Below are 228,726 nucleotides of genomic sequence, written 5' to 3'. Positions count from 1 at the left end.
CATCCCGGACCGCACGCCGGCGCGCGCCGGCACGCCCGACGTGGTCGTCGATTTCACCGGCGGCGCCCGGGATCCCAAATGTCCTGCTCGGCTGTATCTGCGCCCATTGTTCAATGGAACCGCAGGTGAAAACGCTGCGCTCGCCGCCATTCTCGCCGGTGATCTTCCGGTGATCGAGATCGTCAACGACTTCGATGGTGCCGTCCTCGATCGCGGTCACCCTTCCGGAGAGATCGCAGCCGGCCTCAGCGGCGCGCTCGAAACCGTCATGGCGCGAACCCTGACCATGGTGGCGGCCATCCTGTCGGAGCGCCCGCGCATCGTGCCGCAATTGGCGCGTCCAGCCGGAAACGGCACCGTCCGGCACCCGGCGGCGTATGTCGCGCGCGGCCTCGCCGTATCGGTTGCCAAGGAGATCTATCGGCTCTGCTGCTATGCCCCGCATTGGCATATCGGATGGCGCTTCAATGACGGCCCAGGCGTCTGGCAAAGCGGAAATCTGTCAGGACCAGGCTGGAATGTCCTCGGCGATCCCGGCCATCGCTTCTACGCCGATCCGTTTCCCATCACATGGCAGGGGCGGACTTTCGTCTTCTTCGAGGATCTCGATCATCGGGTTGGAAAAGGCACCATTTCTGCGATCGAGTTCAACGATGCAGGCCCGGTGGGCGATGTTGTGCCGGTGCTGGAGGAGCCCTGGCATCTCTCCTATCCGTTCCTGATCGAGGACGATGGCGTGTTGTGGATGATCCCGGAGAGCTCGACCCATGGCGACGTCGCGCTCTACAAATGCGTTCGCTTTCCGGACAAGTGGGAGCGGCACACCACGCTCCTGTCCGGCCTCGAGCTCGCCGATGCCACGATCACCCGGCACAACGGCCTGCACTATCTGTTTGGAGCCTGGCGCGACGGAACGGGCGGCTATTCGGATTCGCTGGCGATCTATTGCGCCGACCACCTCCTCGGCCCCTGGTTGCCCCACGCCAGCAATCCGGTCCTGATCGATCGTGCGACCACGCGGCCGGCAGGGCATTTTGTCACCATCGATGGCAAATTGTGGCGCCCGGTTCAGAATTGTGCCGACGGTTACGGCGCAGCGCTTGCGCTGGCGGAAATCGTCGAACTGTCGCCGACGACATTCAGGCAGGCCGTCCGCCACGCCATCAAGCCCGGACCGGCATGGCCCGGCCGGAAGCTGCATACGCTGAACCGCTGCGGCCGGCTCGAGGTGATCGACGGGTCGCGTGTACAACCCAAGACCAGCGCCTTCGCGAGCAAGTCTCCATCGGCCGTGTTACGTGCGCGCGCCAATCCTTCTACTGTCCTTTAGCCCGGCTAAGGACGCCTCCAATCGTGCCGGCTTGTGACGCGCCGCCGCGCCAGGCCACGATCTGGTCGGGGCGTATCAAAGCAAGATCCGCCTCGTAAACATCGCGCATGGATTCCGGCAGCGTGACGAGCTTCACGTCGACTCCGAGCATGCCGACGGCGTCAGCGACTGCCGCGTCAGCCGTTTCGACGTCGCCGAACTGAAGCAGGGTCCACTCGAACCCGAACAGGTCATACAGGGACACGCCGCCTTCAAGCCACGCATGCGGTGCGCGGCCGCCGGGGCAAGCACTCGGGACATAGACGTTCGCAGCGTCGGGCGGCGGCTGGCTGCCATCGGAGATGATGATCGGCGAGCCGTCATAACGTCCGCCGAACGTGACGCCTGGAATGTTGAATTCGGCGCGCGCGTGCCGTTCGAGATAGGCACCGGCAATCCGCCGTGCCTCATCGCCCTCGTCCGTCGCATCCTCGATCTCCGGCGCGGGCGCGAACAGGCCGAGGGAGTCGGCAAAGCGCCGCGCATAATCCGTGTTGCGAAGCGCCACCGGACGTCGCTCGATCTCGTAGCTGTCCAGCAGGGCGAGTGGGCTGACGCCCTTGACGACGCTTGCGAGCTTCCAGCCGAGATTGACCGCATCCTCGATCGCGGTGTTGTAGCCGAGCCCTCCCGTCGGCGTGAACAGATGCGCGGCATCGCCGCCGAGGAAGACCCTGCCACGCTGCATTCCGTTCGCGACCAGCGCGTGGCCAGCGGTCCAGGTCAGGAACGACAACACCTCGCAGTCAATCGGCGCTCCGCAGGCGCGCTGGAATGCGGCCTTGGCCTCGTTGACCGTGATCGCACTTTCGTCTTCGCCCGGCCGGAGCTGGGTGTGGAACGCGAATTCGTCGCGCCCGTTCACCGATGCCATGAAGGCGCGGCGATCGCCGTTGAAGCAATTGTACATCCACGCCTTGGCGTGTGGGATGCTCGCGTAGAAATCGGGCGAGCGGACATAGACCGCCAGCATGCGACCGCCCATGAAATCGCGCTGCATCCCGGTCTCACCTCCATAGGTGACGCCGAGCGATTGACGAACCATCGAGCGCGGCCCGTCGGCGCCAACCAGGAAGTCGGCCCGGACCTGACAGCGACTGCCATCGTCGAGACGCTCGATGTCGCCGACGATGCCGGCATCGCTTTCGACGTAACCGATGAGCCTATGGCCATAATTCAGCTTGATGCCGGGCAGCCGTTCGGCGTGGCGGCGTAGCACCGCTTCGACATATTTCTGCGAGACCCGATGCGGCAGCTCCGCGGCACTCCAGGAGCCTGACAGGCCCTTGACGAGCTCACCTGCCCGCGACGATGACGGCAGCGCGAACCGCGCCAGCTCATAACCTGCGTAACGCGTGAAATACGCAACGTCGGTCGGATAGTCCGCAGGCAAACCCTCCCGCCTGATCTCGTCGGCAAAGCCCATCCGGCGGTAATGCTCCATCGAGCGCGCCTGCGTCGCATTGGCCTGCGGATTGAACGCCGTGCCGGGTTTTTCATCGACCAGGATCGCGGACACGCCGCGCCGGCCGAGCTCGTTGGCCAGCATCAGTCCGCAGGGGCCCCCGCCCACGATGAGCACCGCGGCCGTCAGACGTGTCTCCAAGACGCTTCTCCCTACCAGCATCATCGTGCATGGTAAGGTTACCTGACGAAATCGTCAAGCCGCCTGACTAATCGGCATCATCCAACGTGTCGAACTCCGCGCCGTAGACCGCGAGCCCTTTCAGAATCGCATCCATCGTGGCCTTGCCGAGCTCTGCGCGCATCTCCTGCTCAGCAATGTCGACCGCATCGCGGAATGCATCGAGCCATTTGCGCCCGGCCGGGGTGAACATGACGATGCGCGCGCGCCGGTCGGTCGGATCGGCGACGCGATCGACGAGACCGAGCTCGGCGCATTGGTCGACCAGCTCGCCCATCGCTTGCTTGCTCATGGAGGCGCGGCGGGCGAGCTCGGTGAGCCGCGTCCCCTCCACGTCGAGATTGCGCGTGAGGCCGACATGTGCGATGCGCGTCTCGTCGTGGCCGCGCTCGCTCATCAATTCGAGCACCCGGCCCTCGAAACGCCGCACCGCGTTGTTGAGCAGGCGGCCGACATTGGCGTGCCGCCACGCGGTCCCGGATGTTCTTGCCTTCACGAGCTATGCTTCCGAATCGACGATCGAGATCGCGCCAAGCTAACACAAGAGGCAGGCCGGCGGCGCTCGCATAGCCGATCATCGCACATGAGTTAGCGAACGGCGTCGATCAAGACGCCGCCCGTCATCGCGCATCTAGGCGTGACCGCTACGTGGCGGCGATTACTGAGAACGATCCGACGTCCAGCCCTTGTACTCGGCGACGTTGTCCCTGGTCACCAGCTTGGACGGCAGGAGCTCGACCGTCGAGGCCGGTTTCTGGCCATTGAGAATGCCGACACCGACCTGAACGGCCCGCCGCGCCATGAAGAACGGATCCTGCGAAGCCGAGGCCTGGATCTGCGGCGATTGCGGATCCTTCAGCGCAGCCTCGATGTCGGGCGCGCCGTCGACCGCCGTGATGACGATGCCGGTGCGGTTCTGCTGGCGCGCCGCAAGATCGGTGCCGATCGCCTGCGGATCGTTGATGGCGAAGATGGCGTCGATCTTGGGGAAACGGGTGAGATAGCCCTGCGCAATGGTGAGACCGCCCTCGCGCGAGCCCTTGCCGTCCTGATCGCTGGACAGCACCTTGATGCCGGGATTCTTCGAGAGCACATTCTTGCAGCCGACGACCCGGTCGATCACGGCGGAGACCTGCGGCCCGTTCTCGATGATGACGTCGCCCTTCCCTCCCAGTTTGTCGACGATGTACTGGCAGGAGATCTCGCCCGCCTGGACGTTGTTCGTGGTCACGGTGGCGTCGGCGCCTTCGGCCGCAGTGTCGACCGCGACGACGACGATGCCCGCTGCCTGCGCCTTCTTGATCGCCGGCCCGATCGCCTTGGGATCACCCGGATTGAGCAGGATCAGGTCAACGCCGGCAGCAATGAAATTATCGATCTGGGTGACCTGCTTGCCGAGGTCGTATTCGAAGCCGACGGTCGTGATCTTCACATTGGGATTGGTCTTCTTGGCCTCGAACTCGGCGCCCTTCGACAGCGCGACGAAGAACGGGTTGCCCATCGATCCCAACGAGACGCCGATCGATTTGAGCTCCTTGGCGAAGGCTGGCGCGGTGCTTAGGGCAAGCGCCATGGCGGCGCCGGTAAGCATGATCGTCTTCAACATGGACTTCCTCCCTGGTCTGTCTTCGTCCCCGGCGCGGCAGACCAGTTGCCGCAACGGAACTTCGCATCAGGTTCTGGCGGAACCTCAGGTTCTGGCGGAGCCTTAGGTTCTGGCGGAGCCTTGCAGCCGGTAGCGGTCCAGCGCAACGGCACCGATGATCACCAGGCCCTTGATCACATATTGCCAGATGTCGGAGACACCGATGAGGATGAGGCCGTTCGAGAGCACGGCGATGATGAGCGCGCCGACCAGCGTGCCCCAGATCGAGCCGATGCCGCCGACGAAGGAGGTGCCGCCGAGGATCACGGCGGTGATCGCGTCGAGCTCATAGGACTGACCGAGCTGGAGGCCGTTGGCCGCGTAGAGCCGCGCCGCCTGCATGGCGGCGCCGAGCCCGGCGAAAAGTCCGGAGATGCCGTAGACGAAGATCAGCACCGCCCAGACCTTGATGCCGGCAAGCCGCGCCGCGCTTTCATTGCCGCCCACTGCATAGATATGCACACCGAGCACGGTCCGGCGCAGCACCAGCCACGAGACCAGGATGACCAGCAAGGCGATCACTGAGAGCCACGGGATCGAGGCGACGCCGGGGATGAGCGTCAGCGAGCCGTTGCCGATGAAGGCGTAGGGAATGGATGGATTGAACACGGTGGTGTCCGCCCCGAGCAGCCGCGCCAGACCGCGAACCGCCGTGAGAGAGCCGAGCGTGACGATGAAAGGCGGCAGGCGGAGCAGCGCAATCAGCGCGCCATTGACGATCCCGAAGCCGAGGCCGGTCAGCAGCGCCGCTGGCAGCCACAGCATCCCGAGCTCCGGCAGCTTGGACAGCGTCAACCCCGCCATCGCGGAGGCCGCCAGGATCGAGCCGACCGAGAGGTCGATGCCGCCGGTGAGGATGACGAAGGTCATCCCTGCGGCGAGCACGGTGTTCACCGCGGCCTGCTGCAACACGATGCCGAGATTTTGTCCGGTGAAGAAGCGTCCCTCGGACAACAGGTGGAAGCCGATGCAGAGGATCAGCAGCACCGGCAGCATGCCGAGCGCGCTGATCAGCACCCTCACCCGCTGGCGCCTTGTCTCGGCGGCAGCACCATTCGTCGTCGGGGCGGGCTGGACCTCCGAAGCACCATTCTCAGGCATCGAGTTGCTCCATCCCGGTGGCAAGCGCCATGATTTCTTCTTGTGTCAGGGGCGCATTGGAGCCGCGCGTCACCTCACCGGCGATGTGCCCGGCACGCATCACGAGGACGCGGTCGCATATGCCGATGATCTCGGGCAGATCGGACGAGATCACGAGGATCGCGGTGCCAGCCTTGGCCAGATTGTCGATGATCGAATAGATCTCGGACTTGGCGCCGACGTCGACGCCGCGCGTTGGCTCGTCGAGGATCAGGACCTTCGGCCCGATGGCGAGGAGCCGCGACAACAGCACCTTCTGCTGGTTGCCGCCGGACAGTCCACCGGCGGGGACGCCGATATTGGCAGCGCGGATGCTGAGCCCCGCGAACGCCCGGTCGGCCCGCTCGCGCGCCTTGTCGCGGTCCAGGAACCAGCCGAGCTTCGCATCGCGCGCGAGCACGGCCAGATTGATGTTGTCCAGACATGACATGTCGAGAAACAGGCCGAGCGCCTTCCTGTCCTCGGTCAGATAGGCGATGCCGGCCTCGAGTGCCGCACCGGGGCTACGGATGTCGATCGGACACCCCTCGAGTTCGAGATGGCCTGACGTTCGCGGCGTAGCGCCGATGACGAGATGCGCAAGCTCGGTGCGGCCGGCGCCGATCAGGCCGGCGAGACCCACCACCTCACCTGCATGCACGGTAAGCGAGCAACCCTTGACGCGCTGGCCATCGGCGATGTCGACCGCCGCGAGCACGGGATGCCCCCGCCCCGCCTCCGGATCGTGATCCTTCTTGTAGAACGATGAGACATCACGCCCGACCATCAGCCGCACGATGGTGTCGGCGCGGATGTCGGGCTTGTCGAGCGAGCCGACCAGCCGGCCGTCGCGCAGCACGGTGACACGGTCGCCGAGCGCGTAGACCTCATCCATGCGATGCGAGATGTAGATGATGGCCAGTCCCTCGGAGCGGAGCTGGCGGATCAGCGTGAACAGCCGCTCGCTTTCCGCGGCCGACAACGAGGTGGTCGGCTCGTCCATGATCAGGATCTTCGATCTCGCGTGCAGCGCACGCGCGATCTCGACCAGTTGCCGCTGGCCCATGGAAAGATGCGCCACCAGCGTCGATGGCAGGAAGTCTGCGCCCAGCCGCTTCAGGATCGGGCCGACACCCTCGCGCATGGCGCCGCGCGCCAGAAAACCTGATCGCGACATCTCCCGTCCCAGGTAAATATTCTCGGCTACGCTGAGATTGGGAGCCAGCGACAGTTCCTGGTAGATGATGGAGATCCCGGCGGCGCGCCCGCCGAGCGGCCCTTCGATCCGCGCCACCCTGCCCTCAATGCGGATCTCGCCGCCGGGATCAGGCCTGTAGGCGCCGGACAGGATCTTCATCAGCGTCGATTTGCCGGCGCCGTTCTCACCCATCAAGGCATGGATTTCGCCGGCATAGACTGTGAGATCGACTGAGCGCAGCGCCTTGATGCCGAAGAAGGACTTTGAGACCCCACGCATCTCGAGGATCGGATCGTTCATCGTGCCTCCCGGCGCACAATGCGTTTCCCACCCGCGTCTCGATCTTCGTGTCAGCGCGGCTCACGCATTAAACAAAAGGCGGCGGCACAGGGCAATACCGAACACACGGGAATGCAACATCGGGGCGATGCTAGTGGCGCGGCCGATACAGTTCGCGCCATGCGGGAAGCCGCTCGGCATAGGCATCGGTCAGCCCAGTGTCAGGTTCGAACGACTCGATGCGCTGCGGTCGTGTGCACACGGCCGTGATCGCCTCACCGGTGACAGCAAGCCGCCCCAATCTCGCCGCACCGAACGCCGCGCCAGTTTCACCTCCGGCGAAGCGATGGATCCGAACATTCAGCACGTTCGCCAGCACTGCGAGCCAGAACCGAGACCGCGAACCACCGCCGATGACGTCAGCTTCCGTAATCGCAATACCGGCATCCGCGAGCGCATCGCGGCAATCCGCGAGCGCGAAAGCAACGCCCTCGAGGACCGCCTGCACGATCGCCGCGCGATCTGTGCCATGGCTCAAGCCGTCGAGCATGCCGCGCACGTCGGGATCGTCGTGCGGGGTGCGCTCACCGGCGAGATAAGGCAGGAAGCTCACGGGCGACGGTCCGTGCGGACGCGATCCAAGCGGCGCCAGCAGTTCGGCCTCGCTGATGCCGAACAGACGCGCGGCCCAGGCGAGGCACGAGGCCGCCGAGAGGATCGCGCCGGCCTGAATCCACATGCCGGGAATGGCGTGGCAGAAGGTGTGCACCGCGCGGTCCGGGTTGGCGGCGATCGCGTTGGTCGGTGCCATGATGGCGCCTGAGGTTCCCAGCGACACGAACGCAGCTCCCGGCCGGATCGCACCGATGCCGACGGCGCCCGCCGGATTGTCGCCGGCGCCGCCCGCGATCACTGGCTCTCCGGTCATGCCCCAGCGCCGCGCGAGCTCGCTGCGCAATGTCGTTGCGGGCGCACATCCCTCGACCAGACGAGGCATGTGATCACGCGACAGGCCGGTCGCCGCCAGTGCCGCGTCCGACCAGTCCCGGCGCGCCGCGTCGAGCCAGAGCGAGCCCGATGCATCGGAGACGTCCTCGATGACTTCGCCTGATAGCACCAGGCGCAGATAAGCCTTAGGCAACAGAACGAGCTTCGTCGCCGCAAATATCTCAGGCTCGTGCGCTGCGATCCACAACAGCTTCGGCGCGGTGAAGCCCGGCATCGCCTTGTTGCCCGTCGTCGCCCGCAAGGCGGGCCACCGCTGCTCCAGGACGCGGCACTCGGCAGCGGAGCGTCCGTCGTTCCAGAGAATGCAGGGCCGCAACGGCCTCAGGCTCGCATCAAGCAGCGTGGCGCCATGCATCTGGCCGGACAGCCCGATGCCTTTGACTGAAGCCAGCGCGCCGGCATGCGACGCCTTCAGGGCATCCAGCGTGGCAAAGGTCGCATCGATCCACTGCGCGGGGTCCTGCTCGTAATAGCCCGATTGCGGCGAGACGGTCGCGATCGGCCGGCTCTCGCTTGCAATCACGCGCTGGGCATCGTCGACGAGAATGGTCTTGACCGCAGAGGTGCCGAGATCGATGCCGAGATACATGGATCCTCCCGCTCACTTCGCCGCGTCGATCCAGATTCCGGGCTGCGAATGCTCGCGGATGTGGCTGACCAGGAAGTCCGAGAACACCCTGATCTTGGCAGGCAGCCTGACGCGGTTTTGATAGGCGATGTTCATGGTGAGCAGCGGCAGCTCCCAGCCGTTCAGGACGGGCACCAGCCGCCCGGCCGCGATATCGCTCTGCACGATGTACAGCGGCTGGATCAAAATGCCGAGCCCCGCGCGCGCCGCCCCACAGATGATCTGGCCGTCATTGCTGTCGAGCGTCGGCGCGATCCGAATGGTCTGCGTCGTGCTGCCCTTGCTCAGCCGCAAGGAATAAGGATCGTTGGCAAGGTTGTAGATCAGCATGTTGTGGCGTGCGAGGTCGGCCGGATGTTCGGGCCGGCCGTGCTTCTCCAGATATGACGGAGCTGCCGCGAGCACACGATGCATCTGGCCGATGCGGCGGACAACGATGTTTGAATCCGGCTCGTGCTCCCTTGTGCGGATCGCGACGTCGATGCCGGCCTCGATGAAGTCCAGATAGCGGTTCGCGCTGATGATCTGCACGCTGAGATCAGGATAGAGCGCGCGGAAGGCGGGCAGCATCGGCGCGAGATAGATCATCGCGAAGGACAGCGAGCTCGTCACGCGCAGCATGCCCTTCGGCGACAGCGCGCGGTCGGAGACGGCGTCCTCGGCTTCGGCGAGCTCGTTCAGGAGCGTGCTGCAGCGCTGCAGCAATTCCTGTCCTGCTTCGGTCAGCCATTGCCGGCGCGTGTTGCGCTCGATCAACCGCACCGCAAGCCGCTCCTCCAGCGCACTGAGGTGTCGGCTCGCGGCCGCGTTCGACATCCGCAGCATTTCGGCAGCCTTGGAAAGACTGCCGAGTTCAGCGGTTTTGGAGAAGACCTCGAGTTGGAGCAGCCGGTCCATTTTTGCGAATTTAGGAAAAGAGACTTACAAATTTTGACCTTTATTTCCGCTTTCTGCAAGGCAAAATGGCGCCAACAAAGCACAATCGCAGGCGAGGAAATCAGGAAATGTCGGGCCCGATCAGGCACATCGTGATGTGGCGGCTGCGCGGGGAGAGCCCCGAGGAGCGCTCCGCCGCCCGGGTCAAGGTCAAGACCCTGTTCGAGGGCCTCAAGGGCCGGATCGACGGCCTCACCCATATCGAAGTCGGCATGGACGTCAGCGCGGTCGACTACGCCTGCGACGTGGTCTTGTTTTCCGAATTTACCGACCAGGCGGCACTGACCGCCTATGCCAACCATCCGGAACATCTGCGCGTGCGCGAGGCGCTGGGCGACTTGCGGATCGGGCGCTTTCAGGTCGATTATCCCATCAAAGAGACCGGCGCATGATCGGTTCGTTCACCTTTGAAAACCTGCCCTGCCGCGTCGTGTTCGGCAGCGGAACGCTGGCGTCCGCAAAGGCCGAAGTCGAGCGGCTCGGCGGCAAGCGCGCGCTGGTGCTGACGACGCCGCAGCAGGAGGCGCAGGGCAAGAGCCTGGGTGCGGCGCTCGGTCCGCTCTATGCCGGCATCTTTCCGGGCGCCACCATGCACACGCCAGTCGAGGTCACGGAACGTGCGCTCGCCGCGATGACGGCGTGCGAGGCCGACTGCGTCGTCTCGCTCGGCGGCGGATCGACCACGGGCCTCGGCAAGGCATTGGCCTTGCGCACGGGCGTCAACCAGCTCTGCATTCCCACCACCTATGCCGGCTCGGAGATGACCCCGATCGTCGGCCAGACCGAGAACGGCCTGAAGACCACGGTGCGCGACGCAGCGATCCTGCCGGAGACCGTGATCTATGATGTCGACCTCACCCTGACGCTGCCGCCGAGCCTGGCCGCGACATCCGGCATCAACGCGATCGCCCATGCGGTCGAGGCGCTCTACGCGCGCGACACCAATCCCGTCACGTCGCTGATGGCGGAAGAAGGCATCCGCGCGCTCGCGCGCGCCCTCCCCGCGATCGCGGCCAAGGCCGACGACCGCGAGGCCCGCACCGAAGCGCTGTATGGCGCTTGGCTGTGCGGTGTCTGCCTAGGTACGGTCGGCATGGCGCTGCATCACAAGCTCTGCCACACGCTCGGCGGCACCTTCGACCTGCCGCACGCCGAAACCCACACCATCGTGCTGCCGCATGCGCTGGCCTACAACGCGCCGGCCGTGCCCGATGCGATGGCGCGCATCTCGCGCGCGATCGGCGCGGCCGATGCGTCGCAGGGACTTTTCGACCTCGCAAAGCGGCTGGGCGCGAAACTCGCGCTGCGCGACGTCGGCATGCCCGAAAGCGGTATCGACAAGGCGGCCGATCTTGCCGTGACGAATGCCTACTGGAATCCGCGCGCGCTCGACCGGAATGCCATTCGCGACTTGATTGCACGCGCCTGGGCCGGCGAGCCGCCTGTTACCATCAAAGCTGCGGCTTGAGACGATGCGGCGCACGCTGATCAGATCCGCAACCGTCATCAGCATGGATGACGCGATCGGCGACCTCCCTACCGGCGACGTGCTGGTCGAGGGAAATCGTATCGTTGACGTGCGCCCATCGATCGACCTCGGCAGCGGCGAGGCGGAGATCATCGATGGCACGGGGCGCATCGTCATCCCCGGCCTCATCAACGCGCATATGCACACATGGCAGACTGGCTTGCGCGGCTACGCCGCCAATTGGACTCTGCTGGAATATTTCCGCCGCATGCATGCCGGGCTTGCGACCGTGTTCCGGCCCGAGGACATCCACATCGCGACGCTGGTCGGCGCGCTGAACCAGATCAATTGCGGCACCACCACCCTGGTTGACTGGTGCCACAACAACCCGACGCCTGATCACACCGACGCTGCCGTGCGCGGCCTGATCGATAGCGGCATCCGCGCCGCCTTCTTCCACGGCTCGCCAAAACCCGAGCCGAAGCCGGCCGAGCCGCATTTCTCGGAAGTGCCGCATCCGCGCCGCGAGGTCGAACGGCTGCTCGCAGGTCCGCTCGCCGACGGCGATGGTCTCGTCACGCTGGGACTCGCCATCCTCGGCCCGCATTACTCGACGCTCGACGTCGCCATGCACGATTTCCGCCTGGCGCGGGAGCTCAAGCTGATCGCATCAATGCATCAGGGCGGCGGGCCGGCCAAGACACCCGGCGGCTGGGACAAGCTGATCGAGGCTGGCCTGGTCGGCAATGGCATCAACATCGTCCATGGCAATGATCTGCCCGATGATCTCCTGGACCGGATGGTCGATCTCGGCGTGTCCTTCTCGGTGACGCCTGAGAACGAAATGATCCAGGGCCACGGCTTCCCGATCACCGGACGCCTCGTGGCGCGCGGCGTGCGGCCGACGATCGGGATTGATCTGGAATCCGTGCTGGCGGGCGATCTCTTCTCCGCCGCTCGCGTCGCGCTCTCGATGCAGCGGGCGCTCGACAATGCGGAGTCGCGCAAGACCAACGGCACCATCCCGGCAACGACCACGATTCCCGTCCGCGAGGCGCTACGCTGGATCACCACGGAAGGCGCGCGCATGCTCGGCCGCGAGCATCAGATCGGCTCGCTGACGCCGGGCAAGCTCGCCGACCTCGTCATCATCAACGCCTCGGACCTCAACCTCTTTCCCGTGCATGATCCCGTCGCGACCGTCGTGATGCAGACGAGCCTTGCCAATATCGAGGCCGTCATGATCGGCGGCGCCTGGAAGAAGCGCGATGGCCGGCTGCTGGTTGACGGGCTGGAGGCCAAGAAGCAGCTTCTGGCACAATCCGGCCAGCGGCTGGTGCAAGACATCGAACGACAGGGACGCGCTGCCTGACGGCGCCAATGGACAAGAACAATGACTGACGCTTCGAACAATGTTGCTTTCGTCGGGATCGGCAAGATGGGTCTCCCGATGTCGGTGCTCGTCGCCAAGGCCGGTTATTCCGTCACCGCGTTCGACCAGAGCGCGGCGCGGATCAGCGAGGCACGTACGCAAGGCATTGCGATTGCAAAATCCCTGGCCCAAGCCGTGAGCGGCAAGGCGGCGGTCGTCACATCCCTGCCCGACGATGCCGCCTTGCGCAGCGCGCTGCTCGGCCCGACCGGCATCATCGCCGCGATGGCGCCCGGTGCCGTTCTCATCGAGACCAGCACCGTGAGCGTCGAGGCTTCGACCGAGGTCGCAGCCGCCGCACAGGCACGCGGCATCGCCTATCTTCGCTCGCCGGTCTCGGGCAATGCCAGCATCGTGCACACGGGCGCGCTGACCTGCTTCGTCTCGGGGCCGAAGGACGCGTTCGAAAGCGCAAAGCCGCTGTTTGCCGCCTTCACCCGCGCCCAGACCTATCTCGGGCCGGCCGAGGAAGCGCGCTACGCAAAACTTTCGGTCAACCTGATGATCGCGGTGTCGGCGGCGATGATGGCTGAGAGCCTGGCGCTGGCGCGCAAGGGCGGCATTGCCTGGCAGGATATCCTGAAGGTGCTCGACGACAGCGCAGTCGCCTCGCCGATGGTGAAGTACAAGACGGCGCCGCTGCGAAACCGTGATTTCGAGTCCACCTTCTCCTGCAAGCAGATGGCCAAGGATCTCGACCTGATCCTGGGTGCCGGCCATGCCGTCGGCGTGCCCCTGCAGCTCGCGGCGCAAGTGCGCGAGACCTATGGCTCGCTGGTCGCACAAGGCGACGGCGAGACCGACTTCATCGCGACCGTCAAGCATCTTGAACGGCTGTCCGGCCTTGGCGAGCCGAAGCTGTGATCAACGGAGGCCTCCATGCGTAACTTCAACGAGAACACGATCACAGACGCCGTATTGGAGCGGATCGCGGGCGCAACCGATCCGCGGATCAAGGAGGTCAGCGAGGCGCTGGTGCGTCACCTCCACGCTTTCGTCCGCGAGGTACGGCCGACCCAGAAGGAATGGGAATACGGCATCGACTTCCTCACCCGCACCGGCCACATGTGCAACGACAAGCGCCAGGAGTTCATCCTGCTGTCGGACACGCTCGGCGTCTCCATGCTGGTCGACGCGATCAATCACCCGGTGCCAGAAGGCGCGACCGAGACCACGGTGCTCGGCCCGTTCTTCGTCCAGGCCGCGCCGGAGAAGGACAGCGGCGCTGACATCTCCGGGCCGATGGAAGGCGATCCGATGCTTGTCACCGGCTCGGTCTCGACCGTCGACGGCAAGCCGCTGGCGGGTGCCATCGTCGACGTCTGGCATTCCGACGATGACGGCTATTACGACGTGCAGCAGCTCGACGCCATCGGCGATCTCGCGATGCGCGCCCGCTTCCACACCGATGCCAATGGCCGTTTCCATTTCTGGTCGATCAAGCCCGCGGCCTACCCCATCCCGCATGACGGCCCGGTCGGCGAGATGCTGGAGGTGCAGGGCCGCCATCCCTGGCGCCCGGCCCATGTGCACTTCATGATTTCAGCGCCCGGTTTCGAGCAGCTCGTGACGCACGTGTTCGTTGCGGGCGACCAATATCTCGACAGCGACGTGGTGTTCGGCGTCAAGGACAGCCTGATCCGCGAGTTCGTCCGTCATCCCGCCGGCCGTGCGCCGGATAGTCGCATGGTGGACAGCGCGTATTTTCATCTCAACTACGATTTCGGCTTGAAGCAGCTCGCGAGCAACGCAAGAGCCGCTTAAGCTGAGCGACGGACCAAACAAGAGTCCGGCAACAGGGAGCAGACGGGAGCTGAGGATGGGACCGCGGGTCAGCACGGGCATATTGGCCGAGCGCCTCACCGGCATGATCGGCTCGCGCGCGAGCGTCGCGCGCGGCGTGCTGGATCAGCATGGGCAGAGCGAGTCGCATTATCAGAGCCTGCCGCCCGACATCGTGGTCTTTCCTGAGACCACGCAGGAGGTCGCCGAGATCGTCAAACTCTGCGCCGGCGCAGGCATGCCGATCGTCCCGTTCGGCGCCGGCACCTCGCTCGAAGGCAATGCGGCCGCGGTCGCGGGCGGCGTCTGCTTCGACTTCGCGCGCATGAACAAGGTGCTCGCGGTGCACGACAGCGACATGGACGTGGTGGTGCAGCCCGGCATCACGCGCAAGCAACTGAACGCGGAGCTGCGCAACACCGGCCTGTTCTTCCCGATCGACCCTGGCGCCGACGCTTCGATCGGCGGCATGACCTCGACACGCGCCTCCGGCACGATGGCGGTGCGCTACGGCACCATGAAGGACAACGTCATGGCGCTGGAGGTGGTACTGGCCGACGGCCGCGTCATCCGAACCGCGAGGCGCGCGCGCAAGTCGGCGGCCGGCTACGACCTGACGCGCATGTTCGTCGGCGCGGAGGGCACGCTGGGAATCATCACCGAGATCACGCTGAAGGTGCACCCGGTACCGCAGGCGATCTCGGCCGCGGTCTGCAGCTTCGACACCCTGCACGACGCCGTGGACACCGCCATCTCCGTGATCCAGTCCGCAATCCCCGTCGCGCGCATCGAGCTGCTCGACGACGTCATGATGCGCGGCATCAACGCCTACGCCAAGCTCGGCTATCGCGAGGCGCCGACCCTCTTCTTCGAATTTCACGGCTCCGAAAGCTCGGTTGCCGAGCAGGCCGAGGCCGCGCAGGCGATTGCTGCCGACCATGGCGGTCACGGCTTTGCCTGGGCAAAGGCGCCGGAAGATCGCAGCCGGCTCTGGCACGCCCGCGACAACACGCTCTATGCCGGCCTCGGTCTGCGGCCCGGCGCGCGCGCCGTGATCACCGATGTCTGCGTACCGATCTCGCGGCTGGCGGAATGCCTGACCGAGACGCGGCGCGACGCGGACGAGCACGGCTTTACCGCACCGATCGTCGGCCATGTCGGCGACGGCAATTTCCACATGCTGATCCTGATCGATCCGGCTAGGCCCGAGGAAGCCGAAGGCGCCAAGGCGCTGCAGGCCCGCATGGTCGCCCGTGCCATCGCCATGGACGGCACCTGCACCGGCGAGCACGGCATCGGCCTCGGCAAGATCGATTATCTCACCGACGAGCTCGGCGAGGCCGTCGACGTGATGCGATCGATCAAGGCCGCACTCGATCCCAATGGTTTGATGAACCCCGGCAAGATCTTTGCGAGCGGAGCCAAGACATGAGCAACAAGTCATGAGCGACGCGCTTCCGATCGAGGTCACCTCGCCCGTCCCGCTGCTGGAGCTGCGCGGCATCAGCAAGGAGTTTCCCGGCGTCAAGGCGCTGGACGACGTGTCCTTTGCCGTCTACCCCGGCGAGGTCCATATGCTGCTGGGCGAGAACGGCGCCGGCAAGTCGAGCCTGATGAAGGTGCTGTGCGGCGCCTACCGCGCCGACGCCGGCGAGTTCTACCACAAGGGCGAGAAGGTCGCGATCTCCTCGACCGCCGATGCACAGAAGCTCGGCATTGCCGTGATCTTCCAGGAATTTTCGCTCGTCCCCTATCTCGACATCGCCCAGAACATCTTTCTCGGCCGCGAGCCGAAGGGCCGCGTCCCCGGCACCATAGACCGCCGCCAGATCCTGGCTGACGCAAGGCGCGTGCTCGGCACCATCGGCTTCGACATCGATCCCTCCACCACCGTCGACAAGCTCGGCGTGGCGCAGCAGCAGATGGTCGAGATCGCGAAGGCGATCAGCCAGAACGCCCGCATCCTCGTCATGGACGAGCCCACCGCGGCGCTGTCCGACCGCGAGACCGAACTCCTGTTCGCGCTGATCGGGCGGCTGAAGGCCGACGGCGTCTCGATCGTCTACATCTCGCATCGCATGGCCGAAGTGTTCGCGCTCGGCGATCGCATCACCGTGCTGCGCGACGGCCGCCGCATCGACGGTGTCCAGCCCGCCGACGTCACGCCGGACCAGCTTGTGCGCATGATGGTGGGCCGCAACGTCGACATGACCTATCCGCGCAAATTTGCCGACAAGCCCGGGGACGTGTTGCTCGAGGTCAAGGGCCTGAGCGCGGCGTCCGGCATCTCCGACATCAACATCGAGGTGCGCCGGGGCGAGATCGTCGGCCTGTGCGGCCTGGTCGGCTCCGGCCGCAGCGAGGTCGCGCGCGCCATCTTCGGCGCCGATCCCGTGACGTCGGGCGAGATCATCTTCGACGGCAAGACCATTTCCGGGGAGCCCGACCTTGCCGCCCGTCGCGGCATCGCGCTGATCCCGGAAAGCCGCAAGAGCGAGGGCCTCGCGCTGCTGCGCTCGGTGAGCGACAATCTCGTGGTGTCGGCGCTGCGCAAGCTGTTCCCGAGCGGCATGTTCGACCAGCGCGCTGCGCTGCGCACATCCGACGGCCTGATCCGCCAGCTGCGCATTGCAACCCCGAGCGCGCGCCAGACCATCGGCCTGCTCTCGGGCGGCAATCAGCAGAAGGTCGTGATCGGCAAATGGTTGGCGGCCGGCTCGAAGCTCTTCATCTTCGACGAGCCGACGCGCGGCATCGACATCGGCGCCAAATCGGAGATCTTTGCCCTGATCGACCGCCTTGTCGCGGAAGGCGCGGCCGCCCTGATGATCTCGTCCGAGCAGGTCGAGATCTGCCATGTCTGCGACCGCGCCTATGTGATGCGCGAGGGCCGCATCGCGGGACACCTGACGCGCAACGAACTGACCGAGGAGAACATCGTGCGACTGGGGATGCATCATGCGTGAAGCCGCGATCGTCTCGGAACCCAATCCGCTGCAGCGCATTCCCGGCGTTGCCATGGTGCTGGTCCTGCTGATCGCGCTGTTCAGCGTGATCGCGCCCGGCTTCCTGTCCGTCGCCAACCTCTCCAACGTGCTGGTGCAGTCGACCATCCTGACCATGCTCGCGCTGCCGATGACGCTGATCATCATGACCGAGGGGCTCGACCTGTCGATGGGCGCGGTGCTGACGCTGACCTCGCTCTGCGTCGCGATCGTGTCGCTCGCGACCCACTCGATGTTGCTGGGTCTGGGGGTTGGCCTGCTGGTCGGCACGGCCTTCGGAGTCGCCAACGGCTGGCTGGTCGCGATCGTCGGCATCCCGCCCTTCGTCGCGACGCTCGGCACGCTCGGCATGGCGCAGGGCTTGTCGCTGATCGTCAGCGACGGCCAGAGCGTGGTCGGCATCCCCCACAGCGTGCGCGACATCTACTCGGCGACGCTTCTGGGCATCCCCGTTCCGATCGTGATGGCGGTGGTGACCTATGCGGTGTTCCACGGCCTGCTCTATCACACCCGCTTCGGCACCTACATCTTCGCGCTCGGCGGCAACCGCGAGGCGCTACGCTATGCCGGTCTCTCACCGAACAAGCTGCTCATCGCGGTCTACGCAATCGGCGGCGCGATGGCCGGCATCGCCGGCCTCCTGATGACGGCGCGGATGAACTCCGGCCACCCCACCGCCGGCCTCGGGCTCGAGTTCGACGCCATCGCAGCCGTCGCGGTCGGCGGCACCTCGTTCGAGCGCGGCAATGGCTGGCTGCTCGGCACGCTGCTCGGTGTCCTTTCCGTCGGCGTGCTGCGCAACGGGCTGAACCTGATCTCGCTGCCATCCTCCGTGCAGGTCGCGAGCGTCGGCGTGCTCGTCATCCTCGCCCTGTTCCTCGACGGCCTCAGGAGCCGCGCATGACCGACATCACCAAGGACGCCATCGCGCCGCCCCGCTCCTTCCTGTCGCAGGACGCGATCCAGCTGTTCTACCGGCTGCTTGCAGCGCTCCTGATCTGCGCGGTCCTCGCCGTGCTCAGCGATTCCTTCCTGAGCCTCGGCAACATCCTCAACGTGCTGCGGCAAGCGAGCCTGACCTTCTTCATCGCCTCCGGCCTGACGCTGGTGGTGCTGACCGCAGGCCTCGATCTCTCCGTCGGCGCCAATGTCGCCCTCTCCGCCTGTATCGCCGGCACCGTGATCCACAAGACCGGCTCGCCGGCCCTCGGCATCCTCACCGGGCTTGCCTGCGGCGGCATCGTTGGCCTGCTCAACGGCATCATGGTCACCGCACTCCGCATCCCCTCCTTCATCGCCACCTACGGCATGCTCTGGGTGCTGAACGGCCTCACCTATTGGTACATGGCGGGCGAGACCCTGCACGGCTTCCCCACCGGCTTCCGCCAGATCGGCAGCGGCTATCTGTTCGGCCTGCCGATCCCGATCTATCTGCTGCTGGTGTTCCTCGGCATCGGGACGTTCTTCGCACAGCGCACGATCTGGGGCCAGGAGATCTATGCGATCGGCGCCAATCCGGTCGCGGCGCGGCTCTCCGGCATTCCGGTCGCGCGCCGCCTGATGCTGGTCTATGCGGTCTCGGGCACCATGGCCGGGCTCGCCTCGATCATCTTCCTGTCGCGGCTCAATTCGGCCGAGGCCGATATCGGCGAGAGCCTGACACTGCCGGCGATCGCGGCCGTGCTGATCGGCGGCACCTCGCTGTTCGGCGGCGTCGGCACCGTGTTCGGCACGTTCATCGGCGCGCTGATCCTGACCCTGGTGCTGAACGGCATGAACCTGCTCTCGGTCAGCGCCAACTGGCAGCCGCTCGTCACCGGCGTCATCGTCATCCTCGCGGTCTGGCTCGACATGAAGACGCGCCGCCGCACGCAATGAGTTACTAGAGTTCCAACAAGCAAAATGAGGGATGGAGGCAACATGAAACGGAAACTGGGCTATATGACGCTGCCGCTGCTGATGGCGGCTGCGTTCACCACGCAAGCAAATGCGGACGGCGAGACCATCGCCGTCTTCACCAAGAACCAGACCAACCCGTTCTTCCAGACGGTGCGGGTCGGAGCCGACAACATGGCGAAGTCGCTGAACGCGAAGACGCTGCAATACATCCCGACCAAGCCGGACTCGATCCCCGAGCAGCTCAGCCAGATCGAGGACGTCGTGGTGAAGAAGCCGAGCGCGATCGTGTTCACGCCGGTCGATTACAAGGCGATGGTGCCGGGCGTCGAGAAGATCAACGAAGCGAAGATCCCCGTCGTCAACATCACCGACCGATCGGCCGGCGGCAAGTTCCTATCCTTTGTCGGCGCCGACGATTACAGCCTTGGCCTGGAGACCGCGCGCTTCCTGCTCAAGTCGCTCGGCGGCAAGGGCAACATCGTCATCATCGAGGGCGTCAAGGGCTCGCTGACCAATGTCGACCGCGTCCGCGGCTTCAACGACGCGCTGAAGGAGGCTCCCGGCGCCAAGTTGCTGGCCTCGCAGCCCGGCAATTACCAGCGGCTCCAGGCGCTCCAGGTGATGGAGAATTTGATGCAGTCGAATTCGCAGATCGACGGCGTGCTCGCCGCCAACGACGCCATGGCGGTCGGCGCGATCGAGGCGCTCGACGGCGCCAACCGCAAGGCGCAGGTGATCGGCATCAACGGCACCAAGGAGGCGATCGACGCGATCAAATCCGGCAAGCTGCTCGCGAGCGGCGACTACAACGGATTCGCGCAAGGCTGCCTCGGCACCATGATGGCGATCCGCTCCCTGCGCAGTCAGCCGGTCATCAACGAGATCGTGCTGAAGCCGACCGTCATCACCAAGGACAATTACCAACCGTTCAACGTGCCGTTGGAGCAGCGGACCTGCCCGACCTTCGAGGACGCCGGCAAGCTCAGCGCGAAATAAACCAATCATCACCAAACCGGACGGCCGCGCCTGCGGCCGTCCCAAGAATCGAAGCAAGACACGGAGACACCATGCTGTTCGCCATTCACGCCGTCGACCGCGCCGGGGCGCTGCCGACCCGGCTCGCCAATTACGACGCCCACAAGGCTTTCCTGAGCGACACCTCGCGCTTCGGCGTCCAGATCGTGATGTCGGGCCCGCTCGTCTCCGACGACGGCCAGACGATGATCGGCAGCCTGTTCCTGATCGAGGCGCCTGGCCGTAGCGAGGTCGAAGCCTTCAACCGCGCCGATCCCTTTGCCGCGGCCGGCATCTGGGAGAAAGTGACGATCACGGGCTTCCTGCGCCGGCAGGGCTGAGGCCGGCCACATCAAAAGTGCGAAAACAACCCCATGCACAGTAGAATGCGGTTGTTTTGACTTACGAATTTCCGACTCAGTCAGCTTTGACCCGTCGGGCAAAACAGGGGCATAATGGCATCGTCGCAGGATTGCCCGTCCTGCGCGTCTTCATCCAGGCTTGATGCAAGGACACCGCCGTTGCGACGGACGGCGTCGGAGTGCGTCCACGCTCACTAGCTGCCGGCTGCATATCACCCCTCCCGCTTTGATGAGGGCTCGCCAGCAGGTCAGCGCAAGTCAGACTCTTCCGTATCACCCAAGCTTTTGGCGCGCGACGAGGATTGCGTCGCGCCAACAATGCTCGGTGCTTAACAAGCCGTGTTCAGCGGAGGGAAGCGCATGCCGTCACTCGTGATCTCGCCTCGCAGGTTTCTCTCGTGACAAGCGGGCGACCCGAATGGCCGGCGGTCTCGCTCGACGAAACCTACCGCATCCTCACAGCTCCCGGCGCGCCGTTCGAGATGGAAACGATCGACGTCGCTGGTCGTCCCGTCCGGGTTTACAAAAAAGCCCACCGCGACCTCCGCACGATCTTCGAGGCTAGCAAGACGTGGGGTGATCGCACCTTCATCGTCTTCGAGAACGAGCGGCTCTCCTTCACCGAACACTATCGCGCGGCATCCGCGCTGGCGCGGCGGTTGGCCGAAGATTACGGCGTGAAGAAGGGGGACCGCGTGGCCATCGCCATGCGGAATTTTCCGGAATGGCCGATCGCGTTCTGGGCGGCAACGATCATCGGCGCCATCGCGGTGCCGCTCAATGCCTGGGGAACCGGGGAGGATCTTGCTTACGGCCTGCGCGACTCCGGCGCGAGCATCGCCGTCGTCGACGGCGAGAGGCTGGCGCGCCTCAAGCCGCTGATGGCCGATCACGCCGCCGCCCTGATCGCGGTACGAGCTGCGCCGGAAACTCTGGGCGAAGCGACCGCGCTGGAGGATCTGATCGGGGCGCCGTCGCAATACGGCACCCTGCCGGACCGGGCTTCGCCCGACCGGAACATCCATCCCGACGACGACGCGACCATCCTCTACACGTCGGGAACCACCGGCCGCTCCAAAGGCGCGCTGGGCACGCATCGCAACATCATGTGCAACCTCGTGAACATCACGTTCTCGGGCGCACGCGCTGCGATCCGGCGCGGCGATCCTCTGCCCGCGCCGCAGGAGGCGCAGAAGGCGGTTCTGCTTCCGGTCCCGTTTTTCCACGTCACGGGCTGCCACTCGATCATGATTCCGGCCCTAGCGAACGGCTCGAAGATCGTGTTGATGTACAAATGGAATGCGGAAGCGGCGCTCGAACTGATCGAGCGCGAGCGAATCAACGGCATGTCCGGCGTGCCGTCGATGACGTGGCAATTGCTGGAGTCGCCGGATTTCGAGCGGCGCGACGTTTCAAGCCTCGAAGGTCTCTCCTACGGTGGCGCCGCTGCATCGCCGGAGCTGACCCGCAAGGTCGCCGCGCTGTTTCCGGGCAAGTTCGGGGCTACAGGCTATGGCGCCACCGAGACGTCCTCGGTCTCGACCTCGAACGGTGCCGAGGATTATCTCGCGCACCCCGACTCCGTGGGACCGGCCGTACCCGGATGCGACCTGCGCGTCATTGACGATGCCGGAAACACACTGCCCATCGGCGCCATCGGCGAGCTCGAAATCTACGGCGGCAACGTCGTGAAGGGTTACTGGATCAATCCGCAGGCGACGGCGGCTGCGTTCCACGACGGCTGGTACCGCACCGGCGACATCGTCCGGATGGACGCGGAGGGCTTTGTCTATCTGCTCGACCGCGCCAAGGACATGCTGATCCGCGGCGGCGAGAACGTCTATTGCGTCGAGATCGAGGACGCCCTGCTCGCGCATCCTGACATTTTCGAAGCCGCCATTGTCGGCATCCCCGATCGCGTGCTCGGCGAGCTCGTCGGCGCCGTCGTGCGCGCGAGGGCCGGATCGGGCCTGACTGCGGACCAGGTGATCGAGCATCTGCGCCCCAGGCTCGCCGCTTTCAAGCTGCCGGTCCATGTCGATATCCGCGTCGATGAGCTTCCGCGCACCGCGAGCGGCAAGATCGTCAAGCGGCAGCTTCGCGAAGAACTCGCCGCAAAGGCAAGTACACCCGGATAAGGGTGAAGTAACAAACAAGATCGGGAGGATGAAATGAAGAGACTGTTGTCGGCCATGGCGGTCCTGTCAGCCGGGCTCCTTTTCGCGACCGGCGTCGCTGCGGCCGAGAAGAAGTACGACGAAGGCGCCTCGGATGCCGAGGTCAAGCTCGGCCAGACCATGCCCTATAGCGGCCCCCTCTCGATCCACGGCATCCAGGGCCGCACCGAGGTCGCCTATTTCAAGATGCTCAACGAGGAGAAAGGCGGCATCAACGGCCGCAAGATCAATTTGATCTCGCTCGACGACGCTTTCTCGCCGCCCAAGACCGTCGAACAAACCCGCAAGCTGGTCGAGAGCGACGGTGTACTCGCGTTGTTCGGTTCATCCGGCACCGCGGCACAATCGTCCGTGCAGAAATACCTGAACAGCAAAGGCATTCCGCAGCTGCTGGTCTCGACCGGCGCCAACAAGTGGAACCAGCCAAAGGCGTTCAAATGGTCGACGCCGGCGTTCCATCTCTACGGCACCGAAGGCGAGATCCTCGCAAAGTACCTTCTGTCCGTGAAGCCGGACGCGAAGGTCGCCATTCTCATGCAGAACGACGATTTCGGCCGCGACTACGTGTCCGGGTTCAAGAAGGGGCTGGGCGACAAGGCCTCCACCATGATCGTCAAGGAGGTTACCTACGAGTTGACCGACCCCACGATGGATTCGCAGGTCGCGCAGCTGAAATCATCAGGCGCCGACGTGTTCTTCAACGTCTCGCTCGGCAAGGCCGCGTCGCAATCGATGAAGAAGGCCCATGAGCTCGACTGGAAGGCGATGCAGCTTGTCGTCAGCCCGTCGGTCGGCCGGCAGTTCCTGGAAGCGGCCGGCCTCGATTCCGTCAATGGCATCATTGCAGCGACGCCCTACAAGCAGGTGTCGAGCCCCAAATGGGCCGAAGATCCTGATGTCGTCGCCTATCAGGCCTTCATGAAGAAGTATCTTCCGGGCGAAGACCCGAAGAACGAGATCGGCTTTGCCGTCTATTCGTTCGCCTACATCATGGGAAAGATCATCGAGGCCTGCGGGGACAATCTGACGCGCGAGAATCTGCTGTACCAGGCCACGCATCTGAACAACGTGCCGGCGCCCTCGCTGCTGCCCGGCACCACCTACAACACGACGCCGGACAATTACGTTCCGTTCAAGCGGCTGGTCGTTCAGAAGTTCGACGGGAATGACTGGGTCCAGGTCACGGCGGTGACCGTCGAGTAAGCGCGATCGATGCGCGGCGACGGCTATCCGGCCGTCGCCGGCGCCCCCTCCTCGAGATGACAGGCCACCCACTGCTCGGGCCCCGTCGCGCGCAGCACCGGCTCTTCGACCCGGCAGCGATCGAAGACGAGCGGGCAGCGGGTGTGGAAGCGACAGCCGCGCGGCGGATTGATCGGGCTCGGCACGTCCCCCTTGAGGATGATGGGATTGCGCTGGGCGCCGGGCTCGGGCAGCGGCACCGCGGAGAGCAGCGCTTTGGTGTAAGGATGTCTCGGTGCCGCAAAGATCTCGCGACGTGGGGCGACCTCGACGATCTTGCCGAGATACATCACGGCGACGCGGTGGGTCATGTGCTCGACGATCGCGAGATCATGGCTGATGAACAGCAGCGCAAGGCCGAACTCGCGCTGCAGATCCTGGAGCAGATTGACGATCTGCGCCTTGACCGAGACGTCGAGTGCCGAGACCGCCTCGTCGCAGACGATCAGTTCGGGCTCCGCCGCGAGCGCCCGCGCGATGCCGATACGCTGGCGCTGGCCGCCGGAGAACTCGTGCGGCCGGCGATTCAGCGCCTCGCGCGGCAGACGCACGGTGTCCATCAGCGCGGTGACGCGCACCTCGAGGTCTTCCGCCGATTTGGCGAGGCCGAAATTGCGGATCGGCTCGGCCAGGATGTCGCGCACGCGCATGCGCGGATTGAGGCTCGAGAACGGGTCCTGAAACACCACCTGGACGCGCTGGCGCATCTGGCGCATCGTGCTCGGCGCCGCGTCGTCGATCCGCTGGCCGTCGAGGATGACCTGCCCCGCGGTGATGTCGAACAGCCGCAGGATGGCGCGGCCGACCGTCGACTTGCCGCAGCCGGACTCGCCGACGAGCGATAGCGTCTCGCCGCGCGCGATCTCGAATGACACACCGTCCACGGCGTAGACGAACTCGGACTTGCGGCCGAACAGGCCGGACTTGACCGGAAAATGCTTCTTGAGGTCGTTGACCTGGAGCAGCGGAGGACTCATGCCGCGATGGCTCCCTTGGCCGCATAGTGACAGGCGGCGACGTGACGGGGTCCCTTCTCTTCGAGCCCCGGCGCATATTGTCGGCAGAGATCGGTCGCAAGCGCGCAGCGACCTGCGAAGACGCAGCCGATGATAGGCTTGCGCAGGTCAGGTACCTGCCCCGGAATCTCGGCGAGCCGCGTCGCCGTCCCGGCGAGAGAAGAGCCAAGCTTTGGCACGGCACCCAACAACCCTTGCGTATAGGGATGGCGCGGCGAGCGAAACAGCTCGGCCACCGGTGCCTCCTCGACCTTGCGTCCGGCATACATCACCATGACGCGCTCGGCGATCTCGGCAACGACACCGAGATCATGGGTGATCAGGATGATGGCGGCGCCAACCCTCCGCTTGAGGTCCAGCATCAGCTTGAGGATCTGCGCCTGGATCGTCACGTCGAGCGCCGTGGTCGGCTCGTCCGCAATTAGGAGCTTCGGATTGCAGGCGAGCGCGATGGCGATCATGACGCGCTGGCGCATGCCGCCGGAGAGCTGGTGCGGATATTCGCGCACCCGCCGCTTGGGCTCGGGGATGCCGACCACCGTCAGCATCTCGATCGCGTGCGCCTCCGCGGCGGTCTTATCCAGCCCCTGATGGATCATCAGAGTCTCGCGGATCTGGCGGCCAACGGTGAGCACCGGGTTCAGGCTCGTCATCGGCTCCTGAAAGATCATCGAGATGTCGTTGCCGCGGATGGTGCGCATCTCGCGATCGGAGAGTTTTAGGAGGTCCCTGCCCGCAAAGCGGATCGCGCCCGCGATCCTGCCCGGCGGTTCCGGGATCAGCCGCATCAGCGACATCGAGGTCACCGACTTGCCGCAACCGGACTCGCCGACGATGGCCAGCGTCTCGCCCTCGTTGACGTGAAAGGACACGCCGTCGACCGCGCGGTTGATGCCGCCGGGAGTGCGGAAATGGGTCTGGAGGTTATCGACTTCGAGCAGCGCCATCGTGGTCAGCCTCGCGACATCACAGACAACATCACAGGCAACATCACAGGCTCTTGGCCATGCGCGGATCGAGCGCATCGCGAAGGCCGTCGCCGAGTAGGTTCACGGCGAGCACGGTGACGGACAGAAACGCCGCCGGGAAGAACACGATGTAGGGCTTGACCTGCCACAGCGCGCGGCCTTCGGCCATGATGTTGCCCCAGGACGGAATGGTCGGCGGCGTGCCGGCGCCGATGAAGGACAGGATCGCCTCGGTGATCATGGCGCTGGCGCAGATATAAGTCGCCTGCACCAGCATCGGCGCCACCGTGTTGGGCAGGATGTGGCGGAGGATGATCATGGGCGTGCGCGTGCCGCAGGCGACCGCCGCGTCCACATAGGGCTGCTCGCGCAGCGACAGCACCACGCTGCGCACGAGGCGCGAGACGCGTGGGATCTCCGCGATGGTGATGGCGAGGATGACGTTGCCGACGCTGCCGCGCGTCAAGGCCATCAGCGCAATGGCGAGCAGGATCGGCGGGATCGACATCAGCCCATCCATGAACCGCATCAGGATGCCGTCGGCCCAGCGGATGAAGCCGGAGACCATGCCGATGGCGAGGCCCGCGATAGACGCGAATATGGCAACTGACAGTCCGACGGTGAGCGAGACCCGCGCGCCGAACAGCACGCGCGAATAGATGTCGCGGCCGAGCACGTCGGTGCCGAACCAGAAATCGGCCGACGGCGCCCGCGTGCGTTTGGCAGGCGCGAGCGCGGTCGGATCGACTGTTCCGAGATAAGGCGCGAAGATCGCGATCAGGACCAGCATCAGCAGCAGCGCGCCGCCGATCGCAACGGTGGGATGGCCGCGCAGCAGCCCGACGAAGCCGCGCCGGATCGTGACCGGCCGGAGGATCTCGGGCAGTTGCGGCGCGACGACGAGACCGGCCGGGAGCGATTGCGGATTGACGGTCGTATCGGTCAATAGCGGATCCTCGGGTCAACGAGCGTGTAGATGACGTCGATCATCAGATTGACGAGGACGTAGACGAAGCTGAACAGCAGCACGATGCCCTGGATTACGGGGTAGTCGCGGCGCAGGATTGCATCGATCGTGAGCCGGCCAAGGCCGGGGATCGCGAACACGCTCTCTGTGACCACCGCGCCGCCGATCAGCAGCGCGATGCCGATGCCGATCACGGTCACGATGGGCACCGCCGCATTCTTCAGTGCATGAATGAAGAGGATGCCACCCTGCCCCAGGCCCTTGGCGCGTGCGGTGCGGATATAATCCTGCTGCAGCACTTCAAGCATCGCCGCGCGGGTGATGCGCGCGACCAGCGCGATATACACGCAGCCGAGCGCGATCGCCGGCAGGATCAAATTCTCCAGCCACGGCCAGAAGCCCGAGCTGAGCGGCGTGTAGCCCTGCACCGGCAGCCATTCCAGTTCGAGCGCGAAGATGTAGGCCAGCATGTATCCGACCACGAAGACGGGCAGCGAGAAGCCGAACACGGCAAAGCCCATGATGACGCGATCGATCAGGCTGCCGGCCTTCCACGCCGCCACCACGCCGAGCGGCACCGCCACCACGATCGTCAGCAGCAGGGTGATGATCATCAGCGACAGCGTCGGTCCGAGCCGCTGGCCGATCATTGCCGACACCGGCAGGTTGGTGAAGATTGAGGTGCCGAGATCGCCGTGCAGGATGCGCCAGACCCAGCTGCCGAACTGGACCAGGAACGGACGATCGAGGCCGAGGCTCTGGCGGATGCGCTCCACATCCTCCGGGCTAGCCTGATCGCCCGCGATCACCACGGCGGGATCACCCGGCGCGATGTAGAGCAGGCTGAACACGAACAGCGCGACGATCGCCATCACCGGCACGGTCGCGACGATGCGACGGAGGATGTAAGAGAGCATATGGCTTCAGCGCGCGATCATGCGGACTTCGACACTCCCCAGAAGAACGGCAGCGGCCCCTTGGTGATGCCCGAAACGTTCTTGCGCCAGGCCGTGTAGGTCAGGAAGAAACCGGTCGGCGCATAGACGACATCCTCGATCGCCGCCTTGTTGACCCGCCCGATCGCCGCCTTCTCCTCGTCGACGCTCTTGGCGTCGAACCAGCCCGCGATCTCCTTCTCGGTATTCACGCTATTGGGCCAGCCGAACCAGGCCTTGTCGCCGTTGGCGCGAATTGCGGTGTAGGCGGCCGGCGTGATGCAATCGGCGCCGGCATGCCAGCTATGGAACATGTTCCAACCGCCCTGCCCCGGTGGCGTCTTCTGAGCGCGGCGGGAGCCGACTGTACCCCAATCGGTGGCTACAAAGTCGACATTCATACCGAGTTTCTTCAGAAGATCCGCAGTGACGTCGCCTTGCGCCTTGGTGATTGGCTGGTCCTGCGCGACCAGGCACGTCACCGGCTGGCCGGAATAGCCGCTCTCTGCCAGTAGCTTCTTGGCAGCATCGAAATCGCGCTTGCCCTTGAGCACGTCGCCGCCCAGCGCGTTGTAAACAGGCGTGTCTGGGGTGAAGAAACCAGGGAGCGGCTTCCACAGGGCGTCGTCGTCCCCGACGATCGCGCGCATGTAATCTTCCTGGTTCAGCGCCATCAGCACCGCGCGCCGCGCCCGCACGTCGTTGAACGGCGCAAACAAATGATTCATGCGGAACGAGCCGATATTGCCGAGGGGATCGCCGATATCGACGCTGATGTTCTTGTTCTTCTTCAAAACCGGCACGAGATCGGCGATCGGGTTCTCCCACCAGTCGACTTCGCCGTTCTGCAATGCGGCCGCCGCGGTCGCGGGATCCGGCATCACGATCCATTCGATGCGATCGACCATGATCTGCTTGCCGCCGGCGAGCCAGGATGCCTTCTCCTGCCGCGGGACGTAGTCGGCGAACTTCTCGAACACGGCCTTGGCGCCCGGGACCCACTCGCCCTTCGCGAACTTCATCGGACCCGAGCCGACATATTCGGTGATCTGCTTGAAGGCATCGGTCTTGGCAATGCGCTCGGGCATGATGAAGGAGCACGGCGCGTTGTTCTTGGCCAGCGCGTAGAGCATTTTCGGGAACGGCTGCTTCAGCACCCATTTGAAGGTGCGGTCATCGACGGCGGTCAATTCCTGCTGGATCGGGATGATCATCAGGCCCATCGGATCGCGCGCGGCCCAACGCGACAGGCTGGCGACGACGTCCTTGGCCAGCACCGGCTCGCCGTCGTGGAACTTGAGGCCGGGGCGCAGCTTGAACGTCCAGGTCTTGCCGTCGTCTGAGGTCTCCTCGGACTCGACCATCTGCCGCTGCGGCTGGAGTTGCGCATCGATGCCGTAGAGCGTGTCCCACACCATCGCGGCGGCATTGCGCACCACATATTGGGTGCCCCAGATCGGATCGAAATTGGCAAGGTTGGCCTGAGGCACGAATCGCAGCGTGCGCGCGGAGGCACCTTGCGAGAGCGCAGGCGCCGCGAGGCCGCCCGTCAATGCCAGACCGCCCGCGCCAGCCAGTCCCTTCAATACGGTCCTGCGATCCATGAAGTCCTCCCATTATTGCCGTGATGTCGGCCATCATTGGCCAAGGGCGGGTGAAACCAGAGCCCATTGGCTTGCAAATGGTATGCCACTAATTCCGCCTTCGCCAGCGCGATTTGGGGTGGGACTCGCGCGTCCTGGCTGACGCTGCCGTGAGCAAACGGCGCATCGTCCCGCGCGCCGGGTCAGGGCTTTTTCCTCTTGGGGATTGTCCGATTGCGCAAGCGGCGCCAGCCGATGACGATGCCGGTGATGGAGAACACCAGCCCGACCGTGCAGAGGCCGACGATCAGGACGTCGCGCAGAAATGGGCGTGCCAAAAGGGCCGGAACGTCGAACGTATGCAGCGCGCTGTAGGCCCAGCGATAAGCCCGTCGCGACGCATCCAGCCTTTGCAGCACGCGCCCGTCGGCGCCATCGATGTCGAACCAGAGGCCGCCATCGCAATGCATGCGGTAGACCGGTGCACCCGGCATTGTGGATCGCGCCGGATAGTCGTCATCATCAAGGAGGGCGAACGGCGTGCCGCATCCGGCTGCAAGGCGCCCCGCAAGTGCCTGAACCTCGTACATGCCGAGGAATCCCGCCGGTCCATCACGCGGCGCATCCCCTGCCCCGATCAACGTCTGGCGGCCGAGCGCGACCCGATCGCGCCGATAGACATGGCCGCCGAAGGCGAACCATTCGATCTCGCGCGCCGACGGCGATATTGCTTGCCGCTCGAGCGATGCGGCATCGCTCCACGATGGCGCGGCGTCGAACACACCGGCCTCAGTCGGAGTCAATTGCCCGCGTGAGAACAGCCGGCCGTGATCCATCGACAGCCAGCCGCTGAAGATCCAGGATAGGACGAAGATCGTCGCTGCGAGGCCGATCAGGTGATGCAGCGCATGCCAGCCGCGGTAAGGCGTGGAGATCTGCCCGTTGCGAAACCTGACCCGCGCGATCCCGAGCACCGTCCCCAGCACGGCCGCGATCAGGGCCAGCAGCGACAAGGTCCAGACCACACGGTCCCAAAGAGACCAATTGCTGCGCAGAACCGTCGGATAGATCCAGTGCAGCACGCTGCCGACGAGATTCCAGCCGCGCTCGCTGCGCGTCGTATCGAGGACGACCTCGCCGGTCAGCGACGAGACGTAGAATTCCGTTCCCGCGGCATCGCCGAGAGCGCCGCGAAACAGGGGCCTGTGGCGATCGAAACCGTTCGGCACGCTCCAATGATCGTAGTCCGATCGCGCGACGATCGCGGCGCGTGCGGCGTCGCGCCCGCGCTGTCGGGCATGAACTTGCGCAATGGTGAGTACGACATCGCCGGATGTCACCGATGCATCCCGGCCGTCGGAAGCATGGACCGCGCGCGAACGGGATGGTCCCGACACGATATAGACCGCACCATCGCTCCGCTGGATCAGCCGAACACGCGTGGCATCCGCGATGCCGCTCGCCGCCACGGCGTCTGCGACAGATACCCTGGTTTCGCTGCCATCGAGGGGCGCGAGCCCGGCAAATCGCTCGGCTTCCGTCAGGGACGGAAACGGAACGAAGTGCATCACGATTCCGGTCGCGAACCACATCGCGAACAGCAGGCAGAACGCGATCCCGAGCCAGCGGTGCAACAGGACGATCACGCCCATCATGCGCTCACGGCCTCACCATTTGAATGCCGCCGAGATCTCATAGGTCCGCGGCGCGCCGAGCAGGATCTGATCGGGATAGAATGGATCGCCCCAGATCGCGTAGCGCTTGTCGGTGATGTTGCGCACGCGGAACGTCAGGCGGGCCTGGTCGACGGCATTGAACACGGTTCTGGGGATGTCGACGAAGGCATAGACTTCGGCGACCGAGTAGGCCTTCATCGTCACGACGTTGGCGTCCGTGTTGTAACGGTCGCCGACGTGGCGGCCGATGATGCCGAGCTCCAGCGGCCAGGGCGTGAAAAATCGGTACGATGCGCCGGCGTTCGCGACGATGCGCGGCACGTTCGGCGGCGTGTTGCCGGAGAACGAGCCGCCGACAAAATTGTAGTCGGCATAGCGCGCATCGACATAGGCGATGTTGCCCCACAGCCGCAACGGCTCGATCGGCCGCACCGAAGCGGCGAGTTCGACGCCCTTGGATTCCTGCCGGCCCGCGATGTTGAGCTGCATGCCGCCGGCCGCGGCATAGACGTTCTTGCGCAGAATGTCGTAGGCGGAGAACGACCACTCTGCCCTGTTGTCCCAGAACAGGTGCTTGACGCCGGTCTCGTAGGTGCGCGCGGTGGTCAGATCGAGCGGCTGAGTGGGCGTGAGCAGGAAGATGTTGTTGGCTGCGACGTCGGCGCCGGTGGCGTATTGGCTGTAGAAGGTCAGGCCGGGAATGGCCTCCCAGGTGTAGCCGATGCGTCCCGTTACCGGTGCCCAGTCTTTCGTGAAGGGAAAGCCCGCCTTCACCAGGCCGTTGACGTCGGTCGAATTGCGATTGAGCCCGATATGCTCGACGCGCAAGCCGCCGATCAGCGCGAAGCTGCGCGTCAGCTTCAGCCGGTCCTCGAACGACAGCGCCTGATTGTCGATGCGCGCCGTCTGCTGCTGTGTCGTGAGCAGGCCGTAAAAGCCACGGTTGGGATCGACCAGCGAAACGGAATCGCTGGGAAAGTTTGCGGCGCCCGGCCTGACGAAATCGAGATAGCTCGACGAGAGCGTCGTCACCAGCCGATTGTCGAAGCCTGCAATATTCGCATCCCAGATCAGGTCGGTGATGTTGCCGACCAGACGCTGGCTGTGTGCGACATAGAAGCGCTCGCGATCGACCAGGTTGGTGGTGGAGTTGAAGGCCTGGATCTCGTTGTTGAACCAGGTCCGTTCCGCGCCATAGCCATAGGCCTGGTTCTTCAGCGTCAGGTCAGGCGCCAGCTTCAGCTCGAAGCCGCCGCGCAGCCAGACCTCCTGCGCGACGTTGCGGTTGTCGAGAACGTTGTAGTTGGTGTTGAAGGTGCGGTCGTCGATGGTGACGGGCCCGAGATTGGTTCCGTTGTAGTTCGAGACGTAATTGCCGGAGACGATGCCGCTCGTGGCATGCGAGCCGCTATAGGCGACCGGCACCAGCGGTGCACCCCAATAGGCTTTCGAGCGATCCTCCCGGTACTCGATCGCGCCCCATATCTTGAGGCTGTCGGAGACGCTATAGTTGAGCTGGCCGGACGTGCCGAAAGTCTTGACGTTGGTGTCGTCGGCAAACCCGTTGAGGGTGGAGCGGCTGATGTCGAAGCGGTAGTCAAGGCCTTGAACATTGGTGCTGCCGCCCGAGCCGTAATGCGCGCGGAACGAGTTCAGCGTGTCCCATGAAAAATTGGCTTCGTTCCTGACAGGTCCGGTGTACGGCTGCTTGGTGACGAAGTTGATGGCGCCGCCGGCCGCGCCCTCGCCCGACATCAGCGAGGCCGGGCCTTTCAGGAATTCCACCGCCTCCAGATTGGCGGTGTCGACGATCCGCGAGGTCATGTTCTGCGGGCCGATCTTGATGCCGTTGTAGAGCGTGTTGATCTGGCTGTTGGTGAAGCCGCGCATGGAGAAGGCCGAAGGTTCGGCCGGGTTGTCGCCGGAGGTAACGCCGACCGCGCCTTGCACCACCTCGGACACGGTGCGATAGCCCTGCTCGCGCATGGTTTCGGCCGAGATCACCTCGACGGTCGCGGGGGTCTGCCGCACCGTAAGGCCGAGCCGCGAGGCGCTTTCAGCCACCGCATTGCAGTTGAGCGGCGTTGGCGCCGCGGCAGTCGGGACGACGGGCTTTGGTGCTGCGGTTGCCGGCCGGCGCGCAGGCGCACGGCTTGCGCTCTGCGCCTCCCGACCGACTGGCCTTGCCTGTTTGCGGGATTGAGCGGGCGACACTTCGACCGGCGGCAGCAGCTCGCGCGCCTGTTGCGCCAGGGCGGTCGGCATATCGACAAGGGCGAGCCACGTAAGGGATGCAGAGGCGAACAGGAACTTGCGGAGTCGTGCACTAGGGATGGAAGACACGTTGGGCCTCGGTATGACGTCAGTGGCACGTCACCGCGAACGAGGTCTCATCCTGGGCTTGTCAGCCGTCCGATGAAGCCGAATGTCTGTACTCCCCGACCGACATCTTCGCGTGTGACCACGGCTGACGGCAGGTCTCCTGGCTCGCGGGTCGTGACCGCTTCGTCGCCTTCCCGGGACCGAGGACCCAGTGGCTTTCCGACGAAGGATTCACCGCTTACAGTTGCGGGGGCAGCCGCGGCATTGGGGACAATCTGCCCCGCACCGCATTCCCTTTTCATTCCCTCTCGGGAAAACCGTCGCGAGCATCTAGGATTGCCGTGGAGACAGAGTCAATGTGCGAGTTGAGGCGCTGTGGCCACACTGACCAACTTCCTTGGAGACGAGCACATGGAAGGTGAGACCTTCCTCTGGCTGATACGGCATGCGCCGGTCGACGGCATCAAGGGGACGATCCATGCGGCCGACGCGCCGGCTGATCTCGGCGATCTCGCGCAGTTGCAGGCCCTACGGCAGCGCCTGCCGAAAGACGCCGCGAGCTATGCCAGCCCGTCGCGGCGCACGGTCGAGACCGCGCAGGCGCTGGGGCTCGTGCCCGAGTTGATGACTGAATTCAGCGAGCAGGATTTTGGCGAATGGACCGGCCGTCGGCATGACGACATCAGCGCAGAGGGCGAGGAGGCCTATGCGCGGTTCTGGCGCGATCCGGCGCGCGGGCGGCCGCCGGGCGGCGAGAGTTTTGAGGATCAGGTCGCGCGTGTCCGGCTTGGACTCTCGCGGATCGGCCCGGGCTCGGCGACGCTCGTCGTGCATTCCGGCACGATCCGCGCGGCGCTGTGCATCGCGCTCGATCTCACGCCCGCGGCAGCGCTCCGCTTCGTGATCGATCCGCTGTCGCTCAGCCGGATCGATCGGCTCGCGAGCGGCTGGCGCGTCGTTTCCGTCAATCAGCGTGTCAGCTAGGCCTATCCGGCACGTTGGCCTGCGCGAATGTCGCCATGCCGTTGTGGAGGCTGCAGGCGAGGCGCACCAGCGGCAATGCGATGGCAGCGCCGGAGCCTTCGCCGAGCCTGAGATCGAGGCTGATCAGCGGCTGAACGTTGAGCGCGCGCAGCACCAGCCGATGCCCCTGCTCCGCCGATTGGTGCGACGGCAGCAGGAACGGCCGGCACGACGGGTTGAGCCGCACCGCTGCCAGCGCTGCGACCGAGACAATGAAGCCGTCGATCAAAACGGGAATGCGGGCTTGCGCGGCTGCGATGATCGCGCCTGAGATCGCCGCGATCTCGAGACCGCCGACCGCGCGCAAGATTTTTTCGGGCGACGCCCCCGCAATGCCATGGCGCGCGATCGCGGCGTCGATCACGCGCGCCTTGTGAGCGCGGCCGGCGGCATCGATGCCGGTGCCGCTGCCGGCGATTTCCTCGGCACTGATGCCGAGCAGGCTTGCCGCAATCGCGGCCGACGCCGTGGTGTTGCCGATGCCCATTTCGCCGAAGATCAGCAGATCAGGCTGATTGGCGGCTGCGCGCGCGACGACGCGTTGACCCGCGTCGACTGCGAATGCCAGCTCGACAGGCGTGAGCGCAGCTTCGACACTGAAATCACGCGTGCCGGAGCGCGGCTTGTCCGTGACGACGCCCGTCATCTCCTCTGACGCCAGCGTGCCGGCGTCGACCACCTCCAGGCTGGAGCCGAGCTCGCGCGCCAGTACCGAGATCGCGGCGCCGCCGGAGGCAAAATTCGCCATCATGGCGATGGTCACTTCCTGCGGATAGGCCGAGACGCCCTGCGCGACGATACCGTGATCGCCGGCGAAGACGATGATCGGCACGCGCGCGGCGCGCGGTTGCTCCGTTGCTTGCAGGCCCGCAAGCTCGATGGCGAGCTGCTCCAGCCGCCCGAGCGCGCCGGTCGGCTTCGTCAGTTGCGCCTGCCGCGCCACTGCCGCCTCGCGATGAGCCGCGGAGATTTCGGGGCACTGTCGAAAGACCCATTCGGGGAGCATGCTGCCTCGCTTACGTCAGGCGCTTGAGAATGTAGCTGTCCATGATCCAGCCGTGTCGCTCGCGCGCTGCCTGCCGCAGCGCGACGATGCGCGGACCGGCCTCGGCCAGCGCGCCGGACAAGATGATCTGATCCTGCATGCCGAGATAGGCGCCCCACCAGATGTGAAGACCGGCCGGATCGAGCGACTGAAAGGCCGTGCCGCCATCGAGCATCACCACGACGGTGTCGACGCCCTGCGGCCAGCCGCCTTCGCGCAGGCGGCGGCCCGTCGTGACCAGGAACGGCTCGCCGATGTCGTTGAGCGGCAGCGCATGCGCCGCGCACAGCGCCTGAATCGAGGTGATCCCGGGCACGACCTCGATATCAGGCAACGGATGGAGCCGCCGTGCGATGCGCAGCGAGGAATCATAGAGCGAAGGATCGCCCCAGATCAGCAACGCGACCTTGCCATCGCCTTCGAGATGATCTGCAATCGTCTGCGACCAGGTCGCGGCGACCGCATCGTGCCAATCATCCACGCCTTTGCGATAATCCGCCTCGCCCGCGTCCCGCACCGGAAGATCGAACTCGGCGATGCGCGTCTTGTCGCTGGTGAGCACGTCCGCGCAGATCGTCCGCCGCAAATCCGCAAGGTCGGATTTCGCCGTCCCCTTGCGCGGGATCAGGACAAGATCGGCCGCGTTGATGGCGGCGATTGCGGCGCGCGTGAGCTGCCCGGGATCGCCGCAACCGATGCCTATCAAGGAGAGCGTGAGCATGACGAGCGCAAAGGGCGGCCGCACCGGCCGCCCCTCGCTGGATCTCTTACGCCGCGTTGTGCAGGCGCGGGGTGACCAAGCCGGGCGCGGTGACGCCGCGCACGGACTTCGCCAATGCTAGCACGGCAAGATCAGCCAGCGGCTCGATCACGATGACCAGCGCATAGGAGGCCGCGAAGGTCGCGATGTCGGCGAGGTTGCTCATCGCGAAGCCTGAGCCATAGAGCGCCCAGAACGCCACCCAGGCGACAACACCCGCTTGATAGGTGGTCGACAGCGCCAGTGCCTGACCGTACTTCAAATCGACATAGGCGGTGTTGCGCGGAATGATGCGCGTGGCAATCGCCTGGATCGCGAACAGCGGCACCAGCAGCGTGGTGACGTTCATGCCGTATTGCGGCAGGTCCACCGGCTCGAACAGCATGCCCTGAAGCAGCAAGCCAAAGGCGAGACCGAAGGCGGCGGGCGCAGCGCCGAACAGCAGGAACAAGGTCGAGCCCAGGATGAAGTGCACCTCTGACACCCCGACCGGGAAGTGCGGCAGGATCTCGAAGAAGACGAACACGAGGGCCGTCGTGGCCAGTGTCCGCGCGGCGAACGAGCCGATGCCCTGCTCGCGCACGGTTTCGACTGCGAGCTTCAAGGCAACGCCGCCTGCGGCGATGCCGGTTGCGTAACTCAATGCGAGCTTGGCGCCCGTCACCAATCCTGGTTCGATATGCATGGCTCAGATCCTTCCTGCCGTCACACCCGACGGCCTTGGCCTCAAAACATGCACGGCCGGTCTCCTGGCTCGCGGTTCACTGGGGTTCTCCGGCCTTCCCGTGCCTCGCGGCCCAGTGGCTGATCGGAGCCCCTCACCGCTTACAGTCGCGGGGGCGGCTGGGGTTTTGGGCGCCGCAACTGGGTCCGCCCATCCCCATTCCCGATTATGCTCCGGCGCTTTGCGCCGCGTCGAGCACCATGCCTCTCCTCTGTGCCCCTTTCGCAGAGCCTGCGTCAAGGCCTGAAGGGTTGCCATCATGACCGATCATCCCCCGCTAGCGCCCCGAACAGGATGACGGCAGCCGTGGAAGCGGCGCCGCCGCGCGCAAGCTGCTCGGCCAGCTCGGCAATGGTGGTGCGCACCAGCCGCTCGTCGGAACGGCCGAGGGATTCCGCGAACAGCGCCGGCGTATTCGCGGCGAGGCCGTGTTCGATCAATCTTGCGGCAAGCGCCGGAAAGGTGCGCCGGCCCATATAGACCACGGTGGTCGCCTCCGGATCGGCCAGCGCCGCCCAATTCAGGTTCGGCGGCAGCTCGCCGGTGACGTCGGCTCCAGTCAAGAACTGGAACCGACGCGAGGTGTGGCGCCGGGTCAGGGGAATGCCGGCTTGCGCGGCAGCGACGCAAGCGGATGTGACGCCGGGAATGATCTCGTAGCCGATGCCGGCCTCGCGCAGCGTCTCCAGCTCCTCCTCGAGCCGGCCGAAAATGCCGGCATCGCCGGACTTGAGGCGCACCACGCGCGCACCCGTTGCGGCATAGTCGACCAAAAGGCGGTTGACGTGGTGCTGCTTGGTCGAGGGCCGCCCTGCCCGCTTCCCCACCGCGACGAGATTGGCGCCGGGCCGGGCGAGATCGAGGATCGCGCCGGAGGCAAGATCGTCGTAGAGCACGACGTCGGCCTCGCGCAGCCGCGCGGCGCCCTTCATCGTGAGGAGCTCGGGATCGCCGGGGCCGGCGGAGACGAAAGAGACAAAACCGCTCACCGGTCCTCCGCGATCAGATGGAAGAACGTGCCGGTGGCGTGGCCTCGCCGCGAGCCGGTCTCGGCGATGACAGCGCCGGTCGCGTCGTGCACGACCGCCAATGGTGTGTCGGGCTGCGCGAGGATGGTCGAGTAGTGAAACTCATGTCCGCGCAGGCGTGCGCCGATCTGATGCCCCGGCATTGGCGCAGCCAGTTCGGCAAGACGATAGCCCAGATGCATGCGGCGCTTGGCAAAGCTGGTCTCCAGACCGAGCAGCCCCGCCATCTCGTGGCGGACACCGTCCGCGTCGGTCAAAGCGGCGCCCAGCACCATATAGCCCCCGCATTCGCCATGCACCGGCCGCGTCTCTGCAAAGGATCGCAGGCTGGTGCGAAATCGTGCATTGGCGGCGATCCTGCAGGCATGAAGTTCGGGATAGCCGCCGGGCAGCCAGCAGACGTCGGCGTCCGCATCGGGCGCTTCATCGGCCAGCGGCGAGAACGGCACGATCTCGGCGCCGGCCGCGCGCCAGGCTTCCAGCATGTGCGGATAGACGAAGGAGAATGCCGCATCGCGGGCGAGCGCAATGCGCTGCCCCGGCGGCGTGACGTTCAGTCCATTCGCGGCCGGCTGCGGTGACCAACCCGCAGCCGCGCGCAGCACCGCGTCGAGATCGACATGCTCGGCGACGAAGCGTGCGGCCTCGTCGATCAGCTTGCCGATCTCGGCCTGCTCCTCGGCCTGCACCAGGCCGAGATGCCGCTTCGGCAGGCTGATCTCGGCATGGCGCGGCAGCGCGCCGAACACCGCGATGCCGGAGTCGTTCAGCGCCCGCCGCACGAGATCCTCGTGACGCGGACTGGCGACGCGGTTGAGCACGACGCCGGCGAGGCGCACGCCCTTGCGGTAGTCGCGAAGGCCTGCGGCGATCGCCGCCGCGGTTTGCGCTTGTCCTGAGGGGTCGATCACCAGCACCACCGGCCAGCCCAGCATCTCCGCAATGTCAGCGGTGGCGCCGGTGCCGGAGACACCGCGCGCAGCGACACCGTCGAACAGGCCCATCGAGCCCTCGGCGAGCACGATATCGGCGTCCACACCGCGGCTGACGAGATGCGCGATAGTGCCCCGGTCCATCGCCCAGCTGTCGACATTGACGGAGGCGCGTCCCGTGGCGGCGGCATGAAAGGCGGGATCGATATAGTCGGGGCCGCTCTTGAAGCACTGCACGTTGAGGCCGCGATTGCGCCAGGCGCGCGCGAGCGCCAGCGTCAGCGTGGTCTTGCCGACGCCTGACGCCGGTGCGGAGATGACGAGGCCGGCCGCCATCACGTCGCCTCCGGAAAGCGTGGCTCGGCGCCGACCGGCCGATAGCGGCGATCGTAGTCGGCGGCATAGAGGCGGCTCTCGTCGAAATCCGCCGCGCCCAGCGTCTTGCCGACCAGGATCAGAGCGGTGCGCTCCATCTCGCCGCCCACCGCCGCATCGAGCGTGCCGAGCATCGCGCGGACGATGCGCTGATCCGGCCAGCTGGCGCGCCAGACGATCGCAACCGGGCAGTCCGCGCCGTAATGCGGCGTCAGTTCGGCGACGACCTTGTCGAGCAGATGGATGGAGAGATGGATCGCGAGCACGGCGCCGGTGGCGGCAAAGGCCGCGAGCTTCTCGCCCTCAGGCATTGCGCTGGCGCGGCCCGGCGTGCGCGTCAGCACCACGCTCTGGGCAAGGCCAGGCAGCGTCAGCTCGGTCTCCAGTGCCGCGGCAGCGGCGGAGAAGGACGGAACGCCCGGCGTGACCGTATAGGGAATGCCGAGCGCGCGCAGGCGACGGAGCTGTTCGCCCATCGCCGACCAGATCGAGAGATCACCGGAATGCAGGCGAGCCACATCCTTGCCCTCCGCATGCGCCGCGGCGATCTCCGCGATGATCTCGTCGAGCGACAGCGGCGCGGTGTTGACGATGCGCGCACCTTGCGGGCAATGCGCCAGCACGCCCTCCGGCACCAGCGAGCCAGCATAAAGGCAGACGGGACAAGCCGCGATGAGATCGCGGCCGCGCAAGGTCAGGAGATCGGCGGCGCCCGGTCCGGCGCCGATGAAATGCACGGTCATGCGCCGTCTCCTTCGGCGATCGCCGCGGTCGCGGTGCGATCCTGCGAGACCACTCGCGTCGCAATCAGGCGTGCGCGAGGGCCGGCAGCTGCCAGCGCTACGGCTTCGGCCACCGATCCGGTGCCGAACTTTTCCGCGATGCGTATTGACTGCGTCGGCGTGTTTGTGCCGGCCAGTGCTTCTGCGGGAATGGCCTTGATCGGAACGCCGCATTCATGCGCGAGCTGCTTCAACGCCTGCGCGTCGGCCTTGTCGCTGATGGTGGCCACTGCAGCGAGGCCGTCGGGACCGCCGGCCGCCAGCAACGCGTCGCGCAGCGCGGCCAGCGTCACATCCTGCCTGAATCCGAATCCGGCGACCTTCATCGGACCGCACTCCACTGCACGAGCGGCCGCACCGCCTCCCAGGAGCGGTAGCGACCGAGTGGGGCTGCATGCGCAATCTCGACCCGCATCAGCTCACCGCCGTGACGCTGGTGCAGCTCGCCGAGCAGCGCTTCCGTCTCCAACGTGACTGAATGTGCAACCAGCCGCGCACCCGGCGCGAGTTGCGACCAGACTGTATCGAACATCGCGCGATCGAGACCGCCACCGATGAAGACGGCATCTGGTGCGTCCAGACCGGCAATAGCTTCCGGCGCCCTTCCCGTGATGATGGTGATCCGATGCGTGAATCCGAACGCAGCTGCATTGCTGCGAATGTTCGCGGCGCGATCCTCGCGCACCTCGATCGCGGTCGCCGTCCCGCCGCACAGCGCCCACTCCACGGAGACCGAGCCTGAGCCCGCGCCGATATCCCACAGCCGCTCGCCGACACGCGGAGCCAGCGCCGAAAGTGCGAGTGCGCGCACCGGACGCTTGGTGATCTGGCCGTCATGGACGAAGAGTTCGTCGGAAAGACCCGAGCTGCGGGGGATGCCCTGTGTGCCCCTCGCCTCCACCGCGACTGCGACCAGGTCTCCGGCGATATCACCAGCAAAGTCCTTGGCCCGATACTCCCGGACATTTTCGCGCGGTCCACCGAGCGCGGCAAGAGTCCAGAACGCAGACGCGCCCCAGCCGCGCTCCGTCAGCCATTTCGCAAGATCGCCTGCGGCCTTGCCATCGCGCAAAAGGCAAAGGATGCGCCCACCGCGCGCGAGATGCGGAACGAGACGTTCGAATGGTGCGGCGTGCAGGCCGAGACAAATGACGGACTCCAGGCGCCATCCCAGCCGCGCAGCGGCGAGCGAGAATGTCGACGGCGCCGAATGCGCGACCCATTCGTTCGCCTGCAGCTTTTCGGCGAGACTTGCGCCGGCGCCATGCCAGAACGGATCGCCGGAGGCGAGCACGGCCGTAGGCCGGCCGCGGCAGCTCAGCACGACATCGGCATCGAACGGTACCGGCCATGGACGGCCGCGGCTGCCGACATCCGCGAGCGCAAGATGACGCTCGCCGCCGAACACGGTTTCCGCCCTGGCAAGCGCCTTTCGACTTGCCTCCGACAGGCCGGCAAGGCCATCTTCGCCGATGCCGATGATGGTCAGCCAGGGATCAACCATGATTCGCGCCCTCGTTCTGGGCGGAACTGCCGATGCGAGCCTGCTCGCCGCGGAGATCACGCGCGCCGGCATCGAGGCCATCTATTCCTATGGCGGACGCACCCGCGCGCCGGCTGATCAGCCGCTGCCGACCCGCATCGGCGGCTTCGGCGGCGCGAACGGGCTTGCCGATTACATCCGCCGCGAAGCCATCACGCATGTGATCGATGCGACGCATCCCTTCGCAGCCGAGATGAGCCGCAATGCTGTTGCGGCATGCGCACAAACTGGCACGCCGTTGATGGCGCTGGAGCGCGCGCCGTGGACTAAGACGTCCCAAGATACGTGGATCGAGGTCGCCGACGTCAAGGCCGCCGTCGCCGCACTGCCCGAGACGTCGGCAAACGTATTCCTCGCCATCGGCCGCCAACACATCGCGCCGTTCGCGAGCAAGCCACAGCACACCTACACCCTGCGCTTCGTCGACCCGCCCGAAGCGCTCCTGCCGTTCGCCGCGGACGTGATCGTGTCGCGCGGCCCCTTCACTCTCGACGGCGAGCTTCAGATGATGCGCACGCGCGGCATCGCCTTGATCGTCGCCCGCAATTCCGGCGGCGACGGCGCGCGCGCCAAGATCGATGCGGCTCGCATGCTCGGCCTCCCCGTGATCATGATCTCGCGACCGCAGCTGCCCGAGCGGCTGCGGGTCGAGAGCGTGGCCGAGATCATGCAATGGCTCGGTCATTCTGCCCGCCTCGGCGCATAGACCCAGCGGCCGACGCGGCGCGTCTGCGAATTGCCGACGATCACCAGCGTGCGCATGTCGGCCATTTCGGGTGTCGCTTCGTTCAGCGTGACGGTCTCGATCTTCTCGTCGGCAGCACTGATCGCCCGCGCGAAGATCACGAGCCGCTCGCCGCATCCGGCCTCTTTCAAAACCGCCAGCGTGCGGCCAAATCCCTCCGGCCGGCTCGCCGAGCGCGGATTGTACATCGCGATGGCGAAGTCGGCCTCCGCGGCAAGCCGCAAGCGCTTCTCGATCATCGCCCACGGCTTGAGATTGTCGGAGAGATTGATCGCGCAGAAATCATGGCCGAGCGGCGCGCCGGCGCGGGCGGCCGCTGCAAGCATCGCGGTGACCCCGGGCAGCACGCGGATCGGCAGCGCCTGCCATTGCGGCGCCAGTTCGAGCGCCTCGAACACGGCGGACGCCATCGCGAACACGCCGGGATCGCCGGAGGAGACGACTACGACCTGCCCGCCTTCGGCGGCGAGCCGCAAGGCTTCGCCCGCGCGCTGCAGCTCTTCGCGGTTGTCCGACGGGTGCAGGGTGAGCCCGGCGCGCGGCGGCACACGCGCGACATAGGGCGCATAGCCCAGAATGTCGGTGGCGGCTGCGAGCGCGGCGGAGACTTCCGGCGTCACCAGCGCGTCACTGCCGGGCCCGAGGCCCGCGATGGTCAGGGTGCCCGTCATTCGGCGGCGCCCGGATGCCGGCCCTTGCCGTGCACGAGCACGATCGCAAAGTAAGGACAATCGTCGGCATCGATCTCGGAGAGTCGCGCGACACGCTCGCCCGGCATGGTGCCGCGCTCGATCAGCCAGGCATCGTCCAGCCGTCCGGCGGCTGCGAGCGCGCGGCGCACCTTTGCGAGATTGCGGCCGGTCTTCATGACGACGACCGCATCGGAATCGCGCATGCGCCGTTCGAGCTCGTCTTCGGCCAGCGTTCCCATCAGCACCGTCGTGACGTCGTCGCCGAGCGCGATCGGCCGGCCGACGCCGTTCCAGCACCCGACCATGCCGGGAATGCCCGCGATTACCTCGATCTCGACGCGGCCTTGCAGGCGCGTGTGCAGATGCATGAAGGAGCCGTAGAAATAGGGATCGCCCTCGCAGAGCACGACGACGTCGACCGCGCGCGAAAGCCGCGCCAGGCGCTCGGCCCATTCGTCATAGAAACCGGCGAGCAGCTCGACGTATTCCGGGCTGTCGAAAGCGATCTCCGTTGTAACCGGATATTCCATGGGATATTCGGCGACATCAGGCGCCATCATACCCTCGACGATGCGGCGCGCCTGGCCTGGCCGACCCTTCTTGCGGAAATATGCGATGTGGGCAGCCTCACGAACCGTGCGGTCGGCGCGCACGCTCATCAAGTCTGGATCGCCGGGGCCGAGACCGCAGCAGATGATGCGTCCCATCTTCTATTCGCTCCGGCTCGCGAGTGCGTTGACGGCAGCAACCGTGATCGCGGAACCGCCGAGCCGGCCTTCGACCGTCAGCGCCGGCACGGGCGGTTCGGCCATCAGCGCGGCCTTGGATTCGGCGGCGCCGACGAAGCCGACGGGACAGCCGATGATCGCGGCCGGCCGCGGACAGTCGCGGTCCTCCAACATGTTGAGCAGGTGAAACAGCGCAGTCGGCGCGTTGCCGATCGCGACGATGGCGCCATCGAGATGCGGCCTCCACAGCTCAAGCGCGGCGGCCGAGCGCGTGTTGCGCATGGACTGCGCGAGTGCGGGAATGGTCGCATCACTGAGCGTGCATATCACGGCATTGGCCGCAGGCAATCTCGCGCGCGTAATCCCTTCCGAGACCATGCGCGCATCGCACAGGATCGGCGCCCCCTTCTGCAACGCCGCGCGCGCCGCTGTCGCCATGCCCGGTGTGAAGCGGATATGCGCTTCGAGGCCGACCATGCCGGCGGCATGGATCATCCGCACCACCACCTGCTCTTCATCCGGCGTGAAGCGGGCAAGATCCGCCTCGGCGCGGATGGTCGCGAAGGATTGCCGGTAGATCGCCGCGCCGTCGGTCTCGTAACTGTGCGGCATCAATGCCCTCCCACCAGGATAGAGGGATCGCTGACGATATCGGCGCCGTTCAGACCGCGCAGGGCAGGCTCGTCGCGCGTCGACCCGCCGCGGACGAGATCGAAGCCGGTGCCGGTCGCAATCAGCGTCACTGCGGCCGCGCCGGAATGGGCGCAGCCCTTTGCGCAGCCGGAGACGTGAAGCCGCGTGTCCGGCGTGATGCGCGGCGCGAGCGCGGCGGCAAGCGCACGCGTGTCGGCGTGAGCCTCGCGGCAGCGCGGAGCGCCGCTACAGGCGATGACGCGCAGCGCCGGATCGTGCGGCTCCGTGATGAGACCGGCCCCGCTCGGCATCTCGCGCTTACCTTCGCTGAGGACCATCCGCCATGGCGTCATGCGCAGGGCATGGCCGCAACTCGAAAACTGATGCAGCGTCGAATGCAGCATCTGTCCGAATGCAATCCCGACCAGCGCGCCCTGCGGATAATGTCCGGGCCGTAGCGCGGCCATCACGGGCGCCGGCTCGGTTTCGCCGCGCAAGGTCCCGGGCAATGCCGCACCGGAGGCGATGTGGGCCGCCATGCGCCCTCGCCCGCCCGTGATGCCGCCTGACGTGACGAACCAGCTTGCGAGAGCGAGCGCCGTCGTCACCGCGCCGCCACGGCCGACGGAGCGGCCGAGCCTCGCACCATCGGCGCGCACCAAGAGCCGGCCGCTACGATCGCGCTCGATGCGCACGTCGGCGGAATCGCCCGCCAGCACGCGCGACCTGCCGTCGTCGATCGCGAAGCCGAACTTCGTAGGAAGTGTGAGCTTGCTGTCGGCAAGCGCCTCTTCGAGCTCGGCTGCGAGCGCCTGCGTCTCGTCACCGGTGCTCCAGAACGGCGTCACCAGGATGTTGCGGCGGGCTTCGGTCGCCTGATCGGGATCAAGCAATCCTAACTGCGCGAGACCCTCGAGCAGCGGTTGATGGCTCTGATCGCTAACGCCCCTGATCTGCAGATTGGCGCGGCTCGTCACGTCGATCAGGCCGTTGCCGTGCCGTTCGGCAAGCTCCGCAAGGCCGGCGATCTGCGCTGCCTCCAGCCATCCGCCGAACGGACGCACGCGGACCACGAGCCCGTCGCCCGACTGCATCGGCCGCAGCGCGCCGGGACACCAGCCCTTGACCGCAGACGCGTTCATGAGGCCTCCCGCAGCGCAGCCGCGATCGAATTGCGGCGCGTTCGCCAGAGCGAGGCCTCATGCAGGCGGGTGAAGCACGTCTCCATCGCGGCGAGCGCCGCCGGATTTTCGCGCGCCATGAAGCCGCGGACGTCATCATTGCCGAGCGTCGCATCATAGTACAGGTCGAACAGATGCGGCGGCACGGCGTCGGCGAGATGCGCGAAAGCGGCCATGTGCTCCAACGTCGCGACGATCTCGGCGGCCCCGCGAAAACCGTGGCGCATCATGCCGGCGATCCAGGCCGGATTGGCGGCGCGGGCGCGGACGACGCGCGAGATCTCCTCGGTCAGCGTTCGCGCATGAGGCTGGTCGGGTCGCGTCGTGTCGAGGTGATAGAGCGATGGTTCTGCCGCACCGAGATGCGCAGCCGCGGCGGCGATGCCGGCTTCATGCGCGGCATAGTCGGCGGCGAGCAACAGATCCGTTTCGGGCAGATCCTGCACATGGACGAACGCATCGGCGGAGGCGAGCCGCTGCTCGATGCCGGCACGATCCGGCTGCATCGCGCCATCCGCCTGGAATGCCCAGGATGATGCCGACAGCCAAGCTTCGCCGGCGGCATCCCGCGTCTCGGGTGTGAAGGCATCGGGAATTGCCGACAGGCCAACGCCATATTGTCCGGGACGCGGCGCGAACACGCGCGAGGCGCGGTGACGATAGGGATTCTCGTCGCCCTCGTCCTCGCGGCTCGCGAGCGCCTCGGCGCCGGCCTCGAACAATTGTGCCAGGCCGGAAAAGACGTCGCGGAACAGGCCTGATACCCGCAGCGTGACGTCGATGCGGGGACGGCCGAGCTCGGCCGGCGCGATGATGTCGTAGCCGGTGACGCGGCCGGAAGCATGATCCCAGCGCGGCGCAAGACCGGCCAAATGCAGCGCCATCGCGAACTCCTCGCCCGCGGTGCGCATCGTCGCCGAGCCCCAGAGGTCGACGACGAGGCCCTTCGGCCAATCGCCATGATCCTGCAAGTGCCGGCGGAGCAGCTCTTCGGCGAGCCTGATGCCCTGCGCATGCGCCGAGGGCGTCGGCACCGCGCGCGGATCGACGGCGAAGAGATTGCGCCCCGTCGGCAGCACGTCCTGGCGGCCGCGATAGGGCGAGCCCGACGGCCCCGGCGCAACGCGCTGGCCTGCGAGCGCGGCACGTAGCGCATCGCGCTCGGCCTCGCCGCAGGCGCCGCGGCCGAACACGTGCAAGCCGTCGCCGAACTGGCTTTCCTTGAGATCGCAGACGAAGCGGTCGATCCTTGGGATCGCTTCGGCTGGCGCTGCCGATGCATCGAGGCCGAGATCATCTTCCAGGCCTGCAGCACGCGCCTCGTCACGGATCGCCGCGATCAGGCGCTGACGACGGGCGGGATCGAGACCATCGGCCGTCGAATATTCGTCGAGCAGGCGCTCGAGCCGGCGCAGGCCTTCCGGCACTGCCGATTGTTCAAGCGGCGGCGGAAGGTGGCCGATGCTGACGGCGCCGATGCGGCGCTTGGCCTGCGCGGCTTCGCCGGGATCGTTGACGATGAAGGGATAGATGACGGGGCGATCGCCGATCAGTGCTTCCGGCCAGCACGCCTGCGACAGGGCCACGGATTTGCCGGGCAACCATTCCAGCGTGCCATGCGCTCCCATGTGCACGACGGCATCGGTGCCCTGCTCGCGGAGCCAGAGATAAAACGCGACATAGGCGTGGCGCGGCGTGCGGGCGAGATCGTGATATTCGGCATCGCGCGTGGCTGCATCGCCACGCTCCGGCTGGACCGCGATGATCGACCTGCCGCACGCGATCGCAGCGAAGTGGAATGCGCCGTCACGGCAGCTCGGATCATGCTCCGGCACGCCCCAGGCCTGCGCAACATCATCCTGCAAGGATTGCGGCAAACGCGGCAGCGCCGTGCGATAATCGGCGAGGCTCCAGGACAAACTCTGCTTCAGCAGCGTCTCGCCGAGCGCTTCGACCGGCGCAACATCGAAACCGGCCTCCGAAAGATCGGAGATCAAGGCCTCGACGGACGCGAGCGCGTCGAGCCCAACGGCATGTGCGATCTGGTGCGGGCGACCCGGATAGTTCGACAGCACGATCGCCAGCCGCTTTTTGCCCGCCGGCTTCTCCGCAAGACGGCGCCAGGCGGCAACGCGCGCGGCAACAGCGCTCACACGCTCCTCGTCGGGCCGATGCGCCAGATGCGAGAACTGCAGATCGGGATCGCGCTCCGCAGCGGATTTGAAGCTCACCACGCCCGCGAACAGACGGCCGTCGACTTCAGGCAGCACGACATGCATCGCGAGATCGCCCGGCGACAAGCCACGCAGCGAGTCCGCCCAGTCCTCCCGCCGCGCGGTGGAGAGCGCGACTTGGAAGACCGGGCACGATGCGGCATCGAACGGCGTCGCGCCATCGTCGCCGAGGGCCGAGAACGCCGTCGCGTTGACGATCGCCGCCGCAGGATTTTGCGCCAGATGCGCGCGCAGCCAATCGGCAACGCCCGCCGCCTTCAGCGAGGTGACGAACGCACCATAGGCCTCAAACCCCTTCGCGCGCAGCGCGGCGATCAAGGCGTCGACCGGGCCGGTGTCGGCAGCGGTGAGATAGGAGCGATAGAAGGTCACCAGCGCGCGCGGCCTCCCCTCGCCGCCCACCGGCGCAGCAATGACGCCGCGCGCGGGATCATAGAATCCCATCTCCGGCACGGTCATCTCGCCGACAACCGGTCCCGCATAGAGGCCCGAGGCCAGCGCGAGCTGCGCGATCGCCGCTTGCGCGGCGACCGGACCGCCGGTGTCGCAGAGCACCTTGAGCCGGCGCAGCGTCGAGACCGGCAAGGTCGAGTACGCATCGAGCCGCATATCGTCGCGACCATCAGCCGGCAGCACCGCGAGCACGATGCCCCGATCCCTGGCCAGTTGCTGGAGCGCCGCCAGTCCATACGGCCAGTAGGACTCACCGCCGATCAGCCGCACCAGGATGCCGCGCGCCTGCGACAGCGTGCGCTCGATATAGGTGTCGACCGACAACGGATGTCGTAGTTCCGCAAGGTTGGCGAGCCGCAGCGACGGCAGGCTGCTGCGGCCGCGCCGCCAGCCGGCCGCGAATGCCGCGAGGTCGGAATCCGAATACGAGAGCACCACGAGATCGGCCGGGTCCTGGCCGATGTCTCTTGGCGTCGCAGTCTCCTCGAGACCGCGGCTCTCGCGGAAGACGACGTGCATCAGAGACCAAGTCCCGCCTTGATCGCGGCTTCATCGATATCGCCGTGCTCGCCGATCACGACGAGTTTCGACCGCCTGACACCCGCGCCCCAGGGCCTGTCGAACTGGTGGCGCACGCGCTCGCCGACCGCCTGCAGCAACAGGCGCATCGGCTTGCCCGCGACGGCGATATAGCCCTTGGTGCGCAACACGTTCTGCTCGCGCGCCAGCTTCTGGACGGATGCCACGAGCGCGTCGATGTCCGAGACCTCCGGAAGGTCGATCACAACGGACGCGAAGTCGTCATGCTCGTGCTCCTCTTCGCCGTCATGATGCGAGGGGCGCGCGGCGAGATCGTTCTCCGCGGCAGCGCCGAGCCCGAGGATGACGCGCGCGTCGATTGCACCGTCTGTGACCGGCAGCATCGGCACGGGGCGCGGCATCTCCGCGGTGATCGCGGCCTTGGCCGCTTCGATTCCCGCCGTGCCCGCAAGATCGGCCTTGGTCAGCAGCACGATGTCGGCGCAGGCGATCTGGTCCTCGAACACTTCCGACAGCGGCGTCTCGTGATCGAGATTCTCGTCCGCCGCGCGCTGTGCTTCCACCGCAGCCGGATCCGGCGCGAAACGGCCGGCCGCGACGGCTTCGGCATCGGCCAGCGCGATCACGCCGTCGACCGTGATGCGCGAACGGATCTCCGGCCAGTCGAACGCCTTCAAAAGCGGCTTCGGCAGTGCCAGGCCCGACGTCTCGATCAGGATGTGATCGGGCTTCACGGGCCGCGCCAAAAGCTGCTCCATGGTCGGAATGAAATCGTCGGCGACGGTGCAGCAGATGCAGCCATTGGCGAGCTCGACGATGTTCTCTTCCGGGCAATTGGCGTCGGCGCAGGATTTCAGGATCTCGCCATCGACGCCCTCGCTGCCGAACTCGTTGACGAGCACTGCAAGCTTCTTGCCGCCGGGATTGGCGAGCAGATGCTGGATCAGCGTCGTCTTGCCGGAGCCGAGGAAACCGGTGACCACCGTGACGGGGACTTTTGCGAGCGAGTTCATTCGGCGGCCTCCGGCACGACGGCAATGGGGGGAATGCGGGCAAGCGATTGCTTGCGGAAGATTTCCGGACGGCTGCGCCAGGGCACGAGCCCGTCAGGCGCGGCCGCATAGGCTGCAGCGCCCGCGACCACGTCGTGCGCATTCGCATCCGACAGGCGGCCATAGACATAGGACCAGCGGCCGGGCGCACTGAGCGCGACCGAACAGCCCTGGCTGCAGGCCGACAGGCATTCGACGGGAACCACTTGGACGCCGTCGGGCACGCCGGCGTCGAGGATCGCACCATGCAACCGCTTGCCGGGCGTCGTCTCGCCCTCGCCAAGCGTCTGGCCGGCGCGGCAGGTAATACAGACGTGAAGTGTGACCGTCATCGCCCCTTCCAGAATAAACAGCGGGAAGCGAAGAGGCGCACGGACCGGTTTCGAAAGGCCCGTTTCCCCGTCGCGGAACACCCCGTCCGCCGGTCCAAAATCGTCCGCGCTGGCAGGTCTCCCGGCTTGCGGAGCAGGGTTTTGCCCTTCGATCCCCGCCTTCCCGATTCCCTTTCGGGAGTCAGTGGCTTCGGGCATCTCTCCGGTCACGGTCGCGGGGGCGGCTGCATTTTGGACCTAAATCTTGCCGATTCGGACCCTATCGCATTCCCTCTTCGCCTGTCATAGGACAGGAACCAACGCCGGCCCACCATTTGCCGCCGGCCGCCACTTGTCAAGCCGAAGGACCGGGACCATGACGCCTGAACCGGAGACCCAAACGGGCGAGGAAACCGACGCCCGCCACGCCCAAAAAATGGCGAAGAAGAAGGCCGCCCGCGACAAGATCATGGCGACCAAGAGCGGCGAAAAAGGCCTCATCATCGTCCACACCGGCGCCGGCAAGGGCAAGTCCTCCTCGGCCTTCGGCATGATCGTTCGCTGTGTCGCCCATGGCTTTCCCTGCGCGGTCGTGCAGTTCATCAAGGGCGCCTGGGATACCGGCGAGCGGCGCCTGCTCACCGGCCATTTCGGCGACCTGTGCCAGTTCCACGCGATGGGCGAAGGTTTCACCTGGGAGACGCAGGACCGCGCGCGCGACATCGCGGCAGCGCGCGCCGGCTGGGAGAAGGCCAAGGAACTGATCCGCGATCCGAGCCTGCGCATGGTCGTGCTCGACGAGATCAACATCGCGCTGCGCTACGACTATCTCGACATCGCCGACGTGGTCGAATTCCTGACGACGCAGAAGCCTGAGATGACGCATGTCGTCCTCACCGGGCGCAACGCCAAGGACGAGCTGATCGAAATCGCCGATCTCGTCACCGAGATGACACTGGTCAAGCATCCTTTCCGCTCCGGCATCAAGGCGCAGGCCGGCGTCGAGTTCTGAAGCTACGATGGCGCGCGCATTGATGATCCAGGGGGCCGGCTCGGACGTGGGCAAGTCGCTCATCGTCGCCGGCCTTGCGCGCGCCTTCGCGCGACGCGGCCTGCGCACGCTCCCGTTCAAGCCGCAGAACATGTCGAACAACGCGGCCGTCACCGTCGATGGCGGCGAGATCGGCCGCGCCCAGGCGCTGCAGGCGCTCGCCGCCGGCGTCGAGCCGCACACCGACATGAACCCGGTGCTGCTGAAGCCCGAGACGGATGTAGGCGCGCAGGTGATCGTTCACGGCAAACGCATCGCCACCGCGCGGGCGCGCGACTATGCGGCGATGAAGCCATCGCTGATGGGCGCGGTGCTGGAAAGTTTCGAGCGCCTGAAAGCGCGGGCCGATCTCGTGCTGGTCGAAGGTGCCGGCAGTCCGGCCGAGGTGAATTTGCGCAAGGCCGACATCGCCAATATGGGCTTTGCGCGCAAGGCCGACGTACCCGTCGTGCTGGTCGGCGACATCGACCGCGGCGGCGTCATCGCCCAGCTCGTCGGCATCAAGACCGTGATCGACCCCGACGATGCCGCGATGATCCAGGGCTTCGTCATCAACAAGTTCCGCGGCGATCCCACGCTGTTCGACGACGGCTACAGACTGATCGAAGCGAAGACCGCCTGGCGCGGGTTCGGCGTGCTGCCATGGTTCGCGCGCGCCGGCGAGCTGCCGGCCGAGGACGCGCTGGGCCTGAGCGATGCGCGCAAGCCGGGCCAATGCAAGATCGCATGCCTCGCGCTGTCGCGTATCGCCAATTTCGACGATCTCGATCCGCTCAAGCTCGAGCCCAGTGTCGACCTCGTGATGGTGCGTCCGGGCGAAGCCATTCCCGGCGACGTCCGCCTCGTCATCATCCCCGGCTCCAAATCCACACGCGGAGATCTCGCCTTCCTGCGCGCGCAGGGCTGGGACATCGATCTCCTCGCGCATCACCGCAGGGGTGGCCACGTGCTCGGCCTCTGTGGCGGCTATCAGATGCTCGGGCGCAGCGTTGCCGACCCCGAGGGCATCGAAGGCCCCGCGGGCGATACGCCGGGGCTCGGGCTGCTGGATGTCGAGACGGTGATGAGCCCGCAGAAGACGCTGACGCGCGTCGCCGCCTTGCATGCCGCAACCGAACAGCCGATCGAGGCCTATGAAATCCACATCGGCCGCACCGACGGGCCCGATCGCGCACGGCCATTTGCGAATCTGAATGGTGAGCCGGAAGGGGCGATCTCCGCCGATGGGCGCGTGCAGGGCAGCTATCTGCACGGCCTGTTCACGTCGGACGAGTTCCGCAAGGCGTATCTCGCCAAGCTCGACATTCCCGCAGGAGACGAGCCTTATCATGCAAGAGTCGAGAGCGCGCTCGATGCCCTCGCCGATCACATCGAGAAACACCTCGACGTCGGCGATCTGCTCGCGCTAGCCCGCTAGAACTTCGGCAAGGCGCGTCCATTCAACTTCGCTGCCGGGAAGCCCGAGGCGTAGCCATGTCGGGTTCTGCGCGAAGACGCGGGACCAGATCTGGCCACGCGCGAGCTTTTCCTGGGCGACCAGTGCGTCGGGCGTTTCGTACAGCCGAAACAGCGGCGCACCACCAACGAGCGTCCAGCCCTTCCCGCGCGCCATCTCATCGAGACGTCCACAATCGCGAACAAGTCGCGCTGACGTGGCCTCGGCCCAGGCATCGTCACGCAAGGCGCGGCTGCCGATTGCGATCGCCGCGCCCGAGACCGGCCAAGGACCCGACAGCGCCGCGAGCTTGCCGATATCGGCCACGTTGCCGATTGCAAAACCCAGCCGCAAGCCGGCAAGTCCGTAAAATTTTCCGAACGAGCGCAAGATCAGCAATCCCGGCCGATCCGCCTGCGGCGCGAGCGACAGCTGTGGAAGCGCGTCCGCAAAACTCTCGTCGACGACGAGACGGCCGACGCGCGGCAGAAGTGCGAGCAAATCTTGTGGCGCAGAGCTCCGGCCATCGGGATTATTGGGATTGACGATGATGGCAAGATCCGCGCCCGCCAGTGCGTCGGGCTCCCTAACCTCCTCGACCTCCCAACCGGCAGCCGACAGCACTCCGGCATATTCATTGTAGGTCGGCGCCAGAATGCGCGCACGGCCGGGCGATGCGAGTTGCGGCAGCAACTGAATGGCGCCCTGCGCACCGCCCATCGCAACGATGGGCGCGCTGGTGCGATAGGCGTGCCGCGCTGCCTGATGCAGGGCCTCGATCTCGGCGCGCGACGGCAGCGCGGTCCACGCCCGCGAACTGACCTCGCCCACGGGATAGGGCGCCCGGTTGATCCCCGTCGAGAGATCAATCCAGTCCTCAGCGCGGCCGCCAAAACGCTGCTGGGCCAGATCGAGATTTCCACCGTGCTCGCGCATGCCCGGTTCTTTCACGCGAAGGCCAGGATCGCAAGCACGCCGGCGAGCAGCAGCATGGCGCGGCGATACACCGCCAGCCCCTCGCCGATGTCGGCGGCAAGCGGATCGCGCGCGCCTTCGTTGAGCCAGGGCTCGTTGGTGATGCTGCCGTGATAGATGCGCGGGCCGCTGAGCCGCACTCGAAGCGCGCCCGCCATGGCTGCTTCGGGCCAGCCGGCGTTGGGCGAGCGATGACGTCGCGCATCGCGCGTCATGCATGACAGCGCCTCGGATCGCCGCGGCGCCAGCAGCACGAACAAGAATCCGGTCAGGCGCGCCGGAATGAAATTGGCGACATCGTCGATGCGCGCCGCGGCCCAGCCGAACGCCTCGTGGCGCTCGCTGCGATGGCCGATCATGGAGTCCAGCGTGTTGATCGCCTTGTAGCCCAAAATACCAGGCAGGCCGAACAGCGCGCCCCAGAACACCGGTGCGACGATGCCGTCGGACGCGTTCTCGGCGAGGCTCTCGATCGTTGCACGCGCGATGCCGGCTTCATCGAGCGTTGCGGGATCGCGCCCGACGATGCGCGAGACCGCCTCGCGTGCTGCGGCGATGTCGCCGGCCTGCAACGGCATCGCAACGGCCGCGACATGATCATGCAGCGAGCGTTGCGCCACCAGTGGCCAGGCCAGGATGCCGACCAGCGCGAGCTGGATCCAGCCTGAGAACAGGACCGTTTGAAGGACCCAGCCGAGTGCCACAGCAACCGCGATCACCACGAGCGCTCCGGCAATACCCGCGGCGCGGCGAAGCCATGGCGGATCGGACGCCCGATTCCACGCGGTGTCGATCGCCGCAATCAGCCGGCCCAGCCAGATCACGGGATGGCCGATCCGCGCGAACAGCGCGCCCGGCCAGCCCAGAAGAGCATCCACCGCCATCGCCACCACCATCGCGCCCGCAAAGCCCACACCAGCCTCCTGTCCCGCCCCTGTTGCGCAAAGCAAGAGCTGAGCGCAAGCCCCTCGCCGCCTGATTTCGGCTTTGTCTTTGCCCGCGATTGGTGATTAGTGCTGGCCGACAGGAGACTTTGATGGCCGTCATCTTGATCACCGGTGGAGCGCGATCGGGCAAGAGCACGCGTGCGGAGGCGCGCGCGAAGGGCTTTCCCGGCCGGCCCGTCTATCTCGCGACGGCGGAGGCGCTCGATACTGAGATGGATGAACGCATCGCGAAGCATCGCGCGCGTCGTGGAACCGACTGGATCGAGCGCGAGGTGCCGCTCGATCTCGTGCCCGCGCTGGTCGCAACCGATGGCGGCGGTGCAAGGCTGGTGGATTGCCTGACGCTATGGCTCTCCAACCTCATGCATGCGGAGCGCGACTGGGAGAGCGACGTCAAGCAGCTTGCGGACGCCCTGCCCCAGCTCAACAGCCCGGTTGTTCTCGTCACCAACGAGGTCGGCCTCGGTATCGTGCCTGACAACGCGCTGGCACGCAGCTTTCGCGACGCCGCCGGCATTATGAACCAGACCATCGCGGCCGCTGCCGACGAGGTCGAGTTGGTCGTCGCGGGCCTTCCGATGAAACTGAAATGATGCCGCGCGCCGAGCTGCTCAAGGACATCGTCGCCGATCTCAGGATGGCGGCATCGTTCGTCACGATCCTTCCCGTGGCATCGTCGAAGCCCGCCGGCGACGGCGCGATCGCGCGCGCGACATGGGCGCTTCCGGTTGCAGGACTCCTGGTCGGCCTCGCCGGCGCTTTCGTCTACATGGTCGCTATCCGCATCGGGCTGACACCGAACCTTGCCGCCCTGCTCGCTCTCGCGATCACTGCCCTGATCACCGGCGCATTGCACGAGGACGGGCTTGCCGACACCGCCGACGGGCTCGGTGGCGGGCGCACGCGCGAGCGCAAGCTTGAGATCATGCGCGACAGCCGGATCGGCACCTACGGCGTCTGCGCGCTGATCCTGTCGTTCGGCCTGCGCTGGAGCGCGCTCGGGGCCATCGCCAATCCCTGGGCCGTGATGCTGGCGCTGTGCGCCGCGCACACCGCTGCACGTGCGGGCGTGCCGGCCTTCATGTCGCTGGTGCCGCCGGCGCGACCAGATGGATTATCGGCGAGCGCCGGAGCGCCGCCGGGCCGCAGCGTCGCGATTGCCTTCGCCGTCGGGACGCTCGTTCTCGCGCTCACGCTCGGGCCGGGCAAGGCGCTGGCCGGCCTGATCGTGCTATCGCTCGCCGGCCTTCTGCTGGCCCGGCTTGCCATCCGCCAGATCGGCGGACAGACCGGCGATATCCTCGGTGCGTTCGAGCAGACCAGCGAGATCCTGATCCTGCTGGTGGCCGCCTCCTTCCAGTCGGGGCGATGATGGTCGAGTTTGACGATATCTTCCGCCAGCATCTGCACGAGCTGTTCGTGTGGCGCCGTGACGTGCGCCGCTTTCGAACTGATTCGTTGCCAGCCGGCAGCATCGATCGGCTGATCGAGACCGCATGCCTCTCGCCCTCGGTCGGCCTCAGCCAGCCCTGGCGCTTCGTCGTCGTCGAGGACGAGGCACGCCGCGGCGCCGTGATCGAGGACTTCAAGACGTGCAACGCCGACGCGTTGAGCGCCTATGCCGGTGAACGCGCGGCGCGCTATGCCACGCTGAAGCTGTCGGGCCTCGAGCAGGCCCCCGGCCACCTCGCCGTGTTCGCGGACAAGACCAGCGACATCGGCCACGGCCTCGGCCGCGCCACGATGCCGGAGACGACGGAATATTCGGTGGTCGCCGCGATCACCGCGATGTGGCTCGCCGCGCGTGCGGAAGGTATCGGCATCGGCTGGGTCTCGATCCTCAATCCGGACCGCATTCACGCCATCCTCGACGTGCCGCCATCCTGGAAGTTCATCGCCTATCTCTGCATCGGCTATCCGGAAGCGGAATGCGACCGGCCCGAGCTGGAGCAGGCGAAATGGGAGCATCGGCGCAGCGCGGATGAGTTCACGCTGCGGCGGTAGCGCTCCGCACAATCCGTCGTCGAGCCACGGTGTTCGTGTCCCGGACGCGGTGCGGCACGCAGTGACGCTCCGCAGAGCCGGGACCCAGGAGACTGGCACTTGCCGCTGCATGGGCCCCGGCTCTGCAGCGCACCGCCGAAGAGGCGCTGCGCTGCGTCCGGGGCACGAGATCGAGACTGTCGTGCAATGATCGCGGAGTGTGCGGCGTGGCCCGCAGCTACGACTTGCTTCTGCCGTCCACCGTCGCCACGGGCGCGGGGATTTCCTTCTGGAACATCAGCAACGGCCGGAAGATGATGCGGCCATAGGCCTCGTAATGGTTCTGGGTCGAGACCGCCATCTTCAGCGGCGTCGCGTAATTCGCCTCGAAGGTCATGCCCGGCATGTAGGTCCAGGAGAAGCCGACGCCGACCGAAGCGAGCTCGGTGACCCCGGGGAATGTCGAGTACACCGCGCCCCAATCCGTGAAGACGTAGGTGTCGAAACCCCTCAGCCATTGCGACCAATTGTAGTGCAGCTCGGCGTTGAAATAATAGCCGCTGTCGCCGGACGCCGAGTTGGAGGGATAGCCGCGCACGGTGGTAGGGCCGCCGATCGAGAATATCTGGCTGCCGGGCAGCAGCTTCTCCTGGGTGTACTGCCAGCTTGCCAGCACATTGGCGCTGAAATTCGCCGGGCCCGCGGCGCTGGTTGCGAGCAACGAGCCGGTATAGGTATTGAACGTGCGGTTGCCGCCCAGCACGTGATCCTGCCATTCGATGTAGTTCACGGCGGGCGAAACGGTGATCGAATAGGCGTTGCCGGACTTGGTCACGGAGACGCCGGCGGTGGACCTGTCATAGTGATCGTCGGTGACGGCGACCGTGGCGAAGCGGCTCACCGTCTTGCCTTCGGTCAGGGCGGCGTTGACCAGCACCAGCCAGTCCTGCGTCACCCAGACCGGTTGACTGAAATTGACTGAGGCCTGGCTCGAGCGTCCGGTGACGTCGAGCGCGACGAACGGCCCCTGAATGATCTTGATCTTGCCTTCGGTGTAGCTGACGCCGACGCGCCCGCCCCAGGGATTGACCGGAATACTGTAGGCTGCGTTGCCGTTGAGATTGCCGTCGGAGCGGACCCCGTAGAAGGTCAGGCGGTCGTCGACGCCGAACAGACCGTGACGCTTGTAGAAGGTGCCGCCTTGCCAGCGGCCGGTGTTCTCCACGCCCTGGTTGTCGACGAAGAGCTGCCAGGTGTCGACCGGCGGCTCGATCACAGCGAACTGCAGGTCGGTCAGGCCGAAGCTCGTGCCGGGCTGGAGCAGCGCCTTGATCTGCACGTCATTGGTGCGGTTGAACCAGATCACGTCTCGATTGAGCTTGGGAACGTCCAGGACCTCGCCTTCGGGCTCCTTCACGCGATCGAGGATGTAGTCGGTGCGGGTTTGCTTGTTGCCCTCGACGGTCGTCTTCTGGAGTCGGCCTTCAGTGAGCTTGACGCGGACGACGCCGCCCTTGGCGTCCTGATCCGGCAGCGTCGCGATGCCCGTGACGATCCCGCGCGCGGCGTAGACGGCGTTGATGTCGGCGACGAGCTGCAACAGCGCGGCGATGTCGACATCCTTGCCGACATATTTCCTCGCGATCTCGTCCAGCTCCGCGGGCGTGATGAACTTGGACTCGTCGAAGGTGACCTTGCGCAGGCGGAATTTCGGCCCGCCAGGCTTCAGGAGCTGGGACTTTTCCCGCTCGCCGCCGATCACCGCCGGCCCGGTGAGCTTGGGCGGCGCGCTCTGCTGCTCAAGCTGCCGCCGCTGCCGGTCGATATCGTTCTGGATCACGCCGGGGTTGATCGACTGGGCGCGCGCGGAGGCGATGCAGGATGCTGCCAGCCCGACCGCCAATGCTGCCCCCAGAATCCGCATGCCCAAGCCCGTCACCATGCCTCTGCCAGGCGACCGATTGCCGGCTTCACTGTTTCGATCGCCGCATCCTTCCAGCCGGGACGTCCCGCACGCTGTCCCTTCTGGCGCAGCTTGCGCATGTCGCTGAGCCCCTCGATGTTGACGGCGGGGCCGGCGCCGACGGTCTCGACCGGACGCGGCGTCAGCAGCGCATCTAACCGCGCCTGGCCGGAGAGGCCGAGCAGATAGAACGTTCCGCCGTCCTTCTTCGCGAGCCAGGTCTCGATGCTCTCGGTGCCCTCGCCGTCGACCGAGATGTTGCGCACCATGCTGGCCCCGGTGAAGTCGTAGCAGCAGGTGTGGGTCGAACCGTAATTGGTCACGGTCGCCGAGATGTTGCCGGTGTAGAACACCACATAGGCGTTGCTGACATTGGCATTGCCGGTCTGGCTCATCGTGAACACGCCGCCCGGCTGGTAGAGCTGGAGCGCAGGCCAATTGGACGGCGCCGGCGAGCGGTTGTTGAGCAGCACCTGCGCGTTCGCGGTGGTCAGCATCAGCTGGCCCGGAATGTAGCCGTTGATGATGGAGACGGCGGGCGCATCGGTCCAGAAGGTCGCATCCACGGCCCTGAACTGGTTGATGATGATGTGCTCGGGGTCGATCGAGACGTTGGCGGATTTCGCGACGCCACCATTATAACCAGTGATGTTCATGATCAGCGGGATCTGCGGCGTCGATCGAATCTGCTCGCCCTTGACGTTGATCGTATCGGCCGCGAGGTCGAGCTCCTTCACGACGCTGACCCAGCCGATGGTCAGGTCACCTGGCGAGGTCAGCTTGATAGTGTTGCCCCTGATCCTGTCGAGCGAGACCGGGCCCGCCGAGACGAAATGCGTGTCGCCGTTGGCGGAGATCGATCCGCCGCGGATCGCACCCGTAGTGGAGCGCAGGTCGATGTCGCCGGCATCGCCCGGGATGCCTGTGGTCGTGAGCTGACTGAAGACGATGTCGTTCACGGCGTGCAGGGTCTGGGTGCCGCCGCTGATGGCGGTGCCAACGGTGATCGCGCCGGCCGTCGCGGTAAAGTCGAGCGGGCCGCCGACGTTGAGATTGTCCCAGTTGACGACCGTTCCGCTGAGAACCGCGTTGCCGGTCGAGGTCGTGAGGCTGCGACCGGTGTTGGCGCCCGCCGCGACCAGCCGCGCCGAACCATGGGCCGAGACCGAGCCGAGCGTGGTCGCGCCGCCAGACGTCACCGTCTGCGCCAGGATGAAGCCGATGTCGGCGGTGACGTTGATGTTGCCGGCATCGCCATTGATGCCGGTTGCCGTGAGCGCGTTGAAGATGACGTTGTCGCGGGCGTGAATGGTCTGCGTGCCCCCGCTCTGCGCGGTCTGGAAGGTGATGCCGCCCTGGCTCGCCGTCGCGCCCAGCGTCGTGCCGACATTGAGCGTGTTCCAGTTGATCGGGCCGGTCGCCGTCAACAGACCCGAGCCGGTCGTGGCCGCGAGTGTGTTGCCGCTGATGGTCGTGGCCGCCAGCAGCGTCGCCGAGCCGTGGGCGGAAAGCGAGCCCAACGTGGTCACGCCGCCCGACGTCACCGTCTGCGCCAGGATGAAGCCGTTGTCCGCGGTGACGTTGATGTTGCCCGTATCGCCGGCATTGCCGGTGGTCGCGAGCGATTTGAACGTCACGTTCTGGGTGGCATGGACCGTCTGCGAGCCGCTGCTCTCGGCGGTGCCGATGACGATGCTGCCGTTGTTCGCGACGGCGCTGGACCTGCCGCTCGCCCCGGCCGCCGTGCCCGCCACCACCTGGTCGAGCGTCAGGCCGCCCGTGCCGATGATGTCCACGCTGCCCCTCGCTGCCGACAACAGGCTCGCCTCGGTGTCGGTGAGAACCTTGACGTAGATGTCGCCCGCGCTCGTGCTCGCCGACAGCCGCGCGGCGCTGAGAACGAACCGGCTCGTGGCATTGCCGATGCCGTTCGATGCGCTCAGCGACACTTCGGCGCCCGCGCCGGACGCCACGAACTTGGTCTGGCCGTCGCCATTGTCGACGATCGCGCCCAGCGAGGCGACGCCGCCGGCGGTCACGATGACCGAGGGCGCGTTAGAGGCAGCCGCATAGGACAGTGCCGAGTTCAGCTGGCCGATGGTCGCATCACCCGTCGTGGTCACCGAGATCAGTCCGGCGGCATTGATGGCCGAATAGGCACCCATCGACAGCGTCGCGGCGACCAGCGTGACGCCACCGGAGCTGCTGGTCGCGACCACCGGCGCCGCGCTGGTGCCGGCCGCAAGGGTCATGCCGCGGTTGGCGAGCAGCTGCATCAGGCCGACGCTGGTGATGTCGGCATTGACGGTGAGCGCGCCGCGCGAAACGTTCAGCGTCAGAGCGCCGCCGGCGGTCAGCGTTCCGTTGGGACCGCTGCTGCCGACCACGAGGTCGCCGGTGACGGCGAGGAGGCTGAGGTCGCCGACGGCCGAGCCGGTCACGGTGCCCGAGATGTTCACCTGCAGCGGCTGAAAGGTCGAGCCGTTGAAGCCGATATGGCCGCCGGCGCGCAGGTCGAGGTCGGTGCCAAGGATGTGGATCGCGCTGCGGTCCGTGAAGCCGGCTTCGGCGTAAATGCTGCCGGTCGCGGCGAGCTGGATCGCATTGCCGGCGGAGATGTTGCCGAGAATGAGATCGCCGGTGGTCTGCTTCACATAGATGCCCTGCGCCGACGAAACCTGGTCGAGCTGGTCGTTGCCGGGATCGGCGAACGCGATCTGGAGCGCGTTCGAACTGGAGCCGACATTGCCGCGCTCGGCAATCAGGGTCAGGTTGCTGATGTCACCCGAAATCACGGCCCCGCTCGCATTGGCGAAGACGCTCGTCACGGCGTCGAGCTTGACGTCGCCGCGGCCGGTCACCTGGATGCCGTTGGCCTGAGCGGCCGTGATCGGGCCGTAATTCGCGGTGACGCCACCGAGCGCGAGGCTGTTCTTGCTGCCGAGATAAATGTTGGTCAGCGCCTTGGCCGAGATCGCGATCGGGTTGTCGACGACGACCAGGTTCTGCTGCGACAGGCTAACCGTATAGGTCGTGACATGGGTGGTCGGGTCGGTCACTGCTCCGACGGTGAGCTGGCCGGGACCGGCCGTCGCCAGCAAGCCTCTCTGCTCCGGCGTCAGCGAGGAGGAATCGACGCTGGTGAAGGTGAAGGTCTGGGGCGCGGCCGAATTGCCGACCGAGCCGCGCGGCGCGTAGAGCATGATCTGATTGGCGCTGACATTGGCGACGACGTTGTCGTCGATCGGCGGTGGAGCCGCGCCGACGGCCGACGACGACACCGTGTAGGCGAGCTGGCTCTGCGTCCACTGCGAGCCCGCGGTGATGATGCCGTAGACCCGCTCGGTCGACGCGAGCGTGTAACTGTAACTCGCATTGTAGGCATTGAGCGCGGTCTGCAGCGCCGCGTTGCTCGGCAGGCGCTGATTGGCCGTCGAGACACCGTCGAACAGCTTGGTGAACAGGGTCGACGACAGCGAGCTGCCGAACAGCGTCCCCAGCGGATCTGTGGGCGCGCTGCCGAGCAAAGTCGTCAGCGAGCTCTTGAGCTGGTCGGTGGTGATCTGGCCGAGCAGGAACTGATCCCGCAGGAACCGCGTCGTGGCCTCGGTCTTCATCTGCGTCGCGGTGACATTGGCGGGATCGATGCCGAGCTTGGCCGCGACCTGCGCCCGCAGCACCGTCTGCCCCACCGAGGTCGGAGCGTAGGTGCTGCCGTTCGGGAACGCGATGTTCTTGAGCTGGAAGTAGTCGTTATAGGCAGACGTCACCATCGACTGGTAGCTGTTGACGGCGTTGGTGGCGGCATTGCCGCTCAGCAGGTCGAGGCTCGTCCAGACATCCTGGAGATGCTGGCTCTGCGCCGGGGTGAGACCGACCGCCGCCCGGCCGTTGAGGATGCTGGCCTGGTTGCCGTCGGATCCGGCGGCTTCCAGGAAGACCGGGCCGCCGGTCGACTGGATCGTGCCGAGGCGCAGGTCGCCCTTGGACTGGACGATGTAGGTGCCGGTGGCCGAAGCGCTGTCGAGCACGCCGCCGTCGACGGTGCCGTTGGTCTGCGTGGTGCCGGTCGCCTGGATCACCAGAGGATTGATGTTGGTCAGGGTGGAGGCGCCGTTGACGACGGCGCTGGTCGCGCCGATCGCGCCGGCGCTGGAGTTGATCTCGACATTCTTGCCGATCACGACCGGCGTGGCGACGTTGTAGGCGGCCGCCGAGTTGATGTCGCCGGTCGCCGAGATGAAGACGCTGCCCTGCGGCGCGCGGCCGGAGACACCCGAATTGACGGCGACCTGGTTGATCGAGAGCGAGCCGACGGCCGCGATCGCGATGTCGCGATCGATTGAGCGGGCGGTCAGATTGCCGCCGTAGACCTGCACCTGGACGGGAACGCCGTTCGCGCCGAGCGAACCGATGCCGCCATCGGCCTGCAGCGTGACGTTCTTGCCCGAGATCATCGGGTTGTTGGCGCTCGCGCCTGATGTGATGGCCGAATTGGCGCCGGTAGCGATGACCGTCGTATCACCCGAGAGGTTGTTGATCGGCCCGTTGATGACGATTCCGGAGTTCGAGCTGACATTGACCGTGCTCGCACCGCCGCCGCTGAACTGGATGTTGATCGGGTTCGACGCCTTGACTGTGTTGGTCAGCGTCAGGGTCAGGTGATCGTAGATCTGCTGATACCAATTGAATTGGGTATCCGCACCGCAGCACTTGTCAGCGGTCGTGTTGTAGCCGCCGCCATGATAGCTGCCGGTCGCCGTGATCACTTCCTGGAAATTGGCGGTCTGCAATTGGCCGGTGTTGCCGCCCGCGCCCGTGGCCTGCATCACGTTCTCGACCAGGCTGATGGTGCGGGTCCAGTTCTCTCCGGTCGCCGCATTCGGCGTGTAGTGCCAGCCATAGTCGAACTGCGTGCTGGTCACCGGACGATCGAGCGTCGCCGTGTCGACCCACTGATAGTACATGTTGGGCTTGACGGCGTACTGGATGCCCGCCGTTCCGCTCATGCCGGTCAACATCGCACCGGTGTAAGCGCTCGCATTGACGCCGGCCGTCCTGTACGTCGACACCTGCTGTCCACCCGACGCGGACGGATTGTAGACGTACCACGTCGTCTGCTGCTGAAGCTGATCGACGATCTGGATCACGCTGGGCGCGCTGACGCCGGTGTTGATGGTGTTGGTGACGAGCTGGAGGCCGGTTGTGTTGTTGACCGTGATCGTACCTGCACCGCCCTTGACCGCGATCGTGCCCTGGGAGGTGCCGTCGGTCGACGTCGAGATGATCTTGCCGTTCAGATAGACGTAGCCGCCGGAGCCCTGCACCACGCCGTTCACGAGGATCCGGTCGGTGAGCGCGTTGTACCGCACGCCGATCTTGATATCGCTGGCGACCAGCGGCGCGGCAGCTGCCGTGATGTCGTAATAGCTGCCGTTCCGCGCGTTGGCCTGGGCCTGGGCAAAGGCCGCGCTGTTGCTCTTGAGGTCGTTGATGGCGGACAACGCGCCGCTGCCGATGTCGACCGAGTAATTGCTGCTCGTGCCGCTCTGGATCAGGCCGTTGACGTTGATGACGCCGGCCGAGATGATGATCGCTTGGCCGAGGATGAAGGGCGCGTTCGCCGGGTTCTGGTATCCCGAGGGCGTGGTCGAGGCCCAGTTCGTGATCGCGTTGGTGTTCGCAGTTCTCGGCGTGATCACGTCGTTCTGGATATTGACGACCTGGAAATAGGCCGAGCAACCCGAGCAATGGAACGGCGAGAAGAACTTGGCCGTGTGGTTGGTGGTGACGGTGTTGCCCTGGGCATCCGTAGATGTCGTGGTGTAATCGTAAGTCGTGTTGCTGAAGACGCCCTGGCCGGCATAGGTGTCCCGTTCCCAGGGCGCGGTGACGATCGGCTGGACCGTCGGTCCTTCCATTGCTGCAAGCGTCGCGGGGCTGCCGACGCTGCCGCCGCCTCCGTTGGGCGTGCCGTTGCCCATCGGCAGGAAGATCGCCGAATAGAGCGACAGGCCGTCGTAATAGGTCATCAGCATGCGCGCGGTGAAGACCGTGCTGTTGGCGGCCGTTTGCTGAACGCCGGTGTTGCCGTCGACGCAGCAGTAATAGAAATACGGGTGATTGCCGCCAGCGCCGATATGCGGACTGTACGCGTAATCGCCATAGGCGCCGAGGAAGGTCGCCGCCGCCATGACCGCTGTCAGCGTGTCGTTGGCGGCCGGCTTGTACTGGACACCGGCCCATTGCGCGGTGACGTCGTGGTTGGAGTTGTAGAAGCTGCCGATACCGCCGAGGAAGATGAACGAGCCGTTGGGCGCTACCATCTGGATGGTCGCGGCATTGAGCGACTGCGACGCCACGACGCTGCCGAGCTGGCTGGTGATCTTGAGCAGGCCGTTCTCGTTAGTGACGAGGCCGTCGAAGTAGATGTCGGGCTTGCGGGTCAGCTGGTTGCCGTTGTCGTCGACGCCGAGCCCGGTGCTGGGATCGACGCGGTTGTAGGTCGCCGAGATGTCGATGATCGGCGTCGCGCTCGGCATGGCAGTGAAGGTCACGTTGGAATGCGAATCCGGGTCGACATGGTCGATCTGGCGATAGGTGATGTTGCCGCCGGTCACGTTGGTGACCGTGAGGTTCGCAAAGTCCATGAAGTCGAGGCCGCGGTTCTCGACCTTGATCGTCGCCGAGCCGCGCGCGATGACCGCTGGCGCCGAGTGACCGGCGAGACTGTTTCCGGTCAGCCTCTGCGCCAGGATAGAAACGTTGCCTGCGGACACGAGCATGTCGCCGAAAGCGAAGGCATTGCCGCCGGCATCAGAGGTATATGGCGCCTGCTGGATCAACGCGTTGATCTGGCGCTGGATATCCCCGGTCGGATCGGCCCCGGACGGCGTCATCGTGGCGGGATGTGTGGACGTCGACGCCGCGAGCGCGGTCCGGATCTGCGCATCGGTCAGGCCGGTCAGCGTGCCGAGCTGGTTCACGATGTTCTGATAGGGATTGAAGCCGCCGACGATGGTGTACTGGACCGTCTGGTGGTTCCAGCTCTTCACCGGGCTGAAGTGATCGACGTCGGCGACGTATTCGAGCGTGGATGACAGCGACGAATACGGGCTCGTCGTGCTCAGGGTCGGCGCGCTTGCACCGAGATCGATCGTGATGAGCACGTCGTTGTTGATGCCGGCCACCACCAGGCCGTTGAGCGCGACATCGCCGGTACCGCTGGTGTGGCTGTGATTGTCGCTGTTCTTGGCGCTGAAGATGTCCAGATATGGATTGTAATTGCTGCCGTTGCCGGTCGCGGTCACCTGCCCCTGCGTCGCTCCCAGATAGATGTCGCGCACGCCGAGCACGCGCGAGCCGTCGGCCAGCGTCAGGCTGCTGTCGCCGCCGGCATTGGCCGTGCCGCGGTAGAGGGTCGAGATCGGAATGGCGGTGTTGTTGTAGACGACCGTCGTCGCCGTCGCCTGGATGCTGCTGAAGGTGATGGTGTCGCCCGACATGCCGGCAAAGATGTTGATGTCGCGCCAGGCCTGGATCGTCGTGCCGCTGTCGACGGTGACGTCCTGGTTGGCGTGGACCCAGGTGTTGGTGCTGGCACCGACGCCGGCGATCGCGCCGTAGAGGCTGGCGTTGGCGTTGTTGGACGCGGCCATCTTCGCCGCCGTGCCGATGAAGATCTTGCCGACGCTGAACAGCTCCCGGGCATGGATGTTGACCGCCAGCGTGGCGTTCGCCGTCATGTTGGATTCGGCGCCGCCGCCGGCGAAGAAGCTGGCCGTGGCGAGGCTCGCCGTGTCCCTGGCGTTCAGCGTGTTGTAGGCCTCGATATCGATCACGCCGATCGACGTGCGGGGGTCACCGTTGAGGCTCAGGATCGTCCCGGCGCCGATATTGGTGGTGACGGTCTGGGTGACAGTGGAGTCGCTCAGCGCAGCCGCGCCTGAGAACGAGCCACCGGAGCCCGAACGCGCGCCGCCGCCCGCCTGATTGACGATGTCGTTGGAGATGACGACGATATCGCCGCCATCCGTGTTGATGATCAGATGCGTTCCGATCTCGGCGGTGGTGGTCGAGGTGACGTCATTCTGCGCCTTGCCCGCGGAGACGCCGGCCGTGGACGCCTGGTAGGCGTCGCCGCTGGCGGCATAGTTGGTGGTGTGCGTGGCTTTGACGCTCAGGCCGCCGAAATAGAGCGTGTCGTCGGTGGTACCGCCGTCGAACCGCGCATTGGTGACCGCGGTCGAACTGGTCGTGGCGACGGCCGCGGCGCCGGCATAGGTGCCGCCCGCACCGACCGTCGCGTTGGAGACGTTGGTATCCTTGCCCGTGGCGGTGATCTGAAGGATGCCGGTGTAGTTCTCGTGGTTCAGGGTATCCATGTCCGCGGGCGCGCCGAGATAGGCGTAGGTGTGCGCGTTCGAGGACGTCTGCGCGACGGTCGCACCCAGCGCCAGGAACCCGGTCGAAAGGCCGGTCGCCTCGGCGTATTGAGCGCTGTCGTTCTGAGCCGCGATGAGCACATCGGCGTTCGGAAGCTCGATCGCCGTGCCGCCATATGCGCTGACGGTCGCGTTCTGGGAAGCCTTCGCGTAGCTGCCCTGCGCGCCGATCAGCGAGCCGCCGCCACCGGCGAGCGCCTTGGCATAGGTCGTCGTGCCATAGATCGTCGTCGTAGTTCCGTCGGTGTTGGTCTGCGTACCGATGATGGGGACGAGCGCCATCGCGGTCACGCCCAGCGCGCCGCCCGAGAAGATGGCGTTGTCGCCGACATCGGCTGTGACGGTCGCTCCGACCGTCGACTGTGCGATGGCGACGCCGACCGCACCACCACCCACCGAGACGCCGATCGCCTCGCTCGACAGATTGGGCGTGATCGATGCCGTCACCAGCGTGCCAACACCGGTCGCGGACGTCGTGATCGAGGAACCCGTGCCGATCTCGGCGGTCACGCTCGAATTCTCGTGCGCCTCCGCATCCGCGCCGACGCCGGCGAGGATGCCTCCGCCCAGCGCCGTTGCAGTCGTCGACAACTTGCCGGCTCCAGCTGCGCCCACCGCCAGCGTCGAGGTATTGACGGTGGCGTCGTCCAGGACCTTCGCCGCGACCGAGCTCGACCGTCCAGCCGTTGCGACCGAGGCGCCGACCGCCGCGGCACCGGCGGTGACGCCGCCCGTGAAAACGACCTGGGTCGAGGAATCCTGCGCCATGACGGCGACGCCGGTGCCTCCCGTGCCGGTGACCTGGCCGCCGAGCTGGGCCGTCACGGTGTTGGTGACATTGCCGAACGCCACGGCAGCCTGCGCTCCGAAGTAAAGCGCCGCGCCGCCCGCGATCGCTTCGGTGTCGATGGTCTTGCCGGCGTAGGGTCCGGTGTTGGCATCCTTGACGACCGCCGCGACGGTCACGGAGGGCGCGGACACGATCGCGCTCAGATTGGCCAGCAAGCTGCTGTTGACGCTGGTGTAGCCGATGCCCGCGCCGATGCCGACATTCTTGGCAAAGCCGGCGCCGAGCAGGTACATCTTGGCCGCGTTGGCGCTGGTGGCGCCGACATTGACTTGCGTGCCCGTGACGTTGCCGCCGGCGATCTGCGCGGTGACGCCGTCATCGCCGCCCGTGAGCACGCTGCTGACGTTGTAGGTCGACGTCACGTTGGCACTGTTCGGATTGCCAGCCGTCCCGCTCGCGACCGCATTGCTGCCTTGCGCGGTGTTGGTCCGCGCGTTCACCGCTGCGATCGTTCCGTTGCCGCCCTGATTGAGCTGGCCGGTCTGCTGCCCCTGCGTATCGGGATCGGCGGTGTTGGTGCCGATGATGATGACGCCGACGGTCGCACCGATGCCGACGCTGCCGCCGATTCCGGCGGTCACCGCATAGGACAGCACTTCCTTGGTGCTGAGCGCATTGACGTTGATCGCGCCGGACGAATTCAGGTTGCTGTTGCGGCTTTCCGCGATGGTCTGGCTCTTGAACGAGATGATGTTGGCGGCGGCACCGACGCCGACACCGGCGCCGCTGGCGCCGACCGCGAGCGCGCCGGCGATCTCCTTGATCGCCACGTCCTGGTTGGCATTGATGGTAACCGCGCCGGCGGCACCGCCCGTCACCGATTGCAGCGTGGTGTCGTAGACGCCGGCGATGGTGGTGTTGCTGGCGATTTCGATATTCGCCATGCCCGCGATCGCCGCCGTTCCCGTCGAGAGCGCGCCGCCGATCGCATAGGCTTCGAAGCGGTTCTTGGTCTTGGCCTGGACGTCCATCGCACCGCTCAGGTTGAGCGCGGTCGTATGTGGTGTCGTGCCGCCGTGATAGGCGAATTCGTCGCCGACATAGGCCAGGGTCCGGTTCGAGGAGACCTGGACCAGGAAGGCCGCGCCGATCGCGGCCTGGCTGCCATAGGCCCCCGAGCCGTTCGCGGAGAAGATGCCGGTATTGTTGTTGGCATTCACCGTCAGTGACGAGGCCGTGAGCGCGCCGCCGTCGACATAGGCTTGCGTCGTCGCCAGGAACACGTTCAACCCGACCGAGCCGGTGTTGAACCCGACGGCGATCGACGACGCATCCTGCTCCGCATTGGCCTTCACGGTGACGGCACCGACCGTCGGGCTCGACGACTGCACGCCGCCGACTGTGGAATTGGTGATGTAAGCGAAAGTGCTTCGCGACATCGTCGTGCTGATGACCGTGGCGCCGCCGCCACCGGTGCCGGTGGGCGGGACGATGCCTGCGCCGAACGCGCCAGAATAGGAGAAGCTCGATGCGGCGACCACGATCTGCGGCGCCAGCGTCGACGAGGTCAGGCGCGTGTCGATGGCCGCGCTGTCGATATACGCTCTCGTCGTCCCGCTCATCACATTGGTGATCGGGTTGATCATGATGGCAATACCGCTGCTCGCCGCGAGCGAGGCAACGTTGGTCACGACCGCCTGGTGCGAGCTTGCGATGACGGCAAGGCCGCGCACGGTGTCCTGGTTCTCGGTGAGATCGGGTGCCGTGTCGGTCGGTGCATGGGCCGTGCCGAGGTCGAAGGCATGGACGAGCGTGCCGTTGTTCACCGACAGCGTATCGGTCGAGCTGGTGCCGAGCGCATCGACCTTGGTGTTCGCCCCGCTGATATAGGCCGCCGTGGTCCCGGTGATCTGGTTGGTCACCAGCGAGCCCGCGCCGCCGGCCGCGCCCTTGCTGATCGACACCGCACCGGCGAACACGCCCGCCTTGTCGTTGTTGCCCGCGATTACGGCGACATTGTTGGTGGCGGTGACGTCGGCGCCGTTGATGCCATTGGTGCCGGCGGCGGTGATGCTGGCGGTAACGTTGGTTCCCATCAAATTGGTGGCGACCGAGCCCGCAAGTCCCACCTGCGAGGACATCGCGACACCGACGGCGACCGTCGAGATGCTGGCGTTCGAGTTTGCAGCAACGGCAACGTTGCCCGAGGCCGTCAGCTTGGAGCCGGTGACGCCGGCGCTGACATTGTTGGCGATGCTGCTGTTGACCAGGGCCAGGCCCGCGGCGCTACCCTGCGTCGAGGCACCCGCGACCGCCGCGGAACCGGTGATGCTGGAGTTGTCGGTCGCGGTGACCGAGATGTTTTTGGCCGTGACGGTCGACTGCGTCGTGCTGGACAGGTTGTTGCCGATGGCCGCCGAAACCGTGTTGGAGATGCTGCTGATCGTGGTGCCGCCGACGCCCGCGAACTGTCCCGTCGCAAGACCAAAGCCGATCGTGACCGCCTGGATCTTCGAGGAATCGACCGCGCTCACGCTGACATTGCCGTTGCTGCCCGCCGACATCAGGACGTTGGCGATATAGGCCGAATGCGTGGTCGCGATGGTGTTGTAGACGATCGAGGCGCCGACATTGTTCTTGCCGGCCTGGATCAGTCCCGCAACGGAGACGATGCTGGCGCCCGGACCGTTACCCGCCCCGTCGTTGAGCGCCGCCGCGCTGAAGTCGATGCAGTTCTGCCCGCCGGTGCCGCCGGCGACGGTGCAGGTGTCCGAGGCGAGAAGATTGTTGTTCGACTTCTTGACGAGGTTGCCGAGCGCCGTATCCAGCGCCGACACGGCGCCGCTGTCCGCCAGCACCGTCACGCGGGCGACATTGATGTTCACCGTCGCGCCGCTGTTGATATACGCGGTCGTGGTCGGCGTGATCTCGCTGACGACGATCGCGCCGGCGAGTCCGTTGGACCCCGCCCCGCCCGAGGCCGCACCGGCCGCAATCACGCTGGCGGTGTCGGCCATCACCAGCAGCGTGTCATAGTTCGAGATCGAGCTGCTGCGGATATGCGCGTCGGTCGCGTTTCCGCCGGTGGGATCGCCGATCGAGGCATAGGTCAGCCCGATGCCGACACCGGCCTGCCCGCCCGAGATGTAAAGCGAGCCGCCGCCGATCGCGACGTTCGTGGTCTGGTAGGCATCGACCTCGAGCGCGCGGTTGACGCCTGAGGACTGGCCCGTGATCGTCGAGCTCTCGATATAGGCGTTGGCACTGTCCGTGATGATGCCGACGGAGGCCGACAGCGCCGCCGCGTTGGCTTTCGATCCCGCCACGCCGATGGCGACGACGGTCTCCGAGCCGCCATTGAGCGCCTGCACCGTCACCGAACTCTGGTTGTTCACCGTGGTGCCGTAGATATAGGCGAGCGTCGCATTGTTGGACATCGCCGCCGCGATGGCGCCGCCGATCGCAGCGCCCTGAGCGGACGCTCCGGCCAGATTCAGCGCCGCGGAGCCGGACCCATTGTTGAGCATGGTGTCGTTGAGCGCCTGGACGATCGTGTTGGTCGTGACAGCGGTGGCCGTGGTGTACTTGTTGACTGTCGTGTTCCTGATATAGGCGCTGGTGCCGAGCGAGACGTCGCTCACCGACGAACTTCCGGCCAGATCGATGCTGAAGCCGTCGGTGCTCGATCCCGACGTCGAGCCGATCTTGCTCGCGGCCGTCGTCACGCCGCTGGTTCCTCCGGTCGCGCCGGCACCCGCAGCGCCCGCCTTGTCGGAGAAGCTGGAGGCCGCCGGCTCCGAGATCGATGCCGCGACGGCAGCCGCGGTGATGCGCCCTGAGGTGGTCGCGCTGATCGTGAGATTGTCGACATTGACCGCGCCGCTCCCGCCGCTGTTGCCTGCAAACGGATCGTTAGCGCTGAACGGGCCTGGGCGAATGTCGGAATGGTTATCGCCGATATAGGCGGAGGTGTCGGTATTGGCTCCCAGATAGGCAACCGCCAATCCAACCGCCGAACCTCCGCTCGTGTTGCGGCTCATCGCGCCGGCAAGCGTCACGACCGACAGATCCTGCTGCGCCAGGATGCCGACGGTCGGGGCATAGACGGTGGCCTGGCTCGAGATCGACGCATGCGTCGTATTGTTCAGGAATCCGAGCGAGGTGATGCCGTTTAGCGCCAGCGCGCCCGCGGCCTTGCCGGACGACGGCGCCACGGCGACGAACTGGTCGGACGTGATCGCGTTGACGGCGATGTCGTCCGCCGCGCGCACCGTCGCGCGATCCGAAACGCCGGCAATGGTGTTGGTGTTGAATTGGACGAGATTGAGCGCACCGCCGACCGAAGAGCCACCCGACGTGTTGCCGGTCAGGAAGCCGAGCGTGCCGACATTGCCGGCAGCGTCGATCGACGCCGTGGTCGTGGTCGCCGCGATCTGGATGCTGGCGTTGTAGGTGTGGAGATCGCCATTGTCCATGCCGGCCGACCAGCTGCTGCCGCAGGCCGCGGTCGTGCATGTCGCCGTCAGGCTCGCGCCGCCCGCGACCCACGCCGTCGTGTTGTTGTTCACGACGAAATGGTTCAGCGAGCCGGCGATACCGATCGTGTCGCCCGCATCCGCCGTAGCGTTGGCATAGCTGGTCAGGATGTTGCCGCCGACGCCGAGGCTGCCGTTGAGGTGGCTCAGCACCGCGCCGAGCCCGTCCCATTTCAGCCAGGTGTTGGTGATCGGCAGTTCGGTGGTGGCATCGACGGCGATGTTCGCCGCGTTGATCAGTGTGCCGCTGCCGACATAGGCGTTGGAATTGTGGGTGAAATTGCCCCAGGCCACGGCCGCGCTGATCGCCGTGCTCTCGCCGGAGACCACGTCCTTGGTGATCGCGCTGGAGGTCGCATTGCTGCGCACGCCGCGATCGATGACGTTGCTGGCGACGGCGACGTTGCCGCTGGCATAGATGCTGGGCGCGCCGCCGCTCGGGTTCTGAGCGATTGCAGCGGTCGCGCTCTGCGAGCTGTTGGCGAGGGAAAGCGCGGCCGCGGCCTTGAAATTGAAGTTCAGCGGCACCAGCGAGGACATGTGGTCCTGGATGATCGACGTCGGCGCGGTGACGGCGCGCAGCCCTCTCTCGATCGCCGCGATCAGGGCCGGCAGGCCGGCGATCGACGAAGCCATCGTGGAATTGCTCGTCGTGTCGGACGTCGCCTCCACCAGGACGGACGCATTCATCCGGCTGGACGTACTGGTTCCGAGCGATGCGCCGAGCGTCGCGGTCACGGACGTCGTGATGTCGCTGATAGCGAACGCACCGCCGACGCCGCCGCTCGCGCCCAATCCGGGTGCCGCAACCGACGTCGCGCTGGTCGAGAACGAATTGTTGTTGATCGCGCGCACCTTCAACGTGCTACCGCTCGTGTTCACCGTGCCGGCTGCGATATGCGCGCCGCTCTCGACGTTCGCGATCGTGGTCACCGAACCCTTGGAATAAGCCACCGTCGGCACGATCTGCGCGCTCGTCGATGCCGCGAGCGCAGAGACGGCGATGGTGGCGTCATTGAGCGCCTTGATCTCGAGGTTGCGGCCGGCATTGATCGTCGCGCCCGAGGCCACGTTGGTCGTGGCGATGCCGTCGATCTTGCCAACGACCACGCCGGCCGCGACCGGCGTGAGGCTGCCGAGCAAGGTCGACGCGATCGCCGGATCCGAGGCGGTCTCCGAAGCATGGGCGGAAATGGTGACATCGCCGCGGCCGTTGATGTCGGCATGGCTGTTGATGTTGATGGTTGCGGTGGCGCTGGCCGCGACATAGCCGCCGTTGAGGCCCAGCAGCGAGCCGGCCAGCGTCGAACCGACGAGCGCCAAGGCGCCGACCGGCGAACCGTCGAGGAAACTCGATACCGCGGTCGAGGTCGCGGTGATCGAGACTGTGCCGCCGGTGATCTTGCCGTCGACCGTGATCGCAGTCGCCGCCGTGGCCTGCCCGGACAGCTTGATGTCGCTCGCCGTGGCCCGCAGCGTCACATTGCCGTCGGTGTAGTTCGTTCCGCCGAAATTGACCGACTGGGCCAGGATCTGCGCGCCGTTCTTGATCTCGATGTTCGGCGCGTCGATGATGACGTTGTTGGCGTTGCCGGTCGAATGGCCGGAGCCGTCGAGGCGGCGGGCGTCGATCACCGCGTGCGCAGCGAGCGTGATCGAATTGTCCGCCTGGATGAGGTAGTCGGCACCGGCGCTGAGTCCGGCCAGCGCATTCGCGATCGAGCTGTTCGACAGCGTCACGCCGGTGTCGCCCTGGCTGGCGTCGCCGACGACCAGGTCGATCGGATCGAATAGCAGCGTGCCGGCCTTGCCGTTCGGCGCGGCCACGTTGACGGCAACGCCGCGGCCGACGTCAATGACGCCATTGGCGCTGAAATCGACGAGGCCGGCATTGCCAGTCTTCGCGCTGGCGTCGAACTTGGCGCCGCCCGCCACGGTGAGGTTCTGCGCCGCCTTAAGGCGGATTTCGCCCGTGTTGCCGACCGTGCTGGCGATGCTCAGCTTGGCATTCTTGCCGATATCGATGTTGTTGCCGGCCTGAACGGTGATGTTGCTCGGCGTCGCACTCTTGCTCTGCGCCGTCAGGCGCCCGTTGACCCTAGCATTGTTGACCGCGCCAATATGGATCGAGCCGTTGCGCACGGTGATGGCGCTGGCACTGCGCAGGCCCTTGGAATTGACGGATGCCGCGAACTTCGCGGCGTGGTCGAGATTGGCGATGTCGCGCTGGCTGGCGCCGCCGACATAGACGTTCTGCCCGGTCAGGCGCACGCCGTCCTGGGCGTTGACGCGGCCATAGATGCGGATGTTGCCGTCGGGCGAGACCGGGAACGAGCCCGCCATGAGGTTGCCGACGGCCGACTGGTTGATCTGCCCGCCCGCGCCGATCAGGCTGTCGCTGAACTCGCGCGTCGGCGTCGAGACGTTGAGGCTGCCGACATTGACCACGCCGCTGCGGCCGACCACGAAGCCCTTGGGATCGGCGAAATAGACGTTACCGCCGATCGCGCCGTTCATGTAAGAGTTCAGCGTGCCGTTGACGTAGACCGGGGCGTCGCGAACGATGTTGACGAGGTTCTGCGTGCCGGTCGGCAGTTGTAGGTTGACGGTGTTGCCCTGCCCGACGCTGAACTGCGAGAACGAGTTGAAGGCATTGTTGCCCGAGACCGTCGACGTCGTGACGTTGGTCACGCTGCCGGAGGTCTGCAAGGAGGTCCCGGTGCGGCCGTCGGGAATGATGACGTTCGGCGTCTGCGCCTGAACGCGGACGCTGTACACCGGGAGGAAGACCATCTGCATCGCGCAGAGCAGCGACATCGAACGGAAATGCGCAAGTCCGCGCAGGCCCCGTCCGTCAGTGTCTCGCGTCGCAGATGGTCCGCGCATTTCAGATCCTCTTCATCGGCATTGACGCCGATCCACGACCGGGTGGGAGAATGTCGCGATCGTCCGGCATCAGAACTGGCCGGGCGGAAGCTTGAAGATGTCGGGGCTCTTGGCGTCGGCGACGTAGAACAGCAGCAGGCTGGTCGGCGTCAGCACCCGGTTGTTTTCCTTTGTCTCGAACGTGCCCTGCAGCAGCAGGATCACCGAGCGATCCTTGGCGTCGCTGCCGCGGAACATCACGATGCCGCCGGCGACGGGCATGTTGACCGCGATGGAGTCGGGCTTGAAGCCCTCGCCCATGAAATGGGCGCGCAGGATGTTGGCGTTGGAGAACAGTTTCTCCGGCGTCATCGCCGTATCGGCCCCCTTCGACCAGACCGCGCCGACCTGGATCAGCGACTTCGACTTGTAGCCGAACACGTAGGAGAGCTCGGCCGTGCCGCCGTTCGGCAGCAGCTCCGGCGCGGAGAGCAGCAGGCTTCGCGTCAGCTCGGACGCGTTGTCCTGGATCTTGATCGCGTCGGGCTTCGGGTTGAAGTCCTTGGCCATCGCGGCGCGGACGTCGGCCTCGTTCATACCGAACTTGGCGGAGCGGAAGCCGTCGATCGCCTTGATCTTGTCCTCAGCCGCTGGGTTTTCGGTTGCGGCCGCCGACGTCGCACCGGCGGCAACCGGTGTCCCGGCAGGAGCGGCTTTGGGGGCCGGTGCGGCTTTCTGCTTGGGCACGGCGCCCTGGGCCGCGACCGGCCCGACTGCAACGGAGGTGAGCAGGCCGACGAGGGCCGGAACGAGATAGATTTTGCGCATCGAAAACCTTCGAAACAACTTGAAAGAACGCTTCAAAAATCAGCGGCATCGAAATCGGCTTCTCCGAACAGTCTCGCACCCGGACGGAATTTGTTGCAGCGCCACAAGGCGTTACTAAGCGTCACGGAGAAGACAAAGCTCGAAACAGCGACTCTCTGGCAGCAAAGCCATACGGTATCGGGCTGCCAAACGCTGCGAATGAACATTCACAAGCGCATTTTTTGATCAATTGTGGTCACCAGCCTTTCGCGTTATGCAACCGACTGGGGAAAGTTTGCGAAGCATTTCATGATCGAGCGGCCCGCTCCTGCCCACACTGTGCCGGCGGTTGCCCGCCGCGATGTCCTTCGCCTTGCGGGCGCAGCGGCCGCAGGATGGATCGCGCTCGGCGCAACGGACGATCGCATGCGCATCGTCGGCTCGCTGACGGCATTGCCGCTCGACGACGAGCTGACCAGGCGAAGCATGATCGACAGCGCGACCTCGCGCCTGGGCGGCCTCATCGTCGGCTTGCGGCAGCGAGGCTGGGTCGAAGGCGTCAATTTCCGCCTCGAGCTCCGTTCGACCTTTGGCCCGCCGGAGCGGCTGAAGGCGGCGATCCAGGAGCTGCTCGACCTCAAGCCGGACGTCATCCTGACCGGCTCGACCGTCGAAACCGCAGCCGTCCTTGCCGCCACCAAGACCATCCCGATCGTGTTCGCCACCGCCAACGATCCCGTCGGCAACGGCTTCGTCCAAAGCCTCGCCCATCCCGGCGGCAACGTCACCGGCTTCACCAACAGCACCGCCGAGATGGGCGGCAAATGGCTTCAGCTGATCCGTGAGGCCGTGCCCGACGTCGCGCGGGTCGGCATCCTGTTCAACCCCGCGACCACGCCGCGCGGCGGGCGCTTCTTTCTCGAATCGATCGAGCAGGAAGCCGCCGCATCCGGCGTGTCCGCGATCCCTGCGCCGGTCAACGCGCCCGCGGAGATCGACGACGCCGTCAGGCGCTTCTCCGAACCGCCCAAGGCCGCGATGGTGGCGCTGGTGGACAGCTTCCTCGTGGTCCACCGTAAGGCGGTCGTCGCGGCAGCCGACAAATACCGCGTGCCCACGATCTACCCGTTCCACTATTTCATGGATGTCGGCGGGCTGATGAGCTACGGGCCGACACTCGAAGTGCGCTCCGCCGATTATGTCGATCTCATCCTGCGCGGCACCAAGGCCGGCGACCTACCGGTGCAATCGCCGCGGAAATACGAGCTCTTGATCAACCGCACGGTCGCCCGCGCGCTGGGACTGACGATCCCCTTCCCGCTGCTCGCACGCGCCGACGAGATCCGCGAGTGAGCGAGACGGCCGACCAGGGACATCTGCGCACGCCTCCGGGCCGGCTGTTCAGGAAATATCTCTACTCGATCGTCGCCCTCGCCTTTGCCGCGCTCGCCATCAACACCGGTTTCGACGTCTGGTTCTCCTATCGCGAGCAGAAGCAGCTGCTGGCGGCGACCCAGCGCGAGCAGGCCGCAAGCGCGGCCATTCAGATCGGCCAGTTCATCGGCCAGATCGAAAACCAGATCAGATGGCTCGCGCGCCTTCCCCCTGAGCTGTCGACCAACGAGGACGAGCGGCTGAACGCGATCCGCCTCCTGCGCCTCTCGCCCGCGATCGCGGAGATCGCTCAGCTCGACGCGCAAGGCCGCGAGCAGGTGCGCGTCTCGCGCCGCGTCGCCGACAGGATCGGCAGCAACGCCGACCTCTCCGCTTCGTCCGCCTTCCGCGGCGCCAATGAAAGCCGCGCCTATTACGGCCCCGTCTACTTCTTCGGCGACACCGAGCCGTTCATGACGCTCGCCACGCGCGGCAACGGCCGCGCTCCGGATGTGATCGTCGCCGAGGTCAATCTGCGCTTCATCTGGGACCTCGTCACCGGGATCAGGGTCGGCAACACCGGCAAGGCCTATGTGGTCGACCGCATGGGCGTGTTGATCGCGCATCCCGATCTGTGGCGGGCGCTGCAGCGGAGCGATCTCTCCAGCCATGCGGACGTGCGCGCCGCGCTCGACGGCGTCGGGCCGCCGTCCGGCGGCCTGGTCAAGGAGGATCTGTCCGGCCAGCGCGTGCTGTCGACCTACGCGACCGTCCCCTCGCTCGGCTGGCTGGTGTTCGTCGAGCTGCCGCTCACCGAAGCCTATGCGCCGATCTATGCATCGGTCGCCCGCTCGACGTTCCTCCTCGTCATCCTGCTCGCCGGTGCGGTGCTGGTTTCGCTCTTTCTCAGCCGGCGCATGACCGTGCCGATCCAGATCCTGACGCAAGGCGCGCGCCGGATCGGCAGCGGCGATCTCGGCCAGCGGCTCGCGATCAAGACCGGTGACGAACTGGAGGCGCTCGGCGACCAGTTCAATCGCATGGCCGCGCATCTGCGCGAGTCCTACGCCACGCTCGAGCGCAAGGTGGTCGAGCGGACCTCCGAGCTCGAGAAGGCGCGCGATCATGCGCTGGCCGAGCACGACGCCGCCGAGCGCGCGCGCAGCGCGGCCGTGGCGGCCAACGAGACCAAGTCGCGCTTCCTCGCCGTCGTCAGCCACGAGCTGCGCACGCCGCTGAACGGCGTGATGGGCATGCTGCAATTGCTGAATGACGGCGGCCTCGACGAGATCCAACGGCGCCATCTCGCCACCGCGGCCGCATCGGGCGAGACCCTGATCGCGCTGGTCGATGCGGTGCTGGAATATGCCCGCCTGGAGGCCAGCACCGAAATGCTGGAGACGCGCGACTTCCGGCTCGACCAGCTCATCGAGGCCACGGCCGATCTGCTGCGTCCGCAGGCCATCGGCAAGGGTCTGGCCTTCGATCTCACCTGCGATGCCGCGGTCAACACCGCCGTGCACGGCGATCCCGTCAGGCTCAACCGCATCCTGCTGAACCTGATCGGCAACGCGATCAAGTTCACCCCCAGCGGCGGGATCGCCTTGAGCGCGGCGGCCGAGCGGCACGACGATCACGTCCTGCTGCGCATCAGCGTTCGCGACACCGGCATCGGCATTGCGCCCGACCTGCACGAGCGGATCTTCGAGGATTTCGTCCAGGCCGACGACAGCATCGCACGTCGCTTCGGCGGCACCGGCCTGGGTCTCGCGATCGCGCGCCGCCTCACCCGCCTGATGCGCGGCGAGCTGACGGTCGAGAGCGCGCCGGGCGCAGGAAGCACGTTCACCCTTGAAGTGCCGCTTGTTCTGGCGGCGAGCGGCGCGCAAGGTGCGCCTGCCTCGCCGTCGCGGCCGCTCCGCGTGCTCTTGGTCGACGACGACCCCGTCAATTGCGAGGTCGGCGAGGCCATTCTGACCCGGCTCGGCCATCGTGCCACGATCGCGAGGAACGGCACGTCCGCGATCGAGCTCGCCAGCGACCAGGTGTTCGACGTCATCCTGATGGACCTGCACATGCCCGATATGGACGGCGTGGAGGCGGCATCAAAGATCCGCAAGCTCGGTCTTGCCAGGATGCCGCGCATCATCGCCGTGACCGCCGACGTGTCCACCAATGCGCGCGAGCGGCTCGCCGGCGCAGGGATCGGCAAGGTCGTGAGCAAGCCGATCCTGATCAATGCGCTGCGGGAGGCGATCGAGGATGAGCGCCAGGCCGAGCCAGCAGCGACGCCACTCGCCGCGGACGAATTGATCGACCAGTCCTTTCTCGACGACCAGCGCGGGTTGCTTGGCGCTGCGCAAATCGACAAGCTCCACCATCTGCTGGGCGAGACAAGCGCAAGGCTGATCGACGACATCACCAGGGCGGCAGCGACCGGCGATCACACGCAGCTCGCACGATCCGCGCACCAGCTCGGCAGCGCGGCGAGTGCGCTCGGCCTCGTCCGCCTGTTCGAGCGCAGCCGCGATGTCGAGCTGGCGGCGGCCGCGATGGCCCCTGGCGAATGCCTGTGTGCCGCTCGCGAACTCGCCGCGCTGCGGGAAGCGTCGATGCACGCGCTTGACGATCTGCTGCAGCCGGCCGAGCAGCGCTCGCGGAGCTGACCCTACGTCGGTATGGTCACGTCATACCCGCGCACAATGGCGACGGCCAAAGCTCCATGCTACCTATGAACGCACAGTGAAAAGCAACGGAACCGGGCCCACGAGCCGGCAGTTGCAGGACAAGTCGGCGGCGTAACGCCCGCCGGCCTGCCTCTCGTCGAACGGCGCGACGCCGCTCCGGTACTTGTTCTACTGTCACACTTGGCTGGAGAGTACGCCATGAGAAACATCGCCGATCTCCTCGCGCGGTTTTGGCAAGGGAACCAGCCTGCATCCGATCCTCGGGCTGCGGCGATGGCCGAACACCGAGATCAATCCAGCATGGCCGATTTTGTCCGCATTCTGCAGGCCTACGATCAAGGCCATTGGGGCGACCGGGTAAGTCCCTGAGCAGTAGCGCAATAGTCTCGGGCCACTCGCATTGATCGACCAGTCCTTTCTCGACGACCAGCGCGAGTTGCTCGGCGCCGCGCAAATCGACAAGCTCCACCATCTGCTGGACGAGACAAGCGCAAGGCTGATCGACGACATCCACCAGGGCGTCCGCGACCGGCGATCACAGGCAGCTGGCACGATCCGCGCAGCTCTCAAGCGTCCAGCTGGCCGAGCGAAAGATCAATCCCACGACGCCAGCCCATTCTTCAGCAGGTCGCCCGGCCGGCAATGCGTTTCCGGCCGAGCCGACGCGCTTCCCAAGGGATCGACTAGCTTCGTGCGGGACCTGTCAGCATTCGCTGTCACGAGCCCGAAGTTTTAACGACCAGCTTTATGTTTAGCAGGTTGACGCCCTTGAACGGATTCGGCGCGCTTTCGATTGTGCCGGTGCCCGTTGCGTTCGCATAGGCACCAGTGCCCGACAGGATCGTGTATTCGCCCGTCGATTTGCCGTCCTTGGCCGATCCGGTGTAGCGCGCCGTAATCGAGCCTTCCTCGAACGTGTAAGTGCTATAGCCGAAGAAGGGGCCAGACCCTTTGAGCAGGTCCGAACTATTGACGAACTCTTTCACGCCGATACGGCCGTCGCTGAAGACGGCCACTCCGAAGAATTTCCCGGACACGACCGTCTGTCCTTCGACGTTTGCGGCCTCTATAACCTTGAGGTCAAGTGGCTTCGTGACCAGCTTGAACTCGAGCACTCGCTCACCGGCCACGGCGGTTGACGCCGCGACGGCCAATGCCACGCCAGAAAGGAAAAAGGTGAGAGACTTCCGCATAGCTTCCTCCTGCGCTTGTTGAAACCAAGTCGAGAAGTGCGGGCTACTCATCGTGCCAGGCTCTTCGCGGTGGCACGGAAGAGAGGCCCTCGGCAACGCCCGACAGCGGCTGAATTCTCTCTGTCCTGAGGCGCGCAATCGGGACGCGAATATGAGTCCCAAGCCACGGAAAGAAAGTTCAAGTTTCCGCTGCGGTATAATCGTATCTAACCGGGGCCTGTTCGAGCGGTGCCGCGAAGTGGAACTGGCTGAGGATTCGATGTCCCCCACCGAGTGCCAGAGTGCCGCCCGCGAACTCGCCGCACGTCGGCAGGCATCGATGAGAGCGCTAGACGACCTGCTTCTGCCAGCCGAGCAGCGCTCGGTCGGCTAGACCGTGTCCCTCATCGATCAGCGTGATCGAGGATCGCATGCGCGAGTCCAGCCGCTGGATAGGACATACGACGAAGGGGCGGCCGACATGGGAACAAGGCGGTTGGCTTCTGTCTGAGACGCCGCTACTTGTCTTGAACCAAAGGCCAAACGCAGGTCGTCATACACAGCATGGCGGAGCCGATCGCGATGCCAACAAAACGCTCTAGCCCGGGGGTAATATCTGTGATCGGAGCCGGCCCCTGAACAAGGGTGACGAGAAGCCCGAGCGTGAACTGCGTTCCGAGATAGTTGATCTCCCGTCCGGTCTGAATTTGGTACCCGACCCACACGCCAACAGCGAGGGTGAGCACAGTTACCGGCAATCCCGTGCCGAACAGGCCAATAGAGACAAGAGCGACCGCGCTACCAAGCAGGCATCCAAGCGCCCTGTGGGCTATCCTCTCGTAGATCGTAGCGTATCGGCGATTCCCCACCGCCGTCGATGGGACGATCATGATGACGTACGATGTGATCGCAGTTTGTGAGAAATCCTCAATGCCGAACCACCGCCAGATGAGGGGCAGCAAGGCGACGGCCAGCGCCGCGCGTGTACAGTGCTCGAGCAGCAGCCAATGCTCTCGCAGCCAGTTCTCATTCAAAATATCATGCAGGCGTGCGTACCAGAGCACGTCATGAGCATGTTGTTCCCCACGGCCTGCCCTATCCGAATACAGGCTTGCAACGAAAAGGCTTATGCACGTTCCAACCGCAATCTCCGCCACCCGCGTGGCTGCGAAATGCACGACAGCGTCTGGCGAGGCAAGCGCCTCGGTGGTTACCATCCCGGCCGTAAGGCCAAAGAATAGCCATGCGTAACCGTAGTTGGTCGTCAGCGACTGAAAGATGCCGATCCATGACACAATGAAGAGGAAAACCATCAACAGCAAAGGGTCATTCGCGGTCCCGGGCGCCAGCAGGAGTCCCAGCAGTGCTCCACCAGCGGTGCCCACGATGCGCATAAGTCCCCGCTCGAACGTCTCGGCGACGCTGCCACGCATCACCATGTAGCCGCTGAACGCCGCCCAGGAGAGATCATCAAGGTTGAGAACGGATGACGTTGCGACAGCGACCAACACCGACAGCACGCGTTTAGCTGCCTCTCTGGCACGCGGGCCGCGAAGCTCGAGCGATTTGAGCTCACGCACCAGGGCTCGCGGTATGGGTCGCAGGGCCGATATCAGGAGCGGCATCGTCAAGATTCTTCCAATCAGTAGATGACCAGGACGCGAGCGTCGACGCCCATGAAGAGCTGGTCGCTCCCAGGAGATTCGAGCAGCGTGAATCGAACTGGAATCCGTCGTTGCAGGCGGATCCAGTTCACCGTTGGAGATACGTAAGGGACGAGCGTCTCGCTCCCTCGCTGGCGACTGATGCCGTGCGCAACACCCTGGATGCGCGCGCGGTAGAGATGCCAGGGATTGCTGTCGAGCCAGATCCAGGCGGTGCCGCCGGGATGCAGGTGCCGTAGATAATATTCCTTGTAGTTTGCAACAACGCGCCAGGCGTTTCCATCCACGATCGCAACCGCTGCTTGGCTCGTAGAAACCATGTCGCCGGTTTGAATGGCAAGATGCGTCACGTAACCATCGACGGGCGCCACAACTTTGGTGCGATCCAGGCGCCATTCGGCGAGAAGTCGTGCAGCGTGGGCCGATGAAACGGCAGCCTTGTCCAGGTTGAGCATCTCGTTCGCCTTCTGCAAGGCAGCTTCGGCGCCGTGTTGCTGGGCCGCGCTTTGCTCCTCGGCGGTACGCGTCGTGTCGAGGGCCTGGACGGAGATCGTACCGGACTGTGCAAGCGGCGTGTCACGGCGCAGATTTGCCGCGGCGAGCCTCTCGGCAGCACCCGCCGCTTCCTTCTGCGCCTGCAGAACCTGCAACTGTGCGCGGTCGACCGGCAGCTGAGCCTCAGTTCGCGCCTCCTCCGCGCGCGCTTGCTCGACAGCCAATCTGAGCGGAACTGGATCGATGGTAAAAAGGAGTGTTCCTCGCTTCACCCATTCGTTGTCCTTCACAAGAACCGCTGCGATCGGACCCGTGACTTCCGGCGTGATCGACAGCACATCGGACGTGACGTATGCGTCGTCCGTGTAGGCGAACAGATAACCCGATATCCACCAGGCCAAGACAGCCACTGCAACGGCGAGGAGGAACAGCAGGGCGCGCCGGCGTCGCGAAGGAATGGGTGATCGATCAGATTCGGGTGTCGCCGACAGCGAAGTTGCGGCAAGCGGAAAACTTGGTTCTTTGGTCCTGACCGTCGGCTCAGGGATGGACTTGCCTTTCAGGATGACATTCAGGTTCTGGTCCAATTTCGATCGTCCAGGTCAATCACGCTCCACATAAGGGATATTTGATTTCCGTCGACGTGCAGTCAAATATATAGGAAGAGCGATCTCGATAGCTTTTGGCACTGGCATGGAACTACGCCACATCCGCTATTTCCTCGCCGTTGCCGAGGAGAGAAATTTCACACGCGCCGCTGCACGGGTTGGAATCGGGCAGCCGCCGCTGAGCCAGCAGATCAAGGATCTTGAGGCCGAAGTCGGGGCTGCGCTCTTCCATCGCATTCCCCAGGGTGCCGAACTGACCGAGGCAGGACGGGCCTTTCTGGAGAACGTGCAGGTCATTCCTATGCAGGCGGAGCGCGCCATTCGAGCCGCTCAAAGGGCTGCGCGGGGTCAAATCGGATCGCTCCGAGTGGGCTTTACCAACTCGGCCCCATTTAATCCCGTTGTCACCTCGACGATCCGATCGTTTCGCCGGGCTTATCCCGATGTGCATCTGACGCTGGAGGAGGCGAGTACATTCCGCCTCATTGCGGGCCTTCGGGAAGGCGAGCTGGACGCGGTGTTCCTACGCCCCAATGAGGGCGAGGACGATCTGCAGTTTCGGCGTCTCTCCAGCGAGCCGATGCTCGTCGTATTGCCCGCAAGCCATCCGGAGGCGAAGTCGACTGAAATCGATCTCATCAGGCTGAAGGGAAATCCGCTCATTCTGACGCCGCGCGGATCGGCGTGGGTTGACACCGTCATCGGGGCCTGTCGGCGGGCGGGCTTCGAGCCGACCCTCGGGCAGTCCGCGCCTCAGATCAGCTCTGTCGTCAGCCTGGTGGCAGCTGAGCTTGGCTTTTCGCTGGTACCGGCGTCGATGCGCCAGCTTCACGTCACCGGCGTCACCTATCGTGAGGTCAAAGGGGACTCTCCAATCGTGCGCTTGACTCTGGCGTTTCGGCGTGGCGAGACCTCGAAGATCGTCCGTAACTTCATTGCTCAGGCGGTGCGTGAAGCAGGATCGGAGCCGACAGATCTCAGCCCGACTCTTCCGCGCGGATCATTTCGGCCGGCCTGAGGCCGCCTCGTCCTCGCGGCTGAAACGTTCGACGAGAAAATCGATGAACAGCCGCACCTTCAATGAAAGATGCCGCGTCGGCGGATAGACCGCATAAAGCGAAAGCGGCGGCGCAGAATAGTCGTTCAGAACGGCGCGCAGCTCCCCCCTTCTCAACGCATCGGCCGCGATGAACTCGGGCAGCAGCGCCAGCCCCCGGCCCTTGATCGCGACGTCGCGCAACACCTCCGCATTGTTCACGCAGAGCGACCAGGCCGGCTGGATCCAGTGATCGCCGTCGCTGCCTGTGAGCTTCCACTGGTTGCCGGTGAGCAGGAAGCCGTAGGTCAGCGAGGCGTGCTCGCGCAGATCCTGCGGGTGCCTTGGCGTGCCGTGACGCGCGAGATAATCCGGCGAGGCACAGATCATGCGCGCCACCGGCATGATTTTTCGCGCGATCAGGCTGGAGGATTCGAGCTCCGCGATCCGCAAGGTCACGTCGAAGCCGTCCTGGACGGGATCGAGCAGATCGTCGCTGAGCACGATCTGGAGCTGGAGCTCCGGGTAACGCGCCATGAAATCGGCGAGCACCGGCCCGAGCCGCATCGTGCCGAACGACATCGGCGCGTTGACGCGGAGCAGTCCGCGCGGCGCCGACTGGGCCTGTGTCACGGCCTGGTCGGCCGCCTCAATCTCCGAGAGGATCACCACCGCGCGCTCGAAATAGCGCTGGCCGTTCTCGGTCGGGCTGGCGTGCCGGGTGGTCCGGTTCAGGAGCTGGACGCCAAGGCTCTCCTCGAGGTCGGCGATGTATTTGCTGATCGCCGAGCGCGACAGCCGCAGCTGCCGGCCGGCCTCGGCGAAGCTGCCGCTTTCGACCACCTTCACGAAGGCGCGGAGGCTGGCGACCTTATCCAACGGCCGGCCTCGGCGATTGTTTCCAAATCGTAGACATAGCCGTCATATTTGCATGGATTGTCTCCAATCCAAAGCGGAACGATATTTCCTGCCAGAGCAAGACCGCTCCCCGAATCTGGAGGACGACAATGTCTGGACTGCACCATGTCACCGCGATCGCCGGTGATCCCATCCGCAATTTCGGCTTTTACACCCGCGATCTCGGCCTGCGCTTCGTCAAGAAGACGGTCAATTTCGACGATCCCGGCACCTATCACTTCTATTACGGCGACGAGACCGGGCGCCCGGGCACCATCCTGACCTTCTTCCCCTGGGCTGGCGTTTCGGCCGGTCGCCGCGGCGTCGGCGAGACCCATCAGACTGCCTTCCGCGTGCCGCAGCGCTCGCTCGGCTATTGGACGCAGCGGTTCACCGAGAAGGGCATTCGTTACGAGGCTCTGGAGAAGCGCTTTGGCGAGTCCGTGCTGCCGTTCACCGATCCCGACGGCATGGCGCTCGCGCTGGTCGGCATTCCCGGTGCCGAGAACGAGCCCGGCTGGAGCAATGGCGACGTGCCGGCCGAGCATGCGATCCGCGGCTTCCACGGCGTGACGCTGCTGCTGGACAGTGCCGCGAAGACGGCTTCTGTCCTCACCGACGTGTTCGGCTTTAGGGAGACCGGACGCGAGGGCTCGGTGATCCGCTTCAAGGCGCCGGGCGATGCCCAAGGCAGCGTCGTCGACATCTACGAGGCCAAGGGCTTTTTGCGCGGGCATCAGGGCGGCGGCTCGGTGCATCACATCGCCTTCCGTGCGGCTGATGATGCCGAGCAGGGCCAGATGGCGCAAAAGCTCGTGAGCCATCACGGCCTGCACCCGACCGAGCAGCGCGACCGCAACTACTTCCGCTCCATCTACTTCCGTGAGCCGGGTGGCGTGCTGTTTGAGATCGCAACCGACATCCCCGGCTTCGCGGTCGACGAGCCCGTCGCGAGCCTCGGCCGCGACCTGAAGCTGCCTGTTTTCCTCGAACAGCATCGCAAGCAGATCGAGGGCGTTCTGCCGAACCTGGAAGAGACCGCGTCATGACCGAAACTGCATTCATCCATCGCTTCGAGCCCGCGACCACCGCGGGCTCTCCTCCACTCCTGCTGCTGCACGGCACGGGCGGCGACGAGAACGACCTGCTCGGGCTCGGCCGGATGATCTCGCCCGGCTCCGCCCTGCTCTCGCCGCGCGGCCGCGTGCTGGAGCACGGCATGCCGCGCTTCTTCCGCCGTCTCACCGAAGGCGTGTTCGACGAGGACGACGTCCGCCGCCGCGCGCGCGAGCTCGGCGAGTTCGTCGACGAGTCGCGGCAGCGCTATCGCATCGCCGCGCCCGTAGCGGTCGGTTTCTCCAACGGCGCCAACATCGCCGCGGCGCTGTTGCTGCTGGAGCCGGACGTGCTTGCCGGCGCAATCCTGCTGCGCGCCATGGTGCCGTTGTCGGTTCCGCCCAAGGCGAACCTTGCGGGCAAGCCGATCCTGCTGTTGTCCGGGCAAGGCGACCCGATCGTGCCGGCCAGCAACTCGGCGCAACTTGCGGCCCTGCTCTCGCAAGCGGGCGCGCGCGTGACCCACAGGGTCCTGCCGGCGGGCCACCAATTGTCGCAAGCCGACGTAACGCTGGCCCGCGACTGGATCGGCAGCGTCGATGCCAAGGCCGCATGATCTGACGAGCAGCGACAATGCGTAGGGTGGGTTAGCCTTGCGGCTGCGCAAAGCGCAGTCGGCAAGGCGTAACCCACCGCTCCGGTCACCGCGCAAAAAGAGATGGTGGGTTACGTCTCGCGGATGCGCTTCGCGCAGCCGCGAGCCTAACCCACCCTACGAAGCCGCCTCTCAGTCGAACCAGCCGCGCCGCTTGAACCAGATCAGCGGCAGCACGCCGCTGGCAATGATCGCGAGCCCAGCCAGCGGATAGCCGAACGTCCAGTCCAGCTCGGGCATGTGCTTGAAATTCATGCCCCAGAAGCCGACCAGAATCGTGGGCGGCACGCCGACCACGGAGACGATCGTCAGGATCTTGAACAGCTCGTTCTGCTGGATGTTGATGAAGCCGAGCACCGCATCGAGCAACAGCTGGATCTTGTCGGACAGGCGCGTCTCGTAATCGCTGAGCGACGCCACGTCCTTCGACACGGCATGAAGGCGCGTCTTCGACCCGGCCGTGATCCACTCGCTCCCGACATCGCCGGCAAACGAGGCGACGCGGCCGACCCCGAGCAGGACATCGCGCGCCTTGGCCAATCGATCGGCGAGCTCGCCGATGTTCTCCAGCGCCTCACGCATCCTGCGGCTGGAACGGACCGGACGCTGGGTGCGGACGAGCCCGCCCCTAAAGACACCCCGCGAGAGCGTATCGACCCTGGCACCGAGATGCTCCAGCACGTCGGCGCCACGGTCGATCATGGCTTCGAGCAGGCTGGTGAACACGCACATGCCGTTCTCCAGGCTGTCATCGGAGCCGATGCGCTTGCCGATCTCGTCGAAAATCGGCAGCTCGGCAAACCGCACCGTGACCAGCACATGAGAGCCGATCACGAATCCCACCGGCGTGATCTCGGCCTCGCTGTCCTCCGTCAACCGCACCGCCGGCGAGCTGAGGTAGAGCGTACCGCGATCGTGGATCAGACGGCTCGACGCCTCGATCTCGCTGAGGGACTCTTCGGAGGGAACGCGGATGCCAAGCAGCCGCTCGACGAATTGCTTCTCCTCGTCGGTCGCATTCAGGAGATCGGCCCAGATGATCTCTGAGGGCATCTCCGCGCCGATGTTCCGCCAGTCGCCCGACGGCCATCTGTACAGTTTGAGCAAGAAAAGAACTCCGTGGCGGCGGCTTCACGGGTGCATCCGGCCGCCATCCGAGGATTAACGCATGAAGGCTCCAAACGTTCGATGTCCCTGCGGCGCGGCTGCGTTCAGCTTCGGGCGAAGTCCGCATTCCGACCCAAGCGGACAGCGTGTCGGCGAATATCCGCTTAGGCCAGACGAGAACTTCATGGGAATGCGGGTGTTCGCGGACCGCGACACGGCCCGCGTTCTTGATCGCAAAGATGTTGAAGCCGCCCAAATCAACCAAGGCTGATTGCTCGGTTCGTGACTCAGGTCCAAACCGTGATCTGTAAGGTGCATGTCAGCAACTGCGCTCATTATCTTCGGTGCGCCCACCTAGCCCATCAGGGCGTATCATTTATAGCTTACGCCAACTTGTATCGAGGAAAGCTAGCGATCGTCCACACCGTCTCCATCGAGATGTGACCACAAGCAGCACATTTATTTGGTGATCAATATTCGGCGTGATTGGCTCGGGAGTGTTCAGGCGAGGAAATTGTTGAAGCTGTTATGGCTGCTTGCCTGTGCGGGCGGGCTAATCGTGTACGGGGCACTGCAATTGCGTGATGTGTCCACTAGGTTAGGCTTCGGGGCTGCTGTCGGCGTCGGGCTTATGGGGCTTGGCCTGTTTGCGATCCTTGGCGCCATAGCTGTGAAGCAAACGCTTGGAATCAGCCAGCGTGGCGACCGCCGCTGAAATCAGAAACAGCTAGCGTGCGGCTCGGCAGACGAAAGCGAAGCGGGGCCTTGTTCGAGGGCGATAAGTCCGCTTGGGGCAAAGCTGACAATTCGGCGGACTGCGCGGCAGCGATGCAAAGCCGTGAGGATCTCCTCATGAACGACGTGACTTCAGGGCTCATGGCTGATCTAGCAAAAGGTCCTGTGTCGATTCGATCGCAGGGCTTCTTTGCATTTGCCTTCAGATTTGTTGTTCTTCTCGGTCTCACGTGTGTCCTCGGCCTTGCCGCTGTTTCAAGCTCACATAGTGTCGGTCTGCGCGCAATTTACATGTTTAGCGCCACTGCAGGCGTGTTCGTTCTCCTCCCAAGCTCGCTCGCAATTCGCTTTTGCGCAAAAGGGCTTCCAGAGCTAACGCTGTCTTCAGAGGGCTTTATCTATCATCGGGTCTCGCCAACGCTGGTGCGGTGGACTGACGTGATATCTTGCTTTGTGACAGATGTAGGAGCAACGTCGTCCGCAAAGACTTTAAGTGGTCATTCTGACGCCTGGCATTATCGAGCACCTCGAAATGTCTCGTCTTATGCGTTTGATGTATCTTCGCCAAAGCAGATTTATGATTGCCGATATTGACGCGTCGATCCATGAGTTAGCTGAGGTGTTCGAACGCCAGCGTGAAATTGTGCAGCAGTCCTCCGAGCAAAGGTCCGCCACGCACCAATAGACGGTCAGGCGGTCATGAACATGCCGAGTACTACGCTCACAAGGAAACCGAGTAGCATGCCCAACAAACTCAGGAGCTGATAGCCGATAATCGTATATGCCTCCGACTCACTATAGCCGCCCACCTGCCGCCACATGGCGACCTGCTTGTCTCCAAAGTTTCCAACGGACATCACAAATCGAGCCGTTGAATTGGAATCCCATCGTTCAACCCTCGCTCTTGCCAACTTGATGTTCACCCAAAGAGAAATAATCGCGAAGATCACCGTCCCAAGGAACATGGGAAATACGACGAAGTCACCTCGCACTTTCAGTCCCCTTTCTTACTTGAGCGCCGGCCCGCCGCGATCATAGGCCTCAATGCGCGCGACATAGGCCTTGGGCAACGCCGCTGCATCGACCTGCCCACTGGGGAGCGCCTGAGCAATGTCGCTCATCGCTGCATTATCGAGTTTCAGGATGATCGGCGCCTCGGCGCTCGCCGCTGCGATGTCAGCATCGCGGCGGGATGGCCTCTCCATGGCGTGCCTCGCCTGACGGCGTCCCGGACGATGAAGCCGCGATGATGCTATCCTGCCAGTGTTTTGCCCGACGGGTCAACGCTTCGGCTCCGCCACGCGAGCCCACAAGCGCGTGCCGCGCAAGCCCAAAGCGCGCCCTGCGCAAGCCATTGAAATGACTAGCTCCGCCTACTGTGCATGGGGTTGTTTTTTCACTTCTGTTTTGGAGCTGCCCTCTCCGCGAGCGGAGAGGACACAGCAACCGCCGCGTCCCTACTCCCAGTACCAGGTCGAGAAATCGTTCTCGTATTGCGGCACGTCCTTCCAGACGCCCTTCAGCTTCTTGTTGGTGATGGTGATGAGCTGCGGCTGATAGAGGTAGGCAGAGACGGCGTCGGTCGCGAGCATGCGCTGGGCGTCGCCGAGCAGCTTGGCGCGGGCGGCCTCGTCAGGCGTCGACACGATCTCCTTGTAGAGTGCGTTGAACGCCGCGTTGTTGTAGCCGAGATAGTAGTCCGGCTCGGTGATCTTGACGAGATCGAACGGCTCGACATGGCTGATGATGGTGAGGTCGAAGTTGTGCGGACCATTGCCGGCGAACACTTGCGAGAGCCACTGCGCCCATTCGACGTTCTCGATCTTGGCGACGATGCCGACCTTGGCGAGCTGGGCCGCGGCGATCTCGCCGCCCTGCCGCGCATAGGACGGCGGCGGCAGCTTCAGCGACAATTCGAGCGGCGTGGTGACGCCGGCCTCCGCAAGCAGCTTCTTGGCCTTCTCGGGATCGTAGGGGTTGATGCCGGTGGTGTCGACATAGCCGAGCGCGCCCGGCACGTAGAAGCTGCCGATCGGCGTGCCGAACCCGTCGACGGCGCCGTCGATCATCGCCTTGCGGTCGATAGCGGCAAGGATGGCGCGGCGGACACGGACGTCGTCCAGCGGCTTCTTGCGATGGTTGATCGCAACGATGGTCTTGGCGCGGGAGCCGCCGACCTGGACGTTGAAGCGCGGATCGGCCTTGAACTGCGCGATGGTGCGCTGGGCCGAGACGCGCGGGAACGCATCGACGTCACCGGAGAGTAGCGCGGCGGTCTGTGCTGCCGGGTCGGAGATGAAGCGGATTGTCACCTTCGCAAGCTTGATCGCGGCGGCGTTGCGGTAGTCGGCCCATTTGGTCAGCGTGATCGACGAGCCCTTGGCCCAGGCGCCGAGCAGATAAGGCCCGGTGCCGACCGGCTGCGTGATGTTCGTCGCCGCGCTCTTCGGCTCGACGATCGAGCCGCCCGCCTGCCCGAGCAGGAACGGCAGGTTCGGCTCGCCATATTTCATCGTGATCACGATGGTGTCAGCGTCGGGCGCCTCGACCTTCTCGAAGGCCTGATACAGGCTCTTGTCCTTGTTGGTGCTGGTCGGCGCGGCGTTACGCTCGAACGAGAACTTCACCGCGGCTGAGTTGAACGCTTCGCCATTGTGGAATTTGACGCCCTTGCGCAGCTTGAACGTGTAGGTCTTCAAATCGGGCGAGGCGGTCCAGCTCTCGGCCAGCAGCGGCGAGACCGAGCCATCCTCGTTGATCTTGGTCAGCGTCTCGTAGATGTTGTAGAGCGTGACCTCGGCGATCGCGGCAGCGGCGGCATTGGTCGGATCGAGCCCCGGCGGCTCCAGCGCCATCGCCATCACGACGCTGTCCTTCTTGCTCTGCGCCAGCACCGGCAGAGGCGCCGCGACCAGCGCGGCAGCAAAGGCGACGATCGATAATTTCCTGAACATGCGCAACTCCCCGGCCATCTCTGATCTCTAGCCTACGCCAATCCTGCCCCAGACACTAACCTTCCATGGCCGCTTGCGGCAACGCCATCACGGCTTCCGACTTGTGGCAGGCGGCAAAGTGCCTCTCGCCCACCTTGCGTAACTCAGGCGGAACCTCGCGGCAATGCTGGTCGGCAAGGGCACAGCGCGAGACATAGGGGCATCCGGTCGCCGCCGCCGCTTGCGAGGCGATCGCCTGGGCGCCGCGCCTGCGCCGGCCGTCGCCGGCGCGCGCCCGCGGCACGGCATCCAGCAGCGCGCGCGTATAGGGATGGGCGCAGCGCTCGAACAGATCCTCCGGCCGCCCCTGCTCGACGATGCGGCCGAGATACATCACAGCGACCTCGTCGCAGAGATAGTCGACGACGGCGAGATCATGGCTGATCAGGATGTAGCTGAGGCCGAATTGCTCCTGGAGATCCTGCATCAGGTTCAAGACCTGCGCCTGCACGGAGACGTCCAATGCGGAGACCGGCTCGTCGGCGACGATCAGCTTGGGCTGCGTGATGAGCGCGCGTGCAATGGCGATGCGCTGGCGCTGGCCGCCGGAGAATTCGTGCGGATATTTCTCCATGTCCGCATCGCGCAAGCCGACCTGGCGCAGCACCGCAGCGACGCGGTCGCGGAACGTGGTGCGGTCGGCGCCCTCGAGCACGGTCAGCGGCTCGGCGACGATGCGGGCGATGGTCTGGCGCGGATCGAGCGAGCCGTAAGGATCCTGAAACACCATCTGGAAATCGCGGCGCGCACGCCGCAGCTCGTCGGCAGATATGCGGTTGAGGTCGCGGCCGAGCAGCGCGACCTGGCCCGACGTCGGCCGCTCCAGCGCCATCACGACCCGCGCGAAGGTCGACTTGCCCGAGCCGGACTCGCCGACGACGCCGAGGCTCTTGCCGGCCTGGACCTGCACGCTCACGCCATTGAGGGCTCGCACCTGCCCCGGCGGACGGAACAGACTTTCGCGCGGCAGCGTGTAACGCTGCACCAGATCCTTCACGTCGAGAAGCGGCTCTGCAGCGGCGGTCATGCGGTCAGCGCTCCGACGCGTTCGGCCATCGACACGTCCGTTCTGATGCAGCGAACGAAGTGGCCGGGGCCGACATCCACCATCGGCGGCAGCGCGGCGCGGCACTGGTCGATCACGAGCGGACAGCGATCGGAGAAGGTGCAGCCGGTCGGCAGATCGGCCAGCTCCGGCACCGTGCCCGAGATCGTCTTCAGCCGCGTCCCCTTGCGCGCGCCGAGCTTGGGCCGGGCGCGGAACAGGCCCTGCGTATAGGGATGGCCCATGCGGCGGAACACCTCGTCGGTCGGCCCGCTTTCGACGACGGTGCCGCCATACATCACCATCATGCGCTGCACGTTCTCGGCGATGACGCCCAGATCGTGCGAGATCAGGATCATCGACATGCCGCGCTCCTCGACGAGATCGGCGATGAGGTCGAGGATCTGGCCCTGAATGGTGACGTCCAGCGCGGTGGTCGGCTCGTCCGCGATCAACAGATCCGGCTCGCAGGCGAGCGCCATCGCGATGGTGATGCGCTGGCGCTGGCCGCCGGAAAACTGGTGCGGATAGGCATCGACCCGCCGCGCCGGATCGGGCAGTCCGACGCGGTCGAGCAAGGCGATGGTCTCGCGCCGCGCCTGCGAGGCCGAATATTTCTTGTGACGCCGCAGCGGCTCGGCGACCTGGTTGCCGATCGTGTGCATCGGGTTGAGCGCGGTCATCGGCTCCTGGAAGATCATGCTGATGCGGTTGCCTCGCAGGCGGCAATAATCGGCATCGGAGAGCCCGACGAGCTCGTCGCCATCCAGCTTGATGCTGCCGCTGACGACCGCACTATCAGGCAGCAGGCCCATCAGCGACAAGGCCGTCACTGACTTGCCGCAACCGGATTCGCCGACGAGACCGAGCGTCTCGCCGCGCTTGAGCGCGAAGCTGACGCCGCGCACGGCCTGCGCGGGCCCGCGGCTGGTGTTGAGGCGGACGCCCAGATTGGCGACTTCGATCAGCGGCGCCGTTGCGGAATGGGCCATCTTCACCGCTCCCGCGCCAGTCTGGGATCTAGCAGGTCGCGCAATCCGTCACCAAGGAGATTGAGGCCGAGCACGGCAATGGCGATTGCGACACCCGGATAGACTGCGAGCATCGGCGACTGGAACAGCAGTGTCTGCGCATCGTTCAGCATCCGTCCCCAGGACGGCTGCGGCGGCTGCGTACCGAGACCGAGATAGGACAGCGCGGCTTCGGCGAGAATGGCGAGCGCGAACTGGATGGTGACCTGCACGATCAGGATCGACAGGATATTCGGTAGCACATGCTCGATCGTGATGCGGAAGCGCCCCTTGCCCGCCGCGCGCGCGGCCAGCACGAATTCGCGTGCCCAGATCGCGTTGGCCGAACCGCGCGTCAGCCGGGTCAAGGTCGGGATCTGGAAGATCCCGATCGCGACGATCGAGGTCACCATGCCCGGCCCGGCCACCGCGGCGAGCATGATCGCCGACAGCACGGCCGGAAAGGCGAAGCTGAAATCGGCGAAGCGCATGATGATCTCTTCGGTCCAGCCGCGCCTCGCCGAGGCGATCAGACCGAGGCAGACGCCGAAGGTGAGGCCGATGCTCACCGCGATGATGCCGACCATGATGGTCGAACGCGCGCCGGCGAGCAGCAGCGAGACGATGTCGCGGCCGAAGGAATCGGTGCCGAGCCAGTGTGCGGCCGACGGCGGCCGCAGCTTCGAGGCAATGTCGATCTCATAGGGCGACCAGGGCGTCCACACCAGCGACAGCAGCGCCGAGGCGAGCACCAGCAGGCTCAGCGTGGCGCCGAGCACGAAGCTTCGATGGCGCAGCGCGCGACGCCAGAACGTTCGGCCCGGCAGCGGCCGCGTCGCGAGCGGCGCGTCGATGGTCATGGGCGCGCTCACAGATCGTGGACCTTGATGCGGGGATCGATGAAGGCGTAGAGCACGTCGACGACGAAATTGACGATGACCACCATGGTCGCCAGCAGCATCACGCAGTTGCGCACCACGATCAGGTCGCGGTTGGCGATCGACTGGAAGATCAGCCGCCCGAGGCCCGGCAGGTAGAACACGTTCTCGATCACGATGGTGCCGGCGAGCAGATTGGCGAATTGCAGCCCCATCACCGTCATCACGGGGATCATGGCGTTGCGCAGCACGTGGCGCCACAGCACCTCGCGCTTGCCGAGCCCTTTTGCGCGCGCGGTGCGGACGAAGTCCTCGCGCAGCACCTCCAGCACGGCTGAGCGCGTGACGCGCGCGAGGATCGCAGCCTGCACCACCGCGAGCGAGATTGCCGGCAGCAGCAGTGACTTGACGCCCAGCCAGATGCCGTCCTCCCAGCCGGCAAAGCCGCCCGCCGAGAGCCATTGCAGCCGCACCGAGAACAGCAGCACCAGGAGGATCGCGAACCAGAAGTTCGGCAGCGCGATGCCGACCTGAGTCAGCGACATCACGCCGACATCGCCGAGCTTGTTGTGGTTGGCGGCAGTGTAGATGCCGGCGGAGAGCGCCAGCGTCACCGTGACGGTCATGGCCATGATCGCGAGCGGAACGGTCAGCACCAGCCGCTCTGCGATCAGGCTCGCGACCGGCGTGCCGTAGACATAGGAGTTGCCGAGGTCGCCGGACAGCAGTCCCTTGATCCATTGCAGGTAGCGAACCGCCAGCGGTTGGTCGAGGCCGAGCTTGACGGTGAGCGCGCGGACCGCGTCCGGCGAGGCGTCGGCGCCCATCAGCATCTGCGCGGCGTTGCCGGGGAGCGCATCGAGCACCAGGAAGATGATCAGCGATGCACCGACCAGCGTCGCCAGCAAGGTCAACAGACGTCGGAGGACAAAGACGCTCATGCGTGCTCGGCTTCAGGGCTCACCCGCGGCACGATCAACATGTCTGGACGGCGGAGGCAAGCTCTTTGCAGCATGTCCGTCTCCTCAAGCCGGCCGACGGGACAGAAGGTCACTCGACGCCTCGAACAGCGCGCTCACGCGCAGCAATTCGGCGTCGCCGCGGAAACGGCCGACGAGCTGCAGCCCGATCGGCAGGCCATCGCGGCCGAAGCCGCAGGGCAGGCTGACGGCGGGATGGCCGGTCATATTGAACGGCATGGTCCAGGGGAACCAATGCGGCCGGACGCTGTCGAAATGCTCGCCGTCGATCTCGATTCGGCCGAACAAATCCTGCTCGATCGGCAGCGCGGTGCGGGTCAGGGTCGGCATCGCCAGCAGGTGCCCGCGCGCAAGCAGCGATTGCACCCGGCGGAACAGCGCGGTGCGCGCGAACATCGCCTCCTGATAGTCGATGCCGCTGACCTCGGTCGCGAGCGCAAGCTGCTTGAGAAATGCCTCGCTCAGCTCGTCCCTGTGCTCGGTCGCGAGCTTCGCAAAGCGCGTGCGCCAGACGGTGTGGTTGATGGCGCGCCAGATCGGCTCGATGTCAAAGCCGTCGCCGGAGAATTCCTCGAGCTCGGCGCCGAGCCCCGCCAGAAGGTCGAGGCTCGCCTTGAAGCTGGCAGCGACATCCGCCGACACCGGACGACCGGGCGGCGTCAGGCAGTGCAGGATCTTCTGCCCGCGCAGATCGCCGCGCGGGGCGGCGGTGCCGATGAAGTCGGGCACGGGGACGCCAATGGACCAGGGATCGCAGGCATCCTCGCCGGCCATCGCCTGGATCATCAGCGCGGTGTCGGCGACGGTGCGCGTGGTCGGGGTGACATAGGTCTGGTTGCCGAACGCGTCCATCGCCTGGCTGTGCGGGATCACGCCGTTGCTCTGCTTCAAGCCCACCACGCCGTTGCAGGCGGCGGGAATTCGCGTGGAGCCGCCGCCGTCGGTCGCGATCGCAAGCGGCGCGATGCCGCTCGCAACGGCCACCGCCGCACCGCCGCTGGAGCCGCCGGAGGAACGTTCCGCACTCCACGCGTTGCGGGTGCGGCCGAACAAGGGCGAGTCCGTCAGGCACTTGCTGCCGAACTCCGGCGTCGTGGTCTTGCCGATCAGGATCGCGCCCTCGCTGCGCAGCCGCGCCACCGCCACGGTATCCTCGTTCGGCACATTGTCCTTGTAGGGAACCGCGCCGAAAGTGGTCTTGACGCCCTTTGTGTTGACGATGTCCTTGACGGTGACGGGGATGCCGTGCAGCAGGCCGAGCGGCTCGCCGGCCATCATTTTGCGCTCGGCTTCGCGCGCCGCCGCGATCGCCTCGTCACCGCACAGCGTGATAAAGCAGTTCAGCTCGGGCTGGAGTGCCTCCGCCCGCGCGAGCACGGCACGAACGATCTCGACTGGCGAAATCCGCTTTCCGGCGATGAGGCCGCGCAGCTCGGTTGCGGACAAGAGACAGGGATCGCCGTTCATCGTCAATCGCGCTCCGAGGGGAGGCCGTCGGTGGCCCAAGCATTGCATCGGCAGCGAGAATGACAGTTCTGTTACCCTCCCGTCCAATACGATTTTGGGCGCTAACCCATACATTCACGGTATGCCAATGGATCTTCGCCGGCTCCGCTATTTCGTCGCCGTCGCCGAGGCGCGCAGCATCGGCAAAGCCGCCGAGCGGCTCCGGATGGCGCAGCCGCCGCTTTCGGTTCAGATCCGCAAGCTCGAAGCAGAGATCGGCGCGCCGCTCTTCCTCCGCGGGACTCGCGGCATCGATCTGACGGAGGCGGGTCAGGCGCTGTTGGCGCGCGCAAGCGAAGCGCTCGCCCTTGCGGCCGACGGCGCCGAGGCCGCGCGCGCCGTTGCTTCGGGGCGGCGCGGCCGGCTATCGGTGGGTTACATGTTCGTGCTGGCGAATGCGATGCTGCCGCGGCTGATCCCCGAGCTGCGCCGCGCGGTTCCCGGCGTCGACCTCGGCTTCGCCGAGCTCAGCGCCTCGACGCGGGAGGCTCGGGTGCTCGATCGCAGCGTCACGGTCGCGCTGTGCATGCCCGCAATCAACCATCCCGAAATCCAGGTGGCACGGATCGGTTCGCAGCCTTTCATGCTGGCCATACCGATCCGCTCCCCACTCGCCCGTCTGAGCTCCGTGCCAATGGCCCGGCTGCAGGGCCGTCCACTGATCGCGCTCCCGCATCCGGACCATGGGCCCGCCTCCTCCGCAGTCGTCCCCTTGTTGCGTCGGCACCAGGTCGTGATGCCGATCGCCAGCAGGGTGGAGACCGTGCATTCGGCGATGAGCCTGGTTCTGGCCGGCGAGGGCCTCGCCATCCTGCCGGCCTGCGCGCAGCTCGGCGCACCACGCGGCGTCGTGTTCAGGCCTCTGCGTGACGTCACCGACTCCCTCGACATCGCCGTCTGCTGGCGGCGGGACTCGCAGAGCCCGCTGATCGGGACCTTCCTGAAATGCGCCGAGAAGGCCGTCGCGCGGATGTGAGGCCGCGCTACAAGCTCCAAGTCACCTCATAGCTCCAGGGCGGATCGGCGCCCGGACGAGTGCATGTGAGGCCGGCGCAATTGGCGGCGAAGGACAGCGCGCGACGGAGTTCGTCGGCACCGATGTCCTTCAGGGCTTGCCGGGCGATGCGACCCTGCTTGTGCAGGGCGTACAACAGCGCGGCCTGAAAGCTGTCGCCGGCCCCGATCGTGTCGGCCACCTCGACCTTGGGCGAGGCGACCTCGATCTGCCCTGCTCCCGCGTGCCAGGCCATCGCGCCATCGTTGCCGCGGGTGATGACGACGAGGCTCGCGCCCTGCCCGAGCAGCCTAGTCGCCCGCTGCTGATATGGCTCGTCGCCGAACAGATAGGTAAAATCGACGTCAGACATCTTGATGAGATCGGCAATCGCGGCAAACGCGGCCATGCGCGCGAGATAGGCCGGCTTATCCTTGACGAGGTTGGGGCGACAGTTCGGATCGAAGGAGATCGTCGACGATGCCCGCGCATCCGCGATCAGCGCTGTCGTCTCCGCCGCGCCCCGGTCGTTGACCAGCGTGGTGGAGCCGACATGCAGCGCCTCGATACCGCCGAGCGGAATTGTTCCGCGCCGATAGGTCCATTCCCGCGTCGCGGTCTCGGCATCGTAGAAGGCATAATGCGACTCGCCCGCAACGATGCGGACGAAGGCGAGCGTGGTCTGATGATCGCCGCGGGTAGCGAGACTGAGGTCGACCTTGGAGGCCGCGGCGTGATCCGCGATCATGCGCCCGAACAGATCGGTCGAGATGCCGCCGACGAAGCCCGTCGGCGCACCCAGCCGCGCCATGCCGATCGCGACGTTGAGACAGGAGCCGCCGACCGCCGGCATCACCGCGTCGCGGCCGTCGGCGTTTCGCGTCGGCACGAAGTCGATCAGCGCATCGCCGCTCGTTATCAGCATTCGTTTCAACCTCTCGCGCTTTCGCGCATCGCCGCGCGGCTGCCGCGATCGACCTCGCGCAGCAGCTTGTAGACCTCGCGCTTGCGGGCGTGAAAGGCGGCCATATCGGGCGCGGTCGGCTCGCTCTTCCGTCCCAGCGCCGACATTTTCGCCATGGTCTCGCCGATCGAGGCATAGGCGCCGCCGGCGACCGCGCCCAGCATCGCGGCGCCCAGCAGCACCGGCTCTTTAGTCTGCGGCAGCGCGACCGTCAGGCCGGTCGTATCGGCCATGATCTGCCGCACCAAGGGGCTGCGGCTCGCGCCGCCGCCCATGATCATGATGCTGGAGCGGACGCCATGCGCGGCAAAGGCCTCGATCACCTCGGCAAGCCCGTAGGCTAGCCCGCACAGGCCTGCGACGAAGAGACGTTCCATTGATGCGACGTCGGTATCGAGATCGAGGCCGGTGATCACCGCGCGCGTATCGGGATCGGCATAGGGCGAGCGGTTGCCGATGAATTCAGGTAGGACATGGACATCACGGGCGAGCAGCGCGGCGCGGCTGGCATCGCCAGCGCGCGCGATGATGCGGCGCTCGAGGAAGTCGATGAGGTCGAGCCCCTCGTTGCGCGCCGACGCACTCGCCTCGGCATGTCCAGGATGCGATTTGAGCAGATGGTCGATTGCGGCGCCCGCGGCCGACTGGCCGCCCTCATTGAGCCAGAAGTCCGGCACCATGCCGGAATAATAAGGGCCCCAGACGCCCGGCACGAAGCACGGCTGCTTCGTCGTCGCCATGATGCAGGCCGACGTTCCCATGATGTAGGCAAGCCGATCGCAGGCATCCGCCGCGCCACCCGATCCGTCGCGTCCGCCGATCGCACCGATGCCGCCGGCATGGGCGTCGATCAGGGAGGCGCCGACCGGCGTGGCCGGTGACAGGCCGAGCTCGTCCGCTGCCGAGCGAGTGAGACCCGCACCGAGCCGCGTGCCCGGGGCGACGATCTCGGTGCCGATCCGGGCATACGCCTCGCTGACGAAATCCGACAGCCCGATGCGCTTGAAGAATGGCGCACTCCAGCTGTCATCATGCGCGAGATAGTTCCATTTGCAGGTGACGGTGCAGGTCGAGCGCTGGAGCGAGCCGGTCGCGCGCCAGGTCAGGTAATCCGCCAGATCGAAGAAATGACCGGCAGCGTCGAAACTGCCACGAAGATGCCGCTTCAGCCACAACAGCTTCGGCATCTCCATCTCGGGCGAGATCGAGCCGCCGACATAGCGCAGCACGGCATCTTCGGTCTCGTTGATCAGCCGCGCCTCGGCGGTAGCGCGATGGTCCATCCAGACGATGACGTTGCGCTGCGGATCGCCGGAGGCACTGACGGTGACCGGCTCGCCGGCCTTGTCGAGCACCACTAGGGAGCAAGTGGCATCGAAGCCGATGCCGCCGACGCTCTCCTGCGCGATGCCGGATTCCGTCATGGCCGCGCGTACCGATATCGCGCAGGCCTCCCAGATGTCCTGGGACGACTGCTCGACGATGTCGCCGGCCTCGTGCCACGTCCGAATGGGATGCCGCGCCATCGCGAGCAGCGTTCCGGCCTCGTCGAACACCCCCGCCCGCGCGCTCGTGGTCCCCACGTCGACGCCGATATAGGCTCGCGGCATTGTCGCTCCCGGTCGCTTCGTCAATTGTGACGCAAGCCTACCAGCAAGTGTAGCCGCCATCCACCAGCACGATGCTGCCGGTCATCAGGCTCGCGGCCTCCGACGAGAGGAACAGCACGACGGAGGCGATCTCTTCGACCTGCCCCATCCGCGCCATCGGGGTTCCACCGATCCAGGCGTCGTACATCTTGGGATTGCTCTTCACGAAAGCGTTCAGCGGCGTCTCGATATAGGTCGGCGCCACCGCGTTGACGCGGATGCCGCGCGTACCCCATTCGGCCGCGAGCGACTTGGTTAGATGATGCACGCCGGCCTTGGAGGCGTTGTAGAAGCACTGCTCCTGCGGCTTGTTGACGATGAAGCCCGACATCGAGCCGACATTGACGATGGCGCCGCTTCCAGCCTTCAGCATATGCTTGCCGAACTCGCGGCAGCACCAAAAGGTGCCGTTCAGGTTGACGTCGATGACGTTGAGCCAATGCTCGTCGGTGACGGTCTCGGCCGGGGTCTCGCTGCGCGCGATGCCGGCATTGTTGACGAGAATGTCGACCTTGCCGTGACGGGCGACGAGCTCGCCGGCAACCTCCGCCACACGCTTGGTATCGGTGACGTCCATGATCGCGGTCTCGATGTCGTAGCCCTGGGCCTTGAGGCTGGCCTTTGCACTGTCCGCAACCTTGCCGTCGCGGTCGCCGATGATGACCCTCGCGCCAGCCTCGGCGAGCGCTTCGGCGCAGGCAAGCCCAATGCCCTGCCCGCCGCCGGTGATGAACGCGGTCTTGCCGCTCAGCTTGAATTTGTCCAGGTACATCTTGGTTTCCGTTCTCTTGCCGTTTCTTGTCAGCCCCGAAGCGCGTTGCCGCTCTCATCGAAGCGATGAATGCGCGCAGGGTCCGGAGCCAGCGACACGCGGTCGCCGGCATGCAGGCTCAATTCGCCGATGTAGCGCGCCGTCAGCATGCCGAGCGCTCCGGCATCGACGTAAAGGAAGGTATCGCTGCCGAGATGCTCGGCCACCGCGATGGTCCCTTGCCAGCCGCCGCCGCCGTCGCGCTCGATCTTGAGATGCTCCGGCCGGACGCCGATCGTCGCGGCCCCCTTCTGCAAGGCGGGCTCGCCAGTGACGAAATTCATCTTGGGCGAGCCGATGAAGCCGGCGACGAACAGGTTGGCGGGCCGTTCATAGAGCTCGAGCGGCGAGCCATATTGCTCGATCTTGCCGCCGTTGAGCACGACGATCTTGTCGGCCATGGTCATGGCCTCGACCTGGTCGTGGGTGACGTAGATCGCGGTGGTGCCGAGCTGCTTCTGCAGCCGCGTCACCTCGATGCGCATCTGCACGCGCAGCGCCGCGTCGAGGTTGGAGAGCGGCTCGTCGAACAGGAACGCCTTTGGCTCGCGGACGATGGCGCGTCCGATCGCGACGCGCTGGCGCTGGCCGCCGGAGAGCTCGCGCGGCTTACGATCGAGATAGGGCGTGAGGTTGAGCGTCGCGGCGGCCGCTTCGACCTTGCGATTGATCTCGTCCTTGGCAAGGCCCGCCATCTTCAGGCCGAAGCCGATATTGCCGCGCACGCTCATGTGTGGATACAGCGCGTAAGACTGGAACACCATCGAGAGCCCGCGCTTGGCCGGCGGCGTGTCGACGACGTTCTTTCCGTCGATCAGGATATTGCCGCCCGAGACGTCTTCGAGCCCGGCGATCAGCCGCAGCAGCGTGGTCTTGCCGCAGCCGGAGGGTCCGACGAACACCACGAAGGAGCCGTCGGCGATGTCGAGGTCGGCGCCCTTGATGATGTGCACGGGACCGAAGGACTTTTGCACGCCCTGAAGTGTGATGTGACCCATGATCCGGCAGCCCCCTACTTCACCGCGCCGAAGGTGAGCCCGCGCACGAGCTGCTTCTGGCTGAACCAACCGAGGACGAGAATGGGCGCGATCGCCAGCGTCGAGGCCGCCGACAGCTTTGCCCAGAACAGCCCTTCCGGGCTCGAATAGGACGCGATGAACGTGGTGAGCGGCGCGGCGTTCGAGGTCGACAGGTTGAGCGTCCAGAACGCCTCGTTCCATGCCAGGATCAAATTGAGCAGCATCGTGGATGCAAGTCCCGGGATCGCCATCGGCGTCAGGACATAGACGAGCTCGCGACCGATGGTGGCGCCGTCCATGCGCGCAGCCTCCAGGATGTCGCGCGGGATCTCCTTGAAATAGGTGAAGAGCATCCAGATCACGATCGGCAAATTCCCGAGGCACAGGATGAAGACGAGGCCGATGCGGGAATCGAGCAGGCCGAAGGACTTGTAGATCAGATAGATCGGCACCAGCACGCCGACCGGCGGCATCATCTTGGTCGAGAGCATCCAGAGCAGGATGTCCTTGGTGCGCTTGGTCGGCGAGAACGCCATCGACCAGGCGGCGGGAATGGCGATCAGGAGCGCAATCAGCGTCGAGCCGCCGGCGATGATGATCGAGTTCATCGCGTGGTGCAGATAGTCGCTGCGCTCCTGCACGGTTGCGTAGTTCTCCGTGGTCCAGTGGAAGAACAGGAACGACGGCGGTACGGCGAAGGCCTCGAGCTCGGTCTTGAAGCTCGCCAGCACCATCCACAGGATCGGGAAGAAGATCAGGAAGCCGAAGAACCAAGCCCCGATCGTCGAGACCACCACCCGCCGCGTCGTCGCCATCCGTGCCATGTCAGGCCTCCAAATTGCGGCCGACGATGCGGACCAGGAAGAAGGCGACGATATTGGCGATCACGACGGCAACGAGGCCGCCTGCGGAGGCGCTGCCGACGTCGAACTGGATCAGTGCCTGCGCATAGATCAGGAAGGCGATGTTGGTGGTCTGCAGGCCCGGTCCTCCGCCGGTGGTGACGAAGATCTCCGCGAACACCGTGAGCAGGAAGATGGTCTCGATCAGGATCACCACGGTGATGGGACGCGCAAGGTGCGGGAGCGTGATGTAGATGAAGGTCGAGACGGCGCTGGCGCCATCCATCTCGGCGGCTTCCTTCTGCTCCTCGTCGAGCGATTGCAGCGCGGTGAGCAGGATCAAGGTTGCGAACGGCAGCCATTGCCAGGTCACGATCAGGATGACCGCGAGCAGCGGCACGTCGTTGAACCAGTCGATCGGAGTCAGGCCGAACAGCGAGGCAAGCCAGGCGAACAGGCCGGAGACCGGATGCATCAGCAGGTTCTTCCAGACCAGCGCGCTCACCGTGGGCATCACGAAGAACGGCGCGATCACCATCAGCCGGACGAAATTGCGTCCGATCACCGGCTGGTCCATCAGCAGCGCCAAGGGAATGCCGAGCAGGATAGTGAGCGCCAGCACCGAGCCGACCAGCACCAGGGTATTTTGGAGCGAAGCGAGGAAGGCGGGATCGGTGAGGAAGTAGCGGAAATTTTCCAGGCCGACGAAGGATTCCGAACCGGGATCGAGCAGGCTGTAATGCAGCGTCGAGAAATAGATCGTCAGCGCGAGCGGGACGATCATCCAGATGAAGAGCAGCCCGACGGCCGGCGTCAGGAGCGAGCGCGCAAGAAGCTGCGTCTGCCGGGTTGCCATCCCTGACTTCTCCTTCAGAGCGTTTTCCAGCGAAGTGCAGACCGGTTCGCGGCAAGAAAACGCGTCAAAATGAAACCTTGGGAAAAGGCGGCCACCCATCCGGAATGGCGGATGGCCGCGAGTCTGAGCTCAGGAGGAAGAGCCCGGATTCACTTGATGTAGCCGGCGCGCTTCATCTCGCGCTCGGTCGCCGATTGCGCCGCCGTCAGCGCCGCATCGACGGTCATCGATCCCGCGAGCGCAGCCGAGAACTGCTGGCCCACCTGGGTGCCGATGCCCTGGAATTCGGGGATCGCGGCATATTGCACGCCGACATAAGGCACCGGCTTCACCGTCGGCTTGTTCGGATCGGCCGCATCGATCGAGGCCAGCGTCAGCTTGGCGAAGGGAGCGACCTTCAGATAGTCCTCGTTGTTGTAGAGCGAGGTGCGCGTGCCCGGCGGCACGTTGGCCCAGCCCTCCTTCGACGCCACGAGCTTGGTGTAGTCCTTGCTCGTCGCCCAGGCGATGAACTTCTCGGCCGCCTCCGTCTTCTTCGAGCCGGCGGGAATCGCGAGATTCCAGGCCCACAGCCAGTTCGCGTTCTTGCCGAGCCCGGTATTGGGCGCGAGCGCGAAGCCGACCTTGTCGGCCACCTTCGACTCCTTCGGGTTGGTGACGAAGGACGCCGCGACCGTGGCGTCGATCCACATCGCGCATTTGCCGGCATTGAACAGCGCCAGATTCTCGTTGAAGCCGTTGGAACTCGCGCCGGGAGGACCGGCTTCCTTCATGAGATTGACGTAGGTCGTGAGCGTCGTTTTCCATTCCGGCGTGTTGAACTGCGGCTGCCACTTCTCGTCGAACCAGCGCGCGCCGTAGGAATTGGCCATGGCCGACAGGAAGGCCATGTTCTCGCCCCAGCCCGCCTTGCCGCGCAGGCAGATGCCGTAGGTGCCGGTGCTCTTGTCGGTGAGCTTCTTGGCGGCGTCGATCACGAAATCCCAGGCCGGCTTCTCCGGCATCTTGAGGCCGGCCTTCTCGAACAGATCGGTGCGGTACATCACCATCGAGCTCTCGCCGTAGAACGGCGCCGCGTAGAGCTTGCCGTCGGTGGAGACCGCGTCCTTGATCTTGGGCAGGAGGTCGGCGACGTCGTAATCGGCGCCGAGGTTGGCCAGCGGCACCAGCCAGCCCTTCTTGGCCCAGATCGGCACCTCGTAGGTGCCGATGGTGAGGACGTCGAACTGGCCGCCCTTGGTGGCGATATCGGTGGTGACGCGCTGGCGCAGCACGTTCTCCTCCAGCGTCACCCATTTCACGGTGATGTCGGGATTCTTCTTGGTGAATTCGCTCGTGAGCCCCTGCATGCGGATCATGTCGCCATTGTTCACGGTGGCGATGGTCAGGGTCGTTTCGGCCATCGCGGGGACGGCCAGCAAAAGTGCGGACGCGCCACAGACGGCGCCCAGGACATGTTTCACGGTGACCTCCCTAAAGCCGCGTCGTTGAGCATATGCCCACGCGTTGGGCGTATGTTCAACATTGGGGCCGACGCTTGTCAAGCAGGCGCGTCGGCGTTTCGGCAACTTATGAGTGCTGCGGTGCGGGAGTGGTACGAGATCCTGCGAAGCGGAAGAGGGAGCGGAGCGCCATTGCCGCGCCGACTTGCGCCTATCGCTCCAAAATCGCCCGTGCCGTGGTCTCGTCGGTGATCAGGCCATTGATCAGGCCGCCGCTCAGCGCCGCGGCGATTGCCTGGACCTTTGCAGCACCGACCGCAGCACCGATCGTGGTGGTTTTGGCCGGGACTTCCGGCGGGATGCTGGTCAGGCGCTTGTTGGTGCCGGCCTTGAGCAGGCGGCCCTTGGAATCGTAGGCCCAGCCGGTGATCTCGCCGATGGCGCCCAGTCGCATCATCTCGAACAGTTCGTCCCGGGTGACGAAGCCGTCGACATGGACCTGCGCCTTCTGGTCCATCTGGCCGATGCCGACGAGGCGCAAGTCCGCCTTGGCCGCGACCGCTTTCACCTTGGCGATCGGCTCGATGCGGACCATCTTGTTGCGCTCGTCCTCGGAAGACATCAGGAACGGCAGCGGCATCGGATAGTGCCGCGCACCGGTGCGGTCGGCGAGCCGGCCGACCGTGTCGTAGAAGCTCGCCGAGCCGTCGGCGGAGATGTTGCCGACCAGCGAGACGATCTGGTGATTGGGCCGGTCGATCGGGGTGACCCGTTCGACCGCGGCGCGCACCGCGCGGCCCGTGCCGAGCGCGACGATGACGGGCGTCTCCGAGCGCAGCGTGGAATCGAGCAAATTGGCGCAGCGCTCGGCAATGCCCGCGGTGGCTTGCGGCGCCACGGCGTCGGCCGGCACCACCTCGCAATGGACGAGATCAAAGCGCTCTTTCAGGCGCGCCGCCAGTTCCATGCAGGCCGCAATGGGATGCTCGAGCCGAAACGTGATCAGCCGCTCGGCGAGGCAGAGCGACACCAGCCGCTGCGCCGAGGCGCGCGAGACCTGAAGCATCTTTGCGATCTCGTCCTGGGTATGGCCGGCAATGAAATAGAGCCAGCCGGCGCGCGCGGCGTCGTCGAGCCTTGATTTCTCGTTCTCGGCGGCCATGCGCGCCTTACGTCCCCTTCCAGAAATCGCTCATGCGTCCGAACACCCGATCGGCCCCGGCAGCGGACAATATAGCCTGCCCGCCCCGGTCGCCGTAATGGCCTCCACCGACAAATCCCCAGACGGTCATGCCGGCCGCCTTCCCCGCCTGCACGCCGCTGACGCTGTCCTCGATCACCAGCGTGCGCGCGGCTTGCGCGCCCATTCTCTCGGCCGCGTAGAGAAAGAGATCGGGCGCGGGCTTGCCGTGCTCGACCATCTGGGCCGTGTAGATCCGGTCGCCGAAATGCGCGCGCAAGCCGGTAACGTCGAGAGAGAGCGCGACGCGATCGAGATCACTTGACGAGGCCACGCAGAACGGAACCGTCAGTTCTGATACCACCGCCTTCACCCCGGGAATTGCGTCGAGTGACGCGCCAAACGTCTCGAGCACGCGCGACTTCAACCGCGGCAGGAAGCCATCGGGCACGATCTGCCCGAGATCGCGATAATGCTGCTCGATCGCCTTGGTGCTGCGTCCGAGAAAGAGCTCGAGCGCCTGCGTCTCGCTGAGCGCGAAGCCGAATTCGCCCAGCACTTCGGACAGGCAGCGGCAGCTCAACAGTTCGCTGTCGACCAGCACGCCGTCGCAGTCGAAGATGATGAGGTCGGGCTTTGAACGGCCGTGATCCATTGGGGCATTCGATCATATACCCATATCATGAGCAATAGCTCACTCCGAACAAGGCCGCACGGGTTTTGCGCTCCTCGTTCAATGAACCAGCTGCCGGTAGATCGCCGGCAAGGCCGCCGGCAGCCGCTTGATGTTGCCGACGATGGCGTAGCCGCCGCGGCCGAACAGGGTGGGAAAATAGGATTGCGCCGTCGCATCCACGGTCACACCGAAGGCGGCGATGCCGAGCCGGCGCGCCTCCTGCACGGATTTGCGGGTGTCCTCGACTGCGAAGCGGCCTTCATAATGATCAACATCGTTCGGCTTGCCGTCGGTGAGCACGAGCAGCAGCTTCTTGCGCTGCGGCTGGCGCGCGAGCTCGGCTGCGGCGTGGCGCACCGCGGCGCCGATCCGGGTGTAATAGCCGGGCTTGAGTGCGCCGATGCGGCGCTCCACCGCACCACTCATCGGCTCGCCGAAGGCCTTGACGGTTTCGAGCCGCACCCAGGACCGTCGGCGCGACGTGAAGGTCAGGATGCTGTGGTGATCGCCGCAGGCCGACAGCCCATGCGCGAGCACGAGCAGCGCCTCCTTCTCGACATCGAGCACGCGATGGCCATCGACCCAGGCGTCGGTGGAGAGCGAGACGTCGACCAGCAGCGTGACGGCGAGGTCGTGCCCTTGCGGGCGCATCGCAACGTGAATGCGATCGAGACCAGCGCTGCTGCCGGCACGAAGATCGCAGCGCGCTCGGACGAGCGCGTCGAGGTCGAGGTCATGCCCGTCGGCCTGCGCACGCATCAATTCATGACGTGGACGCAACACCTCGAAGCGGCGGCGCACCTGGCGAACGTGCCGGCGCATGGCGTCATCAGGCGCCCAGGTCTCGCCGGTTTCGGAAACCGCACCCGCGAGCACGCGGCAATGATTGGGGAGATAGGCGCCGCTGCGGTAGTCCCATTCGGGATAGGTGAGATCCGCATTCAGCGCAGAGGCATCGAGCGCCTCGGGTGGAAGGTCGAGATCGAATTTGAGCCGGGTCGCCGGCTTGCCGCTGCGGCGGCTGAGCGTGATCTCCTCGAGATCGTCGGCTGCCTTCTGCGCATCCTCGTCCTCACTGTCATCAGCGGGCCGGTCGACATTGACCATCTCGGCCATCGCGAGGATCTTCTCGAAACGATTGAGCACAAAGGGATCGCGGCGGATGGCATTGTCCTCGCGTTCGCGGGCGGCGAAGCGCTTGCAATCATCCTTCGCTACGGCCTCCGCGCCCGGTGCACACTCGTCCTCTCCGACATGCGCGGGCGAGAGCTCGCGCGTCCAGCAGTCGCCCCACAGCGGACACGGCAGGATCGAGCGATAGCCCGGCGGCGCCTTGTCCGGCAGCAGACCCGTCCCCATCATCGCCGGCCAAAGCTTGCCTGCGGGCGCCGATCCGGCCCCGAGCAAGGCCAGGACGATCTGCTCGATCTCCTGCTCGATGCGCGGCAAGGGGCGACGAGGCCGGGCCTCGGCAGTGGCCGCGGCGAGCTGCGCGTAATCGGCGACCAGCCCCGGGAATTGCGTCAGCACCCAGACCGCAGTCTCGCTCGCCCGGCGCAACACCAGGAGATCCCGTCGCAGCGGATCGCCCTCCACGATCGTCTCGACCGGTGCAGCCGCGAACCAGGCTGCAAGCCAGCGATAGAGCGATGCGTTCAGCGCACGGTCGGCGAAGATCGCGATGCGGCCGGGCAGGAAGATGGTCGCGGCGTCGCGGCCGGGCTGCTCGAGGCGCTCGTCGCCGAGACCGATGCGCTGCCGCCAGCCGAGCCGGTGGGTGGAATGTCGAGCGCCTGCGCTCGCGATCTGCACACCGGTTTCGCCGCCGAGCGCACGGAACGTCACCGCGAGCCGGCTCTTCACCTCGGCGAGCGTAACGGCGTGATCGTCGTGAACCGGATAGCTCGCGGTGCCGCCGACCATTCGGTGCCAGGCGCGGCCGACCGTCTCCTCCAGTTCGAGGAAGTCGAGCATGGCAAGACCTCACCCGATCACGGCACGCGCGACGTCCAGCAGCGCGGCCTTGACGTCGGCATCGTCAGTAAGCGGCTCGATCATGCCGGCGAGCACCGCCTCGGCAATCGGCGTGCCCGCGCCGATCAGGCTCGCGCAATAGACCACGAGCCGGGTCGAGACGCCCTCCTCCAGATCGTGTCCCCTCAGCGCGCGCAGCCGACCAGCCAGCCCGACCAGCGGCCGCACATGCTCCGGCGACAGTCCGCTTTCGGCGGACACGACGGCGATCTCCTGCTCGGGCGGCAGAAAGCCGAATTCGATGGCGACGAAGCGCTGCCGCGTCGACGGCTTCAGCGCCTTGAGCAGCGTCTGGTAGCCAGGATTATAGGAGACGACGAGCATGAAGCTGTTTGGCGCCGCCAGCTCCTCACCGGTGCGCTCCAGCGGCAGGATGCGGCGGTCGTCTGTCAGGGGATGGAGCACCACGGTGACATCCTTGCGCGCTTCCACCACCTCGTCGAGATAGCAGATGCCACCCTCGTGAACCGCACGCGTCAACGGGCCATCGGTCCACACGGTGTCGCCGCCGCGGAGCAGATAGCGGCCGGTGAGATCGGCTGCGGTGAGATCGTCGTGACAGGCTACGGTGTGAAGCGGCAGGCCTAGTCGCGCCGCCATATGCGCGACGAAACGTGTCTTGCCGCAGCCGGTCGGGCCCTTGAGCAGCACCGGTAGCCGGCGCCGCCAGGCGTGCTCGAACAGCTCGCATTCGTTTCCGGATGGAACATAGGCCGGAAACGCTGGCGCGGAGGTCACGGTGTGAAGAGCGGGTTTCATGATAATCTCTCCGGAATTTCCAGGAAGCTTGCAGCCGCGGCGAACCGCGGCCGCCGTCTGCATTTACTCGGCGGGCTGCAGTGCTGCAGAAATCGTCGCCTGCTTCTCGCGGCCGGGCACCAGCACCGCCCACACGAACATCAGCGCGGAGATCGCCACGAACACGCCGGAGCCGAGCCGGACCCAGTAGAACATCGCGAGCTGGTCCTGCACGTCCATGTAGCCCTGCCCGAGCACGCGCTGGAGGTGAACCTGGACCACGCCAGCGAAGGTCAACGCGAAGGTCATCACCATCATCGCCGTGCACATGATCCAGAAGCTCGCCATCGAGAGCCACTGATTGTAGGGCGCACGTCCCTTCAGCTGCGGGATCGCGTAGGCCATCACTGACAGGTTCAGCATCACATAGGCGCCGAAGAAGGCGAGATGGCCGTGCGCAGCGGTGACCTGGGTGCCGTGTGTGTAGTAGTTCACCGAGGACAGCGTATGCAGGAAGCCCCAGACGCCGGCTCCCAGGAACGCCATCACGGAGCAGCCGACCGACCACAACAGCGCAGCGCGGTTCGGATGCTTGCGGCCGGCCTTCCAGGTCATCTGCACCGTGAAGATCACCATGGTGAAGAAGGGAGCGACTTCCAGCGTGGAGAACAGCGAGCCGATCCACTGCCAGTAGCCGGGCGCGCCGATCCAGTAGAAATGGTGGCCGGTGCCGAGGATGCCCGAGAACAGCGCAAGGCCGATGATGACGTAGAGCCACTTCTCGACCACCTCGCGGTCGATGCCGTTGAGCTTGATCATCAGATAGGCGAGAATGGAGGCCATGATCAGCTCCCAGACGCCCTCGACCCAGAGATGGACGACGTACCACCAGTACATCTTGTCGACCGCCAGATTGATTGGATTGTAGAAGGCGAACAGGAAGAAGATCGCAACGCCCCACAGCCCGAACAGCAGGATGTTGGTGACCGTGGTCTTGCGACCTTTCAGCGCCGTCATCGTCACGTTGAACAGGAACATCAGGCAGACGACGACGATGCCGACCTTGATGATGAAGGGCTGCTCGAGGAACTCGCGGCCCTCATGGTAGTGGAAGAGATAGCCGACGACGGCCACACCCGCTGCGCCGAAGAACATCCAGAACTGGATCTTTGCCAGCAGCGGGCTGTACAGCTCGGTCTCGGTCTCTTCCGGAAGTAGGAAGTAGGTTGCGCCCATGAAGCCGATCAGCGACCACACGATCAGCGCGTTGGTGTGGATCATCCTGACGATGTTGAACGGCAGGAGCGCCGACAGCGTGTTGGGTAGGACGTAGATCGTTCCGGCGACCAGGCCGAACAGGACCTGCGCGAGGAACAGGATCAGCGCGCCGTAGAAATACAGCATCGCGACTTTCTGGGTCTGATATTTCATTTCAGGCTCTCTGTCTTGAGGAATTGCGGAAGCGATGCGCTCAACCGGCCTTGTTCGGCGGCCATTCCTGGCGCTTGATCGTCGAGGTCCATTGCAGGAAGTCGGCGAGATCGTTGAGCTCCTGGTCGGAGAGGTTGAACTGAGGCATCTGGCGCCGGCCCGGCGCACCAGAAGGTTGTGCCTGCATCCAGGCCTTCAGCGCCTCGCGCGCGCCGGCCGGATCCTCGTTGCCGCCCCAGCGATCCCAGACGTTGCCGACCTCGGGTGCGAAATACGCGCCCTCGCCCAGCAGCGTGTGGCAGTTGATGCAGGAGTGCTTCTCCCAGACATGCTTGCCCCGGGCGACTGACGAGGTCAGCGTCTTCGCGTCAGTCGAAGTCGTGTTCATGTAGTAGTGGCTGTGCGCCGTCAGCCCTATGAAGATGGCGAAGAAAAAGGCCGAGCCGCCGTAGAAGACGTTTCGAGCGGCCGATTTGGTCAGGCGTTCAGCCATTGCCGATCCTTTCCGGTTTGATTCCTGCAGGAAGCGATGCTGCGATTTATTGCCGATACGGCCGCCCCGTTCTTTGTCAGGGCGCAATGAGCACATCAGAACAGGGCGACGACCGCGGATCCGAGCCAGGCAAGCAGCAGCACGGTGACGATCCATGCGCTGACGAGGCCGCGCCAGAGCGCGGGCGCAGAGCGAAGATCGAGGAAATCGAGCACGATGCGGCGACCCTTGAGGGCGGCGAATGCCAGGAGCAAGGCATTGGCAAGCAGCGGACGCGGCACAAATGGTGGGACAACAACGGTCGCGAGCGCAAGACCAATCAGCGCAATCCAGGTGATGTCGAGACGATCCGGAATCACGGCTGCACCAGATAGATGATCGGGAACATGACGACCCAGAGCACATCGACCATGTGCCAGAAGGCGGCTCCCGTCTCCACGCTAGACGCTTCGGTACTGCGGGAAACGACGGCCAGGATCACGATGCCGAGGCCGACATGCAGGAGATGAAAGCCGGTGAGGAGAAAATAGAGGGTGAAGAACGCGCTGGTTTCCAGGCCATTTCCCTTGGCGATTTCCCCTGCATATTCGAGCAGCTTGACCGCGATGAATAAACCGCCGAGCGTCATCGCGCCGAACAGCCAGCCGCGCGCCACCTGCCTGCGGCCCGCACGCGCGGCCGCCGTCCCGCGGGCCGCGGCCCATCCGCTGGTCACCAGAACGACGGTGTTGATCCCGGCGAGATGGGCGTCAAGCGTAGCTTGGCCTGCCGCGAATATCGCAGGATGGAGCGCGCGGGTGACGATGAAGGCGCCGAGAAACAGGCCGAAGGCGGCGAGCTCGCTGGAGATCAGCACCCAAATCATGGGATCGCCAGGGAGGCCTTCGAAGATTCCCCAGCCGGCTTTCTCTTGTTCGCAATCGGCGACCGACATCTGATTTCCGCATCCAGGATGCGAAGAAGATACTCCGACGGCACGGTTCCACTTTGTCGCTGCACAAAGAGAGCAGCGGCGCGACGTTTGCGCTAACGCAATATCCGGCAGTCACACCGTCATAGGATGGATGCACTTGACGTTTCCACGAGACGGCGAACGACCATATGAGCGATGCACAGATCGGACTGATGACCGCGACGCCCATTATCATCGCGTTTGCTATCGCGCTGAGAAGGATGGGCGTGCTCTCGACCGTGGCGACCGTATCAGCGGTGAGCCTCTCCGTCGCGATCGCGACGGTGCTGTTCACCACGCAGTAACTGGTAGGGTGGGTTAGCGAAGCTAACCCACCACTTCAGTTTCGCGGATACAGAAACGAGACCGCCAATGCGGGCTACCGCCGTTGGTTATACACGTCGATACACACCGCACCCAGCAGCACCAACCCCTTGATGACCTGCTGATAGTCGATGCCGATACCCAGGATGGACATGCCGTTGTTCATCACGCCCATGATCATGGCGCCGACCACGGCGCCGCCGACGCGCCCCACCCCGCCATAGGCGGAGGCACCGCCGATGAAGCAGGCGGCGATGACGTCGAGCTCGAAGCCGAGGCCGGCTTTCGGGGTCGCGGTGTTGAGGCGCGCGGCGAAGACGAGGCCGGCGAGCGCGGCGAGCACACCCATGTTGACGAAGGTGAGGAAAGTCAGCCGCTCGGTCTTGATGCCGGACAGGCTCGCCGCCTTGGCGTTGCCGCCGACCGCGTAGATCTGCCGGCCGATCACGGTACGGCGGGTGACGAAACCGTAGAGCGCGATCAGCGCCGTCATGATCACCAGCACGTTCGGCAGGCCCCGATGCGAGGCGATCAGATAGGTGAAATAGAGCACGGCACAGGCGAGCAAAACGCTCTTGCCGAGGAAGAACGCATAAGGCTCGACCTCGATGCCGTGCGACTGTTCGCGCGAGCGGCTCTTGGCGCTGGCGTAGACAAGGCCAAGCGCGAGCACCGCGCCGATCAGCATGGAGGTCGGATGCACCGTGCCGGCCTCAGGCAGCAATTCGGGAATGAATCCCGACGACAATTTCTGGAAGGTCGCCGGGAACGGCCCGAGCGACTGGCCCTGCAACACCGCGAGCGCGAGGCCCTTGAACACCAGCATGCCCGCCAAGGTGACGATGAAGGACGGGATCTTGAAATAGGCCACCCAATAGCCCTGCGCGGCGCCGATGGCGGCACCGACCAGCAGGCAGGCGATGAAGGCGAGCGTGTAGTCGACCTTGTAGGTCACCATCAGTACGGCGGCTACCGCTCCGACGAAGCCGGCGACCGAGCCGACCGAGAGGTCGATGTGGCCGGTGACGATCACCAGCAGCATGCCGAGCGCCATGATGACGATGTAGCTGTTCTGCAGCACGAGATTGGTGAGATTCAGCGGCTGCAGCAGCGTGCCGCCGGTCATGACCTGGAAGAACAGCATGATCGCGATCAGCGACATCAGCATGCCGTAGTTGCGTAAGTTGTTCTTGATGAAGCTGCCGTGGCGGCGCTCCTCGGGCAGCGACACCGTCTTGTCGGTCATGGCTGCGTTCCTCCCATATCCGCGGCTACGGGCGCGGCGTTCCCAATGCTTCGTTCGTTGCGCATGATCGCGCGCATGATCTTTTCCTGCGTCGCCTCGGATCCCCCGAATTCGCCGACGAAGGCGCCCTCGTTCATGACGCAGATGCGGTCGCAGATGCCGAGCAGCTCCGGCATTTCCGAGGAGATCACCACCACGCCGCGGCCGGCCTCCGCCAGCTCGTTGATGATACAGTAAATCTCGTATTTGGCACCGACGTCGATCCCTCGCGTTGGCTCGTCCAGGATCAGCACTTTCGGATCGGTCATCAGCCATTTCGACAGCACGACTTTCTGCTGATTGCCGCCTGAGAGCTGGCCGGTCTCCTGGTAGACGTCTGAGCAGCGGATCCGCATGCGGTTGCGGTAGTCGCTTGCGACCTTCAGCTCGGCAATGTCGTCGATCACCCGTCTGGGTGCGACCTGCTCGAGGCTTGCCAGCGTGATGTTCTTGCGAACGTCGTCGGCGAGGATAAGGCCGAGCTGCTTGCGGTCCTCGGTGACATAGGCAAGGCCGGCGTCGATCGCGGCCGCGACGCTCGGTAGCATCATCTCCCTGCCCTCGAGCCGGAGGCTGCCGGTGATATTGGTGCCCCAGGAGCGGCCGAACAGGCTCATCGCAAATTCGGTGCGACCGGCACCCATCAGGCCGGCGATGCCCACGACCTCGCCTCGCCTGACGCTGAAATTGACGTTCTTGATCACCTGCCGTTCGGGATGAATGGGATGATAGACCGACCAGTTCTCGACGGTGAGCACGGCCTCACCGATCTTCGCGTTGCGCTCCGGGAAGCGGTGAGCGAGATCGCGATTGACCATGCTGCGGATGATGCGGTCCTCCTGGATCGGCTCGGCACGGCAATCGATGCTGTCGACGGTGCGGCCGTCGCGCAGCACCGTGATGTGGTCGGCGACCTTGGCGACCTCGTTCAGCTTGTGCGAGATCAGGATCGAACCGATGCCCTGCTCGCGGAATGTCATCAGGCGTTCGAGCAGCGCGGCGCTGTCCGCCTCGTTGAGGCTCGCCGTCGGCTCGTCCAGGATCAGCATGCGCACCCGCTTGGAGAGGGCCTTGGCGATCTCGACCAGCTGCTGCTTGCCGACGCCGAGATCAGTGATCAACGTGTCAGGCGATTCCTTCAGACCGACCTGCGCGAGCAGCTCCCGCGTACGTCGGTAGACCTCGTCGCGATCGATGATGCCAAGCTTCGACGGCGGATGCGACAGAAAGATGTTCTCGGCGATCGACATCAGTGGGATCAGCGCCAGCTCCTGATGGATGATGATGATGCCGAGCGCCTCGGAATCGTTGATGTCGCGGAAGCGACGCTCCTCGCCCTCGAAGACGATGGTACCTTCATAGCTGCCGTGCGGATAGACCCCGCTCAACACCTTCATCAGCGTCGACTTGCCGGCGCCGTTCTCGCCGACGAGCGCGTGGATCTGGCCTGCGTGAACTGAGAAGTTGACGTCGCGCAGCGCCTGCACACCGGCAAAGCTCTTGCTGACGTTACGCATCTCCAGCATGGCGGTCATTGCTTCATATCCCAGTTCTTCGCCGCGCCGTCATGGCCGGGCTTGTCCCGGCCATCCACGTACACGCCCCGGCGAGGAAGGACGTGGATGCCCGGGACAAGCCCGGGCATGACGAGTTCGTGGACATGCCTTTCGTGCCTCATCAAGAGTTCGCTCTCCCGCACGCAGGGAGAGGAAAAGTGGAGAGCCTCACTGGAACTGCGACTTCTTGTAGTAGCCGCTGTCGACCAGCTCCTTCTCCCAATTGTCCTTGTAGACCACGACCGGCTTGAGCAGATAGGACGGCACCGTCTTGACGCCGTTCTCGTAGGTCTTGGTGTCGTTGACAGTGACTTGCTTGCCGGCGAGCGCGGCGTCGACCATGTCGGCCGTGACCTTGGCGAGGTCGCGGGTGTCCTTGAAGATGGTCGAATACTGATCGCCCCGCAGCATCGCCTTGATTGAGGGCACCTCGGCGTCCTGACCGGAGATGATCGGCATCGGCTGGTCGGCGCTGCCATAGCCGACGCCCTTCAGCGAGGAGATGATGCCGATCGAGATGCCGTCATAGGGCGACAGCACGGCATTGATCTTCTTGTTGCCGTAATAGGCGCTGAGCAGATTATCCATGCGCGCCTGCGCGGTGGCGCCGTCCCAGCGCAGCGTCGCGACCTTGTCCATGCCCATCTGGCCGGAGGCGACGACGAGCTTGCCGCTGTCGATGTAGGGTTTCAGCACGCTCATGGCGCCATTGTAGAAGAAGTAGGCGTTGTTGTCGTCGGGCGAGCCGCCGAACAGCTCGATGTTAAAGGGTCCCTTGCCCTCCTTCAGGCCGAGGCCCTTTTCGATCGACTGCGCCTGGAGCACGCCGACCTGGAAGTTGTCGAAGGTTGCGTAATAGTCGACGTTCGGCGTGCCGCGGATCAGGCGGTCATAGGCGATCACGATGATGCCTTTTGCTTTTGCCTGCTTCAGCACATCTGACAGAGTCGTGCCGTCGATTGCGGCGATGACCAGCGCCTTGGCGCCCTTGGTCACCATGTTCTCGACCTGCGAGAGCTGGTTCGGAATGTCGTCCTCGGCATATTGCAGGTCGGTGTTGTAGCCGCGCTCTTTCAGCACCTTGACCATGTTGTTGCCGTCGTCGATCCAGCGCGCCGAGGATTTGGTCGGCATGGCGATGCCGACCGTCGCCTTCTGGGCAACGGCGGCGACGCCCGTGGCCATCGTCGCAGCGCCGGCCAGCGCCAGCGCGAGGAATGTGGTCTTCAATTTCAGCATGTTTCACTCCCTTTCGGTGTCAGACTGTTCTTCGTTTCGTCGGGGACGTAGAGTCGGATTGCTTCAGATCTCCTATGCGAGCTTGATGTCGGGCTCCGCGCGACCGCGCGCGGAAGCCTCCAGCAGAAAGGTTTGGCCTGCTTGCGGATCCGAGGCGCGCGCTGCTGCGTCCATGTCCTGCCATGCGGACGTGACGAGGAGGCTCGACAGATCCGGACCGACAAACGCGGGACAGCTCGCTTGCTTGGCTGGCACGCCGAGTGAGCGCAGGCGCTCGCCTTGGGGAGAGTAGACGTCGATGCGGCTTGCACCCCAGCACGCGTTCCAGATCTGCCCGTCGGCATCGCACACCGAGCCGTCGAGACCGCCGATGCCGGTGTGACGCAGCAGCACTTCGGGCTCGCCACGCGGCAGGCCGGTCGCGGGGTTGAGCGGGACCCTGTAGAGCACGGCGCGCGCACTATCGGCGAAATAGCCGATCGCACCGTCCGGCGAAAAGCAGATCGAGTTCGGAATGCTGATGCGGGGGAACAGCAGGGAGATCTTGCCGCGATGAAACGCATAGATTGCGCCTGCCCCGGGCTCCGCCTTGCGGCCCATGGTGCCGATCCAGAACGTGCCGGATTGATGCACCCGCGCGTCATTGGAACGCGTCGTGGGATTGTCGGCTTCGAGCGGACAGAGCAGTGTCATGACGCCGTCGGCGAGCTTGCGGACATAGAGGCCGTCCTCGGCGACGATCAAGTGCCGCTCCGCATCGATGCGCCCGAGCGCACTCGCCATCCGGCCGAGCGTATGGACGCGGATGCTGCCGCTGCCGAGCTGCGCCTCGAACAGCAGCCCTTCGCGGATGTCGAACCACCAGGCGGTATCGGTGGGCGCGTCATAGGTCGGCCCCTCGCCGAGATGGCAAGGATGGTCCGAGAGGACAGACGTGGGCACCTGCTCCATCATGGCGACCTCACCGAAAAGCGATACACGGTGTGATGACGATAGATCTCGCCGGGTGCGAGCCGAGGGCTCGGGAAGTCCGGCCGGTTCGGCGCGTCAGGCCAGATGTGCGGCTCCAGGCAAATCGCATCCGATTGCCGGATCAGCTTGCCGCCCTTCCCTGAAATCGTGCCATCGAGATAGTTGCCGGAATAGACCTGAAGGCCGGGCTGGTCGGTGAGCAGTTCCATGATGCGTCCCGAGCGCGGCGCCTCCAGCCGCGCTGCGAGCGCGAGCCCGCCGTCACGGCCTAGGCAATAGGTGTGGTCGTAGCCCCTGCCGTTCTGCAATTGCTGATCGCTCTCGCGGATCCGCGCGCCGACTGCTTGCGCATCGCGAAAATCGAACGGTGTGCCGGCCACACTGCGCGGCGGCTCCGGCAACGGAATGGCGGTGGGATCGATCGCAAGGAAATGCTCGGCGGCGACGGTCAGCTCGTGATCGAGAATGGTGGTACCGGACGTTGCGCCTTCCAGATTGAAGAAGCTGTGGTTGGTGAGGTTGACGATGGTCGGACGGTCCGTTCGGGCCTCCATGGTGAGCGACAATTCGGTCGGTCCCGTGACGCGGTAGGTCAGACGCACGTCGAGCCGACCGGGATAATGTTCTTCGCCATGCGGGCTGGCATAAATGAGCGTCACCACGGGCTCGGCGCCCTCGTCGATCTCCGCAATCTCCCAGAGCTTGCGGTCGAAACCATCGAGGCCGCCATGCAGCGCATTGGGGCCGTTGTTGACGGCAAGCTGCACCGTCTGGCCATCGAGCGAGAACCGCCCCTTGGCGATACGGTTGGCATAGCGGCCGACGGTGGCGCCGAAGAACTTTCGCTCAGTGAGGTAGCCGGCGAATGCGTCATGGCCGAGCACGACATCATCATGGCCACCATTGGCGTCGGGCGCGATCAACGCTTGCAGCACCGCGCCATGGGTGATGATGCGTGCTTCGAAGCCGCTCTCCCCACGCAGCACGATGCGCTCGACCTTGCGGCCGTCGGGCAACGTTCCAAAAGCGTCTTTTGTGATCCTTGATGCGGCCATGGTCAGTCCACGAATGGTTCGACGACGCTGCGCTTGGCGAGCAGGAAGGCGTCGGCGACGAGGCGAAGCGGCGCCAGATCGACGTCACTCGCGCCGGTGGCGGCGAGCGCGATGAAGCGCCGGTAGAGGCCGCGATATTCCTCATCAGGCGCTTCGGCAAGCACCTTGCCGTCGATCACCATGCGCGCCCCTCCGTTCGACAAGGTCATCCGGCCCTGGTCGGTTTCCACCACGATATCCCAGCTCTGAGGTCCCGTCTGGCGAAAGTCGAATTCGGCGCTGATCGGGAGGCCGCTGATGTCCGTCAGGGTCAGGTTCGCGGCGATCGGCGCCTGGCAATTGGCGGGAAAGGCCAGCTCCGCCGCGGTAACTAACACGGGTCGCGGCAGGATACGGGTGAGGATCGACAGCGCGTTGATGCCAGGATCGAACACGCCAAGGCCACCCGGCTCCCAGATCCAGCCCTGCCCGGGATGCCAGACGCGGACGTCCTCCTTCCAGCTGATATGCACGGAGGCGATGCGGCGCCCGGCGAGCCATTGCCGTGCCGGCTCGACCGCGGGCGCGTAGCGGGAATGCCAGGTCGCAAACAGCGTGCGCTTCGCATCTGCCGCCATGGCGATCAGCGGATCGAGCTCGGCGACGCCGGTGCCCGGCGGCTTCTCCAGCATGACATGCTTGCCGGCGGCCAGCGCCGCAGCAGCCTGGGCGCGGCGCACCTGCGGCGGCGTGCAGAGCGAGACCGCGTCGATCGGCGGCCCCTTCTCCAGCAATTCCTCGATGGTCGCGAAATGCGGCAGTCCCGGCAGCGAGGCGTTGCGGCTGGCGACAGCCGCGAGCGTCGCGCCCGGCGTCGCGGCGATGGCGCCGACATGCTGGTCGCGCGCGATCTTGCCGAAGCCGACGATGGCGATGCGAAGATCTGTCACGGCTATTCTCCAGTATCGACTGACGGCAATGCGTCGGCCTGGGCAGTCTCGATCACCGTGCCTTCGTGACGGCGCATACCGTTGTGAATGACGTAGACCATCGCCTCTGACGCAGCTTCCGCATCGCCCGCCGCAATGGCGTCGACGATGTTCTGGTGCCAGAGCAGCACGGTGTCACGGTCCTCCGGCTCGACCGGGGCGCTGAGCAGGAACGAGGCGCGCAGCGCAGCCTCGATGACATGCCCGATCGAGCGCATGAAGAGATTGCCGGATGCGCGCGCCACCGCAACGTGGAGCGCGAGGTCCGCGTCGGCAAAGCCGACGGAATCGGAAGCTTCAAGACGCATCCGGTCCATGCAGCGGCGAAGCTCGACGAGATCTTCCTCCGATCGCTGGGCCGCCGCAAGCATCGCGGCGCGCGGCTCGACGGCCAGACGTATCTCGGCGAGGTCGTTGAGGAAGCGCTTGTCGATGCCGGCGTCCAGATGCCAGGCCAGCACGTCGGCGTCGAACATGTTCCAGGCGCCGCGCTCGCGCACGACGGTGCCGACCCGCGCCTTGGTGGTGAGCAGGCCCTTGGCGACCAGCGTCTTCACGCTCTCCCGCAGCACCGGGCGCGACACGCCGAACATCGCGATCATCTCGGCATCGCCCGGCAGCCGCGTCCCCTCCGCGTAGCGCCCGGCGATGATGTCGACGCCGATCGAGCGGGCCACTTCCGCATGGTTGGAATGGGCCCGCCGCGTCGGGATGACGACGATGCGCGAGGTCATGAGGTTGCTCCTGCGCTCGCCTTCACCGGCCGGCGTGCGAGCGCGACCAGCCCCTGCTGCAAGGCGATGAAGGCAAACAGCAGAACACCGGTCGCGATCTTGGTCCACCAGCTCGACAATGTACCGTCAAAATTGATGTAGGTCTGGATCAGGCCCTGGATCAGGACACCGAGGAAGGTGCCGATCACCGAGCCCTGTCCGCCCGTCAGCAACGTGCCGCCGATCACGACGGCTGCGATGGTGTCGAGCTCGACGCCGACGGCGGAGAGCGAGTAGCCCGCGCTCGTGTAAAAGGAAAAGACAATGCCCGCGATGCCGGCGAGCAGGCTCGACAGCATGTAGATCTTCACCGTCATCTTGCCGACGGCAACGCCCATCAGGCTCGCGGTCGCCCGGCTGCCGCCGAGCGCGTAGACGTTGGCGCCGAACCTGGTGAGCTGCAGCAGCAGGGCGCCGCCAATCACGATCACCAGCATGATGATCGCGATCGCCGTCAGCCGCCCGCCGCCGGGCATGCGCAGTGCGAAATCCGACACGGTGGAATAGACCGGCGCGGTGATCGGCACCGATTCCGTCGAGAGCAGGAAGCTCGCACCGCGCGCCAGGAACATGCCGGCCAGCGTGACGATGAAGGGCGGCAGGTCGAAGACGTGGATCACGGCGCCCATCGCAGCCCCGAACCCTGCCGAGAGCACGAGGACGGCGGCGAAGGCGGCCAGCGGCGGCACGCCCCAGCGCTCGATCGCCAGCGCCACGAAGACAGTGGTGAAGCCGATCACCGAGCCGACCGACAGATCGATGCCGCCTGAGATGATGACGAAGGTCATGCCGGTGGCAACGATGCCGAGAAAGGCATTGTCGGTGAGGAGATTTCCGATCACGCGGGTCGAGGCCATGTTGGGGAATTGCACTGCGCAGAGCGCAAAGCCCGCGACGAGCACGATCGCCGTGATGAGGACGGGCGGCAGGCCTTTCATGCTTTGGTCCTCCGCAGCCGTGCCGCGATTCCGGCAAGGCCGGACAGTTTCGGCGATTGCAGCAGCAGCACGGCGAGCACCACCACCGCCTTGACCAGCAGATTGAATTCCGGCGGATAGCCCGACAGCAGGATGCCGGTGTTCATGGTCTGGATGATCAACGCGCCGAGTACGGCCAGAACGAGGCTGAAGCGGCCGCCGAACAGCGAAGTGCCGCCGATCACCACGGCGAGAATGGCGTCGAGCTCGAGCCAGAGGCCGGCATTGTTGGCATCGGCTCCCATGATGTCGGCGGCTGCGATGACGCCGGCGAGCGCGGCGCAGACCCCGCACCAGACATAAACGGCCAGGATCATGGCGCGGGTGCCGACGCCGGCAAGCTCGCTTGCCCGCGCATTGCCGCCGGTCGCCTCGATCAGGAGCCCGAGCGCCGAGCCCCGCACCACCGCGCCGGTGAGGATCAGCATGCCGAGCGCGATGGCGACCGGCACCGGCAGGCCGAGCACCGCGCCATTCCCCAGCCAGACCAGATCCGGCGAGGAGAAGGTGACGATGCGTCCCTCGGTGATGAGCTGGGCGATGCCGCGTCCGGCCACCATGAGAATCAGCGTTGCCACGATCGGCTGCATGCCGAGCACGGCGACGAGAAAGCCGTTCCAGACGCCGCAGACGAGTCCGGCACCCAGCGCGGCGGCCAGGACGACGGCCAGACTATGGCTATCGGCAAGACTTGCCGCGATCGCGCCGCAGATTGCCATGACCGCGCCGACCGACAGGTCGATGCCGCGCGTCGCGATGACCAGCACCATGCCGAGCGAGAGCAGCGTCACCGGCGTGCCGCGATTGAGCACGTCGATCAGGCTGCCGAACAGCCGGCCGTCCTGGAGGCGGAGGTCGAAGAATTGCGGCGACACTGCGCGGTCGACCGCGAGGATGACGATCAGCGCGAGGATCTGGGGAAGGCCGCGGCGCGGCAACAACGCCGTCATGTGTGGGCCTCAAGCGCGACAGCTACGCTATCGGCGGCGATGGCGGCGAGAATGTTACCGACGTCGATCGCCTCGCCCGCGAGCTCCTCGACATGGGCGCGGTCACGCAGCACCACGACGCGATCCGAATAGGTCACGATCTCGTCGAGCTCGGAAGATATCACGAGCAGTGCGAGACCGTCGTCGCAGAGCTCCCGGATCAGGCGGATGATCTCGGCATGCGCGCCGACGTCGATGCCGCGGGTCGGCTCGTCCAGCACCAGGAGCCGCGGCGAGGTCGCAAGCCAGCGCGCCAGCAGCACTTTCTGCTGATTGCCGCCGGAGAGCAGGCCTACGGGCCGTTCCGGATCGGGCGGGCGGATGTCGAGCATCTTGACATAGCGGCTTGCGATCTCGTCCTGCTCGCGTCGCGACAATGGCCGATGCAGGCCGCGCTTGGCCTGGAGCGCGAGCACGATGTTCTCGCGCACGCTGAGCTCGGCGACGATGCCGTCGGTCTTGCGTTCCTCCGGGCAATAGCCGAAACCATGGCGCACGCCGTCGCGCGGCGACTGCAGCCGCACGGCCGCGCCCTCCACCCTCGCCTGCCCGCGATCGGCGCGTTCGGCGCCGAACACCAGCCGCGCCGTCTCGGTGCGCCCTGAACCGAGCAGGCCGGCAAGGCCGACCACCTCGCCATGGCGCAGCTCGAGATTGAAGGGCGCGACATAGCCGGCCTTGCCGTAACCCTCGAAGCTCGCGCAGATCTCGCGCGCCTTGGGTTCGGTGGCCGCAGCCCGCGCGCTGGTGGTCTCGGCCAGCTCGCGGCCGAGCATCATCCGGATCAGCTCGAGCCGCGGCAACGAAGCCGTTTCACGCTCGCCGACCAGGCGGCCGTTGCGTAACACCGTGATGCGGTCGGAGATCTCGTAGACCTGATCGAGGAAATGGCTGACGAAGACGATGCCGATGCCGCGCTTCGCGAGCTGGCGCATGATGCCGAACAGGATCTCGACCTCGTGGCGGTCGAGGCTCGCGGTCGGCTCGTCCAGGATCAGCACGCGTGCGGAGAGATCGACTGCCCGCGCGATCGCAGTGACGTGCTGGACGGCGACCGAATAGTTGCCGAGCGGTGCGGTAACGTCGATGTCGAGCCCGAAATCGGCAAGCAGCGCCTTGGCGCGACGCCGCATCTCGCCCTCGCGCACGATGCCGAAGCGCATCGGCTGGCGGTCGAGGAAGAGGTTCTGCGCCACCGAGAGGTTCGGCAGCAGATTGACCTCCTGGTAGACCGTGGCGATGCCGGATTGAAGCGCAGCCTTGGTCGAACGCGGCGCAATCTCTTCACCGCTGATCCTGACGATACCGGCGTCGCGCGGAAACACGCCGGTGATCACCTTGATCAGCGTGGACTTGCCGGCGCCGTTCTCGCCGAGCAGCGCATGGATCTCACCCGCGCACAACGTGAAGTCGGCCTCCTGCAACGCGCGCACGGCACCAAAGCTCTTGCTGATCCCGCGCACCTCCAGCAGCGGCAAAGCAGGATCGAGGCTGTTCTCCATGGCAACGTCACTCCACCGGTGTCCGTCGAGGCGGACACCCAGCCTAGCGGTCAATGCAACCGCTTCGAAGGGTGCGCCGGACCACTAGGGGCGATCCGGCGCGGTAACCGCCTCAGTAACCGAGGCCCTTCTTGCTGTCGTAGATCTTCTGCGGATCGTCGGCAGCGGTGTAGAGCTTGGACTCGGTCTGGATCCATTTCGGCGGAACCGTGCCCTTGCTCTTGAAGGCTGCAATGGCATCGAGCGCAGGGCCGGCCATGTTCGGCGTCAGCTCGACCGTTGCGTTGGCCTCGCCGGCGGCCATCGCCTTGAAGATGTCGGGCACAGCGTCGATCGAGACGGTGAGAATCTCCTTGCCCGGCTTGAGGCCGGCTTCCTTCATCGCCTGGATCGCGCCCACCATCATGTCGTCGTTGTGGGCGTAGACGGCGCAGATCGACTTCCCGCCGCCTTCGGCCTTGATGAAGCTTTCCATCACCTCCTTGCCCTTGGCGCGGGTGAAGTCGCCGGTCTGGCTGCGCACCACCTTCAGGTTCGGATGCTTGGCGATGGCGGTGTCGAAGCCCTTCTTGCGGTTGGCGGCGACGCTGGCGCCGACCGTGCCCTGCAGTTCGACGATGTTGCAGGCCTTCGTCCCGACAGTTTTGGCGAGCCAGTCGCCGGCAACGGCGCCTTCGTGCACGCTGTCGGAGGTGACGGCGGTGAGATAGAGATCCTTGCCGGAGGGATCGATGTCGCGGTCGAGCAGCACGACCGGAATCTTGGCCTCCTTGGCTTCCTTCAACACCGAATCCCAACCGGTCGAAACGACGGGCGCAAGGAAGATCGCATCGACGTTCTGCGCGATGAAGGAGCGGATCGCCTTGATCTGGTTCTCCTGCTTCTGCTGCGCGTCGGCAATCTTGAGGTTGACCTTGCGCTTGGCAGCTTCCTGCTTGGAGACAGAAGTCTCGGCGGCGCGCCAGCCGGATTCCGATCCGATCTGTGAGAAGCCGATGGTGAGCTCGGCCGCATTGGCCGGCAGCGCGAGCAACAACGCCGCCGTGGCGCTGGCCGCAAAGAGGGCTTTGAGGGTCATCAGGCGTGTCTCCCAAGATGTTATCCGCGGCGCCGATTGGTAACATGGCACCCACAGGCCGGCCTTCGGGGCGGCGGGAGGCACTATTTCACGGAAGTTCGGTTCCGACTAGTCATATTATTTGACTATTTCGAGGGGGACGTGGCGACGCGGCAGCGCGCGGTTCTACGACACGCTCAGAGCGATTTGTTCCAGGAATGCAACGAGGAGATGAGGAATTTCATGCGGCTGGGTGGGGCCACAGATCGTCATGGCCGGGCTTATCCCGGCCATCCACACCTTGCTTAATTGCCCCAACAGAACGTGGATGCCCGGGACAGGCCCGGGCATGACGGCAGTAGATGAGGGAGAGGCGAAGCGCTAGATCAATTTCCGCTGCGCCAGGTTCTTCATCAGCGCGCTGATGCCGAACGTCCAGGGCTCGCACTCGTCGCTGGTGCGCATGCGGTTGATCAGCTTGCCGAGCTGCGGCGCTGAGATCGTGACGATGTCGTCGCGCTTGTGGGTGAAGCCCTGCCCCGGCGCCTCGCGATCCTTCACGGGGGCGAACATGGTACCAAGGAAGAGTACGAAACCGTCAGGGTATTGGTGGATCTTGCCAATGGTCTGCGCCACGAGATCGGTCGGATCGCGGCTGATCTTGCTGATGGAGGAATGGCCGTCGAGGACGAAACCGTCCGCGCCCTTCACGTTGAGGCTGATGTCCAGCTTGCGCGCGTGGTCGAGCGTGAATGTGTCGTCGAACAGGCGCAGCAGCGGGCCGATCGCGCAGGAGGCGTTGTTGTCCTTGGCTTTCGACAGCAGCAGCGCCGAGCGTCCCTCGAAGTCGCGCAGGTTCACGTCGTTGCCGAGCGCGCCGCCGACGATCTTGCCGCGGCTCGACACGAACAGCACGAGCTCGGGCTCGGGATTATTCCAGGTCGACTTCGGATGCAGGCCGGCGTCCATGCCAGTGCCGACCGAGGACATGGTCGGTGCCTTGGTGAAGACCTCGGCATCGGGGCCGATGCCGACTTCGAGATACTGGCTCCAGGCGTTCTGATCGATCAGCACCTGCTTCAGGTGCATCGCCTGGTCCGAGCCCGGCTTGAGCTTCGAGAGATCGTCGCCGATCAGCCGTGTCACCTCTTTGCGGATCGCCTCGGCCGAGACCGGATTGCCCTTGGCCCGCTCCTCGATCACGCGCTCCAGCATCGAGATGGCGAAGGTGACGCCGGCGGCCTTCAGCGTCTGGAGGTCGACGGGCGCGAGCAGCCACGGCTTTTTCGGGTCGCGCCCATCGGGCACCGTATTGGCGACGATCGCTTCGAGATCGCCGATGCGCTCGCCCTTGGTCGAGCTGAGGGCCTTGGCGGGATTGTCTTCCTCGCAGAGCGCGCTGATGGTCGGAAACTTCGCGGTGACGTCAAAAACGCCATCGTCTCGCACAGCAACGACGGCCGGACCGTTCACCTGCGGCAGCCAGACGCGGCCGGCCAACGTTCCCCGCGTTCCGTCCTCGGGGAGAAGGTCTTTCACCGTCAATGTGGTCATGGCTGGCGTTCTCGCTGTTTTCGGACCGGCCACGTGAACGATGGCCGGTCACATTGGCGAAGACCAATAAACGTCTGGCGCCGGATGTCCAGAGCAGCGGCGCCCTCCTACTTGAACCAATGCACCAGCGCGATGCTGATGCCCAGCAGCAGCATCAGCGACAGCGTCACGGCGGCGGTCACACGGCCGCCGACATTGGCAAGCACCCGCACATCCACACCCAGGCCCAGCGCGGCCATCGACACCACGGTGAGAAAGCCCGTGATCTTCGTGACCGGCCCGACCACCGTGGCGGGCACGATTTCGAGGGAGCGCAGGGTCGCAAGCGCGAGGAAGCCGAGGATGAACCACGGGACCAGTCGAAAGAATCCGACATTGGTCTTCTTGGCATCGCTCTGCCAGCGTGAGGCGACCAGCGACAGGCCGACGACGACGGGGCCGAGCATCAGGACGCGCATCAGCTTGACGAGCGTGCCGATCTGCGTCGAGACAAGCCCGGCCGGCACCGTCGCGGCCAGCACCTGAGGCACGGCGTAAACGGTCAGGCCCGCCAGGATGCCATATTGCGTCGCGGACAACTGCAACAGCGGTATCAACAACGGCAGGCCCAGCACCATCATCACGCCGAGAATCGCGGTGAAGGAGATCGAGGACGCGATTTCGTCGTTGTTGGCGCCGATGATCGGAGCCACGGCCGCAATTGCGGAATTGCCGCAGATCGAATTGCCGCAGGCGATCAGGATCGACAAGCGCGTCGACAGCCCCAGCATCCGACTGAGGCCAAAGGATACGCCGAGCGCGATCACGACGACGGCAGCGATCGAGGCTAGCAGCGCAATGCCTGAGGCCGCGATCGCGGCGAAGCTGATCGAAGCCCCCAGCAGCATGACGGCGACTTCGAGGAGCTGCTTTGCGCTGAAGGCGATCCCGGCCTGCCAGCGCGGCGCCGGTTTCCAGAAGCTGCGGAGCGCCATGCCGAGCAGGATCGCCATGACCAGCGCCTCGACATAGGGATGCTCGAACATGCCCAGCTCGGCCCGCTCCAGCAGAGCCGAGACACCGGCGATCAGAACGCAAAGGAGGATGCCGGGAATCAGCGCCGCAATACGGCTCGCGGCTGAGGCCGGCTTGTCGTCGGCCGGGCTGGATGCTTGATTCTGCGACACAAATCTCTCCCAGAGGAGAAAGATTTATACGCAGCAAGGCCCGAGAGGGAAATAAGTTTTCGACATATCAGGCCCGAGAGAAGTCCTATCCTCAGCCTGGAATAATCGGGCTTAGAAGATGAGGCTCTTGGCGAGCGAAGCGACCCGGCTGAAGCCGTCATAGATGCCGGGCTCGAAGAAGGCGGCGCGGGCAAGCACGATACCCGCGACCAACGACCAGAACAGCGTGGTGCCACTCCGCAGCAGGAGCTTTGAGGCGCGCGACTTCGGCTGGGTGTCCGTTGCGGACACCAACTGCTCGCCGAAGGGCTCAAATCCGGTGCGTTCCATGGCTGCGCCAATCCATCAAATCCTGACAGAATGTCGTCGTTTCCGGCTCAAACGGCAATGGAAGCGATTGGCGTTTTTCCCCCTCGGAGGGAAATCTTCTTCCGTCGTGCAACCTCGGGACAACAGTTTTCTTCCTCCGGCCACGCGGACACCGGGACGGAGGCTACAGGGCCAGATATCGCCGCCGGATCGCGTCGTTGGCCTTCAGCTCGTCGATTCCGGCGGCATAGACGATCTGGCCCTTGTCGATGACGGTGGCATGGCTCGCCAAGCCCAGGCAGAAATGCATGTTCTGCTCGGCGATCAACACGGTCGAACCGAGCGAACGGAGCTGCCGCAGAAGCTCGCCGATCCGTTGCACGATGATCGGTGCGAGACCCTCGCTCGGCTCATCCAGCAACAGCAGTGCGGGGTTTCCCATCAGCGTGCGCGCGATGGCGAGCATCTGCTGCTCGCCGCCGGACAGGCGCCCGGCGATACGGAGGCGCAGCGGCTCCAGTAGCGGAAAAACCTCGTAGATGCGCTTGATCGGCCATTCGTCTTGGCCTTCGGGCCCCTTCTTCTTCCCGATGACGAGATTGTCCTCCACCGTGTGCTCCGGAAAGACCTGCCGGTCCTCCGGCACGAAGCCGAGGCCGGCGCGCGCGATCGTGTGCGGCTTCCGGCCGGAGATGACCGCGCCGCGCAGACTGACCCTGCCCCGCCGCGGCGGCGCCAGTCCCATGATCGCTTTCATGGTCGTCGACTTGCCCGCGCCATTGCGCCCGAGCAGCGCCATGGTCTCGCCCTGCCGCACCGACAGGCCGACGCCGAACAGGATCTGGCTGGTGCCGTAATAGACGTCGAGATCGGCAACTTCGATGACGACCCCGCTCATGCGGCAGCTCCCGCGTGTTCGGTGCCGAGATAGGCCTCGATCACAGCGCTGTTGTTGCGGATCTCGTCGGGCGTGCCGGTCGCGAGGATACGCCCATAGCAGAGCACGACTATCTTCGGGGCGATCTTGAACACGATATCCATATCGTGCTCGATGAAGACGACGGTGATCTTCTGGGTCTCCCAGAGCTCGCGCACCTTGTCGATCATGCGCCAGCGTTCCTCCGGGCCCATGCCGGCGGTGGGTTCGTCCAGCAGCAACACTTTTGGTTCGAGCACTAGCGCGAGCGCGATGTCGAGCAGCTTCTGGTCGCCATGCGAGAGCGTCGCGGCGGTGCGATTGCGCTTGCCGGCGAGCCCCAGCAGCTCCATCACATGCTCGGCGCGCTCGCGCGTCTCTAGCAATGGAAAGCGCTTGTGCAGCACCGCCGACGAGCGCTGGTCGGCGCTGACGGCAGCGAGCATCGTCTCCTGCACCGTCAGCGACTTGAAGATGCTGGCGACCTGGAAGGCGCGGCCGATGCCGTGACGCACGATCTCCGGCGGCGAGCGGCCGGCGAGATCGACGTCGTCGAGCAGCACCTGGCCGGAATCCGGCTTCAACGCGCCGGTGATCAGGTTGAAGAAGGTGCTCTTGCCTGCGCCGTTCGGGCCGATCACCGCGGTGAGCGAGCCGTCGGGAAAGTCGAGCGAGACGTCGTTGGTCGCCTTCACGCCGCCGAAGGATTTTGCGAGATTGCGTATCTCCAGCATGGCTAGCGTCCCTCGCCTGCGTCGCGCCGATGCGCAACCCATTCGGCGACAAAATCCAGGAGGCCCTTGCGCAGGCCCAGCGCGAAGAACAGGATGACCACCCCGAGCACGATGCCATGATACTCGGTGAAACGCGTCACGGTGTCGTTGAGCAAAAGCAGCAGCACGGTGCCCACCATCGGCCCCAGGAAGGTCGAGACGCCGCCGAGCATGTTGATGAAGATGCCCTCACCCGAGATCGTCCAATAGGCGAATTCCGGATAGGCGCCTGAGACGAACAGCGCCATCACCATGCCGCCCATCGACGCGAACAAAGCCGCCAGCACGAACACGGTGAGCTTTGCGCGCCAGACGTCGATGCCGAGAAAGCTCGCGCGCGCGGCGTTATCGCGGATCATGCGCAGCGTGTAGCCGAATGGCGATTGTGCGATCTGGCGCATCGCGAGCAGGCCGAGGACGAGAAGCGCGCAGCTCGCGACATAGAGATGGACGTGGTTGGTGAGGTCGATGCCGAGAAACACGGGGCGCGGAATGCCGCCGCGCAGGCCCTGATCGCCACCAGTGAAAGAGGCCCAGGACAGGATCGTCGAATGGATCAGCATCTGGAAAGCCAGCGTGACGAAGGCGAAATAGATCTCCTTCAGCCGCACGCAGATCGCACCGATGATAGCGGCGACCACCGTCGTGATCGCCAGCGTCGCGATGAAGGCGACCGGAATGGGTACGCTCAGCTTCTGCATGATCAGGCCGAAGCCATATGCGCCGAGGCCAAAGAACATACCGTGGCCGAAAGAGGTCAGGCCGGTGTAGCCGACGAGCAAATTGAGCGAAGTCGCAAACAGCCCGTAGGCCGAGCAGCGGATGACGAAATCGAGCAGCGCCTTGCTGCCTGACAAGAGCGGCAGGCTCGCCAGCACGGCGAAGGCGATCAGCGCAATCAGGACATCGCGGTAGCGTCCAAGCGCCGGGCCGCTACGCACCGGCACCAGCGTCTGCGCGCGTCCGGCCTCCAGCTCCGTCATGCCGCCTCCTTGCCGAACAGGCCGGTGGGTTTGGAGACCAGCACGATCACCATGAACAGATACATCAGCCCTTCCACGAACAGGGGAAAGCCTTGCGAGCCGAACGACCTGATGAGACCGAGCAGCAGCGCGCCGATCAGCGCCCCCAGGATCGAGCCCATGCCGCCGATCACGGTGACGATGAAGGATTCGATCAGCACCGAGAATCCCATCCCCGGGGTAAGCGAGCGCACGGGCGCGGCCAGCGCGCCTGCAAGGCCGGCCAGCATGCCGCCGAGCGCGAACACGCCGCCATAGATCAGACCAGTGTTGATGCCGAGCGCCGAGACCATGCCGGGATTGTGCGCGGCGGCGCGGATGACCTTGCCGATACGGCTGCGCGCCAGGCCAAGGCCGAGCACGATGGCCGCGACTAGCGCCACAGCGATCAGCAAAAGATAATAGGGCGGCACGACGCCTCCGCCGATGAACAGCGGCATCACCTGAAACGCGGACGGCATGCCCATGGACTTGAATTCCGGTCCCCAGATCATGCGCACGACATCGTCAAAGATCAGCACGAAGGCGTAGCAGACGAGGACCTGCATCAACACGTCCGCGCCGTAGACGCGGCTCATGAAGACGCGCTCGAAGACCAGGCCGAGAATGGCGGTGCCCGCCGCGCCCGCCAGCATCGCCAGCGCGAAGCTGCCGGTGAGCTGATAGGCCGTCATCGCAAAATAGGCACCGAACATGTAAAAGGCGCCGTGGCTGAAATTGACCACCTTGAGCACGCCGAAGATCAGCGTCAGCCCGACCGCGACGAGAAACAGAAGCATGCCGATGATGAGGCCGCTGGTGGTCTGCGTCACCAGACAGGCGGAGCTGGAGAGGCAGCCGGCAAGCGCATCGAGATCCACGGGAGCACTTTCATTGCAGCGCGCCTGAAACGACGCGGAAAACGAACGAAGGCGGAGACGGTCGCCCGTCTCCGCCGACACGTCGGTTCAGGTGTAGCCCTTGCTCTTCTTCCACTCGGCCTCGAGTTCGAAGATGGTCTTCCAGTCGCCGGCCTTGACCTCGGGCACGTAAGGCTCCTGCGGGATCGTGGTGCCCCAGCCGATGGCGTAGCCAACCAGCGTGTGGTCGTCGCCGCGCATGGTCACGGTGCCGTCGGCGCCGAACGGGCACTTGATGGTGAGGCCCTTCAAAACTTCCGCGATCTTCTTGCCGTCGGCCGAATTCGCCTTCTTAGCGGCTTCGGCCAGGAACATCACCGCCGTCGCGTTCTGCCACGACCAGTTAGTGGGATATTCGTTGTACTTCGCCCTGTAGGCATCGCCCCAGGCAGCGTTCGCCGGCGTGGTCGGAAAGGTCTTGATGTACCGATTGCCGGAGTGGATGCCCTTGGGCAAATTCTTCACCACGGTGAGCGCGGTGTAGTCGGCCATGTTGACCGCGAACACCTCCATCTGGCTGAACATCGCGTAGATGTTGGCCTGGTCGATGTAGGAGGTGAGATCGCCGCCCCACAGACAGGAGTACAGCGCCTGCGGCTTGGCCTGAAGAATCTTCGTCACCACCTCGGTGTAATCAGCCTGGAACAGCTTTGGCCAGGACTCGCTGATGATTTCGACGTCGGGCGCGAAGCGCTTCAGATACAGTGTGAACTCGCCGGTGGTGTCGCGGCCATAGGCATAGTCCGGCGAACAGGTCGCCCACTTCTTCAAGCCCTTGGCCTTGGCGATCGAGGCGGCGTAGCTGCCGCCGACGATGGAATCGTGGATGCCCTGCCGCACGCAGCGGAACGCATTCGGGATGTGCTGCTTCGGATCGGCGGTCAGCGAGGAGGCTTCCGAGCAGGTGTGGATGCAGAGCACGCCGAGATCGCGCGCAACTTCATGCACTGCGAAGGATCCGGAGGACGCTTCGCCGTCGAGCAGCAGCTCGCAGCCGTCGGTGTTGACGAGTTCGCGCGCGACGCGGGCGGCCTCCTGCGGCTGGCCCTTGGAGTCGCGGATCACCATCTCGATCTGCCGGCCTGCAAGACCGCCGGCGGCGTTGACCTTCTCGACCTCGAGCATCACGGCATTACGCGAGGACGTGCCGAGTTGCGCAACGCGCCCCGACAAAATCGTCGGCATGCCGATCTTGATCGTCTTGGCCTGCGCCCGTGCCACCCATGGCGCGGCAAACGTCATCGCACCGGCGCCCATCAACGCCAATGTTGAACGGCGGCTGATGCCCGGCGTGCGGGTTCTCGTCATTTTCCCCTCCCTCTTGTGGGTCGGCGTTCCTGATCCCTGCCGGAGATCGTCCGTCTCCGTGTCTCCAAGGATTTCAGAGCAAAGGGGGTGACGTCAAGCCAAAGATGAATTACGAGTCAGAATTCATCAAGGGAGACGCGAAGCCGCCAATCGGCTCAAAACAAGCGCTATGATCAACCTCTCGAGCTTCATCGCCTTTCATGCACGGCGTACGCCGGACCGGCCTGCGCTGAAATATCGCGGCGAGGAGATTTCCTACGCGGTCTTCCATGCGCGCGTTCGCCAAGTCGCAGGCTGGCTCGCCGCGCATGGCATCGGCCCAGGCGACGTCGTCGCAGTGCTGATGAAGAACAGCGCGGCGTTCCTGGAGCTCGTGTTCGCGACCAGCCATCTCGGCGCGGTGTTCCTGCCGGTCAATTTCCGGCTCTCGCGCGACGAGGTCAGCTACATCGCCGGCAATGCCGGCGCGCGGATGTTGATTGCCGATGAAGAACTCGCGGCGAATGCAGCGGGCGCGAAGACCATCGTGGTGAATGAAGCTGCGCAACAAAGCATCACCCATCTTGCCGGCGATACGCTGCACGCGCCCATGCATGTGCGCCAGCCATCCGACCTGATGCGGCTGATGTACACCTCGGGCACGACCGACCGCCCCAAGGGCGTGATGCTCACTTACGACAATTTCTACTGGAAGTCGGCCGATCAGACCATCGCGCTCGGTCTCGGTGCGGACACGCGCCTTCTCGTCCTCGGCCCGCTCTTTCACGTCGGCGCGCTCGATCTGCCCGGAATCGCTGTGCTCTGGCATGGCGGCTTCATCCGCATCGAACGCAATTTCGAGCCAGAGGCGGCGCTGGCGGCGATCGCCGAAGACAAGCTGAATGCCGCCTGGTTCGCGCCCGTGATGACCACCGCGATGCTGACCTGCCCGACGCGCGACCGCTACGACGTTTCCAGCCTGAAGTGGGCAATCGGCGGCGGCGAGAAGACGCCGGAGCTGCGCATCCGCGCCTTCTCCGAATATTTCCGCAATGCGCGCTATATCGACGCCTATGGCCTCACGGAGACTGTCGGTGGCGACACCTTCATGGAGAAAGGCCGCGAGATCGAGAAGATCGGCTCGACCGGGCGCGCCATCGCCCATGTCGAGATCGATATCCGTGATGAGGACGGCAAGACGCTGCCGCCGAACGTCAATGGCGAGATCTGCCTGCGCGGCCCCAAGATCACGCGCGGCTATTGGAAGGATCCGGAGAAGACGGCCTCCGCCTTCTTCGGCAACTGGTTCCGCAGCGGCGATGTCGGCTATCTCGACGAAGATGGCTTTCTGTATTTGACCGACCGCAAGAAGGACATGATTATCTCCGGCGGAGAGAACATCGCGTCCTCCGAGGTCGAGCGCGTCATCTACGATCTACCTGACGTGCGCGAGGTCGCCGTGATCGGCCTGCGCGATCCGCGCTGGGGCGAGCGGCCGGTGGCCATCGTCGTGCTCGCCGAAGGCGCCAGCCTCGACCTTGCTGCCCTCACCGAGCACTGCCGCACGCGGCTGGCGAGCTTCAAGGTGCCGAAGCAGCTGATTATCCGTGACAGCCTTCCCCGCAATCCCAGTGGCAAGATCCTGAAGCGCCTGTTGCGCGCCGAGCTGGAGACCTCTGAATGACGCAAGTGAACGCCAAGGTCACAAAGCTCAACCGTGTCGAGCGCAACGCCTGGACCAAGCAGAAGATCTTCGAGGCCGCCACCAAGGTGGTCGGCAAGCATGGCTATGCCGAAGCCTCGGTCGCGCGCATCACCGAGGAAGCCGGCGTCGCGCAGGGCACCTTCTACAATCATTTCGAAAACCGGCAGGAGCTGCTCGATCAGCTCCTGCCCAAGATCGGTCTCGACATGGTCGAGTTCATCCGCGCCCGCACCGGCACCGCGGATGCGGCCCGGCAGGAGATCGCGCGCTTCTCCGCCTTCTTCGATTTCATACGCGAGGTCCCGGAATTCCTGCGCATCCTCAACGAAGCCGAGTTCTTCGCACCCATCGGCTATCAGAAGCATCTCGACAACATCGCGACCGCCTATGTCCGCATCCTGCGCCGGGCTCGCCTTGCCGGCGCCATAGAGGACTACAGCGACGAGGAATTCGAGGCGATCGTTCACATGCTGATGGGCTCGCGCGGCTATCTCAGCCGACGCTACTCCTATTCGGAAGGCGTCGTCACCGTCGTGCCCGATCACGTCATCTCTGCCTATCGCAAGCTGATGACGCGCGGCCTCTTCACTGCATCCGGAGATCAGGACACGCCATGAACATCGCATCTCCACACAAGCCGCTCGATCTCGCCTCCACGATCGCCGAAGGAGACATCCGCTGTCTGCTGATGGTGCTGGTGCACATGACCGGTGACGAGAAGTGGCTCGCGCCGCCCTACCTCCCCAAGCGCGACATTCGCCTCATTCCCGATCCCGAGGCCGGCGTGCCCAGAGACATCCAGGACGAGATCCGCGCCGCCGTCGTCGAACTCTTCACCAATGGCACGCCAAAACCCGTCATCGCCGATCCCGGCGACGAGCTGCTGCTGAAGATGATGCGCGCGTGTCTCGGCGAGAACGTCGCGCCGGAATATGCCCCCCTGATGCGCGAGGAAATGGGTTTCGTGCCGCGCCAGGCGCGATGGACCGAGCGTCCAGCAGACGACAAGCTTGCCGACCAGCATGTGCTGATCGTCGGCGCCGGCGTCTGTGCCATCGCGCTCGGCGTGGCGCTCGGCCATCTCGGAATTCCCTACACCATCGTCGAGAAGAACGCCGAGCTCGGCGGCACCTGGTGGATCAATCGCTATCCCGGCTGTGGCGTCGACACGCCGAACCATTCCTATTCCTACTCGTTCGGCTCGGGCAACGCATGGACGCGCTATTTCTGCCAGCGCGAGGAGCTGCTCGGCTATCTCCAGAAGGTCGCGGAGGAATACGGCATCCGCAAGCATTTGCGGATCAACACAGAATTGACCTCGTCGCGCTGGGACGAAGCCAAGCGGCGCTGGATCTCCACCCTCAAGACAAAGGATGGCGAGGAGATTTTCGAATCCACTGCGCTGGTCTCGGCCATCGGCCAGCTCAACGATCCCTCGCGCGCCCATTTCAAAGGCGAGGAAGACTTCAAGGGCACGATCCTGCACTCGGCACTATGGTCCGACGAGATCAATCTCGACGGCAAGCATGTCGCCGTGATCGGCACCGGCGCAACATCGATGCAGCTGGTGCCCTCGATCGCCTGCCGCGTGGCCTCCGTCACCGTCTACCAGCGCAGCGCGCAATGGGCGCGGCCGGTGAAGGGCTACGCCGATCCGATCAGCGAGGGCGCGCGCTGGCTGCTGGCGCATCTGCCGTTTTATGTGCAGTGGTATCGCTTCAACATGTTCTGGCGCTACGGCGACGGCCTCCTGCCTTTCCTCCGCAAGGATCCGGCCTGGCCGCATCCGGAGCGCGCCGTCAACAAGGGCAATGACCGGCATCGGCAGGAACTGACCGATTTCATCCTGTCCGAGCTGAAGGATCGGCCCGATCTGATCGAAAAATGCGTGCCGACCTATCCGCCCTACGGCAAGCGCATCCTGCTCGACAACAACTGGTTCAAGACGCTGACCCGACAAAATGTCGAATTGGTCACCGATGCGATCGATCATTTCGACGAGAGCGGCATCGTCACCGCCGACGGCAAGCACCGGCCCGCCGATATCATCGTGGTCGCAACCGGCTTCAAGGTCACGGAGATGGCAGCGCGCCTGAACATCCGTGGCCGCGACGACAAGGATTTGCGTGAGGCTTGGGCCAACGACAATCCAACTGCGTATCTCGGCCTCACCGTGCCGGGCTTTCCGAACTTCTTCTGCATGCTCGGGCCGAATTCAGGCCCTGCCCATGGCGGCAGCGTCATCTTCCAGTCGGAGTGCCAGAGCCGCTACATCTCGGCTTGCCTCGCCGACATGATCGAGCACGACGTCGCCGCCATCGACGTCCGTCAGGACGTGCTCGATGATTACGTCCGCAAGGTCGATGCCGAGCACGAGGCGATGATCTGGACCCACCCGGGCATGAGCACCTACTACCGCAATGCGAGCGGCCGGGTGTTTTCGGCGATGCCGTGGCGGTTCGTGGATTACTGGCGCATGACGCATGATCCGGATATGGGGCAGTACCGGCTTACGAAGGGGTAACCTCTTGCCACATCGTCATTGCGAGCGCGGCGAAGCAATCCTGAATCTTTCCGCAGTGAGACGCTGGATTGCTTCGCTGCGCTCGCAATGACGGAATTCGCGAGTTAACTTCCCGCCCGCCAAGGAGTGCCACACGTCCAAAGGGAGCCGACCGTGCCCAAGCCAATCGTGCGCGTCTACACCGACTACAAGAGCCCCTACGCATTCGTCGCGAATAAGCGTCTGTTCACGCTCGAAGAGACACACGGCGTCGAGATCGAATGGCTGCCTTACACGCTGCGTGTCGCGGAATTCATGGGGACGGTTGAGGAGCGCACACCGCATTTCTGGCGCAAAGTGCGCTACGCCTATATGGACGCGCGCCGCCATGCCAATGCGCAGGGGCTCATCATGAAAGGGCCGCGACGGATCTACGACGCCTTCTATTCCAGCGTCGGCATGCTGTTCGCACAACGGCATGGCTTCTTCCGCCCCTACCATGACACGGTATTCCGAAAATTCTGGAGCCATGAGCTGGAGATCGACGATCTCGCCGCAATCACGGATGTCATCACATCATGCGGCGGCTCGGCCAGCGAGTTCGAGGCCTACGTGCACGGCCCTGCACGCGCCGAACATGACCGCATCATCTTTGATGCCGAAGCGCTCGGCGTGTTCGGCGTGCCCACCATGGTGTTCAACGGCGAGCTGTTCTGGGGCGGCGATCGCATCGACATGCTGATCGAGCGGATCGAGAGACCTGAGACGATCGAGGCCGCGCTCGGCAGTCGTCATCGCAAGCCGGCATAAGCGCTAGGCCGCCAGCCCGCTCTCCACCGGAGCGAACTCCAGGCCCAGGCTTTCCGCCACCGCCTTGTTCGTGATCCGGCCGCGATGCACGTTGAGCCCGTTGCGCAAGTGAGGATTCTCCAGCACCGCGGCAAAGCCCTTGTTCGCCAGCATCAGGCCGAACGGCAGCGTCGCGTTGTTGAGCGCTTGGCTCGACGTCACCGGCACCGCGCCAGGCATATTGGCGACGCAATAATGCACGATGCCTTCGACCTCATAGGTCGGTTCGGTGTGCGTGGTCGGATGCGAGGTCTCGAAGCAGCCGCCCTGGTCGATGGCGACGTCGACCAGCACCGCGCCCGGCCGCATCGACTTCAACATCGCGCGCGTGACCAGCCTCGGGGCGCTCGCGCCCGGCACCAGCACAGCGCCGATCACGACGTCGGCGGCGAACACCTCCTCCTCGACCGACTCGATCGTCGAGAAGCGGGTGCGCACCCTTCCGACAAAGAGATCGTCCAGCTGGCGCAGACGTGGAATCGAGCGATCGATCACCGTGACTTCAGCGCCGAGGCCTGCGGCCATGCGCGCCGCCTGCGTTCCCACCACGCCGCCGCCGAGCACGACCAGCCGCGCCGGCTGCACGCCCGGCACTCCGCCGAGCAGCAGCCCTCGGCCGCCCGCCGATCGCCTGAGCGCGGCGCCGGCGGCCTCGATCGCAAGGCGGCCGGCGACTTCGCTCATCGGCGCGAGCAGCGGGAGGTGACCGCTCGCGTCCGTGACGGTCTCGTAGGCGATCGCGGTGCACCCGGAGGCAAGCAGGCCCTTCGCCTGCTCCGGATCCGGCGCAAGATGGAGATAAGTGAACAGGATCTGGTTTTCGCCCAGTTGAGCCCATTCGCTTTTCTGCGGCTCCTTCACCTTCACGATCATCTCGGACTTGGCGAAGACGTCCCGGGCGCTTTCGGCGATCGCGGCCCCTGCCCGCCGATAGACCTCGTCGGAGGCGCCGATGCCGCTGCCGGCGCCGGTCTCGACCATCACTTGGTGCCCGGCCGCGACATATTCACGGACCGCGCCCGGAGTGAGCCCGACGCGATATTCCTGCACCTTGATCTCTTTGGGGACACCGACGCGCATCTTCAGCTCCTCCTCAAGCATTGATTCCGCTCATCATCGTAGCGGTGCCGGTAGTTTGGTTTCGTGCAAATATCCGCTAGGCTCGAAAGGTCCGCGCCGGTTTCCGGCGCGAAAATGCCCTTTAGCGCTGGAAACAACACCTTGGCCCTCGACCGGAAAGATCTCGCCATCCTTGCGGAACTCACGACCAATGCGCGGGCGAGCCACACCGAACTCGCCCACAAGATCGGCCTGTCGAGCACGGCGATGGCGCGGCGGCAGAAGGCGTTGGAAGATGACGGCTATATTCAGGCCTATCATGCCGCGCTCGATCTGGCGCAGTTCGGCCTCACGACGACGGTGCTGGTCCGCATCGCGCTGGAGAGCCAGAGCGACGACGCGTTGAAGGCGTTCGAGGCGGAGGTGGTGAAATGCCCCTCCGTCGTGCGCTGTTTCCTGATGTCGGGGACCGACGACTACATCCTGATCGTGCTTGCCCGCGACATCCAGGATTTCGAGCGCATCCACCGCACCGAGTTGTCGCGGCTGCCACGCGTCGCCCGGGTGCAGTCCAGCTTCGCGCTGCGCGAGATCGTCAACCGCGCCGTGCCGACCGTGGTGTTCGGCGAGGCGAAACGCTGACCGCCGTGTCGCGGGCGCCATAATTCGGCAGGGAACCAAGCAGCCGGTTGTCCGTTGGACGCCTTTGGCGGGGCGGAGGCGACGTGCCTCCGCGTCAGCATGGCTGACGTCACGGCTCGGTCGCCGGCGCAGGGAGCAGGACATGAGCGATGTCGCGCACGACATTCCCGAACGCATTCCGGTTCATCTCGTCATCAATGGCGTTGACCATACGCTCGATCTCATACCCTGGACCACACTGCTGGACGCATTGCGCGATCATCTTGCGCTGACGGGCACCAAGAAAGGCTGCGATCACGGCCAATGCGGCGCCTGCACCGTGCTGGTCGACGGTCGGCGCGTCAATTCGTGCCTGACGCTCGCGGTCATGAAGGATGGCGCCGAGATCACGACCATCGAAGGCCTCGCCAAGGATGGCGCGCTTCACCCGCTGCAACAGGCCTTCATCGATCACGACGCATTCCAATGCGGCTATTGCACGCCGGGGCAGATTTGCTCCGCCGCGGGCCTGTTGGCCGAGGGCCGTGCGCGGAATGCCGACGAGATCAGAGAACTGATGAGCGGAAATCTCTGCCGCTGCGGCGCCTACCCCAACATCGTGGCGGCAATCGAGCAGGCAATGAGCCGATCATGAACAACTTCCAGTATTCCCGCGCGAGCGATATTGCCCACGCCATTCGCCTGCTCGCCGCCGATCCCGGCGCGAAGCTGATTGCCGGCGGCACCAACCTGATCGACCTCATGAAGGAGAATGTCGAACGGCCCTCCCGGCTGATCGACATTTCTCGCTTGCCGCTTCGCGAGATCGAGGAGACCGCCGACGGCGGCCTGCGCATCGGCGCCCTGGTGCCGAATTCGGACCTCGCCTACCATCCGCTGATCGAACAGCGCTATCCCCTGCTCGCCAGCGCGATCCTGGCCGGCGCCTCCGCGCAACTGCGCAACATGGCATCGGTCGGCGGCAATCTGATGCAGCGAACACGCTGCGCCTATTTCTATGACACCACGACGCCGTGCAACAAGCGAAGTCCCGGCACAGGCTGCTCAGCGCTCGACGGCCTCAACCGTAACCACGCCATCCTCGGCACCAGCAAGTCCTGCATCGCGACCAATCCATCCGACATGAGCGTCGCGCTGGCCGCGCTCGGTGCGCTCGTGCACACCGCAGGACCCACTGGTGCGCGCACCGTTGCTCTGACGGATTTCCATCGGCTTCCGGACGACAAGCCTCATCTCGATACGATTCTCGGCAGGGGTGAGATCATCACCGCAATCGAGCTGCCGCCGCACAGCTTTGCCCGGAACTACAGTTATCTGAAGATCCGCGACCGGCTGTCCTACGCTTTCGCCCTGGTCTCGGTCGCGGCCGCGCTCGAAGTGGAGGGCAACGCGATCAGCGAAGCGCGGCTTGCCCTCGGCGGCGTGGCTCACAAGCCCTGGCGAAGCCTCGAGGCCGAAGCGGCGTTGCGGGGCCAGGCGGCAACTCCGGATCATTTCGGGCGCGCTGCCGACCTGCTGCTGCAGGGAGCAACCGCTCGTTCGCACAATGGATTCAAGATCGAGCTGGCGCGCCGAGCCGTCGTGCGTACGCTGATGCAGGCCACGAGCGCAACGCCGCAATCACAAGCTCACAAGAAGATCGCATGAGGGTCCGATGAACGCCTATGTCGGAACACCAACGTCGCGCGTCGACGGCCGGGCCAAGGTCACCGGAGCCGCCAAATATGCCGGCGAATTCGCAACAGACGGCCTCCTTCATGGCTTCGTGGTCGAAGCCACCATTCCGCGCGGGCGCATCGCTCGCCTGGATACCAGCGAGGCGCTGAAGGTGAAGGGCGTAGTCGACGTGCTCACCCATGCGCATCGCCCGCCTCTCGCCGACAAGGACGAAGCCTGGAAGGACGAGGTGGCGCCGGAGAAGGGCTCGCCTTTCCGCCCGCTGTACGACGACAGGATCAAGTTCAACGGCCAGCCCATCGCACTCGTCGTCGCCGAGGATTGGGAGACCGCCAAGTTCGCCGCAACCCGCGTTCACGTCGAATATGAGCAGGAGCCGTTTGCGACCGATCTCGAATCCGAACGCGGCAAGGCCGCCAAAGTGGATCAGCCGCACAAGCCGCGTGGTGACGCGACAACAGCGCTAGCGCGGGCGGCCGTTCGCCACGAGGCGGACTACGTCATTCCCAGCGAGCATCACAATCCGATGGAGCTCTATGCGACGACGGCGGTCTGGGACGGCGGCGGTAGGCTCACGGTCTACGACAAGACGCAGGGCGTTCAGAACGTGCAGAAGTTTCTTTGCAGCGTTTTCGGCAAGAAGCCGGACGACATCCGCGTGATCTCGCCCTATGTCGGCGGCGCCTTCGGCTCCGGCTTGCGGCCGCAGCACCAGGTAGTGCTGGCAACGCTTGCCGCTCTCGCACTGAAGCGATCTGTCCGCGTCGTGCTGACGCGACGGCAGATGTACGGCCTCGGCTTTCGTCCCATGACCATCGAGCGCGTTGCGCTCGGTGCCAAGCCTGATGGCACGCTCGATGCGGTCACTCATGAAGCGATTGCCGTGACCTCCCGCTACGAGGATTTCTCGCGCAACGACACCGGCTGGGCCGAGCAGCTCTACAAGAGCCCCAACAGCCACCATTCCCACAAGCTGGTCGACCTCGACGTCGCGACCCCCTGCGACATGCGCGCGCCGGGAGCCGCAACGGGCGTCTGCGCGCTCGAATGTGCCATGGACGAACTGGCCGTCGCGCTCAGGCTCGACCCGATCGAACTGCGTCTGAGGTGCTACTCGGATCGCGACCAGACCGGAGGCCTGCCCTACACCAGCAAGCAGTTGCGCGAATGTTACGCCCGCGGCGCGGAAGCTTTCGGCTGGAGCCGCCGCAATCCCGCACTCCGCTCGATGCGCGACGGCAAGGAACTCGTCGGCTGGGGCATGGCAACGGGCGTGTGGGAGGCGCTGCAGATGCCGGTCGCCGTCCGCATCGTGCTGACGGCCAACGGCCATGCCGAGGTCTCCTGCGCCGCGTCCGATATCGGCACCGGCACTTATACCATCGTGGCGCAGGTCGCGGCCGATGCCCTCGGCCTGCCGATCGAGAACATCAGCGTCAAGCTCGCGGACTCGACCCTCCCGCAGGCACCCGTGGAAGGCGGCTCATGGATGGCCGCCTCGAGTGCGCATGCCGTGCTGGGCGCAGCCGAAGAGATTCGCCGCGAGCTCGCACGATACGCCAAGGCGATGCCTGCCTCGCCACTCGCCGGCGTCGATGCGCCCGACATCATTCTCCTCGACGGCACGGTCGCCAAGGCCGCCGACAGGAGCCGCGCCGTTTCGATCGCCGATGCGATGCGTCATGGCCAGGTCGAACGGATCGAGAAGGAGAAGCTGAACGAGTTCGCCGAGGACAAGTCGCACGCGCGCAACACGCATTCTGCCGTCTTCGCCGAGGTCAAGGTGGATGAAGAGCTCGGCGTCATCCGCGTCACGCGAGTTGTGAGCGCGATCGCGGCCGGGCGCATCCTGAACACCAAGACCGGCCGCAGTCAGATCATGGGCGGCGTGGTCTGGGGGATCGGGATGGCGCTGCACGAGGAGACGTTGATGGACCACCGCTTCGGCCGCATCATGAACGCGAATATCGCCGAATACCACATTCCCGTGAACGCCGACGTCCACGACATCGACGTGATTTTCGTCGACGAGCCCGACGACCACATCAACAGGTTGGGCGTCAAGGGTCTCGGCGAAATCGGCATCGTTGGCGTGCCCGCGGCGATTGCGAACGCGGTCTATCATGCCACCGGCAAGCGTATCCGGCGTTTCCCGATCACGCTGGACAAGCTGCTCGATTGAGGCCACCAGCCTTCGAACTTCTAGCAACGCTCGGCTCCTGTCATCCAACTGTCATCGAATGTGCAGAGAGCTGGTATCTCCGCCACATTCGGGATCCGACATGGACTACTTCAAGCGCTTCAACTTCCTGTTCGCCGCACCTGTGTTCGACGCCGACGATCTCGAAGGCGTCCGCTTCAACCAGATCATCGAGGAGATCCAGCGCTCCGGCTTCGAGGTGGTCCGGGCCCGCAAGCTGGAGGATGCCGAGATGGCGGTGCAGACTGATGCCGCGATCGGCTGCATGGTGGTGGATTGGGGCAAGAAGGGCCTGGAAGGCAAGACCTCGGCGCTGATCAATCTGATGCGGCGTCGTGGACTCGATTTCCCGATCATCCTGTTGATCCGCCGCAAAAGGTTCGAGGATCTGCCGGTCGAGGTGCTCGATTTCATCGACGGTTACGTCTTCCTGTCCGAGGAGACCCCGACCTTCATCGCCAAGAACCTGATCAGCCGGCTGAAGCAATATGCCGAAACTCTGAAGACGCCGTTCTTCGGCGCGCTGGTCGATTATGCAGAGGAAGGCAATCAGCTCTGGACCTGCCCGGGGCACAATGGCGGCGTGTTCTACAACCGCAGCCCGATCGGCCGGGTCTTCGTCGAGCATCTCGGCGAGTCCGTGTTCCGCGACGACCTCGACAATTCCGTGCTCGATCTTGGCGACCTCCTCACCCACGAAGGCCCCGCGCTGAGGGCGCAGAAAGAGGCCGCGCAAATCTTCAGTGCGGAAAAGACCTATTTCGTGCTCAACGGCACCTCGACCTCGAACAAGGTCGCGCTCGGCGCGCTCGTCACCGACGGCGACCTCGTGCTGTTCGACCGCAACAACCACAAGGCCGCCCATCATGGCGCGCTGATGATCAATGGCGGCGTGCCAATCTACGTGCCGACCATCCGCAACGCATGGGGTCTGATCGGTCCGATGCGCTGGGACTTGCTCGACGAGAAGACTTTGCGCGAGGCGATCCGCAATCATCCGCTTGTCACGGACAAGAACGCCTGGCGCAAGGAACGGCCGTTCCGCGTCGCGGTCGTCGAGCAATGCACCTATGACGGCACGATCCACAGCGCCGAGATGATCCTCAAGCGCGTCGGCCATCTCTGCGAGTACATACTGTTCGACGAAGCCTGGGCCGGCTTCATGAAATTCCATCCGCTCTATGCAGGCCGCTTCGCCATGAGTCTGGCCAATCTTCCCCCGGAGGCACCCGGCATCATCGCGACCCAGTCGACGCACAAGCAGCTCGCGAGCTTCTCGCAGGCCTCCCAGATCCACATCAAGGACCGTCACATCCGCGGCCAGAAGCGGCGCGTCGAGCATCGCCGCTTCAACGAGAGCTTCATGCAGCACGCTTCCACGTCGCCGTTCTATCCACTCTTCGCGTCATTGGATGTCGGGGCGCAGATGATGAAGGGCCGCTCTGGCGAGGTGCTGTGGGACGACACGATCCGGCTCGGCATCGAGTTGCGCAAGAAGATGCGGGCGATGCGCCGGGAGTTCGAAGAGAAGGAGCAAAATCCGGAGCGGCGCTGGTTTTTCGAGCCATTCGTGCCGGATCGCGTCGCCATTCCCGACGTCGGCCGCCCCGGGGCCGCTCACAACGTCGCCTGGGAGACCCTCTCCACCGACGAGCTCGCCACCAATCCCGCGCTGTGGCAGCTCTCCCCCGACGACACTTGGCATGGCTTCCCCGGCCTCACTGAGGGCTTTGCCATGACCGACCCGAACAAGCTGACCCTGCTCACGCCCGGCTTCGACCGCACCACCGGCGCCTATGCCGAGCATGGCATCCCCGCGCCGGTCGTCGCGCAATACTTACGCGAAAACCGCATCGTTCCCGAGAAGAACGATCTCAACTCCATGCTCTTCCTGCTCACGCCAGGCGTCGAGGCGAGCAAGGCCGGCACACTGATCTCGGGTCTTGTCGCGTTCAAGAAGCTGCACGACGACAATGCGCTGCTGGCCGACGTCATCCCTGAGTTCTACCTGCGGCGGCAGGCGCGCTACGCCGGCGCGCGGCTGCGCGACCTCTGCGGCGAAATGCACCGCTTCTTCCGTGCCGCCGACGTCAGCGCGCTACAGGCCCGGCAGTTCATGCCCGAGCACATGCCTGAAATCGCGATGTCGCCGCGCGATGCCGCGCGCTATCTGTTCCGCAACGACGTCGACTATCTGCCGATCGAGGCGATCGCGGGCCGCATCGCCACCACGCCGTTCGTGGTCTATCCGCCCGGCATCGCCACCATCGTGCCCGGCGAGCGGCTGACGGAACGAGCCAAGCCCATGATCGATTACCTCAAGATGTTCGAGACCTGCTTCAACACGTTTCCGGGCTTCGATGTGGAAATCCAGGGCGTCTACAAGGAGATCGATGCGAACGGCCGCATCGGGCTCTATACTTACGTCGTTGCTGAGTAGGTGCCGATGAACGAAGCAGCCGCGCGCGCGAGTGACGAACGGGTTTTGGTGCGGCCCTCACGCGAGGGCGACGTCGAGGCGATGCTGGCGATCTACCGCCATCACGTCCGCAATGGCGTGCCGCGCGACGTCGAGGGAACCGGCGCACCCGAGCCGGATGATCTGCGCGACCGGCGCAAGAACCTGAAGCAGACCCGCCTACCGCATCTGGTCGCGACCTTTCGCGGCGAGGTCGTGGGCTATGCCTATGCGGTGCAATTCCGCAAGCGGCCGGCCTACCGCTACACGGCGAAACACTCGATCTATGTTCATCACGAGCATCTCGGCCGCGGAGTCGGGCGGCTTTTGCTCCAGGACCTGATCGATGCCTGCGCGGCGGCCGGCTTTCGCCAGATGATCGGCTATATCGATGCCGACAACGCGCCCTCGCTGGCGCTGCACGAGAAGTTCGGCTTCGCGCGCGCCGGGCTGCTCTGCGGTGTCGCCTATCGCCACGGCCGCTGGTCCGATACCGTGATGGTGCAACGGTCGCTCGGCGCGGGGACGACGGCGCCCCCGCCTGTCACGGCGCCCGCCCGATAACGCCTTACGATGGAAAGTCAGCTGGTCTGACCTGGATGCGGTCGGCATGCAGCGACCAGTGATGCAAGGCTTGATCCTTGCAAAACTTCGCCTTGGCCCGCTCTTTGGCTTCGTCCTCATCGCAGGCGTCGATTTCGAGCGTGCCCTGGCACACCTCGATGTGCCGGCCGTACTGGCCGAGCACGTCCTTCATGAACCTGACGACATAAGTAGACATGGGACCTCCCTGCTGCCCCGGCGGCACTCTAATCCCATTTAGGCCGGATGCGGGAGGGAGTTTTTGACGCGGATCAAGGTCGGCGCAGCTTTCCGGCGGTTATTCCGGACGCTTGGCGCGAGCTCCTACCCCGGCGTCACGCCGAACGCCTGCTTGAAGCGTTCTGCATAGTGCGGCCAGACTTCGGGATTGATGATGCGCGGCGGACGCTTGCCGTCGAGCGTCTCCAGCACCTGCTCGGCGGCGATGCGGCCCATGTTCTGGCGCGCCTCGATCGTCACCCCCGCTGTATGCGGGCTCGCCAGCACGTTGTCGAACTGGAGCAGCGGATGCTCCGGCGGCGGCGGTTCCTTGGACCAGACGTCGAGGCCGGCGCCCGCAATGCGCTTGTCGCGCAAGGCCTGCAGCAGCGCGTCCTCGTCGTGGATGAAGCCGCGCGCCGTGGTGATGAAATAGGCGTGCGGCTGCATCAGCGCGAATTCGCGCACGCTGATCATGTTGCGGCTGCCCTTGTTGAGCGGACAGGAGATCGAGACGAAATCGGAGCGGCGCAGAAGCTCGTCGAGCTCGACCTTCTCCCCGCCCCGCTCGGCCATGACCTCGGCCGAAAGATACGGGTCATAGGCCAGCACCTTCATGCCGAGCAGGCCCTTGCACAAAGCGGCGATGCGGCGGCCGACATTGCCGAGCCCGATGATGCCGACGGTCTTGTGCTCGACCTCGTTGCCGACGAGTTCGTTGCGGTTGACATCGCGTTCACGGCGCAGCCGGCGGTCCGACTGGATGATGCGCTTGGACAGCGTCAACATCATCGCGAGCGCATGCTCGGCGACCGAATGGGCGTTGCCGCCGGACTGGTTGACGACCACGACGCCCGCCTCCGTGCAGGCCTCGACGTCGACGGGATCGAAGCCCGCGCCGTTGCTAGAGACGAGCAGCAAATTCGGCGTGCGCTTCAGGAAGGCGGCATCGACATGGAAATGCGGGGCGAGTTCATCGCGGGCGGCGCCGACCTGGTAAACATGGGCTGCACTCAGGATCGGCGCATAGAAATCTTCGGGGCTTTCGTTCTCGATGCGATCGAGCCGGACATCGGGCCGCGCCTTGAGGATGTCGATGTAGATCGGATTGGCCAGATATTTGACGTAGAACACGCGCTTGTTGTTGACCGACATCAGGACCCTTCCGGCTCGCTTGCGAGGGAGATCGGCAAGGTCGGCGTTGCGCTCGCCTCTGCTTCCTCCCGCTTTTATCGTTACCGCCTTTATGACATGGCGGCGCCGGCCACGGCAGGCCGTCCAGCGCAGATCACGGTGCCGGCCAGGACATGTTGACAATCCCACTGCCTGCGTCAAGTTCGGCGGACTGCCGCGGCGGCCAGATACCAAGAAGCATGCGCGGCTCAAGGGAGAACGCAATGGCGATTGCGGAGCAGAAGACCTCGCCCCCGGCTGCACAGGGGGCCGGCGAAAGCAGCTGGCATAGCATCATCCTGCAAACCCTGAAGCGGAACGAGATCAGCCTCATCCCCTACGTTCCTGATCGCGTGCTGACGCCGCTGATCAAGAACCTTCACGCCGATCCCTTCTTCACCACCTTTGCCACCGCCCGCGAGGAGGAAGCGGTCGGCATCGTTTCGGGAGCCTGGATGGGCGGCCGGCGCGGCGCGGTGCTGATGCAGACGTCAGGCTTTGCGACGCTCGCCAACGTGCTGGCCTCGCTCGCGGTGCCCTACCAGATTCCGCTGATCATGTTCGTCTCCGAGCGCGGCACGCTCGGCGAGTTCAACTACGGCCAGTCGCTGGTCTGCCGCACCATGCGCCCGGTGCTGGATTCGCTGGCGCTGGAGCATCACACCATCACCCGGCTCGACGAGCTCGAATTCATCGCCGACCGCTCGATCAAGCAAGCCGTCACCACGCAGGCGCCGGTGGCCCTGATCCTCAACCCGCTGCTCACGGGCGGCAAGGTGTTCGACAAGTGAGTTTGGCCATGGATCATCGCAACACCAAGGTGATGAACCGCTTCGACGTCACCTCGCGCCTGATCGCGAAGCTCGGAAACAAGGAAGCCGTGATCGGCGGCATCGGCAACACCAATTTCGATCTCTGGGCCGCCGGCCACCGCCCGCAGAATTTCTACATGCTGGGCAGCATGGGGCTCGCTTTCCCGATCGCGCTCGGCGTGGCGCTGGCGCAGCCCGACCGCCACGTCTTCGCGCTCGAAGGCGACGGCTCGCTCCTGATGCAGCTTGGTGCGCTCTCGACGATCGCGGCCCTGAAGCCGAAGAACCTCACGATGATCGTGATGGACAACGGCATCTACCAGATTACCGGAGCGCAGCGGACGCCGGCAGCTGGTGTCGCCGACATCGTCGCCATCGCTCTCGGCTCCGGTCTCGCCAACAGCGCCTGGGCTGCGGACGAGGAGGATTTCGAGCGGCTGATCGAGGCTGCGATGGGTGCCTCCGAGCCCCATCTAATCGCCGTAAGGATCGACGACAAGCCTGGCATCGGCACCACCCGCCGCGATCCCGTGCAGATCCGGGAACGTTTCATGCACGGCCTCGGCGTGCGCGAGCCACTTTAACGTTTCGTCATTAACTAAACGTCGATCTGGTGGCTGGAGGGTACCGGCCCGTTACAAATCTGTGCTATGCGGGCCGGATGTCAATTTTGGTTCGTTCCATTGCCTGGCTGCTCGCGGCCGCCGTCACTTTCGCAACCCTCGGCCCACCGGGCCTGCGGCCCCATTCAGACCTCGGTCAGGACGGCGAACACGCGCTCGCCTTCATTCTGGTCGGACTGGCCTTCGGCCTCGCCTATCCGCGGCGGCGCCTGCGGATTGCTGCGGCCTCGGTTGTCCTGATCGGCGTGCTGGAACTGATGCAATTTTGGGCACCCGGCCGCCATGCGCGACTTGCGGACTTTCTGGTCGACGCGCTCACCGCCTGCTTCGGCTTTGCCATCGCAGCCGCTGCCGACTGGGCCATGACCCGGCTTCGCAACAGCGCGGCCCTGACGAGCGAAGGCCCCGCGGAGTAACTCGCCGCAGGGCCCACCTTCTCAGCGCTTAACCAAGTGCAGATCAGTCGATGATCTTGACCACGCGGCGCGTGCGCGGCTCGACGATCACGCGGCGGTCGTTCACGACCGCATACCGATACTCGGTGTAGTTCGGCACCGGGCGCAGCACCACGGTCGGAGGCAGGGGCTCGCCGACCACGACGCGCTCCTCCACGACAACCGACTCGCTGCGCGGGATTCCGCCGAGAATCGCGTTCGGAATTTCGAGACCAGCGCCAACGGCTGCACCGACGGTACCGCCAACCATCGCGCCGACCGGGCCGCCGATGTCGCCACCTGCGCGCGCGCCGTCCCTGGCGCCCTGTTCGGTCGTCGACTGGGCAAAGGCTGCGCTCGACGCCAGCAGCGAGGCGGCAGCCAACGAAATCGCAAGACGGGTTTTCATGACCTTAAGTCTCCAGTGATTGTTATGCGCCTTCAACCGCGGGACCGGAGCATTGTTCCGGTTCCCCGCGGCCAAAGGCGCGCCAATCCCAGAGACTGTTACGCGGTAACAGATCAGACCGCAGCGATCTCGTGCCCTGCCATCAGTTCCAGCGCGCGCACCATTGCGGAATGATCCCAGGCCTTGCCGCCATGCGCGGTGCAGGACGAGAACAATTGCTGCGCGACCGCGGTGCTCGGCAGCGAAAGGCCGAGTGCGCGGGCACCTTCCAGCGCGAGGTTGAGATCCTTCTGGTGCAGTTCGATGCGAAAGCCCGGATCGAAATTGCGCTTCACCATGCGCCCGCCATGGACTTCGAGAATCCGCGACGAGGCGAAGCCGCCCATGAGCGCCTTGCGCACCAGCGCAGGGTTCGCGCCGGCCTTCGACGCAAACAACAATGCTTCGCTCACAGCCTCGATCGTCAGGGCGACGATGATCTGGTTGGCGACCTTCGTCGTCTGACCGTCGCCATTGGCGCCGACATGCGTGACGTTCTTGCCCATCTTGTCGAAGACCGGCTTCATGGTGCCGAAGGCGCGCTCGGGCCCGCCGACCATGATGGTGAGGCTCGCGGCTTTCGCGCCGACCTCTCCGCCCGACACCGGCGCATCGAGATAGTCGGCGCCCAGCGCCTCGATCTTCTTCGCGAACTCCTTGGTCGCCAGCGGCGAGATCGAGCTCATGTCGACGACGATCTTGCCTTTTGAGATACCGCTCGCGACACCGTCCTTGCCGAACAGCACCGCTTCCACATGTGGCGTATCCGGCACCATGATGATGACGGCATCCGCTTCCTCCGCAACTTCCTTGGCCGATTTGCAGGCGATGCCGCCGGCCGCAATCAGTTCGGGCGCAACCGGCGCGACGTCATGCAGGAGAACGCGATAACCCGCAGCCAGGAGGTGGCCGGCCATCGGCCGTCCCATGGTGCCAAGTCCGATGAAGCCGATATCGATCATGTCTTGTTTCCTCACGTCTCGAACGTCTGCGCCGCGTGCCACGAAAGCCCTTCCAGGGTCGTGGTGCGCGGCTTGTATTCGCAGCCGACCCAGCCGCGATAGCCGATCGCGTCGAGATGGCGGAACAGGAAGGGATAGTTGATCTCGCCGGTGCCGGGCTCATGACGGCCGGGATTATCGGCGAGCTGGATATGCGCGATCTGCGGCAGATATTCCTGCATGGTGCGGGCGAGATCGCCTTCCATGATCTGCATGTGATAGATGTCGTACTGGACGAACAAATTGCTCGACCGCACCTCGGAGATGAGCCGCACCGCCTGCTCGGTGCCATTGAGGTAGAAGCCCGGAATGTCCAGCGTGTTGATCGGCTCGACCAGCAGCTTGATGTTCTCCCGCGCCAGCGTCGAGGCCGCGAAGCGTAGGTTGCCGACCAGCGTCTCCTGAAGCTCGCGCGGGTCGGCACCGGCAGGCGCGATGCCGACGAGGCAATTGAGCTGCTCGCAATCCAGCGCCTTGGCGTAGTCGATGGCGCGGAACACGCCGTCGCGGAATTCGCTGGTGCGATCGGGCAGGATGGCGATGCCGCGCTCGCCAGCCGCCCAATTGCCGGCCGGCAGATTGTGCAGCACCTGCGTCAGGCCGTGAGACTCTAACTGCTCGCGCAGCTGCGCCTTGTCGAAATCATAGGGAAAGAGATATTCGACGCCGGCAAATCCCGCCGCCTTCGCAGCGGCGAAGCGATCGAGGAACGGCATCTCGTTGAAGAGCATGGTGAGATTGGCAGCAAATTTCGGCATGATGCGGTTCCCTTACTCTGCCGGCTGCAACACATTGAGCCGCGCGCTTGCGACCTCGTCGAGCGGCAGATCCAGCACCTCCTCGAACTCGACGATGTTGTCGATCTCGGTGCCCATCGCGATATTGGTGACGCGCTCGAGGATGAACTCGACCACCACGGGGACGCGATGCTTGGCCATCAATTCGCGCGCGGTCGCGAACGCCGCTTGCGTGTCCTTGGGGTCGGTGACGCGTATCGCCTTGCAACCGAGGCCTTCGGCGACCGTCACATGGTCGACGCCGTAGGCGCCGATCTCGGGCGCGTTGATGTTCTCGAAGGAGAGCTGGACGTGATAGTCCATGTCGAAGCCGCGCTGGGCCTGGCGGATCAGACCGAGATAGGAATTGTTCACGACGACGTGGATGTAGGGCAGATTGAACTGCGCGCCGACCGCGAGCTCCTCGATCAGGAACTGGAAGTCGTAGTCCCCCGACAGCGCGACGATCTCGCGATCCGGGCATGCCGCGCGCACGCCGAGCGCCGCCGGGAGCGTCCAGCCGAGCGGCCCCGCCTGCCCGGCATTGATCCAGTTGCGCGGCTTGTAGACGCCGAGGAACTGCGCGCCGGCGATCTGCGACAGGCCGATCACGGTGACATAGGTGGTGTCGCGGCCGAACGCCTTGTTCATCTCCTCGTAGACGCGCTGCGGTTTGATCGGGACGTTGTCGAAATGGCTCTTGCGCAGCATCGTCGTCTTGCGGTCGCGGCAGGACGCGGGCCACGCCTGGCGCTCGCGGAGCCTGCCTGACCGGCGCCACTCCCTGGCGACGGCGACGAACAGCTCGAGCGCCGCCTTCGCGTCCGAGACGATGCCGAGATCCGGATTGAACACGCGCCCGATCTGCGTCGGCTCGATATCGACATGCACGAATTTGCGGCCCTTGGTGTAGGTCTCGACCGAGCCGGTGTGGCGGTTGGCCCAGCGGTTGCCGATGCCGAGCACGAAGTCGGATTCCAGCAGCGTTGCATTGCCGTAGCGATGGCTGGTCTGGAGCCCGACCATGCCGGCCATCAGCACATGGTCGTCGGGGATCGCGCCCCACCCCATCAGCGTCGGCACCACGGGCACGTTGGCGATCTCGGCAAATTCCACCAGCAGATCAGACGCATCGGCATTGATGATGCCGCCGCCAGCCACGATCAGCGGCCGCTCGGCAGCATTGAGCATCTCCAATGCCTTCTCGACCTGCTTGCGCGTCGCGGCCGGCTTGTAGACCGGCAGCGGCTCATAGGTCTCGTCGTCGAACTCGATCTCGGCGAGCTGCACGTCGAGCGGCATGTCGATCAGCACCGGCCCCGGCCGGCCCGATCGCATCACGTGAAAAGCCTGGCTGAACACGCGCGGCACCAGCGCCGGCTCGCGTACCGTCACCGCCCACTTGGTCACGGGCTTTGCGATCGACTCGATGTCGACGGCCTGGAAGTCCTCCTTGTAGAGGCGTGCCCGCGGCGCCTGCCCGGTGATGCAGAGGATCGGAATGGAATCGGCGATCGCCGAATAGAGCCCGGTGATCATGTCGGTGCCGGCCGGCCCCGACGTGCCGATGCAGACGCCGATATTGCCCGCCTTGGCCCGCGTGTAGCCCTCGGCCATGTGCGAGGCGCCCTCGACATGCCGTGCCAGGATGTGGCGGATCGAGCCGCGTTTCTTCAGCGCCGAGTAAAGCGGATTGATCGCAGCGCCGGGAACCCCGAAGGCGGTCGAGATGCCTTCCTTCTCCAGAATTCGCACGGCTGCATCGACGGCTCGCATCTTCGCCATAATCGGACCTCGCTCTAAGTTGCGTCAGCGAGCGAGATCATCCGGTCTGCGTGATGCAATCTCAACGAGATCGATTTTATTTTCCACGATGCGGCAGCCGCGGAAAAATCGTGGCGGTCTCAATCGGTTAGACCGAGATACACATGAAAGCAGATCACTCGAACAGCGGCGCCAGCTCCATCTGCGGCACCAGCACGAGGCCCTTGTCGGTGATGCGAATTTCCGGAATGACCGATAGGGGAATCAAATTGAAGCCCATATAGGGGATGGTGCAGCCGGCCTCGGCCCATTCCTTCTTGAGCGCCCTAACCTCTTCGGCCACCTCGGTCACGCGCTTGTCGGAGAGCAGCCCTGCGATCGGCAAGGGAACCAGCGCCCTCACCTGGCCCTCGGCGACAACGCAGACGCCGCCCTGCTGCTCCCTGATCGCTGCGATCGCGACCTGCATGTCAGCTTCGTTGGTGCCGGCGACGATGATGTTGTGGCTGTCATGCCCGACGCTGGAGCCAACCGCGCCGCGCTTCAGGCCGAAATCCTTCAGCAGGCCGTGGGCAACATTGCCGGCCGACTTGCCGTGGCGCTCGACCACCGTAACGAAGCAGAGGCCGTAGCGCGCAAACAGCGACGGCCAGTCCTTGGCCGGTTCGATCGCGACTTTTTCATGGATCAGCGTGATGCCAGGCAGCGCGGTCTTGATCGCGTTGACGGTGCAGGCTTTCGCAGGCAGCTCCGGCGTGAGCTTCAGCTTCCCCGGCAGCTTGACCGTGGCGTAGGCCGCCTTCGGATATTGATAGCGCTGCGACAGCGCCTGATCGAGGCGCGGCGTGATCTTGCCGTGCTCGACCACGAGCTCCCCGCCATACCAGGTGCATTGCGGCTTGAGCTGATCGTCCATCAGCACGAGATCGGCGCGCCGGCCACCGCCGAGACCGCCGATATCCCCTTCCATGCCGAAGCGCGTCGCGCCGTGCAGTGAGCCCATCGACCAGGCCTGCTCGGGCGACATTCCCGCCTTCACGGCTTCGCGCACCACCCAGTCGAGACCGAACAGCAAGAGATCGTCGGCGTCGCGGTCGTCGGTGCACACCGCCGTGCGCTTGTGCGAGGCGCCGAGCTCGGTGATGGTGCGGATCGCCTGCGGCAGCGAATGCCAGGGCGTCGTTGGCGGGCCGCCGCGCAAAAACACCCAAACGCCGGCGTCGAGCAGATCATCGGCAATGTCACGGTCGATCGCCTCATGGGTGTCGGTGACGCCGCTGGCCGCGTAAGCCGCGACGAATTCACGGCCGTAGACATGGCCGGACACCGGCCGCCCCCGCTTCAAGGCGGCGGCGAGGATGGCGTGGCTGCGCTCGTCGCCCATCGTCACAGGCACAAAGTCCATCTTCTCGCCGAGCGCCACCGCTTCGGGCCAGCGGTCGAACAGGCCGGCTATCTTGTCCGGCGTGAGATCGCCGCCCGCTGTTTCCAGTTCCGCCGACGTCGCCGGCACCGTGCTCGGTACCGTCAGGAAGATCGACAGTGGCGCCAGCCGCGCGTCCTCCAGCATGGCCTCGACACCGGCGACGTCCATGACGTTGCCGATCTCGTGGCTGTCGCAAAAGATCGTGGTGGTGCCGTTGAGCAGCGCGGCCTCGGCATAGGCGCAGGCCGTCACCATCGAGGATTCGATGTGAATGTGCGGATCGACCAAGCCGGGCGCGATGATGCCGCCTGCCGCGTCATAGAACGGCACGCCGCTCCAGACCTTCTTCGCCGTGCCCGCAGGCTTCACCGCGGCAATGCGGCCGCCGGTGATCCAGACCTCACGGTTGGCGTGGATGCGGTCCGAATAGGTCGAGAGCACCCGTCCGCCTGTTATCACGAGATCCGGCGCAACACGGGCCGAGGCGACGTCAGCCAGACGCCGCGTCATGCTGTGCAGCGGCGCGACAGAGAAACGGGTGAGTTTGGTCATCGAGGCTCTCGCGAAGATTGGACAGCCCAACGATGGTTGCCCCCGACGGCGGCAGGGGCAACTCAAATAATGTGGCACCAGTGCTTACGCATTGGGCAAGCACCACACGGTGAGGTTCCGCTAATCCTCGTTCGCCTTGAATCGGCCGAGCCCCTTCAGCACGAATGGGGCCAATAGCGCGATCAGCGCGATGGCAAGCAGCGTCGCGGAGATCGGGCTCTGCACCAACGTCATGGGATCGCCGAGGCTGATTGCGAGCGCGCGTCGCAGCTGGCTTTCGGCGATCGGGCCGAGGATCAGGCCGACCACGACCGGCGCGATCGGGAAGTCGAACCGGCGCATCAGGAAGCCGAGCACGCCGAAGCCGGCCAGCATCGACAACTCCACCACTGACGGCTTTGCTGCGATCGTGCCCATGGTCGCGAACACGAGGATGCCGGCATAGAGCCAGGGCTGCGGGATCGCGAGCAACCGCACCCACAGGCCGACCAGCGGCAGGTTGAGCACCAGCAGCATCATGTTGGCAATGAACAGGCTGGCGATCAGACCCCACACCAGGTCTGGTCGCTCGGCGAACAGCAGCGGCCCCGGGTTGAGGCCATATTGCTGGAAGCCCGCCAGCATCATCGCGGCCGTCGCCGAGGTCGGCAAGCCCAGCGTCAGCAGCGGCACCAGCGTGCCGGCGGCAGAGGCGTTGTTGGCGGCCTCAGGGCCGGCCACGCCTTCGATCGCGCCCTTGCCGAATTCTTCGGGATGCTTCGTGAGACGCTTCTCGGTGGAATAGGACAGGAAGGTCGGGATCTCCGCGCCGCCTGCCGGCAGCGCGCCGATGGGGAAGCCGAACATGGTGCCGCGCAGCCACGGCTTCCACGAGCGCTTCCAATCCTCCTTGGTCATCCACAGCGAGCCGCGCACCGGCTCGAGCTTCTCCTCGGTGTGGTGGCGGCGAGAGGCGACGTAGAGCGCCTCGCCAACTGCGAACAGGCCGACCGCAAGCGTCGTCACCTCGACGCCGTCGAGCAATTCAGGGACGCCGAACGCGAGCCGCGCCTGACCGGTCAGCTTGTCGATGCCGACGAGACCGAGCGTCAGGCCGATGAACAGGCTGGTCAGGCCGCGGACCGGTGAATCGCCGAAGGTTGCCGACACCGTGACGAAGGCGACGCACATCAGCGCGAAATAATCCTCGGGGCCAAAGCGCACGGCGAAATCGACCAGCCATGGCGCCAGAAACGCCAGCCCGATGGTTGCGATGGTGCCGGCAACGAAAGAGCCGATCGCGGAGGTCGCGAGCGCCGGCCCGCCGCGGCCGGCCTTGGCCATCTTGTTGCCTTCGAGCGCGGTCGCCATCGAGGCGCTCTCGCCGGGCGTATTGATAAGGATCGCAGTGGTCGATCCGCCATACATGCCGCCGTAATAGATGCCCGCAAACATGATCAGCGATCCGCCGGGATCGAGCTTGTAGGTGACAGGCAGCAGCAGCGCGACCGTCAGTGCCGGGCCGATGCCGGGCAGCACGCCCACGGCCGTGCCGAGGAACACGCCGATCAAGGCATAGAGCAGGTTCATGGGCTGGACGGCCACAGCCATGCCATGCGCCAGCGCGGCAAAAGTGTCCATCACAAGAGTCGCTCCAGGGGGCCGGCAGGAAGGCTCAGCGTCAGCAGGCGATCGAATGCGAGATAGATCAGGGTGGACATCACGAGAGCGATGATGCTGTCGACCACGACGGCACGGCGCCCGAACGCCGCCGAAGTCGTCACGAACAGCGCCGCCGTCGCCAGGATGAAGCCGCCGCCGAAGCCGATGATGTCGATCAGCAGCGCAAGGCCAATGAGGATCAGAACCACGGGCACGGGATCGGAGCTCTCGCGCGCCGGCAGATTGCCGCGCAGCGCATCGATGAAATTGCCGATCGCGAGCAGCGCAAGGCCGCTGGCGACGACGACCGGCATCGCCTCAGGCCCCATCCCGTACATCGCGGTGGATGGCAGGCCGCGCGCATCCCAGACCAGCACAGCGGCGAGCACCGCAAGCAATGCGGCGATGACGAGGCCGGCGCGGTCGACGCGCCGCGGCGGCTGGGCGGGATCGCCTGAGGTCATGATTTGATCAGGCCAACCGATTTCAGCACGTCGGTGACGCGTGTCGTTTCCTTCTTCAGGAAGTCGGCGAAGGCGTCGCCGCCGAGATAGGCGTCCTCCCAGCCCTTCTGCTTGAGAACCTCCTTCCAGGCGTCGGACTTCACCATCTTCTCGACCGCATCGCTCAGCGTCTTCTTCTGCTCGGGCGTGATGCCGGGAGGCGCGACCACCGAGCGCCAGTTGGCGATCACGAGGTCGATGCCCTGCTCCTTGAAGGTCGGGATGTCGCTGCCTGCGATGCGCTTCTCGGAGGTCACGCCGATCGCGCGGAGCTTGCCGGACTTGATCTGCCCTTCATATTCGCTCAGCCCCGAAATGCCCGCGGTGACCTTGCCGCCGAGGATCGCCGCCAGCGACTCGCCGCCGCCGGAGAACGGGATGTAGTTGATCTTCTTTGCATCGGCGCCGACGGCGCCGGCGAACAGCGCCGCCATCACATGGTCGACGCCGCCGGCCGAGCCGCCGGCGAAGGTGACTTTGGCGATGTCAGCCTTCACTGCGGCGGCGAGATCCTGGGCCGTCTTGATTGGCGAGTTCGCGGGCACCACGATCACCTGAATTTCCTCGGTGAGGCGCGCGATCGGCGTCACCTGCTCCAGCGTCACCGGCGACTTGTTCATGGCGAGCGCGCCCACCATGACGAAACCGTTGACCATCATCTGGTTGCCGTCGCCCTTGGCGCCATTGACGAACTGGGCAATGCCGACGCTGCCGCCGGCGCCGGGAACGTTGGTGACCTGCACGCTGCGCGCGACACCCGAAGCCACCAGCGCCTGCTGCATCGAGCGGGCGGTCTGATCCCAGCCTCCGCCGGGCGCGGCCGGCGCCATCAGCTTGAGCTCGAGCTGCTGGCCGAGGACCGGATTGGCTGCCGCCAGGGTCAGCGCGACGGCTGCGCCGACAAGGCGCGCGGGAAATTGGAACATGGGGGCGTCTCCAGGCTCATGCGGACGTTTGCCGCATTGTGTCGTTTGGTCGCATATCAGCCAAAACGGCCGATGCTGTCCAGTGGACACCCCTCCGGGGGTTAGTCAGCGGGGCGTCGAGATGACCCCGCCGAGCGCCGCCGTCAGTTCGACGGCGACATCCCGCACGATTTGCCCAATTTCCGGCAGCCTCTGGTCGGTCAGCCGGCTGGTCATGCCGGAGACCGAAATCGCCGCGAGCGGCTCCGCGCAGTCGTTGTAGACGACCGCGGCAACGCAGCGCAGGCCCATACAGGCCTCTTCATCGTCGAGGGCGTAGCCCTGCTTGCGGATCTTTTCGAGCTCCCTGAACAGGTCGCTCGGCCGAACGATCGACTTCTCGGTCAGGCGGGGCATGCCGTGATGGCGGATGACGGCGCCGACGTCCTCGTCGGAATAGGTTGCAAGCACCGCCTTGCCGACGCCCGAGGTCACCATGGGGACTCGGCCACCGACCTGGGTCAGCGAGCGCATGATCTCGCGGCTTTCCATGCGGGTCAGCACGATGATGAACTCGTCGTCGACCACGGCGAGATTGGCGGTCTCGCGGGTGAGATCGCGCAGCTTGCGCAGGTAAGGAATGGCCTGGGTGGAGAAGTTGCGCCGCCGCGCAAAGCTCGCGCCGACCGTGAAGCTGCGCACGCCCACATGCCATTTGGATGCGGCGCGGTCGAACTGCACGAAACGGCGGCTTTCCAGCGTCGCCAGCAGGCGGTGCACGGTCGAGGCGGACAGGCCGGTGCGGACGGCGAGATCGCTGAGCCGATAACCCTCGTCGTCCTCGGCCAGCGTCTCGATGATCGACAGCGCGCGGTCGACGGACTGCACGCCGCCGTCGCGGCCTTCATGATCGGCCTCAGCGGGCGATCTGGGCTCGAGCGATTTGCGCCGGATCACGTTCTTGCTCATCGCGCCCCCTCACCCGGAATGTGCGACGCAAATTCCGGCCTCTCCCCGCGAGCGGGGAGAGGCGAACGCAAGCTCAGAGCAGTCCCGCCCCGCGCGCCCATTTGTACTTGGCGCCGAGCACCTCGACCGGAAGCTCGGTCGAATAGGCGTAGGCCGGGATGCCGTTCTGGTAGAGATATTCGGCGGCCTCCTCGACCTCGACGTCGCCGGCGAGCGAGGCGACCATGGGCTTCACGAAACCCTTGGCCTCCATCTCCTTCTTCACCTCGACCATGTTGCGGGCGAACACCATCGGCGGAGTGACGATGGTGTGCCAGTAACCGAGGATCAGCGAATGGATACGCTCATCCGACAGGCCGAGCTTCACCGTGTTGACGTAGGTGATCGGCGGCTCGCCGCCGGTGATATCCACAGGATTTCCGGCAGCACCGAACGGCGGGATGAACTTGCGGAAGGCCGCATCGAGATCCGGCGGCATCGACATCAGCGACAGGCCGTTGTCGACGCAGGAATCCGACAGCAGCACGCCTGAGCCGCCGGCACCGGTGATGATCAGAACGTTCTCACCCTTCGGCGTCGGCAGCACCGGCACGCCGCGGGCGAATTCGAGCAGCTGACGCAAGGACCGGGCACGGATCACGCCGGACTGCTTGAACACGTCCTCATAGATGCGGTCGTTGCCGGCGAGCGCGCCGGTGTGCGACGACGCCGCCTTCGCGCCTGCCGAGGTACGGCCGGCCTTGAGCACGACGACCGGCTTCTTCTTGGAGACGCGCTTTGCGGCTTCCGCGAAGGCGCGGCCGTCCTTGAGGTCTTCGCAGTGCTGCGCGATCAAGTTGGTGTTCGGGTCCTGCTCGAAGAAGGCGAGCAGATCGTCCTCGTCGATGTCGGACTTGTTGCCGAGGCCCACGATCGCGGAGACGCCCATCTTGGCGGAGCGCGAGAAGCCGATGATGGCCATGCCGATGCCGCCCGACTGCGACGACAGCGCCGCGTGGCCCTTGACGTCGTAGGCGGTGCAGAAGGTCGCGCAGAGATTGGCGGGCGTATAATAGAAGCCGTAGATGTTCGGCCCCATCAGGCGGATGTCGTACTTCTTGCCGACCTCGACGATCTCGGCCTGAAGCTCCGGCGCGCCGGCTTCCGCGAAGCCCGACGGGATCAGCACCGCGCCGGGGATCTTCTTCTCGCCGCATTCGGTGAGCGCTGCGGCCACGAATTTCGCGGGGATCGCGAACACCGCGACGTCGATCACGCCCGGCACGTCCTTGACGCTCTTGTAGGCCTTGTAGCCGAGGATCTCGGCGGCCTTCGGATGGATCGGATAGATCTCGCCCTTGTAGCCGCCGTTGATGAGGTTCTTCATCACGGAGTTGCCGATCTTGCCGTCCTCGGCCGAGGCGCCGACCACCGCAACGGCCTTCGGCTGCATGATGCGGTTCATCGCCGCGACGATCTCTTCAGTCGGCCGCGGCTTGGGCTTCGGCACATAGGCGAAGTCGACGACGATGCGGACGTCGGCGGCGGTCGCATCCTTCGGCGTCGCGAATACAGGGTTGAGGTCGAGCTCAACGATCTCAGGGAAATCGGTGACGAGCTGCGAGACCTTGACGATGACGTCGGCGAGGGCGTTGCGGTTCACCGGTTCGCCGCCGCGCACGCCCTTCAGGATCTCATGGGCCTGGATGCCGTCGAGCATCGAGAGCGCGTCTACCTTGGTCGCGGGCGCGAGGCGGAAGGTGATGTCCTTGAGCACCTCGACCAGCACGCCGCCGAGGCCGAAGGCGACCAGCTTGCCAAACGAGCCGTCGGTGATCGAGCCGACGATGACTTCGGTACCGCCGGCCAGCATCTGCTGAACCTGGACACCCTCGATCTTGGCATCGGACTTGTATTTCTTGGCGTTGCCGAGAATGGTCTCGTAGGCCTTCTCGGCCTCCTCCGCCGTCTTGAGGCCGACGATGACGCCGCCTGCTTCGGTCTTGTGGAGAATGTCCGGCGAGACGATCTTCATCACGACCGGGAAGCCCATCGACGAGGCCATCTTGCCGGCCTCGCCGGCCGACTTCGCCACGCCTTCCTTCGGCACCGGAATGCCGTAGGCGTCGCAGACCAGCTTGCCTTCCGGGGCCGTCAGGCTGGTGCGGTTGTCCGCCTTGACCTGGTCAAGCACCTTGCGGACGGCATCTTTGGAATTGGACATGTGGCTTCTCCCTTGACCTCAGTTCGTTCTTTTCAAAGCGCGCGCGTGTAGCGGCTGCCCGTGATGCTTGCCATTCGCCGCGCTCTGCTCCATGCCGCGGAACGAAGGGCGAGCCCAACACTACTCCGCCGGTTTGGATCAAAAATGGCTGGCGATGGCATTTGGTATGCCAGAAGCCAACTTGTCAAGTCAGAGGGCAGCTTAGAACGCCGCAAAAAATAGCCGCCTTGACATTCTGGCATGTGGTATGCCAAAAACTTTCCCGTTAATATTCCTGTAAAAGACGACTCCCCACTGGAGGAGATTCGTCGTGTCACTACGGAAACCAACCAAGGCGTTGCCGAACATGGCCGAGGCAGACATCGCAATCGTTCGTATTGCCCCGGAGAGCAGCTTCAAGAACAAGGCGTATGATGCCTTGAAGGAAGCCATCCTCAGGATGGACATCTATTCGACGCCCGAGCCGGTGATGCTCGACGAGCGCGCGCTGTCCGAACGTCTCGGCGTCAGCCGCACGCCGATCCGCGAAGCGATCGCGATGCTCGAGCAGGACGGTTTCGTGAAGACCGTCCCCCGCCGCGGCATCATGGTCGTGCGCAGGACCAAGAGCGAGATCGTCGACATGATCCGCGCCTGGGCGGCGCTGGAGAGCATGGCTGCGCGCCTCATCACCACCACCGCACGCAAGAAGGACATCACCGCGCTGCGCGACTACTTCAAGGATTTCGGCAAGGATCGCCTCCCCGAGGATCACGTTGAGGAATATTCGCGCGCCAACATCGCTTTCCACCAGGCGCTGATCTCGCTGTCGGAATCCCCCGTGCTGGTCGATCTCACCAACGACCTCCTCTTGCACGTGCGCGGCTATCGCCAGCTGACCATCGGACGCAAGGACCGCACCGCCACCTCGCTGCCCGAGCATCTCGCCATGATCGAAGCACTGGAAGCGCGCGACACCGAACTGGCCGAGAAGCGTGCCCGCGACCACACGCTCGGCCTTGCCGCTTACGTCGAAGCGCATGGCCAAGAACTATTCACGTAACTGTTTACTTAGCAACTTCACCAGAAGGGCGAACAACTCGCCCCACATCTTGGGACCAGGGAGACAAGGCCCATGCTGAATACCGCGACCAAGTCCGAAGCACCGGGCACCGAGCAGGAGCTGACGGATGGCTTCCATCTCGTCATCGACGCGCTCAAGCTGAACGGCATCAACACCATCTATAATGTGCCGGGCATCCCGATCACGGATTTGGGCCGCATGGCGCAGGCCGCGGGTATTCGCGTGATCTCCTTCCGTCACGAGCAGAACGCCGGTTACGCCGCGGGCATCGCCGGCTATCTCACCAAGAAGCCCGGCGTCTGCCTCACCGTCTCGGCGCCCGGCTTCCTCAACGGTCTCACCGCCCTCGCCCACGCCACCACCAATTGCTATCCGATGATCCTGGTCTCGGGCTCCTCCGAGCGCGAGATCGTCGACCTCCAGCAGGGCGACTATGAAGAGATGGACCAGCTCGCGATTGCCAAGCCGCTGTGCAAGGCGGCCTATCGCGTACTGCACGCCCAGGACATCGGCATCGGTTTCGCCCGCGCCATCCGCGCCGCGGTGTCGGGTCGTCCCGGCGGCGTCTATCTCGACCTGCCGGCCAAGCTGTTCGGCCAGGTGATGAACGCCGAGGCCGGCCAGAAGTCGCTGGTCAAGGTGATCGACGCCGCGCCCGCCCAGATCCCCTCGCCCGCTTCGATCAAGCGCGCGCTCGACGTGCTCAAGAGCGCCAAGCGTCCGCTCATCATCCTCGGCAAAGGCGCGGCCTACGCGCAGGCCGACGAGGAGATCAAGAGCTTCGTCGAGAAGAGCGGCGTGCCGTTCCTCCCGATGAGCATGGCCAAGGGCCTGCTGCCCGACACCCATCCGCAATGCGCCGGCGCGGCCCGCTCGACCGTACTGAAGGACTCCGACGTCGTCATGCTGATCGGCGCGCGGCTGAACTGGCTGCTTTCGCACGGCAAGGGCAAGAGCTGGGGCGAAGCGCCCAAAAAATTCATCCAGGTCGACATCGAGCCGAAGGAGATGGACTCCAACGTCGAGATCGTCGCGCCCGTGGTCGGCGACATCGGCTCGGTCGTCTCCGCCTTCAACCAGGCGATGGCAACGGGCTGGACCGCCCCGCCCGCCGAATGGACCAAGGCGATCTCGTCCAAGCGCGAAGAGAACGTCGCCAAGATGGCGCCGAAGCTGATGAACAACAAGTCGCCGATGGACTATCACGGCGCGCTCGGCGTGCTGAAGAACGTCATCAAGGAGTATCCCGAGGCGATCCTCGTCAACGAAGGCGCCAACACGCTCGACCTCGCCCGCGGCGTCATCGACATGTACAAGCCGCGCAAGCGTCTCGACGTCGGCACCTGGGGCGTGATGGGCATCGGCATGGGCCAGGCGATCGCCGCCGCGCTCGAGACCGGTCATCCCGTGCTCGCCGTGGAAGGCGACTCGGCCTTCGGCTTCTCCGGCATGGAGGTCGAGACCATCTGCCGCTACAATTTGCCGATCTGCGTGGTCATCTTCAACAATGACGGCATCTATCGCGGCACCGACGTCAACGGCGCCAACGCCGATCCGGCGACGACCGTGTTCGTCAAGGGCGCACGCTACGACAAGATGATGGAGGCCTTCGGCGGAGTCGGCGTGAATGCCACCTCGCCGGACGAGCTGAAGCGCGCCGTCAACGAAGCCATGAAGTCGGGCAAGCCGACGCTGATCAACGCGGTGATCGATCCGGCCGCGGGCTCGGAGAGCGGCCGCATCGGCAACCTCAATCCGCAGAGCGTTCTGCAGAAGAAGAAGTAAGGCATGATCCGGAAAAGTGTGCAGCGGTTTTCCGGACAGATCATGCCCAAACAATAGAGCTGAAGCGCCAAGTGCGCTTCAGCCACCCCTCAACCCTTATTCCCTGCCGGGTGCAGGGGCAGACAGAGTACGGAGCAACATGATGACCAAAGCGCTCACGGGCGTTCGCATTCTCGACTTCACCCACGTCCAGTCCGGACCGACCTGCACGCAGCTCTTGGCCTGGTTCGGCGCCGACGTGATCAAGGTGGAACGTCCGGGCGTGGGTGACATCACCCGCGGCCAGCTGCAGGACATCCCGAACGTGGACAGCCTGTATTTCACCATGCTCAACCACAACAAGCGCTCGATCACGCTCGACACCAAGAACCCCAAGGGCAAGGAAGTCCTTACCGAGCTGATCAAGAAGTGCGACGTGCTGGTGGAGAATTTCGGCCCCGGCGTGCTCGACCGCATGGGCTTCCCCTGGGAGAAGATCCAGGCGATCAACCCGAAGATGATCGTTGCCTCGATCAAGGGCTTCGGCCCTGGGCCCTACGAAGACTGCAAGGTCTATGAGAACGTCGCGCAGTGCACCGGCGGCGCCGCCTCCACCACCGGCTTCCGCGACGGCCTGCCGCTCGTCACCGGCGCGCAGATCGGCGATTCCGGCACCGGCCTGCACCTCGCGCTCGGCATCGTCACCGCGCTGTATCAGCGCACGCATTCGGGCAAGGGCCAGCGCGTCACCGCCGCGATGCAGGACGGCGTGCTCAACCTCGCCCGCGTCAAGCTGCGCGACCAGCAGCGCCTCGCCCACGGCCCGCTCAAGGAATACAGCCAGTTCGGCGAAGGCATTCCGTTCGGCGATGCCGTGCCGCGTGCCGGCAACGACTCCGGCGGCGGCCAGCCCGGCCGCATTCTGAAGTGCAAGGGCTGGGAGACCGATCCCAACGCCTACATCTATTTCATCACCCAGGCCCCGGTCTGGGAGAAGATCTGCGACGTGATCGGCGAGCCCACCTGGAAGACCGATCCGAACTACGCCAAGCCGGCGGCCCGCCTGCCGCGCCTCAACGAGATCTTCGCCCGCATCGAACAGTGGACGATGACCAAGACCAAGTTCGAGGCGATGGAGATCCTCAACAAGGACGACATCCCCTGCGGTCCGATCCTGTCGATGAAGGAGATCGCCGAGGACCAGTCGCTGCGCGCGACCGGCACCGTGGTCGAGGTCGATCACCCCACCCGCGGCAAGTACATCTCGGTCGGCAACCCGATCAAGCTGTCGGACTCTCCGAGCGACGTCGAGCGCTCCCCGCTGCTCGGCGAGCACACCGACGAGATCCTGCGCACGGTGCTCGGCTTCTCCGATCACCAGGTCGCCGAGATCCACAAGTCGGGCGCGCTCGATCCGCCGCAGAAGCAGGCGGCGGAGTAAGCGGGTCCGCATCGAACGAGACGAAAGGGCCGCCCGAAGGGGCGGCCCTTTTGCTTGAGCGGGCGGTGCTTTTCGACTGGGGTCCAATCAAAGCTGAAAAAACAACCCCATGCACAGTAGCCAAGTCATTGATCACAAACGAAATTTCTGATGAGCCGAAAAATAGGTCGAGGCGTCGGGCAAAACAGGGGTATTGTGGCATCGTTCGAAGCGCCGGACGTCCTGCCGTCCGAAGCGATGTTGAAGCGCGATCGCTCGTCTAGCGCGCCTGCTGGAAACAATCCGAGGAAGAGAGGTCCACCATGTCACTGCTGGGCAAGGCCGCCGTTGCGATGTGGTGGAGCGTTCGCGCCGAGCAGCGCAGCGAGTTTGGCGACTGGCATTCGCATGAGCATTTTCCGGAGCGGATGAGCATTCCCGGCTTCCGGCGGGGATCGCGCTGGAGCAGCACGACGGACGCTGAAGGCTTCTTCGTGCTTTATGAACTGGATCAATACGAAGTCCTGACGTCGAAAGGATATCACGACCGGCTCAACGCGCCGACGCCGTGGTCGACGAAGATGATGCCGCATCATCTCGGCATGGTACGCAGCCAATGCCGGATCGCCGGGAGCTTTGGCGGCGGCATCGCAGGCGCGCTCGCCACCATCAGGCTGTCGCCGCACACTGAACGCGCCGCTGAGTTGCAGGCGTACCTTCTTGATACGCTCGGCGCCCTCGCCTCGAAGCCGGGGCTGACGGGCGCCCATCTGCTCCTGACCGATACGCCCAGGACGAATTCACCCACCACGGAGCAGCAGATTCGAGGAAAAGACGGTGCCGCCGACTGGATCATTCTGTTGTCGGGTTACGATATGGATGCGGTCGAGGCCGTGATCGCTGGACAGCTCTCGCCGTCATCGCTTCACGGAGCTGGTTCGCAGGACGATCCGACGTTCGGTCGCTACAGGTTGGCGTTCACGATGACACCGCAGGACGTGGCGGCATAGGCCGAGCCAGTCACCGCATGCCGTTAATTAACTTTTGTTATCCCGCGGGTTCGGTCCGGTCGCATAGTGTGTGCCGATCAGCAAGCGGGACGGCACTTCCTATGAGCGATGAGAAATCTTTTGATGCCGTCGTATCGGCTCTGCGAAAGAGCAGATCGGCCGCGGGCATTTCGTCCCCGGCCGCCGGTAGCTTCGATCACCTGACTGACGAGAGTGTCGTTCGCCTCTACGAAAGCATTCGACGTCAGGTCGAGGCCGACAAGGCGTTGGGTCACAAATACCGCCTCGTCGGAGCTGCAGCGAAGGAGCGTGCTGGTCTGCTCGGCGAAGAACTTCTTAGCCGCGGTTTGAAGTTTGCGCCCATCGTTTGGTCCTAGACCAAACCATGGGCGCCTCCTGAACTCACCTGACACTTGATCCTGAACTCACTTGATTCAGAGCTCACTTGAGCCTCAGCTCACCTGGGCGGCGAGCTCTTCTTGGAAGATTGTCCGCCAGGGGCGCTGCTGCCTGAGCCGTCCGTGGTGCCGGCGGACGACGTGCCAGTTGTCATGCCGTCTTTGGCCTTGCCCCTATTTTTCGTGGTGTCGCTCGTTCCACCCACCCCGGCTTGCGCGCCTTGCTGACCCTGGCTGGGCTGCGCCATTCCGATGGATCCCATCATCGACGCGATCACCGCACTCAGCATGAGCTTCCTGATCATCTGATTGTCTCCTGTTGTGATCGCGAACAACAAGCCACCCCGCTCCGTGTTCCTCACGTGCCGCGGTTGAACCTGGACAGAGCTTTCCGTGCCTTGCGGCCCCTGCGCAGAAGGGACGAGCATCAGATCCTCGAACAGCAAGGGCGAACAAGACGCGTCAGGCGCGATTGGCGGGCGGGCTCGCGACGTCGGCCCCTGCGACAAAAAATCTGCAAGCCCGTGTCGGATCGGCGGCTTCCCGGTCGTCCTCGTGACATGAATGGGCCATAGAGGCCAGCCCGGGCCCATCAAACACTGAGGGATAACAACCATGCCCAGCACTGTCCGCCTGCACCGCATTCTCGCCACCAGCCCGGAGAAGGTCTATCGCGCTTTCCTGGAGGCCGATGCGATGGCGAAATGGCTGCCGCCGAACGGTTTCACCTGCACCGTGCATCATTTCGAGCCCAAGGTCGGGGGCACGTTCAAGATGTCGTTCCGGAATTTCACCACGGGCCACAGCCACTCGTTCGGCGGGGAATATCTCGAGCTCGTGCCGAACGAACGCCTCCGTTACACCGACAAGTTCGACGATCCCAATTTGCCGGGTCTGATCGAGGTGACGGTGATCCTGAAGAAGGTCTCGGTCGGTACCGAGATCGACATCACGCAGGCCGGCATTCCCGACGTCATCCCGCCGGAGGCTTGCTATCTCGGCTGGCAGGAATCGCTGCGCAATCTGGCGAAGCTCGTCGAGCCGGAGATCAAGCAGTAACGGTCCAAGCGGAGCCCGCGCCTCGTCCTTCGAGACGACCGCGGAGCCTGTCATCGGGCCGCGCTTTGCGCGGACCCGGTGGCGGTCTCCTCAGGATGAGGCTAAGCAGCGTTTTCGCCCGTGGAGATTGCTGCCGCACACTCCGTCCTCATCCTGAGGGCCCGCCGAAGGCGGGCGTCTCGAGGGATGGCTTTCAGCGCAGCAGCCCCGTCTCGTCGTTCCCTATCCGCCCGCCTTCGGCGCGAGCCCGCCATCCGCCGTCCAGCGGTGCGGATCAGGACTGTGGCCGATCAGCGCGAGACCATAGGCGATCGACTCGAACTGGTCGCCCGACATCAGCCGCTCATTGCCAAAGCGCTCGGCGAAAAGCTTTCGGACGGCGGGCACGAAGGACGTGCCGCCAGTCAAGAACACCTTCTCCACCTCGCGCGCGGTGATGCCGGCTTGGCCAAGCACCTTGTCCACGGTGGCACCCAGCCGGGCGATGTCGTCGGCGATCCAGGAGTCGAAATTCTTCCGTGTGATGGCCGCACCGATGTCGACGCCTCCGCCTTTGAAGCGGAAATCCACCTCGTCCTGCGCCGACAACGCGACCTTGGCGTCGGACACTGCGCGGTAGAGCGAAAAGCCGAGATCGAGATCGACGATGGTGATGAAATCCTCGAGCAGCTTCGGCTTCAGCGCGGTACGCGCCAGCTCACGGAGCTCGCGCAGATCGCCGTTGCTCTTCATCATCGCGAGCTGATGCCAGCGCGCGAGGTTGGTGTAATGGCCGCTGGGGACCGGCAGCACCTTGTCGAAGGAGCGGAAGCTGGAGCCCTTGCCGAGGCGCGGCGAGACGATGTGATCAACGATGCGGTAGTCGAACGTGTCGCCGGCAATGCCGATGCCGGCGTGGCCGAGCGGCTCGGCGCGCAAGACGCCGCCGGCGCGCGAGAAGCGCATCACGGAGAAATCGCTGGTGCCGCCGCCGAAATCGGCCACCAGCACGGTGGCATCGCGCTCCAGCCTGCGGGCAAAGGAGAACGCGGCGCCGACGGGCTCGTAGACATAGCGGGCGTGGCCGGCCCCCAGACGCTCGAACGCGGCGCGGTAACGCTGCATCGCCAGCGCCTCGTCGGGATTGCCGCCGGCGAAGCGCACGGGACGCCCGACAGTGATGTTGGAGGTCTCGAAGCCGAACCTGTCGCCGCCATGACGCGCCAGCGTCCGCAGGAACGCGGCCAGGATGTCCTCGAACTTGTAGCGCTGCCGGAACACTTGCGTGGTGTTGAAGCTGCTGCTGGCCGCAAAGGTCTTGAACGACTGGAGGAAGCGATAGACGTGCCGGCCTTCGAGAAACTGCTCGATCGCCCATGGGCCGCCCTCGGCCTGGGCGCCGGCGCCCGGACGGTCCTCCCAGAAGCACAGCGCGGACACATAGACGCTGTGGCGCTGTCCACCATGGTCGAAACGGATGGCTTCGACCCGGCGGTCGTCCGCCGCGAGCGCGACGACCGTGTTGCTGGTCCCAAAATCGATGCCGATCGAGACGGCGGGCGAGGCGCTCGACATGAACCACTCTGACGGTTGATTGGATAGGGGGCGGACCACTAGCCGCTTTGCAAGGGCCTGCCAAGGCCCGCCTGTTGCAGTGCGGCAGACCTTGCCGATACCGCTCGCGTGGCCGGGACGATTCGCCCGCGTTTCGCGCCATCAGCGGCGAAAGGACCGCTTTCTCGCAGGCGCCGGCAACTTTATGTCCGAGACGGGCCCGTTAACGCGGCATTATGCTGCAATGCGAGAGGCCGCATGCTGCTATGCAAACTCGCGGATGGACAGTGGCATCTGGTATACATAGATTGCCTTTCGAAATGAGGCAGCAAGACTGACTGTTCTCAAGAAAGGGATTTCCGATGTCCAAGACCGCTTCCGTCGCTCTCGCGCCCTCTTCCTCCCTGTTCGCCCGCCTGATGGCCGCGATCGACGGCCTGCTGATGGCCAGCGCCGAAATCTCCAATCGTAACGGGGATTTGCCGCGCTTCGGCCTGTAAGACGGTCTTCGCTGCCCTCACCCGGATGGGCGATGGCAGAAGCTAAAAACACGTTGTTTGACCAAATGGCCCCGCCTGTCGGGGCCATTTCTGTTTGGCAGCGCTCTCCCCTCGCGGCGCGCGCAACTGCGACGATTAGTCCGCCAAGGCCAACCGACGATTCCGATTGTTTGTCTACTGGCATTTCGCATACCATCCATTCAAACAAGAACGATTGCGCGATTCAAAAGTGTAAGGACGGGGAAACGTAACGCAGGACGGGAAGGGCCGAGAGGCAACGTTGCCACGCCCCATTGGCGAAGCCCTTAGCCGAAAGAAGCGGATGCCGCGCGTTATCCCTGCTCATAGAGTTTTGATCGGGACGGCCACGGGGACTAGACCTAAAGGGTAACTCCGGGGCATGTGACTCGAGATGGGCTAGCGCAAGCCGACAAAGAGCGGCTGCGTTGAGGGTTCGACAGGGAGAGAGACAGATGAAGCCATTCGTTCTGAATGTCGCTTTGGCGGCAATCGCGATGTCGTGCGCCAGCAGCACTGCAAGCCGTGCGGCCTGGGAGCCGGTCCGTCCGGTCGAGTTCATCGTGCCTGCGGGCACCGGCGGCGGCGCCGATCAGATGGCCCGCACCATCCAGGGCATCGTCACCAAACACAATCTGATGAAGCAGCCGCTGGTCGTCATCAACAAGGCCGGCGGCGCGGGCGGCGAAGGCTTCCTCGACCTGAAGACCTCGTCGGGCAATCCGCACAAGATCATCATCACGCTGTCCAACCTGTTCACGACGCCGCTGGCGACGGGCATTCCTTTCAACTGGAAGGATCTGACGCCGGTTGCGATGCTGGCGCTCGACGAGTTCGTGCTCTGGGTGAACGCCGAGAAGCCGTACGCCACCGTCAAGGACTACGTCGACGCCGCGAAGAAGGCGCCGACCGGCATGTTCAAGATGGGGGGCACCGGCTCCAAGCAGGAAGACCAGATCATCACGGTCGGCCTCGAGAAGGCGATCGAGGCGAAATTCACCTACATCCCCTACAAGGGCGGCGGCGAAGTCGCCGTTCAGCTCGTCGGCAATCACGTCGATTCCACCGTCAACAATCCGATCGAGGCGGTGGCGCAATGGCGCGGCGGCAAGCTCCGTCCACTCTGCGTGTTCGACGCCCAGCCGATGGCCTATGACGAACCGATCGCGGACGGCAAGGCCTGGAAGGATATTCCGACCTGCAAGTCGCAGGGCCTCGCGATGGAATATCTCATGTTGCGTGGCATCTTCATGTCGCCCAAGGCCACCAAGGATCAGATCGAATATTACGTCGAGTTGTTCAAGAAGGTCCGCGCCACGCCGGAGTGGCAGGACTTCATGAAGAGCGGCGCCTTCAACACGACCTTCCTAACTGGCGCCGAATACGCCAAGTGGATCGAGACCGAGGAGAAGCGCCACCAAGACTTGATGAAGGAAGCCGGCTTCCTCGCCTCGGGGAATTGATCGGCGACATCGACGGCGGCTGAGGACGCTCGCCGTCCTCCCGTCTGGCACGACCCGCGAACGACTTGCGATTTCGCCTGGAGGTCCCATGACTCAACGATCCGAAACTGGTCCGGCCCACAAGACGCTGGAAATCGGCATGGCGCTGCTGATCGGCGTGTTCGGCCTGATCGTGATCTTCGGCAGCCTCAAGGCCGGCATCAACTGGGGTGCGGAGGGCCCGCGTGCGGGCTTCTTCCCCTTCTATATCGGCGCCGCCATCGTCGCCTCGAGCGCCATTAACCTGTGGAACGCGCAACGCGACGACGACGGCCGCCTGTTCGCGGAATGGGGTCAGCTTCGTCAGGTCATGAGCGTCGTCATTCCCACCGCGATCTATGTCGGCTCGATGCCGTTCATCGGGCTCTACGTCGCCTCCATGGTGTTCATCGCCTGGTTCATGCGCTGGCTTGGCGGCTATCGCTGGCTAACAACCCTCGCAATCGCGGTCGGCATGCCGGTTGTGACCTATCTGGTGTTCGAGCGCTGGTTCCTGGTCCCGCTGCCCAAGGGCCCGATCGAGGAATGGCTCGGTCTGTAAGAGAGCTTCGTCTGTAAACACTGACCCGTCATTTCCGTTACTGTTGCAGGACGTATCGATATGGAAGAGTTGGCCAATCTGTTTCACGGCTTCGCGGTCGCCCTGCAGCCCTACAACATCATGCTGATGGTCATCGGCATCACGCTCGGGGTCATCATCGGCGTGCTGCCGGGGTTAGGCGGCGCCAATGGCGTCGCGATCCTCCTCCCCCTCACCTTCAGCATGCCGCCGACGTCGGCAATCATCATGCTGTCCTGCATCTATTGGGGTGCATTGTTCGGCGGCGCCATCACCTCGATCCTGTTCAACATACCGGGCGAGCCATGGTCGGTCGCGACCACCTTCGACGGCTATCCGATGGCGCAACAGGGCAAGCCCGGCGAAGCCCTGACCGCGGCCTTCACCTCCTCGTTCGTGGGCGCATTGTTCGCCGTCATCATGATCACGCTGGTCGCGCCGCTCGTTGCAGGCTTCGCGTTGCGATTTGGGCCGGCGGAGAAGTTCGCGGTGTACTTCCTCGCCTTCTGCTCCTTCGTTGGCCTCAGCAAGGAGCCGCCGTTCAAGACCATCGCGGCGATGATGATTGGCTTTGCACTCGCCGCGGTCGGCCTGGATTCGATCACCGGACAGTTGCGGCTGACCTTCGGGGTCACCGAGCTGCTCAACGGATTCGACTTCCTGATCGCCGTGATCGGCCTGTTCGGCATCGGCGAGATCCTGCTGACCATGGAGGAAGGGCTGGCGTTCCGCGGCGGCAAGGCCAGCATCAACCTTCGGGTGGTGCTGCAGACCTGGCGGGAGCTGCCCGCCTATTGGATGACCTCGCTGCGCTCCTGCCTGATCGGCTGCTGGATGGGCGTGACGCCCGCCGGCGCAACACCGGCATCCTTCATGAGCTACGGCATCGCCAAGCGACTCGCGCGGCGCGGCAACAATTTCGGCAAGGGCGAGGTCGAGGGCGTCATCGCGCCGGAGACGGCCGCGCATGCCGCAGGCACCGCGGCGCTGCTGCCGATGCTCTCGCTCGGCGTGCCCGGCTCCCCGACTGCCGCCGTTCTGCTCGGCGGCTTGCTGATCTGGGGCCTGCAGCCCGGTCCCATGCTGTTCGTCGAGCAGAAGGAATTCGTCTGGGGCCTGATCGCCTCGATGTATCTCGGCAATCTCGCCGGCCTCATCGTCGTGCTCACCTGCGTGCCGATCTTCGCCGCGATCCTCCGCGTGCCCTTCGGCATCATCGCGCCGCTGATCCTGGTGCTGTGCGCGATCGGCGCCTATTCGGTGCACAACAGCACCTTCGACGTGATGCTGATGCTGGTGTTCGGCGTGCTCGGCTATCTCCTGAAGAAGTGCAACTACCCGCTCGCACCGCTGGTGCTCGCCATCGTGCTCGGCGACAAGGCTGAGGAAGCCTTCCGCCAATCGCTGCTGGGATCGCAGGGCTCGCTCGGCGTGTTCTTCTCCAACGGCCTCGTCAGCACGATCATGGCGCTCGGTCTGGTCGCGCTGTTCTGGTCCGTGATCCAGGAAGGCTACAGCCGGCTTCGGACGTCGGCGGCGTGAGGCGGCGCAATCCGCGCCGCCGCACACGCCAAATTGCCGCAGGCTGGACTTCTGGAATATAGAATTCCAGGAATCGCGTGCTCACCGAGCCGTTGCACACCCGGTCAGCAGGAACAGTGCCGGCGCTAAAAATCCCCAGCTTCGCCGCTTCATTCGGATCCGCGCGGCCTTGCCGCCCCGGATAAAAACATCCGTAAAATCAACAGTTTGATTGGAAAAAGCCCCCCTCACCGCCGGCACACGGCAGCGATTGGGGCTTTACATTTTCCCGCTGATGGCGCATGGGGAAGACCCGCGCTATTTCGCCGCACCCTCCAGTCCCTCGCTTGAATCTTGGCATAATGCATACCAGGATGCGCCCAGCGCATGCTTAAAAATGATCGGCGCGTTTGGGAGGGTTTTTAATGACGGACATGGTGCAGTCGGCGGCGGCCCCTAGTGTCGCTCGTGTGAGCGATGCTTATCGCTGGGCGCAATTGGCCATCGGCGTAGGCGCGATGGTGATGATCGCCAACTACCAATATGGCTGGACGTTCTTCGTCCCTGATATCCAGAAGACGTTCGGCTGGGATCGCGCCTCGATCCAATGGGCCTTCACGCTGTTCGTGCTGTTCGAGACCTGGCTGGTCCCGGTCGAGGGATGGTTCGTCGACAAATACGGTCCGCGCATCGTGGTGCTGGTCGGCGGCGTGCTCTGCGCCATCGGCTGGGCGATCAACGCCCAGGCCACCACGCTCAACGGTTACTATCTCGGCATGATCATCGCCGGCATCGGCGCTGGTGGCGTCTACGGCACCTGCGTCGGCAACGCGCTGAAGTGGTTTCCGGACAAGCGCGGTCTTGCCGCGGGCATCACGGCTGCCGGTTTCGGTGCGGGCTCCGCGCTGACCGTTGCGCCGATCCAGGCCATGATCAAGGACAGCGGCTTCCAGACCACCTTCCTCTATTTCGGTCTCGGACAGGGCATCATCATCTGCATCCTCGCCTTCTTCCTGCTGTCGCCGAAGGCCGGCCAGGTGCCGAACGTGGTGGCGAACGCCCATCTGCTGCAGACCCGCCGCAACTATCAGCCGACCGAGGTGCTGCGTCAGCCGATCTTCTGGCTGATGTACTTCATGTTCGTGATCGTTGGCGCCGGCGGGTTGATGGTGACCGCCAATCTGAAGCCGATCGCGGCCGACTGGAAGGTCGACAACGTGCCGGTCACGCTGATGGCGGTGACGATGACGGCGGTGACCTTCGCGGCCACGATCGACCGCGTGCTCAACGGCCTGACGCGTCCGTTCTTCGGCTGGATCTCCGACATGATCGGCCGCGAGAACACGATGTTCATCGCCTTCGGCATGGAAGGGTTCGGCATCTGGATGCTCTATCTCTGGGGCCACGATCCGATCTGGTTCGTGCTGCTCTCGGGCTTCGTGTTCTTCGCCTGGGGTGAGATCTACTCGCTGTTCCCCTCGACCTGCACCGACACGTTCGGCGCCAAGTTCGCGACCACCAATGCCGGCCTGCTCTACACCGCGAAGGGCACCGCCGCGCTGCTGGTGCCGATCGCCAACTACATGCAGCAATCGTCGGGTACCTGGGACGCCGTGTTCATCATCGCAGCCGGCGCCAACATCCTGGCCTCGGTTCTGGCGATCGCGGTGCTGAAACCCTGGCGCAAGGTCGTGGTCGCCAACTCGACGGTCTGACCGGCTTCGCCGCAGCTCATTGAACAAGACGCCTGGCCTTACGGCCGGGCGTTTTCGTTTGGCGCGAAGGATCGCCGCTATCGCCGTCCGGGCGGAACCCGCCGCATTTCGTGAACGCGGCGCCAAGTTAAGGCTTGCAATCTGGAATATCGTATACCAATCTCCGACCCACGCCTGCGACGATAAGACACAATAATTGCGACATCAGGTCGTCTTGCGATCCTGCGTCACAGCAAATCAGGCGTTGGGAGGTTTTGATGATTTCCAGCCCCGATGGCGCCGTCACCGCCGCGCCGCTTCGCACAGGCTTCCGCTGGCTCCAGCTCGCGATGGGCATCGTCTGCATGGCGATGATCGCCAATCTGCAATACGGCTGGACGCTGTTTGTCGATCCGATCGACGCGGCCCATCATTGGGGACGCGCCGCGATCCAGCTCGCTTTCACCATCTTCGTCGTCACCGAGACCTGGCTGGTGCCGGTCGAGGCGTGGTTCGTCGACAAGTACGGCCCGCGCATCGTCATCATGTTCGGCGGCGCGATGATCGCGCTCTCGTGGGTTCTCAACTCGTATGCCGACAGCCTCACCCTGCTCTACGCGGCCGCGATCATCGGCGGCATGGGCGCGGGCGCGGTGTACGGCACCTGCGTCGGCAACGCGCTGAAATGGTTTCCCGACCGCCGCGGCCTCGCCGCGGGCGCGACCGCGGCCGGCTTCGGCGCCGGCGCTGCGCTCACCGTAGTGCCGATCGCGAGCATGATCGTGTCGAGCGGCTACCAGCACGCGTTCCTCACCTTCGGCATCGGCCAGGGCCTGATCGTGTTCGTGCTCGCCTTCTTCATCCAGCCACCGCGGATCTCGATTCCGCCGAAGAAGAAGCAGCTCAACCTGCCGCAGACCAAGATCGACTTCACCCCGCCGCAAGTGCTGCGGACCCCTGTTTTCTGGGTGATGTACCTCGTTTTCGTCATGGTTGCCTCCGGCGGGCTGATGACGGCGGCGCAGATCGCTCCGATCGCGCACGACTTCAAGATCGCCGACACGCCGGTCACCCTCGCCGGCTTCCAGATGGCAGCCCTGACCTTCGCGATCTCGCTCGACCGCATCTTCGACGGCTTTGGCCGTCCCTTCTTCGGCTTCGTCTCCGACACGATCGGCCGCGAGCCCACCATGTTCATCGCCTTCGGCACGGCGGCGGTGATGCTCCTGATATTGTCGGCTTACGGCCACATCCCTGTCGTGTTCGTGCTCGCGACCGCGGTCTATTTCGGCGTGTTCGGCGAGATCTATTCGCTGTTCCCCGCCACCTGCGGCGACACCTTCGGTTCGAAGTTCGCGACCACCAACAACGGCATGCTCTACACCGCCAAGGGCACGGCATCCCTGCTCGTTCCGCTCGCCAGCGTGATCTCGACCGCTTATGGCTGGAAGGCGGTGTTCGTGGTGGCGGTGGCGCTGAACGCCACGGCAGCGCTGCTGGCGCTGTTCGTGATCAAGCCGCTGCGCCGCGCCTTCATCCTCGGCAAGGAAGCCGAGGGCACCAGCACCGCGACCGGCAGCGCCAAGACCGAAACGGCATAACTCGTCACACGCCTTGCAGGCCGACAAGGGGCGCAGCGATGCGCCCCTTCTTTTGGCGCATGGCAAACGTCAGCATCGCTGTCGCAAGATTTTTTCGGATCAGCCAAACCCAGCGCTTGACGATTGGCATTATGTATACCACACTTGCCCTGTCATTCACCCAGGGAGGTTGCAATGCTGGTCGGAGACATTCTGCGCAAGAAGACGCCGCGCGTTGTTACGGTGCGAATGAACGAAACGGTGGGTATCGCCGCCAAGCTGATGCGCGCCAACAACATCAGCGCGTTGGTGGTCAAGGACGTGGTCCGCTCGGAGGGCAATACCGCGGTCGGCATGTTCACCGAGCGCGACGTGGTGCGCGCGGTCGCCGAGCACGGCGCCAATGCGGTCAATGTGAGGGTCTCGCAGCTGGTCTCGGTGCAGCAGCTGGTGTCCTGCACCTCCTCGGACACGATCGAGCATGTGCGCCATCTGATGAACCGTCATCACATCCGCCATCTGCCTGTCATCGACGATTACAGCCTGATCTCCGTCATCAGCATGCGCGACATCGCCGCTGCCGTGGACGAAGCGATCAACGGCTCGCCGCAAGCGGCCGCCTAAAGCTTCACACACTTCCCCTGCGACTACCGGCCCCGGCTTGGATCCTTCCGAGCCGGACCGGATCTTTCGTCCCAAAATCCGGTCTCTGCTCGCGAGGATTTCATGAAGATCTGCATCTACGGCGCCGGCGCGATCGGCGGATATCTCGGGGTTCAGCTCGCCCGCGCGGGCGCCGATGTCAGCCTGGTCGCACGCGGCGCGCACCTTGCCGCGATGCGCGAGCGCGGCCTGACGCTGCTCGCGGGCGAGGAGAAGCACACCGTGCATCCGCGCTGCACCGACGATCCCACCGAGCTCGGCGTGCAGGACTACGTCATCGTCACGCTGAAGGCGCATTCGATCACCGGCGTGATCGAGAAGATACAGCCGCTGCTCGGGCCTAACACCCGCATCGTCACCGCCGTCAACGGCATCCCCTATTGGTATTTCTACAAGCATGGCGGCCAATACGAGAATTCGACGCTGGAGAGCATCGATCCAGGCGGCCGGCAGTGGCGCGAGATCGGGGCCGGGCGCGCCATAGGCTGCATCGTCTATCCCGCCACCGAGATCGAGGCGCCCGGCGTGATCCGCCACGTCTACGGCAACAATTTCCCGCTCGGCGAGCCCTCCGGCGAGATCACACCGGACGTGCAGCGGCTCGCCGAGCTCTTCGTCGCAGCCGGGCTGAAAGCCCCGGTGCTCGACCGCATCCGCGACGAGATCTGGCTCAAGCTTTGGGGCAATGTCTGCTTCAACCCGATCAGCGCCCTGACCCACGCAACGCTCGACGTGATCTGCACCGATCCCGCAACGCGGGCGCTGTCGCGCGCCATCATGGTGGAGACGCAGGCCATCGCCGAGACGTTCGGCGTCAAATTCCGCGTCGACGTCGAGCGCCGCATCGAAGGCGCCCGCAAGGTCGGCGCGCACAAGACCTCGATGCTCCAGGATCTCGAGCGCGGCCGCCCGATGGAGATCGACCCGCTCGTCACCGTGGTGCAGGAGATGGGCCGGCTGACCGGCATCGCCACGCCCGCGCTCGACTCGGTGCTGGCGATGGTGACCCAGCGCGCCCGCATCGCCGGCCTCTATGACGGCGTGTCGGCGCCGGCAGATCCGCGCGCATTGGCGGTGGCATGATGGCGGGCGAGATGAAGAAGTGGCTGCGCTTCCGCCACGCCGGTAGCACCGGTTTTGGCACACTAACCTCGTCAGGCGTCAGCGTGCACGAGGGCGAATTGCTCGGCCGCAACGCATCCACGGGCAAGACGCTGGCATTGTCGGAAATCGAGCTGCTGGCGCCCTGCGTGCCCAGCAAGATCGTCGCGCTCTGGAACAATTTTCACGCGCTCGCCGCCAAGCTGAACCAGCCCGAGCCGCCGGAGCCGCTCTATCTGCTCAAGGCCACCACCAGCATCACGGCGCCCGGCGCCGTGATCCGCCGTCCCTCTTATTACGACGGCAAGACCACTTATGAAGGCGAGCTCGGCATCGTCATCGGCAAGACCTGCGCGCGTGTCTCTCCCGCCGAGGCCGACAGCTTCATCTTCGGCTATACCTGCGTCAACGACATCACCGCCAACGACATCTTGACCCGCGACTCCACCTTCCCGCAATGGGCGCGCGCGAAGGGCATCGACGATTACGGCCCGTTCGGCCCCGTCATCGCGACCGGCCTCGATCCGGCCCAGCTCACGGTCCGCACCATCCTCAATGGCGCGGAGCGGCAGAACTATCCGATCTCGGACATGATCTTCAGCGCGCAGGAGCTGGTCAGCAAAATCTCGCACGACATGACCCTGCTTCCCGGCGACCTCATCGCCGTCGGCACCTCGGTCGGCGTCGGCGTGATGAAGGAGCCGGTCAACACGGTGACGGTGGCAATCGACGGCATCGGCGAGCTCACCAACGAGTTTCGGCTGTGAGGCGTGTGCTCATAAGTGAGACGCTTGATCTTGGTCGCGCCTGATGTCCGCTCATCATTCAACAGCGGCACAAAAGCGGACGTCGTCGAGGGCCGCAGAAGGGCCAGAAGCGGACCACGTGCCCACGCAGTCAGCTTTGAAGGCGACTCGTTCTAGCGCCGCCGTCACACCTGCTGGTTACTGCATTGACTACGCGAACGTTGCTGTAAAGGTTGTTTCGCGGGGAGATGATTTGGCAACGATGGCACCTCCATGTGCCCGAGCTATCTCCTGCGAGATATACAACCCAAGGCCTAGACCTTTTTGATTAGGAAGGACGTCGCCACGATGAAACGCGGTAAACAGGTGCTGCATCGCTTCAGCTGGAATTGGGTTGCCACAGTTCGTGATGCTAATTTCAAACCCTGCGTCAGTGCGCTTTGCCGCAACGGTTATCGGCTGATCGTTTGCCCCGTAGGAAATTGCATTCCCCAATAGATTTGACACCATCTGAGCGATGCGCCCAGCATCCACTTTGACCGTCCCGGGGACTTCTAGGGTGGAAACGATAGTCCGTCCAGGATGGACATTCTCAAATTCAGATATGACCTGCCTGATAATCGGTTCTAGATTTTCCTCCTTGAGGTTGAGCTGCACTCCTGCGCCGAGTCTAGCTCGTGCGAAATCCATAACATTGTCGATTAGCCCGGCCATTCGGGCCACGCTGCTGTTGAGATGAACAATCCACCCCTGTCCTTCTGCATCGACCTTCTTGTTGAGCAGGCGAAGGCCGCCTTGGATGGACGCGAGAGGGTTTCTTAGGTCATGACCAAGAACAGCGATAAATTGCTCCCGCAATTCTGAGTTTCTTTTCTCAAAAGCCAACTTGCCTTCACTCGCCTCGACCCTGGCGGCCGAATCGAGATGGGTAGCGATAAGCTCCGCAAACAACTTGAACATCCCCACGATTTCCGGCGTGCGAAGCTTTCGTGGCTTCGGGTCGATAGCACAGAGCGTCCCAAAAAAAGTACCGTCCGGAAGAATGATGGGTACTGAGATATAGCTTCGAAAGCCGTACTGGGCGGGAGTGTGGTGCGAGCAATAGTCCGCATCCTCACTGACATTGTCGATGATTACAGCCTCGCGGTTCTGTCGAATTTCGTGGCAAATAGTCGTCTCTATCTTTAGCTCATCACCGGGCTTCAGACCGAACGCGAGCTCGTCTCGCGATGCGCAGGTAATCCACCTGTCTTCTGTAACCCGAGCCACCGCGGTAAAGCCCATGCCCGTGGTCCGACTAACCACATCGAGAATGGTCGGAACGGCGGATATTCCACTTATCTTTGCTATGTCACGTTCAAAATTCATGTTTTGGCTTGGTCCGTCAGCAATGCCTCGCGGAAATATACAGCTTCCGCCGCTAAGCACGCCAGCACTCGATTGAGCCAATCAGCGGTCCTCCTCCAAGTCCGCAACGGGTCATTCGCGTCGGTTTAGCCGGGCGGCGCCGATTTCCGCACTCCCTCTACAAACAGACATCGTGACCGTGCGTCCACGTTTTAAACGGGCCAACCGGAGACATTCAACCTTTGCCGGTACCCGTCTTGCTGCTACACTCCAGGCGGACTGCGACGACCGAGGCCGGGGAGATCATCCATGCAGCCGGTCACTCGCTATGCGAAGAGCGGCGACGTCCATATCGCTTACCAGGTATTTGGCAACGGGCCGATTAATCTGGTTCTCGCTCCCTATTTCGTGTCGAACATTGAGGTCTACTGGGATCATCCGGCAGTCGCTCGGTGGCTGTTGCGGCTGGGGTCCTTTGCTCGGGTGGCAATGTTTGACAAGCGTGGGACAGGCATGTCCGATTGTGTGCCGGAGCTGCCAGGCCTTGACCAGCGTATGGACGACCTCCGGGCAGTTATGGACGCTGCAGAGATGGAACAGGCGGCGCTCCTTGGAGCATCGGAAGGCGCATCCTTGGCGGCCCTGTTCGCCGCGACTTATCCGGCACGGGCCCGTGCACTGATACTCTACGGCGGCTTTGCTCAATTTTCGTCTTGGCTACCGACAGAGAAGGATCTGATAGAGTTCCTCGGTTATATTGATCAGTGTTGGGGTTCTGGCGCCAGCATAGCCGTCTTTTTTCCCTCGCTTGCTAACGATCCCACCGCTCAACAATGGATGGGCCGATTCGAGCGCCTTGGGGCGAGCCCGGCTGCGGCGACCGAACTCATGCGTATGAATAGTCAAATCGATATTAGTGGTATCCTGCCAACGATCCGGGTGCCCACGCTTGTCGTTCACCGCACCGGAGACAGAGCAATCAACGTGGAGGGCGGACGTTATCTGGCGGAGCACATCCCCGCGGCTCGTTACGTCGAGCTTCCTGGCATCGACCACCCTCCGTTTTTCGGCGACAACGCCGATCTAATCGCGGACACAATCGAGGAATTTTTAACCGGCGTGCGCACGCCGGTCATGGTTGATCGGGTGCTTGCTACGGTTCTCTTTACAGACATCGTTGGCTCGACCGAGAAGGCGGCTGCACTCGGCGACCGCCGTTGGCACGATCTGTTTGACGCTCATCACGCAACGATCAGGCGCAACCTCGATCGTTTCCGCGGTCATGAAGTCAAGACTACTGGCGACGGCATTCTGGCCACCTTCGATGGACCGGCACGCGGGGTACGCTGCGCTTGCGCAATTGCCGACGAGGTTCAATCGCTAGGCATAGAAATCCGCGCGGGACTGCATACGGGCGAATGCGAAGTGAGCGACGACGATGTCGGCGGTATCGCCGTCCACATCGGCGCACGTGTTGCAGCTCTTGCAGGCGCGAGTGAGGTCCTGGTATCGAGTACCGTCAAAGAACTGGTGGCTGGATCAGCGTTACGGTTCGGCGACCGCGGCGCCCGATCGCTGAAGGGTGTTCCCGGCGAGTGGCGCATATTTGCAGTCGAGCGATGATTGTGAACAATGCTTGCGAGCCGAGTCCTTGGCCACTCAGATGATTGCGCAAACCGCGTCCTCGAAGAGAACGCGGGATCACCACGTCCGCTTCGGGGTCACAAGCGGTAATGCTCTAACCGATCAGACCATTTCCGCTCGGCCATCAGTAGCCGACATCGTCATTTATGAGTGCACGCCCTGGTGCTCTCCATCATTTCCGAGGGGGGGCGCCGAGTCGTGCCCTCCGGAATGGAGGCTCGTCGGCTCTTTGCTCCGCAGCGCAGCAAAATTGATCCAGCGCAAATCGCGCCGTCGCGGCCAAGACTATCCTTCCCGCAAGACATCAATTTCTGATGCCAGGGAGGACGCCATGTCGAATGCCGGCAATGCACTCTTGTGGACGGTCCTGTACTTCGCTCTCTCGTTCGTTGCGATTTTCGTGGTCTGGTTCGCAGACAAGCTGCGCTCGAACTTCCTCGGAAAGCGATAGACCGATCCGGTAAGAGCAGGCTGTGTTGTATTCCGGATGAGCGAAGTGACATCCGGGACCCATGCTTCCGTAGGGAACCCGTATCGCTGTGCTCAGGCGGGCTACAAAGCTGCATGCGCTCGCGCGGCCGAAACATCGGGATACATCACATCTCCGCGTGTCAGACATATGCCGCCAACATGTCCCGCGCGTGCCGCAACTTGGACGCATTCGGCCGCCCTTCTGTGAGGCGTGTCTGGGGGCACGGCATGGTCGTGTTTTGACCAAACCTTCTAGGGGTATCACTGTGAAGAAGATTGTAATTGCTCTGGGTGCCACGCTTGCTCTCGTGACGGCTGCGAACGCTGCAGATATTCCGCGCCGCCAGCCCGTGCCGGCCTATCCGGCCGAGCAGGCGCCGATCGGCAAGATGCCGATTGGCAAGAGCCCGGTTGGAAAGGCTCCCATCGGCAAGGCGCCCGGCCCGGTCGCAGCGCGCTACTGACGCGCAGCACGAAGCAGCGTAAGCGGCCGAGACCAGAGGGGGCACAGCGTGACGTACAAGCCTGATCGATCGGGATCCTGCATCCTCGCGGGCTTCGCGCTCGCGGCCATGATCGCGTGCACGATGCCCTCGGCCTCGGCTCACGAGGCGAACAAGCGCGTTGCCGACGCGAACGCGCTTGCCACTGCTGACACCGCATCACGGCCGGCGCCGCAAGCAACGCGGCGCCCGCTGGCGCGTGCGGAGAAAGGTCCCTACTACGTCGACTTCCGCGCGCGGACGGCCGCGAGCTGGGGCCACGCCTTCGTCTGGTACGGCAAGACCAGCGAGAAGGCGGTCGAGGTCGCGGGTCTCACGCCAGCGGGCGACACGCTGGCTTACGTGCTCGGCCACATCACCTTCGTGCCCGCCGAGACCGGCGCGAGCTACGGCGATCTCGATCCGGAATATCTGACCGCGAGCTATCGGGTCTATCTGAACGAGGCCGACGCCAAGCGCGTGTTCGCCTACATCAAGAAACTGCAGGCGAACACGCCGGTGTGGAACGCCGAGACGATCAACTGCACCGGCTTCATCGGCGACATCGCCGAGTTCATGGGCCTAGAGGTCCCCAACCGGTGGCAGCGCCCGGAAAACTTCGTCAACCGCCTCAAGGAAATGAACGGCGGCCGCCAGATGGTGCGGCTGTCGGCGGAGTAGCTCTTCGCTCCACATTCGGTGTCATTGCCCGCGAAAGCGGGCAATCCAGTATTCCAGAGACTGCGAGGCTGGAGCCGAGACGCCGCGGCGTACTGGATGCCCCGGTCAAGCCGGGGCATGACGACGAGGGCGAGGAAAGAACTTCCTTATGAGGTGATAGCGCACGCGGATTATCCGCCCCGCGGAATCATGTTGCCTCCCGCATGAGGCCCTGTCTTCACAGCACACCCCCGCAATAGACATTTCCCCACCCGGGCGGCATCCTGCCGCCATCAACCGACAACACAGCGCCGTACAAGCGCGGGGGAAACAGATCATGCTGCAGACACGGTTCACCAAGCTCGTCGGCGTCGAGCACCCGATCGTCCAGGGCGGCATGCAATGGGTCGGACGCGCCGAGCTGGTCGCAGCGGTCGCCAACGCCGGGGCGCTCGGCTTCATCACGGCCCTCACCCAGCCGACGCCGGAGGATCTCTCCAAGGAGATCGCGCGCTGCCGCGACCTCACCGACAAGCCGTTCGGCGTCAACCTCACCATCCTGCCCGCGATCAAGCCGCCGCCTTATGCCGAATACCGCGCCGCCATCATCGAAAGCGGCATCAAGGTGGTCGAGACCGCCGGCAACAAGCCGCAGGAACATGTCGACGAGTTCAGGAAGCACGGCGTCAAGGTCGTGCACAAATGCACCAGCGTGCGCCACGCGCTCTCGGCCGAACGGATGGGCGTCGACGCCATCTCGATCGACGGCTTCGAATGCGCAGGCCATCCCGGCGAGGACGACACGCCCGGCCTGATCCTGATCCCGGCCGCCGCCAACAAGATCAAGATCCCGATGATCGCCTCCGGCGGGTTCGCCGATGCGCGCGGCCTCGTTGCCGCGCTGGCACTGGGCGCGGACGGCATCAACATGGGCACGCGCTTCATGGCCACGAAGGAGAGCCCGATTCACCAGCTCATCAAGGAGAAGATCGTCGCCAATGACGAGCGCGAGACCGAGCTGATCTTCCGCACCATGCGCAACACCTCGCGCGTTGCCAGGAACGCGATCTCGACCAAGGTCGTCGCCATGGAGAAGGAGGGCGCCAAGTTCGAGGACATCCGCGAGCTCGTCGCCGGTGCCCGCGGCAAGATGGTCTACGCCACCGGCAATTCCGACGAGGGGATCTGGTCGGCCGGCCAGGTGCAGGGCCTGATCCAGGACATCCCGAGCTGTGCCGAGCTGGTCTCCCGCATCGTGCGCGAGGCGGAGGCGATCATTCGCAGCCGGCTGGAGGGCATGATCGTTCAGCCGCAGCGCGAAGCCGCGGAATAGTCACTGCAAGAAGCGAGAGCAATTCATGAAGGCTTACGTCTACGGCCCTGACGGCGCTCGTATTTCCGACGTTCCTCAACCAAAACCTGAGGGCACGCAGGTGCTGGTCCGCGTGCGCGCCTGTGGCCTGAACCGCGCCGACACCGGCATGCGCAAAGGCCACGCACATGGCGCAGCCGGCGGCATCGGCGCCGTGCTCGGCATGGAATGGGCCGGGGAGGTCGCCGCGCTCGGGCCTGATGCAAAGGGTGTGAAGGTCGGCGACCGCATCATGGGCTCGGGCGGCGCCGCCTTCGCCGAGTACACGCTGGCTGATCACGGCCGGCTGTTCCACGCGCCCTCGAACATGAATTTCGAGGAGGCCGCCACCCTGCCCGTCGCGCTCGCGACCATGCACAATGCTGTCGTCACCGTCGGCGGCGTGCAGCCGGGACAAAGCGTGCTGATCCAGGGCGCCAGTTCCGGCGTCGGCCTGATGGCGATGCAGATCGCGAGGCTCAAGGGCGCAAAGCTCGTGATCGGCTCGTCGACCGACGCCACTCGCCGCGGCCGGCTGAAAGAATACGGCGCCGATCTCGCCGTCGACAGCTCCGATCCGAAATGGGTCGACGACGTCCTGAAGGCAACGAACGGCGAAGGCGTGGATCTCATCGTCGACCAGGTCTCAGGCAAGGTCGCGAGCCAGAACCTCGCCGCGACCAAGGTGAAGGGCCGCATCGTCAATGTCGGCCGGCTCGGCGGCACCCATGCCGACTTCAACTTCGACCTGCACGCCGCGCGCCGCATCGACTATGTCGGCGTCACCTTCCGTACCCGCACCATCGAGGAGGTCCGCGAGATCTTCGAGGAGGTCCGCAAGGACGTCTGGGGCGCGGTGGAATCGCGCAAATTGCAACTGCCGATCGACAAGGTTTATCCGTTCGACCAGATCGACCAGGCGTTCGAGCACATGGAGGCGAACAAACATCTGGGGAAGATCGTGGTGACGGTGCCGTAGGCGGCGCTCCGCGTCCAGATACCCCCGATCTTGTAGGGTGGGCAAAGCGAAGCGTGCCCACCATAGGCGGCGGATCAGGAGACACCTGCTGGTGGACACGGCGCTACGCGCCTTTGCCCACCCTACGAGACGTGCCAGCGGCAGCATTCAATTCAGAAGCATTCGCAATAGCTTCGCTCCTGCAACTCACTTGCGACTACAGCTGTGGATCGTCGCTTGATGTTCAGCCACGCCCTGCTAAATCCCCGCCATGACCTCCCAGCACAACAAGACCTCGGTCGCCGCGATCTCGATCTTCGCCAGCGGCGGCATGGCGGCGGCCAAGTTCGTGGTCGGGATCGCGATCGGCTCGCTGGCGCTGATCTCCGAGGCCCTGCATTCCGCGATCGACCTGGTTGCGACCATCATCACCTGGGCGGTGGTGCGCGTGTCCGACAAGCCGGCCGACGAGGAGCACCATTACGGCCACGGCAAGCTCGAGAGCGTTTCCGCGCTGGGGGTCACCGCCCTGCTCTACGTGCTCGCCGGCGGCATCCTGGTCGAGGCCTATAGCCGGCTCAGCGAGGGAAGCCCGCCGCCGACGATATCGGCCGTGCCCTTCGTGGTGCTGGTGATCGACATCGCGGTGAACCTTTGGCGCGCCCGCGCGCTGCATCGCGCCGCGCGCGCGACGCGGAGCCAGGCGCTGGCGGCCGATGCGCTGCATTTCGCTTCCGACGTCATGGGCTCCTGCGCCGTGATCGTCGGCCTGATCCTCGCCGGGCTCGGCTTCTGGTGGGGCGACGCGGCCGCCGCCGCCGCCGTCGCCGTGATGATCGCGGCGCTCGGCCTGCGCATGGCCGGCTCGACCGTGCAGACCCTGGTCGACCGCGCGCCGGAGGGCGCCCATGAGAAGGCCACGGCCGCGATCCGCTGTGTGCCCGGGGTGATCGACGTCGAGCGGCTGCGCGTGCGCATGGTCGGGGCGACCACGTTCATCGACACCATTGCGAAGGTGCCGCGGACCTATCCGATCGACCGCGTCGAGGAGATCAAGCATGCGGCCGAGCTTGCCGTCAGCAAGACATTTGGCGACGCCGACCTCACCTTCACGGCCGTTCCCGTTGCGCGCAACAACGAGACCGTGCGCGACCGCATCATGGTGATCGCGCGCAATTCCGGCCTCGCCATCCACCACGTCACGGTGCACGATCTCGGTGCCAAGCTGATCGTCAGCATCGACCTCGAGGTCGACGGCGAGATGCGGCTCGATTCGGCCCACGACGTCGCCAACACGCTGGAGCGCAACATCAAGGAGGAGTTCGAGGACGTCGAGGTCGACGTCCATATCGAGCCGCTGGAACCGGAACTGCCGTTCGGCATCGACGCTCCGGCGGAACGCGTGCAGATCATCGCCGCTGCGCTCGCCGAATTTGCCGGCGAGGGCGAGATCCACGACATCCATAATGTGCGCGTCCGCAACACCGACGCCGGCGAGATCGTCAATTTCCATTGCCGCGCCGCGCCGTCGATGAGCGTGATCAAGGTGCACGAGCAAGTCGACGCGATCGAACGCGCGTTGCGCCGCGCGTTCCCGAGCGTGAAGCGCGTCATCAGCCACGCCGAGCCGCCGCGTGCGTGACCGGGCGCGTCCTGGAGTCACGTTCTCGTTTCGGACTCCTCACGCCCGTGAGTTTGCGGACGCGCGCAGCACAAACTGCGCATTGGATAAGAATAATTTCGCGTTAACGATTCGTTGACTCTCGACAGCCCGCGAAAACTGGATTCAAATCGATGTGATTCGAAAGCGACGTGGGGCTGCTTTCGAAACTCGTTTTCAGGGGGCCGAAGGCATGTCGCGTGCAGACGCCGCGAACGCGTGCGTCCAATCCGATTCGATCAAAGGATTGGCGCAATCGATCGCGAAACCTGCCTATCACCGGCTACTGATCGCGGAGCCGGCGCTGCGCCGCGCGGTGCCGACGCTCATCATCGCGTTCCTGATCACGATCTGCCTCGGCGCGTTCGTGCAGGTCGTCGACCAGACGCGTCAGAAGCGCATGGTGATCCGGCACGACATCTCGGCGCTCGCCGACCTGCTCGCCGAACGGATCGACCGCCTCACCTCCGTGCGACAGGAGCGGCTCAAGACCATCGAGAGCCTGCCGACGCTGCTGCCCGATCTCATCCCGTCCTGGGGCACCGCCTCGGGCCGCCACGTCATCGTCACCTCGGCCGGCATCGACCGCCGGATCCTCGCCCGCGTCCCGATCGACAACGACCCCATCGGCAACGACCGCCTGCTCGATGCGATCACGACGGCGCAACTGGTCGCGGCGCCGCCGCGCGACGCCAACGTCTCCGACATGACACTGCCGAACGGCAACGCCGCAATGGCGACCTCGCGCCAGATCAAGTCGCTGCCCGGTTTCATCACCGTGATCCAGGAGCGCAACGAGCCGATCTGGGGCTCGGACGCCGCGCTCTCGGTGACCTTGTCGGCGACGACAGGCTTCGTCGTCCTGATCCTGGGCTTCGCCTTCCACTGGCAGTCGACCCGCGCCCGCGAAGGCGACCTCATCAAGGACGCCGTGCGCGGCCGCATCGACACCGCGCTCAACCGCGGCCGCTGCGGCCTGTGGGACTGGGACCTGTCCCGCGGCCGGATCTTCTGGTCGCAGTCGATGTTCTCGATGCTCGGCCTCGACGGCCGCAACGAGCTCCTCACCTTCGGCGAGGTCAACGCGCTGGTGAAGTCCGACGACATCGACCTGTTCGAGATCGCCGACCAGCTCATCTCCGAGAAGATCGACCACATCGACCAGACCTTCCGCATGCAGCATGTCGACGGCCACTGGATCTGGCTGCGCGTCCGCTGCGAGAAGACGCGCGGTGCCACTGATTCCAGCGTGCACCTGATCGGCATCGCGGTCGACATCACAGAGCAGAAGAGCCTCGCCGAGAAGACGGTGGAAGCCGATCTTCGCCTGCGCGACGCGATCGAGACCATTCCGGAAGCCTTCGTGCTGTGGGACGCGAGCGACCGCCTCGTCCTCTGCAACTCGCACTTCCAGCGCCTGCACAAGCTGCCGGACACCGCCGTGATCCCCGGCACCTCCTACGAGACCGTGCTCGAGGTCGGCCGCATGCCCGAGGTGCGCACGCGCCACAACGAGACCGCGGCCCAAGGCCCCGGCGCGCGCACCTTCGAGGCACAGCTCGACGACGGCAGCTGGCTGCACATCAGCGAGCGGCGCACCAAGGACGGCGGCTACGTCTCGGTCGGCACCGACATCACGCGCATCAAGGAGCACGAGCAGAAGCTGGTCGACAACGATCTGCGCCTGCGCGCCACCGTGATCGACCTCAAGCGCTCGCAGGCCGCGCTGGAGCGCCAGGCGGTCGAGCTCGCCGACCTCGCCGAAAAGTACCAGCGCGAGAAGACCCGCGCCGAGGAAGCCAACCAGACCAAGTCGAAATTCCTCGCCAATATGAGCCACGAGCTGCGCACGCCGCTCAACGCCATCATCGGCTTCTCCGAGATCATGGGCTCGGGCATGTTCGGCGAGCTCGGCAGCGAGAAGTACCAGGAATACTGCCAGGACATCCTGACCAGCGGCCATTACCTGCTTGAGGTCATCAACGACATCCTCGACATGTCCAAGATCGAGGCCGGCCGCATGAAGCTTGACCTGGAAGAGCTGGATCTGTCCCGGACGCTGGCGGAATCCTTGCGGGTCGTTACCGGACGGGCGCAGGACAAGCATTTGACGCTGGATGCCGACATCGCCAAATCCATCGCCGTCGTCGCCGACCGCCGCGCCACCAAGCAGATCATCGTCAACCTGCTCTCCAACGCGGTGAAGTTCACGCCCGACGGCGGCCGCGTCGTGGTGCGCAGCCGGCAGCTCGAGGACAAGATCGTGCTGATGATCGCCGACACCGGCATCGGCATCGCGCCACATTCGCTGGCGCGGCTCGGCCGCCCGTTCGAGCAGGTCGAGAGCCAGCTCACCAAGACCTATCACGGCTCGGGCCTCGGCCTCGCCATCGCCCGCTCGCTGGCACAGCTCCACGGCGGCTCAATGCGGCTGCGCTCCAAGCTCGAAGTCGGCACGGTGGTGCGCGTGACGCTGCCGCGCGACGCGGTAAAGGCGGCGGCCGGGATACCGGCGGCGGCGTAGGACGAAGCTCACCTGCGGCCATCCTTCGAGACGCCCGCTGCGCGGGCTCCTCAGGATGAGGACCGAGTAAGCAGCAACTGCTTCAGCGAACACGGATATGACGGAGCCTCATCCTGAGGAGCGCTCCAACGGAGCGCGTCTCGAAGGACGAGGCGCTTGCTCAGGCCTTGCCGCTCTAGCCTACAGCTGCAGCGTCGGCGCCACTTCGCGCGCGACATTGACCAGCGCCGCGATCAGCGGCGTCATGGGATCGCGCTGCGGGATCACGAGGCCGATGCTGTAATTGACCTCGGGATCGACGATCGGGATCGAGCGCACCGTATCGGACAGGCCGAGCGTTTCGGCGAGCTTGGCCGGCATCACGCTCGCCCAGCGCCCGGTCTTGACGTGCGTGAACAGCACTAGCAGCGAGTTCGAGGTCAGCGTCGGTGTCGCCTCCGCGCCGACCGAGCGCAGCGCGCGATCGATGATGCGGCGGTTCTGCATGTCGGGCGTGAGCAGGCACAGCGGCACCTGCCCGACCTCGGTCCAGGTCACCGTCTCCCGATCGCCGAACATTCCGTCTGGGGCAGTCAGCAGGCGGTAGCTCTCGTTGTAGAGCGGGATGGTGCGCACCTTGCCGATCGGCTCGTTCTCGATATAGGTCAGCCCCGCATCGACCTCGAGATTTTCGAGCAGCCCGAGCACCTCTGATGAGGTTGTCGAGCGGATGCTGAAACGCACATCGGGATGCCGGGCGCGAAACGGCGTCGTCAGCGCGGCGACCATGCCGAGCACGGTCGGGATCGCCGCGATGCGGATCTCGCCGGAGAGCTGATGCTTCAGCCCGTTGATCTCGTCGCGCATCGCGCGGGCATCGCCCACGATCCGCCGCGCCCAGTCGAGCGCACGCTCGCCTTCCGGCGTAAAACCCTGGAAGCGGGAGCCGCGCTGGACCAGCATCACGCCGAGGATCTCCTCGAGCTGCTTGAGCCCGGTCGACATCGTCGGCTGCGTCACGCCGCAGGCCTCCGCCGCGCGTCCGAAATGCCGCTCCTTCGCCAGCGCCAGCAATAATTCAAGCTTGTCGATCAACCGGTGGTCCCCTCGCGCTCCATCGTGGCGTGCACGCTAGCACGCCCGCCTCCGGCCAACACCTGAAAACACCGGGCCAAAGCCTCATTATTGCATTCTCAAATCGTCTCATCGGACTTGCAGATCAATATGAATTCGCAATCGCAGCACGGGACAGCTTTATTGATCTTCGAATGATTCCAAATAGTTTGAGGCAAGGAACGCTCAAGTTGAGAACGAAGAATGACAGCCACCTACGAGTCTCGTTACGAGCGTTGGGACGAAGCGCGCGGTGCCGAAATCATCGCCGAACACGCGCAGCAGGAAGGCGCAACGCTCGTCATCCTGCATGCGCTTCAGGAGGCGTTCGGCTACGTGCCAGAGGCCGCCATTCCCATGGTGGCGCAGGCGCTCAATCTGTCCCGCGCCGAAGTGCACGGCGTCTTCACGTTCTATCATGACTTCAGGCACAAGCCGGCCGGCCGCCACGTGCTGAAGCTCTGCCGCGCGGAAGCCTGTCAGGCTGCGGGCGGTGACGCGCTGGCGGCGCGCGCCGAGGCCAAGCTCGGCGTCACGCTCGGCAACACCACGGCCGACGATCGCGTCACGCTGGAGCCGATTTACTGCCTCGGCCTGTGCGCGACCGCGCCGTCCGCGATGCTCGACGGCCGCCTGATTGGCCGGCTCGATCAGAAGCGCCTCGATGCGCTGGTTGCGGAGGCGCAGCGATGAGCATGCGTGTATTCGTTCCACGCGATGCAGGTGCGGTGGCCGTCGGCGCCGACGAGGTCGCGCTGGCGCTGGAGCAGGCTGCTGCCAAGCGCGGCGTATCCGTTGAGATCGTCAGGACCGGCTCGCGCGGCCTATACTGGCTGGAGCCGCTGGTCGAGGTCGCAACGCCGCAGGGCCGGATCGCCTTCGGGCCCGTCACCGAGGCGGACGTGCCCTCGCTGCTCGATGCGCTCGCCAGCAACACGCCGCATCTGTTGCGGCTGGGCGCCACCGACGAGATCCCCTGGCTGAAGCGCCAGACACGCCTCACCTTCGCCCGCTGCGGCGTGATCGATCCGCGCTCGCTCGACGACTACCGCGCCCATGGCGGCTACAAGGGCCTGGAGCGCGCCCTGTCGCTCGGCTCGGATGCGATCCTCAGCGAAGTCGCGGCATCGGGCCTGCGCGGCCGCGGCGGCGCGGGCTTCCCGACCGGCATCAAGTGGAAGACGGTCACGCAAGCCAAGGCCGACCGCAAGTTCATCGTCTGCAACGCCGACGAGGGCGACAGCGGCACCTTCGCCGATCGCATGATCATGGAGGGCGATCCCTTCCTGGTGATCGAGGGCATGACGATCGCCGGCCTCACCGTCGGCGCGACCAAAGGCTACATCTACATCCGCAGCGAATATCCGCACGCGGTCGGGGCGATGAACGCCGCGATCGCAGCGGCCAGGCGTGGCGGTTATCTCGGCGCGAATATCGGTGGCTCGAAGCAGGTCTTCGATCTCGAGGTCCGCGTCGGAGCCGGCGCCTATGTCTGCGGCGAGGAGACCTCGCTGCTGGAGAGCCTCGAAGGCCGCCGCGGCATCGTGCGCGCCAAGCCGCCGCTGCCCGCCCATCACGGCCTGTTCGGCAAGCCGACCGTCATCAACAACGTGCTGTCGTTCGCGGCCGTTCCCTTCATTCTCGCCGAAGGCGCCAAGGCCTATGCCGATTTCGGCATGGGCCGCTCCCGCGGCACGATGCCGATCCAGCTCGCCGGCAACATCCGCTACGGCGGCCTGTTCGAGACCGCGTTCGGCGTGACGTTGGGCGAACTCGTCGACGACATCGGCGGCGGCACGTTCACCGGCCGCCCGGTCCGCGCCGTGCAGGTCGGCGGGCCGCTCGGCGCCTATTTCCCCCGCGCCCTGTTCGACACGCCGTTCGACTACGAGGCCTTCGCGGCGCGCGATGGCCTGATCGGCCATGGCGGCATCGTCGTGTTCGACGACAGCGTCGACATGCGCAAGCAGGCACGCTTCGCGATGGAGTTCTGCGCCGTCGAATCCTGCGGCAAGTGCACGCCGTGCCGGATCGGCTCGACCCGCGGCGTCGAGACCATCGAGAAGATCATCAACGGCGAGCGCGTCCATGAAAACCTCGCGCTCGTCGAAGACCTCTGCAACACCATGAAATTCGGCTCGCTCTGTGCGCTCGGCGGCTTCACGCCCTACCCCGTGCTGAGCGCATTGAAGCACTTCCGGGAGGATTTCCTCCCGGCGCCGACCACGCTTCAGGCCGCGGAATAGGAGAACGACAATGTCTCTGATCGAAGAAATCGACTTCGGCACGCCGGCCTCCAAATCGGAAACGATGGTGACGCTGATCATCGACGGCAACACGGTCACGGTGCCCGAGGGCACCTCGATCATGCGGGCCGCAATGGACGCGGGCCACCAGATTCCCAAACTCTGCGCCACTGACATGGTCGACGCATTCGGCTCCTGCCGTCTCTGCCTCGTCGAGATCGAGGGTCGCGCCGGCACGCCGGCGTCCTGCACTACGCCTGTGATGAACGGCCTCGTCGTCCACACCCAGACCGAGCGGCTCAAGAAGCTGCGCAAGGGTGTGATGGAGCTCTACATCTCCGACCATCCGCTCGACTGCCTCACCTGCGGCGCCAACGGCGATTGCGAATTGCAGGACATGGCCGGCGCGGTGGGCCTGCGCGACGTGCGCTACGGCTATGAAGGCGAGAACCACGTCTTCGCCAAATCCCACGGCTGCGACAACGACCACTGGATGCCGAAGGACGAGTCCAACCCGTACTTCACCTACGATCCCTCCAGGTGCATCGTCTGCTCGCGCTGCGTCCGCGCCTGCGAGGAGGTGCAAGGCACCTTCGCGCTCACGATCTCGGGCCGCGGCTTCGACAGCCGCGTTTCGCCCGGCATGAGCGAGAGTTTTCTGGGCTCCGAATGCGTCTCCTGCGGCGCCTGCGTGCAGGCCTGCCCGACCGCGACGCTGACGGAGAAGTCGGTGATCGAGATCGGCCAGCCCGAGCACTCCGTCGTCACCACCTGCGCCTATTGCGGCGTCGGCTGCGCCTTCAAGGCCGAAATGCGCGGCGAGGAAGTGGTGCGCATGGTGCCCTACAAGGACGGCAAGGCCAATCGCGGCCATTCCTGCGTCAAGGGCCGTTTCGCCTGGGGTTACACCAACCACAAGGAACGCATTCTCAAGCCGATGATCCGAGAGCGGATCGAGGATCCCTGGAAGGAAGTGTCCTGGGACGAAGCGTTCTCGTTTGCCGCCGCCAGGATGCGCGGCATCCAGAAGAAGTACGGCCGCGACGCCATCGGCGGCATCACCTCGTCCCGCTGCACCAACGAGGAGACCTATCTGGTGCAGAAGCTGATCCGCGCCGGCTTCGGCAACAACAATGTCGACACCTGCGCCCGCGTCTGCCACTCCCCGACCGGCTATGGCCTCGCCACCACCTTCGGCACCTCCGCCGGCACGCAGGATTTCGACTCGGTGGAGGACACCGATGTCGTGGTCGTCATCGGCGCCAATCCCGCTTCGGCCCACCCGGTGTTCGCCTCTCGCCTGAAGAAGCGGCTGCGCCAGGGCGCCAAGCTGATCGTGATCGATCCGCGCCGCACCGAGATGGTGGAATCGCCGCACGTGAAGGCGCTACACCTGCCCCTGATGCCCGGCACCAACGTCGCGGTCATGACCGCGATCGCGCATGTCATCGTCACCGAAGGTCTCGTCAACGAAGCCTTCGTCCGCGAGCGTTGCGACTGGAGCGAGTTCGAGGAATGGGCGGCCTTCGTCGCTCAGCCCAAGAACAGCCCGGAAGCCACCGCCATCCTCACCGGCGTCAATCCGAACGATCTGCGCGAAGCGGCCCGCATCTATGCCACCGGCGGCAACGGCGCAATCTATTACGGCCTCGGCGTCACCGAGCACAGCCAGGGCTCGACCACAGTAATCGCGATCGCCAATCTCGCGATGGCCACGGGCAATATCGGCCGGCCCGGCGTCGGTGTGAATCCGCTGCGCGGCCAGAATAACGTGCAGGGCTCCTGCGACATGGCTCGTTCCCGCACGAGCTGCCGGGCTACCGCCACATCTCCGGCGATGCCGTGCGCGACCAGTTCGAGGCGCTGTGGAACGTCAAGCTCAACCCCGAGCCGGGCCTGCGCATCCCCAACATGTTCGACGGTGCGGTCGAAGGCACCTTCATGGGGATCTACGTGCAGGGCGAGGACATCCTGCAGTCCGATCCCAACACCAGCCACGTCGTGGCGGCGTTGTCGGCGATGGAATGCGTCATCGTTCATGATCTCTTCCTGAACGAGACCGCGAACTATGCTCACGTCTTCCTGCCCGGCTCGAGCTTCCTTGAGAAGGACGGTACCTTCACCAATGCCGAGCGCCGCATCCAGCGCGTGCGCAAGGTGATGACGCCGAAGAACGGCATGGCCGACTGGGAGGTCACCATCGGCCTTGCCAGGGCCATGGGCTTCGAGATGAACTACAGCCACCCCTCTGAGATCATGGACGAGATCGCGGCGCTGACGCCGACCTTCGCCGGCGTCTCCTATGCGAAGCTCGACGAACTCGGCTCGGTGCAGTGGCCCTGCAACGACAAAGCGCCCGAGGGCACGCCGGTGATGCATATCGACGGCTTCGTTCGTGGCAAGGGCAAGTTCGTCGTCACCGAATATGTCGCGACGGACGAACGCACGGGCCCGCGCTATCCCCTGCTGCTCACCACGGGCCGCATCCTCAGCCAGTACAATGTCGGCGCGCAGACAAGGCGCACCGACAACGTGGTCTGGCATGCCGAGGACCGGCTGGAGATCCATCCGCACGATGCCGAGCAGCGCGGCGTGCGCGATGGCGATTGGGTCCGCCTGAAGAGCCGCGCCGGCGAGACCACGCTGCGCGCCGAGATCACCGACCGCGTCGCGCCCGGCGTCGTCTACACCACCTTCCACCATCCGGACACGCAGGCCAACGTCATCACGACCGACTATTCGGACTGGGCCACCAACTGCCCGGAATACAAGGTGACGGCGGTGCAGGTCTCGCCCTCGAACGGTCCGTCGGACTGGCAGAAGGCCTATGACGCACAGGCGCGGCAGTCCCGCCGCATCGTGCCGGCCGAAGCCGCGGAGTAACCGCATGCACGTGCCCGTGCAGGCCATCGACCGCGAGATCTGGCGTGACGGCGCCGCGTCGGAAGGCGCGCGGCTGATCCCGGAGGAGACGCCGCTGGCGCTGACCTACAATGGCGGCACTTACGCCGTCATGATGGGGACGCCGCAGAACCTGGAAGATTTTGCCGTCGGCTTCAGCGTGAGCGAGGGCATCGTCAAGTCAGTGGACGACATCCGCTCGCTCGACGTAGTCCGGCTCGACGACTGCATCGAGCTGCGCATGTGGCTCGCATCGGACGATGCCGCGCGCATCAGCGAGCGTCGCCGCCACGTCGCAGGCCCGACCGGTTGCGGCATCTGCGGCATCGAGTCCATTGCCGAGGCGGTGCGGCCCGCGGCGGTCGTGCCGCAGGGACAGACCTTCACGCCAAACGAGATCATGGCGGCGATGCAGGCTATCGCGCCGCTGCAATCGATCAATTTGCAGACCCGTGCCGTTCACGCCGCCGCCTTCTGGTCTACTACCGGCAACATCGTCGCGCTGCGCGAGGATGTCGGCCGCCACAACGCGCTCGACAAGCTCGCCGGGGCGCTGGCGCGCAGCCGCACCGATGCATGCGGCGGCATGGTGCTGCTGACGAGCCGCGTCTCGGTGGAGATGGTGCAGAAGACGGCCGCGATCGGCGCCCCCGTGATGGTCGCCGTCTCCGCGCCGACCGCGCTCGCGGTGCGGACGGCGGAAGCCGCCGGCATCACGTTGATCGCCATTGCCCGCCAGGACGGGTTCGAGGTGTTTTCGCATGGTGACCGTATCGTCGCCCGCCATGCCACGGAGGTTGCCGATGTCGCCTGACCGCCTGATCTACATGGCCAACCAGATCGGCAGATTCTTCCAGAGCCAGGGCCATGACAAGGCCGTGCCGGGAATTGCCGAGCACATCAAGAAATTCTGGGACCCACGGATGAAGCGCGCGATCTTCGCCCATCTCGACGCGGGCGGCGCCGGCCTCGCGCCTGACGTGCGCGAGGCCCTCACCGCGCTGAAGCAGACGACGTCCCTTCCAGCAGCGCCGTGAAGACGCGACGCACCTCGCTCTGCGTCTCCTTCACCCGCGCCTCCAGCGAGGAGAAATCCGGCGCATCGCCGGCACGCGCCATCACGCGCTGGAGATCGGTGCCTGCTGTTTCCGGCTTGAAGCGGTCGCTGACGCAGAGCCGCAGGATCTGCGTCAGGTCGTGATAGAGGCGCGCGGCGGCGCGCAATATCTCGGTCTCGGATTGCGGGAGCACGCCAAGCCTGCATGCGTTCTCCAGCACCTGCATGGTGCTGACGTCGAGGATCTCCGGCTTGTCGTGAGCGTGCACGAGCTGGAGATATTGCGCGATGAAGTCGATATCGACCATGCCGCCGGCGGCATGCTTGATGTCCCAGCAATCGGCCTCGCCCTTCTCCTGGGCGATGGCACGCCGCATGTCGGCGACGTCGTTGGCGGTGATGGCGGGATCGCGGCGGCGGGTCAGGACGTCGCGGATGACGCGCTCGATCCGCTCGCGAAATTCGGGCGAGGCCGACACCACGCGGGCGCGCGTCAACGCCATGTGCTCCCAGGTCCAAGCCTCGTTGGCCTGGTAGTCCGCGAACGAGACGAGGCTCGAAGCCACGGGACCGGCACGGCCCGACGGGCGCAGCCGCATGTCGATCTCGTAGAGCACGCCGTAATTGGTGCGCGTCGTGAAGGCGCTGATCAGGCGTTGGGTGAAGCGGGCGAAATAGTGGGCGCCTTGCAGCGATTTCGGCCCGTCGGAGTCCGGATCGTCGCTGTCGAAATCGTAGAGCAGGATCAGGTCGAGATCGGACGAGGCCGTCATCTCGCGGCTGCCGAGCCGGCCCATTGCGATGATCGCGGTCTCCTGCCCCTTGATGCGGCCATGCTGGGCGGCGAAGCGGTCGGCGACGAGGCCATGCACGGTGTGGACGATGCCTTCTGCGACATCGGCAAAGGCCGTGCTCGCCTGTTGCGCCGAGACGGTGCCGGACAGGATGCGGGTGCCGATCAGAAACAGACTCTCCTGCCCGAACAGGCGCAGGCGATCCAGGAACTCTTCGTATGAGCCGGCATCCTGCACGGTCGCAGCTAACCGTCCCGACAATTCCTGCCTGTCCGGCATCGCGCCGAAGAAGCGCGGATCGATCAGGCCGTCCATCAGCTGCGGCTTGCGCGCCAGCATCTCGCCGAGCCGCGGCGCCGCACCCAGCACCAGCGCCACCAGCGCGACGAGATCGCGGTTCTGGCCGAGCAGCGTGATCAGCCGGCCGCCGCGCTGGAGCGCGCCGAGGAAATGATCGAACGCAACCACGGCGCGATCGGGTTCCTCGGCATGGGCGAGACCGTCGATCAGGGCCGGCACGAACTCGACGAAGGCGCTTCGCGTCGCCTCATTGCGGAACACGCGATAATCGCCGGTGATCCAATCGCGCACGGTCTGCGCCACCGCGGCAGGCTTCTTGAAGCCGAGCGCGGCAATGTGCTGGAGCAGGCGCGGATCGTCTGGACCCGCGCCGTAATCGAGCGCCGGCAATTTGGCCGTGCCGGTCGGATCGTCGCCCTCGAACAGCTTTTCGTAGTGGCCCTGCACGATCCCGAGTTGGCGCAACAGGTCGCGCGCAAAAGCCTCGCGATCCGGATAACCGAAGAACCAGGCGAAACGCTCGACCGCCTCCTTGTCCTCGGGCAGCGTATGGGTCTGCTCGTCGGCGATCATCTGAAGACGATGCTCGACACGGCGCAGGAATTCGTAGGCCGTGGCCAGTTCGTCCCGCGCGGCAGAGGTGATCCAGTTGCTGGAGGCGAGCACGTCGAGGGCTTCGAGCGTCGGCCGCACCCGCAATTCCGGATGGCGGCCGCCGGCGATCAATTGCTGAGTCTGCGCGAAGAACTCGATCTCGCGGATGCCGCCGCGGCCGACCTTGACGTTGTGGCCTTCGACGGCGACCTCGCTCTGGCCGCGATAGGTCTGCATCTGCCGCTTCATGTCGTGCACGTCGGCGAGTGCGGCGAAGTCGAGATGCTTGCGCCAGACGAACGGCGCGATCTCGGCCAGCAATGCCTCGCCCGCTTTGGGATCCCCGGCGCAGGCGCGCGCCTTGATCATGGCAGCGCGCTCCCAGGTACGTCCTTCCCGCTCGTAATAATTCAGCGCGGCGTCGCGGGAGATCGCCACCTGTGTCGAGGACGGATCTGGCCGCAGGCGCAGATCGACGCGGAAGACGTAACCGTCATAGGTGCGCTGCTGGAGGATGCGCGCCATTCCTTGCGTCACGCGCACGAAGAACGGCTGCGGTTCGATATCGGGCGCGAGTGTCGTCGCCTCGGGGTCGAAGAACACGATGAGATCGATGTCGCTGGAATAGTTCAGCTCGCCTGCGCCCATCTTGCCCATCGCGAGCACGATCAGCCCACAGCCGATCTCGGGCGCTTCAGGATCGGGCGGTAAGAGCTTGCCGCGTGCGGCTTCCTGCCGCAGCAGGTACTGGAGCGCCGCCTGGACCGAGAACACCGCGACGTCCGTCAGTGCCGCCGTCACCCGCATCACCGGCCAGACGCCGCCGATGTCGCACAGCGCGGTCAGGAGCGCAGCCTCCGCCTTCATGCGGCGAAGCAGTCGCATCACCTCGGCTTCGTCAGGCGCCGCGAGCACGGCGCCCCTCGCCTCCGCCATCAAGCCTGCCGGATGCGCATCCGGATCGCATTCGAGCAACCGGATCAGGCGCATGGGATCGGCGCGCACCAGCTCGAACAGATAGGGCGAGAATTCCGCAATGCCGGTCAGAATATCCCGCGCGAAGGGACGAACCAGCAGCGATTCGAGACGGGCCGACTGCGCCGGCTCGAGTTCGGCCAGCCAATTCGAAAAACGAGTCTCGTCGGTTGTGGAAGCGGCAACACAGGGAGCTTCCGCGAAGCGTGCGGCGAGGCTCTCACCATGCTTGTCCGCGTTTCCCGGCGCGGAGTGGTTCATGCCACCTTCTGTGGCACATCCGGTATTGGCGGAGCAACCCTGTCGCCGGCGCCCGCGCGCGCCGGCAGGACGAGCGTGGCGACGAGGCCGGGATGCGCATCGCCCAGGCGCAATTCGCCGCCGTGCAATGTTGCAACCGCCGAGGCGAGGCTGAGGCCGAGGCCGGAGCCCGGCAGCGTGCGGCTGGCTTCCAGCCGCACGAATCGCTCGACCACATGCTTGCGGTCCGCTTCCGGGATGCCCGGGCCACGATCGGTAACGCTCAGCAGCACTCGGTCGCCATCGCGCTTCGCCTCGATCGTGATCTGCCTCGCGTCCATGCTGACTACGGTTCCCGCGGCCTGCGCCGCAGGCTTGCCATATTTGATCGCGTTCTCGACGAGATTGGCGAGCGCCTGGCTGATCAACTCGCGATTGGCGTGAACCGGCGTCGGCTCGCACCTGACCTTCAGCGTCATGCCGTCGTCTTCGGCGAGCGGCTCGTAGAGCTCGTGGATGCCGTTCGCGACCTCGGCGGCGTCGAAGTCGTCCATGTTGCCGCGCGCCTGTCCGGACTCGGCGCGCGCGATCATCAGGAGCGCGTTGAAGGTGCGGATCAGCCCGTCGGATTCCTCGATGGTTCGCTCCAGCGCGGCACGGTAGTCAGCCTCGCAGCCGGATTTGGCGAGCGCCTCCTCGGCGCGGTTGCGCAGGCGCGTCAACGGTGTCTTGAGGTCGTGCGCGATGTTGTCGGAGACTTCCTTCAGCCCCGCCATCAGCGCCTCGATTCGCTCCAGCATGGCGTTGAGATTCTCGGCGAGACGGTCGAGCTCGTCGCCGCTGCGCCCCACGGGCAGGCGCTCGCTGAGATCACCGGACATGATCCGCTGCGTGGTGCCGGTCATCGCGTCGATGCGCCTCAAGACACGGCGTGCGACGAAGATGCCGCCGCCGAGGCCGAGCACCACGACGATCAGGACCGACCATTGCGCGGCCTTTGCCACGATGCCGAACAGCCGCCGCCGCTCGTCGAGATCGCGGCCGATCAGAAGACGGAAGCCGTTCTCCAGCTCGGTGACGCGCACCAGCGCGCGATGATCGCGCTCGTCGGCATCCTCGATGCGCCGATAGGCCGTCTCGGACCAGCCGCGCGTCGCCATCACGCCGGGCGCGAGCGAGCCGACATTGCCGGCGATCGCCTGTCCGGTCGGCGTGGTCACGAGGTAGAGGTTGGCGCCCGGCCGCAGCGCCCGGTATTCGATCGCGAGCACGAGGCCGCGCAAGCCCCTGCGGCCGTAGATCTCGCTGATCTCCGAGGTCTCGGCATTGACCGTCTGCGTGATTTCCTCGGTGATCAGGCGCCGCGTGTTCCAGGCGAAATAGGCCAACAGCGAGGCCGCGAACATCGCGAACAGCAGCAGATAGACCAGCGTCAGCCGGAACGCCGTGGTGCGGACGAGTTTACCGAATGCCGTCACGGATCATGTACCCCGCGCCGCGGATCGTGTGCAGCAGCGGGCGCTCGAAACCCTTGTCGATCTTGGAGCGTAGCCGCGAAATGTGCACGTCGATCACGTTGGTCTGCGGATCGAAATGATAATCCCAGACGTTCTCGAGCAGCATGGTGCGCGTCACCACTTGGCCGGCATGCTTCATGAGGTATTCGAGCAGGCGGAATTCGCGCGGCTGCAGCGTCAGCTCGTCCTTGCCGCGGGCCACGCGGTGGGAGAGACGGTCGAGCTCGAGATCGCCGACGCGGTAGAGCGTGTCCTCGGCGGGTCCGCCGCGGCGGCGCGACAGCACCTCGACGCGGGCGAGCAGCTCGGCGAAGGAATAGGGTTTCGGCAGGTAATCGTCACCGCCGGCGCGCAGGCCCTTGATGCGGTCGTCGACCTGACCGAGCGCGGAGAGAATCAGCACCGGCGTGCTGTTGTCCTTGTCACGCAGCGCGCCGATCAACGACAGGCCGTCGCGCTTGGGCAGCATGCGGTCGACCACCAGCACGTCGTATTCGCCGCTCTCGGCCATGGCGAGGCCTTCCTCGCCGTCGGCGGCGTGGTCGGCAATGTGCCCGACCTCACGAAACGCCTTCACGAGATAGTCGGCGGATTCGCGGTCGTCTTCGATAATGAGGAGGCGCATCGTGCGTTCGGCGGCAGTCAAGGGCGTGAACCTTCTCTAAACATGGCGCGGACGGCAATCGCATGCAAGCCGAGCGGGACCATCTCGGAGCGGGGAAAAGGCGGGCGGTGAGGCTGGGGGGACCTCACCGCCCTAGGCCTTCCGACGGAGGGGGGCGTAATTCCACCGGAAGGTAGACAGGGGAAGCGAGCGTTGCGCTGCTCCCCCGAAGGGCGCCACCGGCGGGGGCGACTGATGCCGGCGACACCCTTCATCTCGTAAGCCTCCTGACGCCTCAGCCCTTGGCGATGGGCACGGCGACGAAGCGCGACTGGCCGCCGCTCTTCACGCGCATCAGGATGCTGTTCTTGTTGTCAGTCCGCGCCGTGTTGATGGCGTCGCGGACTTCGCCGGCGGTGGCAACGCTCTTGCCGCCGACTTCGAGAATCACGTCGCCTTCCTTGAAGCCGCGTTCGGCCGCGGCGCTCTTCGGATCGACCTGGGTGACCACGACGCCTTCCTTGCCAGCACCGGCGACGGAATTGGCGGGCGCAACGGTCATGCCGAGCTTCGGCACATCGGTGCCACGGCTCGCACCCTTGCCGCTGTCAGTGTCGGTGTCGGCCTTGGCCTCGACCGTGTTCGGCAGCTGGCCGAGCGTAAGGTTCACCACCTTGTCCTGGCCCTTGTGCAGCACGTTGAGCTTCACGGTGGCGCCGGGCGCCATGCCGCCGATGGTGCGCGCAAGCTCGCGGGCGTCCTTGACGGCTTCGCCGTTGACCGCGGTGATGACGTCGCCGGACTCGATACCGGCCTTGGCCGCCGGACCGTTCGCCTGCGGCTCCGCCACCAGCGCGCCTTCGGCCTTCTTCATGCCGAGGCTGTCGGCGATATCCGACGTCACCGGCTGAATCTGCACGCCGATCCAGCCGCGACTGACCGAGCCCTTGTCCTTGAGCTGGGCGATCACGCTCTTGACGGTGTTGGCCGGGATCGAGAACGCGATGCCGACGCTGCCGCCCGAGGGCGAGTAGATCGCCGTGTTGACGCCCATCACCTCGCCGTTGGTGTCGAAGGCCGGACCGCCGGAATTGCCCTTGTTCACGGGCGCGTCGATCTGGATGAAATCGTCATAGGGGCCGTTGCCGATGTCGCGGCCGCTGGCCGAGACGATGCCTGCGGTCACGGTGCCGCCGAGGCCGAAGGGATTGCCGACCGCGAGCACCCAGTCGCCGATCCGCGGCTTGCTGTCGGCAAGCTTGGCGAACGGGAAGTTCGAGCTGCCCTCGACCTTGATCAAAGCGAGGTCGGTGCGTTGATCGGTGCCGATCACCTTGGCGGTATAGGTCTTGCCGTCGTCGGTGGTGACCTCGACCTTGTCGGCGCCGTCGACCACGTGGTTGTTGGTCACGGCATAGCCGTCGGCCGAGATGAAGAAGCCGGAGCCCTGGCCCTGCACGACGCGGCCACGACCGCCCTTCAGCCCGGGAATACCATCCGGCCCGCCGAAGCGGCGGAAGAAGCGCTCCATCGGCGAGCCCGGCTGGAACGGCGAGGACTGGTCATCGCCGTCATCGTTGCTCGCGGCCTTCTCCTTCATGTTGACCTTCACCGAGATCACCGACGGCTTCACGCGCTCGACGACATCAGCGAAACCGACCGGACGCTCGACCTTGCGGACCTCGTTGTTGACCTGCGCATGCGCCGGACTCGCGAACAGGTCTGCCGGCGAGGTCGAGGGGCTGAAGCCATAGACGGCCGCGCCGAGACCGGCGACGACCGAGGCCATCAGCGCGATCTTGCGTGCGGAGAACACCGACCGGCGCGGCTGCCGGTAGGACGGAAGGTTCGAGAGGTCGGGACGGTCGGTCATGTAGAGATCTCCAGGGCCTTGAAATTCTTTTGGCGCCGGATGGCGGCACCTTACGGACCTGAACATGGGGGCTCCCGCCTTACCGTGCGCTGGCGGCGGGGTTAAACTTTCGTAATGAAGCGCAAGTGGATGCGGCAGTTTAGCGCAGTCAAAAAAACGTTGCGCTCCAGGAACTTAGTCGAGTTCCGGTGACGCACGCCAGATCAGGTTTTTGGCGACGTCAGCTCGCCCAGACGCTGACGATGAACTCGTCGACTTCGCGCTTCCCGGCGGCCTACGTATCATTGCGTAGCTAGGACGACTTCGCGTCGTCCGATATCAAGGAAGCGAGTCGCGCTTTCTCTTCCGGCGAGAGCGGTGGAGCCGGTACGTCTGCACCGCTTCGCGCACGACGCCGGATTTGCAGCCATAACGCAAGGCCGCCGCCGATCAGCAGCACCGGTCCGAGCAGCCACAAAAGCAGGTTCTGCCGCTCGAAGCGCGGCTTGAGCAGCACGAACTCGCCATAACGCGCGACCAGGAAGTCGAGCACCTGCGAATTGCTGTCGCCCGCCGCGATGCGCTCGCGCACCAGGAGCCTGAGATCGCGCGCCAGCGGCGCGTCGGAATCGTCGATCGACTGGTTCTGGCAGACCATGCAACGCAGCTCTCGCGACAATTCGCGCGCGCGCCCTTCCTTCACCGGATCCGACATGATCTCGTCGGGCTGCACAGCGAGCGCGGCAGGCGAGGCCAACAGCAGCAGCGCCACGAACGCAGCCAGCATCCAGCGCATCGGATCACTCCGCCGGCTGGAGGCGCTGCTTGGCGCGCGCCGGCTTCGGCGCGCCGACGCGCAGGCGCCGGTCGGACAACGACAGCACGCCGCCGAACGCCATCAGCACCGGCCCCCACCAGATCAAGAGCACCATCGGCTTGTAATAGATGCGCACGGCAATGGCGCCTTCGGCGGTGGCATCGCCGAGCGAGATATAGAGCTGGCTCGCGCCACGCGTCATCAGTGCCGCCTCGGTGGTGGAGGAGCCGCGCGTGGTGAAGCTGCGCTTGGACGGCGTCATGACGGTGACAGGCTCACCGTCGCGGCTGACGTTGAACTCGGCGATCATCTCGCGGTAGTTCGGACCCTGGCGCTGAAGCAAGCCGTCGAGCTTCACGTCGTAGCCTGCGATTTGAGCGACGTCGTTCGGCTTCATCGTCGCGATATGTTCGCTGTTCCAGGTGGTCTCGCAAACGATCCCGATCAGCGCCACGCCGAGACCGGCATGTGCAAAGGCGGAGCCCCAGGCCGAGCGCGGCAGGCCGCGCGCACGGTGCAGCACAGTTGCGAACGGCAGGCGGACCAGGCCAGTCCGCTCGGCGAGGTCGGTGACGGCGCCGGCAATGACGAAGACCCCGAGCCCGATCGCGAGCGGCGCCAGCGCGCTGCCGCCCCGCACCCAGGCCCAAACGATGGCGACGACGACGAGCCCGGCAACGCCGGCTGCGAGCAGACGCTGGGTGACGCCGAGCAGATCGCCGCGCTTCCACGCCAGCAGCGGCCCGAACGGCACGGCGAGCAGCAACAGCGCGAACAGCGGGCCAAAGGTGAGATTGTAGAAGGGCGCACCGACCGACATCTTGAAGTCGGCGAGCATCTCCATCGCCAGCGGATAGAGCGTGCCGAACAGCACGACGGCACAGGCAACCGTGAGCAGGAGATTATTCAGCACCAGCGCGCCCTCGCGCGAGATCGGCGCAAACAGGCCGCCCTGCTTCAACGACGTCGCGCGTCCCGCGAACAGCGCCAGGCTGCCGCCGATGAACAGGCAGAGGATCAGCAGGATGAACACGCCGCGAGTCGGATCAGTGGCGAAGGCGTGCACCGAGGTGATGACGCCCGAGCGCACCAGGAACGTGCCGAGCAGCGACAGCGAGAAGGTCAGGATCGACAGCAGGATGGTCCAGACCTTCAGCGCGTTGCGCTTCTCCATCACCAGCGCCGAATGCAGCAGCGCGGTGCCGGCGAGCCAGGGCATCAACGAAGCGTTCTCGACCGGATCCCAAAACCACCAGCCGCCCCAGCCGAGTTCGTAATAGGCCCAGTATGAGCCCATGGCGATGCCGAGCGTCAGGAAGATCCAGGCAACCAGCGTCCACGGCCGCACCCAGCGCGCCCAGGCCGCATCGATCCGGCCCTCCATCAGCGCCGCGATGGCGAAGGAGAACGAGATCGAGAAGCCGACATAGCCGAGATAGAGCATCGGCGGATGCACGGCGAGGCCGATGTCCTGAAGCACCGGATTGAGGTCGCGTCCCTCGATCGGCGGATTGGCGATGCGCAGGAACGGGTTCGACGTCGCCAGGATGAACAGATAGAAGGCGCTGGCGACCCATGCCTGCACGGCGAGCACATGCGCACGCAGCGACAGCGGCAGATTGTTGCCGTATGCCGCAACGAGGCCGCCGAACAGAGCAAGGATCAACACCCACAGCAGCATCGAGCCTTCATGGTTTCCCCAGACGCCGGTGATCTTGTAGAGCAGCGGCTTCATCGAGTGGGAATTCTCGTAGACGTTGGCGACGGAGAAATCAGAGTTCACGTGCAGCATCACCAGCGCGGTGAACGAGGCGCCGACGAACAAGAGCTGCGCCAGCGCGGTGGAGCGCGCCACGTTCATCAGCGCAGGATCGCGCAGGCGCGCGCCGACCAGTGGCACGATCGACTGGATCAGTGCGAGACCGAGCGCCAGCACCAATGCGTAGTGTCCTGTTTCCGCAATCACCGCACCGCTCCCTGCGGATTGCCCTGCGCCGTCGCGGCTTGAGGTTTGCTGCCGCCGGAGGCTTTGGGATCGTAATCATCCTTCCAGTGCCCCTGCTTCTTCAGGGCATCGGCGACGTCCTTGGGCATGTAGGTCTCGTCGTGCTTGGCGAGCACGGTGTCGGCCTTGAACACGCCGTTGGAGTCCAGTGCGCCCTCGGCGACGACACCCTGCCCTTCGCGGAACAGGTCGGGCAGGATGCCCTTGTAGGCGACCGGAAGCTTGGCGCTGCCGTCGGCGACCTCGAAGGTCACCATGAGATTGTCGCCGCGCTGGAGCGAGCCGGGCTGCACCAGGCCGCCAAGGCGAAACCGCTTGCCGGGCTCGACGTGCTTCTCGGCGACCATCGTCGGCGTCGAGAAGAACACGATGGAGTCGCGCAATGCGTTGAGCACCAGCGCGGCCGCGAGCGCGAGCACGGCGAGCGAGCCGCCGATGATGGTCATACGTCGCTGCTTGCGCGTCATGGCGTATCCGTTCTCCGCTCGCCTCGTCCCGACATCGTCATCCGTCGAGCCCGAGAGTTTTGAGGCCGTCGTTGAGCTGGCGCAGACGCTCGGCATTGCCGGCGACTGCCTGCCGGGCATCAGCCGATGCCCCGACGGCCTTGTCGCGCTCGCCCATCACGAGGTAGGCGCGCACGAGGCGCAGCCAGCCGTCGACATCGTCGCCGTTCTGCTTCAGCCGCGTGGCGAGGCGGTCGACCATGCCGCGCACCATCGCGTTGCGATCGCCCTCGGCCATATCCTTGGACGCAGCGATCGTCTCGTCCGACAGCGCCGGCATCGTACTTCCGCCGACCCGCGCCAGCGACGATTGCACCAGGGCACGCCATGGCGCATCCGCCGGCGCCTTCGCAAGCAGCGCGCGCCAGATATTGGCCGCATCCTCCTTGCGTCCATCCTGCTCGGCGGCGAGCCCCAGGAAGTAGTTCGCCTTGGGATCGTCGGCGTCCAGCGCGCGCGCGCGCTCGAACTCGGTCTTGGCTTCAGCAGTCACGACGCCGCCGGCAGCGGCCGCAAGCGCTTCGCCGAGATCGGCCCGGCGCTCCGACGTCTCACCATTATAGGTCAGCGAGTTGCGATAGGCGCGCACCGCATCGTCGAAGCGGCCCAGCCGCTGCAGCACCGGCCCGAGCACGTTCCAGCCACGGCCGTCGGTCGGATTCTTCTCGAGATGCTGCTCGACCTGCGTGACCATATTCTCGAGCGTGTTGGACCCCGGCCCGCGCTCGCGCTGCGCCAGCGGAAAGTCCTGAAGCCTGGGCGAGCCAAGCGGCATGTAGACGCCGATCGCAACCAGCGGCAGGCCGATCAGCGCCAGCACGGCTGCCGCTCGGCGCCATTTCAGGCTCGACTTCGGCTCCAACGCCGCCTCGCTGCCGGCCGCGGCAAGCAGCCTGCGGCTGATCTCGACGCGCGCGGCCTCGGCTTCAGGGGCGGCGATCAGGCCCGCACCGAGATCACGCTCGATCTCGGCCAGCTGGTCCTTATAGACCGCGACTTCGCTGCCTTGGTTTTGCGCGCGTCCGCTGCGGCCGAGCGGAAGGAGCACGGCGAAAATCGCCGCGACCGTCATCAGCGCGAACACGAACCATAGCGTCATCTGGCAAGCTTCCGGCGGCGCACGATCCGCGCCCATAGGTGGCTTTACACCACGGCTAGACGAGGCGGCAATTGACAATTGTCAATTCGGCGCGACCGCAGGCGGTCCCGAAACGGTGAAACTCCAACGGCTTAGCCGATCTCGAAGTCCGTGCTTTGCGCGGCGTCCTCGCCGTGCCCGTTGAAGGCCTTGAGGAAGTACGTCCCTGCCCGGATCGCCTCCGGCAATCTGATGCGCAGCGCGCCGACGGGAACCGGCGAGGCAACCCTGGTGACCGTCTCCGGCAACTGCCGACCGCTTGCCTTCTCGACCAGCACCACCTTTGCGCCAACCATTAGTCGTTGATATTTGGCAGTAATGACGCGGTTCTCGATTTCGATGGAGCTGATAACGGGTTTCATGCGCCCACAAATAGAAGTTCCCCGGACTTGCACGGGAACGTAGGGCTCGCCGACCCCACGGTCAACTTAAAATTGTGATCACGAAACGATGCGTTTCTATCCGCTTGCACGCGACGATTTGCGCTCGCCCGTGAGCGCGTTTTCTGCCGCACGACTCATCAGCGAAGCGTAGTCGTCGCCGAACAGCACCTGACAGAATCGGATCGCGGCCTGCACCTGCTGCTGCCGATAGGTGCGGACCTTGTGATCGGCGGCACGCAGCGCCTGCACCAGCTGCTCGGTCGAGCGTTCGACATATTGCTGAAGATCGGAATAGGTGCGCAGCGTCACCTCGTTGATCGCGAGCTCGCTCGCATAGTTGCGGCAAGTCGCGACGAAATCGATCAGCGCCACGGCTTCCTCGACCTCGGTGCTGTCGATCCGCGCCCCCGGCGGAATGTCCTTCTCGGGGCGCTGGCGCAGGATGCGGCGGACACGGCCGGGAACGCTGTCGATCTCGGATTGCAGCGCATTGGAGATGTCGGCCCGGATCGAAGTCAATTGCTTGCCCCAGGCAGAATCGTTGCGCAGGTCCAGCTCGGTGCGCAGGCCCCGCACACCGTCATGCAGTGTCTTGAGATTGTCGGCGACATTGTCGAAATGGCCGCGCTTGATATCCATGCGCAGGATCGCGGCAACGCGGGACAAATCGTGAAGGGCGATGGTGACGGCGACACCGTAGGGCGTTGCCGCGACGCGGATCTCGTCGTCGGATGCGGCAATCTTGATGGCGAGGCGGATGATCTGCCACGGCGCGCTCATCCGCTGCACGACCATCGACAGTGCAAAGGGCAGCATCTGCGGCGTCTGGAGCACGGGGATGTTGAGCGCCGAGGTCACCGAGGCGATCTGGGAATCGCCGAAGGCGCGCAGGAAGCGCGGCAGCTTCTCGTTCAGGGCCGCGATGGCCTCGCGGACCTGGAGCACCGCACCGATCGAATAGAGGTCCTCGATCACGTTGGGCGGGCCGACACGGGCGAGCGCGCGCGACTTGTCTCCGCCGCCGGGCCCCGTCAGTTCGAAGATGGCGTCCGCAGCCACCCCCTGGAGCTTCGAGGCCAGGGCCTCGACCTGCCCTGCATTGTCCGCCGGCATGCGGGCCAGCGCCGCCTCGAACTCATTCACCTTGTCCGGCGCGCCGTCGCGGCCGAGCCATTGCCAGATCGGATGCAGCGAGGAGCGGCGGATCTGCCCGACCCTGACAGGGGCACCCGCCTCCACCAGGAACGGTTCCAGCACCTGAAACAGCAGCCGCGACAGATCGTCCGTGCGAGGTGGCGAGGCGTCGTCGGCTTCGCTCTTGCGGACGATCTTGCGCAGTTGCTCGAGCACGAGGGTTGCCACTGCCGTGTCCTGCCCACGCTCCAGCGCGCGCTCGAACTCCCGCATCAGCAGCGCCTGCGCCTGCGGCGGGAGCTGCGCGAGATATTCCCTCAGCCGCTCGATCGATGTCTGGCTCATGCGCCCGGGTAATGCATGGTAAAATGGCGGACCTGGGATGCGTCCGGGCGCGATCATAGGAGATCCCAACTTAAGAAGCCGTTTAGGAAGAGCCCCCGAATGCTCGCGGTTTCCGCTGGGGAGACGAAAAATCTCGTGGAAACAATGGATTACAGTCCGGGAAGGACCAGCTCCGCCCGCAGACCGCCGGTCGGCGCGCCGCCGAGCGAGAGGCTGCCGCCATAAAGGGCGGCGAGGTCGGTCACGATCGACAGCCCCAATCCGGAGCCGGGCTTGGATTCGTCCAGCCGCTGGCCGCGCCGGGCGACCTGGGCACGCTCAGCCTCCGACAGGCCGCGGCCATCGTCGTCGACGATGATCCGCAGACGCGGGCCCGCGCCGGTCTGGTGCGGCGTCTCGACCAAAACCTCGATGAGGACGCGCGAGGCCGCCCATTTGCACGCGTTATCGACGAGATTGCCGACCATCTCCTCTAGATCCTGCCGCTCGCCTCGGAACTTGGCCGACGGATCGGCCTTGGCCTCGACCACGATGCCGCGGTCGCGGTGGATCTTCTCCATGGTCCGCCGCAACGCCTCGATGGCGGGCGCCACCTCCGTCACGGTCGCGACCACCGAGATCCGCGCTGCAATCCGCGCGCGCTCCAGATGATGGGCGACCTGGTCGCGCATCACGTCGGCCTGCTCCATCACCTTGGACGCGAATGGATCGGCCGGGTGGCTGCCTGCTTCATTGACGATGACCGAGAGCGGCGTCTTGATGGCGTGGGCGAGATTGCCGACATGGGTGCGCGCGCGCTCGACGATCTCGCGATTGGCGTCGATCAGCGCATTGGTCTCGCGCGCCAAAGGCGCGATCTCGACCGGGAATTCACCCTCGAGCCGCTCCGCCCGCCCGGAGCGGATGTCGGCGATGGATTCCGAGATTCGCTTGAGCGGCGCGAGGCCAAAGCGAACCTGAAACACCGTGGTCAGCAGCAGCACGATGCCGAGCGCCGTGAACGTGCCGCCGAGATAGTAGTCGAAACTCCGCGTCTCATCGAAAATCTCGGTGTCGTCGCCGGCGACGCTGACGAGAAACTTGCCGTCGGCGCCGAGATCGACCGGTCGCTCCACCATGCGCAGGTTTTGCCCCTCCGGACCGTCGACATAAGCGAGGCGGATGCCCGCGGCGGTGAGCTCGGCGCCCTGCTCCTCGAGCTTCGGCAGCTTCTTGTCCCACAGCGAGCGCGAGGAGCGCACCTCCGGCTTCTCGGTGTCGGTTCGGGTGATCTGCCAGTACCAGCCGGACAGCGGCAGCTCGAACAGCGGCTCGCCGAGCGACTGGAACTGGCGGTCCGGCGGCTCGTCGGGGGTCGCGACCTCCGCGATCAGCGTGCGCAGGTAGAGATTGAGCCGGCGGTCGAAGGCGCGCTCGGTGGCGTCCTTGTAGACCGACGACAGCACGACGCCGGTGATGGCCAGGATCACCACGAGCCAGGCGGTCGCCGACAGGAACAGGCGGTTCGCAAGCGAGCTAGCGGCCATCGGTCATGAACCCGGAAGGCGCGATGTCAGGTCGTCGGATGTCATGACCGGACCAAGGCCCCTGTTCGGCCTCCCGTCAAGTCCGCGAGGGGCTCAAGCGCTCGGAGCCGGCGGCGGGGTCAGGAGATAGCCGAGGCCGCGGACGGTCTGGATGATGTCGACGTCGAGCTTCTTGCGGATGCGGCCGACGAAGACCTCGATGGTGTTGGAGTCGCGGTCGAAGTCCTGGTCATAGAGATGCTCGACCAGCTCGGTGCGGGAAACCACGCGCCCTGAATGGTGCATCAGATAGGCCAGAAGCCGATATTCATGCGAGGTCATCTTCACGGGATTGCCGGATACGCTGACCCGGCCGGTCCTGGTGTCGAGGGTGACGGGGCCGCAGCTGAGCTCGCTCTGGGCGTGGCCGGTCGAGCGGCGCAGCAGCGCGCGGATCCGGGCCAGCACCTCCTCCAGATGGAACGGCTTTGCGACATAATCGTCGGCGCCGGCATCGAAGCCCTGCACCTTGTCGCTCCAGCGGTCGCGCGCGGTGAGGATCAGGACCGGCATGGTGCGCCCGTTGCGGCGCCATGCCTCCAGCACCGAGATGCCGTCCTTCTTCGGCAGGCCGATGTCGAGCACCACGGCGTCATAAGGCTCGTTGTCGCCGAGATAATGCCCCTCCTCTCCGTCGAAGGCGCGGTCGACGACATAGCCGGCGTCGGTCAGCGCCTTGGTGAGCTGGCGATTGAGATCGGGGTCGTCCTCAACAACGAGCAGGCGCACGCGTGTCTCCAAGGATTGGCTGCATCTTGCGCCAGAGATGAGCAATTCCGGCGTGAACTGAATATGAACGCGGGGAACCCGCCAACGTTACTTTTTGGTCATTTAGAATTCCCGCCGGCCGATACGACTGCGCCCACCAGTCCGACCGGCGAACCGGCGTCTTGGCGGGCGCAATGTGCCGCGTCACGCGGCGAATAGGAAGGGTCCGAGGCGTGTTGGTCTGCCCGTCAGGTCCGGAAGAAGACGAACCAGACGACGGCGAGGATCAGGATCGCAAGTCCGGTCGAGATGGCGAGCAGCGCCGCTACCGAAGGTCCGGGCTCACCCTGACGAGCCTCGGTCGGAGTTTCGACGATACGATGCTGCTCTCGCGTGGTTGCCATGATGCCCTCAATCTCTGGATGTCGCTTCGTTAGCCGCGACCTCCTCGCAGCCGTGTCCCGAGCCAACGCGTGATTGAATGCGATGTTCCGACTTTTGCGCTCCGATCAGGCCGCAGCCGCGCGGGCCCAGCGGCCGGTTAACGCAGTTGCCAGATCGGCAACGCCCCTTGCTATGATTCGTTGTTCCCCGATGGTATCTTTGTCATCTGTCCCCGTTGCGTTTGGAGTAGCCCATGGCCCCCCGCGCCAATTGGAAGGGTTTTCTGCGTCTGTCGCTCGTGACCTGTCCGGTCGCGCTCTATCCGGCCACTTCGGATACCGAGAAGGTCTCCTTCAACCAGATCAACCGCAAGACCGGCCACCGGATCAAGTACCTCAAGGTCGACGCCGAGACCGGTGACGAGGTGACGTCCGAGGACATCGTCAAGGGCTACAAGGTCGACACCGACACTTATATCGAGGTCACCAAGGACGAGCTGGACGACATCGCGCTCGACTCCACGCACACGATCGAGATCGACGAGTTCGTGCCGAAGGCCGACATCGACAACCGCTATTTGATCCGTCCCTATTACCTCGTGCCCGACGGCAAGGTCGGCCATGACGCCTATGCGGTGATCCGCGAGACCATCCGCAGCATGGACAAGGTCGCGATCGGCCGCGTGGTGCTGACCAACCGCGAGCACATCATCGCGCTGGAGCCGCTCGAGAGCGGGCTGATGGGTACGCTGCTGCGATATCCCTATGAGGTCCGCAGCGAGACGGAGTATTTCGACGACATCCAGGACGTAAAGCTGACCAGGGACATGCTCGATCTCGCCAGGCACATCGTCGAGAAGAAGTCCGGCGCGTTCGAACCCGAACTCTTCGAGGATCATTACGAGACCGCGCTGATCGACCTCATCAACAAGAAGCGCAGCGGCATGCCGATCGCGGCCAAGGCCGCGCCGAAGACCGGTGGCAACGTCATCAACCTGATGGACGCGCTGAAGAAGAGCCTCGCGACCGAGAAGGACGCTGCGCCCGCGGCGAAGGTCGCCAAGGAAACTGTCAAGGAGACCGTCAAGGGCAAGAAGCCGAAGAAGCGCGTCGAGGGCCAGCGCGAGATGCTGCTGCCGATATCGGGCAAGGGTGGCAAGGACGCCGCGGCAAAGACCGCACCTAAAGACGCTGCGAAGAAGGCCGAGAAGCCGGTGCGCGCGCCGGCGCGGGCCAAGAAGGCCAGCTAGGCGCTTCACACCAAGCGATCTTCCCGTGATGTCCCCTCTCGCCGGTCGGCCAGACTGACATGCCCTGGTCGACGGCGTTCGACGATCCGGTTCGCGTGAGCGACAGGCGCAAGCTGGTCACGTTGCAGGACGCGGCTGACTACGTCATGCAGCTGCCCGAGGACGCCCAGCACGAAGCACACTGGCAGACCGCGATCGAGACCCTGATCAATGCAGCCGAGACCGGGGGCGGCTGGGTGATGTTCGCTCGCATCGCCATGTTGCGGGCCCTGAATGCGGACGGCCGGCGCGAATGAGAGCGACGATCGGCACGCTCGATCGACATGCTTGCCGAGCCGTTGACTAACAGGTTCAACAATCCGTTAAGCGCGACCGTGGATTCCGCGACGGCCCAGCGCTGCGCATGAACCAGAGTATTCCCAGGGGACACGAAGTTGAGCACTGGTTGGCCTTGCGCACAGCATGGTCCCAGCCCTCCGATCGAGCCAAGGTTTGCGTGCCGTGCAGCAGCAGGACGTCAGAAAGAACTACATCGGCATCGTGAGCGACGCGACCGAGCGCGAGCGGGCCGCGGGCACGGCAGCGCGCTGGCAGCCGGGCACGATGAAGGATTTCGTCGGCCGCCTCACGGCCGTGCTCAAACGCCGCCTCCCCCGCCCGACGATCATGTCCTAGCGAACGTTGCGGATGTACGCAGGCAACGTGCAGTTTGCATCCATTTGGACCGGATGAGGGAACCTTAAGTTAATGAATGTTACCGTATGAAACTGGGGCGCGCTCGCCCGGGTCTGATTGTTTTGGCGCGCAGAAAATCTATTCGATCGATTTTCGCATTCGAAAACGACGCGACCAGACATTGGATTGGATGAAGAGGAGTTGGCAATGCGTTTGCTTAGGTCTTTCCTTGCCGATGAGACTGGCGCCACCGCCATCGAATACGGCCTGATCGCCGCCGGCATTGCACTGGCCATCGTCACCGTCGTCAACAACACGGGCAGCCAGCTTCTCAACAACAAATTCAACTCGATCAGTTCGTCGCTGAAGTAGCGACGACAGGCCTGAGGCGACGCCCCATGCGCGCCGGCGCCAGCCGCGCGCAGACACTCTCCGATCTCGTCATTGCGGGCGCAGCGAAGCAATCCAGGACCCCTCCCCGGGAAAGATCCTGGATCGCTTCGCTGCGCCCGCTTTGACGGCTAGGCGAGTCCTGATAGTCTTGAGCACGATCGTTGCTCGACGAGCCATACTATCAACCGAATCCGGGCTGCTTGAAGGATGCCAATGAGACGCGCGACACTCCTGGCTCTCGGCCTCATGCTGGCCGGTGCCTGGTCGCAGGACTGCGCGAGAGCGCAGACATCGGCCAAACCGCCGGTCTCGATTGCTCCGCCCAATGCATTACCGGCGCCGAATCCGGCCGCCGACTACGATGGCTTCAGTGCAAGCGTAAACGGCGATAATGAGACCGCAAGTCAGGCGGCACCTGCGAGGTCACGCGCAGCGAGGAGCTCCAAATCCAGCGCAGATGCCGCCGATCCCTCGTCGGTGGATCAGGAAGACGATGCGTTGAAGCGAAAGCTGACGATCTGCAAGAATTGCAAGTAAAGGTCTGTCAGACCTTTCCTACTGCAGACCGGCGACGGCGTAGCGGATATTTCGACAGTTCCAACACCACCAGGCAGACCAGCGCGGCCGCCACCGTGACGGCGAGATCGTCGGCATGGAGCGGGCCGAACCGGAACAGGTCGGCGGCGGCGGGCCATGCAAGGCTCAAAGAGAGCACGCTCGTCACAAACAGCACGATGATGACCAGGGTTCGGTTCGGCCGGGTGAAGGCTTCGACCAGCGATGTCGAGAATGAGCGGTTGACGAAGATCAGGCTCACGATCACCAGCACCAGCGAGAAGAACGTCAGGGCGCGCACCTCGTTCGCGGGCATGCCGTAGGCGTTCGCCATCACCATCACGCCCCCCGTCAAAGCCAGCGCGAGCGCACCCTGGAGCGCCGACCAGACCAGCAGGGATTTGGGCAGCAGCGGCTCGTCCGGCGAACGCGGCGGCCGCTGCATCACGTCACGCTCTTCGGTCTCCGCCTCGAACACCAGCGAGCAGACGGGATCGATGATCATTTCGAGGAACGCGATGTGGACCGGCCCGAACAGAAGCGGCATCCCGGTCACGAGCGGCAGCAGCGCAAGCCCGGCGATCGGAACGTGGACGGCGAGGATGAAGCTCATCGCCTTGCGAAGATTGTCATAGATCCGGCGTCCTAGACGGATCGCCTTCACGATCGAGCCGAAATCGTCGTCGAGCAGAACGATCGACGACGCCTCGCGCGCCACGTCGGTGCCGCGGCCGCCCATGGCGATGCCGATATGGGCCGCCTTCAACGACGGCGCGTCGTTGACGCCGTCGCCCGTCATGGCAACGATCTCGCCGGCGCCCTTGAGCGCACTGACGATGCGCAGCTTCTGGGCCGGCGCAATGCGCGCGAACCCGGCCTGTCCCTGCGCCGCCTGGACAAGCTCGGCATCGGCCATGCCTTCGGCGTCCGCACCCGTCACGATACGTTCGGGATCGAGGCCGGCGCGCGTCGCGATCGCGGATGCGGTTGCGGGATAGTCGCCGGTGATCATGACCACACGGATGCCGGCGGACCGGCATTCGGCGACGGCGCCCTTCACTTCGGGCCGCAGCGGATCCACGAAGCCGGTCAGGCCGCAGAAGCCGAAAGAAAAGTCGCGCTGCGTCTCCGGAAGGTTGGTCGCCGCACAAGTCGCCCGCGCCACGCCGAGCACGCGAAGCCCTTCTTGGGCGAGCGCGTCTACGCGCGCTCCTAATTCAGCCAGCTGTTCCGCGTTCATCCCGCAGAGCATGCCGATCGTCTCGGGCGCGCCCTTGGCTGCGACGATGCATTCGTCACCGTGTCCATGCCACACGTTCGACATGGCGAGCAGGTCGGGACGCAGGCCGTAGCTCCGCACGAGCCGCAAGCCGGTGCCGGTCCCCGGCGCAAGCGCATGCAGCGCCTTCTCCATGGGATCGAACGGCTCCGGAACGCAGGCGAGGACGCTGGTTTCGATCAACCGATAGAACGCGGGCTCCGCGCGTGCGGCGACCTCCGGCGTGTACTGCGCGCCATCGGGCAGCATCAGACGCGCCACTGTCATGCGATTTTCCGTCAGTGTGCCGGTCTTGTCCGTGCAGAGCACGGTTGCCGCCCCCAGCGATTCGATCGCGGAGGCCCTCCGGGTCAGCACGCGCGCCTGCGAGATGCGCCAGGCGCCCATGGCGAGAAACACGGTCAGAACGACCGGGAATTCTTCTGGAAGCATCGACATGCCGAGCGCAATGCCGGCGAGCACGCCCTCCAGCCAGCCGCCGCGATAGAGGCCATACAGGAGCACGGTCGCGGCGATGACGAAGCCGCTGGCGATCGCGAACATGGCGACCAGGCGCGTCGTCTGCTGTTTCAGGCGCGGCGCTTCCGTCGTCAGACACTGCAGGGACTGTCCGATCTTGCCGATCTCGCTTCTGATCCCGGTCGAGGTGACTTCGGCCACGCCGGTTCCGCGCACCACCAGCGTGCCGGAGAACACGAACGGATGATCGTCGCCGCCGGCATGCGGCACCCCCGGCTGTTCGAGCATGGCACGCGCCAGCTTGCGGACCGGGACGGACTCTCCCGTCAACAGCGATTCATCCAGCAGCAGATCGTCGCATGTGAGGACAGTGGCGTCCGCTGCCACGCGGTCTCCCTCGGAGAGCATGATCAAGTCGCCGCGAACGACCTCGCGGCCGGGAATGCGGATGTGTTCGCCGCCGCGGATTACGAGGGCACGGGGGCTGGTGAGATCACGCAAGGAGTCGAGCACGCGCTCGGTGCGCGCCTCCTGCACGATGGTGATGACGATCGAGATCGATGCAAACACGAGGAGCAGCAGCGCCTCGCCGAGATCGCCCAGGGCGAAGTAGATCAGGCCACCCGCCAGCAGCAACAGCAGCATGGGCTCGCGCAAAACCTCGAGAACCAGGCCCAGGATCGTTCGCCGCCCCGTACGCGGCAGTTCATTGAAGCCTTCGGCCTTCAGCCTCGCCTGCGCTTGCGACGGGGTGAGACCCTGTTGTGAGTCCGTTCCGGGCCGCCTCGTATCGATGTGTTTTTCCTCGGCAGTGGCGCCGTCAGAATCGCTCGTGAGGCTCAAATCCATGGGTCCCCGGAAGAATTGAGTGATGAGACTGTCATGTCGTTCCCTGACCGCGACAATGACATGCCGCCACGGGCTACCGGCTTGACCTGGGTCAAGCGTTGGGCTGACCGCGTCTATTCGACATCGACGGGCGCGGCCGTCCTGCATGGCTGACCTCCCGGGCCCCGCGCTTTACCCTTCTCCCATTTCCTGATCCTCTCTCCTCCAATCAGCCGGACCAACCGGCCTGCAAGGGAGAGAGACGCCATGAAGCTCGGCACTGCCATCGCGGAAATCATGCGGCGCGAGGGGATCGAGATCCTCTGCGGCTATCCGGTGAACCATCTGATCGAGCACGCAGCGAAAGCGGATATCCGGCCGGTGATGGTGCGGCAGGAGCGCGTCGGCATCCACATGGCTGATGCGATCTCGCGGGTGACGTCGGGCCGCAGCATCGGCGCGTTCTGCATGCAGCATGGCCCCGGTGCGGAGAACGCGATGGGCGGGGTCGCGCAGTGCTTCGGCGAATCCGTGCCCGTGCTGGTGCTGCCGATGGGCTATCAGCGCCGGCTTGCGCATATTGAGCCGAACTTCAATTCCAGCGAAGCGATGAAGCCGTTCGCGAAATCGTCCGAGCCGATCATCCTCGCGACCGAGGTCGCCAACATCTTCCGTCGCGCCTTCACCAAGCTGAAGAACGGCCGCGGCGGACCCGTGATCGTCGAAATTCCCTCGGACATGTGGAACGAGGAGGTGCCGGAGCCGCTGAACTACACACCGGTGCTGCGCACCCGCTATGGCGCCGACCCCGTTCACGTCAAGGAAGCAGCCAGCCTCCTCGTGAACGCAAGGCGGCCAGTAATCTATGCCGGCCAGGGCGTGCACTACGCGCAGGCGTGGCCACAACTGAAACGGCTCGCCGAGCGTCTGGCGATCCCCGTCACCACCAGTCTCGGAGGCAAGTCCTCCTTTCCGGAAACGCATCCGCTCTCGCTCGGCTCGGGCGGGCTCGCGGTGCCTCGCGCGGTGCCGAAATTTCTGAGCGAGGCCGACGTCATCTTCGGCATCGGCTGCTCCTTCACCGAGACCAATTTCGGAATCGCGATGCCGAAGGGCAAGACCATCATCCACTCGACGGTCGACCCGAACCATCTCAACAAGGACGTGGAAGCGACGATCGGCCTCGTCGGCGATGCCGGCCTCGTGCTCGACGCGCTGCTGGAGGAGATCGGCAAGTCCGTCACATCCGATCGTGATGCGTCGGCCGTCGCGGCCGAGATTGCGGCTTCGCACAAGGAGTGGCTGGCGAAATGGATGCCGAAGCTCACCAGCAACGATGCGCCGCTCAGCCCCTATCGCGTGCTCTGGGACCTCCAGCACACGGTCGACATCAAGAACACAATCATCACGCATGATGCCGGCAGCCCGCGCGACCAGCTCTCGCCGTTCTGGAAGTCGGTCGAGCCCCTCACCTATCTCGGCTGGGGCAAGACGACACAGCTCGGCTATGGCCTTGGGCTCGCGATGGGCGCCAAGCTGGCAAAGCCCGACAAGCTCTGCATCAATGTCTGGGGCGATGCGGCGATCGGCTTCACCGGCATGGATTTCGAGACCGCGGTGCGCGAGCGCATCCCGATCATGTCGATCCTGCTCAACAATTTCTCGATGGCGATCGAGTTGAAGGTGATGCCCGTCTCGACCGAGAAATATCGCTCGACCGACATCTCCGGCGACTATGCCGCAATGGCGCGCGCCTTTGGCGGCCATGGCGAGCGGGTGACGCGCCCGGAGGACATCGTCCCCGCGATCAAGCGCGGCATCCAGAAGACGCAGGAGGGCGTCCCGGTGCTGCTGGAGTTCATCACCAGCAAGGAGACCGAGGTGTCACGGCCCGGGACGTGAGGGGGATCGGATTTCAGCAACGCCGCGAGCGCTGGCTCCGGCCGCAGGAGATGTGATAATCCGGCCCGGTGCCGCGCATGTCGCGGCATCGAGCTGGATTAGGAATGACCACCGCTTCCCACGATATCGAGGACCTCGAGCGCCGATTGCAGTCGGCCGCAACCGAGAACGCGCGGCTGCGCAGCGAGCTTGCGGTCGAACGCGATCGCCAGAGTGCCAGCGCCGAGATCCTGCGCACCATCGCGGCCTCGCCCTCCGACGCGCGGCCTGTGTTCGCGGCGATCGCGTCCAGCTCGAAGCGCCTGCTCGGCGGCTTCTCCGCCACCGTGCTTCAGTTCATCGGCGACGAGCTGCACCTCGTGGCGTTCACGCCGACCAGCCCGGAAGCCGATGAAGGTCTGAAGGCGTCCTTTCCGCGCAAGATCGCGGACTTCCCGACGTTTGCCCTCGTGCGCGACGGCGAGACGATCCAGTTTCCCGATAGCGAGGCTGCCGACGTCCCCGAGCTGAACCGGGAGCTGGCGCGGCTGCGCGGTTTCCGCAGCGTGCTGTTCATGCCGCTGATGAACCGGGGCACGCCGGTCGGCATGATCAGCGTCACGCGTGCCGAACCTGGCGCGTTCGCGCCCGACCTCGTGCAGCTGCTCCAGACCTTCGCCGACCAGGCCGTGATCGCGATCGAGAATGCACGCCTGTTCAACGAGACGAAGGAGACGCTAGAGCGCCAGACCGCGACGGCCGACATCCTCAAGGTGATGGCCGCCTCGCCCTCTGACGTGCAGCCGGTGTTCGAGGCCATCGCCACCAACGCCAACCGGCTGATCGGCGGCTTCTCCACCGCGGTGCTGCGCTATATCGACGGCGCCGCGCATCTTGCGGCGTTCACGCCGACCGATCCGGCCGGCGATCACGTGCTTCAGGCCTCGTTCCCGGTGCCATTCGCGCAATTCCCGCCCTACCCGCTCGTGGCCGAGGGTGAAGCGGCGCAACTGCCCGACACCGAGCTCGAGCCGGCGGCGCGCGACATCGCGCGCGCCCGCGGCTATCGCAGCATGCTGTTCACGCCCTTGATGAGCGAGGGCGAAGCCATCGGCATCATCATCGCCACGCGGCGGACGACCGGCCGGTTCGCCGAGCATCACGTGCGGCTGCTGCAGACTTTCGCCGACCAGGCGGTGATCGCGATCAAGAATGTCAGCCTGTTCAACGCCACCAGGGAAGCGCTGGAGCGGCAGACCGCGACCGCCGACATCCTCAAGGTGATCGCGGCCTCGCCCGCCGATGTCACGCCGGTGTTCCAGGCCATCTCCGACAGCGCCAAGGCGCTGATCGGCGGACACTCGTCCACCGTCACCCGTGTCATCGACGGCATGCTGCATTTGGCCGCCTTCACCACCGACAACGAGGCCGGCAACGCCGATCTGCTGAGCTCCTTTCCGGCGCCGCTGACGTCGTCAGGCATTCACAGTCGGGTGGCGACAAGCGGAGAATATGCTTTCCGCAGCGACATGCAGAACGAGCCAGGTCTCACCGAGGCCATGAAGGAGCTGGCGCGGACCCGCGGCTATCGCAGCATCCTCGTCGTGCCGATGCTGCGCGACGGCGTTGCGATCGGCACCATTGCCGTGACGCGGCCGGAGCCCGGTCATTTCGCCGACAAGGCGATCAACCTGCTCAAGACCTTTGCCGACCAGGCCGTGATCGCGGTCGAGAACACGCGCCTGTTCAACGAGGTGCAGGACCGCACCAGAGAACTTGCCAGATCGCTCGACGACTTACGCGCCGCGCAAGACCGGCTGATCCAAACCGAGAAGCTGGCCTCCCTCGGCCAGCTCACGGCGGGCATCGCCCATGAGATCAAGAACCCGCTCAACTTCGTCAATAATTTTGCTTCGCTCTCCGCCGAGCTGACAGACGAATTGAATGAGGTGCTGGCGCCGGTCACGCTCGCATACGACGTCCGCAGCGAGGTCGACGAGCTGACGGGGCTTTTGAAGGATAATCTGCAAAAGATCGTGCAGCACGGACGGCGCGCCGATTCCATCGTCAAGAACATGCTGGTGCATTCGCGCGAAGGCGGCGGCGAGCACGGCCTGAGCGACATCAACGCGCTGGTCGAGGAAAGTCTCAACCTCGCCTATCATGGCGCACGCGCCGAGAAGCCGGGGTTCGACGTGACGCTGAAGCGCGAGCTCGATCCGGCAGCGGGGCAGGCGGAAGTGTTTCCGCAGGAGATCACCCGCGTGCTGCTGAACCTGATCTCGAACGGTTTCCATGCGGTCACCAGGCGCAAGGCGGACGGCGCCGCGGGTTACGAGGCAACGGTGATCGCCGCAACGCGCGACCGCGGCGACCGCGTCGAGATCCGCATCCGCGACAACGGCACCGGCATTGCCGACGAGGTCCGGGAGAAGATGTTCAATCCATTCTTCACCACCAAGCCGGCGGGTGAAGGCACCGGCCTTGGGCTGTCGATGAGCCACGACATCGTCGTGAAGCAGCACGGCGGCACGATCGATGTCGCAACCAAGCCGGGCGCGTTCACGGAGTTCACGATCCGGCTGCCGCGGAAGAGCAGCTTTGCGGAGAGCAACAAGGGATAGCGTCGGCCGGAGGATGCCTTGAAGAATCTCGCGTGGTTCATTCGGCGACAACTCCTCTCGCTGTCCGGCGTCGGCCTCATGCTTGGCGCGCTGTTCTTCGCGGCCGCGCTGACGCCGACGCTGATCCCGCGGAGCTATCTCACGCAAGGCATCCTCGCCGGGGGTTGCTTTGCGATCGGCTATTTCGCCGGAATCCTGTGGCGGCGGCTGTGGCACTATCTCGAATTGCCCGAGCCTTCGGCGCGCGCGAGATCGATTGCGAATGAGCTTGTCGCGGCCGCCTGCTTGCTCGTCGTCATCGTCTTCCTGTGGCGCGCCGCCGATTGGCAGAACTCGATCCGCGCCGTGATGGCGATGGCCCCGGTCGAGACCGCACACCCGCTCAAGGTCTGCGCGATCGCCCTGATCACATTCGCAGTGCTGCTGGTGCTGGGGCGACTGTTCGCCCTTGTCGCCCACGTCGTTGCTGCGCGCACGAGACGCGTCATTCCCCGGAAGGTCGCGAACGTCATTGGCGTGATCGCCGCAGGCCTGCTGTTCTGGTCGATCGCCAGCAATGTCCTGGTCCGCATGGCATTCAACGCACTCGACTCCTCCTTCCGCGAACTCGACGTCCGGCTCGAGCCCGAACGGCCGCAGCCGACCGCGTCGAATCGGACCGGGAGCCCGGCATCGCTGGTGAAGTGGCAAGAGCTCGGGCGCATGGGGCGCCGGTTCATTGCCTCAGGCTCGACCGCGGCCGAGATCAGCGCCGTCACGGAACGGCCTGCGCAGGACCCCGTGCGGGTCTATGTGGGGCTCGGCAGCCGCGACACGGCGCAGGCGCGCGCCAGGCTTGCGCTCGATGAACTCAAGCGCCAGCGCGGCTTTGAACGCAAACTGCTGATCGTCGTCACGCCGACCGGCACTGGCTGGATCGATCCGTCCGCGATGGATACGGTCGAATATCTCCACCATGGCGATGTCGCGAGCGTGGCGATGCAGTACTCCTATCTCAACAGTCCGCTGTCGCTGCTGTTTCAGCCGGAATACGGTGCCGAAGCGGCGCGCGCGCTGTTCGCGGAAATCTACGGCTACTGGACGACGCTGCCGAAGGATAAGCGGCCGAAACTGTACCTGCATGGACTGAGTCTCGGCGCCATGAACTCGGAAAAATCCGCGGAGCTGTTCGAGACGATCGGCGATCCGATCGCCGGCGCGCTGTGGAGCGGGGCGCCGTTCGAAAGCCGGATCTGGCGCTCAATCACTGAAAGCCGCAATCTGGGCACGCCGGCCTGGCTGCCGGAATTCCGCGACAGCCGCTTCGTCCGCTTCATGAACCAGGACGGACCGACGGTGCCGCCGGATGCGCCCTGGGGCCCGATGCGCGTCGTCTATCTGCAATATGCCAGCGATGCGATCACGTTCTTCGCCTACCGCGACGCCTATCGGGCGCCAGCCTGGATGGCGGCCCCGCGCGGACCGGACGTCTCGCCCGAGCTGCGATGGTATCCCATCGTGACCATGCTGCAGCTTGCACTCGACATGGCGGTCGCGACCCATACTCCGATGGGCTTCGGCCATGTCTACGCGCCCGAGCATTACGTCGATGCCTGGGTCGCCGTCACCGACGTCCATGATTGGTCCACCGAAGCGCTTGCGCAACTCAAATCTCATCTTGCGACGACGGCGCGAAAAGCGGCCGGGAGCAACGTCGCCGACGAGCCCTACGCCGATCGGGGCGGCTAGCCCTACTCCGCCATCTCGGCCGGCTGCGAGGTGGAGGGACCCGCCAGCGGCCGCTCCTCCATCGCGATCAGGCAGAGTGCAGCAGCGGTCATCAATGCCGTGGCGGCGCCGAAGACGTAACGGAACGCGTGCCGCATGTCCTCGGCGGGAATTGCGACGCTGCCGGCAGCATGATGCTCGCCGAGCGGAATGTCGGCACCGAGCGCGATCAGCAGGATGGCCGCGAAAGCCGCGACCGTGAAGGATGACATCAGCGAGCGGAAGAAGTTCAACGCGCCGGTGATGGTGCCGACCTGCGGCCGCGCGACCGAATTCTGCACTGAGACCACGCAGACCGGGAAGGTGGTGCCGAGGCCGAGCGCAAAGGCCGCCATCAGCGTCAAGAGGCCCCAAAGCGGCAGCGTCGTCAGGGTGAGGCCGAGACCGCACAGCGCGGCCCAGGACGTGCCGACGATGGCGACGCGCTTGTAGTGCTTGGCCCGCGCCATGGTGCGGCCGGCGATGGCTGCGCCGCAGGTGGAGACGGCCGCCAGCGGGATCAGAGCAAGGCCCGCCTCGCTGGCGCTGAGCTGATAGACGGATTCGTAATAGAGCGGGAGCTGGACCGTGAGGCCCGTGATCGCGCCGAGCGCGCAACCGCCGGCCATCAGCCCGAACGGCACGACGCGTCCGCCGAGCAGCGGCAGCGGCAGG

The 228,726-nt window shown here is 65.0% G+C and carries 192 protein-coding genes, 1 pseudogene and 3 riboswitches (2 of these 196 only partly in view); of the genes and pseudogenes, 79 read left to right on the top strand and 114 right to left on the bottom strand.

Features of this window, described 5'->3' with window-relative positions:
• A protein-coding gene (locus BCCGELA001_RS14950; RefSeq protein ID WP_008554533.1) for a glucosamine inositolphosphorylceramide transferase family protein crosses the window boundary here: on the top strand, window positions 1–1,330 show its 3' portion. It extends 206 nt beyond the left edge of the window; only the last 1,330 of its 1,536 coding nucleotides appear in the window; its start codon lies beyond the left edge, outside the window; it ends in the stop codon at window positions 1,328–1,330.
• Here the strand turns inward: BCCGELA001_RS14950 and BCCGELA001_RS14945 are convergent.
• The 7 genes from BCCGELA001_RS14945 to BCCGELA001_RS14915 all read right to left on the bottom strand — a co-directional run bounded on the left by BCCGELA001_RS14945 (window position 1,317) and on the right by BCCGELA001_RS14915 (window position 9,788).
• Complete coding sequence (locus BCCGELA001_RS14945; protein WP_060737659.1) at window positions 1,317–2,996, bottom strand: FAD-dependent oxidoreductase; 1,680 nt, start codon at window positions 2,994–2,996, stop codon at window positions 1,317–1,319. The genes BCCGELA001_RS14950 and BCCGELA001_RS14945 overlap by 14 nt on opposite strands.
• A gap of 46 nt (window positions 2,997–3,042) precedes the next feature.
• The gene (locus BCCGELA001_RS14940) at window positions 3,043–3,510 is read right to left on the bottom strand and encodes a MarR family winged helix-turn-helix transcriptional regulator (RefSeq protein ID WP_008554528.1); all 468 of its coding nucleotides are present in this window, start codon (window positions 3,508–3,510) and stop codon (window positions 3,043–3,045) included.
• Between the two features lie 162 nt (window positions 3,511–3,672).
• The gene (locus BCCGELA001_RS14935) at window positions 3,673–4,620 is read right to left on the bottom strand and encodes an ABC transporter substrate-binding protein (RefSeq protein ID WP_008554526.1); all 948 of its coding nucleotides are present in this window, start codon (window positions 4,618–4,620) and stop codon (window positions 3,673–3,675) included.
• A gap of 102 nt (window positions 4,621–4,722) precedes the next feature.
• Complete coding sequence (locus tag BCCGELA001_RS14930; protein WP_060735662.1) at window positions 4,723–5,760, bottom strand: ABC transporter permease subunit; 1,038 nt, start codon at window positions 5,758–5,760, stop codon at window positions 4,723–4,725.
• The gene (locus tag BCCGELA001_RS14925; protein ID WP_008554525.1) at window positions 5,753–7,276 is read right to left on the bottom strand and encodes a sugar ABC transporter ATP-binding protein; all 1,524 of its coding nucleotides are present in this window, start codon (window positions 7,274–7,276) and stop codon (window positions 5,753–5,755) included. Before BCCGELA001_RS14925 ends, BCCGELA001_RS14930 begins: the two co-directional genes overlap by 8 nt.
• 130 nt (window positions 7,277–7,406) lie before the next feature.
• A complete protein-coding gene (xylB, locus tag BCCGELA001_RS14920) occupies window positions 7,407–8,852 on the bottom strand; it encodes a xylulokinase (RefSeq protein ID WP_008554523.1) in 1,446 nt (481 codons plus the stop codon).
• A 12-nt stretch (window positions 8,853–8,864) separates the two neighbouring features.
• Window positions 8,865–9,788 (bottom strand): LysR family transcriptional regulator, encoded by a 924-nt coding sequence (locus tag BCCGELA001_RS14915; protein ID WP_008554522.1) that lies wholly within the window; start codon window positions 9,786–9,788, stop codon window positions 8,865–8,867.
• Between the two features lie 107 nt (window positions 9,789–9,895).
• On the opposite strand from BCCGELA001_RS14915, the gene BCCGELA001_RS14910 reads away from it, so the two are divergent.
• From BCCGELA001_RS14910 to BCCGELA001_RS14850, 13 genes are all read left to right on the top strand, one after another.
• Window positions 9,896–10,219, top strand: coding sequence for a Dabb family protein (locus BCCGELA001_RS14910; protein ID WP_008554520.1), 324 nt, complete (start codon window positions 9,896–9,898; stop codon window positions 10,217–10,219).
• Window positions 10,216–11,295 (top strand): maleylacetate reductase, encoded by a 1,080-nt coding sequence (locus tag BCCGELA001_RS14905; protein WP_060735661.1) that lies wholly within the window; start codon window positions 10,216–10,218, stop codon window positions 11,293–11,295. Before BCCGELA001_RS14910 ends, BCCGELA001_RS14905 begins: the two co-directional genes overlap by 4 nt.
• Before the next feature lie 4 nt (window positions 11,296–11,299).
• Window positions 11,300–12,667 carry an amidohydrolase family protein gene (locus BCCGELA001_RS14900; RefSeq protein WP_060735660.1) on the top strand — a complete coding sequence of 456 codons (1,368 nt, stop codon included), beginning with the start codon at window positions 11,300–11,302 and terminating at the stop codon, window positions 12,665–12,667.
• Window positions 12,668–12,688: 21 nt separating this feature from the next.
• Window positions 12,689–13,591, top strand: coding sequence for an NAD(P)-dependent oxidoreductase (locus tag BCCGELA001_RS14895; protein ID WP_060735659.1), 903 nt, complete (start codon window positions 12,689–12,691; stop codon window positions 13,589–13,591).
• A 15-nt stretch (window positions 13,592–13,606) separates the two neighbouring features.
• Window positions 13,607–14,491 carry an intradiol ring-cleavage dioxygenase gene (locus BCCGELA001_RS14890; RefSeq protein WP_008554499.1) on the top strand — a complete coding sequence of 295 codons (885 nt, stop codon included), beginning with the start codon at window positions 13,607–13,609 and terminating at the stop codon, window positions 14,489–14,491.
• A gap of 55 nt (window positions 14,492–14,546) precedes the next feature.
• Window positions 14,547–15,941, top strand: a complete 1,395-nt coding sequence (locus tag BCCGELA001_RS14885) for an FAD-linked oxidase C-terminal domain-containing protein (RefSeq protein WP_060735658.1) — start codon at window positions 14,547–14,549, stop codon at window positions 15,939–15,941.
• A 10-nt stretch (window positions 15,942–15,951) separates the two neighbouring features.
• Window positions 15,952–17,475 (top strand): sugar ABC transporter ATP-binding protein, encoded by a 1,524-nt coding sequence (locus BCCGELA001_RS14880; protein WP_060735657.1) that lies wholly within the window; start codon window positions 15,952–15,954, stop codon window positions 17,473–17,475.
• Window positions 17,468–18,418 (top strand): ABC transporter permease, encoded by a 951-nt coding sequence (locus tag BCCGELA001_RS14875; protein WP_008554488.1) that lies wholly within the window; start codon window positions 17,468–17,470, stop codon window positions 18,416–18,418. The genes BCCGELA001_RS14880 and BCCGELA001_RS14875 overlap by 8 nt, the downstream gene beginning before the upstream one ends.
• The gene (locus BCCGELA001_RS14870) at window positions 18,415–19,392 is read left to right on the top strand and encodes an ABC transporter permease (RefSeq protein ID WP_008554487.1); all 978 of its coding nucleotides are present in this window, start codon (window positions 18,415–18,417) and stop codon (window positions 19,390–19,392) included. The genes BCCGELA001_RS14875 and BCCGELA001_RS14870 overlap by 4 nt, the downstream gene beginning before the upstream one ends.
• Window positions 19,393–19,434: 42 nt before the next feature.
• Window positions 19,435–20,409 carry a sugar ABC transporter substrate-binding protein gene (locus tag BCCGELA001_RS14865; RefSeq protein WP_060735656.1) on the top strand — a complete coding sequence of 325 codons (975 nt, stop codon included), beginning with the start codon at window positions 19,435–19,437 and terminating at the stop codon, window positions 20,407–20,409.
• A 71-nt stretch (window positions 20,410–20,480) separates the two neighbouring features.
• Window positions 20,481–20,768, top strand: coding sequence for a YciI family protein (locus BCCGELA001_RS14860; RefSeq protein WP_060735655.1), 288 nt, complete (start codon window positions 20,481–20,483; stop codon window positions 20,766–20,768).
• Window positions 20,769–21,187: 419 nt separating this feature from the next.
• Window positions 21,188–22,927 carry a class I adenylate-forming enzyme family protein gene (locus tag BCCGELA001_RS14855; protein WP_060735654.1) on the top strand — a complete coding sequence of 580 codons (1,740 nt, stop codon included), beginning with the start codon at window positions 21,188–21,190 and terminating at the stop codon, window positions 22,925–22,927.
• 33 nt (window positions 22,928–22,960) lie between these two features.
• The gene (locus BCCGELA001_RS14850; protein ID WP_008554475.1) at window positions 22,961–24,169 is read left to right on the top strand and encodes an ABC transporter substrate-binding protein; all 1,209 of its coding nucleotides are present in this window, start codon (window positions 22,961–22,963) and stop codon (window positions 24,167–24,169) included.
• 23 nt (window positions 24,170–24,192) lie between these two features.
• Here BCCGELA001_RS14850 and BCCGELA001_RS14845 read toward each other — a convergent pair whose 3' ends face one another.
• From BCCGELA001_RS14845 to BCCGELA001_RS38145, 7 genes are all read right to left on the bottom strand, one after another.
• The gene (locus BCCGELA001_RS14845) at window positions 24,193–25,185 is read right to left on the bottom strand and encodes an ABC transporter ATP-binding protein (RefSeq protein WP_060735653.1); all 993 of its coding nucleotides are present in this window, start codon (window positions 25,183–25,185) and stop codon (window positions 24,193–24,195) included.
• Window positions 25,182–26,171, bottom strand: a complete 990-nt coding sequence (locus tag BCCGELA001_RS14840) for an ABC transporter ATP-binding protein (RefSeq protein ID WP_008554461.1) — start codon at window positions 26,169–26,171, stop codon at window positions 25,182–25,184. The genes BCCGELA001_RS14845 and BCCGELA001_RS14840 overlap by 4 nt, the downstream gene beginning before the upstream one ends.
• Window positions 26,172–26,214: 43 nt before the next feature.
• Window positions 26,215–27,138 (bottom strand): ABC transporter permease, encoded by a 924-nt coding sequence (locus BCCGELA001_RS14835; protein ID WP_060735652.1) that lies wholly within the window; start codon window positions 27,136–27,138, stop codon window positions 26,215–26,217.
• Window positions 27,135–28,076, bottom strand: coding sequence for an ABC transporter permease (locus BCCGELA001_RS14830; RefSeq protein WP_060735651.1), 942 nt, complete (start codon window positions 28,074–28,076; stop codon window positions 27,135–27,137). The genes BCCGELA001_RS14835 and BCCGELA001_RS14830 overlap by 4 nt, the downstream gene beginning before the upstream one ends.
• A 17-nt stretch (window positions 28,077–28,093) precedes the next feature.
• Window positions 28,094–29,698 (bottom strand): ABC transporter substrate-binding protein, encoded by a 1,605-nt coding sequence (locus BCCGELA001_RS14825; protein ID WP_060735650.1) that lies wholly within the window; start codon window positions 29,696–29,698, stop codon window positions 28,094–28,096.
• 182 nt (window positions 29,699–29,880) lie between these two features.
• On the bottom strand, window positions 29,881–31,332 hold the full coding sequence (locus BCCGELA001_RS14820; protein ID WP_060735649.1) for a PepSY domain-containing protein: 1,452 nt from the start codon (window positions 31,330–31,332) through the stop codon (window positions 29,881–29,883).
• A gap of 12 nt (window positions 31,333–31,344) precedes the next feature.
• Complete coding sequence (locus BCCGELA001_RS38145; RefSeq protein WP_008554424.1) at window positions 31,345–33,618, bottom strand: TonB-dependent receptor; 2,274 nt, start codon at window positions 33,616–33,618, stop codon at window positions 31,345–31,347.
• A 190-nt stretch (window positions 33,619–33,808) separates the two neighbouring features.
• A riboswitch (cobalamin riboswitch) is annotated at window positions 33,809–34,012 on the bottom strand.
• Between the two features lie 74 nt (window positions 34,013–34,086).
• On the opposite strand from BCCGELA001_RS38145, the gene BCCGELA001_RS14810 reads away from it, so the two are divergent.
• Window positions 34,087–34,659 (top strand): histidine phosphatase family protein, encoded by a 573-nt coding sequence (locus tag BCCGELA001_RS14810; protein ID WP_008565725.1) that lies wholly within the window; start codon window positions 34,087–34,089, stop codon window positions 34,657–34,659.
• Here BCCGELA001_RS14810 and cobT read toward each other — a convergent pair.
• The 8 genes from cobT to BCCGELA001_RS14770 form a co-directional block, all read right to left on the bottom strand.
• Window positions 34,652–35,704, bottom strand: a complete 1,053-nt coding sequence (gene cobT, locus BCCGELA001_RS14805) for a nicotinate-nucleotide--dimethylbenzimidazole phosphoribosyltransferase (protein ID WP_060735647.1) — start codon at window positions 35,702–35,704, stop codon at window positions 34,652–34,654. The two genes, BCCGELA001_RS14810 and cobT, sit on opposite strands and share 8 nt — an antisense overlap.
• 10 nt (window positions 35,705–35,714) lie before the next feature.
• Entirely contained in the window at window positions 35,715–36,464 is a 750-nt protein-coding gene (gene cobF, locus BCCGELA001_RS14800; protein WP_060737658.1) for a precorrin-6A synthase (deacetylating), read from the bottom strand.
• A 46-nt stretch (window positions 36,465–36,510) separates the two neighbouring features.
• On the bottom strand, window positions 36,511–37,188 hold the full coding sequence (locus tag BCCGELA001_RS14795; protein WP_008554413.1) for an energy-coupling factor ABC transporter permease: 678 nt from the start codon (window positions 37,186–37,188) through the stop codon (window positions 36,511–36,513).
• Window positions 37,189–37,225: 37 nt separating this feature from the next.
• Window positions 37,226–37,445: riboswitch (cobalamin riboswitch) on the bottom strand.
• Window positions 37,446–37,484: 39 nt separating this feature from the next.
• Complete coding sequence (gene cobA, locus BCCGELA001_RS14790) at window positions 37,485–38,216, bottom strand: uroporphyrinogen-III C-methyltransferase (RefSeq protein WP_060735646.1); 732 nt, start codon at window positions 38,214–38,216, stop codon at window positions 37,485–37,487.
• Window positions 38,213–39,523, bottom strand: coding sequence for a cobyrinate a,c-diamide synthase (locus tag BCCGELA001_RS14785; RefSeq protein ID WP_060735645.1), 1,311 nt, complete (start codon window positions 39,521–39,523; stop codon window positions 38,213–38,215). Before BCCGELA001_RS14785 ends, cobA begins: the two co-directional genes overlap by 4 nt.
• Complete coding sequence (cobM, locus tag BCCGELA001_RS14780; protein ID WP_060735644.1) at window positions 39,523–40,305, bottom strand: precorrin-4 C(11)-methyltransferase; 783 nt, start codon at window positions 40,303–40,305, stop codon at window positions 39,523–39,525. Before cobM ends, BCCGELA001_RS14785 begins: the two co-directional genes overlap by 1 nt.
• Window positions 40,302–40,670 carry a cobalamin biosynthesis protein gene (locus BCCGELA001_RS14775; protein ID WP_008554403.1) on the bottom strand — a complete coding sequence of 123 codons (369 nt, stop codon included), beginning with the start codon at window positions 40,668–40,670 and terminating at the stop codon, window positions 40,302–40,304. The genes cobM and BCCGELA001_RS14775 overlap by 4 nt, the downstream gene beginning before the upstream one ends.
• Window positions 40,667–41,848 (bottom strand): bifunctional cobalt-precorrin-7 (C(5))-methyltransferase/cobalt-precorrin-6B (C(15))-methyltransferase, encoded by a 1,182-nt coding sequence (locus BCCGELA001_RS14770; RefSeq protein WP_060735643.1) that lies wholly within the window; start codon window positions 41,846–41,848, stop codon window positions 40,667–40,669. The genes BCCGELA001_RS14775 and BCCGELA001_RS14770 overlap by 4 nt, the downstream gene beginning before the upstream one ends.
• Here BCCGELA001_RS14770 and BCCGELA001_RS14765 point away from each other — a divergent pair.
• The gene (locus tag BCCGELA001_RS14765) at window positions 41,847–42,593 is read left to right on the top strand and encodes a cobalt-precorrin-6A reductase (protein WP_060735642.1); all 747 of its coding nucleotides are present in this window, start codon (window positions 41,847–41,849) and stop codon (window positions 42,591–42,593) included. The two genes, BCCGELA001_RS14770 and BCCGELA001_RS14765, sit on opposite strands and share 2 nt — an antisense overlap.
• On the opposite strand, the gene cobJ is transcribed toward BCCGELA001_RS14765, so the two are convergent.
• The 7 genes from cobJ to BCCGELA001_RS14730 are packed head-to-tail and all read right to left on the bottom strand — an operon-like array spanning window position 42,569 to window position 50,477.
• A complete protein-coding gene (gene cobJ / locus BCCGELA001_RS14760) occupies window positions 42,569–43,303 on the bottom strand; it encodes a precorrin-3B C(17)-methyltransferase (protein WP_008554392.1) in 735 nt (244 codons plus the stop codon). The genes BCCGELA001_RS14765 and cobJ overlap by 25 nt on opposite strands.
• A complete protein-coding gene (locus tag BCCGELA001_RS14755; RefSeq protein WP_060735641.1) occupies window positions 43,300–44,031 on the bottom strand; it encodes a precorrin-2 C(20)-methyltransferase in 732 nt (243 codons plus the stop codon). The genes cobJ and BCCGELA001_RS14755 overlap by 4 nt, the downstream gene beginning before the upstream one ends.
• A gap of 3 nt (window positions 44,032–44,034) precedes the next feature.
• Entirely contained in the window at window positions 44,035–44,664 is a 630-nt protein-coding gene (locus tag BCCGELA001_RS14750) for a precorrin-8X methylmutase (RefSeq protein WP_060735640.1), read from the bottom strand.
• Window positions 44,664–45,827: a precorrin-3B synthase gene (gene cobG / locus BCCGELA001_RS14745; protein WP_060735639.1), complete on the bottom strand. Its 1,164-nt coding sequence runs from the start codon at window positions 45,825–45,827 to the stop codon at window positions 44,664–44,666. Before cobG ends, BCCGELA001_RS14750 begins: the two co-directional genes overlap by 1 nt.
• Window positions 45,824–49,072 carry a cobaltochelatase subunit CobN gene (gene cobN, locus BCCGELA001_RS14740; protein ID WP_060735638.1) on the bottom strand — a complete coding sequence of 1,083 codons (3,249 nt, stop codon included), beginning with the start codon at window positions 49,070–49,072 and terminating at the stop codon, window positions 45,824–45,826. The genes cobG and cobN overlap by 4 nt, the downstream gene beginning before the upstream one ends.
• Window positions 49,072–50,106, bottom strand: a complete 1,035-nt coding sequence (gene cobW / locus BCCGELA001_RS14735) for a cobalamin biosynthesis protein CobW (RefSeq protein ID WP_060735637.1) — start codon at window positions 50,104–50,106, stop codon at window positions 49,072–49,074. Before cobW ends, cobN begins: the two co-directional genes overlap by 1 nt.
• Entirely contained in the window at window positions 50,103–50,477 is a 375-nt protein-coding gene (locus tag BCCGELA001_RS14730; protein WP_008554367.1) for a DUF1636 family protein, read from the bottom strand. The genes cobW and BCCGELA001_RS14730 overlap by 4 nt, the downstream gene beginning before the upstream one ends.
• Before the next feature lie 94 nt (window positions 50,478–50,571).
• Window positions 50,572–50,793, bottom strand: a riboswitch (cobalamin riboswitch).
• A 39-nt stretch (window positions 50,794–50,832) separates the two neighbouring features.
• Here BCCGELA001_RS14730 and cobO point away from each other — a divergent pair.
• A complete protein-coding gene (cobO, locus tag BCCGELA001_RS14725; protein WP_060735636.1) occupies window positions 50,833–51,468 on the top strand; it encodes a cob(I)yrinic acid a,c-diamide adenosyltransferase in 636 nt (211 codons plus the stop codon).
• Between the two features lie 7 nt (window positions 51,469–51,475).
• The gene (locus BCCGELA001_RS14720; protein WP_060735635.1) at window positions 51,476–52,924 is read left to right on the top strand and encodes a cobyric acid synthase; all 1,449 of its coding nucleotides are present in this window, start codon (window positions 51,476–51,478) and stop codon (window positions 52,922–52,924) included.
• Here BCCGELA001_RS14720 and cobD read toward each other — a convergent pair.
• A complete protein-coding gene (gene cobD / locus BCCGELA001_RS14715) occupies window positions 52,913–53,878 on the bottom strand; it encodes a threonine-phosphate decarboxylase CobD (protein WP_060735634.1) in 966 nt (321 codons plus the stop codon). The two genes, BCCGELA001_RS14720 and cobD, sit on opposite strands and share 12 nt — an antisense overlap.
• An 11-nt stretch (window positions 53,879–53,889) precedes the next feature.
• On the bottom strand, window positions 53,890–54,831 hold the full coding sequence (cbiB, locus tag BCCGELA001_RS14710; RefSeq protein ID WP_060735633.1) for an adenosylcobinamide-phosphate synthase CbiB: 942 nt from the start codon (window positions 54,829–54,831) through the stop codon (window positions 53,890–53,892).
• A gap of 122 nt (window positions 54,832–54,953) precedes the next feature.
• Between cbiB and cobU the strand changes: the two genes are divergently transcribed.
• From cobU to bluB, 3 genes are read left to right on the top strand one after another with little or no spacing between them, the layout of a single operon-like run.
• A complete protein-coding gene (gene cobU, locus BCCGELA001_RS14705) occupies window positions 54,954–55,457 on the top strand; it encodes a bifunctional adenosylcobinamide kinase/adenosylcobinamide-phosphate guanylyltransferase (protein WP_008554343.1) in 504 nt (167 codons plus the stop codon).
• On the top strand, window positions 55,454–56,236 hold the full coding sequence (gene cobS / locus BCCGELA001_RS14700; RefSeq protein WP_008554341.1) for an adenosylcobinamide-GDP ribazoletransferase: 783 nt from the start codon (window positions 55,454–55,456) through the stop codon (window positions 56,234–56,236). Before cobU ends, cobS begins: the two co-directional genes overlap by 4 nt.
• Complete coding sequence (gene bluB, locus BCCGELA001_RS14695; RefSeq protein WP_008554340.1) at window positions 56,236–56,868, top strand: 5,6-dimethylbenzimidazole synthase; 633 nt, start codon at window positions 56,236–56,238, stop codon at window positions 56,866–56,868. The genes cobS and bluB overlap by 1 nt, the downstream gene beginning before the upstream one ends.
• A 217-nt stretch (window positions 56,869–57,085) precedes the next feature.
• Here bluB and BCCGELA001_RS14690 read toward each other — a convergent pair whose 3' ends face one another.
• The 3 genes from BCCGELA001_RS14690 to BCCGELA001_RS14680 form a co-directional block, all read right to left on the bottom strand.
• Window positions 57,086–58,771 carry a ShlB/FhaC/HecB family hemolysin secretion/activation protein gene (locus BCCGELA001_RS14690; protein ID WP_060737657.1) on the bottom strand — a complete coding sequence of 562 codons (1,686 nt, stop codon included), beginning with the start codon at window positions 58,769–58,771 and terminating at the stop codon, window positions 57,086–57,088.
• Window positions 58,772–58,782: 11 nt separating this feature from the next.
• Entirely contained in the window at window positions 58,783–75,465 is a 16,683-nt protein-coding gene (locus BCCGELA001_RS14685; protein WP_060735632.1) for a leukotoxin LktA family filamentous adhesin, read from the bottom strand.
• Between the two features lie 69 nt (window positions 75,466–75,534).
• Entirely contained in the window at window positions 75,535–76,272 is a 738-nt protein-coding gene (locus BCCGELA001_RS14680) for a hypothetical protein (RefSeq protein ID WP_008554322.1), read from the bottom strand.
• A 288-nt stretch (window positions 76,273–76,560) separates the two neighbouring features.
• Here BCCGELA001_RS14680 and BCCGELA001_RS14675 point away from each other — a divergent pair, with 288 nt between their 5' ends.
• The 4 genes from BCCGELA001_RS14675 to BCCGELA001_RS14665 all read left to right on the top strand — a co-directional run bounded on the left by BCCGELA001_RS14675 (window position 76,561) and on the right by BCCGELA001_RS14665 (window position 81,048).
• Window positions 76,561–77,604: an ABC transporter substrate-binding protein gene (locus BCCGELA001_RS14675; protein ID WP_060737656.1), complete on the top strand. Its 1,044-nt coding sequence runs from the start codon at window positions 76,561–76,563 to the stop codon at window positions 77,602–77,604.
• Window positions 77,601–80,291: a hybrid sensor histidine kinase/response regulator gene (locus BCCGELA001_RS14670; protein WP_008554311.1), complete on the top strand. Its 2,691-nt coding sequence runs from the start codon at window positions 77,601–77,603 to the stop codon at window positions 80,289–80,291. The genes BCCGELA001_RS14675 and BCCGELA001_RS14670 overlap by 4 nt, the downstream gene beginning before the upstream one ends.
• A gap of 219 nt (window positions 80,292–80,510) precedes the next feature.
• Window positions 80,511–80,681, top strand: coding sequence for a hypothetical protein (locus tag BCCGELA001_RS38325; protein ID WP_193409776.1), 171 nt, complete (start codon window positions 80,511–80,513; stop codon window positions 80,679–80,681).
• 31 nt (window positions 80,682–80,712) lie between these two features.
• Complete coding sequence (locus BCCGELA001_RS14665; protein WP_008554308.1) at window positions 80,713–81,048, top strand: hypothetical protein; 336 nt, start codon at window positions 80,713–80,715, stop codon at window positions 81,046–81,048.
• Here BCCGELA001_RS14665 and BCCGELA001_RS14660 read toward each other — a convergent pair.
• From BCCGELA001_RS14660 to BCCGELA001_RS14650, 3 genes are all read right to left on the bottom strand, one after another.
• Window positions 81,029–81,505, bottom strand: coding sequence for a hypothetical protein (locus tag BCCGELA001_RS14660; RefSeq protein WP_060735631.1), 477 nt, complete (start codon window positions 81,503–81,505; stop codon window positions 81,029–81,031). The two genes, BCCGELA001_RS14665 and BCCGELA001_RS14660, sit on opposite strands and share 20 nt — an antisense overlap.
• A 497-nt stretch (window positions 81,506–82,002) precedes the next feature.
• Window positions 82,003–83,064 carry an FUSC family protein gene (locus BCCGELA001_RS14655; RefSeq protein ID WP_158511621.1) on the bottom strand — a complete coding sequence of 354 codons (1,062 nt, stop codon included), beginning with the start codon at window positions 83,062–83,064 and terminating at the stop codon, window positions 82,003–82,005.
• A gap of 62 nt (window positions 83,065–83,126) precedes the next feature.
• Window positions 83,127–84,230 (bottom strand): HlyD family secretion protein, encoded by a 1,104-nt coding sequence (locus BCCGELA001_RS14650; RefSeq protein WP_060735629.1) that lies wholly within the window; start codon window positions 84,228–84,230, stop codon window positions 83,127–83,129.
• Window positions 84,231–84,336: 106 nt separating this feature from the next.
• Here BCCGELA001_RS14650 and BCCGELA001_RS14645 point away from each other — a divergent pair, with 106 nt between their 5' ends.
• Entirely contained in the window at window positions 84,337–85,269 is a 933-nt protein-coding gene (locus BCCGELA001_RS14645) for a LysR family transcriptional regulator (RefSeq protein ID WP_008554289.1), read from the top strand.
• On the opposite strand, the gene BCCGELA001_RS14640 is transcribed toward BCCGELA001_RS14645, so the two are convergent.
• On the bottom strand, window positions 85,252–86,166 hold the full coding sequence (locus tag BCCGELA001_RS14640; protein WP_008554288.1) for a LysR family transcriptional regulator: 915 nt from the start codon (window positions 86,164–86,166) through the stop codon (window positions 85,252–85,254). The two genes, BCCGELA001_RS14645 and BCCGELA001_RS14640, sit on opposite strands and share 18 nt — an antisense overlap.
• Window positions 86,167–86,294: 128 nt before the next feature.
• Here BCCGELA001_RS14640 and BCCGELA001_RS14635 point away from each other — a divergent pair, with 128 nt between their 5' ends.
• Both BCCGELA001_RS14635 and BCCGELA001_RS14630 read left to right on the top strand, forming a co-directional pair.
• Window positions 86,295–87,233 carry a ring-cleaving dioxygenase gene (locus BCCGELA001_RS14635; protein ID WP_008554286.1) on the top strand — a complete coding sequence of 313 codons (939 nt, stop codon included), beginning with the start codon at window positions 86,295–86,297 and terminating at the stop codon, window positions 87,231–87,233.
• Window positions 87,230–87,856, top strand: coding sequence for an alpha/beta hydrolase (locus BCCGELA001_RS14630; protein WP_060735628.1), 627 nt, complete (start codon window positions 87,230–87,232; stop codon window positions 87,854–87,856). Before BCCGELA001_RS14635 ends, BCCGELA001_RS14630 begins: the two co-directional genes overlap by 4 nt.
• 171 nt (window positions 87,857–88,027) lie before the next feature.
• Here BCCGELA001_RS14630 and BCCGELA001_RS14625 read toward each other — a convergent pair whose 3' ends face one another.
• Entirely contained in the window at window positions 88,028–89,002 is a 975-nt protein-coding gene (locus BCCGELA001_RS14625; RefSeq protein WP_060735627.1) for a magnesium transporter CorA family protein, read from the bottom strand.
• Window positions 89,003–89,063: 61 nt separating this feature from the next.
• Here BCCGELA001_RS14625 and BCCGELA001_RS37060 point away from each other — a divergent pair, with 61 nt between their 5' ends.
• Both BCCGELA001_RS37060 and BCCGELA001_RS37055 read left to right on the top strand, forming a co-directional pair.
• Window positions 89,064–89,273 carry a hypothetical protein gene (locus tag BCCGELA001_RS37060; RefSeq protein WP_144441309.1) on the top strand — a complete coding sequence of 70 codons (210 nt, stop codon included), beginning with the start codon at window positions 89,064–89,066 and terminating at the stop codon, window positions 89,271–89,273.
• Window positions 89,274–89,854: 581 nt separating this feature from the next.
• On the top strand, window positions 89,855–90,331 hold the full coding sequence (locus tag BCCGELA001_RS37055; protein ID WP_144441308.1) for a hypothetical protein: 477 nt from the start codon (window positions 89,855–89,857) through the stop codon (window positions 90,329–90,331).
• 95 nt (window positions 90,332–90,426) lie between these two features.
• Here BCCGELA001_RS37055 and BCCGELA001_RS14610 read toward each other — a convergent pair whose 3' ends face one another.
• The 8 genes from BCCGELA001_RS14610 to BCCGELA001_RS14575 form a co-directional block, all read right to left on the bottom strand.
• Window positions 90,427–90,729 (bottom strand): hypothetical protein, encoded by a 303-nt coding sequence (locus BCCGELA001_RS14610; protein ID WP_144441307.1) that lies wholly within the window; start codon window positions 90,727–90,729, stop codon window positions 90,427–90,429.
• A gap of 15 nt (window positions 90,730–90,744) precedes the next feature.
• Window positions 90,745–90,942 carry a hypothetical protein gene (locus BCCGELA001_RS14605; RefSeq protein ID WP_008554267.1) on the bottom strand — a complete coding sequence of 66 codons (198 nt, stop codon included), beginning with the start codon at window positions 90,940–90,942 and terminating at the stop codon, window positions 90,745–90,747.
• A 252-nt stretch (window positions 90,943–91,194) separates the two neighbouring features.
• Entirely contained in the window at window positions 91,195–92,691 is a 1,497-nt protein-coding gene (locus BCCGELA001_RS14600) for an ABC transporter substrate-binding protein (RefSeq protein ID WP_060737655.1), read from the bottom strand.
• Window positions 92,692–92,746: 55 nt separating this feature from the next.
• Window positions 92,747–93,757, bottom strand: a complete 1,011-nt coding sequence (locus tag BCCGELA001_RS14595) for an ABC transporter ATP-binding protein (RefSeq protein ID WP_060735625.1) — start codon at window positions 93,755–93,757, stop codon at window positions 92,747–92,749.
• A complete protein-coding gene (locus BCCGELA001_RS14590) occupies window positions 93,754–94,767 on the bottom strand; it encodes an ABC transporter ATP-binding protein (protein WP_060735624.1) in 1,014 nt (337 codons plus the stop codon). Before BCCGELA001_RS14590 ends, BCCGELA001_RS14595 begins: the two co-directional genes overlap by 4 nt.
• A 2-nt stretch (window positions 94,768–94,769) precedes the next feature.
• Window positions 94,770–95,657: an ABC transporter permease gene (locus BCCGELA001_RS14585; protein ID WP_008554244.1), complete on the bottom strand. Its 888-nt coding sequence runs from the start codon at window positions 95,655–95,657 to the stop codon at window positions 94,770–94,772.
• Complete coding sequence (locus tag BCCGELA001_RS14580) at window positions 95,654–96,604, bottom strand: ABC transporter permease (RefSeq protein ID WP_060735623.1); 951 nt, start codon at window positions 96,602–96,604, stop codon at window positions 95,654–95,656. Before BCCGELA001_RS14580 ends, BCCGELA001_RS14585 begins: the two co-directional genes overlap by 4 nt.
• An 84-nt stretch (window positions 96,605–96,688) precedes the next feature.
• Entirely contained in the window at window positions 96,689–98,110 is a 1,422-nt protein-coding gene (locus tag BCCGELA001_RS14575; protein ID WP_060735622.1) for an amidase, read from the bottom strand.
• Window positions 98,111–98,237: 127 nt separating this feature from the next.
• Between BCCGELA001_RS14575 and BCCGELA001_RS14570 the strand changes: the two genes are divergently transcribed.
• Window positions 98,238–99,125 carry a LysR family transcriptional regulator gene (locus BCCGELA001_RS14570; protein WP_060735621.1) on the top strand — a complete coding sequence of 296 codons (888 nt, stop codon included), beginning with the start codon at window positions 98,238–98,240 and terminating at the stop codon, window positions 99,123–99,125.
• Between the two features lie 7 nt (window positions 99,126–99,132).
• On the opposite strand, the gene BCCGELA001_RS14565 is transcribed toward BCCGELA001_RS14570, so the two are convergent.
• The 15 genes from BCCGELA001_RS14565 to BCCGELA001_RS14495 form a co-directional block, all read right to left on the bottom strand.
• Window positions 99,133–100,068 carry a carbohydrate kinase family protein gene (locus tag BCCGELA001_RS14565; protein WP_008554222.1) on the bottom strand — a complete coding sequence of 312 codons (936 nt, stop codon included), beginning with the start codon at window positions 100,066–100,068 and terminating at the stop codon, window positions 99,133–99,135.
• 5 nt (window positions 100,069–100,073) lie between these two features.
• The gene (locus BCCGELA001_RS14560) at window positions 100,074–101,717 is read right to left on the bottom strand and encodes an FGGY-family carbohydrate kinase (protein ID WP_060735620.1); all 1,644 of its coding nucleotides are present in this window, start codon (window positions 101,715–101,717) and stop codon (window positions 100,074–100,076) included.
• Window positions 101,718–101,754: 37 nt separating this feature from the next.
• Window positions 101,755–102,528 carry an SDR family NAD(P)-dependent oxidoreductase gene (locus tag BCCGELA001_RS14555; protein WP_008554218.1) on the bottom strand — a complete coding sequence of 258 codons (774 nt, stop codon included), beginning with the start codon at window positions 102,526–102,528 and terminating at the stop codon, window positions 101,755–101,757.
• A 29-nt stretch (window positions 102,529–102,557) separates the two neighbouring features.
• Window positions 102,558–103,565 carry an ABC transporter ATP-binding protein gene (locus tag BCCGELA001_RS14550; RefSeq protein ID WP_060735619.1) on the bottom strand — a complete coding sequence of 336 codons (1,008 nt, stop codon included), beginning with the start codon at window positions 103,563–103,565 and terminating at the stop codon, window positions 102,558–102,560.
• A 14-nt stretch (window positions 103,566–103,579) separates the two neighbouring features.
• Window positions 103,580–104,410, bottom strand: coding sequence for a carbohydrate ABC transporter permease (locus BCCGELA001_RS14545; protein ID WP_060735618.1), 831 nt, complete (start codon window positions 104,408–104,410; stop codon window positions 103,580–103,582).
• 1 nt (window position 104,411) lies between these two features.
• A complete protein-coding gene (locus tag BCCGELA001_RS14540; protein WP_008554209.1) occupies window positions 104,412–105,284 on the bottom strand; it encodes a carbohydrate ABC transporter permease in 873 nt (290 codons plus the stop codon).
• A gap of 149 nt (window positions 105,285–105,433) precedes the next feature.
• The gene (locus tag BCCGELA001_RS14535) at window positions 105,434–106,687 is read right to left on the bottom strand and encodes an ABC transporter substrate-binding protein (RefSeq protein ID WP_236840896.1); all 1,254 of its coding nucleotides are present in this window, start codon (window positions 106,685–106,687) and stop codon (window positions 105,434–105,436) included.
• Window positions 106,688–106,937: 250 nt separating this feature from the next.
• On the bottom strand, window positions 106,938–107,888 hold the full coding sequence (locus BCCGELA001_RS14530; RefSeq protein WP_060735616.1) for a sugar-binding transcriptional regulator: 951 nt from the start codon (window positions 107,886–107,888) through the stop codon (window positions 106,938–106,940).
• Between the two features lie 7 nt (window positions 107,889–107,895).
• Window positions 107,896–108,561, bottom strand: a complete 666-nt coding sequence (locus tag BCCGELA001_RS14525; RefSeq protein WP_060735615.1) for an HAD family hydrolase — start codon at window positions 108,559–108,561, stop codon at window positions 107,896–107,898.
• A gap of 78 nt (window positions 108,562–108,639) precedes the next feature.
• Window positions 108,640–110,556, bottom strand: coding sequence for a nitric oxide reductase activation protein NorD (locus BCCGELA001_RS14520; RefSeq protein WP_060735614.1), 1,917 nt, complete (start codon window positions 110,554–110,556; stop codon window positions 108,640–108,642).
• A 9-nt stretch (window positions 110,557–110,565) separates the two neighbouring features.
• Complete coding sequence (locus BCCGELA001_RS14515; protein ID WP_008554182.1) at window positions 110,566–111,375, bottom strand: CbbQ/NirQ/NorQ/GpvN family protein; 810 nt, start codon at window positions 111,373–111,375, stop codon at window positions 110,566–110,568.
• A 63-nt stretch (window positions 111,376–111,438) separates the two neighbouring features.
• Window positions 111,439–112,785 (bottom strand): cbb3-type cytochrome c oxidase subunit I, encoded by a 1,347-nt coding sequence (locus BCCGELA001_RS14510; protein WP_008554180.1) that lies wholly within the window; start codon window positions 112,783–112,785, stop codon window positions 111,439–111,441.
• Between the two features lie 40 nt (window positions 112,786–112,825).
• Window positions 112,826–113,278: a c-type cytochrome gene (locus BCCGELA001_RS14505; RefSeq protein ID WP_008554178.1), complete on the bottom strand. Its 453-nt coding sequence runs from the start codon at window positions 113,276–113,278 to the stop codon at window positions 112,826–112,828.
• A gap of 95 nt (window positions 113,279–113,373) precedes the next feature.
• On the bottom strand, window positions 113,374–113,634 hold the full coding sequence (locus BCCGELA001_RS14500; protein ID WP_060737654.1) for a cytochrome C oxidase subunit IV family protein: 261 nt from the start codon (window positions 113,632–113,634) through the stop codon (window positions 113,374–113,376).
• On the bottom strand, window positions 113,634–114,212 hold the full coding sequence (locus BCCGELA001_RS14495; protein ID WP_008554175.1) for a cytochrome c oxidase subunit 3: 579 nt from the start codon (window positions 114,210–114,212) through the stop codon (window positions 113,634–113,636). Before BCCGELA001_RS14495 ends, BCCGELA001_RS14500 begins: the two co-directional genes overlap by 1 nt.
• A gap of 167 nt (window positions 114,213–114,379) precedes the next feature.
• On the opposite strand from BCCGELA001_RS14495, the gene BCCGELA001_RS38320 reads away from it, so the two are divergent.
• The gene (locus BCCGELA001_RS38320) at window positions 114,380–114,535 is read left to right on the top strand and encodes a hypothetical protein (RefSeq protein ID WP_085965373.1); all 156 of its coding nucleotides are present in this window, start codon (window positions 114,380–114,382) and stop codon (window positions 114,533–114,535) included.
• A 74-nt stretch (window positions 114,536–114,609) separates the two neighbouring features.
• On the opposite strand, the gene mmsB is transcribed toward BCCGELA001_RS38320, so the two are convergent.
• The 19 genes from mmsB to BCCGELA001_RS14400 form a co-directional block, all read right to left on the bottom strand.
• Window positions 114,610–115,800: a multiple monosaccharide ABC transporter permease gene (gene mmsB, locus BCCGELA001_RS14490; RefSeq protein WP_008554166.1), complete on the bottom strand. Its 1,191-nt coding sequence runs from the start codon at window positions 115,798–115,800 to the stop codon at window positions 114,610–114,612.
• Window positions 115,797–117,374, bottom strand: coding sequence for a multiple monosaccharide ABC transporter ATP-binding protein (gene mmsA, locus BCCGELA001_RS14485; RefSeq protein WP_060735613.1), 1,578 nt, complete (start codon window positions 117,372–117,374; stop codon window positions 115,797–115,799). The genes mmsB and mmsA overlap by 4 nt, the downstream gene beginning before the upstream one ends.
• Before the next feature lie 189 nt (window positions 117,375–117,563).
• Window positions 117,564–118,634: a multiple monosaccharide ABC transporter substrate-binding protein gene (gene chvE / locus BCCGELA001_RS14480; protein ID WP_008554155.1), complete on the bottom strand. Its 1,071-nt coding sequence runs from the start codon at window positions 118,632–118,634 to the stop codon at window positions 117,564–117,566.
• 72 nt (window positions 118,635–118,706) lie between these two features.
• Complete coding sequence (locus BCCGELA001_RS14475; RefSeq protein WP_060735612.1) at window positions 118,707–119,585, bottom strand: SMP-30/gluconolactonase/LRE family protein; 879 nt, start codon at window positions 119,583–119,585, stop codon at window positions 118,707–118,709.
• The gene (locus tag BCCGELA001_RS14470; RefSeq protein WP_060735611.1) at window positions 119,585–120,661 is read right to left on the bottom strand and encodes an aldose epimerase family protein; all 1,077 of its coding nucleotides are present in this window, start codon (window positions 120,659–120,661) and stop codon (window positions 119,585–119,587) included. Before BCCGELA001_RS14470 ends, BCCGELA001_RS14475 begins: the two co-directional genes overlap by 1 nt.
• Window positions 120,662–120,663: 2 nt before the next feature.
• A complete protein-coding gene (locus BCCGELA001_RS14465) occupies window positions 120,664–121,590 on the bottom strand; it encodes a Gfo/Idh/MocA family protein (protein ID WP_008554139.1) in 927 nt (308 codons plus the stop codon).
• 2 nt (window positions 121,591–121,592) lie between these two features.
• Complete coding sequence (locus tag BCCGELA001_RS14460; RefSeq protein WP_008554137.1) at window positions 121,593–122,363, bottom strand: FadR/GntR family transcriptional regulator; 771 nt, start codon at window positions 122,361–122,363, stop codon at window positions 121,593–121,595.
• Complete coding sequence (yjfF, locus tag BCCGELA001_RS14455; RefSeq protein ID WP_008554135.1) at window positions 122,360–123,340, bottom strand: galactofuranose ABC transporter, permease protein YjfF; 981 nt, start codon at window positions 123,338–123,340, stop codon at window positions 122,360–122,362. The genes BCCGELA001_RS14460 and yjfF overlap by 4 nt, the downstream gene beginning before the upstream one ends.
• Window positions 123,337–124,329: an ABC transporter permease gene (locus tag BCCGELA001_RS14450; protein WP_008554133.1), complete on the bottom strand. Its 993-nt coding sequence runs from the start codon at window positions 124,327–124,329 to the stop codon at window positions 123,337–123,339. The genes yjfF and BCCGELA001_RS14450 overlap by 4 nt, the downstream gene beginning before the upstream one ends.
• The gene (locus BCCGELA001_RS14445; RefSeq protein ID WP_060735610.1) at window positions 124,326–125,870 is read right to left on the bottom strand and encodes a sugar ABC transporter ATP-binding protein; all 1,545 of its coding nucleotides are present in this window, start codon (window positions 125,868–125,870) and stop codon (window positions 124,326–124,328) included. The genes BCCGELA001_RS14450 and BCCGELA001_RS14445 overlap by 4 nt, the downstream gene beginning before the upstream one ends.
• A 112-nt stretch (window positions 125,871–125,982) precedes the next feature.
• Window positions 125,983–126,948 carry a galactofuranose ABC transporter, galactofuranose-binding protein YtfQ gene (gene ytfQ / locus BCCGELA001_RS14440; RefSeq protein WP_060735609.1) on the bottom strand — a complete coding sequence of 322 codons (966 nt, stop codon included), beginning with the start codon at window positions 126,946–126,948 and terminating at the stop codon, window positions 125,983–125,985.
• 360 nt (window positions 126,949–127,308) lie between these two features.
• Complete coding sequence (locus BCCGELA001_RS14435; RefSeq protein WP_060735608.1) at window positions 127,309–128,481, bottom strand: fumarylacetoacetate hydrolase family protein; 1,173 nt, start codon at window positions 128,479–128,481, stop codon at window positions 127,309–127,311.
• Between the two features lie 107 nt (window positions 128,482–128,588).
• Entirely contained in the window at window positions 128,589–129,647 is a 1,059-nt protein-coding gene (locus BCCGELA001_RS14430; RefSeq protein ID WP_008554105.1) for a YeiH family protein, read from the bottom strand.
• A 111-nt stretch (window positions 129,648–129,758) separates the two neighbouring features.
• Window positions 129,759–129,977, bottom strand: coding sequence for a hypothetical protein (locus BCCGELA001_RS14425; protein WP_008554103.1), 219 nt, complete (start codon window positions 129,975–129,977; stop codon window positions 129,759–129,761).
• Window positions 129,978–130,140: 163 nt separating this feature from the next.
• Window positions 130,141–130,854, bottom strand: a complete 714-nt coding sequence (locus BCCGELA001_RS14420; RefSeq protein ID WP_008554100.1) for an ABC transporter ATP-binding protein — start codon at window positions 130,852–130,854, stop codon at window positions 130,141–130,143.
• Window positions 130,851–131,606 (bottom strand): ABC transporter ATP-binding protein, encoded by a 756-nt coding sequence (locus BCCGELA001_RS14415; RefSeq protein WP_060735607.1) that lies wholly within the window; start codon window positions 131,604–131,606, stop codon window positions 130,851–130,853. The genes BCCGELA001_RS14420 and BCCGELA001_RS14415 overlap by 4 nt, the downstream gene beginning before the upstream one ends.
• 2 nt (window positions 131,607–131,608) lie before the next feature.
• Entirely contained in the window at window positions 131,609–132,628 is a 1,020-nt protein-coding gene (locus tag BCCGELA001_RS14410; protein ID WP_060735606.1) for a branched-chain amino acid ABC transporter permease, read from the bottom strand.
• Window positions 132,625–133,527 carry a branched-chain amino acid ABC transporter permease gene (locus BCCGELA001_RS14405; RefSeq protein ID WP_008554084.1) on the bottom strand — a complete coding sequence of 301 codons (903 nt, stop codon included), beginning with the start codon at window positions 133,525–133,527 and terminating at the stop codon, window positions 132,625–132,627. The genes BCCGELA001_RS14410 and BCCGELA001_RS14405 overlap by 4 nt, the downstream gene beginning before the upstream one ends.
• A gap of 87 nt (window positions 133,528–133,614) precedes the next feature.
• The gene (locus tag BCCGELA001_RS14400) at window positions 133,615–134,874 is read right to left on the bottom strand and encodes an ABC transporter substrate-binding protein (RefSeq protein WP_060735605.1); all 1,260 of its coding nucleotides are present in this window, start codon (window positions 134,872–134,874) and stop codon (window positions 133,615–133,617) included.
• 169 nt (window positions 134,875–135,043) lie between these two features.
• Here BCCGELA001_RS14400 and BCCGELA001_RS14395 point away from each other — a divergent pair, with 169 nt between their 5' ends.
• From BCCGELA001_RS14395 to BCCGELA001_RS14380, 4 genes are all read left to right on the top strand, one after another.
• Window positions 135,044–136,537: an AMP-binding protein gene (locus tag BCCGELA001_RS14395; protein ID WP_060735604.1), complete on the top strand. Its 1,494-nt coding sequence runs from the start codon at window positions 135,044–135,046 to the stop codon at window positions 136,535–136,537.
• Window positions 136,534–137,175, top strand: a complete 642-nt coding sequence (locus BCCGELA001_RS14390; protein ID WP_008554070.1) for a TetR/AcrR family transcriptional regulator — start codon at window positions 136,534–136,536, stop codon at window positions 137,173–137,175. The genes BCCGELA001_RS14395 and BCCGELA001_RS14390 overlap by 4 nt, the downstream gene beginning before the upstream one ends.
• The gene (locus tag BCCGELA001_RS14385) at window positions 137,172–139,082 is read left to right on the top strand and encodes a flavin-containing monooxygenase (RefSeq protein WP_060735603.1); all 1,911 of its coding nucleotides are present in this window, start codon (window positions 137,172–137,174) and stop codon (window positions 139,080–139,082) included. Before BCCGELA001_RS14390 ends, BCCGELA001_RS14385 begins: the two co-directional genes overlap by 4 nt.
• Window positions 139,083–139,235: 153 nt before the next feature.
• On the top strand, window positions 139,236–139,871 hold the full coding sequence (locus BCCGELA001_RS14380) for a 2-hydroxychromene-2-carboxylate isomerase (RefSeq protein ID WP_008554055.1): 636 nt from the start codon (window positions 139,236–139,238) through the stop codon (window positions 139,869–139,871).
• A 3-nt stretch (window positions 139,872–139,874) separates the two neighbouring features.
• Here BCCGELA001_RS14380 and ald read toward each other — a convergent pair whose 3' ends face one another.
• Complete coding sequence (gene ald / locus BCCGELA001_RS14375; protein WP_060737653.1) at window positions 139,875–140,990, bottom strand: alanine dehydrogenase; 1,116 nt, start codon at window positions 140,988–140,990, stop codon at window positions 139,875–139,877.
• A 141-nt stretch (window positions 140,991–141,131) separates the two neighbouring features.
• Between ald and BCCGELA001_RS14370 the strand changes: the two genes are divergently transcribed.
• The 6 genes from BCCGELA001_RS14370 (at window position 141,132) to BCCGELA001_RS14345 (ending at window position 148,510) form a co-directional block, all read left to right on the top strand.
• On the top strand, window positions 141,132–141,611 hold the full coding sequence (locus BCCGELA001_RS14370) for an Lrp/AsnC family transcriptional regulator (protein ID WP_060735602.1): 480 nt from the start codon (window positions 141,132–141,134) through the stop codon (window positions 141,609–141,611).
• Between the two features lie 142 nt (window positions 141,612–141,753).
• Entirely contained in the window at window positions 141,754–142,245 is a 492-nt protein-coding gene (locus tag BCCGELA001_RS14365) for a (2Fe-2S)-binding protein (RefSeq protein WP_060735601.1), read from the top strand.
• Window positions 142,242–143,258, top strand: coding sequence for an FAD binding domain-containing protein (locus tag BCCGELA001_RS14360; protein ID WP_008554044.1), 1,017 nt, complete (start codon window positions 142,242–142,244; stop codon window positions 143,256–143,258). Before BCCGELA001_RS14365 ends, BCCGELA001_RS14360 begins: the two co-directional genes overlap by 4 nt.
• Window positions 143,259–143,265: 7 nt before the next feature.
• Window positions 143,266–145,470, top strand: a complete 2,205-nt coding sequence (locus tag BCCGELA001_RS14355; protein ID WP_060735600.1) for a xanthine dehydrogenase family protein molybdopterin-binding subunit — start codon at window positions 143,266–143,268, stop codon at window positions 145,468–145,470.
• A gap of 100 nt (window positions 145,471–145,570) precedes the next feature.
• The gene (locus BCCGELA001_RS14350; RefSeq protein ID WP_008554026.1) at window positions 145,571–147,928 is read left to right on the top strand and encodes an Orn/Lys/Arg decarboxylase N-terminal domain-containing protein; all 2,358 of its coding nucleotides are present in this window, start codon (window positions 145,571–145,573) and stop codon (window positions 147,926–147,928) included.
• A 6-nt stretch (window positions 147,929–147,934) separates the two neighbouring features.
• Window positions 147,935–148,510 (top strand): GNAT family N-acetyltransferase, encoded by a 576-nt coding sequence (locus BCCGELA001_RS14345; RefSeq protein WP_060737652.1) that lies wholly within the window; start codon window positions 147,935–147,937, stop codon window positions 148,508–148,510.
• 4 nt (window positions 148,511–148,514) lie between these two features.
• On the opposite strand, the gene BCCGELA001_RS38140 is transcribed toward BCCGELA001_RS14345, so the two are convergent.
• Both BCCGELA001_RS38140 and BCCGELA001_RS14335 read right to left on the bottom strand, forming a co-directional pair.
• Entirely contained in the window at window positions 148,515–148,727 is a 213-nt protein-coding gene (locus tag BCCGELA001_RS38140; protein ID WP_060735599.1) for a hypothetical protein, read from the bottom strand.
• 125 nt (window positions 148,728–148,852) lie between these two features.
• On the bottom strand, window positions 148,853–149,902 hold the full coding sequence (locus BCCGELA001_RS14335; protein WP_008554009.1) for a hydroxyacid dehydrogenase: 1,050 nt from the start codon (window positions 149,900–149,902) through the stop codon (window positions 148,853–148,855).
• 242 nt (window positions 149,903–150,144) lie between these two features.
• Between BCCGELA001_RS14335 and BCCGELA001_RS14330 the strand changes: the two genes are divergently transcribed.
• The 3 genes from BCCGELA001_RS14330 to BCCGELA001_RS14320 all read left to right on the top strand — a co-directional run bounded on the left by BCCGELA001_RS14330 (window position 150,145) and on the right by BCCGELA001_RS14320 (window position 151,771).
• Window positions 150,145–150,711 carry a thiamine pyrophosphate-binding protein gene (locus tag BCCGELA001_RS14330; RefSeq protein WP_008554007.1) on the top strand — a complete coding sequence of 189 codons (567 nt, stop codon included), beginning with the start codon at window positions 150,145–150,147 and terminating at the stop codon, window positions 150,709–150,711.
• An 8-nt stretch (window positions 150,712–150,719) separates the two neighbouring features.
• The gene (locus tag BCCGELA001_RS14325; RefSeq protein ID WP_008554005.1) at window positions 150,720–151,316 is read left to right on the top strand and encodes a thiamine pyrophosphate-dependent enzyme; all 597 of its coding nucleotides are present in this window, start codon (window positions 150,720–150,722) and stop codon (window positions 151,314–151,316) included.
• A 77-nt stretch (window positions 151,317–151,393) separates the two neighbouring features.
• Complete coding sequence (locus BCCGELA001_RS14320) at window positions 151,394–151,771, top strand: antibiotic resistance protein VanZ (protein WP_060735598.1); 378 nt, start codon at window positions 151,394–151,396, stop codon at window positions 151,769–151,771.
• A 43-nt stretch (window positions 151,772–151,814) separates the two neighbouring features.
• Here the strand turns inward: BCCGELA001_RS14320 and BCCGELA001_RS14315 are convergent, their stop codons facing one another.
• The 10 genes from BCCGELA001_RS14315 to BCCGELA001_RS14270 form a co-directional block, all read right to left on the bottom strand.
• Window positions 151,815–152,198, bottom strand: a complete 384-nt coding sequence (locus BCCGELA001_RS14315) for a DUF1236 domain-containing protein (protein ID WP_008554001.1) — start codon at window positions 152,196–152,198, stop codon at window positions 151,815–151,817.
• 113 nt (window positions 152,199–152,311) lie between these two features.
• Window positions 152,312–153,199: a 2-hydroxy-3-oxopropionate reductase gene (locus BCCGELA001_RS14310; RefSeq protein WP_008553999.1), complete on the bottom strand. Its 888-nt coding sequence runs from the start codon at window positions 153,197–153,199 to the stop codon at window positions 152,312–152,314.
• Window positions 153,200–153,210: 11 nt separating this feature from the next.
• Window positions 153,211–153,996, bottom strand: coding sequence for a hydroxypyruvate isomerase (gene hyi, locus BCCGELA001_RS14305; RefSeq protein ID WP_008553997.1), 786 nt, complete (start codon window positions 153,994–153,996; stop codon window positions 153,211–153,213).
• Window positions 153,997–154,008: 12 nt separating this feature from the next.
• Window positions 154,009–155,799 carry a glyoxylate carboligase gene (gcl, locus tag BCCGELA001_RS14300; protein ID WP_060735597.1) on the bottom strand — a complete coding sequence of 597 codons (1,791 nt, stop codon included), beginning with the start codon at window positions 155,797–155,799 and terminating at the stop codon, window positions 154,009–154,011.
• Window positions 155,800–155,953: 154 nt separating this feature from the next.
• Window positions 155,954–157,756, bottom strand: coding sequence for an adenine deaminase C-terminal domain-containing protein (locus tag BCCGELA001_RS14295; RefSeq protein WP_060735596.1), 1,803 nt, complete (start codon window positions 157,754–157,756; stop codon window positions 155,954–155,956).
• Window positions 157,757–157,876: 120 nt separating this feature from the next.
• Window positions 157,877–159,376, bottom strand: a complete 1,500-nt coding sequence (locus BCCGELA001_RS14290) for a tripartite tricarboxylate transporter permease (protein ID WP_008553968.1) — start codon at window positions 159,374–159,376, stop codon at window positions 157,877–157,879.
• Entirely contained in the window at window positions 159,376–159,861 is a 486-nt protein-coding gene (locus tag BCCGELA001_RS14285; protein WP_008553966.1) for a tripartite tricarboxylate transporter TctB family protein, read from the bottom strand. The genes BCCGELA001_RS14290 and BCCGELA001_RS14285 overlap by 1 nt, the downstream gene beginning before the upstream one ends.
• Window positions 159,858–160,826 (bottom strand): Bug family tripartite tricarboxylate transporter substrate binding protein, encoded by a 969-nt coding sequence (locus tag BCCGELA001_RS14280; RefSeq protein WP_008553964.1) that lies wholly within the window; start codon window positions 160,824–160,826, stop codon window positions 159,858–159,860. The genes BCCGELA001_RS14285 and BCCGELA001_RS14280 overlap by 4 nt, the downstream gene beginning before the upstream one ends.
• Before the next feature lie 105 nt (window positions 160,827–160,931).
• Entirely contained in the window at window positions 160,932–161,774 is an 843-nt protein-coding gene (locus tag BCCGELA001_RS14275) for an IclR family transcriptional regulator (RefSeq protein WP_008553962.1), read from the bottom strand.
• 73 nt (window positions 161,775–161,847) lie between these two features.
• The gene (locus BCCGELA001_RS14270; RefSeq protein WP_060735595.1) at window positions 161,848–163,977 is read right to left on the bottom strand and encodes an acetate--CoA ligase family protein; all 2,130 of its coding nucleotides are present in this window, start codon (window positions 163,975–163,977) and stop codon (window positions 161,848–161,850) included.
• Window positions 163,978–164,323: 346 nt separating this feature from the next.
• Between BCCGELA001_RS14270 and BCCGELA001_RS14265 the strand changes: the two genes are divergently transcribed.
• The 5 genes from BCCGELA001_RS14265 to BCCGELA001_RS14245 all read left to right on the top strand — a co-directional run bounded on the left by BCCGELA001_RS14265 (window position 164,324) and on the right by BCCGELA001_RS14245 (window position 169,611).
• Window positions 164,324–165,019 carry a GntR family transcriptional regulator gene (locus BCCGELA001_RS14265; protein ID WP_008553944.1) on the top strand — a complete coding sequence of 232 codons (696 nt, stop codon included), beginning with the start codon at window positions 164,324–164,326 and terminating at the stop codon, window positions 165,017–165,019.
• A 72-nt stretch (window positions 165,020–165,091) separates the two neighbouring features.
• Entirely contained in the window at window positions 165,092–166,825 is a 1,734-nt protein-coding gene (gene oxc / locus BCCGELA001_RS14260) for an oxalyl-CoA decarboxylase (RefSeq protein WP_060735593.1), read from the top strand.
• A 142-nt stretch (window positions 166,826–166,967) separates the two neighbouring features.
• Window positions 166,968–168,245: a formyl-CoA transferase gene (gene frc / locus BCCGELA001_RS14255; RefSeq protein WP_060735592.1), complete on the top strand. Its 1,278-nt coding sequence runs from the start codon at window positions 166,968–166,970 to the stop codon at window positions 168,243–168,245.
• A 302-nt stretch (window positions 168,246–168,547) separates the two neighbouring features.
• On the top strand, window positions 168,548–169,234 hold the full coding sequence (locus BCCGELA001_RS14250) for a hypothetical protein (RefSeq protein ID WP_008553928.1): 687 nt from the start codon (window positions 168,548–168,550) through the stop codon (window positions 169,232–169,234).
• Between the two features lie 101 nt (window positions 169,235–169,335).
• Complete coding sequence (locus tag BCCGELA001_RS14245) at window positions 169,336–169,611, top strand: hypothetical protein (RefSeq protein WP_008553926.1); 276 nt, start codon at window positions 169,336–169,338, stop codon at window positions 169,609–169,611.
• A gap of 80 nt (window positions 169,612–169,691) precedes the next feature.
• Here BCCGELA001_RS14245 and BCCGELA001_RS37040 read toward each other — a convergent pair whose 3' ends face one another.
• A complete protein-coding gene (locus BCCGELA001_RS37040) occupies window positions 169,692–169,937 on the bottom strand; it encodes a hypothetical protein (RefSeq protein ID WP_144441299.1) in 246 nt (81 codons plus the stop codon).
• 310 nt (window positions 169,938–170,247) lie between these two features.
• Here BCCGELA001_RS37040 and BCCGELA001_RS14235 point away from each other — a divergent pair, with 310 nt between their 5' ends.
• Window positions 170,248–170,691, top strand: coding sequence for an SRPBCC family protein (locus BCCGELA001_RS14235; protein ID WP_008553921.1), 444 nt, complete (start codon window positions 170,248–170,250; stop codon window positions 170,689–170,691).
• Between the two features lie 222 nt (window positions 170,692–170,913).
• Here BCCGELA001_RS14235 and BCCGELA001_RS14230 read toward each other — a convergent pair whose 3' ends face one another.
• The gene (locus BCCGELA001_RS14230) at window positions 170,914–172,245 is read right to left on the bottom strand and encodes an Hsp70 family protein (RefSeq protein WP_060735591.1); all 1,332 of its coding nucleotides are present in this window, start codon (window positions 172,243–172,245) and stop codon (window positions 170,914–170,916) included.
• Window positions 172,246–172,586: 341 nt separating this feature from the next.
• On the opposite strand from BCCGELA001_RS14230, the gene BCCGELA001_RS38315 reads away from it, so the two are divergent.
• From BCCGELA001_RS38315 to oxlT (BCCGELA001_RS14205), 6 genes are all read left to right on the top strand, one after another.
• Window positions 172,587–172,724, top strand: a complete 138-nt coding sequence (locus tag BCCGELA001_RS38315; protein WP_008553911.1) for a hypothetical protein — start codon at window positions 172,587–172,589, stop codon at window positions 172,722–172,724.
• 473 nt (window positions 172,725–173,197) lie between these two features.
• Window positions 173,198–174,205 carry a Bug family tripartite tricarboxylate transporter substrate binding protein gene (locus BCCGELA001_RS14225; protein WP_008553909.1) on the top strand — a complete coding sequence of 336 codons (1,008 nt, stop codon included), beginning with the start codon at window positions 173,198–173,200 and terminating at the stop codon, window positions 174,203–174,205.
• Window positions 174,206–174,293: 88 nt separating this feature from the next.
• Window positions 174,294–174,785: a tripartite tricarboxylate transporter TctB family protein gene (locus BCCGELA001_RS14220; protein ID WP_008553907.1), complete on the top strand. Its 492-nt coding sequence runs from the start codon at window positions 174,294–174,296 to the stop codon at window positions 174,783–174,785.
• Between the two features lie 60 nt (window positions 174,786–174,845).
• Window positions 174,846–176,345: a tripartite tricarboxylate transporter permease gene (locus BCCGELA001_RS14215; RefSeq protein WP_060735590.1), complete on the top strand. Its 1,500-nt coding sequence runs from the start codon at window positions 174,846–174,848 to the stop codon at window positions 176,343–176,345.
• 404 nt (window positions 176,346–176,749) lie between these two features.
• Window positions 176,750–178,039: an oxalate/formate MFS antiporter gene (oxlT, locus tag BCCGELA001_RS14210; RefSeq protein ID WP_060735589.1), complete on the top strand. Its 1,290-nt coding sequence runs from the start codon at window positions 176,750–176,752 to the stop codon at window positions 178,037–178,039.
• 257 nt (window positions 178,040–178,296) lie between these two features.
• Entirely contained in the window at window positions 178,297–179,619 is a 1,323-nt protein-coding gene (gene oxlT / locus BCCGELA001_RS14205; RefSeq protein WP_060735588.1) for an oxalate/formate MFS antiporter, read from the top strand.
• Between the two features lie 4 nt (window positions 179,620–179,623).
• Here the strand turns inward: oxlT (BCCGELA001_RS14205) and BCCGELA001_RS39275 are convergent, their stop codons facing one another.
• Window positions 179,624–179,749 (bottom strand): hypothetical protein, encoded by a 126-nt coding sequence (locus tag BCCGELA001_RS39275; RefSeq protein WP_257721961.1) that lies wholly within the window; start codon window positions 179,747–179,749, stop codon window positions 179,624–179,626.
• Window positions 179,750–179,793: 44 nt separating this feature from the next.
• Here BCCGELA001_RS39275 and BCCGELA001_RS14200 point away from each other — a divergent pair, with 44 nt between their 5' ends.
• The 3 genes from BCCGELA001_RS14200 (at window position 179,794) to BCCGELA001_RS14190 (ending at window position 182,129) form a co-directional block, all read left to right on the top strand.
• Window positions 179,794–180,222, top strand: coding sequence for a CBS domain-containing protein (locus BCCGELA001_RS14200; RefSeq protein ID WP_008553885.1), 429 nt, complete (start codon window positions 179,794–179,796; stop codon window positions 180,220–180,222).
• Window positions 180,223–180,324: 102 nt separating this feature from the next.
• The gene (locus tag BCCGELA001_RS14195) at window positions 180,325–181,344 is read left to right on the top strand and encodes a 2-dehydropantoate 2-reductase (protein WP_008553883.1); all 1,020 of its coding nucleotides are present in this window, start codon (window positions 180,325–180,327) and stop codon (window positions 181,342–181,344) included.
• A complete protein-coding gene (locus BCCGELA001_RS14190) occupies window positions 181,341–182,129 on the top strand; it encodes a fumarylacetoacetate hydrolase family protein (protein ID WP_144441298.1) in 789 nt (262 codons plus the stop codon). Before BCCGELA001_RS14195 ends, BCCGELA001_RS14190 begins: the two co-directional genes overlap by 4 nt.
• Window positions 182,130–182,318: 189 nt before the next feature.
• Here the strand turns inward: BCCGELA001_RS14190 and BCCGELA001_RS14185 are convergent, their stop codons facing one another.
• Window positions 182,319–183,476: a GAF domain-containing sensor histidine kinase gene (locus BCCGELA001_RS14185; protein WP_008553880.1), complete on the bottom strand. Its 1,158-nt coding sequence runs from the start codon at window positions 183,474–183,476 to the stop codon at window positions 182,319–182,321.
• Between the two features lie 288 nt (window positions 183,477–183,764).
• Between BCCGELA001_RS14185 and BCCGELA001_RS14180 the strand changes: the two genes are divergently transcribed.
• From BCCGELA001_RS14180 to BCCGELA001_RS14150, 7 genes are all read left to right on the top strand, one after another.
• Window positions 183,765–185,078, top strand: a complete 1,314-nt coding sequence (locus tag BCCGELA001_RS14180; protein ID WP_008553877.1) for an adenylate/guanylate cyclase domain-containing protein — start codon at window positions 183,765–183,767, stop codon at window positions 185,076–185,078.
• 758 nt (window positions 185,079–185,836) lie between these two features.
• A complete protein-coding gene (locus tag BCCGELA001_RS14175) occupies window positions 185,837–186,034 on the top strand; it encodes a hypothetical protein (RefSeq protein ID WP_008553873.1) in 198 nt (65 codons plus the stop codon).
• Between the two features lie 48 nt (window positions 186,035–186,082).
• Window positions 186,083–186,733, top strand: coding sequence for a hypothetical protein (locus BCCGELA001_RS14170; RefSeq protein WP_060735587.1), 651 nt, complete (start codon window positions 186,083–186,085; stop codon window positions 186,731–186,733).
• 316 nt (window positions 186,734–187,049) lie between these two features.
• Window positions 187,050–188,045 carry an NAD(P)H-dependent flavin oxidoreductase gene (locus tag BCCGELA001_RS14165; protein WP_008553869.1) on the top strand — a complete coding sequence of 332 codons (996 nt, stop codon included), beginning with the start codon at window positions 187,050–187,052 and terminating at the stop codon, window positions 188,043–188,045.
• A gap of 25 nt (window positions 188,046–188,070) precedes the next feature.
• Entirely contained in the window at window positions 188,071–189,042 is a 972-nt protein-coding gene (locus tag BCCGELA001_RS14160; protein ID WP_060735586.1) for a quinone oxidoreductase family protein, read from the top strand.
• A gap of 250 nt (window positions 189,043–189,292) precedes the next feature.
• The gene (locus BCCGELA001_RS14155) at window positions 189,293–190,663 is read left to right on the top strand and encodes a cation-efflux pump (RefSeq protein WP_060735585.1); all 1,371 of its coding nucleotides are present in this window, start codon (window positions 189,293–189,295) and stop codon (window positions 190,661–190,663) included.
• 211 nt (window positions 190,664–190,874) lie between these two features.
• Window positions 190,875–193,205: a PAS domain-containing sensor histidine kinase gene (locus tag BCCGELA001_RS14150; RefSeq protein WP_008553860.1), complete on the top strand. Its 2,331-nt coding sequence runs from the start codon at window positions 190,875–190,877 to the stop codon at window positions 193,203–193,205.
• Between the two features lie 180 nt (window positions 193,206–193,385).
• On the opposite strand, the gene BCCGELA001_RS14145 is transcribed toward BCCGELA001_RS14150, so the two are convergent.
• The gene (locus BCCGELA001_RS14145) at window positions 193,386–194,279 is read right to left on the bottom strand and encodes a LysR family transcriptional regulator (RefSeq protein ID WP_060735584.1); all 894 of its coding nucleotides are present in this window, start codon (window positions 194,277–194,279) and stop codon (window positions 193,386–193,388) included.
• 222 nt (window positions 194,280–194,501) lie between these two features.
• Between BCCGELA001_RS14145 and BCCGELA001_RS14140 the strand changes: the two genes are divergently transcribed.
• The 5 genes and pseudogenes from BCCGELA001_RS14140 to BCCGELA001_RS14120 all read left to right on the top strand — a co-directional run bounded on the left by BCCGELA001_RS14140 (window position 194,502) and on the right by BCCGELA001_RS14120 (window position 200,481).
• Window positions 194,502–194,990, top strand: coding sequence for a formate dehydrogenase subunit gamma (locus tag BCCGELA001_RS14140; protein ID WP_008553845.1), 489 nt, complete (start codon window positions 194,502–194,504; stop codon window positions 194,988–194,990).
• On the top strand, window positions 194,987–196,543 hold the full coding sequence (locus BCCGELA001_RS14135; protein WP_060735583.1) for a formate dehydrogenase beta subunit: 1,557 nt from the start codon (window positions 194,987–194,989) through the stop codon (window positions 196,541–196,543). Before BCCGELA001_RS14140 ends, BCCGELA001_RS14135 begins: the two co-directional genes overlap by 4 nt.
• Window positions 196,544–196,553: 10 nt before the next feature.
• Window positions 196,554–199,426: pseudogene (fdhF, locus tag BCCGELA001_RS14130) on the top strand (formate dehydrogenase subunit alpha).
• Window positions 199,427–199,430: 4 nt separating this feature from the next.
• Entirely contained in the window at window positions 199,431–200,258 is an 828-nt protein-coding gene (gene fdhD, locus BCCGELA001_RS14125; protein WP_008553818.1) for a formate dehydrogenase accessory sulfurtransferase FdhD, read from the top strand.
• The gene (locus BCCGELA001_RS14120; RefSeq protein WP_008553816.1) at window positions 200,248–200,481 is read left to right on the top strand and encodes a formate dehydrogenase subunit delta; all 234 of its coding nucleotides are present in this window, start codon (window positions 200,248–200,250) and stop codon (window positions 200,479–200,481) included. Before fdhD ends, BCCGELA001_RS14120 begins: the two co-directional genes overlap by 11 nt.
• Here BCCGELA001_RS14120 and BCCGELA001_RS14115 read toward each other — a convergent pair.
• The 13 genes from BCCGELA001_RS14115 to BCCGELA001_RS38310 form a co-directional block, all read right to left on the bottom strand.
• A complete protein-coding gene (locus BCCGELA001_RS14115) occupies window positions 200,438–203,425 on the bottom strand; it encodes a bifunctional [glutamine synthetase] adenylyltransferase/[glutamine synthetase]-adenylyl-L-tyrosine phosphorylase (RefSeq protein ID WP_060735582.1) in 2,988 nt (995 codons plus the stop codon). The two genes, BCCGELA001_RS14120 and BCCGELA001_RS14115, sit on opposite strands and share 44 nt — an antisense overlap.
• Entirely contained in the window at window positions 203,422–204,882 is a 1,461-nt protein-coding gene (locus BCCGELA001_RS14110) for a sensor histidine kinase (RefSeq protein WP_008553804.1), read from the bottom strand. The genes BCCGELA001_RS14115 and BCCGELA001_RS14110 overlap by 4 nt, the downstream gene beginning before the upstream one ends.
• On the bottom strand, window positions 204,866–205,546 hold the full coding sequence (locus BCCGELA001_RS14105; RefSeq protein WP_008553803.1) for a response regulator transcription factor: 681 nt from the start codon (window positions 205,544–205,546) through the stop codon (window positions 204,866–204,868). The genes BCCGELA001_RS14110 and BCCGELA001_RS14105 overlap by 17 nt, the downstream gene beginning before the upstream one ends.
• Before the next feature lie 274 nt (window positions 205,547–205,820).
• Window positions 205,821–207,398, bottom strand: a complete 1,578-nt coding sequence (locus tag BCCGELA001_RS14100; RefSeq protein WP_008553794.1) for a Do family serine endopeptidase — start codon at window positions 207,396–207,398, stop codon at window positions 205,821–205,823.
• Between the two features lie 292 nt (window positions 207,399–207,690).
• Window positions 207,691–208,173 (bottom strand): cytochrome c-type biogenesis protein, encoded by a 483-nt coding sequence (locus BCCGELA001_RS14095; protein ID WP_008553792.1) that lies wholly within the window; start codon window positions 208,171–208,173, stop codon window positions 207,691–207,693.
• A 4-nt stretch (window positions 208,174–208,177) separates the two neighbouring features.
• Entirely contained in the window at window positions 208,178–210,160 is a 1,983-nt protein-coding gene (locus tag BCCGELA001_RS14090) for a heme lyase CcmF/NrfE family subunit (RefSeq protein WP_060735581.1), read from the bottom strand.
• Entirely contained in the window at window positions 210,157–210,666 is a 510-nt protein-coding gene (gene ccmE / locus BCCGELA001_RS14085) for a cytochrome c maturation protein CcmE (protein WP_008553789.1), read from the bottom strand. Before ccmE ends, BCCGELA001_RS14090 begins: the two co-directional genes overlap by 4 nt.
• A gap of 37 nt (window positions 210,667–210,703) precedes the next feature.
• Window positions 210,704–211,804, bottom strand: coding sequence for a c-type cytochrome biogenesis protein CcmI (ccmI, locus tag BCCGELA001_RS14080; RefSeq protein WP_060737649.1), 1,101 nt, complete (start codon window positions 211,802–211,804; stop codon window positions 210,704–210,706).
• 131 nt (window positions 211,805–211,935) lie between these two features.
• Window positions 211,936–212,205 (bottom strand): hypothetical protein, encoded by a 270-nt coding sequence (locus tag BCCGELA001_RS14075; RefSeq protein WP_060735580.1) that lies wholly within the window; start codon window positions 212,203–212,205, stop codon window positions 211,936–211,938.
• Window positions 212,206–212,301: 96 nt separating this feature from the next.
• Window positions 212,302–213,705 (bottom strand): hypothetical protein, encoded by a 1,404-nt coding sequence (locus BCCGELA001_RS14070; protein ID WP_060735579.1) that lies wholly within the window; start codon window positions 213,703–213,705, stop codon window positions 212,302–212,304.
• A gap of 149 nt (window positions 213,706–213,854) precedes the next feature.
• Window positions 213,855–215,231 carry a sensor histidine kinase gene (locus BCCGELA001_RS14065; protein WP_060735578.1) on the bottom strand — a complete coding sequence of 459 codons (1,377 nt, stop codon included), beginning with the start codon at window positions 215,229–215,231 and terminating at the stop codon, window positions 213,855–213,857.
• 93 nt (window positions 215,232–215,324) lie between these two features.
• Window positions 215,325–215,999, bottom strand: coding sequence for a response regulator transcription factor (locus BCCGELA001_RS14060; RefSeq protein WP_008553761.1), 675 nt, complete (start codon window positions 215,997–215,999; stop codon window positions 215,325–215,327).
• A gap of 227 nt (window positions 216,000–216,226) precedes the next feature.
• Window positions 216,227–216,382, bottom strand: coding sequence for a hypothetical protein (locus tag BCCGELA001_RS38310; RefSeq protein ID WP_008553760.1), 156 nt, complete (start codon window positions 216,380–216,382; stop codon window positions 216,227–216,229).
• 233 nt (window positions 216,383–216,615) lie between these two features.
• Here BCCGELA001_RS38310 and ku point away from each other — a divergent pair, with 233 nt between their 5' ends.
• The 4 genes from ku to BCCGELA001_RS14040 all read left to right on the top strand — a co-directional run bounded on the left by ku (window position 216,616) and on the right by BCCGELA001_RS14040 (window position 218,658).
• Window positions 216,616–217,611, top strand: a complete 996-nt coding sequence (gene ku / locus BCCGELA001_RS14055) for a non-homologous end joining protein Ku (protein WP_060735577.1) — start codon at window positions 216,616–216,618, stop codon at window positions 217,609–217,611.
• Between the two features lie 59 nt (window positions 217,612–217,670).
• Window positions 217,671–217,907: a hypothetical protein gene (locus BCCGELA001_RS14050; RefSeq protein ID WP_008553746.1), complete on the top strand. Its 237-nt coding sequence runs from the start codon at window positions 217,671–217,673 to the stop codon at window positions 217,905–217,907.
• 205 nt (window positions 217,908–218,112) lie between these two features.
• On the top strand, window positions 218,113–218,286 hold the full coding sequence (locus tag BCCGELA001_RS38305; RefSeq protein WP_060737648.1) for a hypothetical protein: 174 nt from the start codon (window positions 218,113–218,115) through the stop codon (window positions 218,284–218,286).
• Between the two features lie 207 nt (window positions 218,287–218,493).
• A complete protein-coding gene (locus BCCGELA001_RS14040) occupies window positions 218,494–218,658 on the top strand; it encodes a Flp family type IVb pilin (RefSeq protein ID WP_008553742.1) in 165 nt (54 codons plus the stop codon).
• A gap of 565 nt (window positions 218,659–219,223) precedes the next feature.
• Here BCCGELA001_RS14040 and BCCGELA001_RS14030 read toward each other — a convergent pair.
• Entirely contained in the window at window positions 219,224–221,821 is a 2,598-nt protein-coding gene (locus BCCGELA001_RS14030) for a cation-translocating P-type ATPase (protein ID WP_008553737.1), read from the bottom strand.
• Between the two features lie 246 nt (window positions 221,822–222,067).
• Between BCCGELA001_RS14030 and BCCGELA001_RS14025 the strand changes: the two genes are divergently transcribed.
• The 3 genes from BCCGELA001_RS14025 to BCCGELA001_RS14015 all read left to right on the top strand — a co-directional run bounded on the left by BCCGELA001_RS14025 (window position 222,068) and on the right by BCCGELA001_RS14015 (window position 228,033).
• On the top strand, window positions 222,068–223,702 hold the full coding sequence (locus tag BCCGELA001_RS14025; protein WP_008553736.1) for a thiamine pyrophosphate-requiring protein: 1,635 nt from the start codon (window positions 222,068–222,070) through the stop codon (window positions 223,700–223,702).
• A 104-nt stretch (window positions 223,703–223,806) separates the two neighbouring features.
• Window positions 223,807–226,305 carry a GAF domain-containing sensor histidine kinase gene (locus tag BCCGELA001_RS14020; RefSeq protein ID WP_008553734.1) on the top strand — a complete coding sequence of 833 codons (2,499 nt, stop codon included), beginning with the start codon at window positions 223,807–223,809 and terminating at the stop codon, window positions 226,303–226,305.
• A gap of 78 nt (window positions 226,306–226,383) precedes the next feature.
• Window positions 226,384–228,033 carry an alpha/beta hydrolase gene (locus tag BCCGELA001_RS14015; protein ID WP_060737646.1) on the top strand — a complete coding sequence of 550 codons (1,650 nt, stop codon included), beginning with the start codon at window positions 226,384–226,386 and terminating at the stop codon, window positions 228,031–228,033.
• 2 nt (window positions 228,034–228,035) lie between these two features.
• On the opposite strand, the gene BCCGELA001_RS14010 is transcribed toward BCCGELA001_RS14015, so the two are convergent.
• Window positions 228,036–228,726: the final stretch of an MDR family MFS transporter gene (locus tag BCCGELA001_RS14010; RefSeq protein ID WP_060735576.1), read on the bottom strand. It continues 890 nt past the right edge of the window; only the last 691 of its 1,581 coding nucleotides appear in the window; its start codon lies off the right edge, out of view — the gene reads right to left on this strand; the stop codon is at window positions 228,036–228,038.

Source organism: Bradyrhizobium sp. CCGE-LA001 (assembly GCF_000296215.2).
Lineage (GTDB): Bacteria > Pseudomonadota > Alphaproteobacteria > Rhizobiales > Xanthobacteraceae > Bradyrhizobium.
Note: the sequence above shows the minus strand (reverse complement) of the source record. Positions and strands in the feature narration are given on the sequence as shown.

What these genes read in the sequence shown, in the direction of transcription:
- BCCGELA001_RS14945 (WP_060737659.1), bottom strand. Translation starts at nt 2,996, where the DNA reads ATGCTGGTAGGGAGAAGCGTCTTGGAGACACGTCTGACGGCCGCGGTG.
- BCCGELA001_RS14935 (WP_008554526.1), bottom strand. Translation starts at nt 4,620, where the DNA reads ATGTTGAAGACGATCATGCTTACCGGCGCCGCCATGGCGCTTGCCCTA.
- BCCGELA001_RS14930 (WP_060735662.1), bottom strand. Translation starts at nt 5,760, where the DNA reads ATGCCTGAGAATGGTGCTTCGGAGGTCCAGCCCGCCCCGACGACGAAT.
- BCCGELA001_RS14925 (WP_008554525.1), bottom strand. Translation starts at nt 7,276, where the DNA reads ATGAACGATCCGATCCTCGAGATGCGTGGGGTCTCAAAGTCCTTCTTC.
- xylB (WP_008554523.1), bottom strand. Translation starts at nt 8,852, where the DNA reads ATGTATCTCGGCATCGATCTCGGCACCTCTGCGGTCAAGACCATTCTC.
- BCCGELA001_RS14915 (WP_008554522.1), bottom strand. Translation starts at nt 9,788, where the DNA reads ATGGACCGGCTGCTCCAACTCGAGGTCTTCTCCAAAACCGCTGAACTC.
- BCCGELA001_RS14910 (WP_008554520.1), top strand. Translation starts at nt 9,896, where the DNA reads ATGTCGGGCCCGATCAGGCACATCGTGATGTGGCGGCTGCGCGGGGAG.
- BCCGELA001_RS14905 (WP_060735661.1), top strand. Translation starts at nt 10,216, where the DNA reads ATGATCGGTTCGTTCACCTTTGAAAACCTGCCCTGCCGCGTCGTGTTC.
- BCCGELA001_RS14900 (WP_060735660.1), top strand. Translation starts at nt 11,300, where the DNA reads ATGCGGCGCACGCTGATCAGATCCGCAACCGTCATCAGCATGGATGAC.
- BCCGELA001_RS14895 (WP_060735659.1), top strand. Translation starts at nt 12,689, where the DNA reads ATGACTGACGCTTCGAACAATGTTGCTTTCGTCGGGATCGGCAAGATG.
- BCCGELA001_RS14890 (WP_008554499.1), top strand. Translation starts at nt 13,607, where the DNA reads ATGCGTAACTTCAACGAGAACACGATCACAGACGCCGTATTGGAGCGG.
- BCCGELA001_RS14885 (WP_060735658.1), top strand. Translation starts at nt 14,547, where the DNA reads ATGGGACCGCGGGTCAGCACGGGCATATTGGCCGAGCGCCTCACCGGC.
- BCCGELA001_RS14880 (WP_060735657.1), top strand. Translation starts at nt 15,952, where the DNA reads ATGAGCGACGCGCTTCCGATCGAGGTCACCTCGCCCGTCCCGCTGCTG.
- BCCGELA001_RS14875 (WP_008554488.1), top strand. Translation starts at nt 17,468, where the DNA reads ATGCGTGAAGCCGCGATCGTCTCGGAACCCAATCCGCTGCAGCGCATT.
- BCCGELA001_RS14870 (WP_008554487.1), top strand. Translation starts at nt 18,415, where the DNA reads ATGACCGACATCACCAAGGACGCCATCGCGCCGCCCCGCTCCTTCCTG.
- BCCGELA001_RS14865 (WP_060735656.1), top strand. Translation starts at nt 19,435, where the DNA reads ATGAAACGGAAACTGGGCTATATGACGCTGCCGCTGCTGATGGCGGCT.
- BCCGELA001_RS14860 (WP_060735655.1), top strand. Translation starts at nt 20,481, where the DNA reads ATGCTGTTCGCCATTCACGCCGTCGACCGCGCCGGGGCGCTGCCGACC.
- BCCGELA001_RS14850 (WP_008554475.1), top strand. Translation starts at nt 22,961, where the DNA reads ATGAAGAGACTGTTGTCGGCCATGGCGGTCCTGTCAGCCGGGCTCCTT.
- BCCGELA001_RS14845 (WP_060735653.1), bottom strand. Translation starts at nt 25,185, where the DNA reads ATGAGTCCTCCGCTGCTCCAGGTCAACGACCTCAAGAAGCATTTTCCG.
- BCCGELA001_RS14840 (WP_008554461.1), bottom strand. Translation starts at nt 26,171, where the DNA reads ATGGCGCTGCTCGAAGTCGATAACCTCCAGACCCATTTCCGCACTCCC.
- BCCGELA001_RS14830 (WP_060735651.1), bottom strand. Translation starts at nt 28,076, where the DNA reads ATGCTCTCTTACATCCTCCGTCGCATCGTCGCGACCGTGCCGGTGATG.
- BCCGELA001_RS14825 (WP_060735650.1), bottom strand. Translation starts at nt 29,698, where the DNA reads ATGGATCGCAGGACCGTATTGAAGGGACTGGCTGGCGCGGGCGGTCTG.
- BCCGELA001_RS14820 (WP_060735649.1), bottom strand. Translation starts at nt 31,332, where the DNA reads ATGATGGGCGTGATCGTCCTGTTGCACCGCTGGCTCGGGATCGCGTTC.
- BCCGELA001_RS38145 (WP_008554424.1), bottom strand. Translation starts at nt 33,618, where the DNA reads ATGCCGACCGCCCTGGCGCAACAGGCGCGCGAGCTGCTGCCGCCGGTC.
- BCCGELA001_RS14810 (WP_008565725.1), top strand. Translation starts at nt 34,087, where the DNA reads ATGGAAGGTGAGACCTTCCTCTGGCTGATACGGCATGCGCCGGTCGAC.
- cobT (WP_060735647.1), bottom strand. Translation starts at nt 35,704, where the DNA reads ATGCTCCCCGAATGGGTCTTTCGACAGTGCCCCGAAATCTCCGCGGCT.
- cobF (WP_060737658.1), bottom strand. Translation starts at nt 36,464, where the DNA reads ATGCTCACGCTCTCCTTGATAGGCATCGGTTGCGGCGATCCCGGGCAG.
- BCCGELA001_RS14795 (WP_008554413.1), bottom strand. Translation starts at nt 37,188, where the DNA reads ATGCATATCGAACCAGGATTGGTGACGGGCGCCAAGCTCGCATTGAGT.
- BCCGELA001_RS14785 (WP_060735645.1), bottom strand. Translation starts at nt 39,523, where the DNA reads ATGGCGGCCGGCCTCGTCATCTCCGCACCGGCGTCAGGCGTCGGCAAG.
- cobM (WP_060735644.1), bottom strand. Translation starts at nt 40,305, where the DNA reads ATGACCGTGCATTTCATCGGCGCCGGACCGGGCGCCGCCGATCTCCTG.
- BCCGELA001_RS14775 (WP_008554403.1), bottom strand. Translation starts at nt 40,670, where the DNA reads ATGAAGGTCGCCGGATTCGGATTCAGGCAGGATGTGACGCTGGCCGCG.
- BCCGELA001_RS14765 (WP_060735642.1), top strand. Translation starts at nt 41,847, where the DNA reads ATGATTCGCGCCCTCGTTCTGGGCGGAACTGCCGATGCGAGCCTGCTC.
- BCCGELA001_RS14770 (WP_060735643.1), bottom strand. Translation starts at nt 41,848, where the DNA reads ATGGTTGATCCCTGGCTGACCATCATCGGCATCGGCGAAGATGGCCTT.
- cobJ (WP_008554392.1), bottom strand. Translation starts at nt 43,303, where the DNA reads ATGACGGGCACCCTGACCATCGCGGGCCTCGGGCCCGGCAGTGACGCG.
- BCCGELA001_RS14755 (WP_060735641.1), bottom strand. Translation starts at nt 44,031, where the DNA reads ATGGGACGCATCATCTGCTGCGGTCTCGGCCCCGGCGATCCAGACTTG.
- BCCGELA001_RS14750 (WP_060735640.1), bottom strand. Translation starts at nt 44,664, where the DNA reads ATGCCGCACAGTTACGAGACCGACGGCGCGGCGATCTACCGGCAATCC.
- cobG (WP_060735639.1), bottom strand. Translation starts at nt 45,827, where the DNA reads ATGAACGCGTCTGCGGTCAAGGGCTGGTGTCCCGGCGCGCTGCGGCCG.
- cobN (WP_060735638.1), bottom strand. Translation starts at nt 49,072, where the DNA reads ATGCACGTCGTCTTCCGCGAGAGCCGCGGTCTCGAGGAGACTGCGACG.
- cobW (WP_060735637.1), bottom strand. Translation starts at nt 50,106, where the DNA reads ATGAACTCGCTCGCAAAAGTCCCCGTCACGGTGGTCACCGGTTTCCTC.
- BCCGELA001_RS14730 (WP_008554367.1), bottom strand. Translation starts at nt 50,477, where the DNA reads ATGACGGTCACACTTCACGTCTGTATTACCTGCCGCGCCGGCCAGACG.
- cobO (WP_060735636.1), top strand. Translation starts at nt 50,833, where the DNA reads ATGACGCCTGAACCGGAGACCCAAACGGGCGAGGAAACCGACGCCCGC.
- BCCGELA001_RS14720 (WP_060735635.1), top strand. Translation starts at nt 51,476, where the DNA reads ATGGCGCGCGCATTGATGATCCAGGGGGCCGGCTCGGACGTGGGCAAG.
- cobD (WP_060735634.1), bottom strand. Translation starts at nt 53,878, where the DNA reads ATGCGCGAGCACGGTGGAAATCTCGATCTGGCCCAGCAGCGTTTTGGC.
- cobU (WP_008554343.1), top strand. Translation starts at nt 54,954, where the DNA reads ATGGCCGTCATCTTGATCACCGGTGGAGCGCGATCGGGCAAGAGCACG.
- cobS (WP_008554341.1), top strand. Translation starts at nt 55,454, where the DNA reads ATGATGCCGCGCGCCGAGCTGCTCAAGGACATCGTCGCCGATCTCAGG.
- bluB (WP_008554340.1), top strand. Translation starts at nt 56,236, where the DNA reads ATGGTCGAGTTTGACGATATCTTCCGCCAGCATCTGCACGAGCTGTTC.
- BCCGELA001_RS14690 (WP_060737657.1), bottom strand. Translation starts at nt 58,771, where the DNA reads ATGCGGATTCTGGGGGCAGCATTGGCGGTCGGGCTGGCAGCATCCTGC.
- BCCGELA001_RS14685 (WP_060735632.1), bottom strand. Translation starts at nt 75,465, where the DNA reads ATGCGCGGACCATCTGCGACGCGAGACACTGACGGACGGGGCCTGCGC.
- BCCGELA001_RS14680 (WP_008554322.1), bottom strand. Translation starts at nt 76,272, where the DNA reads ATGCGCAAAATCTATCTCGTTCCGGCCCTCGTCGGCCTGCTCACCTCC.
- BCCGELA001_RS14675 (WP_060737656.1), top strand. Translation starts at nt 76,561, where the DNA reads ATGATCGAGCGGCCCGCTCCTGCCCACACTGTGCCGGCGGTTGCCCGC.
- BCCGELA001_RS38325 (WP_193409776.1), top strand. Translation starts at nt 80,511, where the DNA reads ATGAGAAACATCGCCGATCTCCTCGCGCGGTTTTGGCAAGGGAACCAG.
- BCCGELA001_RS14660 (WP_060735631.1), bottom strand. Translation starts at nt 81,505, where the DNA reads ATGCGGAAGTCTCTCACCTTTTTCCTTTCTGGCGTGGCATTGGCCGTC.
- BCCGELA001_RS14645 (WP_008554289.1), top strand. Translation starts at nt 84,337, where the DNA reads ATGGAACTACGCCACATCCGCTATTTCCTCGCCGTTGCCGAGGAGAGA.
- BCCGELA001_RS14635 (WP_008554286.1), top strand. Translation starts at nt 86,295, where the DNA reads ATGTCTGGACTGCACCATGTCACCGCGATCGCCGGTGATCCCATCCGC.
- BCCGELA001_RS14630 (WP_060735628.1), top strand. Translation starts at nt 87,230, where the DNA reads ATGACCGAAACTGCATTCATCCATCGCTTCGAGCCCGCGACCACCGCG.
- BCCGELA001_RS37060 (WP_144441309.1), top strand. Translation starts at nt 89,064, where the DNA reads ATGAAGGCTCCAAACGTTCGATGTCCCTGCGGCGCGGCTGCGTTCAGC.
- BCCGELA001_RS37055 (WP_144441308.1), top strand. Translation starts at nt 89,855, where the DNA reads ATGAACGACGTGACTTCAGGGCTCATGGCTGATCTAGCAAAAGGTCCT.
- BCCGELA001_RS14605 (WP_008554267.1), bottom strand. Translation starts at nt 90,942, where the DNA reads ATGGAGAGGCCATCCCGCCGCGATGCTGACATCGCAGCGGCGAGCGCC.
- BCCGELA001_RS14600 (WP_060737655.1), bottom strand. Translation starts at nt 92,691, where the DNA reads ATGTTCAGGAAATTATCGATCGTCGCCTTTGCTGCCGCGCTGGTCGCG.
- BCCGELA001_RS14595 (WP_060735625.1), bottom strand. Translation starts at nt 93,757, where the DNA reads ATGACCGCCGCTGCAGAGCCGCTTCTCGACGTGAAGGATCTGGTGCAG.
- BCCGELA001_RS14590 (WP_060735624.1), bottom strand. Translation starts at nt 94,767, where the DNA reads ATGGCCCATTCCGCAACGGCGCCGCTGATCGAAGTCGCCAATCTGGGC.
- BCCGELA001_RS14580 (WP_060735623.1), bottom strand. Translation starts at nt 96,604, where the DNA reads ATGAGCGTCTTTGTCCTCCGACGTCTGTTGACCTTGCTGGCGACGCTG.
- BCCGELA001_RS14575 (WP_060735622.1), bottom strand. Translation starts at nt 98,110, where the DNA reads ATGAACGGCGATCCCTGTCTCTTGTCCGCAACCGAGCTGCGCGGCCTC.
- BCCGELA001_RS14570 (WP_060735621.1), top strand. Translation starts at nt 98,238, where the DNA reads ATGGATCTTCGCCGGCTCCGCTATTTCGTCGCCGTCGCCGAGGCGCGC.
- BCCGELA001_RS14565 (WP_008554222.1), bottom strand. Translation starts at nt 100,068, where the DNA reads ATGCTGATAACGAGCGGCGATGCGCTGATCGACTTCGTGCCGACGCGA.
- BCCGELA001_RS14560 (WP_060735620.1), bottom strand. Translation starts at nt 101,717, where the DNA reads ATGCCGCGAGCCTATATCGGCGTCGACGTGGGGACCACGAGCGCGCGG.
- BCCGELA001_RS14555 (WP_008554218.1), bottom strand. Translation starts at nt 102,528, where the DNA reads ATGTACCTGGACAAATTCAAGCTGAGCGGCAAGACCGCGTTCATCACC.
- BCCGELA001_RS14550 (WP_060735619.1), bottom strand. Translation starts at nt 103,565, where the DNA reads ATGGGTCACATCACACTTCAGGGCGTGCAAAAGTCCTTCGGTCCCGTG.
- BCCGELA001_RS14545 (WP_060735618.1), bottom strand. Translation starts at nt 104,410, where the DNA reads ATGGCACGGATGGCGACGACGCGGCGGGTGGTGGTCTCGACGATCGGG.
- BCCGELA001_RS14540 (WP_008554209.1), bottom strand. Translation starts at nt 105,284, where the DNA reads ATGGCAACCCGGCAGACGCAGCTTCTTGCGCGCTCGCTCCTGACGCCG.
- BCCGELA001_RS14535 (WP_236840896.1), bottom strand. Translation starts at nt 106,687, where the DNA reads ATGGCCGAAACGACCCTGACCATCGCCACCGTGAACAATGGCGACATG.
- BCCGELA001_RS14530 (WP_060735616.1), bottom strand. Translation starts at nt 107,888, where the DNA reads ATGGCCGCCGAGAACGAGAAATCAAGGCTCGACGACGCCGCGCGCGCC.
- BCCGELA001_RS14525 (WP_060735615.1), bottom strand. Translation starts at nt 108,561, where the DNA reads ATGGATCACGGCCGTTCAAAGCCCGACCTCATCATCTTCGACTGCGAC.
- BCCGELA001_RS14520 (WP_060735614.1), bottom strand. Translation starts at nt 110,556, where the DNA reads ATGCTCGACTTCCTCGAACTGGAGGAGACGGTCGGCCGCGCCTGGCAC.
- BCCGELA001_RS14515 (WP_008554182.1), bottom strand. Translation starts at nt 111,375, where the DNA reads ATGAAACCCGCTCTTCACACCGTGACCTCCGCGCCAGCGTTTCCGGCC.
- BCCGELA001_RS14510 (WP_008554180.1), bottom strand. Translation starts at nt 112,785, where the DNA reads ATGAAATATCAGACCCAGAAAGTCGCGATGCTGTATTTCTACGGCGCG.
- BCCGELA001_RS14505 (WP_008554178.1), bottom strand. Translation starts at nt 113,278, where the DNA reads ATGGCTGAACGCCTGACCAAATCGGCCGCTCGAAACGTCTTCTACGGC.
- BCCGELA001_RS14495 (WP_008554175.1), bottom strand. Translation starts at nt 114,212, where the DNA reads ATGTCGGTCGCCGATTGCGAACAAGAGAAAGCCGGCTGGGGAATCTTC.
- BCCGELA001_RS38320 (WP_085965373.1), top strand. Translation starts at nt 114,380, where the DNA reads ATGAGCGATGCACAGATCGGACTGATGACCGCGACGCCCATTATCATC.
- mmsB (WP_008554166.1), bottom strand. Translation starts at nt 115,800, where the DNA reads ATGACCGACAAGACGGTGTCGCTGCCCGAGGAGCGCCGCCACGGCAGC.
- mmsA (WP_060735613.1), bottom strand. Translation starts at nt 117,374, where the DNA reads ATGACCGCCATGCTGGAGATGCGTAACGTCAGCAAGAGCTTTGCCGGT.
- chvE (WP_008554155.1), bottom strand. Translation starts at nt 118,634, where the DNA reads ATGCTGAAATTGAAGACCACATTCCTCGCGCTGGCGCTGGCCGGCGCT.
- BCCGELA001_RS14475 (WP_060735612.1), bottom strand. Translation starts at nt 119,585, where the DNA reads ATGGAGCAGGTGCCCACGTCTGTCCTCTCGGACCATCCTTGCCATCTC.
- BCCGELA001_RS14470 (WP_060735611.1), bottom strand. Translation starts at nt 120,661, where the DNA reads ATGGCCGCATCAAGGATCACAAAAGACGCTTTTGGAACGTTGCCCGAC.
- BCCGELA001_RS14460 (WP_008554137.1), bottom strand. Translation starts at nt 122,363, where the DNA reads ATGACCTCGCGCATCGTCGTCATCCCGACGCGGCGGGCCCATTCCAAC.
- yjfF (WP_008554135.1), bottom strand. Translation starts at nt 123,340, where the DNA reads ATGAAAGGCCTGCCGCCCGTCCTCATCACGGCGATCGTGCTCGTCGCG.
- BCCGELA001_RS14450 (WP_008554133.1), bottom strand. Translation starts at nt 124,329, where the DNA reads ATGACGGCGTTGTTGCCGCGCCGCGGCCTTCCCCAGATCCTCGCGCTG.
- BCCGELA001_RS14445 (WP_060735610.1), bottom strand. Translation starts at nt 125,870, where the DNA reads ATGGAGAACAGCCTCGATCCTGCTTTGCCGCTGCTGGAGGTGCGCGGG.
- ytfQ (WP_060735609.1), bottom strand. Translation starts at nt 126,948, where the DNA reads ATGACCCTCAAAGCCCTCTTTGCGGCCAGCGCCACGGCGGCGTTGTTG.
- BCCGELA001_RS14435 (WP_060735608.1), bottom strand. Translation starts at nt 128,481, where the DNA reads ATGACCACATTGACGGTGAAAGACCTTCTCCCCGAGGACGGAACGCGG.
- BCCGELA001_RS14425 (WP_008554103.1), bottom strand. Translation starts at nt 129,977, where the DNA reads ATGGAACGCACCGGATTTGAGCCCTTCGGCGAGCAGTTGGTGTCCGCA.
- BCCGELA001_RS14420 (WP_008554100.1), bottom strand. Translation starts at nt 130,854, where the DNA reads ATGAGCGGGGTCGTCATCGAAGTTGCCGATCTCGACGTCTATTACGGC.
- BCCGELA001_RS14415 (WP_060735607.1), bottom strand. Translation starts at nt 131,606, where the DNA reads ATGCTGGAGATACGCAATCTCGCAAAATCCTTCGGCGGCGTGAAGGCG.
- BCCGELA001_RS14410 (WP_060735606.1), bottom strand. Translation starts at nt 132,628, where the DNA reads ATGACGGAGCTGGAGGCCGGACGCGCGCAGACGCTGGTGCCGGTGCGT.
- BCCGELA001_RS14400 (WP_060735605.1), bottom strand. Translation starts at nt 134,874, where the DNA reads ATGACGAGAACCCGCACGCCGGGCATCAGCCGCCGTTCAACATTGGCG.
- BCCGELA001_RS14395 (WP_060735604.1), top strand. Translation starts at nt 135,044, where the DNA reads ATGATCAACCTCTCGAGCTTCATCGCCTTTCATGCACGGCGTACGCCG.
- BCCGELA001_RS14390 (WP_008554070.1), top strand. Translation starts at nt 136,534, where the DNA reads ATGACGCAAGTGAACGCCAAGGTCACAAAGCTCAACCGTGTCGAGCGC.
- BCCGELA001_RS14385 (WP_060735603.1), top strand. Translation starts at nt 137,172, where the DNA reads ATGAACATCGCATCTCCACACAAGCCGCTCGATCTCGCCTCCACGATC.
- ald (WP_060737653.1), bottom strand. Translation starts at nt 140,990, where the DNA reads ATGCGCGTCGGTGTCCCCAAAGAGATCAAGGTGCAGGAATATCGCGTC.
- BCCGELA001_RS14365 (WP_060735601.1), top strand. Translation starts at nt 141,754, where the DNA reads ATGAGCGATGTCGCGCACGACATTCCCGAACGCATTCCGGTTCATCTC.
- BCCGELA001_RS14360 (WP_008554044.1), top strand. Translation starts at nt 142,242, where the DNA reads ATGAACAACTTCCAGTATTCCCGCGCGAGCGATATTGCCCACGCCATT.
- BCCGELA001_RS14355 (WP_060735600.1), top strand. Translation starts at nt 143,266, where the DNA reads ATGAACGCCTATGTCGGAACACCAACGTCGCGCGTCGACGGCCGGGCC.
- BCCGELA001_RS14350 (WP_008554026.1), top strand. Translation starts at nt 145,571, where the DNA reads ATGGACTACTTCAAGCGCTTCAACTTCCTGTTCGCCGCACCTGTGTTC.
- BCCGELA001_RS14345 (WP_060737652.1), top strand. Translation starts at nt 147,935, where the DNA reads ATGAACGAAGCAGCCGCGCGCGCGAGTGACGAACGGGTTTTGGTGCGG.
- BCCGELA001_RS38140 (WP_060735599.1), bottom strand. Translation starts at nt 148,727, where the DNA reads ATGTCTACTTATGTCGTCAGGTTCATGAAGGACGTGCTCGGCCAGTAC.
- BCCGELA001_RS14335 (WP_008554009.1), bottom strand. Translation starts at nt 149,902, where the DNA reads ATGTCGGTCAACAACAAGCGCGTGTTCTACGTCAAATATCTGGCCAAT.
- BCCGELA001_RS14330 (WP_008554007.1), top strand. Translation starts at nt 150,145, where the DNA reads ATGGCGATTGCGGAGCAGAAGACCTCGCCCCCGGCTGCACAGGGGGCC.
- BCCGELA001_RS14325 (WP_008554005.1), top strand. Translation starts at nt 150,720, where the DNA reads ATGGATCATCGCAACACCAAGGTGATGAACCGCTTCGACGTCACCTCG.
- BCCGELA001_RS14320 (WP_060735598.1), top strand. Translation starts at nt 151,394, where the DNA reads ATGTCAATTTTGGTTCGTTCCATTGCCTGGCTGCTCGCGGCCGCCGTC.
- BCCGELA001_RS14315 (WP_008554001.1), bottom strand. Translation starts at nt 152,198, where the DNA reads ATGAAAACCCGTCTTGCGATTTCGTTGGCTGCCGCCTCGCTGCTGGCG.
- BCCGELA001_RS14310 (WP_008553999.1), bottom strand. Translation starts at nt 153,199, where the DNA reads ATGATCGATATCGGCTTCATCGGACTTGGCACCATGGGACGGCCGATG.
- hyi (WP_008553997.1), bottom strand. Translation starts at nt 153,996, where the DNA reads ATGCCGAAATTTGCTGCCAATCTCACCATGCTCTTCAACGAGATGCCG.
- gcl (WP_060735597.1), bottom strand. Translation starts at nt 155,799, where the DNA reads ATGGCGAAGATGCGAGCCGTCGATGCAGCCGTGCGAATTCTGGAGAAG.
- BCCGELA001_RS14295 (WP_060735596.1), bottom strand. Translation starts at nt 157,756, where the DNA reads ATGACCAAACTCACCCGTTTCTCTGTCGCGCCGCTGCACAGCATGACG.
- BCCGELA001_RS14290 (WP_008553968.1), bottom strand. Translation starts at nt 159,376, where the DNA reads ATGGACACTTTTGCCGCGCTGGCGCATGGCATGGCTGTGGCCGTCCAG.
- BCCGELA001_RS14285 (WP_008553966.1), bottom strand. Translation starts at nt 159,861, where the DNA reads ATGACCTCAGGCGATCCCGCCCAGCCGCCGCGGCGCGTCGACCGCGCC.
- BCCGELA001_RS14280 (WP_008553964.1), bottom strand. Translation starts at nt 160,826, where the DNA reads ATGTTCCAATTTCCCGCGCGCCTTGTCGGCGCAGCCGTCGCGCTGACC.
- BCCGELA001_RS14275 (WP_008553962.1), bottom strand. Translation starts at nt 161,774, where the DNA reads ATGAGCAAGAACGTGATCCGGCGCAAATCGCTCGAGCCCAGATCGCCC.
- BCCGELA001_RS14270 (WP_060735595.1), bottom strand. Translation starts at nt 163,977, where the DNA reads ATGTCCAATTCCAAAGATGCCGTCCGCAAGGTGCTTGACCAGGTCAAG.
- BCCGELA001_RS14265 (WP_008553944.1), top strand. Translation starts at nt 164,324, where the DNA reads ATGGCCGAGGCAGACATCGCAATCGTTCGTATTGCCCCGGAGAGCAGC.
- oxc (WP_060735593.1), top strand. Translation starts at nt 165,092, where the DNA reads ATGCTGAATACCGCGACCAAGTCCGAAGCACCGGGCACCGAGCAGGAG.
- frc (WP_060735592.1), top strand. Translation starts at nt 166,968, where the DNA reads ATGACCAAAGCGCTCACGGGCGTTCGCATTCTCGACTTCACCCACGTC.
- BCCGELA001_RS14250 (WP_008553928.1), top strand. Translation starts at nt 168,548, where the DNA reads ATGTCACTGCTGGGCAAGGCCGCCGTTGCGATGTGGTGGAGCGTTCGC.
- BCCGELA001_RS14245 (WP_008553926.1), top strand. Translation starts at nt 169,336, where the DNA reads ATGAGCGATGAGAAATCTTTTGATGCCGTCGTATCGGCTCTGCGAAAG.
- BCCGELA001_RS37040 (WP_144441299.1), bottom strand. Translation starts at nt 169,937, where the DNA reads ATGATCAGGAAGCTCATGCTGAGTGCGGTGATCGCGTCGATGATGGGA.
- BCCGELA001_RS14235 (WP_008553921.1), top strand. Translation starts at nt 170,248, where the DNA reads ATGCCCAGCACTGTCCGCCTGCACCGCATTCTCGCCACCAGCCCGGAG.
- BCCGELA001_RS14230 (WP_060735591.1), bottom strand. Translation starts at nt 172,245, where the DNA reads ATGTCGAGCGCCTCGCCCGCCGTCTCGATCGGCATCGATTTTGGGACC.
- BCCGELA001_RS38315 (WP_008553911.1), top strand. Translation starts at nt 172,587, where the DNA reads ATGTCCAAGACCGCTTCCGTCGCTCTCGCGCCCTCTTCCTCCCTGTTC.
- BCCGELA001_RS14225 (WP_008553909.1), top strand. Translation starts at nt 173,198, where the DNA reads ATGAAGCCATTCGTTCTGAATGTCGCTTTGGCGGCAATCGCGATGTCG.
- BCCGELA001_RS14220 (WP_008553907.1), top strand. Translation starts at nt 174,294, where the DNA reads ATGACTCAACGATCCGAAACTGGTCCGGCCCACAAGACGCTGGAAATC.
- BCCGELA001_RS14215 (WP_060735590.1), top strand. Translation starts at nt 174,846, where the DNA reads ATGGAAGAGTTGGCCAATCTGTTTCACGGCTTCGCGGTCGCCCTGCAG.
- oxlT (WP_060735589.1), top strand. Translation starts at nt 176,750, where the DNA reads ATGACGGACATGGTGCAGTCGGCGGCGGCCCCTAGTGTCGCTCGTGTG.
- oxlT (WP_060735588.1), top strand. Translation starts at nt 178,297, where the DNA reads ATGATTTCCAGCCCCGATGGCGCCGTCACCGCCGCGCCGCTTCGCACA.
- BCCGELA001_RS39275 (WP_257721961.1), bottom strand. Translation starts at nt 179,749, where the DNA reads ATGCCAATCGTCAAGCGCTGGGTTTGGCTGATCCGAAAAAATCTTGCG.
- BCCGELA001_RS14200 (WP_008553885.1), top strand. Translation starts at nt 179,794, where the DNA reads ATGCTGGTCGGAGACATTCTGCGCAAGAAGACGCCGCGCGTTGTTACG.
- BCCGELA001_RS14195 (WP_008553883.1), top strand. Translation starts at nt 180,325, where the DNA reads ATGAAGATCTGCATCTACGGCGCCGGCGCGATCGGCGGATATCTCGGG.
- BCCGELA001_RS14190 (WP_144441298.1), top strand. Translation starts at nt 181,341, where the DNA reads ATGATGGCGGGCGAGATGAAGAAGTGGCTGCGCTTCCGCCACGCCGGT.
- BCCGELA001_RS14185 (WP_008553880.1), bottom strand. Translation starts at nt 183,476, where the DNA reads ATGAATTTTGAACGTGACATAGCAAAGATAAGTGGAATATCCGCCGTT.
- BCCGELA001_RS14180 (WP_008553877.1), top strand. Translation starts at nt 183,765, where the DNA reads ATGCAGCCGGTCACTCGCTATGCGAAGAGCGGCGACGTCCATATCGCT.
- BCCGELA001_RS14165 (WP_008553869.1), top strand. Translation starts at nt 187,050, where the DNA reads ATGCTGCAGACACGGTTCACCAAGCTCGTCGGCGTCGAGCACCCGATC.
- BCCGELA001_RS14160 (WP_060735586.1), top strand. Translation starts at nt 188,071, where the DNA reads ATGAAGGCTTACGTCTACGGCCCTGACGGCGCTCGTATTTCCGACGTT.
- BCCGELA001_RS14155 (WP_060735585.1), top strand. Translation starts at nt 189,293, where the DNA reads ATGACCTCCCAGCACAACAAGACCTCGGTCGCCGCGATCTCGATCTTC.
- BCCGELA001_RS14150 (WP_008553860.1), top strand. Translation starts at nt 190,875, where the DNA reads ATGTCGCGTGCAGACGCCGCGAACGCGTGCGTCCAATCCGATTCGATC.
- BCCGELA001_RS14140 (WP_008553845.1), top strand. Translation starts at nt 194,502, where the DNA reads ATGACAGCCACCTACGAGTCTCGTTACGAGCGTTGGGACGAAGCGCGC.
- BCCGELA001_RS14135 (WP_060735583.1), top strand. Translation starts at nt 194,987, where the DNA reads ATGAGCATGCGTGTATTCGTTCCACGCGATGCAGGTGCGGTGGCCGTC.
- fdhD (WP_008553818.1), top strand. Translation starts at nt 199,431, where the DNA reads ATGCACGTGCCCGTGCAGGCCATCGACCGCGAGATCTGGCGTGACGGC.
- BCCGELA001_RS14120 (WP_008553816.1), top strand. Translation starts at nt 200,248, where the DNA reads ATGTCGCCTGACCGCCTGATCTACATGGCCAACCAGATCGGCAGATTC.
- BCCGELA001_RS14115 (WP_060735582.1), bottom strand. Translation starts at nt 203,425, where the DNA reads ATGAACCACTCCGCGCCGGGAAACGCGGACAAGCATGGTGAGAGCCTC.
- BCCGELA001_RS14105 (WP_008553803.1), bottom strand. Translation starts at nt 205,546, where the DNA reads ATGCGCCTCCTCATTATCGAAGACGACCGCGAATCCGCCGACTATCTC.
- BCCGELA001_RS14100 (WP_008553794.1), bottom strand. Translation starts at nt 207,398, where the DNA reads ATGACCGACCGTCCCGACCTCTCGAACCTTCCGTCCTACCGGCAGCCG.
- BCCGELA001_RS14095 (WP_008553792.1), bottom strand. Translation starts at nt 208,173, where the DNA reads ATGCGCTGGATGCTGGCTGCGTTCGTGGCGCTGCTGCTGTTGGCCTCG.
- ccmE (WP_008553789.1), bottom strand. Translation starts at nt 210,666, where the DNA reads ATGACGCGCAAGCAGCGACGTATGACCATCATCGGCGGCTCGCTCGCC.
- ccmI (WP_060737649.1), bottom strand. Translation starts at nt 211,804, where the DNA reads ATGACGCTATGGTTCGTGTTCGCGCTGATGACGGTCGCGGCGATTTTC.
- BCCGELA001_RS14075 (WP_060735580.1), bottom strand. Translation starts at nt 212,205, where the DNA reads ATGAAACCCGTTATCAGCTCCATCGAAATCGAGAACCGCGTCATTACT.
- BCCGELA001_RS14070 (WP_060735579.1), bottom strand. Translation starts at nt 213,705, where the DNA reads ATGAGCCAGACATCGATCGAGCGGCTGAGGGAATATCTCGCGCAGCTC.
- BCCGELA001_RS14065 (WP_060735578.1), bottom strand. Translation starts at nt 215,231, where the DNA reads ATGGCCGCTAGCTCGCTTGCGAACCGCCTGTTCCTGTCGGCGACCGCC.
- BCCGELA001_RS38310 (WP_008553760.1), bottom strand. Translation starts at nt 216,382, where the DNA reads ATGGCAACCACGCGAGAGCAGCATCGTATCGTCGAAACTCCGACCGAG.
- ku (WP_060735577.1), top strand. Translation starts at nt 216,616, where the DNA reads ATGGCCCCCCGCGCCAATTGGAAGGGTTTTCTGCGTCTGTCGCTCGTG.
- BCCGELA001_RS14050 (WP_008553746.1), top strand. Translation starts at nt 217,671, where the DNA reads ATGCCCTGGTCGACGGCGTTCGACGATCCGGTTCGCGTGAGCGACAGG.
- BCCGELA001_RS14040 (WP_008553742.1), top strand. Translation starts at nt 218,494, where the DNA reads ATGCGTTTGCTTAGGTCTTTCCTTGCCGATGAGACTGGCGCCACCGCC.
- BCCGELA001_RS14030 (WP_008553737.1), bottom strand. Translation starts at nt 221,821, where the DNA reads ATGGATTTGAGCCTCACGAGCGATTCTGACGGCGCCACTGCCGAGGAA.
- BCCGELA001_RS14025 (WP_008553736.1), top strand. Translation starts at nt 222,068, where the DNA reads ATGAAGCTCGGCACTGCCATCGCGGAAATCATGCGGCGCGAGGGGATC.
- BCCGELA001_RS14020 (WP_008553734.1), top strand. Translation starts at nt 223,807, where the DNA reads ATGACCACCGCTTCCCACGATATCGAGGACCTCGAGCGCCGATTGCAG.
- BCCGELA001_RS14015 (WP_060737646.1), top strand. Translation starts at nt 226,384, where the DNA reads ATGCTTGGCGCGCTGTTCTTCGCGGCCGCGCTGACGCCGACGCTGATC.